Raw genomic sequence first — 228,351 nt, forward strand, 5'->3', positions numbered from 1 at the left:
GAATGGCACGGGCACTTGATAGCATCGTATGAAACCCGACCTGGACAGCCTCTTTAAAATCGACCTTGTTTGGATAATGAAAATCATATAAGTATCCGCCTTCTACAGGAACGATTGGTTCATTATGCGTGAACCATTTTTTCACCCGGTCGCCAAACAAACGGAAGCTTGACTTCGCATAGTTTTCATAGGCGTCAACGGTTTCTCTGTTTGCCCAGCCGCCATTTTTTTGAAGTTCCATCGGCATATCGAAATGAAACAAATTGACAAAAGGCTCTATTCCGTTAGCGATCAGCTCATCGATGACTCCCGCATAGAAATCTGCAGCTTCGGCGTTGATTTCGCCTGTTCCGTCCGGTATTAAACGCGACCAGGAAATTGACATCCGGAACGAGTTGTGGCCAAGCTCCTTCATCAGCCTGATATCTTCTTTATAATGATCGTAAAATTGAGATGTCGTTGCAGGTCCGACACGGTTAAAAAAACGATGTGGTTCTTTTTCAAACCAATAATCCCATATATTCTGCCCTTTTCCGTCTCTATCGGCGGCACCCTCTGTTTGTGTTGCTGAAGCGGATGAGCCCCACCAAAAATCATATGGAAAACGATATTGTTTTGTTTGCGCCAAGTCTCTCTCCCCTTATGTCACATTTTGATGCTGTTATCATTTTGCTGGGCAGCTGTTTCCTGTACAGCCTGTTCTTTTTCTTTTGCAAGATGTAATTTATCCATTGCTTTTAGGAACGGAAACCAAATCACGAAGACAATCAGCAGATTGACAAGCTGCATCACGCCCCCCATGATCGAGTTCGTTGCCATGATGCCATTAATGAATAATGGAACCGTCCACGGGACCGTAACACCAGTCGGAGGCGGAACGAGCCCGGCTGACATGGCCAGATAGGTGACGAGCGTAACAACCATCGGCGCCAAAACCCAAGGCACAATAATGATCGGATTCATAACAATCGGAAGCCCGAATATAATCGGTTCGTTTACATTAAAAATACCGGGAGCCAGGCCGAGTTTTGATACTTGCTTCATCTGCCTGCTTTTCATGAATATGAGTATGGTAAAGACGATCGCAAGCGTCATCCCGGTTCCGCCCATCCCTACTGTATAAATCTCCATAAACGGTTTTGAAATAATATGAGGGATTTCTTTTCCCGCCGTGTAAGCAGAAAGGTTTTCTACCTGCAGTGTATTCCAAATCGGGTCCATCACAGAATTAATAATGATCTGTCCGTGCAGGCCGAAAAACCAAAGGATTTGAATGAAAAACACAGCAATCAACGTCGGAACGATACCGCTTCCAAGTCCGACAAGCGGAGCCTGAATCGCGTGATAAATGACGTCGTGCATATTTGTTTTAAAAAGCTGAGTCACCAGAACGTTAATCAGCAAAAACACGGTCAAGGTAATAAAGGCTGGAATAAGTGCGGCGAATGATTTTGCTACTGCAGGCGGAACACCGGCAGGCATTTTGATCGTCAGGTTTTTTTGAACGATTCTTCTGTAGATTTCGGCAGAAAGAAAAGCCGTAATCATGCCCAGAAACATCCCTTTTGCACCGAGACGGTCGACCGGGATAACCCCTGTCATGGCATCTCCTGTTTCCGGCTGAACGATGAATGGCGTTAAAAGCAAAAAGGAAACTAAAGCGATCGCGCCCCCGAAGACGGCTTCGACCTGATAGCTTTTTGACAGGTAATAGCCTATCCCGAATACGACAAAGACAGACATAATGCCCATAGTCGCCGTGGAGGCAATGCCGAATTGAGACTGAAACGATGTAAGCATTGAGGCATTCATGATTTTGTTTAAAAACGGCAGGTTCGTCAAGACCACAAAAATGGACCCGAATATCGTCAGCGGGAAGGCCAGCATAAACGCGTCTCGCAGCACTTGCAAATAGCGGTTATTGTTTAACCTCCCTGCAATTGGAACAAGGAATTGGCTGATTTTCTCGAACACCCTATCCACCCCGATTTTTTATAGATTCTTTGTTTGAAAGAGATCAAGCAGCTCTTTCACTAATTCTTTCATGGTCAATGTTGACATCAGGTGATCCTCCGCATGCATAAGCAGCAAGGAGAATGCTGCCGCGTCCCCGCCAGATTCTTTCTGTATCATTTGAAAGTGAATGTCATGGGCCGCGGATAAATCCTGATCAGCCTTTGTAATGAGGGCATCCGCCTCCTCCTTGTTCCCTTCCTTGTAGGCACGCAGTGATTGTATGATGGAGCTTCTGGCATTTCCGCTGTGCAGGATGAGCTGAAAACTGATTTGTTCGTCTGTTAAATCTGTGATTTTTATCTGCTCCATTATTGATTCTCCATTAATGACAATGCTTGCTCATACGCTTTTTTGCCATCTGCCATTCCATAGGCCATCATGTCAATGACTTCAACCCGAATGTTGTATTGATCCGCTTCTTTTTGCAGTTCGCTTTTCAGAAAGCTCATTTGCGGGCCGATCAATACCGCATCCGCTTTTTTCATGTCTTCTTTCGCTTTATCTTGCCCGACTGCCCAAATCTCCGCTTCCTCTCCGATGGATTGTGCGTATTCCTTCATTTTTGTCACCAATAGACTAGTTGACATTCCTGAACTGCACGCAAGTAATATTTTTTTCAACTGCTATCCCCCCCTTATGATTAAAACGCTTACAATTGTTATTATAGGCATTTATTTTTAAATGTCTATACTTTTATAAAATAAATATAATCATACTCTCGTGCAGTTCACCGCTTTGCAAATTTTTCTATGGAAGATTCATTCATAATGTGATACACTCATCAACGGAAACGAATCAATTCAATATAGCTATTATCACTTGTATAACCTCAATAATATGGTTTGAGGGTGTCTACCAGGAACCGTAAAATCCTGATTACAAAATTTGTTTATGACATTTTTTGTAATCAGGATTTTTTTATTTGTCAAAACATTTAAGTAAAGGAGTTTGTTATGAATTTTAAAGTTTTCCTGCTTGCAGCTTCTACGATTGCAGTCGGATTGGTTGAGTTAATTGTGGGAGGAATTCTTCCTCAGATCGCAAATGATTTAGACATTTCCATTGTCTCAGCCGGGCAGCTGATCAGTGTGTTTGCGCTGGGATATGCAGTGTCAGGGCCGCTGCTTTTGGCATTGACTGCGAAGATTGAGCGCAAGCGTTTATATTTAATAGCCTTATTTGTTTTCTTCCTTAGCAATCTTGTCGCCTATTTTAGCCCTAACTTTGCGACGCTTATGGTATCACGGGTATTGGCTGCGATGAGTACAGGGCTGATTGTTGTGCTTTCCTTAACGATCGCTCCGAAAATTGTAGCGCCTGAATACAGAGCGCGCGCAATCGGCATTATTTTTATGGGATTCAGTTCCGCTATCGCATTAGGCGTGCCGCTCGGAATCTTAATCAGTGATTCCTTCGGCTGGCGCATTTTGTTCCTTGGCATTGGACTTTTGGCGCTAGTCTCCATGCTGATTATTTCAATCTTCTTTGAAAAGATACCGACGGAAAAAATGATACCTTTCCGGGAGCAGCTCAAGACGATTGGCAATTTAAAAATCGCGAGTTCACACCTTGTCACGATGTTTACTTTAGCCGGACACTACACGCTATACGCCTACTTTGCGCCGTTTTTAGAAGAAACTCTTCACCTGAGCTCTTTCTGGGTCAGCATTTGTTATTTCCTTTTCGGGATATCTGCTGTGTGTGGAGGTCCTTTCGGGGGGGCGCTTTCTGACCGGCTTGGTTCGTTTAAGAGCATTTTGCTGGTGACCGGTTCCTTTGCCGTCATTATGTTCTTACTGCCGCTGTCAACATCGTCTTTGGTTTTCTTTTTGCCTGTCATGGTGATTTGGGGACTGCTGAGCTGGAGTCTCGCACCTGCTCAGCAAAGCTATTTAATTGAAATTGCGCCAGATTCGTCTGATATTCAGCAAAGCTTTAATACGTCTGCCCTTCAAGTCGGAATTGCACTTGGCTCAGCCATTGGTGGTATTGTATTGGATCAGACAGGTACTGTTGTCTCAACGGCCTGGTGCGGCGGATCGATTGTCATTATCGCTGTCCTGTTTGCCTTGATTTCTTTAACAAGACCTGTTCAGACAGCAAAAAAATCCTCCTTGTAACAGGAGGATTTTTTTTATGATTTAGCTGAAAGCTCATCTTCTGTGACCCATTTATGGTTTTTCACTTTTTCGCCGCTTGTTGTCGATGTATAGTCAACCATGTACACGGTTGTTTTTTCGGCGGATTCGATCTCTGCTGTTGCTCCCTTCATGCCTTTCATATGGGAAGCCTCTAAGATCACCTGATCTCCGGGTTTTAATGTTTTATCTCCCGCGTCTTTGAGCTCTTCCTGAATCACCCATTTGTGATGATCCACCCGCTGTCCCCCGTTTGTCGGAGTGTATGAGACCACATACGCCGTTGTGTCATAGGCACCGGTCACTGTAGCTTCGGCACCTTTCATGCCTTTCATATGGGAAGCATTGATAACTACCTGGCTGCCAACTTTGTATTTCGGATTCTTAGATTCCTGTAATCCCTCTGGCACGTCAGCTGATCCGGAATGTTCCATTTCTTCATGTGATGAAGACCCTGAATGATTTTCATGTTTGCTTTCTTTCGCGCTATTGTTATTGCCGCATGCTGATAAAATAAAAACAAGAGATAACATCAGAATTCCCAGTGCTTTTTTAGAGACTTTCATGTTCATTCTCCTTTGCTTCATTTTTTCGCCCGCAGACGATAAAATCTCATATCTGCAAGCAAACATGCCCTCTCGATAATACTATACCCCCGAAAGGTATGTAAATACGGCATAAAACGTTCCCTCAGTTTGTACTATTCCCTCTTGTTTGCAAAGCCAAACATGAAAAAAGCCGCTTTTACGCGGCTATTAGTGATGTAATACTTTTATATACACACCTTTTTTCGCTTTTTGATAAGCGGACTCGCCCCATTTTCTGATGTTTTCAGAAACAGCTGAGGATTTGACCCATTTGCCATGATGAAAAACAGATGGATCGATGAGGCGCATTTTCTTTTTTAGATGGAAATCGTACTGGGTGTCATCTTCTTTCAGTTGAACGCGGGGATGAATATGTGTAAGCAAGCTCAGCACTTCTTCATTTTTGGATGCGTACAGGATGTCGAGTACTTCTTGATCCGTTTTCAGCAGATCATCCGCGGATATGACATTGTGACGCAGCGCGGCCTTCAACGTTCGTGCTAAGTATTCATAGCCATATACATTCACGGGATTCAAAAAGAAATCAATTACTTCCTTGTAATATACCCCGACAAACCATTCAGCGGCTTCAATACGATCTGGAAACATCCTTCCGTTTCTCACAATAAGATGATCCAAAAAGGTTTGCGCTTCGTGCAGACTAATGTGTCCATATCGGTACATGTCCCGCAGCGTATAGTCTGTCCGATCAGCACAGAGCTCTGGTGCGGGCTGTTCCAGCAATGTCCATCTCGTATTGTCTGCTAAAAGTTCTTCGGCATCATAACCGTGTTTTTCTAAAATCCCCGGAATCTCAGAGTGAACAATGACTTGTTGAAAGATATTTTCATGGTAGTCTTCCGCTTCATTTTCAAAGACAACATCAACTACATGGGAAAAAGCCGTGTGTGATACGTCGTGGAGCAGGCCCGCTATCTGCTCTTCTATCGTTCCTCCCAGCTTTTTGATGAGGAGCATCACGCCAAGAGAGTGCTCATACCGTGTCACATCCCACTTTCGATTGACTAAAAAGCTTGCTCCGCCTTGATAGATTCCTTTTAACCTTTGCACCGGCGCGCTCTTGATAAGCTCTTCCAGCACCCCGTTTATTTGGTGCTGTCCATAAATGATATCGTTGATTTTCATACCGTCACCTCAACATCTATTTTCTAATTGTTATATATTGTATATTGATATTGCACATTTTCTAAAAGGAGGATTACGATGAAGATTGTCGCAAGCAATGAGTTGCCGCAATATATAATAACCGATTTTTTTGCCAAGCATTGGGGTTCACCCGAAATGGTGATTTCCAGCGGCGTTTTTCGATGTGATGAATTAGATGGCTATGCCGCTTTAGATGAGGATGGCCAAATCATCGGTTTTATTACATACGTGATAGATGGAAAAGATTGTGAAATCATTTCATTAGATCGTATCATTGAAAAGAAAGGAATCGGCACAGCTTTACTGCAGCAGGTTGAAGAGACGGCTAAAATTGCCCATTGTCAACGAATAAAGCTTATCACAACAAATGATAATGTATATGCGATGGCGTTTTATCAAAAGAGAGGCTATCAATTCACCGCATTGTTTCCGAATGCAGTTGAAAAAGCGAGGCGACTCAAGCCGGAGATTCCTAAGAAAGCTGAAAACGGCATTTTAATTCGAGATGAAATTCTTTTTTCAAAGGTAATTGATTAAATGAATAGGAGTTGTTTTATGTCCAGTCATTATAAATACCCTCTCATTTTCACAGCATCTTTATTAGTGGCTTTCTGCTTGATCTTTTTTTCCTATCATCTGTTTCATGATGTGCGATTGGAGTATCCGAACTGGCAGGGAGAAAGCAAAGATCGGAATTGGGAAGCAGTTTTCACAAAAAATGAAGATGCACCGAATGAATACAGCGGCAATCTTTATTGGATAGGCGATACGGCTCAAGCAGACCACACTTATGTCGAGTCACTGATTGTGAAAAAAGATCATGAGGTTCTGTTACGTTCTCATACTGAAATCCCCATGCGCGATTATTCCGGCGGCACTTCCCGCGATGGAAGCGCAAAAGAGACATCCGTTTCTTTTTTAGAGCGGTTAGATGAACATGAGTTTGAAGGCCATGATATTACGGTTGAAGTGATATGGAAGCAAGGTGATCATGCTACTGCGAGTCAGTTTTCCCTTAATGAAAAGACCTTGTTTGATCATTAAATAAAAGCGGGGAATCTCATAGAGGTCCCTGCTTTCCGCTTGCAAATTGTCCGGTAAGTCTCTCTGCCCCCCCTTATCCCCGCAGGCATTCAGCCTGATCTTTTTATATGCTCGTCCTCACTCCGTCGGAAGGGCCTCATTGTCCGCGACTCTCTTATTCTTGTAAATCCAATCTTTAAAATCAATTCATATTCGCTTAACAATTTAAAAATATAATGAGGTTGTCATTGAGATTCATCTATTTTTAGGAGGTTATCCAGTTGAAAAAATTCCCGAAGAAATTACTGCCTATCGCGCTTTTATCAACTATTGCGTTCAGCAGCTTAGCCGGCGGCAGTGTGCCTGAAGCTAGCGCCAAGGAAAAGAAAAAGGGGAATCAAGACGAAATTAAGAATGTGATCGTTCTGATTGGTGATGGTATGGGTGTGTCGTATACGTCCGCTTATCGTTATTTAAAGGATAATAAAAAGACAAAGTTTGTAGAGCCTACCGCTTTTGATCAATACCTTGTCGGCCAGCAAACGACTTACCCTGAAGATCCAGAACAAAACGTAACAGATTCTGCAGCTGCGGCTACGGCTATGTCAGCTGGAGTGAAAACATATAACAATGCGATTGCGGTGGATAACGACGGGTCAGAGGTCAAGACGGTTCTTGAAGCAGCGAAAGAAAAAGGAAAATCAACAGGACTTGTGGCCACTTCAGAAATCACACACGCCACTCCGGCCTCTTTCGGTTCCCACAATCACAGCCGGAAAAACATGAACTCGATTGCCGATGACTATTTTGATGAAATGGTAAACGGCAAACACAAAATTGATGTGCTTCTCGGCGGAGGAAAAAGCAATTTTGACCGAAAGGACCGCAATTTGATCAAAGAATTCAAAAAAGCGGGATACAGCTATGTGGATAACCGCAAGAACATGCTTAAAAATAAAGACAGCCAAGTTCTCGGCCTATTCGCTGACGGCGGCCTGCCTAAAATGATTGACCGCACGAAGGATATTCCTTCATTAAAAGATATGACAAACATTGCTATTAAAAAATTAAACAAGAATAAAGACGGTTTCTTCCTCATGGTGGAAGGCAGCCAGATTGACTGGGCGGGACATGACAATGATATCGTCGCTGCCATGAGTGAGATGGAAGACTTCGAACAAGCTTTTAAGGCGGCTATTGATTTCGCCAAAAAAGACAAGCACACATTGGTTGTCGCAACGGCTGACCACTCAACCGGCGGGTATTCCATCGGTGCGGACGGCATCTACAACTGGTTCAGCGAACCTATTAAAGCCGCAAAGCGCACACCTGATTTTATGGCAGAAAAAATCGCTGACGGCGCAGGTGTTGAAAAAACATTAAAAACGTATATTGACCAAAAGAAATTATCTTTAACAAAATCAGAAATTCAATCTGTTGAAAAAGCCGCAAAAACGAAAGAAGTGCTTGAAATCGATAACGCGATCGAGGAGATTTTCAATAAACGCTCCCACACTGGATGGACGACAAGCGGACATACTGGTGAAGATGTTCCCGTCTACGCGTACGGACCGTCCAGCGAGGATTTTGCAGGGCAAATTGATAATACTGAAATCGCCAAAAAAGTTTTCGACGCTTTACAATACAAGATTAAGATTAACGATAAGTAATAGAATACAAGGTGTCCCGTTACTTGTATGAAAGTGACGGGCTCTCTTTTTAATGGAGGAATCATGATGAGACGAATTCTTTCGATTGCTGTTTTTATCGTCATGCTTGCGGGCTGCTCGTCAAACGCCAATACAGAAAAACAAAATGCGGGCGATGAGCAAAAGGTAAAAGCCGCTCCGCAGAGCACATCATCTCAAAAAGACAGCAGAGATGAGTATCAGCCTAATTCCCAAGTTACCGATGACCGATCTTTGACGAAGGCGGGCCAAACGTTTTCTGATGACAAAGGAAAAGCTGTTTTAAAGGATATCAAGCAAGTGAATCAAACTTACAAGATTGGCGACGTGGAGTTAACAGTAAAAGAGATGAAGCTGATCCATTTGCGTCCGGACTACAGCATGATTGATTATTTTCATGTGTTAACACACGATGAGGAGTTTGATTTCGTTAAGGTCTTCGTTGACATCAAGAACACATCTTCAAAGAAAGTAAATGTTGCGCCGATTGCCTTAATGAAAACAAATACAGGGGAAACCTTTGATTGGAACAAAGACATTTATCTTGAAGAGTTAAATGGGGAATTGGAAGCCGGAGCCGAGAAGTCCGGAAACCTTGGTTTTATTGTGAACGCATCAAGCGGCCATGACCATGATGAAGAGTCTCATCAGAAAAAAGCAAAAGAGATCAAATGGATCGAAATCACAACAAGTGACGTCTTTGACCACAACCATCAGAAAATCAGTGATGCTCAAAAGATTAAAATCGAGTTTTAAATGTCGAACTCCCGTCCTGAATGACGGGAGTTCTTTGCTTATTTGGTTTTTTGACGAATCAATTTATTCATCCGCTCCATCACTTCATCCATGTCCATGCACTCTTGGAAGCTTTGATTGATTTTTTGGATCCCTTTCGTATATTGATCGTGATGCAAAACCTCATCTACGCCCTCTTTTAATTTTTGCACATCAACTTCATCTTTTGAGATGACATAGCCAGCATGAAGTTCAGAAAGACGCTGTGCCACCATTGGCTGATCCTTGTCATGGGGCAATACAACCAAAGGCACATTGAAATGGATGCCTTCATTTACGCTGTTCATTCCGCCGTGTGTAATAAAAACATCAGCATGATCCAGAACCTCCAGCTGAGGGACATATGGGGCGATGATAAAGTTTTCCGGCGCCTGCTTTAATTTGGCCAGATCCGCTTTTTCTCCGGCAGCGATAACGACTTTTCCGTTAAAGCAAGAAAATGCATCTATACAAAGGTTGAAAAATTCCTCCGTATGATCCAGAACAGTGCCCATTGAAATATAAATGACCTTTTCATCTTTTAACTGTTCAATTGGAAAATCTGATTTTTCCGCTCTCTTTGGAAAGCTGGGACCGATAAACAGACATTCATCCCCGAAACGATCGCTTTCAGGCTGAAAATAACGGCTTGTATACACGACATTCAATTCCCCTTTATTGTTCATGAATTGAACCAGATTTTTCGGGGCAACACCGTACGTTTCTTTCATTTGAGCCAAAAGGTCTTCGCATTCTTGATCCAATTCAAGCGGGATTCCGGATTCCGGATGCAGTGGCAGGATTTTCAGATGCTCTTCGCCAAACAGGAAGGATGCTGATGAAGAGACTCCGGGAATATCTAAGAAATCCCTCACCAATTCCCCCGCCCCGAATTTATCAAAATAAACAAAATCAAATTGAATGCTCTTAGATAAGTCTTTTACTATATGTAAAATGTCCAGCGAGGTTTTGATATGGATTTTAAGAAACTCAAGAATTCCATTGGGTGAAGCGATTTGAATAGGTGTTGTTCGGAGCAGGTCGCGGTGAAGGTGGACAGTTGCGCCCGCTGCTTCTAATCGTTTTTTATATGTTTCAGTGGAAATATAATGGACATCATATCCCTTCTCGGAAAATGCTTTTGTGATGCCTAAGGTTGGATTCACATGGCCTTCCGCCGGAAAATTTAAAATCAATACCGTTTTCATTTTGACTACTCCCTCTCACTCGCTATGTTTGATCAGACTCTACTAATCGTAAAATGGGAACGCAACGCCACGCAAGGGACAAATGATTGATTCATGAAACGCATCTGGACTAAATCCTGAAAAGACACCAAGCTTTGGTGTCTTTTTCATACCTTTCTGATCGTAAAAAATTTCCGCAAAAGCCATGGGCCTGGCGTGAAACCCAAGGTTAACTGCCAAGCGCCTATGGCTTGCAGTCCGTATTCCCGGACGATCAGCATTTTCTGGCTCATGCTTCTGACATCTTCAAACCATACCTCATGCGTCCGCCCCTGTTGATCACGGTATCGGAAAAAAGGTGATTGGTATTCGGCTGAATATTGGATCGGGGTTTGGTACCTCATCGCTGTTTCGATTGCATTTTGATTTGAAATGGCTGAAGCAACAGTGCCCGGCTGGTACGGGATAATCCAGTCGTACCCGTAGAGCGGAACTCCAATGATGATTTTTCTGCTTGGCACCTGCGCAATCGCAAACTCAATGGTGCTTCTGATCTCCGAAATCGGCGCTACAGGCCCCGGCTCACTTCCGGCATGATGCCAATCATAAGCCATGATAAACATATAATCGACAACTGCTCCGATCCCTCCGTAATCATAGCCCCTCAGCCATGGAATATTATCGCTTGTTTTTGCAGGAACAGCTATCGTCAGCACATACCCTCCCGCCTGAAGACGATCTCTCAGCTGGCGCAAAAATCCAGTGAACAGATCACGATCCGCGGCGCTTACCTGTTCAAAATCGATTGTCACACCCCCATATCCTCTTGTCGAGACCAAGTAATAAATATTGTTGACCAGATTGGTTCTCGCTGCCGGATTGTTCAGGACTTGGCGAACGAGTTCTGTGCTGAAACCATCTGATGTAAGGTTTGTTATGGTAGCAAGCGGCGTCACTCGTCTTTGCCATGTGGTCTCGATTGCGGCCGCATCATTCAATTGATTTGCAATGTCGCCGTTAGGTGCAAAATGGTATTCGAAAATCGAAATTGAAGACGAGTATGGGGCAAAGTCATTAATTAATTCGCGATCGAGATCGGGATTTCGGAGCACATAAAAACTTAACGTTCCCGCAATGTAATTTGAGATAGAAGGGATCGTTATTTTTGCTCCGACTTGCAATTCATTTGGGCTGATGCCCGGGTTTGCCGCCCGCAGCCGCTCTAATGGAACAAACGATTTTGCCGCAATGGCGGTCAGCGTGTCTCCCGGCTGAACCGTATACACATAAAGAGGGATAAGCAGAGCCTGACCGGGCACGATATTCGTTTCTTCTAACCCGTTCACACCTTGGATTTGATCAACAGCAGCATCGTATCTTCTGCCTATGGAAAACAAAGAATCACCAGGCCGGACGATATGGATAAACATGTGTAACCCCCATTATTCGTTAATAAATCCATCATAAAATGGTATTAACGGGAGCCCTTTTATATGTTTGTGAACACAAAAAAACCAAGGAGAAGCTCCCCCTGGTACCGTATCACGCAAATCAATTCTCTTTTCCTTCTCCAATCACATGTTTCAAATGCTCACAGTCATGATTGAAATGAGCCATCACATACTGTTTGGCCGCTTCTTTATTTTTCTTTTTCACTTCTTCAAATATCTTGCGGTGTTCACTCAATATCGTCTCTGCACGGTGGTCGCCAGTATAATTTAGGATTCTGCAAAAGTGAATCAGATCATTGACATGCTCAAGCAAATTTTTCAAATGTCTGTTATGGCTAAAATCGACAAGGAGCTCATGAAATTTTTGGTTTAAGCTGATGATTACCGTATCTTCTGTTCCGTTGTGAATGGCTTTTTCTGTTTCTTCAAGCTGTTTTTCAAGAATGGCAAGCTCTTCCTCATCCGCTTCTTCTATGACTAGCTCAACTGCCAGCTGCTCCAGCGGAATTCTGATTTTATAAATCTCATCTACATCTTTTGCCGTTAACGATGTAATAGAAAATCCATTTCGGTCATCTGCTTTTAACAAACCGTCTTTCTCAAGCAGCCGCATAGCTTCCCTTATCGGAGATCGGCTGACACCAAAGCTTTTCGCCAGTTGTGTTTCGTTGATCCGTTCCCCCGGCTTAAAAGTTCCGTTGAAGATCATTTTTTTCAGCTGGTTATAAAATTGCAGGTAGTAAGGAGTCGGTTTGTCTAATTTAAAATCGTCCATATATAATACCTCTTTTGAATATATTCATGGGCTTTTCTTCATCAAAATCATATAACAGATGGTAATGGGAAGCAACAAACTGCCTTGTCAGATCTCAGAATTTGAGGTACGATATGTTTGCTGAACGACGGTCGACGGACTACTGGCAACTGAAAAACCGGCATGCTTTTCATCGTCAATGAGCCGCCATACCTCCGCCAAAACAGCGCACTCTTACATTCTTAGACCTTTTCAATGGAGGAAAAATATGCTCATTATTCTAGTTATGTTTCTTTTGGGAATTATTTTAGGCTTTATTGGTGCCGGAGGAGCAGGCTTTGTCATTGCACTTTTAACTCTTCTTTTCCATATCCCGATTCATACGGCTCTTGGCACTTCTCTCGCCGGCATGGCTTTTACCAGCTTATCAGGGGCGTACAGCCATTATTGTGAAGGCAACATTCAGATGAAAATCGGCTTAACAGTCGGATGCTTTGCTGCGGTTGGCTCATTTTTCGGCGCCAAGCTGACATCCTTTATTCCGTCTGATTTGCTACACTACTTGACGGCTGGGATGTTGTTTTTATCAGCGATTCTCATTTTAATCAGATTGTTTCTTTTAAAAGAGAAGGCTCAAATGAATCAGAGCCACCTTTCAACGTATACGAGAGCGGTCATTTTAGGCATTGTTTCCGGCGTTCTTTCCGGCACTTTCGGCATTGGGTCGGCGCCTTTTATTCAAATCGGTTTAATGATCATGCTGAACCTGTCCATCCGCCATTCTGTCGGAACGACGATGCTTGTGATCATTCCTCTCGCTGTAGGTGGAGGAATCGGATACATCACAGAAGGTTATGTCGATTATATACTGCTGATGAAAGTCTTAGTCGGCACGATGTGCGGTGCCTATGTAGGCGCGAAATTCACCAACCTTATGCCAAAGGTGGTTCTGAAATCGGCCATCTTCTTGACTCCTGCGATTGCGGGCCTGCTGTTATTATTCTAACTAAAACAAAAAACCTGACGCCATGTCAGGTTTTTTTATGAGCTGTGCTCCGCTCGCTCCTTCGTTAGTCCAAAAAACGCCAGCGAACCGATGACCGCTGTCACAAACATGATCGCTCCCATTGGAATGGCAGTCGTTTCATTAATGCCGACAAGCGGGGAAACGATCGATCCGAGGAGAAGCGGAAGCATGCCAAGCAGCGCACTTGCGCTTCCGGCTCGTTGCCCCTGCTTCTCCATAGCCAGCGTAAACGTGCTGGTCAGAACCATGCCAATTGTAATCATGTAAATAAAAATGGATATGACTAATGTGGCGAGAGGGCCGTGAATAATGGTCATAGCTAAAAGCACAGCCGTCGCAATCATAGCGGTAATGACAGCTATGCGAAGCAGGCTTTTTTCATGGATGATTCCGCCAAAGCGCCCGATGATAAAGCTGCCCGATATAATCGCCAGGCCGTTAATGCCGAACAGAATACTAAACACCTGCGGCGACACTCCATAAATATCCTGGTATACAAAAGGCGTACCGGACACATATGCAAAGCTTCCCCCGTGAACAAATCCGACCGTTAACGCGTACCCCATAAAGGACCGATCCTTCAGCAGGCTGCCCATCGTTTTAACAGATGTTCCGATTGAGCTTGGAATCCGTTTTTCCGGCGGCAGCGTTTCTTTTAATCGAAACGCAATCAACAGGACAAGTAAAAACCCGATGATTGTTAACACGTGAAAAATCGTATGCCACGTTGCAAATGGCAAAAGCAAAATGGCGCCGCCTGTCATTGGCGCAACCATTGGCGCAACAGCTGTAATAACCATTAACAGCGAGAAAAATTTAGAAAGCTCTCTTCCAGTAAACACATCGCGGACGATGGCGCGAGACAGCACAAGTCCCGCGGAAGCGGTGAACCCTTGTAAAAAGCGCGCAGTCACTAGTGTTGTAATGTTGGGCGACAGCGCACAAAACAGAGAAGATAACGCAAATAAAAAAATACAGATTAATAGCGGCTTTCGTCTTCCCTGCGCGTCACTGACCGGCCCGACGATCAGCTGGCCGATGGTAAGGCCGACCAGACAGGCTGTTAAACTTAACTGTACAAGTGAAGCACTTGCTGATAAATCATCCGCGATTTCAGGAAAACTCGGCAAATACATATCTATATTAAGCGGGCCCAATATAGCAAGCATGCCGAGCAGCAACGCCAATGCCAAGCGTTCTTTTCCAGTAGGATTTTGCAGCATGTTATCAAACCTTCCCTTCAACCTAGTCCCTTATGTCAAATCCATGTCAACCCCAACGATGGATTGAAGCTGTGAAACATTTGTATATTGTATCATAACTTTCAAGCTGTGAAAGCCGCTTAAAGCTTGAACGAAAGACACAAAAAAATCAGGGTCTTCTGCCCTGATCAAGTAAGTGCCGATCCTCTTGTTTTATGCCCATAACCGCAAACCCGCCATAAGAAGTACACCGCTGATCACAGTAATGGATAAGCTTTTCGTTTTCATCGCAATCAAGAGGGTCGGGATCAAGATGGCGGCTGCAGGCCAATTCAATTGCACAGTACCATTAGACTGAATCATACAATCCTTTACGACCAGCGCTGTCAATATACACACCGGCACATAGGAAAGCCATTTGAGCACGGGCTCCGGCAAAGTGATATTCCGTACAACTAAAAAAGGAATGATACGGGGAATCATCGTCACCAGCGCACAGCCGATAATCACCATCAAGACGTATGTATTGATACTCATTTATCCGTCACCACCCCGATTGTCGCTACGATGGCCGTTGATATGATGACAGCAAGATGAGACGGCATAAAGAAAGAAAACACAACCATGGCGATCACCATATAGATCATGAGAGAGACATAATGTTTGAGCTTCGCCGGCACAACATGCTCCAATTGAAGAATCAGCAGCGCTAAAAACATGGCCGTCACCGCGAAATCAAGTCCGAATGATTCCGGGTCGGTTATCCATTTGCCAAAAACAGCACCCGCCAGACAAGACAGCACCCAGCACGCATATGCTGTAAGGTTTAAGCCGAACATCCAGCGATCGTTAATCGGCTCGTTTTTGACAATCTTATTGGAAGCCACACCAAACGACTCATCTGTCACCATCATGCCGATCCCTACATTTTTCGCCAGTGAATACTTTGAAAAATGAGGAGCGAGCGCAGCACTTAATAGAAAATTCCGCAAATTCACGATAAACGTCGTCAAAATAATGGCGGACATCGGGCTGTTTACCGCCAACAACGCACACATAATAAACTGGGCGCCGCCCGCAAAAACCAATCCCGACATAAGCACAATTTCCATCACGCTCAAATGCGATGCAATTCCCACGATTCCGAGTGCCAATCCTACACTGATGTAACCGATCAGCGTCGGGATACAATCTTGAAGCCCCTTCAGAAATGTCGGCTCGTCAGTTTGTGCATGAGCCATTTCTTTCTCAGATATCATTCTGGTCCCCTCCTCGTCTAACATATTATACACTTGTATGTTATAGCTGACAATAGAATGTAATAACAGATTTCCATATGTTATAATGAAAACGAATATGGACGTAAGGAGATACATGTATGGATGATATCCAAGCCATTATCGCAATGAATCTGGTCAAACTTAGAAAAAACAGAAAACTGACTCTTGATCAAGTTTCTGAATTAACGGGTGTCAGCAAAGCGATGCTCGGACAAATCGAAAAAGGGAAATCAACCCCGACTGTCACCACGCTATGGAAGATCGCAAACGGGCTTCAAGTATCCTTTTCTATATTTCTGAAAGAAGACAAACCGAAAGTGAAAAAAATCAATCTGAAGGATATTGAACCTGTTACAGATAATGAAGAAAACTACAGTGTCTACCCTTTTTTTCCCTACAATCCTGAAACAAAGTTTGAAATTTACGTTGTTGATCTGAAACCTGGATGTATACATGAAGCAAAAACACATTTAGGAGAAGAATATCTACTCATTAAAGAAGGTGAATTAACGGTTAAACTGCAAGACCAGGAGCACATGCTCGCTTCAGGAGATGCCCTGCAATTTACAGGATCAACCCCGCACAGCTACATCAATTCTTCTGAAAAAACGGCCAGCTTTTTTCTGCTGATGTTTTATCCTGAGCCGCAAGAATGACCAAAACCTCCCTTCATAAACGAGGGAGATTTTTCAAATGTGCAAATGGCTTGCAAGTTGGAATCAATCATTGTATATTAATTGACGTGTCAATCATTGATATATCAATTAATAGATTTGACAAGAAAGAAGGGATGGGTTTTGGCGTCATTTTGTTCAGAGGAAGCCGAGATTTTATATCAGCTGCAAGGCGTGAACAAGGTGATTGGCGTGAAGTTCGAGGCATGCACGGGCATCAGCCAATCTCGTTTGGAATTGCTGACATTGCTTTATCATGCAGATGAGATCAGTCAAAGCGACCTTCAAAAGAAAGTAAATATAGATAGTGCAGCCGTCACTAGACACCTGAAACAGCTGGAAGCCAAAGGCATGGTCTCAAGACGGCGCAAGCCTGAGGACAATCGCATCACCCTTGTTCAGTTAACAGCCCAAGGAAGAGAGCGGATCGAGTCTTCTAAGAAAGAAAAGGAGCGTTTCATGAAGGAAATGCTCGCAAATGTAAGTGCTGACGAGCGCCGCCTGCTTATTGGTGTGCTGGCGCGTATGCGTAACAACATAGACAATATCGAAGCTTAAGAGGAGTGTATCAACATGATCAAAACAAACGATTTTATGGAGATTATGAAAGGCCGCCGTTCTATTCGCAACTATGATCCAACGGTGACAATCAGCAAAGAAGAGATGAAAGAAATCTTAGAGGAAGCAACAACTGCGCCATCTTCTGTTAACGCGCAGCCATGGCGTTTTCTCGTCATCGACAGCCCGGAAGGAAAAGAAAAGCTCGCACCGCTTGCAAGCTTTAACCAAACACAAGTCACAACATCATCTGCCGTCATCGCTGTATTTGCAGACATGAACAATGCAGACTACTTAGAAGAAATTTATTCAAAAGCGGTGGAACTCGGTTACATGCCGCAAGAGGTCAAAGATAGACAAATCGCCGCGCTGACCGCTCATTTTGAAAAGCTTCCCGCGCAGGTAAACCGCGAAACCATCCTGATTGACGGAGGGCTCGTTTCGATGCAACTGATGCTGACTGCACGCGCGCACGGCTATGATACAAACCCGATCGGAGGATACGATAAAGAAAACATCGCGGAAACGTTCGGATTAGATAAAGAACGGTATGTACCGGTCATGCTTCTTTCTATCGGAAAAGCAGCGGACGAAGGCTATGCTTCCTACCGTCTCCCAATTGATACAATTGCAGAATGGAAGTAAAACAAAGAGCCCAGACTCATTTCTGGGCTCTTTTCTCTATTATTCTTTGATTTTCTTCCTTCTAAACGGCCACCAGTTGCCTTCTCCAAAGGTCACGATGATTGCCGGCATAAAGAGCGGAAGAATGACAAGGCCGTAAAGCAGCAGCCCGATAATGATGACACTCGCCACCTGCATCAGCGTATTGACGCCCGAGGGCATCATCGCCGCGAACGTGCCGGCCAATATAATGGCCGCTGTAATAATGACGGACCCCATTTTGCTCATTGACTTGATGACACCTTGCTCTATGCCAAGGTGCACCTCCTCCTTAAAGCGGTCAAGCAAGAAGATCGAATAATCCACGCCTAACGCGATCAAGATGACAAAGCTGAAGAACGGTACTGCCCAGCTGACGCCGGCATTTCCCAGGCCGTTCACAAAAATTAATTCTGTTATGGATATCGACGTATAGTACGTCAACAGCAATGACGCGATCATATAAATCGGCATGATCATCGAGCGGAACAAAATGGTTAACACAATAAACAAGCCTATAATCATGATCACCATTGTTCTGGAGAAGTCCGCTGTGGACAGTTCTTTTAAGTCCGCATTCACACTTGTGACTCCGCCGTATACGATCTGGGCATCCTCCAGAGGAGTGCCGTCGACTTCGTTTGCTACGGCTTTTTTGATTTGATTGATTGTTGTAATGGCCTGTTCTGAATAAGGATTAGAGTCCAGGACGACGCTTAATTTCACGCCTTTGCCATCCGCAAAGGAATATTGGTCAATTGACTTCTTAAAGCCTTTATCCTTCATGACTTGATCAGGAATGAATATGCCTGTATCTCTTACGCTTGAGCTTTTGCCCATGTTCTCTAACATATCACTGGAAGCTGACATGCCGTCAGAGATTTTCGTCAGGCCGTCATTTGCACTCTTCACGCCTCCGGCCAGCTTCTTCAGGCTTTCTGTCAGCGTTCCGGCTTGTGCCTGCTGGCCTGAGAGCTGCTGGTCCGCTTGTTCAAGGCCAGTTTGAATCTGTCCAAGCTGTCCACTGATTGCCGTAAGCTGCTGCACGGTCTGTGCGGTATTGCCGGTTTGGGAAATCTGTTTGCTCACAAGCTGCAGCTGCTGATTGATTTTGCCCAATCCGTCTGCCGCATCGCCTAGTGAACCGCCGGAGCTGCTATCTGAGGCAGAGCCGGTTTGCCCAGCCATTTGATTCAATCCATTTTCTATATCCGTTAAACCGCTCTGGACATCGGTGATTCCTTTTGCCGTCTTATCCAGCCCGTCTGAAACTGAGTTTAGCTGTTTATCAATATATAAATCTTTGATTGTATCACCGGTCGGCTGTGTAATGGTCATGACAGAGTCAACATGATCGACTTTCTCAATCGCTTTGCTGACATTTCCAAGGTAAGGGATTGTATCAGCTGTCGTGAGTTCTTTGTCTCCTTTCACGATAACATTGATCGGGAACGCTTTCCCTTCACCGAATCCATCTTTGATGGCCTCAAGAGCTTTTACTGATTGATAATCGCTGCTGATTTCCGCAGTCGAATCGAATGAAATCTGGTCATCATAGGCCAAGATGAACGGAAGCGTGATGATCACCGTGATGACAATAAACAGAAACGGACGCACAACCGAATGTCTGCCAAGAAACGCCCATAATTTATTGTCACTGTGCGACAGCACTTTTTTAGAAGGCCAGAATAACTTTTCTCCCAGTGTCACCATAAATAATGGCAGTAATGTGTAGAGGATGATCATTAAAATTCCGACACCGACTGCGACTCCTACTGCGGATTGGAAAATCGCAAATTTCGCAAAACCTAAGGCAGAAAACCCGATTAATACAGCAAAACCGCTGATAAATAAGGTTTTTCCTCCTGTACGGTAAGCGATAAGGGCCGCTTCTTTTTTGTCATATCCATTTGCCAATTCTTCACGGAATCGGGTCAGAAGCAGAATGCAGTAATCTGTTCCGATACCGAACAGGATGGCGACTAGGAAAGTTTGTGTAAACGTCGAGATAGGAAAATCGACATTGTACACGAGAATGCCCAGAATGGATTGACTGATGAGATAAGAGAACCCGACAACCACAATCGGGATAAAAGGCGTCACAACAGAGCGGAACACGATCAGCAATAAACCGATGATCAAACAGACTGTGATCACTTCCGTTTTCTTAAGCCCTTCCTCTGAGCTGTGAGCGAAATCCTGATTGATAAGAGAAGCTCCTGTTATATATGCGGTTACATCATCAGGAACGACTTTATACATGTCATCGGCGATTTTTTCCGCCTTTTTATCAGAACCTGTAATCGTGACAGGAACGAGGACGGTTTTCTTGTCTTTCGAGATCAATTGGTCTTTGACTTCTTTTTCCGCCGTCAAAGGAGACGTTACACCTTCTACCCCGTCAATTTTTTTGATTTTATCAATCATTGTACGGAGCTGATCCTCTGTGTCTTTTTTCAAGGCGTGGTCTAATGTCAAGACCATACTGATCGAATTATTGTCTTCTCCCGCTTGTTTTAAAATGGCATTCGCTTTTTCTGAAACAGCATCAGCGGGAAGCTGTGCCTGCCCCTTTTGATTGGCAAGCTCCGTGACGTTCGGAGAAAACAAACTCAGTATCACGGTTAGTGCTAATATAACGGCTGCAATAGCCCACTTGAATTTGATGATTGCTCTCATTCGGCAGGATCTCCTCCTTTAAATTTGCTTTTTAGAATGGTGAATATCTCTATGATAGAGTTTAAGTGTTCCTCATCTATATCGTCGATTAGCTCTTTAAGAGCATTAAAAATAGCTGAATCTAATTCATCCAGTATGTCTTCACCGCTGGCTGTGATGTTGATAAGCTTAGAGCGCTTATCACGATTTGCCGGACAGTCATCCCATTCAACCAATCCTTTTTCAAGCAGTTTTTTCAATCTGTTCGAAATCGCGCTCTTATGTACATTTTGATACATAGCCAGACTGCCGGGAGAGGTTGGTCCTTTGACTTTTAAAATTTTTAACAGGTCCGCCTGTTCTCTGGAGATATGCTTGAAGACATCCTGATTGATTTCACGATGCACAAACTCTGTCCCCTCGAGTAATACTTCCACAAACAGGTTTATCGCCTGACATAGCTTTTGTTCATTCAACATCTTCCCCTCCTCCAATTAGTTTACCCCTCTAAACTATATGATCAATGTCAATTAGTTTATTCCTCTAAACTATGTCTGTCAACCTATTTTATTTATGAAAACTCCACAAAGAACTCCTGTTCGTTATACAATGGAGGTATAAACCCGAAAGGAGAAAACCGACATGTCAGATTTCTCACTGCATTTTTATGAATATAACGTATGGGCCAATCAGCAAATATTCAATCGGTTAAAAGAGCTTCCAAAAGAGGTCTATCGCCAAGACATTCAAAGTGTGTTTCCGTCTATATCCCATGTCTTATCTCATGTTTACCTCTCTGATCTCGGCTGGATTGAAGTATTTTCCGGCAAAAGCATGAACGATGCTCTGGCATTAGCTGAACAGCTTAAGGACCAGACAGAGGCAAAAGAAATAGAGGAGATGGAAGCCCTGTTTTTGAAGTTATCCGAGCGCTACACCTTATGTTTACAGCAAAACGAACAGATCGATAAACCTCTCCAGATTCAAAACCCCTCAGGCGGAATCATGCCAACGACTGTTGCTGAGCTGGTTCCCCACGTAGTCAATCACGGGACATACCACCGCGGAAATATCACAGCAATGCTGCATCAGGCAGGATACGCATCTGCTCCCACAGATTATGGGCTCTACCTGTATATGAAAAAAGCAGAAATGGCATAAAAGACTTTTTTCAAATGGATTTTTCAAAAAACATTAAAATTTCTTTACCATTTACCTTTATAGTAAAAAAGATAGAAATTTTAGTGTTATAATAATCATTAAAAACGTATTGCTGGCTCAAAACAATTTTCAATGGAGGAACATACAAAGTGACAGACGATATGACGAAAAACAATATAAATCAGCAAAACTTACAGAGGGGCCTGAAAAACAGGCACATCCAGCTCATCGCCATCGGCGGGGCGATTGGGACGGGGTTATTTCTCGGCTCAGGAAAATCGATTCATTTTGCCGGCCCTTCGATTTTATTCGCCTACTTGATCACAGGGATCATTTGTTTTTTAATTATGAGATCTCTCGGTGAACTGCTGTTATCGAATTTGAACTATCACTCTTTTGTTGATTTTGTACAAGACTATCTAGGCGATATGGCAGCCTTTATCACCGGCTGGACATACTGGTTCTGCTGGATTTCCATCGCGATGGCTGATTTGACAGCCGTCGGGCTTTACACTCAATATTGGCTCCCCGGTGTCCCGCAATGGGTGCCCGGCTTAATCGCTCTGATTGTTTTATTGATTATGAATCTGGCAACCGTCAAGCTTTTTGGAGAATTAGAATTTTGGTTTGCGTTAATTAAAGTCATTGCCATTTTGGCGCTGATCGCTATTGGTCTTGTGATGATCTTCAAAGGGTTTCCCACTAGCTCAGGGGCCTCCAGTTTCACAAATCTATGGAGCCACGGAGGGATGTTCCCGAATGGAATGCACGGGTTTATCCTCTCGTTCCAGATGGTTGTGTTTGCCTTTGTCGGCATTGAGCTGGTCGGACTTACAGCTGGTGAAACAGAGAACCCTGAAAAAGTCATTCCTAAGGCGATTAACAATATCCCAATCCGGGTGTTGCTTTTCTATATCGGAGCTCTTCTTGTGATTATGAGCATCTATCCTTGGAATGTCATCAATCCGAGCGAAAGCCCGTTCGTACAAGTATTTGTCGCGGTTGGCATCGTCGCGGCAGCAAGTATTATCAACTTTGTTGTTTTGACATCCGCTGCTTCTGCATGCAACAGCGCTGTGTTCAGTACAAGCCGCATGATGTATTCCCTGGCGAAAGATAGCAACGCGCCGGAATCAATGGCGAAACTGACTCCGCGCAAAGTACCTAGAAATGCGTTGTTCTTTTCAGGTATCGTGATTTTAATCGGTGTCACGCTAAACTACATCATGCCAGAAGGCGTATTCACCTTGATCACAAGCATTTCAACCGTCTGCTTTATCTATATTTGGGGCATTACGGTCATCTGCCATATGAAATACCGAAAAACAAGACCTGAATTAGCGAAAACAAACAAGTTTAAACTTCCGCTTTACCCGTTCGCAAATTACCTGATTCTTGCGTTCCTGGCGTTTATCATTGTTGTTTTAGCATTAGCTCAAGACACTCGGGTTTCCTTATTTGTTACGCCGGTTTGGTTTATTTTGCTGATTGTAATTTATAAAGTGCGAAAAGCAAAACTTCAATAAGACTCGCGTCTCCTGCCTCAAATATGAGAGCAGGAGTTTTTTTGATGAAAAATATACCAAATGACCTTCGCTTTCGCATGTGAAGTTATGCTATAGTGTGTGTAACAAACAAGAAGGGATGATGGGTGGACAATGATTAACTAATCTTATTTTTACGTTTGAAATCAATATTTCAAATCAGAAAAAATAGGATTAGTCTGCCCATTTTCTATATATACGCCATGGCTATTGGTGAACAACAGCTTATTTGATCATGCAACGGCGCGGCTAATCCTTCCAACACATTCGGGAGGATTTTTTGATTCTCCCTTTAAAGCGAGGGATATGAATGAAAGAGATCGTAACATTAACAAATGTCAGCTATGAAGTGATGAACCTCACTGTTTTTAAAAACGTAAATGCCAGTGTCCAGCAAGGAGATATCATTGGGATGATCGGCAAAAATGGCGCCGGGAAATCAACATTGCTGCACCTCATTCACAATGGCTTAGCCCCTTCACAGGGACAGATCCGAAGATTTCGGCAGGATTTAAAAATGACGCTGGTAGAACAGGAAACCATGTCGTATTCCTTTGCGGACCAGACGCCCGCCGAAAAGAAATTACTGAATAAATGGCGTGTGCCCGTCCGTGATTTCCAACAGTTAAGCGGCGGCGAAAAACTGAAAGCGCGGCTGGCAAAAGGACTATCAGAGGATGCAGACCTTTTACTGTTAGATGAACCGACGAACCACCTTGATGAAGAAAGCTTGCAATTCCTCATTCAACAGCTGAAAAGTTATAGAGGCACTGTGATTCTTGTTTCTCACGATCGTTATTTTTTAGACGAAACCGCAACAAAAATATGGTCGCTCGAAGCTCAAACCTTGATTGAATTCAAAGGAAATTACTCTGGGTATATGAAGCACCGGGAAAAGCAAAGGCTCGCCCAGCAGCGTGAATATGAGAAGCAGCAAAAAATGGTTGAACGGATTGAAGCCCAAATGAATGAGCTTGGTTCATGGTCGGAAAAAGCACACGCTCAATCGACGAAAAAGGAAGGGTTTAAAGAATATCACCGTGTAAAAGCGAAGCGTACGGATGCCCAAATGAAATCCAAGCGCAAGCGGCTTGAACAAGAGCTGGAAAAAGCAAAGGCGGAACCCGTTGAGCCGGAATATACTGTCCGTTTTTCAATGGATACAACCAAAAAAACAGGAAAACGCTTTTTGGAAGTTCAGCATGTAACGAAGGCTTTTGGCGAAAGAATCCTATTTAAAAACGCACACTTTACAATTCAGCACGGCGAAAAAGTTGCAATCATAGGCCCCAATGGCAGCGGAAAAACAACATTACTGAAAATCATTCTGGGAAAGGAAACGGCTGAGGGACATGTATGGGTGTCGCCGTCTGCAAATATCGGCTATCTAACGCAGGAGGTGTTTGACTTGCCTTTAGAACAAACACCGGAAGAGTTATTTGATCATGAAACATACGAAGCAAGAGGACATGTTCAAAATCTGATGAAGCACTTAGGTTTTACAAGTCCCCAATGGGCGGAGCCGATCAAGCATATGAGTATGGGCGAACGTGTAAAGGTCAAACTGATGGCTTATATTCTCGAGGAAAAAGACGTGCTGATTTTAGATGAGCCGACAAATCATCTCGACCTGCCCTCACGCGAACAGCTTGAAGAGACACTGTCACACTACAGCGGCACATTGCTGGCGGTGTCACATGACCGCTACTTTCTCGAAAAAACAACAAACTGTAAACTCGTCATCTCGGACGATGGCATCGAAAAGCAGTTACATGGCGCTCCTTCAGAAAGAAATGAGCGGGAGGAGCTTCGTTTAAAGCTTGAGACAGAAAGACAAGAAGTGCTGGGAAAGCTCAGTTTGATGACGCCGAATGATAAAGGATACAAGGAGCTTGATCAGGCTTTCAATGAGATGACAAAACGAATGAAAGAGCTGGATCAATAGCGGTAAGGGATACCAAGGGCTGTTCACCCTTGGTATTTTTCAAGATTTTGCCTTCAGCCCTTGCCAAAAAATTTCGAAGGAAATCTCTAAAGATCGCTCAAATGATTGTTTATTCTCGTATACCAGCTGAATGTTCAGCCCGTCAAAAAGAGTGATAAAGGCAATCGCACACTTCTCGGGCGGACAGGTGATGCCCGATTCTTTAAAAACAAGGGCAATTCGGCTTTTCAAAGCATGCAGAAACAGCAGGTACTGGGCTGAAATAAAATCACTTACTTCAGCAGGAGCCTTAAACGACATCGCCTGCAAAAAGGCTACATTGGGCATAGCATGAAAGCGCACCTGGGTTTCTTTTAAAAAATCATATACTAGATTTTTGGCTGGCATATCCTTTCGGGATTCAAAAAAATCATTGATAAACCCTACTTCTTCTTCAACAATCTCCGGATATACTTCCATCAACAGATCCTTTTTTGATGAAAAATGGTAGGACAGAGATTGTTTCCGGATTCCCAATTCTTTGGCAATATGCGCCATTTTAACTCCCTCATACCCAAGCTGATTAAATTGGCGAACGGCTTCGCGTTTTATATGTTCTCGGGTCACTGTTCTGCCCTCCCCCTAATGTTTTATTTCTTTTCTCTTGGAACAGATAAATAAAATATATAATAAAAGAAACAGCAGGTACACCAAAATGGAAGCGATATAAAGTGCCTGATAAGAATAGACCGTTGCCACAACACCCAGTAATAAAGAGCCTCCGCCAATTCCCATATCAAAAAAATTAAAGAATGTCCCCATGGCATCCTCATGTTCATGCTCTTCAACAAGGTTGATACACCATGTTTGGATAGCCGGAAATATGGACCCAAATCCAAACCCGTAACATATTGCCGCAGCAAAAAACATGCCATCGGTTTGGGCAAGATACAGAATTGACAGCCCTGCTAAAGAGAAAATCGAAGCGGGGATAAGGATAGCGGCCGCTCCGAATCTGTCAAACGTTTTCCCAGAGATAAGACGTATAAAAAAACTGGCTGCCGCAATCAGAAAGAAAAACATTCCGACACTTCGGAAACCCTTTTCTATCGCATAGAGTGAAAAGAAGGACATGATTGCAGATGCAGCAATTCCGACTAACAATATGAGAAACGAAGGAAACAGCACACGTCTTTCTAACACCTTGACCTTTACCATTCCCTTTTCAGCGGTGTCTTTTCCTTCAGGCCGCCTCCGAACGAGTACAGCCATTAACACAGCCAGTAAAAGAACAGACATCCCGCCTAAAAAAAGTCTCTGAAAATCATAAAGCTCCAGTGCCGCTATACCAATCATCGGCCCAACCGAAACCGCAATCGTTTCGCCTACTCCAAAATATCCAATCCCCTCACCCCGGCGCTCCTTCGGAATAATTTCCGCGGCGATCGTTGCAAAATAAGTAGTTGCTAACCCAAAACCGGCTCCATGTATTAAACGAATGAGCAATAGGACGCCTACGTCTGATGCAAGATAATAGGCACCAGTTGAGCAGGCACTGATCACAATCCCACATATAAGTAAATATTTTTTGTTAAATCGTTTAGCCAAAACCCCTGCAAAAGGACGTATGGCAATGGCAGATATCATAAAAATACCTGTAACCAATCCAACTTGCTTTGCCCCACCCCCGATAGCCGTAACAAACAAAGGCAATGTCGGCAATAACATTTCAAACACCATAAATAAAAATGCATTTGAAAGTGTGACAAAAATAAATGATATGGACCATATTTTTGCAGTATGTATTTTTTCCGCATGTAAATCCATCAGCTTCTTCTCCTTTTCTTTTGATCTATCACACTCACTTTATCTGACTATGGTCAGATTGTAAACTGTTAATTTATAAAAACATTTGGTAATCACTTGATTATTACATTCATAAACTGACATTAGTCAGATTGAAGTTCATATTGAAAATAAGTTTATTAGTCGTTACAGGCGAGGAGATCTATAGAATGCTGACAATTCCAATAATCATTACATCAAAAAGACTGGCTGCCATCAGGATATCTTTCCGTTGTCAAACATCAAAACGATGTCCAACTTTAAGCAAGGGGACGGCCTGGTGTTATGCCATTTTCAAGAAAACAACCCCCCCTAAAAGGGGGCTTGTCATTGGATAAGCGTAAACTTTATTCTTCTTCATATAACTGATAAACCCTTTTCAGCCTTTCTTCGAGCTGTTCAAAATGAACGAAACGGGCTTCTCTCAGGAACTCAGTCCCATCAACGAACAAAAGAAGCACAGGGACGGTGAAGACTGAAAATCTGCCGGCAACCTCTTCTACTTCGTCAGCATTGATATGCCCCAATGCGATCTTCGGAAACTGATCCAATAATAGTCTGAGTTGCGGCAGAACAGCGTGGCATACTGTACAGCCGGGTCTTGATATATAGATAAAACTGAATTGATGCTGTTTAATGAAATGTTCTACAGCAGCTAATGAACGTAATTCTTTCATCTCTTTCATCAATGGACTCCTTTAAATGGGTCTGTCTTTCATGACTATACTCAGCGATCCGTATCATTCACTATACACATTTACAGCTAGTCTATCCGCTTTTTTGCTTTGCCGTGTACCCGCAAATTAAACTTGAAAAACCCAAAACAAAAGAACAGTTACCGGTTATCAGTAACTGTTCTTAAATACTTTGAATATTAAAAATGCAGCGCGTAAGCCCCTGAACCGATAAGCGCAACCCCGATGGAGACTGCAATCAGCACCACGTTATATTCAAAACCGCCGGCACCGTTCGCAAATCCTTTCGCTCCATGGACTTTTACGATGGCACCTAACATCACGATCGTGATGATAGCAGCTCCAAGCGGGAGGAATACACCTAAAATAAATAGAATTCCGCTTACGAATTCCCCAAGACCTGTTAAAGCGGCCGCGGCGTTACCTGGTTTCACTCCAATTGACTCGAACCACTGGCCGGTCCCTTTAATCCCGTATCCGCCAAACCAGCCGAATAATTTTTGTGATCCATAAAACAGAAATACCACACCAATCATAATACGAATAAGCAACAGTCCTGCATCTTCCATTTTTATCTCTCCTTGTTTTTGATGTCACATGCTGTGCTGACAGGTAGCAAGTCTTGTTATTTTACCGCCAGCAGTTCCAGCAATCATTTATTAAGTATATGTGTCTTCTTTTCTTCAGGCTTCCGCATTTATTACAATCAATCTAATTCTCTCACTTCAAACGGCAGCAGCCCTTGTTCAATTTGTGTGCGATGCGGTTCATACTGCGCAGGCAGCATCAATTTTCCGCCCATTGTTTCAGGTGATTCATCATGTGCAAAGCCTGGCGGATCCGTTGCGATTTCAAACAGGATTTCTCCATGTTCTCTAAAGTAAATCGCATTAAAATAGTTTCTATCCCGGACAGGAGTCACACCGTATCCGTGAGAAGCAATATATCTGTGCCAATCTAATTGATCTTCGTCATCTCTAGCACGCCAAGCGATATGATGCACCGTTCCGGCTCCCAATTGCCCGCGGCCAATTGGCGTTACTTTAAGGTCAATCACATTTCCGATATCCCCGGCAGATCGATAACGAACGAAGTCTCCTTCCTTGCCGACCCGATCCAGCCCCATGATGTTTTCTAATAGTTCAGCGGTTTTGTCAGGCTGCGCTGATAACAGGGTTGCACCGCCAAAGCCTTTAATGGCAACATCAGGTGTTACATCTCCGAACGTCCACGTATTGGCTTCTCCCTCTTCTCTTTCCACAATCTCTAAATGAAGGCCGTGCGGATCATCAAATTCTATATATTGTTCTCCAAAACGCTCGATTTTGGTGTAGGAAACGTTGAACTTTTTAAGTCTCTTTTCCCAAAAAGCCATAGCTCCCTTCGGCACCACATAAGAAGTTACGCCAACTTGACCGTCTCCAATGATGCCTTGGCGGGCTCCCGCCCACGGAAAGAAGGTGATGATGGTTCCCGGCTTCCCGCCTTCATTTCCAAAATAAAGATGGTACGTACCTGGATCATCAAAATTGACCGTTTGCTTAACCAATCGAAGCCCCAGAACGCCTGCGTAAAAATCTGTGTTCTCTTGAGGGTGTCCGACAATTGCTGTAATATGATGGATTCCCATCGTTTTTTTCGCCATTTTTATCCGCTCCTTTACACGTTATTTAGATGTACTCAACAAACTCATTCACAGGCTTCCTGTAGCCGCGCGGTCTTCTGCTCTCTGTTTTTTCTTTTCCAATTGTAATCATCATGACAACCTCAAATTGGTCATCTATATTTAAAATCTGTTTCACGGCTTCAGTATCAAACCCAATCATAGGACAGGTATCCCAGCCTTTTTCCTTAGCAGTCAGCATAAACATCATCGCGGAAAGCGAAGCATTCCTTATCGCTTCATCTCTCTTAAATGGTTCTCCCCTGTTTTCATAAAATGAAACAGTGTCTTGAACCATGTGATCATACTCTTGTTTATTTAATACCCCAAGCACTTTTAACCCTTCATAGATGTCCGCCGCCTGCTGATATGCCCGCTTATCCCCTAATACCAAAAGAACCGCAGATGAGCTAAATACTTTATATTGTCCGTTTGCGGCCTGCTTCAACTTTTCTTTTACATTCGGATCCAGAACCGTCACATATTTTGTGTGCTGGAAATTAAAAGCTGATGGAGCCAACGCAACCAATTCAAACATCTCGTTAAGTTCATCTTTTGTGATGGGACGATCTGGAAGGAAGTTGCTTGCAGATCGTCTTTCATTTACTAACTGTTTAAATTCAGCCATTTATTACGCTCCTATTATCTCGAATTCGAGATATTATATTATAAAAAATTCATTCATTGTGATTCAAAAGAACCAACAATCTTTGAGATTGCTTTTCTATGTTCAGCAACATTTATCTTGAATTAAAATATCTTGAATATGAGATAATAATAAAATATATATCTTTTAATGTCAATAGGTGTTAAAAAATCAGGTGAGATTTTTCACTCTTTGTCTGCTGTGTGTTCTTTTAGCCTTGCGCCAACTTTTTTTCTGCCGCCTTATTTATTAGTAAACAGGAAACAACGTTGCTATAGACCCACTCGAAATTCAATTGGTATGATAAGCAAAGTGATTTCACAAGAAAGGGTGCGGAGAATGAATAAGAAGCATTCGTATTTTTTGTGCAGTTTTACGGGAGGAAAAAATGGCAAGTGAAAGAGAACAAATAAGCAAAAAAGTTGCTTTGATAGCATTAATAGCCAACCTGATTTTAATGGCCGGAAAGATCTTCTTTGGCCTTATAGGCGATAGTGAAGCCGTTTTTGCAGACGGTATACATTCCGCAGCGGATGTCGTTGCTTCGATTGCTGTCCTGGCAGTGATCGGCATTTCCAACAAACCGCCCGACCAGGACCATCCATTTGGCCATGGGAAAGCTGAAGTCATCAGTGAGGCGATTGTAGGCATCATCTTACTGATCGTATCCGTTTATATTCTAATAGAAGCGGTTCTGTCCTTTGTTGAAGGGCCAAGCGTTCCACAATACAGCGCATTGTTTGCAGCCCTGATTTCGTACGCAGCCAAGCAGATCTTATATCGTTATTCCATCAAGCAGGGGGAAAAATGGAACAGTAAAGCGATTATCGCGATCGCATACGATCATAAAGGCGATATCGTTGCCTCTCTCGCCGCTTTTATCGGTGTTCTATTGGCGATTATCGGAAACACCCGCGGATGGACCTATCTGTTGTACGCCGATGCTATTGCCAGTGCCATCGTGGCTTACCTTATTTTCAAAATTTCAATGGAATTAATCAGGCCGTCTGTTGATATTCTCATGGAGAAAAGCGTTGATCCTAAGCTGATAGCGGAATACAAAGCGGTTATTTTTCAATGTGATCAAGTAAAACGAATCGATAGAATCCGTGCGAGAGAACATGGCCACTATAAATTGCTTGATGTCCGATTATCTTTAGATCATGATTTGACAATTAAGCAGGGGCACGATATTGCCCGCGACATCAGGAATGAAATCAAAAGGCAGTTTCCAGATGTGGAAGAAGTGCTCATCCATGTGAATCCTTATTTTGAGGAATAGAAAAACTCCTTTCATAGAGAAGCTTTCAGATTGTTCAAAGTCATAAAGCGATTTTCGTTTTATGACTTTGTCATCTTTTCAGCGTGATTGAAAACCCTTGAAGTCTAAGTAGGGCAAGCATTGGAGCAGACTTCCGCAGGATGCGGTGACAGGGGCGTTTGACCAGGACACTCTAGCTTTTAGCTGCTGATCTTTTTTCACGTGAGCACCAACGCGCAGGACTGACAACGAATCCGACGGTTTTTCGACACGCTGAAAGCTCCTTTTCATAGAGGAGTTTTCTTCATTGCCTGACGCCGCAAACTTTACTTATAGCCCCCGCCGTACTATATAATGTAAATGTATACAATCCAATGAACAGAAAGGTTGTTAAAATGAAGGAGTTTTTTTCGATTGGAGAAGTTTCAAAGTTATTCAATGTAAAAATCTCTGCGCTCAGGTATTATGATGAAATCGGTCTTTTGAAACCGGAGCATAAAGATGAGCAAACAAACTATAGATATTATTCTACCCAACAGTTTGAGCGGCTGGACACCATCAAGTATTTGAGGGCATTAGGCCTGCCAATCCATAAACTTCTTGATTTTTTTCATTCTCAAAACACAAATACTCTGCTTCATTTACTGAAAAGCCAGCAAACTGAAATTGAACGCAAAAAGAGAGAATTGGAATGCATAGAAAAAAAGATCTCCCGCCGCATCATGCAAATAGAAGATGCTGTTCACACGCCGTTAGGTCACATTACAAAAATACAACTTCCCGCATTGCGTGTGGCTTATTTACAGCATGAATATATTCTCGGCCATGATATCGAGCATTCGTTAGCGGAATTGAGAACCCGCCTGAGTGCCAACAAGGAAATTTTTATAGGCAAGATCGGTTTATCCATTTCAGCAGCAAATGTAAAAGCACATCAGTTCGACAAATATTCCAGCATATTCATGATTCTTGAAGATGAAAATGAAGAAACTTCATCCGAAATCATTTTTCCTTCCAGAGAATATCTGCAAATCCGATTTAAAGGGTCACATCCCGAAGCCGAACCCTATTACAAACAGTTGCTGGCATATATGAACGAGCATCACTATGAAATAGCAGGAGACTCAATTGAAATTACACTCATTGATTATGGAATAACAAATCATCTAGACAATTATGTGACTGAAATCCTGCTGCCCATCAAAATAATTTCATGAATATGTTTTTAACCTCCCTTGACTCTCTACTAACTTGAGGGTTTATTTTTTATGCAGGAATCATTATTGGAGGAGAAAGCTTATGTTTGGAACCATTTTTAACACCGTTATGATTATTGCCGGAAGTGTGATCGGAGGGATATGTAAGAAAGGCATTAAAGACGAGTATCAGGATATCTTGATGCAGGCAATGGGGTTTGCAGCAGTTGCGCTGGGGATCAACGCGATTACACAGCATATGCCTGAAAGTAAATACCCCATTCTTTTTATCGTCAGTTTAGCCATTGGGGGATTGTTTGGCCAAATCATCAACCTTGAATTGCGATTCAACAAGCTGGTGAACAGATTCTCTAAAAGCAATTTAGCTGAAGGCTTATCAACGGCGATCTTATTATTTTGTATCGGTTCGCTCTCCATATTAGGCCCTGTTGAAGCCGCGTTGCATGGAGATTATAAATACCTCCTGACAAACGGAATGTTAGATGGGATTACCTCCATTGTGCTCGCTTCGACTTTTGGTTTTGGAATCGCAGCGTCTGCCATTGTGCTATTTGCCTGGCAGGGCTCCATCTATTTATTTGCTAAAGTAATGGAGAGTGCGCTTAACACAGACCTTATCAACGAAATCACAATTGTAGGAGGCATCCTCATCCTCAGTTCAGGGTTAAGCATTCTGGGCATTAAGAAGTTTAAAACGCTAAACCTGCTGCCGTCCCTGTTGATTCCGCCTATTGTTATTTTCGTGATTCATACATTTGGGCTGCGGTTTTAATGTTCGGAAAGAAAGTCATACTGAAAGGAAGGAGACGCTTGTTGTTCTCTTTCCTTTACGTTTGACGACTGAATAAAAATGAATCTCCTTTTTTCAGCTCAGGCAGCAATGTTTTCAGTTCAATTAAATCATGTATGACAACGTCGGCTTGAGCAAGTTCCTCTTCCTGCGCAAAATCAAAATGACATCCGATTGCCATCAAACCATTGTCTTTAGCCGCCTTTATGTCAGATAGGCGGTCTCCGACAACTGCCGCATGTTGAATGCCGTATTTTTTCAGGATAGCGTTTACTAAATCGCCTTTATTCAGCGAATGTATTTGTTCAATGCTGAACGTTTCAGTCACCCACCTGTCCAACTGATAAAAACTCACAATGGCTTTTAGATAGTCGCTTAATCCATTGCTTGCTATAAAAATTGAAAAATGGTTGTCTTTCAAATACTGAATATCTCTTGAACGTGAGGATATAATGCGCCTTTCCCTTGGTTGATATGAGCTATTAACCTTTCTAAAAAATAAGCATCTATCCTTTCTCTTATTTCATTAGAGTGATGCGGCAACAACGTCTTCCACACTTTAGGCAAAGGAACGCCCATGATCTCCCTGTATTTCTCAATAGGGGTCGCTGTATCCCCATTGGCCAAGTGACCTTAAATAACCGAAAGCATCATCTAATGATAATTCTAAAATTGTATCCGTTTGAAACAACGTTCCATCCATATCGAAAATGAGTGATTGCACCATAAGTGTCTCCTTTTAACTGCCGACTTCTTCTAAATACTACCACAATGGAAAGGCTATAGAATCCTAGGAACTGATTTTTAAGCAAAAAAGCAGATCTTCAAAGATCTGCTTTCTATTACATGATTTGTTTCTTTTGATCCTGGTCAATCTCCGGCTGAATTTCTTTCGTGAGTTGATGCCCTTCTATATCTACATTCGGAATGATCTTGTCCAGCCATTTTGGCAAATACCAAGCTGCATCCCCCATCAGCTTCATGACACTTGGAATGAGTGTCATTCGTACAATAAATGCATCAAAGAGCACACCAAAGGATAGAGCCAATCCGTTTGCTTTAATAGACGCTTCACCAGCAAAGATAAATCCTGCAAAAACGAATATCATGATCAGGCCGGCTGCGGTGACAACAGGACCGCTGTGTTTTAAACCAGCTTGAATCGCTTGGACTGGATTTTTTGTTTTCACATATTCTTCTCGCATTCTGCTTACAAGGAATACTTGATAATCCATGGCTAATCCAAACAGTATCCCAATAGATAAAATCGGCAAGAACGCGAGTATCGGCCCTTTTTCAGGTATTTTCAAAAAGTCGATGAGATTACCGTCTTGTAAAACAAATACACAGGTTCCAAGTGTGGCTGTCATCGTCAATATGAATCCTGCAACAGCAACAAGAGGCACAAGCAACGAACGGAATACGATTGTCAGCAAGACAAACGCAAACCCAACAATGAGTACAGCAAACACCGGTATCGCGTCATTAAGGCGGTCTGAAATATCAATATTCACTGCAGTCGATCCAGTAACGAGCAAATCTACCCCGTTTTTATCTGATAAGCTGCGTACATCCTTTACCAAATCCTTCGTTGCCACATCATTTGGGCCTGTTTTTGGAACTACCGTAATGATGGCAAAGTTCCCTTCTTCATTAGGCCTTGCAGGAGTGACACTTGATACATGGTCTAGCTCCTTTATTTCTTTCACTGCATCTGCGAAGGCTTCCGCCTTATTTTCTGTCACACTTGTGGCATCCGCTACGATTGTTAATTGGCCATTAAATCCTTCGCCAAAACCGTCGGCAAGCAAGTCATAAGCCCGTCGATCTGGATTGTCCTTCGCTTTCATCCCTGCATCAGGCAAGCCCAGCTCCAAATGCATAGATGGGATACTAATAATAAGCAAAATGAGAATGCTGCATACACTTAGCATGATAGGATTTTTTGTGACAAAGCGTCCCCAGACATTTGTGTCAGCGTTTTGTTTTTCTTTTTTCTTGTTTGATTTCGGAACCATCCGTTTTCCCGCTACCGACAAGACGGCAGGCACAAGCGTGATTGAAGCGAGAACAGCCATCAGTACACTAAGCCCTGCTGTCAGCCCCATTGCAGACATAAAAGGAATGTTAACGACCGTCAACCCGCAAAGTGCAACGATCACAGTAAGCCCGGCAAAAACGACAGCACTTCCGGCTGTTCCTGTAGCTCTCGCAATTGATTCATTTTTTTGTGCGCCTTCGCCTAAAAACTGGCGGTGCTTCGTAAAAATAAATAAAGCATAATCTATACCAACAGCAAGGCCAATCATTCCGGCTAATGAAAGGCTGACGGAAGCAATATCGAATACTTGTGTCCCCATCAACACCAGTCCAATACTTACACCTAAACCAATTAGCGCAGTTAAAATCGGCAAACCTGCTATTAATAAGGAGCCGAATGTAATGGCTAAAACGACAAAGGCCAAGATAATGCCGACAATTTCAGATACGCCGCCTATCTCCATCTCGGCTCCTGGTATATCTCCGCTTAGCTCCGTCTGCAAGCCCTCAGCATCAGCTATTTTCAAACTGTTTTTTACATGTTCGATAGAGTAATCTTTTATATCATCTGCTGAAGATTTATACGTAATATCAGCATAGGCAACTGTGCCATCTTTCGCGATTGTTCCTGTCACAAAAGGACTTGCAATCGAGTCTACGGAATCATCTTTATTGATTTCCTTAAACGTATTTTCGATTGCTTGTTTCGCTGGCTTTGCAGTAAGTTCCCCCCCATCTTCCGCTCCGAAAATCACCCGTATGCTTCCTTTATCAGGGCCGTGGGGAAATTCTTTTTGAATCACATCCAGCGCTTTTTCTGAAGGCGTGTCAGGTATGGACATATCCTCGGAAAAACTTGGTTTTAAGGTAATTGCAAGCCCTATCGAAGCAACTAACACAACGATCCACGCGCATATTACTTTAATGCGATGGCGAGCAACCCATCCTCCTAATTTATATAACATTTTTGACATGATAATCTCCTTTCAACACATTGCTTGATCACGTTCTTTCTCATTGTAGTGGACAATGAAATAAAAAAAACGTACATTGGGGCATGTACGTTTGGGCAAATTTCAAATTTGATGTTATTTGTCTAATGTCAGAATGCCTCTTTGCATGGCAATCGTCACGGCTTCCGTTCTTGAGTTCGCGCCTAATTTATTGTAAATGGACGTTAGTCTAGACTTTACTGTTCGCTCAGAGACGCCCAAATCAAAGGCGATCGCTTTGCTTTTGAGGCCTTTAGCAATTGCTTTCAAAACAATGACTTCCTTTTCTGTCAGCTGCGTATCACTGCTCTGCTTTTTCATCCGCTCCAGTTGGATTTCTTGCAGACGTTTTAAGATATCAGGCTGCAACAGCACGTTTCCTCTTATTGCTGCATCCATTGTATGAAAAAGGGTTTCTGAACTCGTATCCTTCAATAGATATCCTTTCGCCCCTAATTCAATTCCTTCGATCATGAGATGATCTTCATTATACGTAGTCAAAATAATGATGGGGATGTCGTGTTTTTCTTTGATTTGTTTAATGGCTTCTAACCCGCTCATCTCTGGCATATACAAATCCATGAGAATAACATCCGGTTTTAATTCATCTGCAAGGCGGATTGCTGATTTGCCGTTTTCCGCCTCTCCTATGATGGTGTAGTGATCATTCGTTTCAATTAAAAGCTTCAGACCTTCCCTCACCACAAGGTGGTCATCAACGATTAAAACCTTATTCATCTTGCATCTCTCCCTGAATTGGCACTGTGATCTCAATTTGTGTTCCTTTCGATTTTGTGCTCTTTATATTGAATTGGCCTTTCATTGTCCTGACGCGTTCTTGTATGCCGAGTAGCCCATAATGTCCTCTCTTTTTCTTGCCCTTTTCAACATCAAAGCCTTTGCCATTGTCTCTAACCGTTAAATGGAGTCTCCCGTTATCATCCCAAATGGATACCGAGATCGTATCTGCTTCAGCATGCTTTGCTGCATTCGTTATGCACTCCCCAATGATGTAGTAACAGTTTTCAGCTGTACGAACGTCTAACACCTGATGTAACTTGTAGTCTAAAACCCCACCCATGCCTGTCGACTCTTGAAAATGATCCATTAGTGAAGTTATTCTTTCTTTTAAAAAAACGATTTCTTCCGATTTGCTGCGCAGATCGTCAATGGCTGAACGCGCGTCCGCTAATGTCCCTCTCACTCTTTTCATTGATTGTTGAATGATTTCTTTTGCTCTCTCTGTGTTGCCTTTGGCGAGATGAACATGAGTAGCGTCCAGCTGCATATTTAAACTAACCAGCCCTTGAGCAAGCGTATCATGTAAGTCCCGGGCCATACGCTGTCTTTCATTTTGCAGCGTCAGCTGTTCTACCTGCTGATGAGCCAGCTCAAGCCTTTCAAGAGTCAGCTGCGCTTTTATTTTTTCATCGACTTGGGCGAAAAATGTAGCGGCATATGTGATAATCACGGTCATAATAGGTACCGCTATGACAAGAAAATGCAAATATTCACCTTTGTGAATATGATATAGTACATTGATTGACAGCAGAAGCAATAAATAAAGGATGAGGAACGTCTTTCTTCTGTCCGCCATTCCTATAATCTGTCCGATCAAAAATGCATAAAGGCCAATGACGATCAGTACCAGAAAGTCAGTCATGAGATTAGCAAGCGTAAAAGTGATCAAGCCTTGTATTACGAAGTACAGAATCACCTTTTTCTTAACCCAGCGATATGAGTGCCAATGCAACAAAGCAAAGATGGCGGCCAATACCGCAAACACATTAAGCAATAAAATGGACCAGCTCCCATACAGAAATTGCAGCACGATAGAGGCTACATAAATCATGAGGATAAAAGCCAGGCCAGGCACTCTGAGCGCAAGCATATTTAATGCCCGTCTATCATGTAAGTAGTATTTTTCTTTGAAAGGATTCCTCAAACCGCATTCACTCCTTTAACAGTTTAACCGAACAGAGACTAATGAAAATCGATACCATTTCAATAACGTGCAACAACCATTTATCCAATCATTTTATAGGAAAAGAATGAACTCAACAATACCAAGTGCACTGAACCATTAGGTGTTCCCGGCATATGTTCATTGCCCAAACGTACATAAGCGTTCTGCCTTTATGTACGTTTTATCTTTTCAAATGTACATTTACAATAATAAAGAACTCACTATTCATTGAAGGAATGATCATTATTGAAATCACTTGATCTCACCATTTTATCATTAAAAAGAAAAGGCATCCGAACTGAGAAAGTGTTAAAAAATCAGTGCCTTGATCAATTAAGCAAGGTGAACGAAAAAACAGACAAGCATACAAACAAAAATGCTCAATCCAAGAGACTGCGTAAGAAAAAAGAGGAATGAATATGTATTGGATTTTAGGGGCTTTTATATATTTTCTGATCGGTATTTGTATATTCATTGGAATCATTAGAGACAGTCACTCGGGCTCATGGATACTCCTTGCATTAGCGGCTCCGCTCACATTGTTGGCTATCCTTACTTTTATTCAAAGCAGCTTCTTGCCAAAAGATAGTCAAATAGCCGCCATAAAAACTGCTCATTGGTAAAATGATGAATATCGGAATACAATTTATGTATCTTAAGAAAAAGGAGTCTTGCCTTATGAGTCAAAGAGTGTCTTATTATGAGGTTGCACCTGAAGGTATGAAAGTCATGATGGATATGGAGAAATACACGAAACAATCTTCAATTAACCGAACGACGAGAGAGCTTATCAAAATCAGGGTTTCTCAAATAAACGGCTGTGCCTTCTGCATAGATATGCATACTTCGGATGCTCGAAAAATGGGCGAAACGGAACAGCGGATTTACTGTTTACACGCTTGGAATGAATGTGATTTTTATTCACCTGAAGAGAAAGCAGCACTCGAACTATCTGAACATATCACGCTCATTCCATCTAAAAGAGTTCCTGAAGAGCTATATCATCGAGTGCGGGAACATTATGATGAAAAACAATATGTTGACCTAGTTCTCATCATCAATCAGATAAACAGTTGGAATCGCATCTCTATTGCAATGGGGAATCAAGCAGCTTCTAGATAATGAGAAAGAGTAAGATTTTAACGAATCTTACTCTTTCTCCTATCCCCAAATATTCACTTTAAAGTATTTCTCAAACGCGTTTTTCCCGCTTTGTGTAATCCTAATCGCTCTCGTTTTCGGCATACGAACGACCCATTCTTCTTCTAACATTCGAACCATTAGGGCGTTTCCTAACGCCCCTGCAATATGATGCTGCCGCTCACTCCAATCCAAACAGCAGCGGGCAAATGCTCTCCTCTTACTTCGCTGCTGCTCTTCGTTGATGCCTAAATTTGAAAAGAACAAAGAACCCTCTGACGTCACCTCAAAGTTTACATCGACTTTTTTTATTATGCCCTGCTCAACTAGTGAATTTGTCATTTGCACGCCCACATAACCTGCCAGATGATCATAACAAGTGCGGGCGAAATGCAGGTCTCTTTTCTCTTTTGACTCTTTTAAAGATTTGACTTGAGATTTAGGCGCAATATGAAGCAATTGTTCGATTAAATTTGCTGCATCTGAGTCAGACAATCTGTAATACCTATGTCTTCCATGCTTCTCTACGCTGATCAGCTCTTCTTCGAGCAATTTTTTCAGGTGAAAACTTGCGGTTTGAGGTTTAATGTTAGCAAGATATGCAAGCTCTCCCGCAGGGTGTATCCTTCCATCCATTAGGGTGAGTAGAATGGATGAACGCGAGGGATCAGATAACAACGAAGAGATTTTTGCGATATTAGGATTCATGATTTTTCCTCCTTACATTCATATTTCGATGATAGTTGAAATGTTAAACCTTTACAATATGAATGTAATGATGACAAGGAGGAATAAGCGTTGGACATTGAAAAACAAGACACTCTTCATTTTAAAGAAATCAAACCAAAAATCATGTATTATGGTAGCTCAACATTTCTTCTGACAACATTGAATGAGGATGGTACAACTAATATTAGCCCCATGTCTTCTTCTTGGGCTCTGGGAAACTATATTGTCCTTGGAGTAGGCCTAGGGGGGAAAGCCATTGAAAATTTGGAAAGACACAAAGAATGTGTCATAAACTTGCCTGGCCCGGAATTATGGGAAAACGTTGAAAGGATTTCGTCTTATAGTGGAAAAAAGAATATACCGCCTTTGAAGAAAAAGCTCGGATTTACATATAAAAAAGAAAAATACGAGTCAGCAGGCTTAACACCTTTACAATCAAAGACAGTTTCACCAACACGCATTAAAGAATGCCCTATTCACATTGAAGCTGAAGTAAAACATATTCGGATTCCAGAATATGACCCGTTATTTGCAATTGTAGAGACACAGGCATTACATTTTCACGCCGAGGAAAGGATCATATTGAATGAAAACCACATCAATCCTTCAAAATGGAGTCCGCTTATTTATAATTTTAGACATTATTTTGGCTTAGGAAAAGAAATAGGAAAGACCTTTCGTTCAGAAACTTGACCTTTTTAACGTTTATAGACCAAGCTGTGACTTGGTCTATTTTGGTATCTATGGAATTATCCTTTTTACCGCACAACGCATTCATAGACCCTCATGGGGTGCACTTCATTTTAATTCTCCTTCATTACGATTTTCCAGAATAAAAAATAGAGTATTCGGTTTTTGCCTTAAAGCCTAGTTTAGCTGCTAATCTAAAGGAAGATTCGTTGTTAACATCACAATCCCAACTAGGCACCATTTCATTTTTTAGACAAAAGTCGATAAACTCACTTCCCACATAATAAGCTAAACCCTTGCCTCTGTATTCTTCAAGTGTATAGATATCCATTTCTGCACGATTATGTCCTAAAAATATAGATGTACACTCACTAACAACTTGATTGTCATGTAATACGGCAAATCCGAAACCTTTTGAAGAAAATTGCGAAACAGAACCCCAATAGTCCTCATAATATGTTTTGTTAAATTCCGTGCTGTTTGAGATAATGTCTTCGTCTATCCTTTTTAATACAAACCCCTTTGGAAGTTGTAATTCCGTTATAGACGGTTTTTGCTGAAAAGAAAATGCGGCTCTTTTCATGTGATTCAATTCGTCTTTCAGGATTGTTTTCATGACGCTGTCCCATGTATCGCTAGAACTAAACAAGGTAAATCTTTTTGTTGATTTCACTTGTTTTTCATAATATTCAGCAACGAAATCATTGAAATCTTGATTACCCTCTTCTCCCGCAATAAAGTAAATTCCTGATTCAGTCCCTATCAAAAATGATTTAGGGAAGGTGTGTTCATCCACATAAACAACTCCCGGAATGGTTTGTTCTACTATTGAATAGACAAATGTTGGGCAATTTTTTTCATGAAACCATGTTTTTAAGCCTTTATATGTTTCTTTTGTTACCTTCTGCAAACTGACAACTCCTTTAAAACAGCGTCTTCTTCATGATTCTGTTCACAAAATCAATTTTCCTCTGTCACAAGCTAAATACCTTCCCTTTTAAGCGGACAATTCATGGATCATAGACAAGTTAAACAAAAACAGGTGTCTGCATTCAGCTCGCAGACACCTGTTTTTCATTACACACTGTGCATATCTATTTCCCAGTTTCAGCAAACTGTTTTAAGCGGTCTCCAATTTCATCACGCACCCTTTGGAAAAACGCCCATTTTTCTTCGTCCGTTCCTTGCGCTTTTGCCGGATCATCAAATCCCCAATGCTCACGTTTGACATGTGAAGGCGTCACTGGGCATTTGTCAGCTGCATCACCGCAGAGAGTCACAACCAAATCAGCATTGTTTAAAATGTTCAGGTCTATCCTATCTGAGGTTTGATTGGAAATATCGATTCCTGCTTCTTTCATCGCTTTGACAGCATTAGGATTTAACCCATGAGCTTCGATTCCCGCGCTGTACACGTTCCACTTGTCTCCAAGGTATTTTTTTCCCCATCCTTCAGCCATTTGGCTGCGGCAAGAGTTTCCAGTGCATAAAAAGTAAATGGTTTTCTTTGACATGTTTATCTTCTCCTTTTTGAAACATTAATGGATGATCATCAGCCACATATACAGGCCGACAAGTGTAATCAATAACGTTGGGATTGTCAGAATGATTCCTGTTTTAAAATAAGTGCCCCAGGAAATCTTCACACCTTTTTGTGAAAGGACATGTAGCCATAATAGTGTCGCCAAGGATCCAATCGGCGTTATTTTAGGGCCTAAATCGGATCCGATGACATTGGCATAGATAAGCGCTTCTCTCATCATCCCATGTGTATCTGTGCCGGCAATAGCCAATGCATCAATCATGACAGTCGGCATGTTATTCATAACGGAAGAAAGAATCGCCGCGATGAAGCCCATTCCAATCGTCCCCGCAAACAACCCTTGATCAGCCAAGGCTTGAATCACGCCTGAAAGGACATCTGTCAACCCGGCATTACGGACACCGTACACAACAACGTACATGCCGATTGAAAAGAACACGATAGCCCACGGCGCTCCTTTCAGCACTTGCTTGGTGTGAACGGCTGGGCTCTTTTGTGCAGCAATTAAGAAAAAGATGGCGACGATGCCCGCTACCACTGATACGGGAATAGAGAAAAATTCACTGGTGAAATAACCAATTAACAGCAGCCCTAAGATATACCATGATAGTTTGAACATCTTCTGGTCTTTTATTGCCTCTGCAGGTTTTTTAAGCTCAGTCAGATCATAACGTTTAGGTATGCTTTTTCTGAAGAAAAGGTAAAGTACAATGATACTCGCCAGTAGCGAGAATAAGTTCGGCACAATCATTCTGGATGCATAATCAATAAACGTAATATCAAAATAGTCCGCTGAAACGATGTTGACCAAATTGCTCACGACGAACGGCAGCGAAGTCGTATCTGCTATAAATCCGCTGGCAATGATAAAAGGAAAAACTAATTTTTCATTGAAATGCAATGCTCTGACCATCGCTAATACAATCGGTGTCAATATAAGAGCCGCACCGTCATTTGCAAATAATGCGGCGACGATCGCTCCTAATATCGCTACATAAACGAACATCCGAACACCGTTTCCTTTTGCAGCCTTCGCCATATGAAGCGCCGACCATTCAAAGAAACCGATATGATCAAGGATTAACGAGATAATAATGATTGCCACAAAAGCCAATGTCGCATTCCAAACAATGCCTGTCACAGTTATTACATCTTGAAAATTGACAACGCCGGCTATTAAAGCTAAAACAGCCCCTCCACAGGCTGACCACCCAATAGATAAGTTTCTCGGCTGCCATATGACCAATACTAAAGTGAATAAAAATATGGCTACCGCCAAAATGATTGAAATCATTCTATTACCTCCTTACTTGCAAGATGACTGAGTTTCCCTTTTTTTCATCAGCAGTAACAATTCGTCCTCCTGATCGATTTGATGCAAGATCAATTGCAATGTATCAAATTCCGGACATGATTCATTGATTGAATAATAATGCCATTGCCCTCTTCTGTCCTCGTTCACAAATCCCGCGTTCTTTAATTTTCGCAAATGCTGGCTGATGGCTGGCTGACTCATATCGAACATATCAACCAATTGACAGACACAATATTCTTTTTCAAAAAATAATTTCATCATCATAAGCCTTGTTTGATCACTAAGTATTTTTAAACAGCCGGTCATCGCTGCCACTCCTATTTTTGTATCAGCAATCAAATGAACTCCTCCTTTAACCCAATATATAATGGAATCATGATATATTGGCCCAGTGATCATACCCCCAATCAAAAAGAGGCACTGTCCCTGCAAAAAAATAAACATTACGTTTTTCACAACATCATTATATAAGCTTTCACTTATATAATCAATTGATTATATTTACCTAAACAAGAAAAAATCCTGCTTGAAGAAAACAGGATTTCAACAAATCATGAGCAAACAGCTTCATAAGGCTCGTCAAACCATATGATGGCTGCTCAGCTATTCGTCACTCTTTTTTCTAATGATGATTGACCCTTCTAAAATTGCTGCCCTTCACTTCTGCTACGTCATATACGGTAACAAAAGCGTTTTTATCAATGTCATTAATGATTTCTTTCAGCTTGGTTTCTTCTAACCGGTTGATGACACATGTGATTTCTTTGAATTTCTCATGGGAAAAACCCCCGTAAGCTTCTTTATATGTAGCGCTTCGGCCTAATTGATCACGTATAGTCTCTACCATCAGTTCAGGTTGGGTTGTAATAATTTGAAACATTTTAGAACCGCTTAAGCCTTCCTCCACGACATGAATGACTTTGGATGCAATGTAGTAAGCAATGACTGAAAGCAATGCTCCTTGCAAGCCAAATACGGTGGAAACAAAAATAAACACAAAAAGGTTTAAGAATAGAATGAGATCGCTCGTTCCAAATGGCAGTTTTCGGGACAGCAGTACTGCAAGCATATCAATTCCATCTAATGCGCCGCCATTACGCAGCGCCAGCCCCATTCCAAACCCAAGGATAATCCCGCCGACAACGGTTATCAACAAAGTATCCCCTTCGATGATGGCTGGAGTGTGGTGCATAAAACTTGTACCCGCAGCAAGTGATGCGATTCCGATAATTGATAATAATGCAAAGCGTTTCCCAATTTGCTTATATCCTAACCAGACAAACGGAATGTTGATCGCAGCAATCAGAATCCCCAGCGGTATATTGAACAGCTGTGACCCAACAATGCTGAGGCCTGTCACCCCTCCATCAGATACGCTGTTTGGAATGAGCACCGTTTCCAGTCCATATGCCGCTATGATTCCTCCGATTATGACCATGATGACTTGCAGGATGATTTTCGCCTTGAATTTCTTATGTTTCTCGTTTGTATTCATGCCATTCCTCATTTCATATATTATGTTATATTTAAATATAACATAATATCATTTTTTGGCAGAAAACTTGCTTTTATGAAAAGGATTTGTCAATCAAGCAGTCTGCTTCCGCCGTGCTCATTAGCACAATATTGTCTTGATCGCTGATCAAAAATGGATTTCATTATTTCCCGATATGTATTTATCAATGATGGAGAGGAATGAAAGAATGAGGAAACTCGGAAAGATATTTTACTGCAATGCCGCTCTGCTGCTGCTCGCCTTATTGCTTGCTGGATGTGCGGGCAGTAAGAATGTAGAATCAAAACAAACTTCAAATGATGAAACTGCTGCACAAACTGACGAAAATCATCATGATAACGAAGACAGCAACAAAATAAGCAAAGATGAATCAGAGCCAACAACGGGATCAGAAGAATCCACAACAGGTGAATCAGATGACACCTCTTCAGAAAAAGCAAAAAATGAGGAGAAAGATAATGAAGACACTGGATTGGCAGCGTATTCTTCTGAAAAAATCGAATATGCCCGTGTTTGGCTGCAGCTTGGGCCTAATCAAGAGATAGATGAATTAAATGTTCGGCACATTTCAGCCGGTGAACCGATCAATCCTAATGATGAGACAAGTGCCAGCTATCCAGAAGATGTGATCCAGTTGGCAGGTTCTCGATTAGTCGATGGATCAGTCACTTATCATGGTAACGGGGATGGCACGATTCATGTATACAATGTCCCTTTACGCTGGGATTCCGCTGATGATTTAGATCAAGGGGTTATGCGGGAAGTGACTGAGAATATCATGAACAATAAAAAAACAGTGTACGTAAAGACAGGCGACAATAAAAAAATCAAACGGCTTATTGACATGATGGTTATTCATTAAACAGCAATCGAAAAAGAATGATATATTCATATGGAACAAAGTTTGGAGTGTGATCACTTGCTGAAAAATCTACCGGTTCTATTAGCTATCCTTACCGTTGGAAACATTCTAAATGTGATGAGCCTTACCCTAGAATTATCAGAGACTTTTCACTGGATTGTATTATTAAGGTGTTGCATTATTATTTTATAGCGCCGTATGTTTAGTGGCGTACAATCTGAATCAAAAGCTTATATCTCAGAAATAAGTGAATGATGTCTTAAGAAAAACAAGCATGTAATATAATGCTTCAGCTTGTAGAGAAAACGACGTTTTTTCTACAAGCCTTTTTTGTTTTCTGCTGTTTCTTTAGTTGTTCAGCGGATTTCAAAAACTGAAAAAGAGCTCCCACATACCTAGCCCTGCTTAGCTAGGTATGTGGCAATCTTCTTCATGTTCTGGCATGCGGCTGTGAGGAGAACTTGTTCACTCACATTCCGTTTTCCCCTCAACCTGCAATAGCGAAGCCCATGCAGCTGTTTTGAATCTGCAAAGCTTCGCTCTATTTTTTCTTTTCTTTTTTTATAGAGGGTTTTTCCTGAAACAGATAAGCGATTTTGTCTGACCTTTTCTTTGTGGTCCTCCCATACATGCCGGGTGATGACCTTTTGGCGGTGCTTTGATCTTGTGCATTGTTCAAGCAATGGGCACGCGGAACAGGTTTCAGGATTTGATTTATATGACCGGTAGCCTTTTCGGTCAGTTGTTGAGTATGTAAGTGTTTGCTGGTTCGGGCAAATGTATCTGTCTTTTTCACTGTCATAATGAAACTTCCATTTTGGAAACAAGCCTCTAGTAGGGTGATATCGTCTATGCGCAATAACGCCAAAAATATGGCGGTCAGCTAATCCTTTACAGATCGGAGTCGTCAAATAACCAGAATCAAGAGCGACGGCTTCTACTTCAAAATCAAATCGTGCAATTTGGTGATCTAATCGGTCAAGATAAGGCACAGAATCATGGACATTTCCAGGCGTAACATAGGCGTCGGTGATAATGTTATGTTTCATATCCGTTGTTCGGTGATCTAAGTAAAAGAAACCCTCCGGTTTGTTTTCGCGATACATATAACCACTTTCCGGATCAGTGGTACTGTGGCGGATCTCTTTTTCAGCTTTCACCTCCTCTTTGGCCGGTAATGGCTTTTTTCCGTGCTCCTCTCGATCTTCTTGAATGGCTTCATTTAAATCTTTGATATAGTTTTGTGTATCCTGTTCAATCGTTTTTCTTGTGTATTTGTGCTTGTTGGCATTGGCTTTCAGATGAGTTGAATCAGTGAAAAGGACACGTCCGCCCACCATATCATGATTGATGGCCTGAAGAACGACCTCATCAAAAATGTCTTGGAAAATCGTTGTATCTTTAAAGCGTGTGCGTCTGTTCCAGCTGATGGTGGAGTGGTGCGGAACTGGGTCATTGATATTCAGGCCCAAAAACCATCTGTACGCCATATTGTAATAAATTTCTTTTTCAAGCTGTCTTTCTGAACGGATACCGTAGAGGTAGCCGATAAACATCATTTTGAATAAAATCAGCGGATCGAGTGAGGGGCGGCCTTTGTTTTCGCTGTAGTAAGGCTTAACCTTTTCAATGATAAAAGAGAAGTCAATGTGTTTATCAATTTTTCGAAGCAGGTGATCCTCTTCGACGAGTTGGTCAAGCAGAACAAATTCAGCTGCGTTTTGAGAAGAATTTCTTGTGTGGAACATGAGAAAGACACCGTCCTTTTTAGTCTTTCTTTTATTTTATTACAGAAGAATGGATATTTTAAGGAAAAATAAAGGCTGTCGAGATTTTCTCGACAGCCTGAAGCATGTAATATAATGCTTGTTTTTCTTCTAGCTACTTCCTCAAACTCTGACTCCATAGTCAACCTTGAAGTGTTAAACTCCGGTTGAACTTTCGCAAACGGCTTCCATCATTTCTTCTCTCTCCCCTTTTGAGATGCATGAACCAACATCATAATGTATAATTCTTCCTACCTGCTTATAGGAGGCATTACATCATGAAAATAAGAGTTACTGGAATTTTAATTGGCATTACTTTATTTATGACTGGTATTCTTTTGCCGGAAGCAAAATTTGATTATCCTCAGTACATTAGTTTTGCCGGAGCTTTTATAGCATCATCATCAATTAGCAGTCTTATGAAACTGAAAAAGCAATCGGCAACGAATTCTTAAACTTTCCTTCCTAAGAGTTTAAAACGAATGTTGTAAGGTGGAATAAAAACCGTTAAAATACCAAGGGCGTTATACCCCTTGGTATGATTGATGTGCCCCGGGGGGATCGTATTCTCGACAGGCTATTGCCCCACTATGCCCTGCCTGGCTAATATTGATCAGGTCCAAACGCTTTTGATATCAAGCGTTGGAAGCCATCCTTGCAGTCATAACAACCAGCTCATTTTTATTGACTTATGAAATGTAATCGTGAAGGTATGGACCTTTTTATTTTCTGAACGGCTGTCCTACATGCAAAAAAGCTGGAAACCACTAAATCAAATGCTCTTCAAAGCATTATCATCAAAGCTTGCCCAAACCACCATTATCAAAAAGAATGTCATCCAGCACTTGAAGCGTTTATATCAAAGGAACCCTAACCAGATTTTAATGGCTGTCGCTGAAATGAATAGCGCTAAAATCCATTGCAGAAATGTTGTATTTACCTTTTGTCCAACTTTTGCGCCAATAGGAGAAGCAATTACACTAGCGATCATCAAAACCAGAGCTGGCATAAAAAGAACCTGGCCTGTGATTACCTTTCCAACTGTCGCGCCAATAGATGATAGAAATGTAATCGCAAGAGATGAAGCGACGGTGATTCTCACCGGAATCTTTAAAATCAATAACATAATGGGAACGAGGATAAAAGCGCCGCCAGCTCCTAAAATACCTGATACTCCGCCAATAATAAAGGCTAAGAATGAAGCTAACCATTTATGAATTATGACTTCTTCGCCTTTTCTATGTTCATGTCCTTTTTTAGGCATAAACATTAATATCACAGCTATAATAGCCAATATTCCGTATATGAAGTTCATTCCTTTTTCAGATATAAGATGCGAAAAGTAACTCCCCAGTACACTACCTATAAGGATACTGCTCCCCATATAAATGATTAATGGCTTATTCAAAAAACCACTCTTACGATAAGCCCATACACCGCTAAGTGTCGCGAAGAAAACTTGAATCGTTCCTATCCCTGAAACTTCATGGGCTGTTAATGACGTCACTCCCACTAAAGCAGGAATGTACAATAGCATTGGATAATGAATAACAGATCCCCCAATACCGACCATTCCGGAAATAAAAGCACCAATAAACCCTATCATGAAAAGAGTGATCATAAAGGCCATATCCATTTTGGTTTCCTCCTTTTCAAAGGAAAAGGGTATCTTTATATTCGATACCCTTTCACATCCATTAGCCTTTTTTAATCCAGAATTTCAGTACATCGCCTTCTTCAGTTTGCTCTAAAAGGTCATGCCCGCCTGATTTAGACCAAGCCGCAAGATCACTTTTAGCACCCTTATCTGTTGCATGCACTTCTAATATTTGACCTGATTCCAGTTCATTCATCGCTTTCTTCGTTCTCACAATCGGCATAGGGCATGCCAGTCCTTTTGCATCTAATACTTTATCTGATTTCATGTTCATCTCTCCCTTTTTAATAAAAACTTGTGTTACCGAATTGCACAGCGGTTTGGACCGATCTCCATCTCACGCTGTTTTTCTTCATCCGGGCTGATTTTCCCCATGTTTGTTTCACGAATTTCTTGGTATGCATTTGGTTGCGGAGGCAAATGATCTGTTACCAGGTGTCTAAATTCTGTTTCATCCGCAATGTTCAACCCATGGTTCTCGGCAAATAATGTACTTAGTTTTTTAGCCACACTGCCATCCTCATTTAGCTCATCAATGATCATAAAGTGTGCCGGTAATACGATTAAATCCTTTGGTAGCGCTTTGTAACGGCTATAAAGAGTTTTTCTTAAATCTCCTACCCAATCTTCTGCCCTACCGGCTAAGTCTGGTCTGCCAATTGAATCGATAAATAAGATATCACCTGAGAGAAGATACTGATCATCGACAATGAAAGAAGTGGAGCCAATGGTATGCCCCGGAGAAAAAATCGGTTGAATTTTAATCTTTGTATTTCCAATGATAATATCATTTCCTTCTTCCAACGGCTGATAATCGAATACCACTTCTTCAGCATCCTTCGGCGGTAACCAGTAGGTTGCTTTTGTTTTTTCGGCAATTGCTCTGCCGCCTGAAATATGGTCTGCGTGAAGGTGTGTATCAAATACGTGTGTAATCGCCGCACCCTTCTCTTTCGCAAAGTCTATAAAAATATCTGCCATACGTGTCGCATCAATCATCGCTGCTTCGCCATTGGAAATGACCATGTATGACAGGCAGCCTTTTCCGATTCGAACAAACTGATACATTTCACCGCCATCTTTTAAATCCCCGACTTTTACCGGTTCTAGATGCTCGCTCCACGCTTTCATTCCGCCTTTAAGATACGATACTGAAAGACCGGCTTCGGAAAGCATGTCGGATACCATGACGGATGAACCTTCTTTTGCGCATACGACTAGCACTTCTTTATCTGAAGGAATGGTATCTAAAATATCTTCTACACCATCTAAAAGATCGAAATACGGAACATTCAAATGGTCAACATCGTGACCTTCAATCTTCCAATCGCTAAAATCATTTTCATTACGAACATCCAGAATAAATAAAGGTTCTTTGTTAAAGATTTTTTGTGTCACTTCTTTTGCGGTAAGTGCCTGTACGGTCATGTTTACCTCCCTCCCTTTTCTGTTTTACCTGTCCAATCACGCATACCGGGGACGACGTTGATTACCTTTTTAAAACCTTGTTTTTTCATTGTTTGGGCTGCCATTTCGCTCCTTCTTCCCGAATGGCATATGATGTGAATTTCATCATTTTTATTTAACTCGCTAGAGCGTGCTTCCACTTCACCAAGAGGGATATGCACTACACCGGGGATATGAGCTTCTTCATACTCCTCTGCCTCGCGGACATCTAAAATGTGAAGCGGCTCTTCACTTTCTACTTTCTGTTTGAAAGTTTCTAATGAAATGTCCGGAATGGACGATGCGTTTTCTGATGCAGGCTCGCCTCCTCTACGAAGAAAATGGCGAAATAAATCTCCCTCTGTTTCAGTACCTAGATATTGATGACCTGTGCTTTTGGCCCATGCTTGCAAATCTGCCGTAAAGCCTTTGTCTGTTGCTTGAATTTCTAATACTTCACCAGCTTTTAAATCCTTCATTTTCTTCTTCGTTTTGACGATAGGCATCGGACATGCTAAACCTTTAGCATCTAATACAACATTTGCTTGTATCATGTTATTTCCTCCTTTTATCTAATAGGGGTAGGGGTATATGATCCGTCAAAAAAAGAGATCTTCTTCCTTTCACCGATATTCATGCCATGCATTCATGCCGCCTTTTACATTTGTAACACTTTTAAATCCTTGTTTTTTCAATATCTTACTCGCCTTCATACTTCTCATACCGCTTTGGCAAATAACGAAAATCTCCCTGTCATTCGAAAGTTGATTTGTTTGTTGAGGCAGTATTGACAAGGGAATATTCTTAAAACCTTCTATATGCTTCGTACGAAACTCAAAAGGTGTTCTAACATCTATAAACTGTTTCCCTTTACTTTTCAGCTCTGATTTTAAAACTGTCGTTGTTATTTGTTTCACACCTTTTACTGGTGAAACATTCCGAATCACTATCCATAGAAACAACAAAAAGAGTATGGTATAGATCATGACACTGCTATCCATCGGATTCGATTCACCCCTCTTCAATTAAATAAATAAGTTCACAGTGCCTTCTTCAGCATCAGCTAAATAAGCTGCTACGCCAGCATAGTCGATATCATCTAATAGTTCTTGTTCCTGCAAACCGAGCAGATCCATTGTCATCGTACAAGCTACGAGCTTTACACCTTGTTCTTGAGCCATCTCAATTAGCTGAGGCAATGTTAATGCATTATGCTTTTTCATCACATTTTTGATCATTTTAGGACCCATACCTGCAAAGTTCATTTTAGATAAGCCCATCTTATCAGCGCCTCGAGGCATCATCTTTCCAAACATGTTTTCAAGAAATCCTTTTTTCACAGGAACCAGCTCTTCTTTACGTAAAGCGTTTAATCCCCAAAACGTATGGAAGATGGTCACTTCATGATCATAGGCGGCTGCACCATTTGCAATAATGTAAGCAGCCATCGCTTTATCATAATCCCCGCTGAATAATACAATCGTTGTGCGTTTTGTTTGTTCTGTCATGTTTATCCTCCTAACCTCAGATTACCCCCATGGGTATATAGAAACTTAAAATTTTTTGATGGCGAATGCTATCATTCAAATACCTATAGGGGTATATTATAACGCATATAAAAATCCGTCAACCTTAAAAAGGATAGGTTGATGAATTTTTTATCGGCTCTTTACCAGTAAGTCGACCGCTTCTTTTACTAAGTTGGATGTGTCTTCGCCCTGATCCAAGCTTTCACGAATACAATGCTCAAGATTTGTGCCAACAATAACACCTAATGCTCTATCAATCGCATTACGTGAGGCTGCCAATTGAGTCACAACTTCTCTGCAGTCTTTCCCTTGCTCCATCATCGTCAATACACCTTTAATTTGCCCTTCTATCCTGCGTAAGCGATTTTTAACCTTTTGATCATACTCCATGTCGTTGAAATCCTTTCTTTCATGAATTTCTGCATTTACAAGTTGCCAATTCATAACTGTTCACATAAATGCCTTTGCGCTTTAAAAAACGCACTCCTAAATGTAATTCTACCCTATCACGAGCTATTATGTGTATTTTATCACGCGGAATCTCTAAATAAAAACGTTTTAGATACGCATATGGAATGTTTAAAATAAAATCATCTGAAAAATTGGCTGCATCGTTATAATGACGAATATCTAATATGGTCATGTCTAGCACTTCCAATTCATCTTTATTAATACACAAAATACCTCTCACAGGATAATAACGTCTATACATGGCATAGATCAATATGAAAATAAGCAGAAATGCGACAACCAAGTAAAAAATTGATCCGCACCACCTTTACTATCTTCTTATTTATGCATCAACAATATACAATACCTACCGGGGTATAAAGTCAAGTATGTAAAACGGAGCGCTGTGTCACACTGTAAATAAAACCGCTATCACTTATACTCAGCTAAATGAAACACAAAAAAAACAAGCTGATTTTTTTAAAATCAGCTTGTTTTATCCATCACTTTACAATCAGCACAGGACAATTCACTCGTTTAGCCACTTTATGGCTTACACTGCCCAGCACCATCTCCTGTAAAGTGTTCAAGCCCCTGCTTCCTACTATGAGCATATCAAATTGATTTTCATTTGCATAAGCAACAATGGCCGGTCCTGGTTCTCCGTGTTTCATTATTACATCATGCTGAACGCCAGCTTGCTCAAATTTTTCTAAAATTGGCTCTAATTTTTTATGCCTTTCCATTTCTAACTCTGCAGAACTCGCGGTATGAAGCACTTCGGTTTTCGCTTTTGCATAATCTTTAACAAAAATGATTTCCACTCTTGCATTAGGCACCAGTTTCGCTATACGAATTGCATGTTCTGCTGATCGAATGGAGTGATCTGATCCATCAGCTGCCAACAAAATATTTTGATACATACCCCTTCACCTTCCCCTTAGTGGCTTGACGGCTGTGCATTAGGATGATTATAGGTAGCCAGCGTTTCAATCAAATGTCGGCTTGACTCGTTTAAGCCAACTAATGTAACATCTGCATGATTCTCTTTGAATTTCAAGACAACCTTATCCACTGCGGCGACACCAGAATCATCCCAAATATGCGCCTCTGAAAAGTTCATCACAACACGCTCTTTTACATCGACATATGAAAATGAATTCACAAAATCTTGAACAGAGGCAAAGAACACCTGGCCCTTAATGTCATAAACAGCCTCTGTCTCAGAAACAGAAGACAAATCCACCTTTACTCGTGAAATTTTAGAAGCGAAGAAAATAGCACTTAACAGGACGCCTACGATGACCCCAATGGATAAGTTATCTGTTGCCACTACTGTAATGACTGTGACAACCATGACAACCGAGTCAGTGAATGGAACTTTTTTAAGCGTCCGGATTGAAGACCAATCGAATGTTCCAATTGAAACCATAATCATAACGCCAACCAATGCAGGCATAGGAACTTGAACAACCCATTCACCTAAAACAAGTATTAAAAACATGAGGAACATGCCAGCCGTAAAGGTTGAAAGTCTCCCTCTCCCTCCAGATTTTACGTTAATAACAGATTGACCGATCATGGCACACCCTGCCATACCGCCGAAACATCCGGCAACGATATTGGCAATCCCCTGCCCTCGGCTTTCCCGGTTTTTATTACTATCTGTGTCAGTCATGTCATCAACAATGGAAGACGTCAGCAGCGACTCAAGCAGGCCAACGACAGCAAGCGCAATAGAGGTCGGGAAGATTATGGACAACGTCTCAAAGTTGAATGGAACATCAGGAATCAAAAAGCTTGGCAAGGCTTGTTTGATCGTTCCTAAGTCACCAACTGTTTGAACATTGAAGTGCCCCCAAATAGAAACGACAGTAAGAAATACAATTGCGATTAATGGGCTTGGAACAGCTTTTGTCATAAACGGGAACAAATAAATAATGGCCAATGTTATGCCGACAAACACATATGTCAGACTGGATATTCCAACAAAATGAGGAACTTGCGCCATAAAAATTAAAATGGCCAGCGCATTAACAAAACCTACCATAACCGATCGAGGTACAAATTTCATTAATCGCGCCACTTTCAGAACCCCAAATATGATTTGGATGATACCCGTCAGGATCGTAGCAGCAAACAGATACTGTAATCCGTAATCCTTCACGAGCGTTCCCATTAACAACGCCATAGCCCCTGTAGCCGCAGAAATCATCCCAGGCCTTCCGCCCGCAAAAGAAATCACCACCGCAATACAAAATGAGGCATACAATCCCACCATCGGGTCAACACCTGCAATAATAGAAAAACCAATGGCTTCAGGTATTAATGCCAAAGCAACGACTATCCCGGCTAATAAGTCCCCTCTTATATTTGAGAACCACTCCATATTTAATTTTTTTAACATAAAATACAGTACACCTCTTTATGATTATTTTTTGTTGACTTCTAACTCTCATAGAAGCCAGGGCCGTTTGCAACTATTTAGAATGTAACAAACAAGAATTCAAATGTCTACAATTTTTTGTTCCAAAATAGATCTTTTTTGGAACTGACTGCGAATTCTGCGCTATCCACCTTATTTTGTTATAATGAAATATACAACATTCATCAGGAGTTGATGATTTGATTTTTGGATATGCACGTCCGTTTAGTCAAGATCGGGATGTAACACAACAGATAACTGCACTTAAAGGGTTCAACTGTGAAAAAATATATATTGAACAAACGAATTCAGCAAAAAACAGACCAGAATTTGAGTCATTATGCAACAGTTTAAATGCCGGAGATACTGTAATCATTTATAAGTTATACAGCATTGCGGACTCTACAAAAAACCTAATTCATATCATTGATTTTTTCAAAACGAAACAAATCCACTTTATTTCAATATTAGACAAAGTAGACACCACAAAGAAAAACGGTTCCATATTCTTCGATTTTTTAGAAAGAGTCAGTGAATTTCAATTTGACATGATTAGTGAAAACACAAAGATTGGAATTCAAGAGGCCAAATTAAAGGGGAAAAACACAGGACGTCCGAGGAAACCAGACCATAATGTCCGGCGCGCGATGGAGATGTACCAAAGCAAAACGTATACCATTCAGCAAATTACCAAAGAGACAGGCATCAGTAAAACAACACTGTACCGTTATTTAGATAATTGGAATGATTTTGATTCATAATAAACACGAATAAAAAACATACCGCTATTTTGGTATGTTTTTTATTCGTGTTTCATTCCCTCTCAAAAATGATCCACATAAACAAACACCGGAAATGGTTTGCGTTAAAACCGAAAAAGATAAATGTTGGATTTGAAACAGTCTCATTAACCCGCTCAAATTTTGTATGAACTGTGCTCCTTTTCCGCAGCTTCTGCATCTGCTTTGGTCACATGAACCGTGCCAAATGGATGGTTAGGCGGGGCATAAATGGAGTATAGTTTTAGCGGCGTATTGCCTGTATTGATCAGATTGTGCCATGTGCCGGCGGGTATGACGATGGCTGAATCATCATAGACATTTCGCTGAAAGTTTACCTGATCTTTGCTTTTGCCCATTTTAACGATGCCGCGGCCTTGCTCAATCCGCAAAAATTGATCGAGGTTAGAATGCATTTCCAAACCGATATCTTCTCCAATATCTAGACTCATGACAGTAACTTGCAGGTGCGCACCTGTCCATAGCGCGGTACGGAACGTATTGTTTTGTTTTGTCGCTTTGTTAATATTCATAACAAATGGTTTAGGCCCATAATCTGTCAAGTGAAGATTTTGTCCTGCATTTACATGCTTACTTTTATTTGGATTCATCCAATAAACCGATCTTCCGTCACAGCACCTTGGTGCATACACAGCATAAGGATATTGCTGAATAACAGGTATATAGTACATGTTTCGATCCCCACATTTTTTAGTTTTATGATATTACCCTATGCATGTGAGGCGGGAATGTGCCACTGCATAACTTCTTTATGGATGGCCGGTGGTTCGTTCACGAGTGCAAATGATTCATCAAAAAACACCATAAAAAAATCGGTTTCATGGTGTTTATGGTGTCATTTATTCAACTATTAGAGTAAGTAGCTTCCTCCCCATATTTCTGCTAGATTAAGTGTCCAACTGTCACTGTAAAAACAAGAAGCACCTTCATTAGCCGCTTCTTTCACGTACAAAATTATAGTTTAGCCTCTTTATTTTTACCAATGAATAAAGTTCCTACAACACTAGCTATACTAACTAACGTTCCGGCAATAGCAACAAGAATTGTCAAGAAGCCACTGGGAATGAAAAAGCCAATTGGGATTAGCCCTATAAAAGTGAAAACGATAAAGCATTGGTATACTCCAGATATGATTCTTACAATAAAATTGCCGAAAAAGGACATGACTAATGGAGGGATAAATAAACATACAACAATCCCCATTGATATCATGAGAATAATAGGCTCATCAAATGAAATGACATGCTCTCCAGGTGAATTTTTAGCAGCCACTAGCATGACAACTATTGACATCATTAACGTAAACAACACCAGAAAAAACCTTTTCAACATTGTTATAACTCCTTTTTTATGTGTGCCAAAATTGTATATCTATTTTTAAAATTTTTCCATAATCATCTTATGTGATTGAATGAAGAATATGCAGTTAAATCAAAGCTGCCACAACCATTATTTATCATTAAGATTGAACAAATATCGACTGTGCTCACCATGTAAATAGTTGCTTATCAGCTTAACCACAATGCAGTATACCTCATCTTTTCTAGTTGAGAGGATAAAATTAACTTTCTCCTTTTTTTACAAATTATTATACTACAACCTTTATCTAACAGCATCGAAATTAAGTAATTTTGTACTCTAACTACCCCATTTAATCACTCATTTTCAAATAAAAACTGATTTATTTTAATTAATCAGGATTCGGAATATACACGGATCCATTAGGGAAGACGACAAGTTCCCCATTGTCCTTAATCTGTTTTTCTAAAAAAATATTGACACTAAAAATACGTCCATGTTATTATTAAATGTTTGCTTAAAAACTAAGTAAATGGTAACATTAAGAAGGTTAGCATTTATTTGGAGGTGGATGATATGTTTCAAATTGGCGATAACATTGTTTATCCAATGCACGGAGCAGGTATAATTGAAGCCATAGAAGAAAAAGAATTCTTAGAGGAAAAACAACAGTATTATGTCATAAAAATGTCAATCAGTAATATGACAGTGATGATTCCCAAGCGTAAAATATTGAGTTCAGGCATACGACCGGTTACTGATATACTTGCATTAAAACACATTATACACATTTTTCAGCATGGAGAATCAGATAGGTTACTGCCCTGGAAACAAAGGTATCAAGTAAACACGAACAAAATAAAAACGGGTGAAATACTAGAAGGCGCTGAAGTTGTACGTGATTTAATGCGTATGAAGAAAGAAAAAGCACTTAATACAAGCGAAAAAAAAATGCTGGATCATGCTCATGAATTTTTGATTAGTGAACTGAAATTAATGAAAGGAATCACTGAAAACCAAATAAAAAGTTTCTGTTAAGATGCATTTCACATACCCCCTGGATTTTTCATGAATTTTATGATTAAAGTAAATCTTTTTAAACGTTCAACTTCTTCAACTTACTCTCTTTTGTTATTTCTACAATCTATCCCTTTTTTATTATTTACTTTTTTTCTACAAACATTTGAAGTGAAAATCGAAATAATCACTTGTTTTTTTATCTGACTCACACTGGCACGGACAAGGAGCCGTAAGGATGAAAGAGAGGCAGGGCTTTCATTGTTTGAGGTATAACTTAGTGATTATTTCAGAAAAAATCAATTCATTTCCCCTCAATCTATAAGCAAATAGTTTTCATAAAAGAGATATACGAGTGGGTATCATCTAAATATATGGTCAACAATAAAATTAACATCTTAGATAAAAAAGAAACAATTAAACGGAGTGAAGATCTGAGTTTATCTGGACTTGAGATTATGAAGCCTTGGCTTAAATTAAGAGAAATATCGAAAAGAAAGTAATAAATGTATATACATGCCGCATATTGTCAGTCCGCTATGCTATACTGTAACCAAACCTTTGAAGCTTTAAATCTTTTTCTATTACCTTTTAACATCTCCCTGCTCGAACATTGAGCAGGGTATTTTATTGCTTATTATACAGAGAACATAAAAAAACAGGCCTTATAGAAAGGGCCTGTTTTTTTAAACGATTAAAGATTAAGCTTTTTGAACGTTAGCAGCTTGAGCTCCACGAGCACCTTGCTCAACGTCAAACGTTACTTTTTGACCTTCGTCAAGAGATTTGAATCCTTCGCTTTGGATAGCGGAGAAGTGTACGAATACATCGTCTCCGTTCTCACGTTCGATGAAGCCAAAACCTTTTTCTGCATTAAACCATTTTACTGTACCTTGTTCCATTATTGTTGCCTCCTAGTGTGTTACCACACAATATATACTATCCTTGCCCATAGTATCCTCAAGACGAAAAGTCAATATTCATACTATCCTTTACACCGAACAAAAATAATTCTTCTTTATCATAACACGAAACGGAAATCATTCCAAATTAATATTTTCGTTTTATTCATTATTATTTTTTCCATGTGTGGATTCCAGTGCAGAAGCGGTAAACAAAAGCAAAAAATGCAAATCATTCTGCATCGATTTTTATAACATGACACTTCAAAATCAATCCAAATTTTCTCTAATATTTCCTCAAACAAATCAATGTTCACAGGCTCAATAAACCCATTCCCATAGGGAGCAGGGAAAGAGTTTGGCCAGATAAAGAGCTGGGTATATTCTTCATATCCCTTTTGTATCCCGGCTGGCTCTGCCAATAAAGATGTAACTGAACTGGAAATCATTTTATGATTGCCAATAATTTCATAAATAATTGGGAAAGATACCTTCATATATGGTGCATCGCGCCGGGACTTCAAAGGCAATAAACGTTTACTTTACTCAGAAGATCATCCGGGAAGGAGAACCTTTAAAACATGAATGAACAAAACCTAAGGACGTTGAGAAAACTGGTTACACCTTATGAAAAGTCTGATTTACAGAAAAGTATTTTTCAAATCATGAACACATTGGCACCATTTTTTCTATTATGGTGTTTGGCATATAAAAGTTTGTCGATTTCTTATTTCCTTACATTAGCTTTTTCTGTCATTGCTGCAGGTTTTTTAGTGAGAACCTTCATCATCTTTCATGATTGCTGCCACTATTCCTTTTTTAAGAACAGAAAGGCGAATCGAATTCTTGGAACAATTACAGGAATTCTGACTCTGCATCCTTTTGATCATTGGGCACACGACCATTCTGTCCATCATGCGACAAGCAGCAACCTGGACAAACGCGGCACAGGCGATATTTGGGTACTCACCGTTGAAGAATATAAGGAAGCCTCAAGAAAGACAAAAATCATGTACCGTTTGTACAGAAACCCGTTTGTTATGTTTGTGATTGGGCCGCTTTACGTCTTCGGGATTACCAATCGTTTTAATCGGAAAGGGGCAAAACGCAAAGAACGGATGAATACGTATGTAACGAACTTGGGGATCGCCGCTTTGGCAGCACTTTTATGCTGGGCTATTGGCTGGCAAAACTTCCTCCTGGTTCAAACGCCCATTTTTCTGATATCGGGATCTCTAGGCATTTGGATGTTTTATATTCAGCATACGTTTGAGGATTCTTATTTTGAAGAAGATGAGCATTGGGAATATGTAAAAGCAGCAGTTGAAGGAAGCTCTTATTATAAGCTTCCAAAAGTCATGCAATGGCTTACAGGCAATATCGGTTTCCATCATGTTCACCATCTAAGCCCGAGAGTCCCAAACTATAAGCTTGAAAAAGCGCATAACAACGCTGAACCATTGCAAAACGTTCCGACCATTACACTGGCAACAAGCCTTAAGTCGTTAAAGTTCCGCCTATGGGATGAAGAAAGCAAAAAATTTGTCGGTTTTAGCCACTTAAAAAAAGCTTCTAAAAGCCAGGTATCACCGCAGCTAGAAACGGATTAAACAAACTCCCCATCATCAATGATAACTGGCAACGTATCTTACAGAATGAAAGTGCAGACTCGCACAACTGTATTGTGCAGAGGTCAGCACTTTTTTCGTGTTGATACAGTAATTCGGTGTATTTGTTGCCGTATTTTCCGCACAAAAAATCATACCAAGGTGGTTAAACGCTTGATATGATTGGAATGTGGCCGAGAGACTTGAACCTCCACGGGTTATTCACCCGTGAGGTCTAAACGTAGTAAATATTGAATATGAAAGCTTGTTTTCATTATACTCCTTATATTTATTTGCCATCATTTCTATACTACGTTCACTACATCAATTATGTTAAAAAATGGTGAGTCGAAACAATGTCCTTACTTTTCATCTATATTGATTAAGAATTTTAATTTCTTCATTGTAAAGTATAGTAGTGCTTTTTATTGCTCAACAGTTAAACCATGTCTTTGTGCCAAGTCCGTTAGAATAGCAAACACCCTAAAGATACCTTTTATTTGTTAATCAAAATTGTTAATTTATAATTTACATGCTTGTTTAATTCCGTTAAAAACTGATCTAGCATTTCATTATTCGGAAATCTGCATTCAAGAAGATAACAGCCATCCCCGCTAATTTTATAATTATTGACTACATATTTCTCTTGTGTTTCTATAAATTTTAAATATGGAGTATGATATGTGCTTTTTGTATAGATATTCAGCATGGCATGTATGTTACATCCCAATTTTTTTTGGTTAACTCTAATTGTATATCCCTCAATAACACCGTTGTCTTCTAACTTGGCAACTCTAGAAGCAGTTGCTTGCCCTGTCAAATGAACTTTTTCTCCTAATTGTTTCATTGAAATACGGCTATTTTTTGATAGCTCTTCCAAAATTCTTATATCAGTATGATCTAACATATAAATTATTCCTTTCATTAATTTTATCGTGCTTATAAAATCCCCTCAAAAAAGTCATTATTTTTTAATTCGTTTCTCTGATTTTCTAACAGTTCATACAAAATAAAATACATACTTTCAAAAATCAAGTCAATCGACAGAAAGACTTGATTTGTTCCATGTATTTATTCAGCGGCAGTATGTAAACTATACACATATCAAAAAAAGGAGTGTTACACATGAACATACAACAAATTCGTAATGCCACACTTGTTGTCAAATATGCAGGCAAAAAGTTTTTAATAGATCCTATGTTAGCTGAGAAAGGTGTTTATCCTCCTTTCCCAAATGCGCCAAGACAAGATCAAAACAACCCTTTGATTGAACTGCCAACATCTGTTGATAATATTATTAAAGGTATTGATGCTGTTATTGTTACTCATTTACATTACGACCATTGGGATGAGGCTGCTAAAGAGTTGTTGCCAAAAGATATCAAATTGTTCTCCCAAAACGAAGAAGATGCAACAGAAATACGAAATGCCGGATTCAATAATGTCGAAGTTTTAACAAAAGATACAGCCTTTGAAGGCATTCAATTGATTAAAACAAAAGGCGAACACGGAAGAGGAGAAATTTTAAAACTTGCAGGCCTTGTTTGCGGTGTTGCCTTCAAACACCAAAGCGAGAAAACGTTATATGTAACCGGAGATACAGTTTGGTATGAAGCCATTCAGGAAGAGATTAATACACATCAACCAGAAATTATTGTCGTAAATGGCGGAGATAATCAATTCTACGAAGGTGGTTCTCTCATCATGGGTAAAGAAGATATCTATGAAACGTATAAGGCTGCTCCAAAAGCAAAAATTATTGTAAGCCACATGGAAGCAGTAAACCATTGGGGATTATCAAAAGAAGAACTAAAATCCTTTATTAATGAAAAAGGAATTGCTTCTCATGTTTTAGTGCCTGAAAATGGTGAATCATACTCTTTTTAATCTAAAACATCAGACTGAGCTAAAGATATGAAGATCGTATGAAGATCGTATGAAGATCAACAATAAGTTCTAGACTTTCTAAAAGGATGAGTAAGACAATTCTATAAGTATCAGTCAGCTTGGTGCCATCTACAGATTGTCAAAGTCCCTTCGAATACAAATCCCAGTTTTTCTGGGATAGCATGACTTTTAAGGTTTATTGATTCACACCCTATTTCAATTCTTCTAAATTTTAAATTGTTAAACCACAGTCAGTAAATTTCATAACTTCTTCTGTCCATATATCCCTTCCCACTACATTTAGAATTTATCCAGTACCCAATGGTTCTGCAAAAACAACAATTGATGTTTACGGACTCCCATATCCAAACAAACAGAAGGATATGCTGATAAATAAGATGACTTTCTTTAGGTAAGTGGAAAGTTTGTGGACAGTAGAACATATAAAAATGAACACAAAAAAATACCAAGGTCGTCAAAACCCTTGGTATTTTTGATGCGGTCGAGAGGATGAACCTCCACGGGTTATTCACCCACTAGGCCCTCAATAAAGTGAAACTGTGCTTTCTGTTACAAACCCTTTATATATCAGTGTTTATTCATTTTGATTATGTTGGTTTACAATGAATTACTCATATTGTGGAGTGAAAATGGAGTTTTTTCATCACCAGAAAGTTACATGACATGTCATTGGTGTCAGGTCTTTTAAAATAGCTGAAATAAAGAGAAAGAAAGCTTTTACATTCTCAGTTCTTTAAATCTTGTATATTTAATTGATTATCGTGGCTTTAAGAGTTTCAAGAATTTTTCGTATAGTACTTTACCAACATCGTATACGATTTTTTCTTGTATTTGTATCCAAATAGGGGTTGCTTCTTTATTTGTTATTCCTAACGCCCCCAATTCGACATGCCAGTCTTTTTTCATTTTGCAATTCTTTGTTTTTCAGATCCTATATCGCAAGTGTGAAGGCTCATTCCATTTCTATGTTTACATAAAGTTACTTTCATTTTGTGTACAAAATAATCACTGATACTTCATCAAGGATAAATCTGTAGGGATGAAAAATAAAAAAGATACCAATTTAATCATTGGCATCTTCTCTATTTGATTCCCTTCACACTTGTTTGCATACCTCATCGGATACTTCATCTTACTAATTGAAAATATAAAGTCAATTTAACGAATAAAAGCAAGGTTTTTCTGTGCTAAAGCATCTTCCAACCACCTAGGATGCATTGGCAATAGAGTATCTGGTAACTCGTGAATATTAAAATACCTAATTTCTAAGGCCTCCTCTGTCTTTTTTTTCAATGTCCCTCCAATCACTTCACATTGAAAACAGTTGGTAATAAAGTGACTGACTCTTCCGTCAGGGTAAATAAATGTCTGTGAGCTTGGATCTGAATAAACTCCTATCATTTTAGAAACTTTAACAGTTAATCCGGTTTCCTCTTTTATTTCTCTTATTATCGCTTGTTCAACTGATTCACCAGGTTCCACATGTCCTGAAGGGATGCCCCATAGACCATTATCAGCACGCTTCATTAATAAAACCGAACTTGATTCTTTGATTATTATTCCAGCGACTCCAGCTTTCACTTGTTCTGTCCATTGATAATCTGGTTTCTCACGTACTTCTATCATAACTTCACTATCGAACAAATACTTCAAATTGCGTATCACAACATCTGGATTTCTAAAGTCATGTTCTACAGGAAATAAAGTATTTTGATCAGAAACTAAGATAGAAGGTATACCCATTCGGTTCGCTCCAATAATATCTGTCTCAGGTGTATCTCCAATCATGACGCATCTTTCTCTGTCTTCAAAGGACTCAAGTACTTTTTCAAATATTGAAGACTCCGGCTTTCCAATGATGATGGGCTCTTTATCTGCTCCCGTTTTAACAGCCTCAACTATGGCACCTGTAGCTGGAGCTGGTCCTTTAGCGGTGGGAAATGTTTTATCCCCATTTGTAGCAATAAATGAAGCCCCACTGCGGATGAGATTTACCGCCTTATGTATATCTTGAAAAGTAATATTGTGATCCCATCCAATGACAACAGCTTCTGCTAGGTCTTCTTCAAGATCAATACCAGCTTTTCGAATCTCGCTTTTAAGTTCATCATTTCCTAATATATATGCTCTCTTTATTCCAGCCTTAACAAGGTAATCAGCTGTTGCCCACCCCGAAGTAATCACTTCATCAATACTTGCTGAAATACCAAGCTTATGAAGCCTTTTAACAATCGTTTCTCTTGTAACACAGGGATCATTCGTTAAAAAACGAATGGATTTCTTTTCTTCACGGAGGCGTTTTAAAGAAGAAACAGCTTCTGGTAAAGCTTTGTCTCCTATATAAATAACTCCGTCTAAGTCGAATAAAAATACATCATATTCCTTATAGATCATCATAACACTCCTTAAGTAGCTGTCGTGGGGTTAATGATTGAGCGATACGCGAAATGATTTGTAGGCCCTTGTCCCTTCCCAATCCCTATAGGATGTTTAATGGCTGCTGAGATAAATTCTTTTCCAGTTGCTACTGATTCTGGTATACTGTGTTGCTTTGCTAGCTCTGCAGTGATGACAGCAGAAAAAGTACAGCCTGTCCCATGGGTATGTTTTGTATCAAAGCGAGGGGAAACAAACTCCTCGAAGGCCTCATCAAAATACATAATATCACGAGCTTCTCCGTTCATATGCCCCCCTTTTACGACAGCACTCTTTGCCCCGTATACTTCCACAATTTCTTTAGCAGCATCGCGCATCTGCTGTACAGTTTTAATTGATTTGCCGATGATTACTTCTGCTTCTGGAATATTTGGTGTAATAACAGTTGTTTGAGGTATTAATAATTTTTTCAAATGATTAACGGCATCCTTATGAAGCAGATGATGACCGCTTTTAGCAACCATAACTGGGTCCATCACATACGATTGGATTTTAGCCGCTTTTAATTTTTCAGCTATCAGTTCTATAATATCCACGCTTGCAAGCATACCAGTTTTTACAGCATCTGGTTTTATATCTCCGATGACACAGTCTATTTGCTGAGATATATTATTCAGAGATACCTCCTCAAAACTCTTCACACCAAGTGTGTTTTGAGCAACAACTGATGTAATAACAGCCATTCCAAATACTTGCTGCTCCTGGAAGGTTTTTAAGTCTGCATGAATTCCCGCTCCCCCGGTTGGATCTGTTCCAGCAATCGAAAGTGCTTTATAGATATCCGTCAACTCATACTCCTCCTAAGGTAGGTTTCACTGCTTCAAAAATGATAAAAGGTGGGTATTCCTTTTCACTTTTCCAATTATTAAATTTAAATTTTTGTTCGATGGCCTTTAACTGCTCTCCGTCAATATCGTTTAACGTTGGTTCCAGTAATGTTACACTTTCAAAGCCTACATTAGATAAAAGTTTATAGTACATTGACTTCGGCCAATGAAAGTCATTTAAAATTAAATCTTCTTGTTCAGGAACATGAAGCCACTCATTTCTTTCTTCTCCATAAGAATACTCTTTCCCCGGTATTCCGTTGCGAAAGGTTGAAAATTCTTTTCCAGTTGAGTCAGGGTTTGTATCCAGTATAACAAAAGAAGCACCTGGTTTTAACACACGAAAAATTTCACCCATAATTCTTTTGATACGTTGATCACTATCTGTATTAATAAAGACGTAACAGGCCATAGCAGCATCAACTGAATGATCTGGTAAGAAGGAAAGGTTATCATGTTCAATTAAATGATAGTCGACATGTGAATGTTTTCTTTTTTTCTTTGCTATATCCAACATCTTACTTGATTCATCTACTGCGATTACATTGCAATCTATTCTGTCAGCTAACCTATATGCTACCTTACCGGGTCCACAGCCAAAATCGAGCACCTTTTTAATATCCGCTTTATCAAATTTACGAAAAACATACTCAAAACCTAATGTTTGTTCTAAAACGTCGTTATAAGCATCGAATTTACCAGCAACACTGTCTTCTTTCCAAGAAGTTTTCATTAAATTTCCTCCTTTTGTTTAGTTGAAAAGTAATTAAACCACTTATTTTTAACAAAAAACTGATAAGTAGGAAGTAAGCTTTGAAATAATGAATGATCCATATCTCGCTTATAAGCAATATGCTGATATATACTAAAAAGTAAGAGAATTTGTTCCCAATATTCAGGTAAATCTAAAGTTTCAATATCCTGCCTTGACATTGAAATTTGATCTTTTCTAAGCAAAGACTCATATTTTAAAACTGTTTCAATAAAAGGCCAATTATTCCCGGTAGGCATTTTAGGAAATTCAAAAGCCGAGGTATCATTATGAGTTTTAGCTTCCTCAAGTACTGTTTTTGCCCATTCGTTGTCGGACTCATAGATATGAATGGAACCAACATTATGGAAATATTCTCCGACTTCTAAATGAAGTTCTCTAGCCATTAATTCTTGCATAAATGTAAAAGAGAAAAGATCACTAATCATTCCTCGAAATGCATCATTTGCACGCATTATGGAAGACATGTATAACTTGTTTTCTCTTATGAAAAATTGCAAACCTATTGTACAAGAAACATCAATATTGCCAGAAACGAAGAGTTCCGAGGCATCGAATATTTGAATAAATGCCCTTTTTGAATCAATGTCTTCCTGTGTCAAAAGATTTTTTATTCTATTCCATTGATTTAGTTTTGCGTTTCCAAATTCAAATATTTTAGGTCCATACGCAGTACCTGTTAATGTTTTTTTATTCATTGAATATAAAGGCATTTTTTTATTGTAATAACTAATAAAATCTAAGTTGTTACTCCCCGATAAATACCATAAAACTTCAGCAAAATTAAACACGATATTTGTTTTTCTAGAGGGTAAGTAAGTGACACGTTCTATTGGATTTTCAAGGGTCAGATGATAGTTCAATTTTTCTTTGCTATTTTGTCCACGCGGTGAATTTAAAAATTCAGGGTAATAATAGATGTCATATAGGGTTTCCATATATGCTTCATGAAAAGTTTTCTTTCTCATTAAGATTCCACCTTGTATTCCATAAGGATACTTTTAATCTTCTCTAATAAATCATCAGTACCTTTAAAATTAATGTATTCAACATCAGCTACTACGCTTAACCCTTGAATTAAGAATGCGTAATCCCTCTCATTTTCTAGTAATAACACTATCTTTTTTTTCAAGGCAGAAGCCCATCCTATTTCTATATGCGTTCCAGGAGAAGCCGGTGAGCCAGGAAAAGCTACAAAAAGATCGCAAGAGCGTATTTCATCAAAATCAATTTTAGTGCATTGTTGGGGTGTCATGAAATCTTTCCCCCATCCTTCTCGCTTGTGAGCATTATGAACTAACCATCCTTCATTTTCAAAAAAAGAAATTAATGACTCTAACTTCTCCCTTTCATGTAAACTCATCAATCCAGTATTCACATCTACTAAACTTTTAAAAGGTCCTGCTAAAAAAACTTTTTTAGTTGTCACTTTAATATCCCCTTTCAAAATAAATAAAGCCACTTTCATATGGAAAGTGGCTTAAATATAGATAAGATAAAAAATCTCTCTATTTTTTTCACTTCCCTACGTTGGTGTTAACCAAATCAGGTTCAAAGGGTCAGGACTTGTGTCTCTTCTCAGCTTCTAAAAGCTCCCCCAGTGTATAAAATATAAATATTTACTTTCATCCTAAACTATTCCATATCTTTAGTCAAACAATGATTGATAAGCCTTGAACCCTGCGTATCAACCGACAAAAGTTTTTCGAAAAGTTACTACGCCTTGCATTTGATGGCAATTCATGGAGCTTAAAAAAAAAGCACAAAAATACCTTATTTTCTAGTGTGTTTAAAAAATGTCCTGAACATCGCAAATTGTAAAAGGAATCCAACAATAAAAAAAGAGAAGTAAACACACGTTTTACTCCTTTAACTTTGTCTCTTCACCTTTTGCTTCTTCATAGTCTGGTGTTTTCTTTGATAAGCCCAGTCGATCATTTTCGCCATTAATTGGCATACCACCCACCTATTGGCACTCAGCGCCAACTTTCTCATATTTAGGTGTACGATGTCAGTTCACGAAAAGATTCTTCGGAAGGTAAAACCCAAATTGAAACCTTAATAAATGCTCTGTATCGTTTATATCAAGAATTGCACCGTGAGCGATTGGTGAGTGGGCTTCAACAACAATATCTTGACTGTGTCTGTAATCCATTACGAAGGAGAAAACATATTATATATGTCTAATATGCTTTCTCCTTTATTTTAAGGGTTTTTATAATTTAGGTTTTAATAATTTAAACCTGTTTGTATCCCGTTTTTAAAACAATTAGAAACAATTATCAACAACGTCACCTAAACTAAAGAATTCTAGTACGACTTTTTGAGTTTCATCTGGTAGTGCCTTAGTAGATACTTTTACGGCTTTTTTTATAGCATTTGTTCTAGAAAGTCCTAGGTTTCTTTGATGTTTATAAGCTGTAATAATTGTTTTTGTCATTGAATTTAGTCCGCCCATTAATTTTGCTGCTTTTTTAACTTTTAAGATCTTTGCCCATGGGATAGCGTTTACTGCTATAGCTTTAGCAGCACTAGAAATGCAACTCCATGTACTCAGTACTATAAATGGTCCTATACTTTCTTGGGCGGTTTTAACAGCAGTCAGGTTTTCTCCATCAACCACAAATTCATAACCTACAAATTCGTTCCCTTTATGTACGTTTAACCATTCAATACCGGAGTTTATTCCTTGTTCAGCAACATCCTCTGGCATTTGATCAATTAATTCTAATAGAGGTTCGAGAGTTCTTTTCATGATTTGAGCTTCTACATTAACTTGCTCAGAAGAAACATCATTAGAACTTTCTTTCACGTTAGCTATTGGTATTGTTATAGTGGTAAAAATTAGAGAGAAACAGATTACAATGACCAATTGTTTAATGCTTTTCTTCACGTTATAACTACTTTACAATATTTTTATAGAATTATTTTTGCAATAGGAGTGTGTTTGTGAAAAAAAGTTTTTATTCTTTGATATTATTGATTGTTGCAGGTTCGTTTATTGTTAACATTTTTGTAGATAATGAATCTATTTCAACAATAGTTAATATTATTGGACTAATTGCAATTATTATTATGGGCATTGTTTTAAGAATTACTTTTGGTAACTCTTCTGAAAAGTAATCCTTTTTAAGATTAAAAGAAATAAACATCCTCAATTTTACAAAGATGAATTACAAAAAGATACATTGTATCTAAACAGAAAAAAGAGGAGTAAACACATGGTTTACTCCTCAGGCTGTCGAGAAATTAAAAAATCAATTGTGCAATATATAGATGTTTCATTCGGAGTTGAAAAATAAAAAGTGAGGGATTCTTTGACACCAGGTCTTTAAAGACCACCACTTTCCTGCATGGTGAGCGCCACAATAATATTCACTTGGTCAAAAACGCCTTCCTGACGGCCGTACTTTTCAAATACAGCCCTAAACCCTTCGACTTCCGGTGCAATGCAAACCGTTTCAAATTCGCCACCCCTGCCGCCTATAAAATTGATTTACTCTTATTGGCAGGTACATTATCCTGTTTTTTATCAGCACGGATATCATCTGAGTGAACTTTTACCGGTTCAGATGGTCTGATTTTCCGTTCGTTATTGGCGATGCCTTGAAAAAAACGTAAAGTTTAAAAAGACTACTACTATAAAAGGATGCCGTGTCTGTTGTAGATACTTAATTTATGAAGTGGGCAGTTTGTAGGCAGTAGATCATTTAAAAATAAGCACAAAAAAATAATACCAAAGGTGGTTAAACCCTTGGTATTATTGGGATGCGGCCGAGAGGACTTGAACCTCCACGGGTTATTCACCCACTAGGCCCTCAACATAGTAAATCAGTATCATTGGTTATGGAAGCTTGTTTTCATTACACTTACTAACTTCACTTTACATCATTTCTATAAGTTTGTATGAATTATGGTTAATAATTGGTGAGAAAAAAAATACCCTATACTTCACCACTTCTCCAAATCTCATTATTATTAAATGATTTAACACTTGTGACTTCTCTTAAACAACTTTTGAAACTTTCACATCTAATCCATGGTAATATTTAGTTATAAAATCACTGAAAGGATTGGACAATGAAGGTATTTGAAGCTAAGTCTTTGTGATCTGAAGCTGAAAACCGAGCAAAAGATTATAAAGAATTGAAAAATCAAATGATTAAGCTAAGAAAAGCATTTAAGGCTGTTGCTGATCTGGATGACAGTGAGTTCTCTGGCAAGGGAGCAAACAATATTAAAGCTTTTTATCACGATCATGTGGGTGTCACTGATCAATGGATTGATTTAATTGAAATGAAGATCGCTTTTCTTACTAGTATCTCCGGTGTTCTAGAAGATGCCAGCTTATCAGATGCATATGTCGAAGAGCCCTTCTTCATACGAAAAAACATGAAATTCAAGACTTGAAAAAACAGCTTATAAAAGTAACAGACCCAAAAATTAGTATTTAAAAATCGCTAAAAAATTGATTCGAGAATTTGGAGCCTGACCAGCAAATTTATTTCCGTGATATCGAAGACCCTCTCAAATAGCTGAATTCGGAAAAGATGCCTTCTAGTCTTTGTCAAATTGTTAATTTACGTAGAAAAAGAGAGTGATGGACGACTCATCACTCTTTTTCCTTGTTTGTTATAAATAAATAACTAAAAAGCTAACAACAATAACCGCACAAACTTTATAGCCCAGCTCTTTTTTATTGAAAAGATAAAATAGTGACTGGATTCCGGAGCTAATTAAAAATGCATGAAAAAAATACTCAAATGTAAAATGGAAACCCCGAAAAACAAACTGCATGAAAAGGGCTACTCCAGACAGATAAAACCAGCCATGGTCATTAAAGATGTTTTTCATTTCTGATTTGGCTTCATCAGCTGAAGATATAGAAACAGATTCAATTGACAATTCTCTTTTTAGAGTTAAAAAACCAGCTGCAAGAACCGATAATCCTAAAATTAGCAGAATAATTACCCCAAACATAAAATTCCTCCATTTTAAATAATTGTAATCTATGTTAAAATTTAATTATACTATAAAATTACTAGTATAAGAAAGGAGACAAAAATGAGAAATTTAAAGAAACGTTTATTTGTATCTTTACCATTAATTGTATCATTGGCACTGTTCATTTCAGTTATCCATCCAAAAGTATCAAGTGCTAAAACAACTGAGGTTCATAAGGAGATTCAGCAAACAGCCCAAGATATTGAACATGTTACAGGAATTCAAAACATAATGAAATCAAACGAAAGTACTGATACATACTCAGTCGTTAGAAATGAGAGTGGAATCATAGAAATACCTAAGGATTCAAAAAAATCAATACATTTTAATAATGTATCAACAAGCATCCACTTACCAACTGGAAAACTAAACGCCCCTGATGTAGCAACTAAAAATGGGACAATTGTTTTTGATCATCCAAAAAGCAGTGTGGGTTTTGGTGTTCAACCAACAAAAGATGGAGTAAGAAATTTAATAAAAATTAAAAATAAAAAGGCTCCTAAAGAGTATAAATATGATTTGGAATTGCCTAAAGGCAGCAAACTAATAAGCGCAGCAGAATACCTAGGTGAAGAGTTTGATACGGGAGAAGTATTTGTTGTGGATTCTGATAACATTGTTACAAGTGTTTTTAGTCCAGCTTGGGCAAAAGATGCGAATAAAGATGATATCCCTTCTCATTTTAGAGTCGAGGGAAACTCGTTGATTCAAGTAATAGATTTTAATGAAAACACTGCATTTCCAGTTATCGCAGATCCTGATTGGGCTAAAATAGGAGCTTGTGCTGCAGCTATAACTTGGTTCATTGGATCAAACTTGTTTGCAGCTGCAAAAATAATAAGAGTAAAGAAGTATATAAAGGAACTTGGTGGTCTTAAAGAAACTGCTAAACTTCTAGCCGGTGCTACTACATGGGAAGAAAAACTAAGGGTTGGAGGCAGCGCGTTTAAAAGTTTAGCAGCTGAAATTACAGGCGTTGGTGGATTGGCAGTTTGCATCAATTGGTAATATAACTTATGAAGAGCATTCTATAACGGAATGCTCTTTTTTAAATCAGACAATAACATCGTACAGGTGTTTACTTTTCTTTCTCCACGCAGACAAGAGGTGCTGGAATTGATCATCCGTGATATTTTGTATGAATTATGGTTAATATATGGTGGGCAAAAAACACCCTATACTTCCCCACTTCTCCAACTCTCATTATGCTCAAATGATCTAAAATTCGTTCCCTCTCCTTAAACATTCTTTAAAACTTTCACATCTATTCCATGGTAATATTTAGATACAAAATCACTGAAAGGATTGGACAATGAAGGTATTTGAAGCTAAGTCTTTGTTATCTGAAGCTGAAAACCGAGCAAAAGATTATAAAGAATTGAAAAATCAAATGATTAAGCTAAGAAAAGCATTTAAGGCTGTTGCTGATCTGGATGACAGTGAGTTCTCTGGCAAGGGAGCAAACAATATCAAAGCATTTTATCACGATCATGTGGGTGTCACTGATCAATGGATTGATTTAATTGAAATGAAGATTGCTTTCCTTACTAGTATCTCCGGTGTTCTAGAAGATGCCAGCTTATCTGATGCATATATCGAAGAATCCTTCTTGGAACATGAATTAGCAAACGCATATAAAAAATCAAAATCAATTATGTCTGAGCAGAAGAAAGCAATGAAAGATATTCTGAATGATATCGATGACATTCTTCCACTTGATTTATTTTCAACAGAGACTTTTAAGGATGAGCTCTCTTCTGCCGAAAACAAACGGAAAAAGACTGTTGATAAAATAGGCGATGTGGACGAAAACTTAAAAACTGAATATGCAATAACTGAACCTAACGAACAATTCATTAAAGCAGACTTTCAAAAGTTACAGGAATCAACAGGTAAGGGCAAGAACGCTACACCCCTTCACTATAATGCCAAGGCATATCGTGAGAGCGATATACATAAGAAAAAAAGCGATATCGAGAAGCAATCTGAAGCTTATTTGAAGATCAAAAAAGAAGAAGCTAAAAAACACGAAATCGAAATAAAAGATTTGAAAAAACAGCTTGTAAAGGTAACAGATCCAGACGAGTATTTAAAAATTGCGAAGAAAATAGGATACGAGAATATGGAACCTGACCAGCAAGTTTATTTCCGCCAACTCGAAGAACTCCAACAAAAAGCTGAAATTGGAAAAGGTATTGCAATGGGAATGTATGAAGCCGGTAAAGATACAGTGATAGGTCTCTATCAACTCGCAATGCACCCTATTGAAACGCTTTCGGGAACGGTGAACGCAGTCTTACATCCAATCGATACTTATAAGATCATAGCAAAAGACATAGAAGACACTTTCCAACGTGATATGATTAATGGAGATAGCTACAGCAGAGCAAAATGGGTGTCCTATGTCGGCAGCACTGTTGTTCTTGCAATAGTTGGTCCGAAAGGTATTGATAAAGTATCCAAAGTTGCAAAAGCCGGTTCAAAAGTTGCTGCAATTAAGACACTTGAAGCTTCAAAAGCAGGAATAAAAAAAGGTATTGAATACGTTAAAATACCAAATGTTTTTGAACAACAATATGCAATGGCTGGCGGTTCAGGGACTTTTCCATTCAACACAATAGATGGGGAGAGTTATAAAAAATCATTTCATCAGTTTTCCAAGAAGGTAGCTGATGTAACTCGAAAACCTTTTACGGGGAAATACATTGATGTTCCTTGGTTAAATAAAGAAAAATATACTGCTGCTGAAATAGAAGGAAAAGTGAAAGCTAAAGGAAATATAAAAGACGTAAGCCGAAAAGTGTATATGTTAAAAGATATAGACCTTAATCAAAAAAATCGTAAAGGCCAAACAAATCTTCAATTAATGAAACTTGGCAATGCACCTTTTTCAAAGGACGGAACACAAATAAACCTACATCATTTAATCCAAGAAGAACCTGGTACAATCGTTGAAGTTCCTGAAAGCCTGCACAAAAAATATCACAATATTCTCCATGGTTTAAAGGAAAACGGGCAAAGTTTTAGAAACAATCCCGAACTTTCTGCTCAATACGACAGTTTTAGAAAGAAATATTGGAAGTGGAGAGCACAACAATTTGAAAAACAACAGTAAGAGGTGAATGTTATGGATTACTCAACAATACAAAAGTTTTTAGAAGAAAACAAAGAATTCTCTATTATCACTGGAGGCATCAGCGAGAAAGAGATTCATGAGATAGAAGAAGAACTTGAAGTTTCTCTCCCCGAAAGTTATAAATGGTTTTTAAAAGAGTATGGTTCTGGTGGTGCATACGGAACAATGATCCTTGGTTATGACTCTGAAGGCGCTGAAGTTGTAGAGCAAACAAAAGAATACAGAACATTTTACGGTCTTATACCAGGTCTTGTTGTTATTGAGTATATAGATGAATTCTCTTATTGTCTTGATACAAACAGAATGGTGGATGGAGAGTGTCCAGTTATTCTTTGGGATAACAGTGAAGGATATGGTTATACTGCTGCAAGTAATTTTCTTGAATTTTTTCTTCAGCGACTTGAAAAAGGTAAAGAGGACTTAGATGAAGATGAAGATGAGGATTGGGAAGATTAATCTTTACAATTCTCAAAATAAAGGTGTTAGAAAACCATACCAAGATGCTTTGGTATGGTTTTCTAAGATAGACTCTCACCTTTTGAAATCTATATTTATTGCAATTCCTTTTTCATTCCCATCACCTACGTTTGTTATGAGTTTTAGATGATGATTAATTTGAATATGAACTATAAAGACTTATACCTCCAAACCAAAAATAATAAAGATACTAGTATTTTTGGTATCTTCCTCTAAATAAAATCCCTCAACTTTGTAAGTCCCATAATGTTTAAAGGATCTAAGATTCAGTACCTCCTTTGATTCTTTCACATCTATGGTAATATTTAGTTATGAATTCTCTACATTGACAGTTTTGAAGCCCGTCCTTGTTATCTGAAGCTGAAAACGGAGCAATAGATATAAAGATCGTATGAGGTAGGGAGAGTAGAACAATTCTATCCTGAAAAATAGGAGAGGTAAAATGTTTTATATTCAATCATTAATTCTTAGGCCAAATAAGAAGATAAACGATCTTTCAATCTTAAAAAATAATATTGACGATTACTTTGTTCCACTTAGCAATATAGAGGGACTAAAGAACATAAAACCACAGTTAGACTCTTACTATTTATCTGGGGCGATTATTTTAAAATATGGTGAACAAGATTTGCTTGATGTCACTATGTGGGACTTGGTTGACCAATTGTGGGCTTATTTTTTAAATCTAATTGAAGAATATATTGAAACAGGAGAAAGCGAAACTTATTTTCCAGATCAACCCCTTCTATTGAAAATGAAATCAATATCGAATGATATGTTGTTATTTGAAATTGACCAAAAACAAAAAGTATTACTACCGAAACTTGTTTTTTTTGAATCACTCTTAAAGAATGCAAAAAGTTTCTTTGAAACTATGAATTTTGTTTTAGAAGAAAACTGTGATTATGAGTACGAACTTAATAAGATTGATGAATTGCAGACCAAAATCAAATGTATGTGAAGTTAAATGTGAATTACTCTAGAGTTCAAAAATTCTTTGATGAGTATAACAAATATTCAATTCTTACTGAAGACGTCATCGATTAACAAATGAAAGAGAAAGAAGATGATCTCAGAGTCCCCCCTTCCAGACAGATTAACAGGAAATTATAACTACTATCTTTTTCAATATTTCATTTTGGAGAGGAGAAATCAAGTGAACCCTTTGTTGTTAGATGTTCCTATACAATTAGAAACAGAAAGACTCATTCTACGAGCACCACACCAAACAGGAGACGGGAATATTGTAAACCAAGAAATTAGAGATTCCTTTGCTGAATTAAAAGTGTGGTTGCCATTTGCTCAAGAACTTCCAACTGTTGAAGAGACAGAGATCAATGTAAGAAATGCTCATATAGATTTTTTAAAGAGAGAAAGTTTTCGGTTCCTTATTTTTGATAAAGATTGCAATGAATTTATTGGAATAACCAGCCTTCAGAGAATTGACTGGACCATTCCTAAATGTGAAATTGGGTACTGGATACATTCTAAATGTAGTGGAAATGGATATATGACAGAAGCAGTAAAGAAATTAGCTGACTTTGGGTTAAACAATTTAAAATTTAGAAGAATTGAAATAAGATGTGAATCAACAAACCTTAAAAGTCGTGCTATTCCAGAAAAATTAGGATTTGTATTCGAAGGCACTTTAAGAAATGATGATTTATCTGCAGATGGCAGTAAGCTAACTGATACTTGTTTTTATTCCATCATAAAGTAACATTTACACACAAAGTAATAGATGCGGTAGTAGAACAAGAAGGGCCATAACATATTTTATATACTAATATGTTATGGCCCTTTATCAATTTTTGTGTTGGCCTTCCATTAGTCTACTCCACTTATTTTTTTGCGCGCTGTCTGTGTGCTTTTGATCTGAACGTGAAGAGAAAGCACTATCATGGTTCTGTAAAAACAACAATTGATGTTTTGGGACACTTATATTTAAACAAAAGGAAAGATGAGCTTAGGTAAGTGGGCAGTTTGTGGACAGTAGATCATATAAAAATGAACACAAAAAAATACCAAGTTCGTCAAAACCCTTGGTATCATTGATGCGGCCGAGAGGACTTGAACCTCCACGGGTTATTCACCCACTAGGCCCTCAATAAAGTGAAACTGTGTTTTCTGTTACAAAACCTTTATATATCAGTGTTTATTTATTTTGATTATGTTGTTTTACAATGATTTATTCATATTGTGGAGTGAAATTGGAGTAGTTTTGTTCATCACCAGAAGGTTACATGACATGTCATTGGTGCCATGTCTACTAAAATAATCACACAAAAAAACAAGCCGATTTATTCTTAATCGACTTGTTCAACGATTACTTTACGATCAGCACAGGACAGTTTGCTCGTTTAGCAACTTTATGGCTGACACTGCCCAACACCATCTCCTGTAATGAATTCAATCCCCTGCTTCCTACTATGAGCATATCAAATTGATTTTCATTTGCATAAGAGACAATTGTGGGTCCTGGTTCTCCATGTTTCATGATTAAATCATGTTGTACACCAGCTTGATCAAATTTTTTTATAATCGGGTCTAACTTCTTACGTCTTTCCATTTCCAATTCTTCAGTACTAGAAGTATGGAGCACTTCACTTTTTGCTTTTGAAAAGTCCTTAACATAAATGATCTCCACTCTTGAATCAGGTACCAGTTTTGCTATACGGATTGCATGTTCTGCTGATCGAATAGAATGTTCTGATCCATCAGCTGCCAACAAGATATTTTTATACATACCCCTTCACCTTCCCCTTAGTGACCTGACGGCTGTGCGTTCGGATTTTTGTAAGTAGCAAGCTTTTCTATCAAATTGTGACTTGACTCATTTAAGCCGACCAATTTAACATCTGCATGATTCTCTTTGAATTTCAAGATAACTTTATCCACTGCGGCGACACCTGAATCATCCCAAATATGTGCTTCTGAAAAGTTCATCACAACACGCTCTTTTACATCTTCATATGAAAATGAATTCACAAACTCCTGAACAGAAGCAAAGAACACTTGACCTTTAATGTCATACACAACCTCTTTCTCGGAAACAGAAGAAATATCCACTTTCACTCTAGAGATTTTAGAAGCAAAGAATATGGCACTTAATATGACTCCTACAATTACACCAATGGATAAATTATCTGTTGCTACAACTGTAATCACAGTAACAATCATGACAACTGTATCAGTAAGTGGGACTTTTCTAAGCGTTCGGAGCGAAGACCAATCGAATGTTCCAATTGAAACCATAATCATAACGCCAACCAATGCAGGCATAGGAACTTGAACAACCCATTCACCTAAAACGAGTATTAAAAACATGAGGAACACGCCAGCCGTAAAGGTTGACAGTCTGCCTCTCCCTCCGGATTTTACGTTAATAACAGATTGACCGATCATCGCACATCCAGCCATACCGCCGAAAAATCCTGCAACGATATTGGCAATGCCTTGTCCTCGACTCTCTCTGTTTTTATTACTATCTGTGTCTGTCATGTCATCTACAATTGAAGATGTCAACAGCGACTCAAGCAGACCAACGACAGCAAGAGCAATAGAAGTCGGGAAGATAATTGACAGCGTCTCAAAGTTTAATGGAACATCGGGAATCAAAAAGCTCGGCAAAGCTTGTTTGATTGTTCCTAAATCTCCAACTGTTTGAACATTAAAATGACCCCAAATAGAAACGACCGTGAGAAATACAATCGCTATTAAAGGACTTGGAACAGCTTTTGTAATAAACGGGAACAAATAAATAATGACTAAGGTTATGCCGACAAACACATATGTCATACCGGATATACCAACAAAATGAGGAACTTGTGCCATGAAAATTAAAATGGCCAGTGCATTAACAAAACCTACCATGACCGATCGAGGTACAAATTTCATTAATCGCGCCACTTTCAGAACCCCAAATATGATTTGGATGATACCCGTCAGGATCGTAGCAGCAAACAGATACTGTAATCCATGATCCTTCACCAACGTTCCCATTAACAAAGCCATAGCCCCAGTAGCCGCAGAAATCATAGCAGGTCTGCCGCCTGCAAAAGAAATCACTACAGCAATACAAAATGAAGCATACAATCCTACCATAGGATCAACACCTGCAATAATGGAAAAACCAATGGCTTCAGGTATTAATGCTAAAGCAACGACAATACCAGCTAATAAGTCCCCTTTTATATTTGAGAACCACTCCATATTTAATTTTTTTAACATAAAATACAGTACACCTCTTTATGATTATTTTTGTTGACTTCTAACTCTCATAGAAGTCAGGGCCGTTTGTAACTATTTAAAATGTAACAAACAAGAATTCAAATGTCTACAATTTTTTGTACCAAAATAGATCTTTTTTGGAACTAATAGCGCACTCTGCGCTATCCATCTTATTTTGTTATAATAAAATATACAAAATTCATCAGGGGTTGATGATTTGATTTTTGGATATGCACGTCCGTTTAGTCAAGATCAGGATATAACAAAACAGCTAGCCGCACTTAAAGAATTCAACTGTGAAAAGATATATATTGAACAAACAAATTCAGCAAAAAACAGACCAGAATTTGAGTCATTATGTAGAAGTTTAAACATCGGAGATACCGTAGTCATTTATAAGTTGTACAGTATTGCCGACTCTACAAAAAACCTAATTGATATCATTCAATTCTTCAAAACAAAACAAATCAACTTTATTTCGATTTTAGATAATGTGGACACCTCCAAAAAAGACGGCTCCATTTTCTTCGATTTTTTAGAAAGAGTCAGCGAATTTCAATTTGACATAATTAGTGAAAACACAAAGGTTGGAATTCAAGAGGCAAAATTAAAGGGGAAAAATACAGGACGTCCGAGAAAACCTGATCATAATGTCCGCCGTGCTATGGAGATGTATCAAAGCAAGCAGTATACCATTCAGCAAATCACCAAAGAAACGGGCATCAGTAAAACAACATTATACCGTTACTTAGATAATTGGAATGATTTTGAGTAAGTTATTTTCATTCCATTCTTGAGATGCAACCAGAAAAAAATATTTGTTGAGACAGACAATTTAATTGTCTGTTTTTTCATTTTGCGAAGACTCTAAGAGAACATAACATTCAGTGTGATTCAAGACCTGAGATTGGTGGCAAGTCATGAACTCCTAAAGGAGATTTAATAAATCTAAAGCAAAAAAGATACCAATATGACTTGGTATCTTCATCTAAATTGAGTCCCTCAACCTAGTAAAATCATATCTTCATTTACAAAAGCCTTTATTTATAGCACTTAGTTATTTCGTTTACACTGATTTTCATGATTTGTTATTAATACTGGGCAGTAAATGGGCACGGGACGAGGCTTGAAATAACCCCACTAATAAATGATCATATGTCATCGGCTGAATGTATTGTACCAATCAAAAAAATCATGCTGCAACTCTGTCCGATGCAATCTTTATTTCATGATTTGTTTCCATTTTAGTTTGCAAATGATTCAAAGTTAAAACACTACTCAATACCAGCACTGCCAACAGAGCCCGAGTGATTTTCATTGATAATCTCTCCTTTTTTTATTTTTTGTCTGGCTTCAATGCTTAAACGATAATATTGGTTTGAAAGCACCAAATCGCCCGTTTGGTGAAAGTAATCCCCAACTTCTATGGCGTAATTCTCAACATCAGCATACAATTTTTTTGATTCTAGATAAGTAAAAGCATCTTCAATATGATGATATTCACCATTTGAAAAGTAAAGTCCTTCTAATATTTTGAATTTCGCCTCGTATTCATTATCATTATTTTTAATACTATACATTTTCCCTTTCTTAAAATATTCAAAAGCCAAATTAAAGTTCTTCTGTTTCGCTTTGACATGTGTCAAAATAAATAAAGCTTTCGACACAAAAGAATTATTGCATTTTTCTAAATACTCTAAAGACAATTCCAAGTGACGAGATGCCTTTGTATATTCCTCCAATTCATCAAAACATATACCGATATTTATATGAGACATTCCAATTAAATGATCAATATTTATTTCTTTTGCTATCTCCAATGATTCAAAAAAAACTTGTAATGCCTTTTCATATTCCAATGAATCAATATAATTTCCGGCAACAATGAATTGACAGCGTAACGTTTGAACAGCATATTCCTCATACTCTCTAAATATTTTTAGCGCACGATTAGCATAATTCATGGAAAAATAAGTTTGTTTCATATAATAATACACATAGGACACTTTGAAAAAAAACTCTGCTTTCTCTATTTCGTCCTCAACTTCCGACAACTTTGATTCTGCTATTCGATAGGCGCTTATCGCCGTAGTCAATTCTTTACGCCTAAATTCATACATACCTTTAAAAAAATAATAATAGTATTCCAGCATTCCGGTTAATTGCCCTTGCTCTTCAATCTCTTTTATAGTCTCATAAGCACTGTTCAGGACATCTATTTCCTTTGATTCCATATAACTCAACATTATCTCGTGCCTAAATTCCAATAGCTGATAATATAACAAGGCATCTTGGTTTTCTTCCATGTTTAGCAATTCTTTCTCTACTTCTGTTTTTATAATCTCTGCTTGCTCAACTTGATCTTTTTTTATTGATGTATACCAATCATTTAACTTTTTTGTGACTATGTCGTACGGAATTTTATCTTTATCTAAGTAAACACCCCGCAAGAAAATTCCCCCATCCTTACATAAATTGTGAGAATATTTACATTAATTGTATTATGTCAGAACACCCTTTATTTTACAAAGATGAATTACAAAAAGGTACATTATATCTACTCCTTTGCGGTTTTTTTTCGGTTATAGCAATTCTTTTGCGTCTTGACAGTAACTGAGAATAAAAAAAAGAGAGGCGAAAAGCCTCTCTAAATGTTTATTCCCCCCCCTCGTGGGTTAATACGTATCATTCTTTATGACATCCTATTATAATTGCATTTTTTTGAGTTATACTCATTTACTCCACTTTTTATATTTTGTAACAAGAAACTGGGTTCTAATTGATAATGTTAAATCATGTTTAAGTGTAAGAGTCTTTCCTCATCAGCTGTAATTGTTCTCTCAAATTTAACAAACTGGTCATCTTTAATTTTTAACGTTTGATGTAATGTAGAGTAAAAGTTTCTTAATATAAAATCAACGAATGATGTTGCAGAAAGAGGTCCTATTACTGGTATTCTACAGTTTTTGTACTGACCCAGGGTGAGGTGTGACTTAGCATGATGAAATTGTGGATTACCGTCTTCATCTCTATTATAGTCAAATCTAATAGGAACTGGTACTAGGTTTTTCGCTAATATATCTGCATATAAATCTTCTTTTTCATATAGCTCAGGATCATTTTGATAACTTTCCAAACTATACGATGGAAAGAAAGCTAATCTATGAGATACTAACCCTACACTATCAAATTTATACATAATTTGAATCAAAGCACCATCAATTAATTTAAAGCTATATAAACGTCGCTCATCTAATACACGATATATATGTTCATAATCCACATTTTTCATCGCAATAGATAGATGATTAGATTCGCCCCACCCAATTTCAATACATCCACTTCTTGTTTCAGTTTGACTAGGGAAATTTTGATCAATACACACACCACAAGCTATAACATCTGAAATTAAACCGTTTATTTCCTTAATCACTAATTTAGGATTCATCGGATATAATGTTCCTTAATATCTCTAAATATTCACTTGGTATATCTTCAATATATAAATCTCCGTTTTCGAGATCTCGTATTATTTCATCTAAACTCCCTAATCGTTTTTGCATACGATTTATTTCACTTTTTGTTCTATCTCTATGAATCACCTTCATTTTTTGTCTTTCCATTTCTGTTGGATACCTAAAGATTAATTGAAAATCATCTTCTTTAGTTTTTAAAAATTCTTCTTTTAACTTTTGCATAGAGTGACCGATTCCTATAACTCTTACCCATGCTTTACTTCGTGTAATTGCTGTAAATAAAATATTTCTCTTTTTTGCTAATTGATATCCGCTATAACAGTTTTGACCATTTATCACATATACCATACCAGCTTCATTTCCCTTGGCTCTATATATGCCTGTAAATGTAATGGAATCACTCTCCACAAAAATATCCGGATTCGCAGCTCCTGCTACATGTGAGTTTATTCCCTTCGCAAAAAGTTTCTGTCTGATACTCGCTACTGCAGAATTTGTTGTTAACGGATCAGTATGAATTACCATAATGTCCTTATATCGTAATTCATCCTCAAATATATTCTTATAGATTTGGTCTACAAGCCAATCAGCTTGCTCGTTCTCATCTTGAAAAGCTTCAAAACTTATTAAATCATCAATGTCCGAATGATCTTCTAGAAAGAAAGGACTTGCTTGACTTGTTCTTTTTAAGGTTACCTGTTCTCCCTCGCGTAGTTCTCCTTCGACAACTTCATAACCAACATCTTTCCAAAGAGTTTCATTACCAAACATTTGTACCATACCATTTTCATGATGTATTCCAAAACCTAAAGCATGGGCTGTTGCAAGAATAGGTCTTGGATTTCTGTAACAAACATCTAAAATAATATCCTGCCTTGGTCGATCATCCTCATTATTCAATACTACTAATGGTTTACCATTCTCTTTCTCACCGAAAATTTCTTCAGGGGTAGCCATTGAGGAATCACCTAAAGTTTGTAATTCATCGTAGGCAAATATCAGCCTTTTTGATTCTCCTAAGATTCCATAACAAATCTTTAAGAATTCTTTCGAAAAATCTTGAGCCTCATCAACTAATATTAGATCATACAAATGTCTAAATTCGTTGATTTCTTCTAAAGCTTTTTGACAGACAAATTGAAATTTATCTTGTTTATAAGTTCTTTGTTTAGCCATGTTTAAATCTAAATACTCAACATTATGAGCTAAACAAGTGTTATAATAAATCCCTTCAGATTTGGGGCTTCCCCAAGCTTGAATTATTTTGATTTTGTCCCAGTTTGGCTCATCCCTAGTGTGTTCATACACAAATCTAGTAATTAAATCTTCAAATTGCTTTTTCAATGCTCTCGTATTGAAAGTAACTGCTATTTTCCAATCCGGATTTTTGCTATGAAGATAAGCAACTTTTAAGGCCAATACAATAGTTTTTCCTGATCCAGCTAATCCCCTTATACGCTGAGGTCCCTCCACTGTTTCAATTACAGCAGCGCTTTGTTTGTGATCTAAATTAGCAATTGATGCTTCAAGTTTATTTAATTTATCTCCTTTAGAATTTATCTTCTTAACATACTCTCTTTTTGGAGTATTTCTTATTTTAGTTATGGCTTGAATTGCCTGTAATAAATGTTCATAGTATTGAGAATTTCCCCAAGTAATTCCTTCTAGGAATTTGTCTAACTCACTATGATTAGTAATCACATCTTCCTCTTTTTCCTCTGCAGTTAACCCCTTCCATCCAGAGGCGTAAGTCACAACTTCAATATTAACCATAAAAGTCCTTTTTTTGTGTAGACTTTTATATTCACTAAGGTTTGCCCTTAGTTTATTATATAATTCGTCTCTTATTTCTTCTCTATCTTCTACTTTTACTTCTTCGCAAAGATCAAAAACAAGTACTCCATGCTCTTTTGAAATCAACATTGCATCAATATCAAGAGCACCATCAACATTACCTATAATAGGATATCCAACATATAGTAAACCATGAATATCCGTCCTTTTTTCGAAATATTCAGTCAGACTTTGTAATGAAGCATATTTATCTGAGGCTCCTCTTATTACTTGCACCAAAACTTTATCACCTTTTCTTATATGAGTAATTCAATTATACTTGGTATGAAAATTTATGAGAACAACTTTTTTTTAAAATGATTCACTTAAATAATGATTATTATTCATTAAATTAAGAAAGAAGTTTTTAAAATAAAAAGAGAAAAAGGAATATTATATCTAACCCTTGTTGTTTTTTTGCGTTTACCAATACTTTTGCGACTTGACACCAACATCACGGCAATCCTTTTATAAACAGAAAAAGAGGAGCAAACCCATAGTTTACTCCTCTAACTTAGTTTCTTTACCTCTTGCTTCTTCATAGTCTGGTGTTTTCCTTGATAAGCCAAGACGATCATTTTCGCCAGTTCTTGACATGTCTTCTAGCCTTGTATATTCATCACCTTGCTTTTCGTAGTATGAAAACGAAGATAATTCATCATTATAATCTTTAGACGTATAGAAAGCGACTTGGATATATTTTCCACCATCAAAAACTTTAACCAAGGCATTATCTCTTGTTATTTCGTAATTTGGATTATTTACTTCTCTTTCTTTTTTATATTGGCTAATTACATCATCAATCGCATCATCATACTTGTTGCCACCACATGCAGTTAAAACAAACATCATCATCAAACTAAGAAAAATAAAAAGGTTTTTCAAAACTAACAATCCCCTCCTTTTTCAATATTTAGTATAAATAAACAATTCACCATTTTCCATATTTTTATCCAAAATGATACATAATAAGTTAATTTATAAAACAAATCTACTCTTGTTTTCTCCATTAAGTTCCTATAAAGTAAAACTTAGCGATAGATCGGCTTTTTGTAGGGGCGTTCGGCTCACCTCCACGTTTGGAAAGAAGGGAGGTGAGAATATGGCAGTAGAAAGTGCAATTCAATTGATGCTTTCCTTCGGAATTCTAATTGTAGCAATTCTGACGTTAGCCTATAATTTCACAAATAAAAAAAAGTAAGAACGCCCCAGACTCCTACATCTTGGCGTTCCTACTCATAAATTAGACTTTTGGAAAAAAGCCGACTCCCTTGCAGGAGCTATTCTATTGCAGATCGGAGATGTTACCAGCATCTTCGATCTTTTTGTATTCACAGTATACTCTTCAAAACAAATTATATTCCCACACGCTTAATTATTGTACTAAGGTGTACTGACTCCGTATATACATTGTATATACACTATACCTTCATTGTATCTATATTGAATATACATTGCAACAATTAGTTTCCTAAGAGAGAACAAAGAGCCATTTAGGAAATTTCAGACTTTACCGGACCAGAGAAAGTAAACTTTATCCATTTCCCTTAACCTGCACATTATCGACTAACCAACCATCTTTTTCTTTCTTCATAGTAGTTTGAACAATCAACACTTGATTCGTAGTTACTGAATTCGCGGTTGTGGCAACTTCAACAATGTTTAAGAACAATTCATGAGATGGATCTAACGGTTTTGAATAACTCTCCAATGAGAGTAATTCACTTTGCACGCTGACTGTGTGCTTTTGATCTGAGCGAGAAGGAAATGCATAGTCAAACCCTTTTCCGGTTGTATACTTCTTAACTGTTTCATATCGCTTATCTATATCAGAGTAATTAAAGAACGCTTCAAAAAATGCTTTATTTTCCGAAGCGCTGCTTGTTGATTCTATATGGTTCAATTCCTTGTTTTTTTCTGTCAGAACCTCATTTTTATCCTTTAACTTTTCAATTTTATACGTTTGCTGTCCATTCGTAAAAAATCCGGTCAGCAATATCAATAATAAACAAGCTGCAGCCCATGCAATATGTGTTTTCATATTTCCACTCCTAGTTAATTAATTCGTCCAAAAGATACAAGGTGATCTCTCCAATAACCTGATTTCAGATCAGAATATTCGATTCCACTGTCATTTGAATTAAACATTCTGCCATTCCCTACATAGATGCCGACGTGAGTAATGGCTTTTCCTTCATATGTGCCACCAAAGAACACCAAGTCACCCGCAGTCGCTTCTTTTTCACTTATTTTCTTTGTTGCCCCATGTTGTTCTTGTGCTGTTCTAGGAAGAGTGATTCCAGCTTTCGCAAAAGACCACTGCACAAGGCCCGAACAATCAAATCCAGTTTTCGGGTTTGATCCACCCCAGGCATATGGTTGCCCTTCATACTTCAAAGCTTCTTTCATGACCGTTTCATAGAAATCCATAGAGCCATTCACAGGCTTTACATTTTTATCAGAGCCTTTCACATACCTCATGACATGGTCAACATAACTTGGGTCACCATAGCTTTTCCAGCCCATTTTAAATGCTTGCAGTCGGCTGAAATCGAGTGCCAATTTCTTCGTGTATTTCCCGCCATTCTTTTTCACATAGTCTATAAATCCAGAACCGAAGTTGTATGCCTGTAAGGTTAAACGAACATCACCGCCAGCCTGTTTAAAAACCTTCTTAAAATGTTTAATGCCAACTTCAATCGAATATTCTGGATCAGTTATGGAGTTTGGAGGTAAACCAATACTCTCGGAACTTTGCATAATATCTAAAGAACGCCCACCACTTTCTTGCATGGTGAGCGCCATAATAATATTCACTTGGTCAAAAACACCTTCCTGTCGGGCATACTTTTCAAATACAGCCCTAAATCGTTCGACTTCCGGTGCAATGCCAACCGTTTCATATTCGCCATCCCCGCCGCCTATAAAATCGTCTCCGACTTGATTTTCTCTTGAAATCGTCATAACCACTACTATAGATAAAACAAAAAAGAAGATAAAAGGAGCCGAGAACACCACAGGAAGAACTACCTTTTTACTTATCATCTTGTTTTTTCATCCCTTCTCAGTCGATCTTCTAATTTTGACGAGGTACGCCTTCCAATATCATTTAAAGACACTTGCTCAAATGTATTTATGCTTTGTTCAGTCCGTTTAATGGTTTGTGATGAAGGTTGTTTTTCTCTTGATAGAGCCTTACTTTCAGCAGGAGCAATAACCTGTTTTTCCTCAACACGAATACCATCTGAATGAACTTTTGCGGGTTCAGATGGTCTGATTTTACGTTCGTTATTGACAATAGGCTGATTCTCTACTTTTGCAGGTTGAGGGCTTTCAAATCCATACTGTGGTTCAGATTGATTTATCATAACTTTTTGGTCTGAACGTTTAATGTCTGCTGTTTTCTCTTGTGCTACAGGCTCACTCTTTGAAACAGAATCATCTTTCTGGACTTCAAAATCTTGTTGCTGATCTGTTTCAGGATTCTGATTGTGTTCTTCATAAACATATGCTTTCTGATCAGTGCGCTCTGTATCTTTTTCATTCTCTTGTAAGACAGGCGCACGATTAAAAGTAATTTCTTCTTCATGTTGTAATGATGCATCATCAGTTTGTTGCTGGTTATCAGGCTGTTTAAGAAGCTGATTAACATATTCTTTTTGATCTGTTCGTGCTGATTCATCCTTTTTATCCAGCAAGATAGGTGCTCGTTTGGATAAATCCTCATTTCCTTCATTCAAAGCGTCTTTCAACATAGGAGAATTTATTCCGTCTTTTCTCAATCTGTCTAAATGAGATTGGTGTTTATTTTCTTTTGCATTCGCAAAGGCGTTTTTTTGTTTTTGCTTTTCTTGTTCTTTCGATAGAGTTTGAGGATTTCGTTTTAAGTTTCGGCTGTTATGACTAGCAATTCCATTAGCCGTCTCTTTTTGCGGAGTTCTTGAAGTGGCATAAGTATTATCATATCCCATAGCAGCCCCACTCAGCGAATCGCCGCCACTTCCACTTGAAGTACCAGTTACGCCATCAGCATTCGAACCATCTTTTCTTCCCCTGAAATTCTTTGCAAAGTCAGTAAATACGCCGCCTCCGTTACCCAATGTACTTCCTATTATCTTCGCATTTTCCCAAGCAGGCTGAACAACGTTTTGTCTCATGTTTTCCATCATATTATTATCAACTGAAACAACTTTTCCAGCAGTCACAAACTTGATAATGGCATCCCTTTTGTGAAAACCAATCCACAAGATTGAGGCAAGGACAGCAACATTTAAGAGGTACATTCCGAAACCGTTTGGAGGAATTAACTTGTCAACGATAAAGCAAGTTACGTACACAAACAGAACGATAACTCCTAACATTGCTTTTAGTAGATAAACACTCCCCAAGCGTCCAAGCGTAACAAATCCCGAATAAGCTAATTGAGGAACATACGCTAAGATGAAAGCAAATGGCACAAAGAAGACAATGACTAAAGCGATAATTTGAAGTAAAAAGTTAAAGAACGCTAATGATAAAAATGGTATCCCAATGACAATAGAAGCGACCACAGCAATAAAAGATTCTCCTAGTTGATTAAACACATTTCCAGAGGTCATGGACTCATTTTGGTATTTTTTAATTTCATCATCATCTATATAATCCTTTTTCGCTTCTTCTCCGTCCTTAGACAGTTTGTAAGAAAGCAATTTATCAACCCTCGATAACTTATCTTTCGAATTACCTTTCTGATTAATTTTTGCTTCACTTGTTTCTCCAAAGTTCACGATTAGAAATGGCTTCATCAAAGCAATGTCAAAGTAAAGATTACGCATAACCGCAACTGTGCCTTCCATTTCCTTTCCTTTTTCAATCGCAGAACTGTCCGCAAAATTGCCTTCATCTTGAACAATGCCAACCAATCCATTTCCCGCAGTTAAAAGCTTTCCTTGCGCTTCTACAGACAAGGCATTCAACGCTTTCATGTAATAACTGGCGTTTGACATCCAAAGCCCGCCGATCACCATGACACAAATAAATAGAATACTCCGCCGCATTGCTTCTTTTATGCTACCTCTCACACAGAACAGGTAGACAACATAGGCGCACGTGAATATAAATAAAGCTTCACCGAAATTCTTTTTCAGTGTTTTATAAACTGTTTTAGAGACGTTTGTAATAGAATTGGCAAACTCGTCAATTGGTTGCAAGTTATACAAAATATCCATTCCAGCATCAACCACACGGACAATGTTTCCCGCAAAAGAAAAAGTGACGTTTGTCAGTCCAACAAACGCCCCCTTAATTAAATCGTCAGATGCTTCATTATTCGCTTGATAGCGTGAGATAGGAAACCTTTTCACCTTCAATTCCACGCCGCCAGCTTTTTCGACTTTTGGCTGCGTCGTTGTATCTCCGTCAGCCGAAAATACTGTTATAGCTGATGCGACAGTTAAAAACAGCAACACAATAGCCGACACAATCAAAATTCTTTTCTTTTTCATTACAACCACCTCCTAATCTAACCGAGTTAATAAATAAAATTGGTATCTGGCTTTCTCTAAGTCTCTCTGCGTTAGCAGTACGTTTTCGGGATATCGCTCATACAAAGAGAAACAGATGGCTTTTTGGTATTTCATATGTCTGAAAGTTTTTCGGTTTTGTTCAATTTTGATACCTAATAATTTTTGCAGAAACTGAGCCGTCGATTTATGTCCGATAAAACTTTTGTATCGACCGTCATAATGATTCAGCCATTGTTTAACTTCGTCCAATGAGATTTTTTCAGCTTTATAAAAGCCTGGACTGGTGACTACAAGAGAGTTTAAGAAAGCTATTTCCATGTACGATTCAACCCCTTTTACAAATATTTTTCTTCCGCATATGCGACAGCTTTTTTCTCAACCGTTTTCAGAGCACCTTGCCATTCTTCGAATAGACATTCAATCGAAATTTTGGAGGTACGGCCATAGTAATCTTTAAATAAGCACTGACCTTGGAACATGGATTCCATCATTTTTTTGTTTTCTCTTGTGACCTCCATGTTCATCCATTTCAACACTTCTTCACGTTCGTTTGGTTCGTCAAAGGCGAAGGCAACGCCAAAGTTTCCGGAATCTTCTTCTTTCAAAGCGTCTTTTGTGGATTGGGAAATGAAATATTCCGCATTGTTGTATGAACGACCAATCCGACGCATTTGTCTTTCTACTTTTTTTCCTTGTTGGGAAGTGGTGAATATCCATGCTTCATCTATAAATTCAACAGTTTGTTCATCTTGATTCATACCGAATAGTTCGCAGAACTTACCAAGCGCAAACATGACGGCACTAGACTTTAATTGTGATATGGTGTAGTTTTCAAGTCGCTCAGCATGATCCGGCAAATCCATATTTTCAACTTCTAAAATGGTGATTCGCTTTTCTAGTGACAATGCAGGATTTGAACCATCATGAATACAAAGTTTCAAAATGGAATCTGACACGACTTCATTTAAATAGTCACCAGCTTTTTGTACAGCTTCTTCGGGATGGCTCTGCATCTTCCGAATAATATCAAGTGAGCCGACCTGTTCACCGTTTTGTTTCGCATCAATCACTTCTGACGTAGCACGGAGGAAAGCCGTGTTTATGTCGTCCTTCCCTTTAAAGTCATATACTTGTTCAAAAATGACTTGAACTAGCTCTTTTGCTTTCATAGGAGGGAGGAAGGAGATAGGGTCAAGCGCTCCCCAGTTGTGCGTGTTTTCATGATCTAGCGTGATATAGTTGTATTTCTCTAAATGTGCAATATATAAGGGAAAGTTCTCTCTAATGTACTCATCATTCAAGACTCTTTGAATCCACTTTCTCATTTCCTTTTTAGGGTCTATATACAGAGATTTGATATTTAACATGCTGATATAGTTAAAGATCAATTTCGCTAGATATGACTTGCCATTTCCTGTGTCTCCTGTGATTAGGCAGTGAGGAGAACGTGTCTTTGAACCTTTTAACTGCTGGTTCGCTAAGAAAGGGTGGAATAAGACAAAATCACGGCTGGACATAATGGCACTTTCTAAGTCGGTGTGCTCTTGGAAACGATCAACCCAGCCGAGAAAGAACCCGATCTTCGAACCAATATCAGAGTTAACAGCAAACAGACTTTCAGCCACACCGTCTTGCGTTGTTTTTTGAATCCAGTTCTTATCGGTTATGTCTAACTTTTCACCAGGAAGCATTTTATAAAAAAGGTTCAATTGATCAGCCACCGGAAGCCGACAAGTAATGCCAGCGCCTTTTAAATGCCTTTTGACAATCGTTGCTTTTCCCACACATTCTTTTTTTGTCTTTCCATGAACGACTATCACCGACAGCCAGTTCATCACATGCACATCTTCTTTCTTTATTTCATCTTGTAAATGCCTTATCATTGTGGCACTTGTGACAGTGGAAACATCACTTCGATCGCCTGTGCTTTGTTGTTCTTTTTGTTCTTCTTTCAATTGCTGTCTTTTGAGGTTGAGGGCAGGCTTGGTGATGGACTTTGATTCCGTTTGAATTTTCATCTGAACTTCAACAGGGAAGGGAAGAGACTGTGCTTCATAAAACAAATCACTTTCCGACATATTGTGAAGAAATTCGTCAATCACGACAAAAGCTGAATAGCCTTCATCTTGATCACTATGCAAATGCAATACTGATGGGTCAGTGGGGTCTATGATCGTGTTTGTAATAGAGCGAACATCCTTTATCTCACTTTCTTCATTCGTTTGGTGCTTTAACCCACGTACAAAGTGATAACGGTTAATGTATGTCATATCTGTTTCTGAAAGCCGTTCTCCGCGAACAGAAGCCATGATATTCGCTAGTGTTTCTTCGACTTCCTCATATTTTTCAAAAAAAGAGGTGGAAACATTTTGTTCCCACCCGAGCATTTTCACGACTGTATCAGTCGCTGTATTGAAAAAAGATAATATATTGTCTTTAAGTTCGACACTAATATTTACAAGACTGCTTTTCAGTTTTACACCTAAAATGAAGTCATACTTTGTCAGCCTTCCTAATCGCTGTTCTAACAGCCTTACCGTTTCTTCATTGTAGTAACGTGCCACATCCATTGCATCTGCCGCAATATCTGTTTCTAAATCCTTAAATCGTTTTTCTAATTCATACTCACTTGGATACATCATCAAGTGAAAATCCTCATAAGATGTAATTTCTTCAAAAAGATGCTGCCACTTCTTTTTATACGATTCAACTTTTTCTTTATTTTGCATAGGAATCGAATTGCTTTTTATTCGGTAGTACGCCCACACGTCGCCCGTTCTTGTTAACAGCAAATTCTTGTGTATTGCCTTCATAGGCGTTTTTAGTCTCATTCGAATAATCCACCACCTTCACAAGTTTTCGAAACTCAATTTGTTTTTCATTACTTAAATCAACCTTTCGGTCATTGCAAAACTTCTTTTGTGGAAGCTTAATGAGGAAGTAATACTTTGCAAAATCAATGAAGTATAAATAAATGTTTTTGCCTTCCGGCTTTATTTTCGTAACAAGCATTGTTAAAAAAATCGGTATTCCAAAAATCACGATGACGAAACTGTTATCAAAAGCGTGAGGAAAAATCATCCTCACGCCGTACCAGAACCCAAAGCATAGGCCAACAAAAATGAAATAGTTAATAGCCGGTATTAACTCAACTGCAAAGGGTAACGAATAATTTTCGGTTAATTGCTGAATTTTTTTCGGCTCTCTCATTGCCTTTCGGTAGTTGAACACCAGACGCCCCATTCAGATGCCCCCTTACAATTTTTCCATTAGCGCATTGATCCAGCCGGAGAATTCTGACCAGTGTTTAATAACCCATGTTACCGCACTGCCAATACAGCAAACAAAGATAATGCCGCCCATTTTTAATTTCATCAGATTCTTTGCGGCTATGAACATGACCACGATCGTAATGAATTGGATAACAACATCTGATGCCCAACCTTTTACCCCTCCAAGTGTTGGAAGGTCTGCGCCAAGAATAAAGAAATTCATGAAATCCATATTTAAACCTCCTATTGATGATTAAGTTTTTTCACGTAATATTGACCGCTGTTTTCAGTAATCTCTAAACTGAATTTTTCATTTATCGGAATATCATTTTCTTTTTCCTTAAATCGAACAGCACAAAAAACCTCGAAACCTTTTTTCGTCTCGAAGATTTTCATTGACTGAACTTCCCCAAATAACAAGTTTCCTTCCAATGCTTCCGGCTTTTTCATCATATAAACCATTTCTTCTTTCTTTTCAGAAGCGTATTTCTCAAAGAAAGTATGAAGGAAAGATTCGATAGATTCTTTTTTCCCGCCTGCATATTCGTCTCTAGTCTCTTCTTTACTCTCAGAAGCAATATTGCCTTTCAGATCATAAATTTGTGTAAAGTAAGGGACAGCAGACACCGCAAAGGAATCACCTTTATTTGTGACTGGAATATTCAGCAAAATTTGTTTTTCAGATTTCTCGTTTGTTTTAACCTTTTCTTTCACCTTCTTTTTCTTCTTTCCGTCTTTAACTTCTTTTTCAACTTCCTTTTCTACAGGGTATAGATTTTCATATGTGACCTTATATTGAAAAAGGCTGTTTTTATCACCTTCTTTCACGTTATATAAGCTGTAACCCTTTAACTCTCGATCACCTTTTAAACCATCCACATTGAAGCGTTCTTCATCTTCAAAATGGTTATCTTCCTGTTTCACCATGTAGCTTTCAAGGCTCTGCATACGTTTTTCAATAGACTCTTGATCGTTTTTCACATTCACATATTCATTGATGAACCCTGACAGAAAGTTTTCAGCAGCAGTCACCGAAATTTTTTGTTTATCGTCATTTGTTGGCTTATTCGCTTCGTCTTTCATGTCATTAAGTTGGGATCTTGTGTTAATTGATAGAAGCACAGCAAGCAAGCAGATAAACAGTAACCCCCCAACACAAGACCACAATGTAACTGCGATCAGCTTCGACCTGTCACGAGGTACTTTTTGTTTGTCTTTTTCCGGTCGTTCAATTCGTTTCAGTTTTTGAAAGGCAGACCGAAAAAATGAATCTTCTTTTTTATCTGAGCCAATTTCTTTATGGAGCAATTCGATTCACTCTCCTTTCATAGATTTCTAAGCACTTTCCTCCTGGTTAACTTTCATGTTTCTTATCATTTTCAAAATGGCTCTTGCCATTTTTTCATAGTTTGGTTCGTTTAACTCCGTCACGATCACTTCCACTGGCTTACCTTTAATCTCAACGACCTCAACACTCTGTTTCATGAAAGACCTCGCTTTCTTCAAACCTGTTTTGTTTTTTCAAGGAATAATAAAAAGGATGCTACACGATGTAACACCCTTTTTATGCTTTGATTCTCCATATAAACTTTTAAGCTAGTCATACGACCGTCCGGCAAGTATCTTGTCTTATAGAATGTGTAACGATATTCAGCAAACCCTTTTATTCTTTCACCCTCGACAACCAGCATACAATCTCTGCTTAAACTTCTCACAAAAACTAAAGAGGGGATACCCACATTAAAACCCAAGCTTTTGAAACGTTTGTCTACAGCAGACATTACACTTTCTCACCCCGATTCCCTCTATAAATAATGGATAACAAGGAAAAAAGTATGGTATATTAAATTTGACAATGTTTGGAGAGTGATAACTTGATTAAAAATCAACCTATCTTATTAGCATTATTATCAGTTGGAAGCATTCTAAATTTTATTGCAAATACTATTGAATTACCAGTTACTTTGAATTGGATAGTGTTATTACTAGGTGTTGCTATGACATTTTATAGTGCAGTGTGTCTTGTGGCAAACACAATGCAATTAAAAAAGAAAAAATTAAGTAGTGACTCATGATGTCTCAAATAAAAACAAGCATATGACAGTATGCTTGTTTTTCATCTACATATAGTAGCTAATTCCTTCAAACTCTACAATTCTTTCATCTGTCTCGGTATCTTCATCCTCCAGTATGTTGAATGTGGCTTGAAGTTTGGCATTCACATTATCTATAACCGCAAGAGTTTGAACTATGACTCTTTGAGCAACATCACTGTAAAAGACATCTTCCATCATTCTTTCGATCAATTCCTCAGCAATTTCTAAACAGCCAAGAGACTCCAAATCACTCTCTAGTCGGGCCTGATTCAACAGATTAATGTTAAACATCTTATCCCTCCAAGTTAGTACTTTATGTTTACCGAACTTCACGCCAAATTTCGACAAAAGTTGCAAAAGGGAAATTGACCAGTTTTAGGTATTGGTGTAGTATATACCAAAAAAGAAAGGGATTTTATGGATGTTATTTGTTAATCAATTGCAAAACTGGGCAACTTTTTTTGTCGAAATGATTATTCCTGTTGTGTCCTTCGTTATTACCTATAGGCAATACGTGTTGCAAAAAAATGAAATGAGCACCCAAAACGAATACAGTAAAGTCACAAATTACACTCAACATGGCTTGTATAATGAGATGAATATTAATGTAGTTCATAATAAAGAAACCGAAGAATACTTCTCTTTGCAAAACCAACTGGAAAAAGCTAGACAAAAAAAGTTAAAGTTTGAGCGTTTTTCTAGTATCATTGATAAAGTTTTTATATCCATCATTTACATAACGGGCGCTATCATTATGATTACTAACATTTCTTCAGCTTGGGATTCAAATAAGGGTATTATGAGCAATATACAAACATTTGAATCCTCCGTCATGAATGCATTTCAAAGTATTGGGCAATTAACTCTACATCTAATTTTCGGATTAAGTATTGCTTTGTTTTTAAACTTGCTGTTACTTTCTACGAAGAAAGTATCTATTCAAAACATCTTTACTTGGATATATCTTTTATTTTTAAATATAGGAGCTTTCCTTACTCTCACAGTTTTTAAAACTAAGAATTTAGGTGACGAGTTCCTTAAAATTGTTAATGAAGCTCCTGAACCAGAAGAAAACGTCACAATTCATTCTTTACTAGAGATAACCCCTCCCTTCTTAATGGGTTTACTTATAGTCGCTTCTTTAATAGTTGCAACTTATTTATTAAAGATGTTACTCATAAAAGATCGGTTTTTTTCCACGAAAGCAAAATACAATTTTGGGATTGCTATATTACTGTTGTTTGCTATTCCTTTGTTGTTTCAGTTTTTAATTTAAGTTTTTTATAAACTTTTAATACATGGTAGCTTGAAAGCACAGCAAATAAAATTAAACTACCGAATGCATAAACAAAATTACGTGAATACACGGATTGATACAAAATTAAAAAAGTGACAAATGACCATAGTAAATAATTTATAATCCAAAGGAAAACATAAGCTCTCTCTGCTATCACTATTAATTTATTCAGTCTTAATCACCCCATATATTTTTAAAAATAATTATCTAGCCCCCTATTCCCCCGAATCATCGGGGGACTCCCTCGCCGGTAGGCAGGAACAAACGGTTGTTTGTTCAATGCCAAGAGGGTTTGGGTGGCGCTGAATATGTCAACTCCTTATCCTCACTTCGTTCCGGTACCGTTGACACATACGTTTAATCGCATCACCTGTTTTTATAAAGGTTTATCAACTTGTTTTTAAACCACCATGTCAGCGACATCAGCTATAAACACATTCAACATTTTTTGATGTTTTTCTGCCAGTTCAGCTTCTACGATCATATCTGACAGATCAGTTTTCCCTAAGTGCTGATCAGCTTCCAGTACCATTTTCATAGTGGGGGCGCAAGAGTTACGAAGCCAGTTTCTTGATTTTTGATAGAAGTCTTTTTGTGGTTTTACGTACAAATGAAGCCTTCCAACATCCCCTATAAATTCAGACCAAAAAAGGCTCGTTTTCCAATGCTCTCTAGTGATGTTTTCATCAGCATCAACGAACCTTACATAGTTATTAATGATCTGCATAGCGATTAAAGTTAAATCCTTTGTTTTCAATAAAGCATCTATAGCTACTTGTGCGCGTTCATTTTTAAGCCGCAGTTCATAACGATTCCAATCGCCTAGTTCTTCTAACGGAATGTTATACTTTTCTGCTTGTTCATAGTTTTTTTCGTAAAAGCAAAGATACGCTTCTGACTTTTTAGAACCGAAATATATTGTCGTTCCGCCTGTAACACCATCAGATAGATCAAAGGAGCCATTGAAATCGGATTTTCTAAAGCGTGAAATACATTCGCCCTTTTGGGCTTTTTTCAACAATTCCGGTATAGAAAAGTATGTCTTTTTGTCATCAATCGCCAAATCAAAGCGAGTAAATGAACCGCCTTGTGCCATGCAGTCTTGAAAGAAGTCGTACCATGTTTTCTTCCGGCACTCCAAGAAGGATTCAAATTGACGGCAACCTTGACCGGACATTTCTATCAAAACACCTCTGTTATCGTCTGGTGCAGAATAAAAGACTTTGATATAGTCCAGTTCGTACGTGCCAACGTAGCCATAAAAGCCAGATGTTTTTTCCGTCATAAAGTCTTTGCTAAGGTGAAGAACTCCTTCGATAATTCGGTCAACATCATGAGTTTTAAAAGAGACTCGAATGTAGTCAACCATTGATACTAAAGGACTTTCAACGGTTTCATTTTCTTCTTTTACGATTACTACCCCCCTGTTAGCGTGGGGGGGTTGTTTTAGCTCATCCATTCGCTTCGCTCACTCCTTCGCCGCTGGCCGTCTGGTCGCTTACGCTGCCGCTGGCGACTGCCGTCGCCTGCGCTCCCTCGACTCCAACCAGCGCATTTTTAATAGATGACATAAAATCATATCCTTTGGGCACGATAGGGCTGTAAAATTCCAACACTGAACCTGTGCCAACATTGGCATAGCCTCGTCCAGTTTCTTTTTTATTAACAAATGCCTTATCAACATCGCCAAACATCATTCCGTATCCAGTCTCGGACATTAAACCTAATGACACACGGAAGCTAAACTGATCACGAATACCATCAGCCAAATATTTTGCATCTGGACGTTGTGCCCCCAAAACAAGAAAATATCCCGCCTGTCTTCCCAACATGACCAACTGTTTCATGTAAGAAAGGGTTTCATTTCTTTCTTTCATATCTAAAAAATCCATAAACGCCACATATTCATCAAAGAAGATAAACACAGGCTTTAAGCCTAAATAGGCATAGTTTTCACCTGTCTTATAGTTGGGCATCTGTTTCATTTCATCCATTCGTTCCATCATGCCATCTACAGACTTTCTTAGGCACATGAGAATGCCGTTCTTTTGGGAATATACCTTTTTCGGAAGCACTTCTTCCAAGTCTGCTAAATCTGCATTCTTAGGGTCCAATATTCTTACATCTGCCCCAAGTCCAACACACGCCTTGATAATCGTTAGCATGAAATATGTTTTTCCTCCACCTGTACCGCCAGAAATTAACATGTGCGGCAACTTATCAAATTGCCATGAAATATGCTTCATTAACGGAAGGACTCCATTCTCAGCTACTGCATCATCAATGGAAATACGATTCTTTTTCACATCATAAAGAAGCTTAAAGCAAACAAAACCTTCTTCCATTTGCTTATCAACCAAGTCACAAAATAAGCCGTTTTCCAAATCCTTTCCTAAGTCTAGGAAGCGATTCTGAAAACGGCTCATGTCCATAGCAATACGAATATAAATGTGATTGTTTTTAACCTGGTAATACATTCTAGGAAAGTATGTGATCTTTTCTCTTGTGTCAGTTTCATTCGAAAAGAGTTTTCTTACTTTCACATTATCTCTTTCGTAAAACTTATTCGAGAAAATCATTTTTGCAAGCTTTTGCCTGTGAAGGATTTTCTTATAGCTGTCAAAGAAAAGAAAGTAAGATGCAACTATACTTCCAACAGCAATTAACAGAGAGCCTAAAACACTTTTAATGATTAAAGGTACATTCCACTCAAAATGTTTTATAACACGGTTAAGATCAAAATGAACCAGTTGTTCTCTCCAAAAGATCAACATAGACAATAAAAAAACAGGCACAAAGATAATTGCGCCTGCTAATTTTACGTTATTTCTCATGTACGGGCGGATTCGTTTGCCCCTGTATTTCCAAAATCTTTTGTTTAAGAAATCACTCATATATATCACCCGCCTGCCGATATGAGAGCATCACGTTATTTCTTTTCATTTCCACTAGTTAACGCGGCTGGTTTTGAGGATACAGCAGACCCTGCGCCTTTTAATACCAGATCTTCTGCTTCAACAGTCCAGTTAACATTAGCAAAATTCCCATTTGCTCTAGCAGAAGCCATGATTTTCGGATTTTTCAATTCAACATCCTTAAAGAAATCAAATTCCTTTAAATCAACATAAGCAGGAATTGTCACTTCAATCTGCCCGCCTTGTACACTAGATCCTAAATTATATATCCTTGATTCCAATGTATCTGTTCTTTTACCATCTACATAGGCATAGCGCTCACGGTTTAAACCTAAAAATTTCAGTTCACCAAAAGTCATATTGATATCCGGTACAATAAAGTTTAAGTTCATATTTCATATCCCCATTTCATTTTTTATTATTTATTTTCAAAAGATCATTAAATTTCTAGTTTATTTTTTTGGATTCGCTCCGGTTCTGTATCCATCTTGGCGCTTATCAGTTGCTAACGGCGTTATGCCCTCATGGCAACCTAGTAGGCTAATTATAGCCATCAAGCTGACTACAGCTATTCCGCACGCTTATTCTAGCCTGCTACAGCATTTAAAGTGATTGCTGTTCATCACTCAAATACTCACGCATGACATTTTTATAAAAGTGCCGTATAATAAAGGTGTCTAATCTTTACACGGCGTTCTTGATGATCATTCGTCAAGGCGCTTTTTTTGTCTATATGTAGTTTTCAAGGAACAAACACTCCTAGCGACATAAGTTATACAGATCATCGTTATACAAAGTAAACACTTGGTTATCCTTCTTACTCAATGGACGAGTAGACCAGATACACCACCAATTCCAGCCTTTTAACAGCTCAGATACTTCCTCATTAGCCTTCAAATAATTATCAGCATCAACAATGAATGTTTCACAAGTGGCATAATCTTTAAAATGGTTTAAATCCTTATCAGCCTTTAAAGCTTCAACATCAGTGATGATTGTTGCATTCACCCTTATTTTCATCGCATCCCTCCTTTCAAAGATTCTTAACGGCTCCCTATAGTGGTATATAACGTCACACTATGGATGATTGCCGCAGCTTTTCAATGTCTTTTCTTCCGATTCCGTAATGTTTACATATCCTTCGATACGAAACGCCTTTTCGCAGTAATTCATTAACATTTTCAATTGTTAAGGGAAGGTTTAAATAATGATTGATGATGACTGAATTCAGAGCAATTTTCATTCGTGCTATCCAATCCCCTTCCATTTGTCTGGCCAACGGAACAGCTTCTTTCATAAACGAGTTTGTTATTTCAGTGTTTATATAAATCACCCCGTTTTGCTCTCCTGCTTTTTATAACAATAGCGCTCTTCAAATTTAGCCCTATTCACTTTGCCCTGAATAACCATGTAACCATCATTCTTCATTTCAGCGTTTAAAACTCTAATGATCTCGTATGACTTTGCTTGTTTAACTCCTAGAATATTTTGAATATCCTTAGCAGTTAAAAATTCTTTCAAGAAATCACCTCCCTATAAGATAATCAACTTTTCGTGGCTACAATTACATTATATGATCACGATACGTGAACGTCAAGACTAAAAATAACATTTCGTGATCAAATTTATCAAAACACATAACATAAGTAAACACAACGTGAACAAGGTCTTTTATGAACTTTTTCTTTTTTTACTGATTAATCGGGGTAAACATTTCGTGACCTGTAATGAATTAGTAAACAAATGGTGATAATATTATTTCATAATCAACTTTTCGTGGAATGGATGAGAAAAATGACTTTAGGCAAACGTTTAAGAGAAGCAAGAATTAAAACTGGATTATCTCAGAAAGAAGCAGCTGAAAAATTAGGAGTAACAAAATCAGTATTATCAAATTATGAGCGAGATTATAGAGACCCCGATACAAAAATGCTAAAACAATTAAGTGATATTTATAATGTCTCCATTGACTATTTATTGGACAAAAATCTTTCGAAAGACAGTGATTCTAAATTGGATCAGGCATTCAATGAGGTGTTGCAAGATCTCAAAAATGAAAATACCCTCCATTTCATGAATGATGGAGAAATCGATGAGGAAACAGCAGAACTAATAAAAAAGGCATTAAAGAATGGGATAAAATTTGTTGATGAACTTAAAAAGAAAGAGTGATGAAAAATTTACACTAATAAATTCATAAAACATAAGGTACAAAAAATCATTAAAAGTCATAAAACAAATGATCCTTTTAAAATTTGTAACATATTTAATATCTCAGTGCTTTATAGTCATTTAGGTAAAGTAAATGGTTTTCTTCAGTATTACGAAGAAGAAGACCATTACCTCATTCATGTTAATAATTCTCATAAAAATAAGTCCTATATTATTGCACACGAAATTGGACATTACTTTTTGCATAAAAACCTAAACACCTTTAAATTGTCAAACTGTTCCGTCATATTGAAAGATAAATTGGAACAACAGGCAAACATATTTGCAACCGAGTTAATTCTAACAGATAAAATGCTGTTAGATGCCCTCCCCATCATAAGAGATCTCACCAAAGAAAATGTGGCATCTTATTTTAAGGTGCCTTTATTTGTTGCGGAACAAAAAATTTCTCAATTTAAAAATACAACGGATTACATATTAAATTTGAACAGCAAAGTCGGGGCATTTGGATAGGAGTTGACATCATGCCAATCAAAAAGCTGAAGAATGGATCATACAAAGTAGATATAAGCGTCGGTGTAGATCCAGTTACAGGAAGGCGCAGAAGAAAAACAAGAATGGCAAAAACAAAAAAAGAGGCAGAAGAATTGTATATTGCGCTCAAGCATAAATACAATTCTGGCTTACAACCAAGTCAAAGAAACTTAAGTTTTAACGAAGTGAAAGATATATACTTGGAAAATTGTAAACTTCACAACAAACCTAACTATTATCAGATTCAGTTATACACAATTGATAAACATATTACTCCTCACTTTATAAATAGTAATATCAAGAAGCTTACCCATACAGAAATAAGACTTTTCCAGAAACAATTGATTGATACAGGCTTATCTAACAAAACTGTTAACAACATAATGATCATATTAAAAAAGTTATTTGATACCGCAATTAATGAAAAAATTATTGATGTAAATCCATGCGCTGGAGTACCTAATCTTTCAATACCTAAAAAACAAATGAAATTTTGGACACCTGAGCAATTTAAAGCATTTGTAAAATTAATAGATGAAAATGAAGAGCAGCTTTTTAAAGTATTCTACACTGTTGCTTATTTCACGGGAATGAGATGTGGAGAACTACTCGCTTTGACTTGGAATGATATTGATAACGTAAGAAAAGAAATAAATGTGTATAAGTCACTATCATTTATTAAAGGTGAATATAAAATCACTCCACCAAAGACCAAAAACTCTAATAGACGGATCAGTATTAATACAAAATTATTTGAAATGTTACTGGCCTGGAAAGAAAAACAACAAGACATATTAGAAAAACTTCAAGTATCATCATCAGACAACACTTTTATTTTCCAGTACAAAGAGAGGCCAGCCAATAAAGACATCTTTAGCCGAAAAATCAAAACAATTTGTAATCGAGGAGAAGTAGAACCGATCCGCCTTCATGATCTGAGACATTCACATGTCGCATTGTTAATTCATCAAAGAGAAGATTACATCACAATAAAGGAACGACTAGGACATGCTTCAATCAAAACAACAATCGATGTTTATGGTCATCTCTTTCCTAATAAACAAAAAGAAACTGCTGATAAGCTGGATGAATTATTCTAACAAGTGGAGTAAAAAGGAGTAAACCTTAAAAATAAAAGAGAGCATAAAAAAATACCAGGGGTCTACAACCCTTGGTATCATTGATGCGGCCGAGAGGACTTGAACCTCCACGGGTTATTCACCCACTAGGCCCTCAACCTAGCGCGTCTGCCATTCCGCCACGACCGCGTGATCATAAAATTGTGTTTTTGTGCTGGTTTAGTAGGGCTCTTAACCTAGTAAAACCGATTTGCGTGCACCTTGTAAATAAAGTGCGGGTGAAGGGACTCGAACCCCCACGTCGTAAGACACTAGATCCTAAGTCTAGCGCGTCTGCCAATTCCGCCACACCCGCAAAAAGACAAATGGTGAGCCATGAAGGACTCGAACCTTCGACCCTCTGATTAAAAGTCAGATGCTCTACCAACTGAGCTAATGGCTCTTGCTATTCGATTTCAAAAAATAAAAATGGCTGGGCTAGCTGGATTCGAACCAACGCATGACGGAGTCAAAGTCCGTTGCCTTACCGCTTGGCTATAGCCCAACGAAAATGGAATGACCCGTACGGGATTCGAACCCGTGTTACCGCCGTGAAAGGGCGGTGTCTTAACCGCTTGACCAACGGGCCGATGGTCGAGACTTATATCGAAATCTGATGGCGGAGAAGGAGGGATTTGAACCCTCGCGCCGCTTACGCGACCTACACCCTTAGCAGGGGCGCCTCTTCAGCCACTTGAGTACTTCTCCAATATGGCTCCACAGGCAGGATTCGAACCTGCGACCGATCGGTTAACAGCCGATAGCTCTACCACTGAGCTACTGTGGAATAATGAGACAAGACTTATTCTATCATCCTTGATATGCAATGTCAAGAGGTAAATGTTTTTGTTCATCTCTCGTGACGACTTTTATAATGTACCATAGGCTTGCCATATCCGTCAACCTTTTTCATGAAAAAATTCTTTTTATTTTTCCGCGGCATTTTCCGCACCGGTATCTGTCAGGATTCATGGCACGCTTCTTTATATACTGTTGGCCGCACGCCGTACAGATATACCTGTAAGTTTTTTTGTTTTCTGGTTTTTTCTTTAAAGGCGTACAGAACCTAGGCGCGTTGACCTGCTGCAGCAGCGCTCGAAAATCTCTGTCTCTGTGCTTGTACCCTTTTCCTTCAAGGTGAAGATGATAATGGCAGAGCTCGTGCTTGATGATGCCGATCAGTTCCTCCCTGCCGTGTTCAATTAAATATTTCCTGTTTAATTCAATGTTATGGGAGGTTAACAGGTACCTTCCGCCCGTCGTTTTCAGCCTGTCATTAAAAAGTGCCTGATGGCGGAACGGCTTGTTAAAATATGTATCAGAAATATCCTCTGTCAGCTTTTGAAGCTCTTTGTTATCCATGGTGCACCTCACTTAAAAAACATTGAACGGGACAATTCACCGTTCGCATACAATATGGTAATCACCGTCCCTCTTATGATAAAAGCTGAGGAGGAATGAGCCTATGCCAAATTGGCTTAAAAAACAGATGCAAAAAGCGTTCCTTGAAAAAGATAATTACCAAATTAAACTGCTGAATCAATGCTGGTATTTCTATAGGAAAAAACACTGCTCGTAAGCAGTGCTTTTATTTTACCATAGACAGCGATACTCTGCCTTTTTGTACATCTACGCCGTCAACCCAAACCGTCACAATATCGCCGACGGATACGACATCAAGAGGATGCTTGACGAATTGATTGCTGAGTTTTGAGATATGAACAAGCCCGTCTTGTTTGACTCCGATATCAACAAACGCTCCGAAGTCCACTACATTGCGCACGGTGCCCTGCAGCTCCATACCCTCTTTCAAATCTTCCAGCTGAAGGACATCTGTTTTCAGCAGAGGCTTAGGCACCTCATCTCGCGGATCGCGTTCCGGCCTTGTCAGCTGTTCACAAATATCTTTCAGGGTGATTTCTCCGATTCCCAGCTCTTGTGCCGTTTCAGAAAGCGCCAGCTGATTGATTTTATCCTTCAATTCCGCCGTGCCGATTTGCTCTGTTGAAAGGCCGAGCTTTTTCAATAGCGCTTTTGTTTCTTTATAGCTTTCCGGGTGGATGCCTGTTCTGTCTAAAGGTTCTGTCCCTTCCTGCACTCTTAAGAAACCGATGCATTGTTCATAGGTTTTCGCACCGAGTCGCGGGATGTCCTTCAATTCTTTTCGGTTCGAAAACTTGCCGATTTCCTCACGTTTTTTGACAACGTTGCCTGCGACAGATTTTGACAATCCGGCTACATATTGAAGCAGCGCGGCGGACGCTGTGTTGACGTTTACTCCCACTTGGTTTACGACGGTTTCCACAACGAACCGCAGAGATTCATTTAAGCGTTTTTGGCTGACATCATGCTGATACTGTCCGACACCGACAGACTTGGGATCGATCTTGACGAGTTCTGCGAGCGGGTCTTGCAGTCTTCGCGCAATAGATACGGCACTGCGCTCTTCAACCTGAAGCTCAGGGAATTCTTCTCTTGCAAGCTCAGAAGCCGAATATACGCTTGCTCCCGCTTCATTGACGATCACGTAATAAATGTTCCGCGGCATGTCCTTCAGTACATTGACGATGAATTGCTCAGTTTCTCTCGATGCCGTGCCGTTTCCGATCGCCACCATCTCGACTTGATGCTGCTCGAGAATCGCTTTCACTTTCTCATGGGCTTCTTTTGTTTTGTTGACTGGCGCGTGCGGATAGATGACATCAATTTTCATGACTTTTCCGGTCTCATCTGAGACAGCGAGCTTACAGCCGGTTCGGAAGGCTGGATCAACACCGAGAACGGTTTTGCCTTTCATCGGCGGCTGAAGCAGAAGCTTTCTCAAGTTTTCAGAGAAAATATGAATCGCCTGTTCATCCGCTTTTTCTGACAGCTCTTTCCTGATTTCACGTTCGATTGCCGGCTGGATCAGCCTTTTATAGCTGTCTTCAATCGCCGCCTGCAAAATCTCTTTTACGGACGTTGAGCGGTTTTTGATGATCTCTTTTTCTAAGTAAGCCTTAATATGATCCGCCGGCGGTTCGATTGACACTTTTAAAATGTCTTCTTTTTCGCCGCGGTTCATCGCCAGCACCCTGTGCGGAACGACTTTTGCGATTGGCTCTTCATACTCGTAATACATTTCATACACATTTTTCTCGTCAGTGTCTGCCGACTTTCCTGCTGCAGACTTAATGGTTCCTTTTTTAAAGGTTTCCTGGCGAATCCACTTTCTGAAACTCGGCTCGTCTGAGATTTGTTCGGCAATAATGTGCTTGGCGCCTTCTATCGCTTCTTCCCGTGTAAACACTTCTTTTTCTTCGCTGATGTATTGGTCTGCGGTTTCTGCCAGACGGTCATCCTGCGGAAGTGTCAGGATATAGTCGGCAAGCGGCTCGAGGCCTTTGCTTTTTGCGACTGTCGCTTTTGTTTTGCGTTTTTGTTTATACGGGCGGTACAGGTCTTCCACTTCCTGAAGCTTCACCGATTGCTCAATTTTTCGCTTGACGTCATCTGTCAGTTTATCCTGCTCTGCAATGAGCCTGATGACTTCTTCTTTTCGCTGATTCAAATGTTGTATGTATTGCCAGCGTTCAGAAATCGTCTGAATCTGAACCTCATCCATTGAACCCGTCTGCTCTTTTCGGTACCGAGCGATAAACGGGACTGTGTTGCCGTCCTCAAGCAGGTGGATGACACTCTCAACATGTTTTTGTGGTAAACCGATTTCTTTCGCAATTTGCTGTTTTAAAAGGGCTGACGTTTCCATGTAACCAAAGCCTCCAATTTTGTCGTTCTTTCTCTAGTGTATCAAAAACCGAAAAAAACACATAAAAAAAACAGCCCGCTGGCCGATATCTTTCCCCCTATTTCAAACTATCCGTTTGATTGCCCGCTCACAAAAAAAGAAGCCGGATGCCCAGCTTCTTTTTTCAGATTTCCCTAGGACAGCTGTCCCAGAATATAGGTTAGATCATCTTTTCTTGATGTTGTATACATTTTCAGCGAATTCGATATGTCTTCTACCGATTGGCCTTTTTTCAAATGGGAGCGGATATCGGGTACGTTGAGTCCATCTGTATGTATAATGAACTTTGAACCCTTTTCATAGGTGGCGGTATGCGTTTTGTATTTTTGCGGCTTGCCTGATAAATAGCCTGAAATCGGCAGAGGATAAAAGCTGTCACCAGACGGGGAATGCAGAATAAAACGTACGTTTCCGACGGAGCAGTACGTAAACTGCCTTTGTTCAAAATTGATTTTCAGGATAGAAGCTGTTGCGCCTCTTTTGTGCTTCATCGCCTGATTACAGCGTTCGATAATGCTTTGTACGTCTTCATTCGCATAGTTTTCCACTAAGTCTTTGATGGCTGCAGAAGATTCATTGGCAAGCGATCCGCTTCCAAGCCCGTCCGCTACCGCACAAATTAACTCGTTATCATCAGCTTTCATATAAAAGCTGTCGCCGCAAATCGATTTTCCTTCTTTATTCAGTTGGTATACAAGAGTTTGAATATGCTCGTTTGCTTCAACCTGGATCATTACATTAACTCCATCGAGGGATCTTCAGTCAAGGCCTCTCTGAGCTTCTTCACAGCTTTGCGTTGCAGACGCGAGACGTGCATTTGAGATATACCGAGAATGTCCCCAGTTTCTTTTTGGCTTTTGTTTTGAATATACGTAAGGTCTATGATTTGTTTTTCACGGTCTGAAAGGACATGAAGCACGCTTTGCAGCATCATTTGCTGGTTGACCCGCTCATATCCATCCTCCTGTGAGCCGACAATATCAAGAATTGTGACCGTGCTTCCATCCGCATCCGCTTCAATGCTGTGGTCAACGGACAAGGCTTGATAGCTTTTGCCCATTTCCATTGTTTCCAGAACCTCTTCTTCTGTAACATCGAGAAATTCGGCAATCTCTTCTACTTTCGGCGACCTTTGTGTTTCAGTCGTCAGCTGATCCACCGCCATTTTGATTCTTGGGCCCAGTTCTTTGATTCGTCTCGGCACGTGAACGCTCCACGTCTTATCTCTGAGGAACCGTTTAATCTCACCGATGATTGTCGGAATCGCAAAAGCTTCAAACGATTTGCCGACCACCGGATCGTATCGCTTAATCGCACCCAGCAGCCCGATCATGCCGACCTGGCGGAGATCCTCGTGGAAGCTTTTGCCTTTTGAATATTTTTTCGCAAGCATATCAACTAGATTTGTATAGACCCGCACAAGCGTTTCTTGCGCCTGTTCATCTTGATTTGTTTGGTATTCGCTTATGAGCCGATCGACTTCATCTTTAGTTAGTTTCGTAGTTTTTGATGGTTGTGTCATGATCAACTCGCTCCCCATTTAAATACTTTGTCATCGCTACGGTGACGCCGGAGTGGTTTTGCACTCTGACTTCATCCATAAGCGTTTCCATTAAATATAGACCGAGCCCTCCTTCTGATAATTGATCAACTGTATGCGAAGGTGTGTACGGCCCTAGATCCTGCTGCTTTTGATCGAAATCAAAGCTGTCTCCTTCATCCGCGACAATGACCTCTAAACGGTCTTCGAACACACCGAATCGTATTGACACTTCCCCATTTTTGTCTTCTTTGTAAGCATGCTGCACCGCATTCGTACACGCTTCACTGACTGCGATTTTCAAATCTTCAATTTCATCGTACGTATAGCCCATTCTGCTCGCGACGCCTGACAGCGTCAGCCTTATAATTCCTACATATTCAGGCTGGGCCGGCACTTTCATTTCGATGTAATCAGCGTTATTCTTCATTGCACTCCACCTTCTGACTTTGCAGAAATATCAATAATGTCCTTCAGGCCTGTAATCTCAAACAGACGGATCAGCCGGTCGGAAAGATTTTCAAGCTTCAGCGACCCGCCTTGTTTTTTCACTGTTTTAAAGATGCCTACAAAGACGCCGAGTCCGGTACTGTCCATGTAGCTGACATTTTTCAGGCAAATTCTTAAGTCAGCGCCTTGTTCTGCCAGAGGAACGAGCTTCTCTCTGAGCACTGGAGCTGAGTATACATCAATTTCTCCCGCAATGTTTACTTGTATATCATTCTCGTTTTGTTTCACATCAACATTTATATTCATTCGTATCACCTCAAATTATCCTTCAATTCACTAATTGTTTTATACCCACGGCTGGCCGAAGCTAAACCTTTCTTCTCAAAACAATTAACGTAAAATCATCGTGCAGCTGAAAATCCTGCAATTTGAGGAGGTGGTCATAAATGTTTTTGACCATATCCTGCGCGGAGGAACACATATGTTCCTCAATGAGCTTCTGCAGATCAGGACGCTCCAAGAAACCGTTTTCCGTTCTGCATTCTGTGACGCCGTCAGAAAATAAGACAATCATATCTCCCTTATCAAGATGCTGATCGAATTGCTTGTAATCATAATCCTGCGAGATGCCGAGAACGAGCCCTTTGGCCTCTAAATCGTAAAACGTGTTGTCTTTTTGGGAATAATAGAATCCTGGTTCATGTCCCGCAGAAGCATATGTAAATTGATGCTTATCCATATTGTAATTTGCATAAAGCATCGTAATAAACATACTGGCATCCACATTTTGTTCAACAACCCGATTCAAATTTTTCAGCACCTGAGAAGGGTGTATGCCCGTTTCCGGCAGAGAGTCCATCGCGTATTTGATCATGGACATACAAAGAGCCGCCGGAATGCCTTTTCCGATCACGTCCGCGATTGCAATATTTATGGATTCCTTGTCTTTGACAAAGTGGTAGTAATCACCGCTCATCTGTTTAGCGGGCACACTGATGGCACCGATATCCAGCGCTTCTTCCTGCGGAATCTTTGTCCCGAGCAGCGTTTGCTGAACATTTGCGGCGATTTCAATTTCCGATTTGATTTCCTGCTGTATCCCTCTGAGGGTTTGATGCTCCTGATAAGCCATTCCATATCCAATCATGACTTCTATTAAAAAATCCAGCGAATGAAAAACATCTTCCGGGAGTTTTGGATACAGCTCCTTCAGCACTTTTCGGTGAATGCTGATGATTTCTTCCGGAGGAATTTGATGCTCGATTGTTTTTCGGCTGAATTTTTGGGCTTGATATAAAGATGTTTCTGTTAATTCGGCTATATATCGACTAAGCAGCTGATGATAGCGCTGCTCAATAACCTCCCTAAAATCCACTTTCTTACCTCCTACCGAAGCCATTTAATGGCTTGTATCTCTGTTCCTTCCCCCGATACGGAATTTAAACTGAATTCATCCATCAGCCTTTTGACACCGGGAAGTCCCGCTCCGAGTCCGCCAGACGTTGAAAACCCGTCTTCCATGACTTTACGGATATCAGGAATTCCCGGCCCTTGGTCTTCCGCTATGATTTTCAGGCCCTTTTTTCCTCTGTCAGCGACCTGTTCAATGCCAATCTGGCCTTTGCCGGCATATAAATAAATGTTCCTGGCTAATTCTGAAATAGCCGTTGTAATTCTAGCCTGGTCTACCGTGCCGAAACCCAGTTCTTTTGCAACGTTTCGTCCCAGTTGTCTGGCGGCCACGATATCCCATTCTGTCATGATTTTCACACAGGATTGGTCGTTCATACGCTATTCCCCCAATTCCCGCTTCAATGTCTCAAGCCCCTGCTCTAAATCGAGCGCTGTTTCGATTTCCTCTAGCGCGATGCCAAGTTCAATCAGCGTCACTGCCACAGCAGGCTGAATGCCGGTCAAAACAACTTTGGCCCCCATTAGCTTAGACATTGTGATGACGTCGCCCAGCACTTTGGCGATAAATGAATCAATCATGTCCACAGATGTCAGGTCAATTACGACCCCGTTGGCACCTGTTTCGTATATTTTATTTAACAAATCTTCTTGAAAGGTTAATGCGGTTTGGTCATCCAGTTCCCATTGAATGGACACTAATAAGCAATTATACAGTTTCAAGATCGGGATTTTCGGATGTCTCAAAATATTATTCCCCCAATGAAACGATTTTTCGATCCGTCATTTCCAATGCTGTTTGAATTCCTTTTTGCAGGGTATTCTTAGTAATAACTTGGGATAAATCAATGCCCAGGTTGACGATGGTCTGAGCAATTTCCGGACGGATGCCGGCGAGCAGGCATTTCGCACCGACAAGCCTTACCGCTTCAGACGCCTGAATAATATGATGGGCAACCATCGTGTCAACGACAGGAACACCTGTAATATCAATCAGCACGACTTGTGAGCGATGTTTAACGACGCCGTTAAGAAGATTTTCCATAATTCGCTTAGCACGTTCGGTATCAATCGTTCCGACAAGCGGCATTACGGTGATATTTTCAAACACCGGGATGAGCGGCGCAGAAAGCTCCTGCAGCGCGATTTTTTGCAAGGATACTGTTTTTTCCCACGAGATTGAGTATTGGTTGAAAATTTCTGTATTAATCGGGCTGAAAAAGCGGTCAATCTGCCAGATTAATTCCGTACTCTCTTGATCTGGCAATCTCTTATCGTTCATCTTCGTGTAGAGACGCTTCCAGAATTCAGCAAGCGCCGTAGCCAAAAACTTCAGAGAAAGTCCAATTTGGACGGCTCTCAGTGCCAGTTCGCTGATTTGGCTTTCAGCAGCGCTGTCGTCCTTAACAGACAGCAAAAGAATGTCGATATAGTCTTTAGATATATTTTCATACACTTGGTCAGTCAGCTGATATGACTCTTGTTCGCTTAATTCCTTTAGTGTGTCAGTCCACAGTTGGAGCAGTTCATTTTGATTTTCGGCAATGAACTGGTATACAGTCTGATTCGACATCAAATTCGCTTACCTCCCGATAAAAAACACCATATTTTTTTCGTTATTACCTCATTATATCGTTTATGGTTTTTGAAAACAAAAAAAGTTGCTCTATTTGAGCAACCAGTACATATGTCTAAAAATCAATGAGTGCCAAACTGATTTGTAAGGCTTCATCAACCTTATCCATCATTTCATCATCCAGATGAGTAATCTTATCCGTTAATCTTTGCTTGTCAATCGTCCGAATTTGCTCCAGCAAAATAACGGAATCTCTTTCAAAACCGTAGCGTTTTGCATCGATTTCGACGTGGGTTGGTAATTTCGCTTTCTGTATTTGTGCTGTTATGGCTGCAACAATAGCAGTTGGGCTGAAGCGATTTCCGATGTCATTTTGGATCACTAAAACCGGGCGCACCCCGCCTTGCTCTGAGCCAACAACAGGAGATAAATCAGCAAAATAAACATCGCCGCGTTTCACAATCAAATGATTATCCTCCGCTGACTAAGCGCTCAACTGTCGTTTCAGCCTCGCACTCCGCAAAGTGAGCCTCAGAAGAAATATTCAGGTTGATTTTCGCCATTTCCATATAGCCGCGTCTCATCAAATCACGGTTGTGACGAGTTGTTCGTTCGCTGACATACGCTCTCACTGCTTGTGATATCAGTTCGTTTCTGCTTCGTTTCTCCCGCATCGCTACACCATCCAATTCAGCTACTAGGTTTTCGGGCAAGCTGATTTTCATTTCGGTTCTTGCGCTGGATTCAGACAAAAAACATACACCTCCACCAAACTTACGGATACGACTCTTTTATCCATCCAGTGATAATGATACCATTATTCACTCTTCAAGCAAAGCTGTTTTATGAATTCTCCATTATGAGAGGAGCTATTTGCTTGTATATTCCTGCACTAAAGGATTTCTTACTTCCATTATACTCCCATTTTCCAAAAACATACGGGGAACCCGGGAACTTATTGTACAAGACACCTCATAGTTAATGGTTGCGAGCCTGTCTGCAATCTCGTCCATGGAAATATATTCATCTCCCTGCCGGCCGATTAATGTGGCTTTTGTGCCCGGCGGATATTCCTGATCCAGCTCCACCATAAATTGGTCCATGCAGATCCGGCCCGCGATCTTCAGCCGTTTTCCCTTCACAATGATTTCGGTCCCTTCCAACTTTCGAAGCCAGCCATCCGCATAGCCGACAGGCACCGTTCCGATCCATGTGTCTTTTTCCGCTGTGTATTCCGCTCCGTAGCTGACGCTCTCGCCTTTTTTGATCAGTTTGACATGCGACAGCGTTGAATGCAGGTTGAACGCTGGGCGCAGCTCAAACGGCATTTCGTCCATCATGTCGGCAGACGGACGGAGGCCATACATGCCAATGCCGAATCTGACCGCGTTGAAAAAGCCTTTTTTCAGCCGGAGGCCGGCTGCGCTGTTCGCACAGTGCACCATCAGTTTTTTGAGCGGCAGCGGAGCAATCAGTTCTTTAAAGCGCTCAAACTGCTTGATAAAATAGCCTCTTTCTTTTTCATCCGCTGTCGCAAAATGGGTAAATACCCCTTTGCATTTTAGACGAGGGTTGCGGTCAAGAATTGACATCACGTGATGAACTTCTTCTTCTGTTTTTACGCCAAGCCTGTTCATTCCCGTATCAACCTTTAAATGAAAATGAAGAGAACCTTTTTTCATATGGCGGGCGGCTTCCTGAAGCCATTCAACAGAATAAGCTGTTATGGTCACGTCATATTCTGCCGCGATTGACACATATTCCGGCGGAACCGCGCCGAGCACCAAAATAGGCGCTTTTAAGCCCTTGTTGCGCAGTGAAATCGCTTCATCGAGAATAGCCACCGCCAAGCATGAAGCACCTGCGTCAAGCGCGGCCTTCGCTATTTCTGCATCACCATGTCCGTAGGCGTTTGCTTTCACAACTGCCATCAGGTGGACATGTTCGCCGATATGTTTCTTCATATTGCTGACATTTTCCTTTATCGCGGACAAGTCGATTTCCGCCCACGTATTTCTGTAAAAAGGTTTTGTGCTCATTATGACACTTCCTAGCTTTTATTCAATATCATTTACATATCATACTAAAATTAAAGGCCGAAGGGAAACGATGCAAGACGAAAAAAAGGCCAAATCGCGTTTGGCCTTTGGCGGTTATTTGGATGATTGTCCTTGCATGCTTTTCGCGACGGACACCATTTCCTCTTTTGTAAGATCTTTAGATGAAAGAAGATAATCTACACCATCATACGTCCATGATAATGATGCATCTGACAAGGCGCCGATGGTGTAGCCGAGATTCACCGGTTCGCCGTTCATCTTAACTGAAGAAGAGGCTTTGGCAATCTGGGCTTTTTCCTGAATTAAAGTAAATGATTTTTCTCCTCCGTAGGTCATGATGATCCGCTTCCCGTCTTCAGTTGAAATATCTTTTTCTTCCAGCAGTTTTACGCCAAGCGGAAGTTCAAGCGGAGTTTTGACCGCGAATGTTTCGGATGGCTTCGCGCTTGTAGCAACGTCCATTTGGGAAAGCGTCATATTTTTCTTCTCGTCAAATGATTCTTTGTCGAAATGTTTATTAAATTCGAAGCTGCTGAATTCTACTTTCACCATCACTTTTCGGTCAGTATCCATGACTTTGACAGATGACGGGCTCATATCTTTTTTGTTAAACGTGATTTCTTGCGTTGGCAGCATTTTGTTATGCTGATAGTTCGTTTTTGTTTCAAAAACGTAGTTCTTTTCCTTTGCAGTGAACACCGCATCTGAATCGTTTTGAACATCCTTTACGAGCGATTCAAACAGATAGACCTGGCTGCTGTTGTTCGGCCAGTCGCTTTGAAATCTGAAGCTCTTATTTAAAGACGGCGTGAGAACAAATACTCCGTTTTCGTTTCGTAAAATGACTTGGTTTTGGTCCTTTTTCGGATTCTCTAGATAAACCCTGTACAGAGACGGCTTTTTGTGCCAGATTTCCACATTGTATACTTGAGGCTCACTCCCTGTCTCGATGGTCATTTTCGCTTTTGCTTTGTACGAGGTATATTCTTTCGCCTTTTCATCTAACCCGGTCACAATATCTTGCTGTGTTTTTTGCCCGCAGGCAGAAAGAATAAGGACAGCAAGCAGTCCCGTTAAAAGCAAAACAAAGCTTTTTCTCACCTTTTTCAACCCCTTTTTCTCAATTGATGTAAAAGGAAGAAATCGCTTGTTTGACTTTAACGATACGCTCGGTACACGTAGGCAGAACGGATGCGTACCATAAAAGCCTCAAACAACTCGTCTCCCTTAATGCACTATCAAATATATGAGCGGGGTGTCCCTAATATGCAGACTAGCTTGACAACCTTTCAATCACAACCTGAGCGGCCGCGTATTCCTTTGTATGAGTGATTGATACGTGAACGGCGGCTTGGCTCAGCTTTGCGCAAATGATATATGGCTTGCCATTTTGGTCTTTCTTTATTTCGATATCCTGGAAGCTGAGCTGCTTTCCTATACCGGTGCCAAACGCTTTTGAAAAAGCTTCTTTTGCCGCAAATCTCCCCGCGAGAAACTCGATTTTTCGTTTCTCTGAAAGCCCCTCATAGTGCTCAAGTTCGCTTCGCGTCAAAATCCGCTCGGCAAATCGTTTCTGGCGGCCGGCCGCGGAAGCGATCCGTTTAAGCTCGGTGATATCTAGTCCTATGCCGTAAATCATGGGTGATAACCTCCTTTGCGTACGTACTATTTGAATGGTTTGTCTCATAAACGTGTTACTATAGAAATACCAAAATGAAGAAAAGGGGCTCGGAATGTTTATACGGACAGAAAATTTCCAAACCTTTATCAGGCTTTACCCCGTCATCACCTTTATATTGGCTTTGCAAGCTGTTCTCTGGCTGTTTTTTTCACTTCCTATCCATTCAGTCGTGTTATGGAGAGATACCGTCACAGGCTATAATCTAGGCGTAGCCAACGGTGAATGGTGGCGGCTGATCACACCGGTTTTGCTGCACGCCGGCTTTACCCATCTGCTGTTTAATTCCATGTCGATCTTTTTATTTGCTCCTGCCTTAGAGCGTATGCTGGGAAAAGCGCGTTTCCTTCTTGTGTACGCCGGCTCCGGCATCATCGGCAATATCGGCACATACGTGGCAGAGCCGCTTGATTATGTACATGTCGGGGCCTCAGGCGCGATTTTCGGGCTGTTCGGCGTGTATCTGTATATGGTTGTATTTCGCAAAGAGCTGATCGGGCGCGAGCATTCTAAAATGATTCTCACACTGCTCGCATTTGCCGTTCTCATGTCATTGATCAACTCCAATATTAACATCATGGCCCATTTGTTTGGGCTTTGCGGCGGGTTTCTTCTCTCGTTTTTATGTGTGCAGAAAAAAGAGCGGCGGTATTAACCGTCCGCTTTTTCATAGGAGTACCAATTTAAAATGAAGCCTGCATCCTCTTCACTTACATCCCTCACCGCTAATTCTTCCATATGGCTCGATGATTTTACCGCGGTAGAAATGGTATACAGGCGGCCTTTCTTTTGAAAATAAGATTGGCTCAATTTGCCAATCTGCATGCGCCTTTTCAGCACAATCGCGGTTGTTCTGCCGATGAATCTTGACGTCAGCTGAAGACGCTCCCCGTTGATCGTCCATGCTGCATCCTTATAGGCGAGGTAGCCGAAGAACAATTCAATCGGCAGCAGGATGATCGACAGATAGCCCCATGGCTGAAAGAAGATACATAATGGGATGATCAAAAAAAGTGAAAAAATGACGGAGCGGAATAAATAACGTTTCAACGCGCGCCGCGGCAGACGGCGGACGTTTTCTTCCAGCGTGTATTCCGGCGTAAATGTCTGAAGCATGCGCGAAAGCTTCTTTTTATGAATCATCGGAAAAAGAATCGTCAAAGCGCCTTCTTCTTTTTCCCGATCGCCGCCTCCCGCGCTGACGATGGACACCGTCACATAGCCGAAAAGCTGGCGGATGATATTTTCTTTGATTTTAATGGCTTGTATTTTTCGGAGCGGAATCGTGACTTGATGTTTTTCAATAATCCCTCTTGAAATCACTAACTCCTGCTCTTTTTTTATAATTTGAAAGTTCGCGTATTTAAACATCATACCGGCGATGCTGAACATCCAGACGATAAACAAACCGATAAAAATGAGCACCGCATAAATGCCGATGCCGGCGTGCTGAAGGAAGGAAAATTGATCAAAAAACCAATCCATCGGAAGCACTTCGTCAAGCTGAGAGATAAGCGCAAATAGAGCGGAGATGATCACTCCGATTCCGCCGGAGGTAGAGGCGGCCATGAGCAACTCTTTCATGCTCATGCGATAGTGCTCTTGCGGTTCAGCTTCAAGAGTCTGCTTCTGCTCAGCTTCCAGCAACTGTTCATCGGGTTCGCTTTCATGGCTTTTTGCTTTTTTCTTAAAGACGGCTTCCTTGATGCGTTCAGCTTCTTCTACAGAAATAGCGGAAAGTACAGCTTCCGCCTCCTTGCCTCCGCCTGCCGTTTCAATTTGCAGTTTCACAAGCTTAAAGATTTGCTGGATCACGCCCGCGCTCGTATTCATCGTTTGAATCCGATCGATCGATATGTATCGCTTTTTCGTGACAAACAAGCCTTCTTCAATTCTGAATTCGTCATCTTCGATTCGATAGGTAAACCTTCTCCATTTGATAATGCTTGCGGCAACAAGCCAGATAAACAGCACACCGAGCGCAATGGCGCCGTAAAAACGGACAGTATTGTTCGAATTGACGATATATACAAAAAAGAAAGGCAGAATGATATTTTTTATTGTTTGAATAATGGTATGGCCTAAATTCAAAATGACTGCCGCAGGGTGCAGGCGTTTCGGTTCAGACATCATCTTCAGTCACCCTTGCCAGACGGGAAATGGAGTCTCTCAGCCGATCCGCTTCCCCCATCTCTAAAGCGGGAATGGAATGAACGGTCGCGGCCGTGGAAATTTTCACTGTTGCCAGGTTGTACTTTTTCAATAACGGCCCTTGTGACGTATCGACGTGCTGAACCCTGACCATAGGGACAATCACACGCGTCACCACAAAAATACCTGACTGAATATCTATTTCATGTTCATGGACTTCATAGCGCCATACTTTATGACGGATTTTCGGAATGATAAAGACCGTCACAATCGAACCCAGCAGCCAAATCCCGCCGAGCACGCCGCTGATCCAGTACGGCCAATGAAAATAATAGCTTAACACTGCCACTGCAATGACGATGAGCAAGCAGACAGCGGATACGATGATCTCTTGAAGTCGCCATACCTTTAATCCGTCAGGACTGATTTGGTTTTTAGGCTGCTCTCTCAAAATAACTACCTCCCGTTTTTTCTTCGTTACTTATACGTCTCTTATACAGAAAGGTTTCATTCTTAAGCATACAGAGAAAAACGGCTTCCGTCAGCTGAAAGTTTGCTGAGGTGCCAAAACATGAACATAAAAAAAGCCCAAAACGACATGTTTTGGGCTTCTAATCGATAGGATTAGTAAGATTTTTTCTGGCGTCTGTCACCTGAAGAACGGCGATCATTTGAACGCTTTTTGTCGTAGGAAGAACGGTTGTTGTTTTTCCCTTTTCCGCCGCGATAGCCGCCGCCTTGACCGTCTCTGCGTTTAGAAGAGCGCTGGTTTTTGTAGCGTTTGCTGACCATCGGCGCTTCGTCTGTTAAGCGAACCGGTGTGTCGTCCGGCTCTTTTGTAGACATTTTGATAGCCGCCGCAACCACTGTCACTGCATCATGATCTTCAAGCAGCTCAGCTGCCGCTGTCATGTAGAAGTTCAGGTTGTTTTCACTGATTGCCGTACGAAGGCGTTCAACCGTAACCTGTTGCTGGCCTTCCAACGCTTCATCAAGTGTAGGCTCCTTCATGCGGTCCATTTTGCGTTTTGTTGTTTGTTCAATTGCGCGAAGCATGCTTTTCTCGCGCGGTGTAATGAACGTCATCGCCATACCTGTTTTTCCTGCGCGGCCTGTTCTTCCGATACGGTGAACGTAGCTTTCAGGATCTTGAGGCACGTCGAAGTTGTACACGTGTGTAACACCAGAGATATCAAGTCCGCGAGCGGCAACATCTGTTGCAACAAGAACTTCGATTGCGCCTTCTTTAAATTTGCGAAGCGCAACCATACGTTTCGCCTGCGTTAAATCACCGTGAATGCCTTCAGCCGCATATCCGCGAAGGTTCAGAGCTTCAGCCAGCTCATCGACACGGCGTTTTGTACGTCCGAATACGATCGCAAGCTCAGGAGACTGAATGTCAAGAAGACGAGTCAGTGTGTCGAATTTTTTGCGCTCTTGCACTTCTAAATAGAACTGCTGAATGTTAGAAACCGTCATTTCTTTTGCTTTTACTTTTACGTGTTCCGGCTCAGTCATGAAGCGCTCCGCAATACGTTTGATCGGCGCTGGCATCGTAGCAGAGAACAGAAGTGTCTGATGCTCGCTCGGCACGTTTGAAAGAATAGATTCAATGTCTTCAATGAATCCCATGTTCAGCATTTCATCCGCTTCATCCATTACAACAGTGTTTACATTGTTTAAACGAATTGTGCGGCGGTTGATGTGGTCAAGAAGACGCCCAGGTGTACCCACAATGATATGCGGATTTTTCTTCAACGCCCGAATTTGCCGTCCAATATCCTGGCCGCCGTAAATAGGAAGAACCTTCGCACGCTTATCGTTTCCGATTTTATATAATTCTTCAGATACTTGAATGGCTAATTCACGGGTTGGCGCGATTACGATTGCTTGAATATTAGGAGACTCGGGGTTAATTTTTTCAACAAGGGGTATACCAAACGCAGCTGTTTTACCTGTACCTGTTTGCGCTTGTCCAATGACGTCTTTATTTGAAAGTCCGAGCGGAATCGTTTGTGCCTGGATCGGCGTTGCTTCTTCGAATCCCATACGATTAATTGCTTTCATGAGATCAGAACTTAAATTAAAATCTTGAAACGTTATAGTCAAATTATTCAAACTCCTTCTAATTGCTGTGTCAGTAATGTCGTGATTTACCACTAAAAACTGCCCTTTCCACAAAAAGGACAGGTCCGTACGTATACAAAGCCCGAATTACTTCTAAGTTTTATCTTACCATTACACTATTTGTTTTTCAATAAAATGAGAAGCAGATCGGCTTCTCCAATATGCCGGCTGCTGTTCCATCCGCTCCCAAATGTCCGGCGGGAGAACTTCTGGCGGGCGAATGGAAGTCCGGACAAATATTTTCGTATCGCAAAATAACCTGTCATTATTGTATCATAGCCGCGGCCAGCCAGATATACATTATTTCAGGCCGGCATATATTAGTGTTTGCACATCATTCTATTTTATGATGCAATATGCGTTTTTTTCGCAGGATTTTTTCTTATGAAAGCGGGCTGTCTATTAAATCTTTAACGATTTCTTCAAGCTTCATACCTCTGGACGCTTTGAATAAAATCAAATCCCCTTTTGACGCGCTTTCCTTCACGGCTTGAAAGAGATCTTTTTTCTCGGTGAAGTGGCTGACGCGTTCTTTCTCAAAGTGGTTCAGTGCGCCTTCCGCAATAAAAGCGCCCAGCTTTCCGTACGTAAAGACGCGGTCGATTTTTTCAGGGCTGATGACAGCACCGCACTCTTTATGGAATGTTTCTTCAAGATCACCGAGCTCAAGCATATCGCCGAGCACAAGCATTTTTTTTCCGTAGCCTTCAAGGCTTTCTGTCAATTGAATGGCAGCCTTCATGGAAGTCGGGCTGGCATTGTAAGCGTCATTGATAATCGAAAGGCCGCTGTCTGTTTTGATGAGTTCAAGTCTCATGCCGGTTACCTTTAGTCCGCTCAGTCCTTTTGCCGCATCCTCAGCTGTGACGCCGAAATAAGCTCCTGCTGCGATCGCAGCCATAGCGTTCATGACATTGTGCTTCCCGAGCACCGGAATAAAAAATGTTTTTTCCATCCCTTTGATTGTAAAATGGGTTCCCGCTTCACTCTGGTCTACATCCTGAAGCTGGTAATCGTTTTGCCCTCCCGATCCGTACGTTGTCGTTTGGCAGCTGTATGCTTTTTGAAGGAGCGGTTCGTCCCCGATATAAATCAGCACTCCGTCTTCTTTAAGCCCGTTAATGATTTCAAGCTTCGCCTCCGCGATGCCCTCTCTTGAGCCAAGGTCTTGCATGTGGGATTCGCCAATATTCGTAATCACAGCCGCATTCGGGTTTGCCAGGCGGCTCAGAAGATCAATTTCCCCTTTGGCGCTCATTCCCATCTCCAATACGGCGATCTCCGTATTTTCAGGCATGGCTAAAACCGTCAGCGGCAGGCCGATGTGATTATTAAAGTTTCCTCCTGTTTTGTGGACACGGTACCGGGTTCCCAGGACGGCGTGAATCATATCTTTGGTTGTTGTTTTGCCATTGCTTCCGGTTACCCCGATGACACGCGTGCCAAGCTCCTGCAAATATGCTTTTGCAAGCTGCTGAAGGGCGGAAAGGGTATCGTCAACTAAAATGACGGCTTGATTCTCGGGCGGATTTGGTTCTGACCGATCCCAAAGAACAGCCGCTACACCGGCTTCAAAAGCCTGCTGCACAAAAGTGTGCCCGTTAAAATTCTCCCCTTTCAGCGGAATGAAAAGTTGATGCTGTTCCAGTTTTCTTGTATCAGTTGCCACTCCATGAATGACTGTTTGTTCATATTGCGGATTTGTCAAAGTGCCTTTGACCATGTCTGCAATGCTCTTTATAGTTCGCTTTATCAAGTGAGGTCCCTCTCTTTCTTTTGTATACGGGAAAAGACACTGCCCTCTTACCGGCAGTGTCCATCTTCATTAGAATGTATGCTTAATCAATTGTTTTTCAGCGTGGCGTTCTTTTGCAAGCTCCACAAGCTGTTCAATAAGGTCCGCGTACTCTACCCCTGCCTCTTTCCAGAGCAGCGGAAACATGCTGAAAGGAGTGAAGCCGGGCATCGTGTTGACTTCATTGATCAGAACTTCGCCGTCAGCTGTCAAGAAAAAGTCCGCTCTGACAAGTCCTGAACCATCGATCGCTTTAAACGCCTGAATCGCCATATCACTGATTTTCGCGTATTCCTCATCGGTCACACTCGCCGGAATCACTAGGTCAGTATCTCCGTCCTCATATTTCGCTTTGTAATCGTAGAAATCTGTCTTCGGTGCGATTTCTCCCACAACAGAGCATTTAGGATCATCATTACCGAGTACGCCGATTTCGATTTCACGGCCGTTAATTCCTTCTTCAACGACAACTTTGCGGTCATATTGGAAGGCAAGCTCGAACGCTTTTTGCAGTTCTTCACGGTTTCGGCATTTGCTGATTCCGACACTTGAGCCAAGGTTCGCCGGTTTTACGAAGCAAGGGTACCCTAATTCCTCTTCGACCTGCTCACAGCTTTCTACCGGAGAACGAGTCCAGTCTTTCTTAAGAAAAGCTGCGTATTTGGCCTGAGCAAGGCCGGCTTGCGCGAATAAATGTTTCATGACAACTTTATCCATGCCGGCTGAAGAAGCAAGCACACCGTTGCCGACATAAGGAATATTCAACAGTTCAAGCATCCCTTGAATCGTACCGTCTTCTCCGTTCGGTCCGTGGAGGAGCGGGAATACGACGTCGATGGTTTCATTTTGCTGTGACACTTCCTGCGGAAACATCTCCTGATTCAGGGCAGCCGGAGAAAAAGCGCTGCCTCCTTGCTCAAATTGAAGCATTTTCACGTTTGAAACAGGTTCAGTTAAACGGGCGCCTCTTACCCATTCGCCTTTTTCAGTTATATAAATCGGATGTATATCAAACTTCTCAGTATTAAGCGCTTTGATTACAGCCAGAGCCGTCTGCAGTGAAACATTATGTTCAGCTGACTTTCCTCCGTACACTAATCCTAGACTTGTTTTCAATGGATACTCCCCCCACTACAATTCATCTTTACTATCTTATCACTTTCACGAGAAAATGATCTAATTATTTTTGGGCATGCTGATGCTGAATGCATTTGTATGTAATTCCTTTTTATTTTATATTAAAATGGCATTGAAAAGGAGATGTGACATATGAAAAAAATCACGACAAACGAACAATTTAATGAACTGATTCAATCTGATAAAGAAATTATTGTGAAGTTTTATGCAGATTGGTGCCCAGACTGCACACGCATGAATATGTTTATCGGCGATATTTTGGAAGAGTACAATCAAAACGATTGGTATGAGCTGAATAGGGACGACCTTCCTGAGCCGGCCGAAACATACCAGGTAATGGGCATTCCCAGCTTGCTAATCTTCAAAAACGGTGAAAAAACAGCTCATCTTCACAGCGCTAATGCCAAAACGCCTGAAGAAGTGACTGAATTTTTATCTGAACATATAAGCTAATTCGTTAAACAGCCTTATTTTATGTCGTCGGGCTCTACATGAACATGAACATGAGTGACATCGTGTTCATGTTTTATTTTGTCTTCTACTTCATCCGCCACTCCATGGCCTTCTTCTACTGTAAGCTTCGGATCCACCGTAATGACCATCTCGATATGAACAGTGCTGCCTAAATACCTCGCTTTCACATCCTTTAGCCGATGTACATTCTCAATCCTGCCGACGGTCTGTTTGTAAGGCTCAAGATCTTTTAAGTGAAAGCCGTCTGTTAACGAATGTGAAGCGTCTTTAAAGATATCCCACGCCGTCTTGCAAATGATGATGCCGATGATAAAAGCCGTTACCGGATCGATCCACGGCAGCTGCAGCTGCGATGACACCACACCGATAAACGCTCCGGCACTTACAAAGGCGTCTGACCTGCTATCCTTTGCCGCTGCCATCAGAGCTGAGCTTTTAATGGATGCCGCCAGCCTTTTGTTATATAAGTAGATGCCATACATAAACACAGCACTGCCTAACGCCGTCCATGCAGCGATAAGACTTGGCGTTTCCGTTGTTCCGCCCGCAATCGCTCTTCCTCCGCCGATCAACACTTCAATGCCGACAACCATCATAATAAAAGACGCAACAAGGGATGAAATCGTTTCAGCCCGATAATGGCCATATGGATGATCGTTGTCAGCCGGTCTTTGAGAAATGCGCAATCCAATCAGTACTGCTACCGATGCTACAATATCAGTTCCATTATTTAATCCGTCTGCTCTCAGCGCTTCAGAATGATAGAGAATCCCAACAACCAGCTTCACAACAGCAAGGATGAGATATGCGAAAATATTAAGGAGCGCCCCTTTTTCTCCCTTTTTCAGATTTTTTGTCCGCTCCATTGAGTACCAGCCTCCATTCTGTTACATAGTATGGTTCAAAACGCAAAAAATACAGCAGTATTCAATACGAGGGACAATTCGACAGCAAATTATTGCCCGGGAAACTTTTTGTCGATCTGTTGAATATTTGCAGATTGCCGAAAAGATAGGACTGTTTTCACCTTTACAGGCGATTCGGAGCAATGTATACTGTTGTTAATTGATAATGATTATCAATATCGTTTGGTGGAGGTTGGTGATCCAATGACACCTCAGTCTGCAGAAATCAGAAAAAAACAGCTCATTCATCTGTTAATACAGAATGGTATATACAAAAAGTCAACGCGTCATTTATATGAATTGTCGCTGACAGAGTTAGAAAGCGAATACAAACATGTCAGGAGGGCACCAGAGCATGCCGAAACGTAAAGTGAAAACCTACCAACAGCTGATCCAGGAAAACAAAGAGGCAATTATGGGCAATCCGAAGCTGATGAACGTCATTTATGACAGAATCGACCGCAAGCATCAAAAAAACGTGCAAGAGCAAAGCAATACATAAAAAAGAGCCGGGAAGGCTCTTTTTTTTCATGACTCAAACGCTTCTGCAGCAAGCTTTTGAATCACCGCGTCATCCATTGGCGGGTTGTGGAGACCGGCGCGCGCATCACGGTAATAGCGCTGAAGCGGGCTGGTTCGTTCGAGGCTTTTGGCGCCGACAATTCTCATCGCTTTATCGACAACAGACAGCGCAGCGTTTGTGACGATATGTTTCGCCGCACCGAGCTCGCTTCTCAAATGAGGGCGGCGCTCTGGATCGTCATACAATTGGGCAATATGGAAAAGAAAATGTCTGGCAGTAGTCAGTTCAAGCTCCATTTCGCCTGTTCTTTGCTGGACGGCCGGAACATCCTTGATCGGCCCCTTCAAACTGTTTGGAGAATACTCGGCTGCAAATTGCACCGCATAGTCTCGTGCTGCTTGAGCAATGCCAAGATAAATCGCCGGTATGTGAAGAAGCCATCCATTCGGTTTTGCCCCTCGAGGACCTTGAAGCACTTCCACCAGTTTCTCCTCATCAAGCATGACCTCATTCAGTACTAGGTCATGGCTCCCAGTCGCCCGCATCGCCATCATATCCCACGTTTCTTCAATCGACAATCCCGGATCATCCTTATGAATGAGAAACACACCTGTTGTTTGTTTTTCTTCAATCCATGCCGTCACTAAAAAGTAATCCAGTGCTTGCGACATCGTCGTAAACGTTTTTCTTCCGTTCACTGCCCATTTGCCTTCCTTTTTGACAGCGTTTGTACCAGGACGCCCTCCTCTTGTCGGGCTGCCGGTATTCGCTTCTGTGGCCGCCCTATTGATGACGGCTCCATTTTGGACTTCCTTTGCAATAAACGCAAACACGCCCTTATCCCAGCTATTTCCCTCGCCGAGCTCGCCGATTACGCTCAAATGCCAGCCGATGCTAAGCGCTGCGGGAGCGTCTCCCCGTGCCAGCCGTTCTTGAAACAGGAGCATATCGTAAACAGAAATGCCCCCTCCTCCATAAGACACCGGCAATGTTAAGGCTGTATATCCAGCATCACGCAGTTTCTGTATTTTTTCTACAGGAAAACGTCCCTGTTCGTCATCTTCAGCGGCCGTTTGCTGAAACTCATCCGCAATCCGTCCGATTTTCTCCATCCATCGCCGCTGTTGCTCGTTCTGTATAAATAATGACATCCGGCAGCCCCCCAACGTTTTAATTCCGATAAATTTAATATGTATTATAGATTTCCTGCCATTATTCCGCAACTGTTAACCCTTTTGGCCGGTATAGAAAAACACGCCGTTCCCCGAGGGAACAGCGCGTTTAGACAGGATTTGCATCCCGGTCTTGTTTCATGCCGAGATAGATCAGCATATATGTCAGGTAACCCATTGTCATCACCAGCCCGCCAAAGAAAAAGCTCGAGAAAATCGGCTCTTCAAAAACGGTTACTGCCGCAAGCACAATCCAGCTTGCATACAGATAGATGATAAAATAACGGATGCCCGTCTTCATTTTATATATCATGTACAGCCCCGCGAGAGAAAATAATCCAAGCGCGAGTCTGAAATAAACTAGATGTTCAAATTGAAACATGAATGACACAAATGAGAATCCAAGCAGCAATACAATCGGTAACGCGGTAATAAAGTTCCTCAATCGAGACACCTCCGTCAGTACCTTTAGTATAAACCAAACGATCAATTGATATTGATTTACGTGAGTTTTTTCACAAAAATGTCATTCCTTGCCTTTACACCCGAACATCACGTTTGCAGAAGCACCACCAGCTAACGGCGATGAAAAATATGGCATGTATCAGGATGATCCCCGCTGAAAACAATGGTGTCATGCCTGAAAACAAGGCGGTTTGTCCGTTGCTGTATTGGGTGAAGTCAGTGTTCGCAAAAAGCAAAAAGCTTCCCCATTTGTTTTCAAACAGCTTCATGAGCTGGACAAGTGTACTCGCTCCATATAAAACGACAAAAGAAACGACAACGGCTACCGCACTGTTGCGGAACAGCGAAGAACAAAGCAGCCCGAATAAGCCCATCATGACGGCTTCAAGCCAGTTTGACCCAATCAGCCCCAAGGTGTTGACTAGCAATGTCTTTGATTCGGCGGTCACGGATGTGCCAAAAAAGATAAGACCGAACAATAACGCCAAAATGTAGTATGTCAAATACAAATAAAAGCTGACCATCACGACTGTGATTAATTTTGACCAAAACACCTTTTGGCGTTTAACCGGACGAATAAGCAGGAATTTGATCGTCTTTTTATCAAACTCCATCGAAACAATTGTGGCTGCGATCACGATCGTTAACGCCTGCAGCAAGATGTTCAGGCTCGGTGTATACGAAAAATAGCCGATGAAGTTTTCATCTGTTCCCGCACTTGTCACAATCCGTTTAATGATCAAAGCCATGAAAAATTGAAAGACCGCCATCAGGATAAGAGATACCAATGTGACCTTCCGATTAAAAAGTTTCATATGTTCATTCCAAATTAATTTAGACAAGCTCTTCTCCCTCCTCTTGATGAGCAGTTGTCGCTTTCATGAATTCGTCCTCTAGTGATTGCGTGTAAGGCATAATAGAAAATATATGTAAGTCTTGTCCGACAAGTGCGCGGTTCAGCTCCGGAATGTTTTCTTTTGCTACCTCAACAACAATCGCCCCGTCTTGCCGCTCAGCTTGATATTGATTGCTTGTCAGCCAATTGAACGCTTTTTCTTCCGGCTGCACTTCAATGATCGCTTTTTCTGTTGGTTGGCCTGCTCCATGTAAGCTGACTTCCGCTTTGATCTCACCTTTTTGAATGATGATGACCCGGTCGCACAAATCTTCAACCTCACGCAATAAATGGGTGGCGAATAAGACTGCTGTTCCTTCCTGTTCCGCGAGCTCTTTAATATGATCGCGAAAATCCTTCATGCCCGCGGGATCGAGACCGTTTGTCGGCTCATCTAAAATAAGAAGCTTCGGCCGGTGAAGAATCGCCTGCGCGATGCCGAGGCGCTGGCGCATGCCAAGGGAATAGGTCTTGACCTTATCATGAATCGCTGACGTCAGCCCGACACGTTCCACCACTTCATCAAGGCGTTCATCCGCTATTTTTTTGTGCATATTCGCAAAGTGCTTCAGGTTTTCCCAGCCTGTCAAATATGGATAGAACTCAGGGTTTTCAACGATCGCCCCCACTGCTTCCATCGCTTGTTCAAACTCTGTGTCATGCTGGAATCCGCTGATTGTCACACTTCCGCTGTTTTGTTTTAACAGCCCGACGATGATGCGGATGAGCGTTGTTTTTCCGGAACCATTCGGACCGAGCAGGCCGATGATTTCCCCCTCCATGACGTCCATGCTGATCTGTTTTAAAATTGGTTTAGACCCAATCGTTTTATCGAGGTCTTTAATATGTAAAATCGGCTCAGCCATAAAGCCTTCCTCCTTTTTCGGCAAAAAATAAACAGTGCCCAAAAATGAGGCACTGTTTGTATTATAGCATTTGTTCCTTCCAAATGTTTGGTTAGACCGATAGAGTCGACGTTTGCTCTGGCTGTTTGTTCTTCTCTGTTTCTGTCACAATGACAGCGCAGGCCGCGTCTCCTGTTGTATTTACCACTGTACGAAGCATATCAAGCAGGCGGTCAATTCCAAGGATCAATCCGATTCCCTCGACAGGCAGACCGACAGATTGAAGCACCATAGCGAGCATAATCAAGCCGACTCCCGGCACACCCGCAGTTCCGATACTTGCTAACACAGCCGTCAGTACGACCATCACCAGCTGCGTGAGTGTCAGATCATGCCCGAATACCTGCGCAATGAAGACGGTGGCTACCCCTTGCATGATCGCTGTTCCGTCCATATTAATTGTAGCGCCCAGCGGCTGGACGAAGCTGCTGATCGGCTCAGGCACTTTTAACTTTCTCTGCGCCACACCCATGGAAACCGGCAGAGTCGCACTGCTGCTGGATGTACTGAACGCGACGACCATAACCTCTGAGAAATCTTTGAAAAACGTAATCGGATTTCTTTTGGCGATAAGCGCTACCGTAGATCCGTACGTAACGACTGCATGTATTAACAATGCAATGGTTACCACTAACATGTACAAGCCCATCGCTTTCATTGCACTGAATCCTTGGCTTCCCACGGCTGTCGCAATCAAACCGAATGTGCCATACGGAGCAAACTTCATGACCAGATTGACAAGGTACATCATTAATTCATTTCCTTGCTCAACAACTTTGAGAAGCATATCCGCTTTTTTGCCCAGCATAGTAATCCCAAGCCCGACAAAGATGGCAAACGCAATAATCTGCAGCATATTTCCTTCCGTCATCGCTTGAACAGGATTGGTCGGAATGATGTTTAACAGAGTGTCCGCAATACTTGGGGCTTTTTCAGCAGTGAATTCGGCAGATGATGTATCATATGTTCCGAACTCTCCCGGTTTGATGACAAGGGCTAAAACGATGGCAATGGTAATCGCCACTGCAGTCGTGACGAGAAAATAAGAAATCGCCTTTACACCGATTCTGCCAAGCTTCTTAGGATCGCCCAGTCCGGCTACTCCCAGTGTCAGTGAGAAAAAGACAATCGGAACGACAAGCATTTTAATAAGGTTTAAAAAGATCGTGCCCAGCGGCCCGAATACAAACTTATTTAAATTTTCGAATAATTCAGGTGATGTTAGGTTAAGAATAATTCCCGTCACCGCACCCAGCACCAATGCAATGATGATCTTTGTAGCCAGTTTCATTAGCTTTCCTCCCTTTTTGAAAAAAGCCCACGAGAGACTCCCGTGGGCTTTGGCTGTAACATCAAACCACAGGACTCTCTCTTCACGCTGATGAGGTTAGCTGACGGGTTCGGACGAAGAGATGTCCGTTTTTCTGATGAAAAATTAACCCCAAAAGATCGGGTCCCCCACTCCTTGGTTAAAGGATTAAGCGTGTGGCTTACTATTGTATGATAATTTATTTATACAGAAAAGAACCAATTTTGTAAACTATTTTTTGTTACTTTCCTCTTGGAATCTTTTGGGCCCTTCTTCCTTATTGGTCACACCAAGAATATCAAGGAGAAATACAAAGATCGGAATCCCGATGATTAAACCCCAAATGCCGAAAAAGTGCTCAGAGAAAATGAGGACGATAAAAGTGAAAAAGATCGGCAGCTCTGTTTTCGCAGACATCAGCTTCGGGTTTAAGAAATAGGTTTCGATCGCATGTATGGCGAATATGACAAGCACAATGTAGATCACAAACATTCCGCCGCCTGTGCTGTAAGCGATAATACTGAGAGGAATCAAAGAAATGACGACGCCTGCCACAGGAATCAACCCAAGGAAAAACACCATGATAGAAAGCCCAAACAGCTGCGGGAAATGCATAATCCAAAGCGCGATCAATGTCAGAATACAGTTGACGAGCGCAATGATAAATTGAGCCTCAAGCACCTTGCCGAACGTTCTAGCAAATTTGCTTCCGAAAAAAGCAATTTCTTCATAAAAGACTGACAATTTGCTTGTTTTAAATTTCTCCATGAATTCCGAGAGCCGTTTTTTCTCGAATAAGAAAAACATGCTGAGAACGAGCGCCATTACGATCTGCAAGCCGAATGTGCTGATATCTGCCAGATACGTATACACCACATTGAAACCTTCTTTGACATATGAACTGATATTAATGTCTCCGAAAACACTTGTGATCTCGTCAAAGAAAGGGATGGTGTCCGGGTGATACGCGATATGTTTAATCTGCTTAGCCAGCTGCTGAATCTGCGCCGCGACGATCGGATAAAAAACAAATCCCCCAACTGTAAGCAGAACAGCCAGCAACACGTAAAGAAATGTAATGACAACCCGCTGGCTTACCCGGAAGAACCGGCTTACGAACCGCCGTACCACAAACTCCAAGCGATCCATTAGAAACGTGAAAATGAAGGTAAGCAATATTAAGTTGATCATGCTCTTAAATAGATATAACACACCAGTTAACACGACAAAGACGGAGAAACGCCTTACTCCCGGGTGCTGAAAAAATTTAACTAAAGCGGCCATTTATACACCCCTGTTAGGACAAACGTCCTTAATTCAATATAGTATCCATCTGTAAATTATATAACAAAAAAATGCTGAGGTCTCTGTCATTACCTTAATAATTCTTAAACAATGTAAAAAAACGGCCCGTTTGATGGGCCGTTCTTTTTCAGACTGCTGTTTTCATGTTTTTCATGCCTTCAACAGCCTCTATGCTTTTTGCTTCATCGAATTCATTTTCACTTTTTGCAACAATGATCGTGGCGATTCCGTTTCCGATCAGGTTCACAATCGCTCTTCCTTCACTCATGAAACGGTCAACCCCGAGCAGAAGCGCAAGGCCCTCCAGCGGAATAACCTGAAGCGCTGACAATGTTGAGGCAAGAACGATAAATCCGCTTCCCGTCACACCGGCCGCTCCCTTAGATGTCAGCATCAAAACGAGGATGATTGTAACTTGCTGGCCGATGCTGAGGTCGACTCCAAATACTTGTGCAAGAAAAACCGTCGCCATTGATAAATAAATGGATGTGCCGTCAAGGTTGAACGAGTAGCCCGTCGGAATGACAAGCCCGACTACGGATTTCGAACAGCCGTAACGCTCCATTTTATCCATCATACGCGGAAGCACTGACTCTGAAGAACTAGTGCCAAGCACGATCAGAAGTTCATCTTTAATGAAGCGCAGGTAATTCCACAGGCTGAATCCGTAAAGCTTGCAGATGATATTTAACACAACAAACACGAACAGAAACATCGTAATATAAACAGACATCATTAAGCTTGCCAGAGGCTTGATGGAATCGAGCCCGAAGTGCCCGATCGTATACGCCATCGCCCCGAATGCCCCGATTGGCGCGGCACGCATGATATAGCCGATGATTTTGAAAAAGACGTGAGAAATCTTATCAAAGAAATCAATGACGCTTTTCCCTTTTTCACCTAAAGCCGCAAGACCAACTCCGAAAAGAATAGAAAAGAATAAGACCTGCAAAATGTCCCCTTTTGCGAAGGCATCAACCATGTTGGACGGAACAATGTGTGTAACAAATTCAATCCAGTCGATTCCCTGACCGCCATCCTGCGTGTATTGTGATATATCGCCCTTTTCAAGCTTGCTGTAATCAAGACCCGCTCCCGGCTTCAGAAAATTAACGACAAACAAACCGATCATGAGTGCGAGAGTTGTGACAACCTCGAAATAAATAAACGCTTTTCCCCCTACCTTTCCAACCTTCTTCATATCGCCCATTTTTGCAATCCCGAGAACGATAGTGAAGAAAATGATTGGAGCGATCACCATTTTAACAGCATTGATAAATGTATCGCCAAGCGGTTTCATTTCTTTGCCGACATCAGGCCAGACGAGCCCGACAATGACCCCGATGATGACCGCGGTTATGACCTGAACTGTTAAATTTTTAAACAGTTTCATATTCTGCATCCCCCTGTCCTATTCACCTTTATGTCTTTCTTACTAGAATGATAGCGTTTTCATACAAGGTGGGGAAGTTTATGATCATAACGGACATTTTGGTCTTTTTGGTCTCAGATTTATCCTTTAAACACGTAGCGGTTGACGGGCCGGCCGACTCCGCCGTATTGAACGTCCAGCTTAATGGTTCCGTTTTTTTCTAGATAATCAAGGTATCGTCTGGCTGTCACTCTGGCGATGCCGAGCGCCTTGGCGACCTCTTCTGCCGAAAGAGATGCGGTTTGCCGCTTCAAAAAAGCAGTGACTTCATTCATCGTAAAATGATTCAATCCTTTCGGCAGATCCTGTACGGCCTGCTGCGGGATATTCAGGATCGCATCGAGCTGTTCCTGAGACAGCGTATCGTGCGCATCTATTTTTTGTTTATATTGCTTGTACTTTTCAAGCGCCTGTCTCATTCGCTCAAGCTTAAATGGTTTTAAGATATAGTCAGTTGCGCCATTTTGCAGCATAAGGGAGATCGTTTCTTTGTCCTTTGCAGCGGAAACGACAATGATATCCACTTCAAGCTTTTGCTTTCTGATCTCCTGCAGCGTTTTGATTCCGTCTTTTTTCGGCATGTACACATCGAGAATGACGAGGTCGGGCTGTTTTTCTTTTATCAGCTTGATGCCTTCTTCTCCGTTTCCCGCTGTTGCGCAGACCGTAAAACCTTTGACAGTTGTGATGAAATCCTTATTTACCTCTTGAACCATCGGATCATCTTCAATGAGCAGAACCTTCCATTCTTTATGAGCCATGCTGTGCTTCCTCCCCCTTCATTGGAAAAACGATAGAAAATGCTGTTCCCTGCCCTGCGTGTGAATCCACTTCTACCGTGCCCGATCCTTTGTCTATTATTTGTTTGACTAGATACAAGCCATAGCCTGTGCCGCCTGTTTTATTGACCGTAAATCCTTTGTCGTAAAGGCGCGGCATATGTGCCGGTTCTATCCCGCAGCCGTTATCTTCTATTAAGATGGCCAAGATATCATCCGTTTGTTCGATGCTGACATCAATCCGTTTCTCATCAGATTGAACGGTTTCAAATGAACCAAAGGCGTTTTCAATCAGGTTGCCGAGAAGCACGACGATATCATGCTGATCAACATGCTCGGGAAATTGCCGAAGGCTGCTGTTTTCATCAATATGAACAGCAATGCCAAGCTCCCTTCCTCTTCTGATTTTACTTAATAGCAGGCCTGCCGCAGCGTCATTTTGAATCGAGCGATGCAGAAATTCAGACACATTTTCCTGCTCAGTTGACGCCCGGAATGCAAGCTGCATGGCTTTTTCAGATTTCCCCAGCTGGATGAGGCCGGCAATCGTGTGCAGCTTATTCATATGCTCATGGTTTTGGACGCGGAGCGCCTCTACAAAGTTTTTGACGCCAGTCAACTCCTCTGCCATCTTAGCCGCTTCCGTTCTGTCCTGAAAAATCGCGACGGCGCCGATGACTTTTTTCTTCATGACAATCGGAATTCTGCTGCTCATGATCACCTTTCCGCTGACGCGAATTTCTTCATTATAAACCGCTTTGTTCCGCTCCACGATTTCGGGCAGGCGTGAATCCTTGAGAACCTCCCAGATTACCTTCCCGACCAGATCCCCCTGCACCTCAAAGATCTGTTTCGCTTTTTCATTGAAAATCGTAATAATGAGCCGGTTGTCAATGGCAATCACGCCTTCGTTCATGGAATGAAACGTCGCTGTCCGTTCTTCATACATTCGGACAATCTCATGTGGCTCAAGCTGAAACATTTGTTTTTTGATATGGCGGGCCAGCAGAAAGGAACCCGCAAGGCCGAAGCCGAGTGTCAATAAAACGATGAATGCGATATCGTGTTTTAACTGAAGCAATATGTCAGTGATCCCCGGCAGTGTTTTCCCGACAAGCACCACGCCGATCTGGTTCAGATCATGATCCTTCACCGGATAAAATGCGCGGACTGCCGTGCCGATCTCGCCCTTTGCTTCTGAGAAATAAATATGCTCCGCAAACGCCGCCTCCTCATCTGCACCCTCTGATTTCTTGCCGATGCTTGTGCTGACAGGATGTGTGTAGCGAATGTGATTCATATCCATAACGACAATATAGTCTGCTTCATTAATCATTCTGATCTCTTCGACTGCATGGCGAACAGCTTCTGTCTGTTTTTTTCGCGTCAATGCCTCTTTCACTTCCGTCATCTCCGACACCGTCCGGGCCGTATTCATCAGCCGCTTTTTCAGCTCCCGCTCCTCTGTATGCTGGATATTGCCGATGAGCACAATGCCACCGATCAAAAAGGAGAAAATGACGAGGATATAGGATAAAATCGTGATTTTCCAACGGATTGAGAGCTTCTTTTTGTTCATCAGCTTCTCCTTTCAGGTCTTTACGAATGGCATGGCCCCCATTATTCTTAAAATATAGGGGAGGGCTTGTCATGAAAAGTTTGCTTGCATGTCTCGGACTGATGATCGCCGGAATTGCAACCGCTTTTTTTATCGGATTCCATGATCGTTCCGGTGGTGAAGAGATCGTTTATGATGACGATCAGGAAGGCTTACAGGATCAAATTGTGTTTACATTCAGCCATGTGGTTGCCGAAAATACGCCGAAAGGGCTGGCCGCCAATAAATTCGCCGAGCTGGTAAATAAAAAGTCAGGCGGGAAAATGAAAATTGAAGTGTTTCCAAACGGAAGCCTATATTCAGACATTGAAGAAATTGAAGCATTGCAAAACGGCGATGTTCAATTTATCGCCCCCTCCACATCGAAGCTCGGCATGCTCTCGCCTGAATGGGGGGTGCTGGATCTGCCGTATGCATTTACAGATTACGATGCCGTCAAAAAAGGGCTGCACGGCAGCATCGGCACACAGCTGTTTGATTCCCTAAAGAAAAATCAATTAAAAGGCCTCGCCTATTGGACAAACGGTTTTAAACAAATTACGACAAATCAAGGGCCGGTCAAAACCCCGGATGATTTAAAAGGGCAGGATCTCCGCATTATGCAAAGCGATGTGATAGAGGATCAGTTCAAGCTGCTTGGCGCAACACCTCATCAGGAATCCTTCAATTCTACCTTTCAGCTGCTAGAAAACAATGTAGTTGATAGTGAAGAAAATACGATCTCAAACATCTATTCTAAAAAATTTTATAATGTTCAGGACTATTTGACAATAAGCAGCCACGGTTATCTCGGCTATGCCGTCATGACGGATGAGCACTTCTGGAACGCGCAAACGCCGGAAACAAGGCGTATTTTGACTGAAGCGATGAAGGAAACGACAGAGTGGAATGAAATGCATGCCGAACAAATGAACAAAGAGCAGCTGGAAGAAATCAAAAAGAAATCTGATATACAGATCTACGAGCTGTCAGACAACGAGAAGAAAAAATGGATAAAGCGCCTTGATCCTGTTTATCAGCAGTACGAGCCTATCTTCGGCCGGAAGCTGATTCAGGAGCTTTTAGAGCTGCGAGGAGATTCGTAGTCCCAAACTCGATACGCTGTTTTTCGTTTATCTTTCAATTGACCGGAAATATAGAAAGAGAAAACGAAAAAAGGAGATGGGAACATGTTTAAGCATACGAAAATGCTGCAGCATCCTGCTAAACCAGATCGTCCAGATCCAGTATTCGCGAAAAAATTGCAAGAAATCCTAGGCGGGCAATTCGGAGAGATCTCTGTTGCCATGCAGTACTTATTTCAAGGCTGGAATACAAGAGGAAATGAAAAATACAAGGATTTGCTGATGGATACGGCAACTGAGGAACTCGGGCATGTTGAAATGATCGCTACGATGATCGCCAGACTTCTTGAGGATGCCCCGCTTGACCAAAAGGAAAAAGCCGCTGAAGATCCGGTCATCGGCTCCATTTTGGGCGGCATGAACCCTCACCACGCAATTGTTTCAGGACTTGGCGCCATGCCGGAAAACAGTACAGGCGTCCCTTGGAGCGGCGGCTATATCGTAGCAAGCGGAAACCTGCTCGCAGACTTCCGTGCCAATCTGAATGCGGAATCACAAGGACGTCTGCAGGTCGCACGCCTGTTTGAAATGACGGATGACAAAGGCGTGAAAGATATGCTTAGCTTCCTGCTGGCGCGTGACACGATGCACCAAAATCAATGGCTCGCCGCCATTAAAGAATTAGAAGCACAGGAAGGCCCGATAGTGCCGGGGACATTCCCGAAAGCACTCGAAAAACAAGAGTTCTCACATCAGCTTATCAATTTCTCTGAAGGCGAAGAAAGCGCCCAGCAAAATTGGCTGAACGAAAAAGCGCCGGATGGAGAAGCCTTTGAATATGTGAAAGAAGCGAAAGCGTTTGGAGAAAAACCAGAGTTAAAACCAGCACCGCCTTTTGTTCATGATACACTTCCCGGACGCGAGTAAAGACGCAAGCCCAAAACGTGATGTTTTGGGCTTTCATTATGCCCTCAGAACCGTCCAGCCCAGTTCGTACCGGATGTCAGGATTATGTAACAGGTCGTGAAGGGCCGGTTCATCCTCTTCGCACAGCTCTACTTCTATCGAATGAATTACAGTCTTCTGTTCATTAGCTTCGTATATGCTGTCATGTTCGTTCTCCATAAAAGCTTCATAAACTTCTCTGTTCTCCCAAACGCTGATGATTTCTGCGGTGAACAGCCCATCTGCTGTTTTCCGCCAGCCGCCGGCCTGTTTGATGAAGCCATTTACATGTGACAGTGCTCCCCACTGTGACTGCGCTTTTGCAAATGCTTCAGCGTTTGCCGCGTCTACTTTACATACAATCTTTTTGATTAGCATGATAAATCTTCCTCAGGGATACATGTAAGAGATGCACGCAACTTGAGGCAGTAGCGAGCTGGTTTTGCATCTCACACAGTAGCGAAAAGCTCCTTTTTTTACTCATTGTATCGGAACAACGGAATACATCAAGAATTTCCCACAACAAAAAGCGATCCAGCTGATGCGCCGGATCGCTTTTTATCTACAGGTTGTCTGCCTTTATGCTTTTGGTTAGTCGTTGTTGCGGGCATTTCCGCCTTTTGAGCCAATCTCTTGGTAGAATTCTTTATCGTGATTTTTGCTTGTTGCCTCTCCGCCTTTACGGCCGATTTCTTGATAGAATTCTTTGTCATGATTTTCGCTAGTGGCTTCTCCGCCTTTTTCGCCGATTTCTTGATAGAACTCTTTGTCATGGTTTCGGCTAGTGGCTTCTCCGCCTTTTTCGCCGATTTCTTGATAGAATTCTTTGTCATGGTTTTCGCTAGTGGCTTCTCCGCCTTTTTGACCAATCTCTTGATAGAATTCTTTATCATGGTTTTTGCTTGTTGTTTCTCCGCCTTTTCTACCTGCTTCTTCTCTGCTCATTTTGTTATCGTCTGCCATTTTGAATTCCTCCTTTAATTGGTGTTGGTTGTTGTATTCCCGCTATCGATTCTTTTAAACAAACAAAACACATTGGGTGTGTTTCCACTAAAAAAAGCAGGCGGAGCTCGATGTCCGTCTGCTTTCTTCTATTCCATCTCCCGTTCTGTTTCTTTCAGCCGCTCAAGAACGCGCCGCTTTTTATACAGCATCATGCCTGTTTCGGTAATATCATTTAATGTTGAGCGGTTGGCTGCCGCGCCAAAGATCATTCCCGCGACCGGGACCAGTTGAAAAAGCTTTTTCCACCCAAACGTGTCGCGATAGCCTAAAACGACTTCACGCCAGCCTTGGATTTGAGAAGCGACATTCTTATATGTACGATCTTCATCATAGTCTTTTAATTCTTGCAGGATTGATTCTTTGCCGACAACATCAGCCGATGTCAGCTGTAAGCATTTTACGATGAAGACCCGCTCTTTTTTCTCCTTTGGGTCATAGCCGTAAGCAACCGCGATATCCTGCAACGTTTTTAACGACAGGCCAAGCACGGCCGGAATGTCCGCCGCCAGCGTAAACACGCCGCCCACACCCGTTGTCGCGCCTTGTACGGTTGCGGCGTTGATTCTGTTTTTGCCCATTCCTTCCGCAACGTCATCCATGACAGGCAGAGGCGCTTTTCGCACGTCCTCCAGTGATTCGAAGGTTTCCTCCGGCATTTTCTTTTGAAACATCTTCATAATTTGTTTTTCCGATGTCAGATACTGCCCTCCTGTTTGAACGAAGGTGCCGACCTCATCCAAAAGCTTGCCAATCTTTTTCTGAATGAATTCCGGCGTCAGCTTGTCCAGCAGCTGAAACGGGAGACGGCCGAGTTTTTCCCAAAACCAGACTTTTTGCTGATCTTTTTCCCATTTCTCTATTTCTTTTAATTGCTGGTGTAAGTCTTCTTTTCGTTCTGCTGTCACCCAACCCGCACTTCCCTTCCGTTTTTCTCCTATATAGTATACCTTCATTTTCTCGGATACGTTTTTATTTTTCATCTGCGGGTACCATTTTTATAAAAGGAAAAGGAGTGATGGACATGCCTTGGTCGATGAAGGATTATCCCGCTTCATTCAAAAATCTCGAGAAGCCGGTGAAGAAAAAAGCGATTGACATTGCGAATGCGATGATTGATGAGGGCTATGAGGACGGACGCGCGATTCCAATAGCGACTAGCAAAGCGAAGGAATGGGCGGAAAACGCCTCTAAAGAGGAAATTGATGATTTCCTCAAGCATGATGACGTGACAGAACGCGATGAAGATTCAAGCAGCGGCAACGGCCATGAGCTTATGGATAAAGCTGAGCATGTCATCAAGCATAAAAACGGCTGGGCGGTCAAAGCCGAAGATGCCAAACGTGTGTCTGAGGTCAAGGATACAAAGGAAGAAGCGGTTGAACGGGCAAAGGAGATCGCTGCGCATAAAGGCACTGAAGTGGTTGTTCATTTAGCTGACGGCAGCGTGCAGAGAAAGATCAAAACAGGAACCTAATGCAATATGCTATTCGGTGTTTCGAGTGTAGCGTGAGAGGTTATTGATTGATAAATCTTTTATGAGAGGTGAGCATCATGCTTAGCTTTTTGGTTTCATTAGTTGTTGCTATTCTAATTGGATTAATCGGAAGCGCTATTGTGGGGAATCGGATGCCGGGAGGAATTTTCGGATCTATGATTGCCGGGATGGCCGGCGCTTGGATCGGACATGGACTCTTTGGCACTTGGGGACCCAGCCTCGGCGGCTTTGCCATTATCCCGGCGATTATCGGGGCCGCCATTCTGGTATTCTTGCTGAGCCTCGTGTTCCGCGGGCTGCGTAAGGAAGCTTAGTCTCATTTCATACAGGAGGCATCGTTTCGTACTGAAACGATGTCTTTTTATATGGGACATTATCCGAATTCCTACATATCATGTGACATAACAGGGAAAAATTCAGGAATGTACTTTGAACATTTTCGGTTGACAAGAAACCGGGATGGTCATATGATGTAGATAAAATAATTTGCCTTAAGGAAACTCTTTGTTGTTCGGCAAAAACAATCAGAATTCAGGTGAGACATGATGAACAAGGACATCACAGCACAATCTCCCCGTTCCAAAGCAGTCCAAGAGGCGCTTGACGGGAAAACCAGAGGGTTCAGAGGGCTGCTCCCTTTTCTGGGCCCTGCATTTATAGCAGCCATCGCCTATATTGATCCCGGCAACTTCGCAACGAATATATCAGCGGGTTCTAAATACGGATATATGCTGCTATGGGTGATTTTATTTTCTAATATTATGGCGCTTTTAATTCAATCACTCTCCGCCAAACTCGGCATCGCGACAGGCAAAAACCTGCCCGAAGTTGCCCGTGAAGAATTCCCGAAGCCTGTCTCCATCGGATTATGGATTCAGGGCGAGCTCGTCATTATCGCAACAGATCTGGCCGAATTTATCGGAGCGGCTCTGGGACTGTATTTGCTGTTCGGCATCCCGATGCTTGAAGCGTCTATTATAGCGGCGATCGGCTCTTTCGCGATATTGGAGCTTCAGCGCCGCGGATATCGTTCTCTTGAAGCTGGCATTACCGGCATGCTGTTTGTGGTGGTAATCGCCTTTGCGCTGCAGACCTTTTTCGCAAAGCCTGATGCCGTGTCAGTGATGAAGGGCCTTTTTGTCCCGGCGTTTCAAGGCACTGACAGTGTGCTTCTCGCAGCGGGTATTCTCGGTGCAACCGTTATGCCGCACGCCATTTATTTACACTCAGCCCTTACACAGCGGCGGGTTGTAGGCAAAACTGATACTGAACGGAAAAAAATCTTCAGATTTGAATTTATTGATATTTTAATAGCGATGCTGATCGCGGGTGCGATTAATGCGAGCATGCTGATTGTGGCTGCCGCGTTATTCTTCAAAAACGGGCTGTTTGTCGAGGATCTCGATGTCGCGTTTCAGCAATTCGGACATCTTGTCAGCCCGGTGTCAGCCGTTTTATTCGGAATCGGACTGCTCGTTGCCGGACTATCCAGTTCTTCAGTCGGCACACTTTCAGGCGACGTGATTATGCAAGGTTTTATCAACTACCGCATTCCGCTGTATGTGCGGCGTTTTATCACGATCATTCCGCCGATCTTGATTATCGCGTCAGGGGTCAATCCGACAACCGCTCTCGTCATGAGCCAGGTCGTTCTGTCCTTCGGAATTGCCTTCGCCTTAATCCCGCTTATTATGTTTACAAGCAATAAACGGATTATGGGAGCCTTAATCAACGCCAAATGGGTCACAGTGGTGTCTTGGCTGATCGCTGTATTGATCGTCGCGTTGAATGTATTTTTAATTGTTGATACGTTTCGTTAAAAAAACCGGCTGCTAAAGCCGGTTTTTTATGATTCGAAAAGCTCATTGATACCCTTTTTGCCAGAAATTTGTTATGATAGAAGAAAAAAATCGGAGTCTTGATGATGTCATTATTTATTCTGTTTTATTTGTGGATTGTACCTATTGTAATCGGCATTTTATGTTCTGCTGTTGCCTATAAATCCAAGGGAAAAATGAGAGTCGCGCCCGGCATTGCCATGATCGTGCTCAGTATCATTTCCTTGATCACCGCGTTTACGGCCGGACACACGAATTTCCACGTGTTTATTGGCGGCATGTTTTTATTCGGCACCTTTCTGGTCGGTTCTGCTTTTCCTTTCTTTTTTGGGCTTAAGAAGAAAGAGAACTAAACTCATAGAGACATGAACGTTGTAAGATGTGATAAAAATAAACATATGAAACACACAAGGACAAATGCGCTGATCTTTTTGTTTTGAAAGAAGATGCATTTGTCCTTTTGTCCGTTTTGAGCATGGCGAACATCGTGACACGCTGCATAGATCATTCCTACAGACCCTAATAAATACACCGCTGCTTTTATGGATTCAAACATGCTTTCCTCCTTTGATTTCATATACTGCTATGATAACGCACAGTCCATTTTTTTCCAACACCTGAAAAACAGGGGTCTGAATAGGCCCCTGTTTTGCTAGAATAACCGCTTTAAACTTTTCTTCAATGGCGGCATGTCGATTTTTTGGTTTTCGAAGAAATTTTTCAGCATATATTTGCTGAAGCCTTTTGCCTGCCCGTAGGTGATTTTGCCGGGCAGCGGCGGCTCGTTTCCAATCATGACGTCTACGACGACCGGCTGATCTGCGTGCAGCGCCTCATGGAAAGCAGGCGCAAGCTCTTCCGCCCTGGTCACCTTGATGCCCTTTGCTCCGCAGCTTTCTGCAAATGCGGCGTAGTCGACATTTTGAAGCTTTGTGACATAGTCAATATTGCCTTTGACCTGCTGCTCGTACTCGATCATGCCGAGATTTTCATTGTTTAAAATGACGACGGTAACCGGTAGCTTGTATTTGACGGCGGTCGGGAGATCCTGCATGACCATGGAAAAGCCCCCGTCACCGCAGACAGCAATCGCCTGGCGCTCCGGTTCCGACAAGCTTGACGCGATTGCTCCCGGCAGGCCGCAGCCCATTGTCGCAAGCCAGCTGGAAACGATGAAATCCTGGTTTGCTTTCATTTTGAAATGACGCGCCATCCAAACTGTTACAGTGCCGACATCTACAGAGAGCACTGCATCATCGGCTGCCGCTTCCTCAAGACGCGCCACGACCTGCTGGGGTTTAAGCGGGGTTTCCGCCTCTGTCTCATCTTTTTCAATTTCGTTCCACCAATGCTGCATATGTTCAGTACATGCTTCCAGAAACCTTCTATCTTCCTTCCGTTCAATATACTCCGTCAATTCACGCAGGCCGAGAGCTGAATCGCACACCAGTCCCGCTGTCACCGGATAGCGTTTTCCGATTTTCGCCGGATCTGAATCAAGCTGGATCGCCGGCGTGTCATCAGGCAAATAATCGCGATACGGGAATGAGGTCCCGAGCATGATTAACAAATCGCATTCCTCCATGGCCTCGTAAGCCGGCTTTGTGCCGATCTGTCCAAGGTTGCCGAGAAAATGCGGGTGCTTATCGGGTACAACGCCTTTTGCCGGGAGCGTGACAACGATCGGGGCCGCGGCTTTGTCCGCAAACTCCAGCAGCTCCCGTTTCGCCTTTTTCATTCCCTGCCCCGCTAAGATAATCGGTTTTTTGGCGTTATTTATATATTGCGCGCAAGTGACGAGCTGTTCTTTTTTCGGTTCAAGATTCCCTTCAATATACACTGGTGAAGTGTACACGGGCTCGCGTTTGATTTTCTCCGCAAACAAATCATCAGAGACGCTCAATACCGCAACGCCTTTTTTGCTGTAGGCGGCGCGAATGGCCTGATTCAAGAGATCCGGCAGTGATTCCGCGCTATGTACCTCTCTGTTGAATACCGCCACATCCTCAAACATTTGCTCAAGCTTGATCTCCTGAAAATAATCACGTCCGACTTCGCCTGATGAGACCTGTCCTGCGATCGCCAGCACAGGGGCGCCGTCCGCTTTCGCATCATATAAACCATTTAGTAAGTGCACCGCCCCCGGCCCTGCGATCGACAGGCAGACACCGATTTTGCCGGTGAGTTTTGCCTCAGCCGCGGCCGCCAGTGCAGCCACCTCTTCATGGCGGGTTTGAATGAATTTCAATTGGTTTCTTTCTTGTCTTAATTCTTCGATAAACTCATTGATACTGTCTCCGGGGATGCCGTAAACATGATCAACTCCCCATTGTTCAAGGAGTTCTGTCATTGCTTGTCCTGCAGTTTTGTGTGCCATGCCGTATCCTCCTTTTTCCTTTTTTCAATACCACAGGAGAAATGCTTTAAAACCCGGAGACCTGAATCACTTGCCCAATCTTCTTTTCAACAGATCAATCGCCACAAGCACGCCCCTGTCCTTGAGGGGGATAGCTGTATCCAGAGCGCCATTCGTGAAATCTTTAATTTGCCTTTTTCGGTTCGGCACCATAAAAAACGGCAAACGCTGCGGAGAAAACCACCTTACTTCCGCTGTCTCTGTCCCGTGTGCTATCGCTTGTCCGCCTGTTATGCGCCCGGCAAACACATGCTGTTCATCTTGAAACTTCGGCCTTTGATAGACACCTACTTTGGCAGAAAGCGCTGCGTTGTAGCCCGTTTCCTCCAATACCTCCCGGACTGCCGCTTCCTCAGCGGTTTCACCGGGATCAGCCCTGCCGCCCGGCAAATCCCATAAAGGAACGTCGTTTCGTTTTACCAGCAAAATCTGCTGTTTTTCATTCGATATAATGACAAATGAACCTTGCGTTTGCATTGCCAACTCTCCTTTTCCCCGCAAAAAAAGACCAAGGTCATTTCCCCTTGATCTAGTCGCCTTGCTTTTTTAAATGATACGGAAGCGCGGCCATCATTATGTCCTTTATCTTGAACAGCCGGACTCCTATAAAGAAGGCCGCTTGCTGTAAAGGGTGGTATGCCTGCCCGTTTTTTCAATCATCTCGTTAGAACAAGCGGCCAAGACATAGTTGCAGCCCGTAACGTTTCGTTACTGTTCCAGCGATGATGCGCCGTCGGCCGGCATTGTGCCGTGAACATACGGAGGCGCCGGCTTGAGCACTGGTTTTTGCCCCATAGCCTCAGGCTCCCCAACATATTCAAAATTCCCTTTTCCATCCATACTAGTCCCTGAAGCCCAGCGCCCGCTTTGGCTTTCAGTTCCTTTAGAGCAGTCCATGAATGAATAGGAAACTTCTTGTTTTTCATACTCACGGTTAAATGTACTTGGGACGACCACGCCTTCACGTTCCTCCAATTCTTGGATGGCCGCCAGCCATTGATTTTGATGCATGGTGTCCCTCGCGATCAAGAAGGACAGCATGTCCCTCACACCTTTATCATCTGTCATTTCATACAGGCGGACAGCTTGCAGCCTGCCTTGTGATTCAGCATTAAGGTTTGCACGGAAGTCGGCAAGCAAATTTCCGCTTGCAATGGTATATCGGGCTGTCCAAGGGTATCCTACACTATCATCCGGCTTAGCCCCCAGGCCTCCTACGATGGCATGCTGGGGATTCATTCCTCCCATTACAGCTCCAATGACAGGATCTTTCGCCATTTGCTCTTGTTCTTCGATTGGCGCTTTATCGAGCAGCTGGGCAATCATCGTTGCCAGCATTTCCACATGGGCAATTTCCTCTGTGCCGATATCAAGAAGCATGTCACGGTATTTTTGATCAGCTCTGCAGTTCCAGCCTTGAAATAAATACTGCATCATGACAGAGATTTCACCGAACTGCCCGCCTAATATTTCTTGCAATTTTTTCGCGTAAACGGGGTCTGGCCGGTCAGGTTTGGCATTATATTGTAACTCTTTCACATGGAAAAACATCTATATCCCTCCTATTCATCTTTACGCTTTAGGATGGCGCTATTTTCTGTTTTCATGTATAAGCCCTAAAAAAATACAACACTCTGTATGAGTGTTGTATCCAAATGAATGACTATTCGGGACATCATTCTTCATGTGCTATCCCCTGTCTGTCTTTCTTTTTCTGCGTCGTACGGCAATCCAAATGAACACTGCCGCAATCACCATAATGAGTGCCAGCACACCAATATACAGCCATTTCTGGCCATTCACTTGTGATGGCTGTTCTTCACTGGCACTGTTTGCTTCTGATTTGAGCTGCTGGTGGTTGGTAAACACCTGCTGGCTTGTTGTTTCATTGACGACGGTTGCCGAGTCATCAGTGCTGTTGAGATAGTTGATGACCTCTTTCGTGACGGCCGCGCCTTTACCTTTTGACGGCGCAAAGACTGCCATTGTGTAGCCCGAATCCCAAAGAGATGCTTGGGTAAATGCCACTTGTTTCGTTGTCTCATTCAGCATCTCAAAGCCGGATACATCAAACGAGCCGTTCTTCACTTGCGGCACAAGCAGTTCTGAAGATTTCTCCTTCAGAAGAGAAAATTGATTGATGCTTCCGATGAAAATAAGATTCCGTCCTTTTGTGTCATTCGCTGTTACGTCGGATGATTTCTTCACCGAATATGAATGGTGCGCTTCGCTGCCAAAGGACTCTGTTATGAGAGAAAGCTCCTCTAGCTTCGATTGGCTTACAGCGTCAGGAATCACGATCAGCGCTGCCTTGTCCTGATTTCCGGCGTAAGGAAGCGGCCATTTTTGAAAATCCGCTGACGGAGACATGTCTTTGACGGTGTAAGACAATGTACTGCTTTTATCGATAAAGACCCACTTTTCTTCATCAGTGCTGTTGCAAGGATTGTTTTCCTTTAGCCCAGTTGTGACGAACTGAATATCAATATAGCGGTTTTTTTGCAGCAGCTTAGGATCTACTTTTACCATGGCATGATAAAATCCGTTTTTATCTTCTTTTCCTATATCATCAAGCCGGACTGAGTGCGGCTGGCCGTTGATCATGATCTTCAGCTCTGCCGCCTGGGAAGCGGATTCGTTTTCGGCTGTGGAAGCTTGAATCGTTTCGGATTTTTTCAGCTTAAGCGATAGCCTCGCTGATTGGTTTTCATCTAAAACCGCCGATGCGGGATAAAAATAATGTGCCGAAGATGTTTTGTCAGCCCCAATTGTGATGTCATCCGCTCCAAAATTCTTGAGGGTCAGCTTATTGCTTTCTTTTTTTTCAGCCTGTTTTAGCTTGCTGATTGAGAGTGTATCGCCGCTGAGCTGGCCTGTGTAAGTCTGATCCGTCATGACACTGATTTTTTCAGTGAGTACGTCGTCAGATGCCGCCTGTGCAAAAAGGACCGGCTGCTCCTTAGCCTCTGCTTTTAACACCCGCTCCGCAAGCAGGAGTTTTTCTCCTTTTGCCTGTAGGCCGGCTTGTTTCATCAGCTTTTTCACCTTTCCGTTCCAATGCTTGTCCACTCCGATGAAAATCGTCGGCTTGTCGATTTTCTTCAGTTCGGATTCCGTGACATACGAAATGGTGACACTGCTGTCCGCCGTTTTCAAATAGCCTTCTGTTTTTACTGCTGCTTCAATTTCCGCCGAACTTGGGTCATCCGGGATGACGATCGCTGTTTCTTCCGCTGTATTTCCCGATTGGGCGAAAGGATAAGGATAATGGTCAAGCGTAGTTCCCTTTGCTTCACTGCTGTCCGCCAGCGTCAGGCGGCTGTCCGGATAAATTTTGATCCAGTTGCCGGACGTATCCTGTCTGACGCAGACGCCCTCTTTCATCACACCGTAAAATGTCAGCGAAACGTTGTGATAGCCTTGGGCAGATTGGCTTTTGTTCAGGTTCAGCTTCAATGTCTTCCGTTTTGAATCACCATTAAGTTTTACCGTTTTGACCGGTTCATCGTCAATGACAGCCGTTAACGATGATGGAGAGATTAAAAGATTTGAAGCCTCGTATTCAATCACCAATTGCTGATTGCCGGAAGAGGCGCCTGCCGGAATCTGATACGTCAGCTCCGCGCTGTCTTTTGCTCCGTACAGTGTCATCAAATCGCTTGTCAGCACCTGCTGTTTGGCTTGTTCTTGGCTGCTTTTCCCGAGAAGCGAACCGCTGACCTGCACCTCTTTGGCTAAAGCCGCTTGTCCGGTCATCGCCAGAAGCATGAAGCTTGTGAGAAAAATCATGATTTGTTTCAAAAAGGTCACCCGCTTTTGTGTTGATTGTATCGTTCTGTTTTGTACCATTTGACCTCCTGCTTGAATAAACGGTGCTTAATTTCTACGAATAAAGAATAGATCACAAGCACAATCCATGCCTGCGAGTATGTAAAGTACATGAGAAATACGATAAAAAAGTTTTGCCTGTTCATTTCTGTTTTCTCAATGCTTAGCGTAATCATGACCTCTGTCAAAAATAAGAAGAACGCCAATATCCAAAGGATCATGGCTAAAAATCCGACCGATAAATGCAAATCATAAAACAGATTCACGACAAATATCGTATTTGACATGATCACGCCAAAGAAAAACAGGAAGTACGTAAAGAAAAAATAAAACAAATCAAAAATGATCCGTTTTCGTTTGAGTTTGAAAAACTGCGCCAAAAATTTCAGCACTACATATTGGTTGCCGCGCGCCCATCTGGTGCGCTGGCGCCACCACACCTTCCACGTTTCCGGCTCCTGCTCCCAAGTGATGGCGGCGGGGAAAAAGCGGATGTGATAGCCAAGGTTATACACCCGGATGGTCAGCTCGGTATCCTCAGCAAGCGCTTTGTCATCCCAGCCCCCGAGCTTTTCGATAATGCTTCTGCGGATCGCGAAGTTGGTGCCCGGGATCGTGGCGATTTTGAACCACTTCCATCTGCCTCCCTGTGCCATCCACTGAAAACAGATCGTTTCGATATTAATAAACTTCGTCAAGAGCGTTTTCGCCGCATTAATGACGCGGAATTTCCCAACAACGGCACCAGCTTTTTCGTCGTTCATCAGGCCGAGCACGAGGTAATACACGGCCATTTTCTCAGGCGTGTTGTCTGCGTCATATACACAGACCACATCGCCGCTCGATTCGGCAAAACCAGAATTAAGGGCGGAGGATTTTCCTTTTCCTGCGTGTGGCGGCTTCGTGATCACCATTTTGATGAAATCGTATGTCTCGGAAAATTCATTGACGATGTCACCCGTCCGGTCTGATGAATTGTCATTCACGACGATAATCTCCAGCCGGTCCTTCGGATAATAAAGGTTGACCATCGCCTTCAGCGTCTGCCGAATCACAACCTCTTCGTTATGCGCCGGGATAAGGACACTGACCTTTGGCAGCTCCTTCACGTTTTCTCTCCACTTCGGGATATTCCGTTCAAAGGTCATATAGTGGCGGAACCCACCCTGCATGAGAAACATGTGGTAGAGAAGCATGACCCATATTAAACTGAGCGAGATAAAGAACAGTGTATTACCCAAGGCTTCTTCTCTCCTTAAAAATTCGTTTTTTCAATGTGGCTCTCAAGTAAAACGTATAACTAACAAACATGACAACAAATAAGAGCACGACCGCGGAGAGAATCCATAACGCCTTTTCCAGAGGGGTCTGGCGATGATGATCGAAAAACTCGCCGATGGCGCTTACGCCGTTTTTTACCTGAATCGTTCCGTCACCGCTTGTGTGAATTTCCACTTTGTCTGTTTTGACGGTTTGTTTCGTTTTCTTTAAATCCAGCCATTCACTATCCGGAATGCGTTCCATCTGGTCAACCAGCTCCGGCAGATATTTCATTCCAAGATACGGGTGATAAAATCCCCCGGCTACTCCGCCTTCAAAATCAATCATCTGTGCGATGCGTTCCTCCATATCGCCCAGCGGGTTTTGTTTTGATGTATCGACAAAGCCAATCGTTTCCGGATACAGTGTCATGCCATGCAGCATGGAAGGAGCGGTCACAAATGGAGGTGCGCCGGATGTTTTCCATGTTGTGCCGCTGAGCTGGACCTGGCCGAAAATGCTTGTAAAATGTTGTGAGGCGATTTGATAGCCATATTCGGACATCGTGTAGTGCGGTGCTTCAAACGCCAGCGGGTAGAGACCCGATGATGTCAAATCCTCAATCGCACGCGTCAGTTTTTGCTTTGTATATGTTTCTTCCTTTTCACGAAATGGTTCTAGATAACTGTTATAGGCTTGTTCGTTCGGAAAATCTTGTTCTTTTTCCAAAATAGACGGGTTGTCTTCGGCATTTCCGGATGTTATCGGCTGATCCGCCTTTGCATCCCAAAATTCAAAGCCCTCACCTGTTTCACTGTAGCGATAGGCGTGTGTATAGCCGTGAACAATGATGCTGCCGCCCATGCTTTGCAGCTTTTTCAGCACCTTGACCATCTCCGGTTTATCAGCCAAATACACTTTGTCGCCAGTTTCGGGATTCAAGTAAACCGGAATCACCGCCAGAACAAAAGGAACATGCCTCTTATGCAGATATGCACCGGCTTGAAGCAGCAATTTTTCATCAGACATGGGACTGATATCCTCGAGACGCAAATACAATAACGTTGTCCCCGCCTTCTCTCCGAAAGCTTCTCTGAGCTGTTTTGCCACAATCAAATTGTCATTTAACAAATTCGTTAATCCAATGTACACATTCGCTTTTTTTGTTTTCCATATAAAAGAATGTGTTTTGCCGTCACCGGCTTTGAAGGTATAAAGCGACTTTCCTTTCAGGCCTGATACGCTCAGCACGTTAAGCCCGCTCTCCAGAGACACATCAGCCTTTTCCGACCTGCTGTGGACCTGATACACATTTTCTTTGCTGGTCAATGAAAGCCCGGAAAATTGGCTGATTTGGCTTGCGTTATAGCCGATGGCGACAACAGGTGTTTTGACGCTGCTGATCAGGGACACCAGTTTTTTGCTGAGCTTTCTTTTCGTTTGGCCGTAATACATCACATGGTCCTTGCCTTTGAAATCGGACGCTTCCACGTCTGAATCTTTTTTGACAGTCACATGGGATGTAAAGTGGCCCGCAAGCAGATCAAGCATTTTGACGTGTGACGACTCTTTGCCGTCCAAGGTTGAATAGATGATGAGAATGCCGGCATCACGCTCCTTCGCTTGTGCGGAAACTGGAAAAGACGCAATAGCTGAAAGCAGAAGCATTGTGATGCAGAGCAGTGTGATTCCTTTATAATTCATTCATCATCATCTCGTTTTCCAGTTCTTCTAAAAAGTGATCAGCTGTTTTGATATCTTCGCGGTAGGGCAAATGGCAGACGTGGAACGTGAGCGACACATACTTCCCATTTTCCAGCTGATACGTGTCCAATTGTTTTTTCAGCTTTGTCAGAACGGCTGGCATATGTTCAGCGGGCGTGTGCGTCAGCACAATCCCGATACGCTCGTCAGAGGGACGGAACTTCTTATCCGTTTCCCGGACGCTTGTCCTGATTTGCTGGCCGACATATTGAAAGAGACGGTCTGTTTCTTTTGCACCGTACAAAGATGTAAACTCTTTGAAGTAATGCATATGGAGCAGCAAAAACACAAAGGAATCGCCGTACCGTTCCGCCCGCTTGATTTCTTCTGAAAGTTCCAGCTTCATCCGGTGCTTGTTATCAAAGCCGGTCACTCTGTCAACAGCAACAAAGCTTTTAATTTCGGATTGCAGCCGTGTAACTGAACGCCTTAGCTCTGCGGCAATGTCATGAATTCTTCCCGCTATAAAAGAAAACAGCAAAAGCGCAATTCCCCACACGACAAGTATTCGCAGCCCTTCCTCAGCCGGAAACAGCGCAGCCTGACCAGTCTGGAAAAACATCATTAAAGTGCCGAGAACAAAAAGTACGATTAAGGTCACTGCCAGCGCGTAAATCGGGCCGAACCATATGCCTGCGGCGATGACGATAAACGTGATGCAAAGGATCAGCGCGCCTTCCGATTGCTGGGCTGACACATAATAAATAAACAGAGACAGGGCTGCGATGAGCCCTGAAAGATAAACAAATAATTTTTGTGATTCATTGAATGACATTTTCATTAAAAAGCTTCCTTTCGGCTAACAGCGGCAGCAGATTGTCAAAAGAGTGTGTCTGAGTGCCGCTCATATAGCCTCCATAATACGATTTCACCGGATCAAGAATTTCAAAGTCATTCATTCTGTCATATATGGCTTTGGTGACTGAATTGTCTTCATATTGTTTTGTTAAAAACAATACCGCTAATGCGTATACGGATGGCGACTCATATTGAACGGCAGGCTCTTTCGTATCTGCCGAATATCGTCCGTACAGCTTTCCGTGCGCCTGAAATTCCTGCTTGATCCAGTCCGCTAAAACAGCGGCTTTTTCATCTCCTTCCGGCAAGTGCCATGCAGCGTACAGCTGATCTATCAGATTGATTTCACGATCATATGTGTATTGCTTTGTCTCCGAGTGGTATGTCTTTGGCAGGTAGCCATTTTTTAAAGGAGCTGAATAAAGAACATTGGCATTCCGCTGTTCTGTTTCTTCGTCTATGATTCCATTCTTCTTTAAGACAGCTAACGCATCAGGCATGACGTATGAAAGCGTCACATCCTTTGAAGCAGCCTGTGAGTCGTAAAAGTCTGTAAAAAAACCGTTGTTCATATTATATGTCTTCAGCGCCGTACCGATATCCCGTGCTGTTTGCGCGTAGTCGCTCCGCCCCCATTTTGCGGCGGCTTGGTCAAGAGACAGCATAATTCTCATATCATCTATCAGCGCATTCGTCCCGCTCGCCTGGCCGTTTTGAATCTTCCACGTCACTAAGTGATTGCTCATCAGAAAGGAATCAGTCAGGTGCTGATATTGATCCTGAAAATGCGGGGCGTCATTTTTGCTGACCAGAAACTCCATCCATAGGCCGAGAGATTCAGATAAATACGAAGGCTGGTCAGACAAATCCGTTTTGATCAGCCCTTGATCATTCATTAGATTGTGATAAATGAAGTATTCCGCCGGCTGAAGCGGGCTTGCATTCACGTCTGACACCGACTGATTTTGGGCCTTATTTCCAGCTTCAATACACCCTGCGGAAAGTCCGATAGATAAGAAGAATAAGATGACAGCAATTAACACATGCCTCACAGGCAAATCCCCCTTTGTCGCCTGAAGCGAATCAGACGCTCACAAATATATATAGACGAAAGCACGACTGCCATGTTACAAATTACATTTACTATAAAAGAAAAAATTGCGGAATGCTAGCTTTTTTTTCCCTTTTTGAACATTTTAAAAACGGGACCTAAGTCTAATAAAAAACCTGTGCGATATGCACAGGTTTCAGCGTGTCGACAAACCCTCGCATTCGTTGTCAGTCCTGCGCGTTGGTGCTCACGAATTACTACATTCGCTGCGCTCCAATGCTCGTTCTTCCTAGACTTCAAAGGTTTTCAATCACGCTGAAAAGATGACAAAGTCATAAAACGAAAACCGTTTTATGACTTTGTCAACAATCTGAAACCTGTGCGATATGCACAGGTTTTTCTGTTATTTGTCCAAACCGAGTTTTTTCAGCTGTTCTGCCAGCGCGTTGTTAATCGGCTCATCTTTATTATTTTGTTTTTTCATATAAGAGGAAACGTCCCGTTTTGAAGCGCGCCCTTTATCTTTGTTTTTTCGTTTTTCGAATACGGACAGCTTCTCTCGGTGACCGCAGACACACGCGAAGGTCTGGCCCTCGCCTTGGCCGCGAAGTTCCATTTTTTTATGGCAGTTCGGGCAGCGCGCGTTTGTTTTTCGGGCAACCGTTTTTCTGCTTCCGCATTCACGGTCTTGGCACACAAGCATCGTGCCGCGTTTGCCATTTACCTTCAGCATCATTTTTCCGCATTCCGGACATGCGGTTCCCGTAATGTTGTCGTGTCTGAAAGTCTGGCTGCTGTTTTTGATTTCTTTTACCGTTTGGTTAGCGTAAACCTTCATGTCTTTAATAAAGGCAGCCGATTTCAATTTCCCAGCGGCGATCGCTGACAGTTTTTGCTCCCATTCCGCCGTTAAGGCAGGTGATTTCAAATCCTCAGGAACAAGCTGCAGGAGCTGTTTCCCTTTAGAAGTAATAAAAATATCTTTGTCTTTTTTCTCTATTAAAAAGCTGTTGAACAGCTTTTCAATAATATCGGCACGCGTTGCCACCGTGCCAAGGCCGCCTGTTTCGCCAAGCGTTTTGACGAGGCCTTTTTCTTCTCCCTGCATAAAGGCGCTTGGGTTTTCCATCGCTGACAGCAGGGTCCCTTCGTTAAAGCGGGCGGGCGGCTTCGTTTGGCCGTTTGTTTCAGTTAAGGCGCGGACGGCAAGAGTATCGCCTTTTTGAAGCGCAGGGAGTGTCTGATCTTTGTCATCCTCCTGCTCGTCATCCTCATCCGCCATATCATAAACAGCTTTCCACCCTTGCGACTGTACGGTTTTGCCTTTCGCCGTAAAGGTTTCTCCGCCAATTTCTGCGATGACCTTTGTTTCCTCATATTCGAATGCCGGCATTAATACAGCAAGAAAACGTTTCGCAATCAGGTCATACAGCTTTCGTTCTTTATCGCTCAGACTGCTGAGCACGAGCGGCTCCTCGGTCGGGATAATCGCGTGGTGATCTGACACCTTCGCGTCATTAACGTAGCCTTTATGAGATTTGATGCCGCGTTTTTTAATTTGATTGACATATTGGGCATACGGTTTTACTTCCATGCCTTCTAGACGGTCTTTTAACGTCGGAACGATATCACTGGATAAAAACCTTGAGTCCGTCCGCGGATATGTGACTAGCTTATGCTGCTCATACAGCTTCTGCAGCACAGAAAGCGTTTCTTTGGCAGAAAATCCGAAGCGCTTGTGGGCGTCGCGCTGCAGCTCCGTTAAATCATATAGCGCAGGCGCAAAGCTTTTTTTCGCTGTTTTTTTCAATTCAGCAATAACCGCTTGCTTTCCATGGAGGCCTTTTAGCAAACGGCTTGTTACATCTTGATGAAACGTTCTCGTTTGCTTTGATTTTTGATCCTGCCACGTCAGCGTCATGCCATCGACCGCCGCGCGGAGGCCGTAATATGGAACCGGCGTAAATGCTTGAATATCCGCCTCGCGCTTCGCAATCATGGCAAGCGTCGGTGTCTGTACACGGCCGCATGAGAGCTGGGCATTGAATTTTGTGGTGAGCGCGCGGGTCGCGTTAATGCCCACAATCCAATCGGCTTCCGCTCTGGCGACGGCAGAATGATACAGGTTTTCATATTCTTTGCCGCTGCGCAGCTTTTGAAAGCCTTCCTTGATCGCTTTATCCGTCACTGATGAAATCCACAGCCGCTTGATCGGCTTTTTGACATTCGCTTTTTCAATGATCCAGCGCGCGACAAGTTCCCCTTCTCGGCCTGCATCGGTCGCGATGACAATCTGATTGACATCTTTACGGGTAAGCTGCGATTTGACCGCGTTGAACTGTTTTCCGGTTTTCTTAATTACCACAAGCTTTAAGGGCTCTGGAATAATCGGCAGATCCTCCAGACGCCATGATTGAAATTCTTTCCCATAGCCTTCCGGATCAGCAAGTGTCACCAAATGGCCTAAAGCCCATGTAACAATATATTGATCACCTTCGAGATAACCATTTCCTTTTTTATGGCACTTCAGCACCCGGGCTAAATCCCGGCCGACTGAAGGTTTTTCAGCTAATACAACTGTTTTTGACATGCTTGATCACTTCTCTTTCTTTCATGCTCATCCTTTTATTATAACAGACTTGAACAAGCACTCTCTAACCGCGCCCGTTTTTCGTGTCAATTTCTGAGAAAATCACGTGAGTGACGGTTTGCGCGTATGGCGATGTTTTGTTAATGAAATCTTCTACCGCTTCAAGGCTTTCTGCGTTGATTTTCAGCATATAACAAGCCGCGCCGGCAATCCGGTAACAAAATTCGATATTCGGCAATGTTTGAATATAGCTTTTGAACCGTTCGTAATCCGCGTTTTTGACGGTTGCTTCCACAATGCAGGAAACGGGCAGCCCCAGTTTTTTCTGATCGACCTCCAGTGTGTATTGCTTAATGATGCCGAACGATTCAAGCTGCCTCACCCGTTCTGTCACGGATGGCGGCGACAGCTTAATTTTTCTGCCTAATTCCCTCATTGACAAACGGCTGTCCTTTTTCAGCTCCTCAATGATATTCAGATCAATCTGATCAAGTTTCATTTCAACATCCTTCTTTTATGATTTTGTTCACATTATCTCGGGTATTTTTGTAAATGACAAGACCAGTTCCCAAGAAAAAGCATATAAAAATGAAAGTTTTCCGAACATTTTCTGAAAGCCGTCATATGGCTCTCCGGATTGTTTATCATATAGTATGAAAACGTGTCCACAAGGAGGGCGATTTATGCTGCAAACACCGATCGGAAGACTACGCACGATGGGTTTTATTGAAGGAATGTCACTCTTAATCCTGCTGTTTATCGCCATGCCGCTTAAATATTGGGCAGGCCTTCCGCTTGTCGTAACCATTGTCGGTTCGGTTCACGGCGGATTGTTCATTTTGTATTTGCTTTTCTTGGCGTATGCGGCCTTCTCTGTCAAATGGCCGCTGAAATGGTCAGCCGCCGGCTTTATCGCCGCTTTTGTCCCATTCGGAAACTTTTTGTACGACCGCAGGTTAAGAAAATATAAATAACAAAAGGCTGGATCTATATGGTCCAGCCTTTCTTATTACAACCACTTTGTCAGCCACGCGATATAGTAGGCGCCCGGAATAAACATCAGCTGGGCGAGGAGTGTCCCCGCTACCCTTGATGTGACCATCGTGACAGAGGTCCATTTTAAATATAAATAGCTTCGTTTTCCCTTTGCCACATCATCGGCAAGGACGGAAACCTTAGGATCAACAAAAATCGCCAGCAGCATCGTCGCAATTCCGTTGATTAAGCCCGATGCCATGACGGCTGTCGTGCTGCGCTCCGGCGCCAGAAGGCCTGCGTACAAAGCCGAAAGCACGCCGATCGTATAAATGGATGTGATCAGCATGTTAATGACAAACAAACGCTTCGGAATCAAGCGGATATGAAATCCTTTTACATACGAAAGAGACGGCAGACGCAAATAGGAAAGGGCATTTTTGAGTCCTTGTTTCGAGAATCCCTTTCGAAACACTTGTAAAACGGAGCCGCCGCCGCTCGCCAAGTGAATAATCGCCCGAGAGAAAAGAGCGACAAAAGACGGGAGCAGGACGATGCCCAGAATGGTGCCGACTGTCGATCCGAAAATCAGGAAGCGGAACTGCCCGGCAACAATCGCCAGTGCATTTTTTCCCGCATCATCAATTAAATGTCCGGTAAAGGGCTGCTGCACCATGTTCGACATTCTGGACACGATGACCATGACGTTAAACAGGGAAAGCGCGGACGCAATAAATCCCACACGGGCTCCGGAAAGCCTGGTGGCGTAGGCTAAGGTTTCTATCGAGTGAATCAGTAATAAAAAACAGAAAATAAGCAGTACTTGAGTTGTCATGACATGCACGTTATTCTTCCTCCAATTTCATCCTAGAGATAAGACTGGAAAGAAGACAAAGAGGTTTCAACGCGAAATGTTTTTCACAATAAAAAAACCGCCGGCATACGCCGAGCGGTTTGTCTTATTCTTTTCTATAGGCAAATAAAGATTATATCATCCGCCAAGTCGGGCGGTTCGATTCAAAAAGCATTGTTCCGAAGAATCATTCTGGAAAGTAAACACCATGGAAATTTCTTGAACACAAGACAACGAAAGCCCTACCTCTCAATCGTCACTGCGGCTCCGAAGCCGCGCCGGTGTGAATTGTAAAACAAAAAAGTCTTTTTTCCATCTCATCGTTAGGGGCGATTTGTTATGAAGGAAAAGAATAAGGGCAGCTGGTTTGCTGCTTGGGAAGCGGTAAAGCTTCTCTCTCTCAAACAGAAAAAAGAAGTTTACTTTCTTTTTTATTTGCTTATTTCTTGCTTAGCTATTCATGATAACATATCGCCCCTGCAATTACAACTTTTTATAAATCGAGTGAGACTGGCGTTTTCTCTCCGGCATTCATTAATCTGATATCCTCCGGCTCAATTTCAAGAATGACCAGGTTCGGGTCATCCTTGCCGTCAAACCAACGATCTAGCTTAGGATTCCAAATTTTGTCCTTCAGTTCTGCCGAATTGTTGATTTTGGCTTTTCCGGCAACCTCGACATACGCGTCGCCAAAGCCTTCACAATCATAGCCTAATAAAATATGGACATTGGGGTTGTTCTCAATTTCTTCCGCTTTATGAGTTTCCTTGCTTGTCGGTGTGTAAATCGTCAGCCCGTCATGGAAAAAAGTCATGTAGCGGGAATGCGGCTTGCCCTTTTGAACTGTTGCGAGCGAGCCTACTTTATGGTGATCTAGAACATCAAGCACTTTTTGTTTCATGTCTTGCTGATTCATTGCGAATCACTCCTTTTTAACGTCTCCGCTGTTACTTTTCCACATCGGGGGAAGATTTAAACAAGAAAATGCACGCTTTATTTTAATTCTTTCCATTCACGCTTCAGCAAGCTGTAATAGACAAGGTCATGATACTTGCCGTTAACGAATAAGCCGTCCCGCGCGATTCCTTCTTCCTGAAAGCCGAGGCGCATCGGAATCGCTCTGCTTTTGTGGTTTCCGACAGCCGCACAGAGAGCGACGCGATTCAGCCCAAGCTCTTCAAAAGCATACGTGATAATTGTTCGGCAAGCAGCGGTCATGATGCCTTTGCCTTCATATTCTTTGGCAAGCCAGTATCCGATTTCCGCTTTTCGATTGATCTGGTCTAGATGATGCAGGCCGATCATGCCGCATAGGCTGCCGTCATATAGAAGCCCGGCTTCGATGCTGTTCAGATCGGCATATTCCCGCCGCCAATCCGGAATGATCGTTTCTCTATACATTTCAGCGCTGCTTGGTTTTTCAGCCCAAAACAGCCACTCGCCGAGCCGCTGCTGGTTTTCAATAATGAGTTCGGCAATCCGCTCCGCATCCTTCGGCTCCAATAACCGGATGGTGATGTGTTCATTTACCCTGCAGGTGAACATTGTTTCGCCTTCTCTCCTTTTTGAGATGCACAAACTAAAATCAATCCAATTCAATCAAATAGACAGAGCCCAATATGTTGATTGAACGGGAGTCTCGTTCAGCCGTAAATATAGATGTTCCATTTACAGTTTCTAAGAAAAAATATATTTTTGCACATAATCCCAGATGCTTTTTCCGATCAGTACAACAGTTATCCCAACGAATAAAACCTTTACGTATGCTGCACCATTTTTAATGGCCACCCTTGATCCCACAAGCGCGCCTACTATCATCGCAATCCCCATTGGGATTCCATAGCGAAAGTCAACAGAACTGAACAACATAAAAGTGATAAGTGCTGCGATATTGCTTCCTAAATTTAAAACCTTAGCATTTCCGGCAGATTCTACAAAGTTAAACCCTAAAAGTAAAAATGAGAAAATCAGAAAAGAACCTGTTCCTGCTCCTAAAAACCCATCGTAAAAACCGAGTAGCAAAGCGGCTGACACAATAAAAAAAGTCATTTTTTTCGTTAATTCTTTAAAGCTGGACTCCATTCCCCATCCTTTTTTAAAAAGTGTATAGACCGTTACAAGAATTAATAAGATAAGAATGATAGGTTTTAAAAACGCTGATGGTATTAATTGAACCACATACACTCCGGCTCCCGCCCCTATAATCGAAAGAGGCAACAATTTAAAAACAAGCTTTTTGTTTATTTGCCCTGAATGCAGGAAGTTGATCGTACTTGTTAAAGACCCCATCGTAGCTGCTAACTTGTTGGTACCTAACGCTACAGACGGCGGAAGCCCGACAAATAACAAAGCGGGAATGGATATAAGTCCTCCTCCGCCTACCACAGAATCAATAAAAGCTGCAGCAAATCCAGCTGCAATAAGGAATAGTAAAACCTCTGTGCTGATTCCATCCATATTGATTTTTCTCCTCCTGTATTTGTATCAATTTATATAAAAGAACAAATGTTAAAAATAACATTTGTTCTTCCGATTATTCATCATAATGAAGAAGCGATTGTTTGCTCACGGAATAATTTATTGAACAACGAGAAATTTGTATCAAAAAACACATTTTCTTGAATGCTTAATATCTCTTCATGATTTGATGGAATACATGCCTCTTTGGCAAACGAAGATAAAGTAATGATACGTCCACTCATTGGATCGATGATCTTTGTTCCTTCTAAGCTTTGTTTAGGAGGAAAGTAGAAATGAGCTGATAGACATGGATCATCATTTTTTCTTACAGGAATGATCTGATGTATCAGCCCTTTTTCCTCAAAAATCATTTCACCCGGTTGGGCGATTGTAATGTCCTTAACTAGTAAACTTTTATTCATAATCTGATATTTAATATTGATTAAATGTCCTGACAGCACATAAATGATGGCAGAATCATCATGAATATGAATGTCTGATCCTTTAAACCAGGTCATGATCAGGGCCCCAACCTGACTTGTTCCTACTTTCTGTCTGAAATAATTTCCTTCAAAATCGTCAGGCACTTCATGAATATACCGTTTCATTTCTTTTGATGAAATTTTTATTTTAGAGACGTCTTCGACTAATTCTTTAAATATAGGAGTTTTAGTCTCATATTTTTTAATAATTGTCTTTATCATCTCCACTTTATCTTCTCCTTTCACCATTAAAATCCTCTAATCCGGCGATGAATAGGGTCATAGTTTTTTCCAAACTTATTGACATCTTCAATCAAATAAACTCTATGCAATTCTCGATCTTCATGGTTAAAGGTAGGTCTAAAAGGAGCTCTTCCATGAGCTGATAGATGGTTGTTTATGATAATCAATGATCCAGGTTCTAGTTCAATTGCTTCCCTAACCATATCCAGGGCAGACTGCAGTGCTTGCGCAGCTGCCATCCCCGCCTCTGTTTCGCTCACTAATCCATCCTGCCTAATTCTTAGAGAAGGCCGACCCTTTACGATAGAAAGTAAAGGCCGTTTGAATTCCTGTTTTTTATCAGCGCCGAAGTGAGGCGGAATCGGAATGGTGTACTGCGGTTTCTTAAGCTCTATCATTTGATCTTGTGACAGAAGATGTAACGCTCTTTCAACATTGGAAAGGTATGTATATCCCCCTTTGACATTATTGACACAGTATAATGAAATGAAATCCGGAGGTGTTTGGATGTAAGGCAGTTCAGTGTGAAGGTCAAATTTATTCCAAGTAAAATAGGCAGTAGTGTGTTGTGCCTCCTCTGTTTTAATAGGTTTGTTGGCCATAATTAAACTTCCTTCATCAGCATGAGCAAAAGGATCACCAACCAAACTCGTCAACAATAAGAGAAGTTCGTCACATTTTGTTTGTGGCAGGTTCTTCAGTAAAAGGTAACTATAATCGGAATTCACAAATTCGAGAATATGATCTTTTAATTCAGGCGGAATAAGTTTCTTTTGCATATTGATTTGGCTTATTGCCTCTTCATTTTGTTCCTTATTGCTTTGAGAATAATGAATCTTTTCTACTAAAGCAAACAAATTTTGTTGGTCAGATGGTGAAATTGACACAAGTTTTCCTGAATTTAAGGTTTCAACAAACATTCGAATTCCCTCCTGCATTTTTATTCAGATTTCATTTTACATATTACACCATTATAGGGAATAAATAAAATATTATTTTGATTTTTTAAAATATTTAGTAAATAGATCTCAATCGTAAGCTTACTCGTAACGGATACGTAAACTGCTATTCTAAATATAAAGTTAATGCGGCCATTCCTTATAACAATAAAAAAAGGCCCAAGTCTGGCCTGATCACCTTATTATAGGTTTGGAGCTTATCAAGCCAGCCTTCCTCACTACGAAGTGCTGCCCCGCTGGTGTTTATCCATCATGACTTTATGATTGCCAGGCGCTCTTCTTACCGCACCTCAGATCCCACCAAAAGTACACCTTTCCTCTATCTATTCTCTCTATCAGCAAAATCTGCGTTTTCCCCATTAGCCTGATCCTTCTGTTTTTCCACAAAAAAAGGATGGGCTGTTAAGCCACATCCTTATATTCTTGGATCGGTAAAGATATCATGTTTATCTGTGCTTGTCGATGACATTTCCGTCACCACGGCTCCTTCTTCTCCGGCCTGGAACCAATGCTTTGTGTTCGGTGGAATTGTGTATTGCCCGCCCGGTTCAAGCTCTATTTCGTGCCAGACCGTATAGTGTTCTCTATCCTCCTGCGGCGGGAGAACCTTTGGAAGCTGCGTTTTTTCGCCTTCTACGTAAAGATACACTTTTCCGTAGCGGCAGCGGAATGTCTCCTGCTTGCCTTCCTGGCCGTCAACCGGCGGATGGCGGTGTTCCGGGCAAGTCTGTCCCGGAAACAGCACCAGTTCTTTTGAACAATAACGGTCTGTATTGACATAGACGAAGAGCTGGAGCCCAACTTTTCTTTCTTTTCCTAAGCCGTAGTCCATCAGCTGGATTTGTTCAACTTCTTCATCGGTTAATACAATGCCGGCTTTTTGGTAATAGCTGTTGACTTCCTCTTTCGTGATGCCCATGTGTATCACTCCCTCTTACGTCGTTACAAAGTCTCCGCCGTTCACATGCAGCGTCTGGCCAGTCATGTAAGATGACTCATCTGATGCCAGCAGCACATAACAGCCGACGTGCTCAACAGGCTGACCCGGACGGCCCATCGGCGTATTTTGCCCAAATTGGGCGACTGTATCTTCAGAGAACGTAGATGGGATTAACGGTGTCCAGATAGGCCCCGGCGCGACTGCGTTGACGCGGATGCCGTCTTTGACAAGGGCCTGCGCCATTGATCTCGTGAAAGCATTGATCGCCCCTTTTGTCGCTGTATAATCAATCAGCGTCGGGTTTCCGCGATATGGATTGATGGATGTCGTATTGATGATGGCGCTGCCCGGTTTCAAGTAGTCAATTGCTTTTTTAGTCAAATAAAATTGAGAATAAAAGTTGGTTTTGAATGTGCGATGAAGCTGTTCGCTCGTAATGTCTTTGATGCTTTCCTTCGGATGCTGTTCACCGGCATTGTTGACAAGGATGTCAAGACCGCCAAGTTCCTTGACCGTTTGTTCAACCGCTTCATTGCAAAATTCCTCTTCGCCTACGTCACCAGCGATCAGCAGGCATTTTACGCCCTCTTGCTCTACACGCTTCTTCGTCTCTTCAGCATCCCCATGCTCATCCTTATACACAATGGAAATGTCAGCGCCTTCCTTTGCGTAAGCAACGGATACCGCGCGTCCGATCCCGCTGTCGCCGCCTGTAATGAGCGCAACTTTTCCTTTTAATTTGTCCGCTCCTTTATAATTCTCGTACTCATACACCGGACTGGGATTCATTTCGCTTTCGATTCCCGGCTGGCGATTTTGGGCTTGGGCCGGAAGTTCTTTTGGATAATTGGCCATGATAATTCTCCTCCTTTGTTTTCATGTCTATTTGTTGTGTACCTCGCCCGTTCATTGGATAAACATGGATTAGCACCTTCACATTGCTTTATCAGAAAAATGTTTCACATGAAACGCTAGGAGGAAATAACTTGCAAAGGAGGTTTCGGTATGATGAACATGCTTTCTAAAACATTCAGCAAGCCAAAGGGCATATTCGGCATGATTGCCGGGTACATCATGGCTGCTGAAAATCAAACACTGAATCAGTGGACAATAGATCAGCTGGGGGTCACACGCGGGGACAGCATTTTGGAAGTGGGGTTTGGGCCTGGATACTGCATGCAGCAGATGCTAAAACGTGAAAAGGACATCCGGCTTGATGGCATTGATGTGTCAGAAACGATGATGAAGCTGGCCGCCCGCAGCGTAAAATCGAAGGGTGTGCGCTTGATGCAAGGAAACATCGAGACATTTCCTCTTACCGACTCGTTTTATGATAAAGTGATTTCCGTTAACAACTACACCATCTGGAATGACCAGACAAAAGGCGTAAAACAGATTTATCGGGCGCTAAAGCCCGGCGGCAAAGCAGCGATTACGATGCAGCCGCGGGAAGCGGATGCGAGTCCCGAGAAAACCAAATCATTTGGAAAACAGATGATTGCTGATTTCAAAGCAGCCGGCTTCGAAGACATTGATATTCAATTTAAAAACATTAAGCCTGAGCTTTCCGTCTGTGCAACTGCAAAGAAGCCCGCCACATAAGTGGCGGACTTCTTCTTTTATGAATGAACGGCCTGCTTGCGCAAAACGTCTTTTTTCACCTTGCCGAGGTTATTTTTCGGCAGTTCGTTCACAAACTCAACTTCAGGTATTTTATAAGCGGACAGGCGTTCTTTACAATATGCGATGACGTCCTCTTCTGTTACACGCCGGCCGCCGTTTGTTACGACAAACGCTTTTGGTTTTTCCCCGTACAGCGGGTCTGGTATACCGACCACCGCTGTTTCAAGGATTCCCGGGATCTGCTGGATGACTTCCTCAACCTGATCCGGATAGACATTGTCTCCTCCGTAAATAATGACATCCTTGTAGCGTCCAGTGATGAAAATAAAACCATCTTCATCTACATAGCCTGAATCTCCGGTTTTGAACCAGCCGTTTTGCAGTACTTTCGCTGTCGCTTCAGGATTATCTTCATAGCCTTTAAATAAGAATGGGGTATGAACAACGATTTCACCGATTTCTCCTTGAGAGAGTTCTTCTCCCGTCTGAGGATCTTCGACTTTGACTTTAACACCTGCCACAGGTTTCCCGGCAGATGCCGCTTTATCCATCCCCATATCAGGCATCCATGTGCTGATTCCCCAAGCCTCAGTGCTTCCATAGCCGTGCGCGAGCGGAATGCCGATATCAAGATAGCGGCGGATCAGGCTGCTCGGCACTTTTGTTCCGCCTGTCATTAAAATAACAAGCGAAGATAAATCGGTTTGGTGCGTTTCCCATGCTTCTAGCAAATACGTGTAAAACACGGGAAGGGCCATCACGGTTTGAATCTTTTCTTCCTCAATGATCTTCAGCATATGAACTGGGTCTTGATCCTTCGTAAAAAAGAAGGTTGTTCCTGCGAAAGTTCCCAGCATGATGCAAATGAGCGCACTCGTATGATAAATCGGATGGCACGCGAGAAAACGCAGGCCCTTCATACGTTCGGTTGAACTTTTGGATCTCGCTACGTATCTATATATGCCGCCATGTGTGATCATGCATCTTTTCGGGTTTCCTGTTGTACCGGACGTAAACATCAAAAGCGCTGTATCATCAGGGGAAACCATTTCAGTTTCGGGCAAATGATCAGCACCGGCAAACAGAGCTTCAAATTCAGCAGACGTTTCGTAAGCTGTTCCTGTTTCCATCGTGATACGCAATGAGGATAGTTCAGGAAGAACTTCATCCAGTTTCTCTTTAAACTCCGCTCCGTAAAACAGCGCTTTCGGTTCACTTGCTTTTAAAATGCCTGTCATTTCATATGGCTTCAGCTGCCAGCTGACAGGCACGACAACAGCACCTATTTCAAGCGCGGCGAACATAATAGTTGATGCGGGATGTCCGTTTTTGCAAAGCAACGCAACACGGTCGCCCTTTTGAATTCCTTTTTGCAGCAGAGCATTCGCCAGCTGATTCATCCGTTTACGGTAACCTGCATATGTCAATGTATGGTTCCCGCTTTTTACAGCCTCTATGTCTTCGCTATCTGGCATGTCATGCAGAATCAGATGCTGTAATGTTTCCATATCGTCATCTCCTATATACTCTTTAATCTTCAATAATTTGTTAGATTTTCTTCCTCACCTCACCCATTTTAACCCAAAAAAGATAACTTGTAAAACTATTTCAATTTGGAACTATTCCATTGATGAATGATAAAATAGTCCCGCATTTTGTTATTTTGTGCCTCGTCCACATGAAAACACACGCCAATTTTTTGACGTGTGCCATGCAGGGTTACAGTATGTTTTTTTCTTTCATCCATGTGAAAAATATGCGGTTTAACCGCTGGTACAGCTCTTGCTCCCCATCTCCCTGAAACCCCGCCATACTCTCTCCGCTCTCGATAATGGCGGAGCTGATCGCGCTTAATATCTCCGATCCTTCAGCGGATAATGACCCAGGCGCCATCATCACGAGAATGCGTGTCATGCTGAGGGTATTTCCGTCCATGCCATTCACTTCATAAGATGTGCTGAGATCATATATTTTGAAAAAAGGCAGGACGATTTCATCATTTTTGAGATGATAAAGCGCCATGTTGGTCCCCGGGATTCCCAATCCCCCTTGTTTCTCCCGCTCGGCCAAGAAAGTCGCGGCTTTTTTAGGATCACGAATCAAGCCCTCCTTCTTCAGCTGCTGAAATAGCTTTAACAAGAGCATGTCATGATTGGATTTCGTTTTGATGTGAGTAAGTGAAAAGTGGCGCAGCACTTCTTGAATGACGGCCATATACCTCCCCATGCTTTCCGCCGCTGCCAGCATGTCAGGTGTGTCAGCTTGCTGTGTCTCTTCCCTCGGGCTTCTTTTTTTCTCAAGAATGAGCGGAATTTTCCGCTTGATATATTGCTTTACCTGGTTTGCGTCTTCCTCATTTAAAAGCGGGCTGACCATCATATAATCAATGTTTTCGTAAGGAATCGGAACGGTGGAAACGATCATATCATAGGCTTGGACGTCCTTGCCCTTCAGTTCGATCAAAGATGACATATCAAACGATTGAATTTCAGGCAGCTCTTTCCTCAGTCTGGAAGCAAGCATTTTCGAAGAGCCGATCCCGCTTGAGCAAACGACAAGCGCTTTCACTTTCGCTTCTTCTTTTTTGATTTCAAGGGCAGAGCCGAAGTGAAGGACGATAAAAGCGATCTCATCATCAGAAAAGGACATGCCTGGAAAATACTTTTCCACGCCTTCTTCAATCGCTATATAAAGGAGAAAATAATCGCGCTTAATCTGTTCCTTCATCGGATTGTATATGTCGATATTTTCTTTTATGCGGCTGACGGCGGGCTCCAAATGGGCGATTAGCCCTTCATATAAAGAATAGTTTTTCGTGAGATCCATTCTGATTTTGCCTGAAATAAAAGCAATGAGCCGCTTGGTTTGCAGCGCTGTTTCCAGTTCGATTTCCTGTGCTTTGTATTCTGTTTTGTATTTGCGGTTGGCGCTTCGAAGATGGATTGTGATATAGCCGACCTCCGCCTCAGGGATTGTTACACCGAAGGCACGTTCAAGCTCGCCAGCGATTTCAAGAGCGGAGCTGTATTCCTTCGCATTCTTCAATTCCTCAAGCTCATTTGCCTCCATGGTGATGGTTTCTCCAAGCTTGATCCGTTCGATCGCAAACGTCAAATGCACGACAAGCGCGATATAGGAGCTGTCGGACAATGAAAAGGCGATTTCTTCTTTCAGCTGAAATAGCATACGCTCCATTTTTAACAGCTCGCCTTTGCTGACAACGCCGAACATTTTCTCTGAAGAATCGGCTTTACCTTTGATATTTAATTCAACCGCTTCCAAAAACATTTGGATGTCGAGGCGGTTCACAATCAGGTTGCCGACAATTTTACGTTTCGCATTCTCCGGCCCTATGAGCTGGATGCCAAAGCCTCTTTTTCGGATCAGTGTCAATCCAAAGGGAGAAATCCATTTCTCCAGCTCGTCTAAGTCATAGCTGACCGTGGCATTCGTCACCTGCAGATCATGTGCAAGCGTGTACAGCTTGACGGGTTCCTGAGACTCTAATAACGAACAGAGAATGAGCAGTTTCCGTTCGTCCGCGCTATATTCATGCTGTTCATAAGATAAATCGGTAAGCAGCTTTTGTTTATCCTCGGGGCTTCCCACTGCCTTCAATCCTTTGCCGGGCTGTTTATCAAGCGTAAGCCCGACGGTTTCCATCAGCGGCTTAATTGATTTGAGCTCCCTGTGGATGGTTCTCGTGCTGACTTCCATCAGCTCGGCAAGTTCAGTTACGGTTACATATCGGTTTTGTAATAATAAGTGCTTTAAAAGCTTTTGTTCTCTGGCAGTCATATACATAAAAAGGCCTCCTAGACAGTCTGATGTGCGGATGAAGTCGCAAGGAGATACAAGAGAGGAATAAAAGAGGTTTTCTTTATAATATAAAACGCTTTCAAACGAGATTCAATCACTTAAAAATGGGAATTTGGCACTAAGCGGTGTGACAATATTGAAAAAGCACCAGCCGCGAAGCTGATGCTTTTTGTTAACGTATATCGTAACCCTGTGAGGCTGCATACATGCGAAACCATTGATCCTGATCAAGTTGTTTGTCAGCGCATTTACAGCGAAGGGTATGTTAATTCGATTGAAATTGCTTTTTCGCTTTCTCAACAACATAGTGGCTGCCGCCGCGGTCCTTCACATCTTGGATCATCATGGCGACAAGCAGGTCTTTGTTTTTGTAATCGTAGCCGACGAACCAGCCATTTTCCGTGCCGTCTTTATCATCTTTTGACGTTTTCAGCTCGGCTGTTCCAGTTTTTCCGGCAACGGTGATTCCTTTCACGACAGGCTGATAGGCTGATCCGCGCTCATCTTCCACAACGCCTTTCAGACCTTTTGTAATGTCTGCCGCTCCTTCCTTCGTGACCACTTGCTTGTGCCAGACATCAGCTGTTTGTGAGTCTTTTTTGATCAGCGTCGGTTTGACAAGATCTCCGTTGTCGACAAATGGCGTGTAAGCAGCTGCCAAGTGAAGCGGAGACATTTGCATTTGCCCTTGCCCGTATCCTGTATCCGCAAGCAGAATGTCTGAATCGAGTTTGCCATTTGCGATAGACGATTGCTGGATCGGGAATTCATACGGAACGTCCTCTGAAAAGCCGAACATTTTCAAGCCTTTTGTCAAGTTGTCTGCTCCTAAATCAAGCGCGTTCTGTGCGAAATAAATATTATCCGATGTAATGAGGGCATTTTCCAGATCAACTTGCTGAAGGCGCTCAGACACACGTGTCACTGAATAGCCGCCCCAGCTCGAATCCTTTTGCCACTCTTTACCTTTGATTGTTTTCTTCTCATCCGCTTTTAGGGTGCCGTTTTTGATTCCAATGGCAGCCGCAATCGGTTTAATTGTAGAACCCGGTGCGTATGTTTTGTTGAATTTCGCAGAAAACGGATTGTTTTTATCGTTGTTTAGTTTTTTCCATTCCTTATCGCTCCAGCCGAAATTAAATCCGTTTGGATCATAAGACGGCGCACTGACAAGCGCGAGTGTTTCGCCTGTCTGCGGCTGCAGCGCGACTGCCGCCCCGCTGTCATCCTTCAGTTCATCATACAGCTTCGTTTGCGTTTTGATATCAATGGTGAGGTGAAGATCCTCTCCGTCCTTCGCTTTCTTTTCAGCGATGACTTCGCCTGTTTGCGGGACGTAAATTTTCCATCCGGTTGTGCCTCTCAGTTTGTCTTCATACACATTTTCAAGTCCGGTGATGCCGATATGAGACGTATCGCTGTAGGCTCCGTCTTTCTTTTTCTTTAATTCTTCCGCAGTGATGGCGCGGACATAGCCTGTCAAATGGGCTGTCTTTTCGCCATACGGATAGTAGCGGGAGCCGACATTCGTTCTCGTTACGCCTTGTAATGACGTCGCCTCAGACACTAACTTTTCCTGATCCGGCTTGACCTTTTTGACCGGCACAAATGAATCGTCTTTCACCCAGCCTTGATCAAGCTTTTTCTTGATATCGTCATCAGTCAAATCAAGTTTTTTCGCGAGCTCTTTGATGACTTTTTCTTTTTTATCGCCAAGCTTTCCGGGAACAATTCCGATTTCCGGAACATCTGTATTGATGGCTAAGCCTTTCCCGTTTTTATCGTAGATTTGGCCGCGTTTTGGTTCCACGCTGGCGATTTGCACTGTTTTATCGTCAGCCAGCTGCTTGAATATAAACGACGGGTTCCAATCTATATTCCATGACTCCTCATCATCTGTTTTTTCTTTTTTCAACACAGCGGTATTTTTGAAGCTGACTTTTCCAGCATTTGTATCCATGCTGACTTTATACGGAATGTGCTTCATCGTCTTGTGGTCTTTATCGTCCTCATCCACTTCTCCCGCGGTGACTTTCAGGTTTTTGACGCCTGCCTGCTCATAGATGGTTTTATACCTATTGACGAAATCTTTTTTGGAGATTTCTTTTTTGACATCTTTGGTCAGGCTTTGATACATGTCATCGAATTGCTGATCGTTCCACTGTTTCACGAATGCTTCCATGCGATCTTCTGGTGAATCTGTTTTGGAGCACCCGATGATTCCAATCAATCCGATACATAGAAATACTAGTAGAATACACTTTTTCAACATGACTTTCCCCTGCCTTCCACTTGTTATTTTCTCTTATATGAATTGGTGCGCGCAAGATGTTTTTGAAAATGAAGGAAAAGCTTCACCGTTTTTGCAGAATTGTCCTGCCGTTTGCTGTAGACTATTTGAAAAGAAGGAAAGAAGGGATGAGATGGTCAGAGAGGCAGCCATGCTTTACATTAAAGAAGGGCTTGAACAAGAGTTTGAAGAGGCGTTCCGGCAAGCGGTGCCGATCATTTCCGGCAGGAAGGGCTATATCACGCACTCCTTATCAAAATGCATGGAAGAAACACATAAATACCTGCTGCTTGTGGAGTGGGAAACACTCGAGGACCATACGGAAGGCTTTCGCGGTTCTTCAGAGTATCGAGAGTGGAAAGCCTTGCTTCATCGGTTCTATACCCCGTTTCCGGCGGTCGAGCATTTTCAGGATGTGTAATAGATTTATATAATATGAAGGGTAAAACCGATGAGAGAGACAGACCATACGAAAACGGCGGTATAAATATTAAACGCACCCGAGCCGTCGTTTTCTTTTTTGCGCTCTTCAAGCCCCTGCATAAACATGACAGCGCCCAAAAAGACAAGCATGACCGATTGGATAACAGAGGTATGTTCCGTATATTTAAAAGCAACGAGCGCCAGAATAATAATGATAACCGCAAAAGACATTTTAAAAATCCGAAACAAAAGGACCATCCTTCCTTATATACGAAATATTGAACGTTATGGCTATATTTGCCTAAGCCCTCCATTATTCTAGCGCACTTTTTTTGTCTGTAGAACAGGAGACAGGGAATTTTAAGTTTCTTTTAATGTTTCGATTACATAAAAACGCGCCTTATGACAAGGCGCGTTTTCTATGAAACTGACAGTTCTTGATAACCCAACTTGTGAACAGCTTCAGCCATCGCTTGATAGCCTTTGCTGTTTGGATGGACCCCATCAAAGGACAGATATTCCTGCTCATTTCCTTTGAAGATGCTGTAGGCATCCGCGATTTTGACATGGGGCGCTGATGCAAGTGTTTCTAAATGAGAATTAAAAGATGTGATCCATTGGCCAGCGATGTCTATGCTTGGAAACGGATTGTATAAGTTGAACACACGGATGGCGTACGGGGACGGGTTTTCTCCTTTGATTGCGGCGATTTTCGCAATCATCTTTTCAAAGTTTTCATGGCAATGGGCGGATGCTCGGCTGAAAATCGTTTCATCTTTAGACGTTTGGTAAGCAAAGACAGAATCAATCAGATCATTTCCGCATCCTGTGATGGTTATCATGCCAGCAGCTTGAATGCATTTTTGCACATGGGGATGTGACAGGAGCCCCAGAAGTTCTTCTGTATTTAAGCCTGATTTAGCAAAGATGGAGATTGCCGTTTTTGTTTTCAAGTCAGCTTCCATCATGTCTCCCAGACGTTGGACGAAGCCGGGAGAAAACAGCCCGGAGCCTCTCCCCGCCGTCAAAGAATCCCCCAGTGCTGTGTATCGAAGCACCATGTTCTTTCCTCCACTCTTGAACGTCGATACGTTAATGTACGCAGCGGAGAAAAGATCGGCTACTTATGAATACCCTATTTTTCTGGAAATCTGCATAGCGGCATTCTTCACCTTTTCTGTTAAATAAGGAAGCCTATCTTCTGTAAATCTCGCTTCAAAGCCTGCAATGCTGATGCCGGCTGCCACTTGCCGCTTATGGTTGAAGATCGGGGCGCCGATGGCCGCAGTATAGTTTTCGAGCTCTGAATAGCTGACGGTATAGCCATTTTGCACTGAGGCATCAATCTCTTGCAGCAGTTTTTCCGGATCGGTGATGGTCCCGGCGCCAATGGAAAGAAGCTCTGTTTGTTTCATGTATGTTTCAATCTCTTCTCTGGGAAGAAAGGACAATATGCTTCTCGCGCACGCGCCTGCATACAGAGGAGAACGTCTGCCGATCGCAGTGTACAGCCGCACGGTCTGCGTCCCTTCGATTTTCTCAACGTATATCGCTTCATTGCCGTCCCTCATGATCAATTGCACGGCCTCATCCACCTCCCGGCACAGCTCTTCCATCACCGGTTTTGCTATTTTTCTGATATCCAGCCTGTCAGCGACAATCTGTCCGAATTCCAAAAACACCAGTCCCAGCGAATAAGCGCCGGATGAATCCCGATTGAGGAACCCCATTTCCTCTAAAGAGCTAACCATCCGGTGAACCGATGTTTTCGGCATTCCTGACAGCGACACTAATTCACTTAAGGTCAGGTTTGGTTCATGCAAAAACAAATTTAGCAGAGCCATAGATTTGACTACGGTTTTGTTTTTATTCTGCATCATTCATCCCCTTTGTTATGTCAGCCATTCCATCTTCATTCTCGTTTTCAGTTCTTTTATATGCTGTTCCCGTTCAATCGCAAGCGCTTCCGCTTCTTGAAGGGATACAGGCTCAAACTGGACGTGCTCGCCCGGCATAATTTGCGAGACAATCGGAAGATCAGCCGATATGATGTGCGCGATCCTCGGATAGCCGCCGGTCGTTTGCCGGTCTGCAAGCAAAATAATCGGGTTTCCGTCAGGCGGCACCTGAACGGTTCCAAACGAAACGGCTTCTGACACCATCTCAAGCGGCGCCTTCAGTTGGAGCGGTTCTCCTTTGAGCCTGTAGCCCATACGGTCGGACTGCGGTGTGACACGAAACGTTTCTTCATAAAAACGCGTTTTCGACTCCTCTGTGAAAAAGCCGAATTGTTTTCCTTCCAGTACACGAATAATGGGATTCTTTTTTAATGGCAGAAACCTGCCGCGGCTGACCGACCATTTCGGTGCTGAAAATTCCCGCTTTCCAAGCTGTGGGTTTAATTGAGATAGGATGGTTTGTGAAAGAGATGACAGTTCTCCAATGAACAGTTCATCTTCCTTCTGAAGCGCTCTGCCATGAAGTCCGCCGATGCCTGCTCTGACGTACGTGCTTTTGCTTTCCATGACGTCAGGCACATCGAAGCCGCCGGCTGCCGCTAAATACGCACGGCTGCCAAGTTTGCAAGGACCAAAACTGACTGTGCTGTTTTCCTTGATGAGCACAGGCTTCCATAAAGGCGCTTCCTCGTCATTAATACGCAGCGTAAAGTCAGCCCCTGCCACCGCAATCAGCGTTTGTTTTGAAAAATAAAATGACGGACCGGGCCCCATCAGCGTAATTTCAAGACCGGCTTCATTTTCACTGTTGCCGATGAGCAGATTGGCAATGCGCAGCGAAACCGTGTCCATAGCGCCGCTTGCCAGGACGCCGTATTTTTGATAACCCGTTCTGCCTATATCCTGAACCGTTGTGAGCAGTCCGGGCTTTAACACTTTCATGCTCAATTGGACTCCTCCTTATAGGCGTGATAGTCTTCTTCTGAGATGCGGACGAATTTCACAATGTCTCCCGCCCGCAGTAATGTCGGCGGGTTTTCCTGCGGCCGAAAAAGAGCCAGCGGTGTTTTGCCGATCAGCTGCCAGCCGCCCGGCGTTGAGATCGGGTAAACGCCTGTCTGCAATCCCGCGATTCCGACTGAACCTGCGGGAATTGAAGGCCTTGGGGATGATTTTCTTGGAGCGGCAATGTGCTTGGACATCCCGCCTAAAAAGGGAAAACCGGGAGCAAAACCTAGCATATACACCACATATTCGCCGCTCGTGTGAATGTCAATGACTTCCTCCGGAGAGAGCTGATTGAGCTTCGCCACCTCTTCTAAATCGGGCCCGAATTCACCGTCATAGCATACGGGAATTTCTACAATCCGGCGGCTGTTTTCATAGTCTTTGGCTATTTCCTTCAGCCGCTCTTCAACATCAAGCTTTACCTTTTCAAAAGGAGAGCTTATCCCTTTAGGCAATTGCTTGTACACTTCATACATATCATAAAATACCGTTAGACTTGTAAAAGCCGGGATACACTCAATGAATCCCGGAAATGGCTGTTCTTCTATCATAGCGGCCGCGGCATGGACAAGGCCGTTGACCTGTTCGTTTATTTCTTCTCCGAATCGGATCATCATCGCAGAATCACCGAGCTGTTCGATTTGACATACAGTCATCTTTCTCACCTCTTTTATTTCTCGTTCATCAGGAGGACGAGAGGTTACAGCACCGCAAGCGACTCGTCTCGAATATCTGTGATGAGCATATGCCCCGGCGCATGCGTGATGACCATTTCAGGTTTTACATTCATAGCCACAGCTTGCGGGGTTACACCGCATGCCCAAAAAACAGGAACCTCTCCTTCACGAATGGAAACGGCATCTCCGAAATCCGGTTTGTCCAGTTCCCCAATGCCGATTGCTCTCGGATTGCCAATATGAATCGGCCCGCCGTGCACAGCCGGAAAACGCGAGGTCACTTGTGCGGCCCGTACAGCCAGCTGTTCTGGAACGGGTCTCATGCTGACAACCATCTTTCCTTGAAACGCCCCCGCCGGAACACAATCGATATTCGTTTGATACATCGGGACGTTTGTCCCCTCATCAATATGCCGGACAGCTATTCCATTATTGATCAGCGCCTGTTCAAAAGAAAAACTGCATCCGATCAGAAAACCGACAAAGTCATCCTCCCAGTATGGCGTGATATCAGATACCTCTTCCGTCAAGATGCCCTGCCTATAGATACGGTACTTCGGGAAGTCCGTCCTAATATCAGCATCCGGCGCGGCCTGAGACGGCACAGGCGAACCTTCATCCGTCACATCCAGCACAGGGCATGGCTTTTGATTCCGCTGGCAAAACAGCAGAAAGTCAAACGCAAGGTCTTTTTTCAAAATCACAAGGTTCGCTTGGGCATAACCGCCGGCTATGCCTGCGGTCGGCCCGGTTATTTTTCCCTCTCGTATCAAGGCGCGTACATCCTTCGGCGCCATTTTATTTAATTGCTCCACCTTTATCAGCTCCACAATTTAGGAAGTTGTGTAAATAACGTGTAGACGCCCATTACAGCCATTACAACCACAACAAGTGCACCTGAAACGGTCAGCCAAAGCGGATGCTTATAATCACCGATAATTTTTTTCTTATATGCGGCAATCAGAAGCGTTCCGAGCGCAATCGGCAAAATTAAGCCGTTCAGTGACCCGACAAGCACGAGGATTTTCGCAGGCTGTCCGATTGTGACAAAAGCTAACGTAGAAACTACGATAAACCCGATAATAATCCCGCGCGAATTTTTTTCAATTTTTGGAGAAAAGGTTTTAAAGAACGAAACCGATGTATAAGCCGCCCCGATAACAGATGTAATGGCAGCGGACCACATGATCAATCCGAAAATTTTATAACCGACATTTCCAGCAGCCAGCTTGAAGACAGAAGCCGCCGGATTGCTTTCATCGATGTGCAGGCCTTTTGAAACAACCCCAAGCACAGCAAGAAAAAGAGCAATACGCATGACAGATGTAATTAAAATGCCGACAACTGAACTTTTTGTCACCTGCGGGATGGATTCCTTCCCTTTAATTCCAGCATCCAGCAAACGGTGTCCTCCGGCAAATGTGATATAACCGCCGACAGTTCCGCCCACAAGCGTGACAATAGCAAAAATGCTGATTTGCTCGGGCGCAATCGTATTTGCTACAGCCTCGCCAACAGGCGGAGCTGTTGTAAACGCGACATACAGAGTTAAAAGGATCATCACAAAACCGGCAATTTGCGTAAAACGGTCCATCGCTTTTCCAGCTTCTCTAATTAAAAAGATTAAAATGGCAACAACAGCACTGATCAAAGCGCCTGTTTCCGGTGTAATGCCAAACAGCACCTGAAGTCCCAGTCCGGCACCACCGATATTCCCAATATTAAAAGCCAGTCCTCCAAGCACGACGAGAGTGGCAATGAAATAACCCAATCCCGGAAGCACCATATTCGCAATTTCCTGGCCTCGTTTTCCAGAAACCGCGATGATGCGCCATACGTTGGTTTGGGCGAAAATATCTAAAATAATAGAGATAATAATGACAAAACCGAAGCTTGCCGCGAGTGTGTTTGTAAATGTTGCGGTTTGTGTCAGGAATCCCGGGCCGACCGCGGATGTCGCCATTAAAAAGGCGGCCCCCATCAACAATGACCAGCTGCCCGCCTTTTTTCCTGCTGTTTTTTTCTGCTGCTCCATCTATTGTTCCTCCTTTATGTTGACTTCTGTGCTGAAATAGCGGCCACTTCAATGCCTGCCACTTTGAGTTCTTTTCTGATTTTTTGCGCAAAGGTCAGCGCGTGTGCTCCATCTCCGTGGATGCAAACGGTATCTGCTTTTAAGGACACATCATGGCCTTGCTGAGATTTAACCGCCCCTTCTTTCACCATTTTGATCACTTGGGTGACGGCGGCATCATCGCTTTCAATGAGTGCGTCCTGTTGGGAGCGCGGTGTCAGTGTGCCGTCGGCTTGGTATGTTCTATCGGCGAACACTTCATTTGCCGTCTGAAGTCCGATCCGTTCACCCGCTTTGACGAGCTCGCTCCCAGCAAGACCGAAAAGCACTAGGCCGGGATCAACCTTATAGACAGCTTTCGCAATGGCGTCTGACAGCTTTTGATCGACAGCCGCCATATTGTATAAAGCGCCATGCGGTTTGACGTGCTGCATGTGAAGTCCTTCTGCTTTTAAAAAACCCGAGAGCGCGCCAATTTGATAGACGACGAGATCGTACGCTTCCTCAGGTGAAATCGCCATATTGCGGCGGCCAAAGCCCAGTAAATCCGGCAAACCCGGATGCGCGCCGATTTTCACACCGTTTTCTGCGGCGAGCGCAACGGTTTTCCGCATGACACCGGGATCTCCTGCATGAAATCCGCATGCGATGTTCGCAGATGTGACATACTCTAAAATATCTTGATCAAGGCCTATCCTGTAGGCTCCGAAGCTTTCTCCTAAATCACAGTTCAAATCAACTTGAAACACAGAATCCCTCCTGCCAAAGCAAATGATTTGCTTGATGTATTTATTGTTCCGAAATTCGGAACGACTATTCCGAATTTTTGAACTTTGCTTTATTATAATTCAAACCTCTCAGTTTGTGAAATACTTTTGTTAGAAAACCTACCATGGACCCAGAAGAAAACCTGCCAAACTAAAAAAGAGCCCATCTTAGGACTCTTTTTTTTATAAAACCCAATGGCGAATCGCTTTCGCGACACCATCCTCAATATTTGTCTCCGTAACCCAATCCGCCGTTTCTTTCACAATGTCTTGCGCATTTCCCATCGCGACACCCAGACCCGCTTCTTTAATCATGGCGATGTCATTGAGGCTGTCACCCATCGCCATCACATTCTCCATCGTAAAGCCGAGTTTTTCAGAAACCTTCGCAAGAGCTGCGGCTTTGTTGATGCCAAGCGCGTTGACCTCAATGTTTGTCGGGCTTGAATTGGTGATTTCAAGCTCTTTGTTTTTTCTCAGCTCCTCCAGCACTTCGTTTCGGATGTCGTCATCCTCAATGTCAAAGCCGAATTTGAGCCATTCGTGATCCGTAATGTTTTCCGGAAACTCGCCTCTCCATACTTTATTTACAGTAGAAGCCCAGAAGTTCGTGTTGTGCTTGTTCCGCAAATCCCACATCATCTGAATATGATCTGTATGGAGCAGCTTACGTTCGACCAAGTTAAAATTCGAATCCCAAATTTCACTGCCGTTTGCCGTGATTAAAAAGGACGACAGCTTCAGCGATTCAGCCAGCTCCCGGCACGTCATCAGTGTCCGGCCCGTGCTGATCACCACGTACACGCCTTTATCCTCCGCTTCCCGAATGGCTTTACGGTTTTCATCCGAAATCAGCTGCTCGTCATTCAGCAGCGTTCCATCCATATCAATTGCGATCAGCTTAATATCCACATTTTCTCTTTGAACAGACATATATGTACCTCTCTTTATCTTTTAATTGTGCTTCTACCTATTCTAATACATTATACCCAGCGGGACAAAAAAGCGATTTCACATGTTTGAGGCACGCGAATAAAAGGAAAACAAACGGTGAGGTGATGATAGATGACAGAAAGAAAACAGCAAAATAAACCAAATGAAAATCCCGAACACAATGACTTAACCGATCCGATTCCAAACGAAGAGCTGAAGGAAAATATGGAGGATGAAAAACACAAACGGCAGCAAAGAGATGACTCACAAAGCGAACGGGATTACGATACAAAATAATTGAACCCCTCACAATTCGTTGTGAAGGGTTTTTTCACTTTTCGATATAGATGCCGATTTCAGCTTCAGCAACAGGCTGTCCGCTCACTGACGCCTTGGCATGTCCGAACACAAACCCGCGCCGGTTGCGCGTAACCTCAAACGCAAGTTCAAGCCGGTCACCAGGCATGGCCGCACCGAGCTTTTCCGCTTTCTTCACGGAAGACAATAAGCCCAAGCTGTTCTCACCTGTAATCCCTGTAAAAGCCGCGGTTTGCGCAAGTGCTTCAATCACAAGTGAAAACGGCATTTCTATTTGCGTGTCAGTGATAAACCAATCGTTTTCACTAATCAGCTTATACGCTTCCGCATATTTGCTTGGCTCGCTTTTCGTCACGCGATCAATGAACAAAAACGGATAGCGGTGAGGCAAAGATAATGGGTTCATATGATCTCTCCTTTTTTGACTATTATATATCAGCCTACAGCTGAACGATAGGATATATGGAAAAAAACGAAAAAGGAGACTGTTATGCCCAAAAACAGCTATCTAAGCTCATTCCCTATAACGAGTATCATCTTCCACTAAAAGAGATTTAGTTTTTCATTATTTCTATGCGGGACCCCATATATGAATCATTAATCCGTAGAACAAAACAAGATTTCGTCAGAATCGCCTTCAGTTGGTTCCCCTAAGCAGCAAACAATAAAACCAATAATTTGGCTTTACTCATCTGGTAAAGATCAGTTGTTTATAGAATGATGAAATAAGCGATAAGAACAGCACTTCTTTTAAAGAGCTGTTCTTAACCAAATTGCAGTTCATAACATTTTGTATTTTCCATAATATGTGATATATTCAATATATTACATATGTCTATTTAAGGAGGGATATCTAAAATTTAGAGTTCAACTAATTAAGTGAGTTTGGAATAACAATATCGCATATAAGTATTGTTTTTAGTTAGAATTTTTTTCTAGATTAACAGTTTTAAGATTTCGTTCATTGGTCTTAACAATTTTTTTCTTCGAAATATACATTAATGTCATGTTTTTGAGTTGTAATTTGATGATTTCTTCATGTTCTTTAAAAAAAGTAAATTTTAAACGCAAAGCATGGATGCATACGTAGATTTTTAATAATAGAAGTTAAATCTTTATTATTAGCTAAATTAACGATAATGTATGAAATTCCTGAGCCATTCGTTTCTAAAATTTGCAAGGCCTCTCTCACGGGAGTTCGACTAACCCCTAAAGTTTCAGCTAATTCGTCATCATTAATTCTTTCACCTGAACGCAGATTCCCTTCAACAATCCATTTTTGTAATTGATTAAAAACTATATCTTTGGCTGAAATTCTCGTTTTTTGTTTAGAATTTTTCGGTACTGGCATTACATACAACCTTTCTATTTTCTTAGCTTTACTAATATATTGAATATAGGATATTTAGGAGTGAGAAGCATGACAGACAGAGAAGTTAAGAGAGCTTTTTTTCTAATAACTGAAAATAGGTTTCATACTACATACCTAATTGATAAGTGGATGAAGGCTTTTGGATCTGAAAATGATTTTAAAGGAATTATGATTCGCGGCAATAAAAATGAAGTATCTCTTAAGGACAAGCTTTCAACCTTACCGAGCCTAACTATAGGTGATTTAGAAGAAATTTATGGGGAACTTAGTAATGCAGAGAAAGAAATGATCATGACTTACGGTGTTCCTAAAAATCACTTGCATTATGATAATAATGTCATATTAGCAGGAGAAGATTTGAACAGTAAAGAGACGAAAAACTGGCTTGAAAGTGTCGTGAGGCAATTTGATAAAGTTGTTTTTTTCATCTTTTTAGACGTAATGTTAGAAGATTGGTGGATTGAACTGACTAAAGGACAAATTATTAACGCTCATTCTGCTGTCTTACCCTTTGCCAGGGGAATGAATGCAATCGAGTCTATGGCATACAAAGGAGATATAGAGGAATTTAAAAAATCAGTGGGGGCTTCTGTACATTTTATCGATAATGGTATAGACACTGGTCCAATATTAATAGCAACTAGGATAACTAATCCATTCTTATATAGATCATTGGGTGATTTAAAAGGAGCCTGTTACCAGCTTGCTTTTGATTTATTAATACATCAAGCTTCAAAGATACATAGATTTAAGGAGAAAGAATTTGTAGGTATCAGCCCAGACAAGAGTATGATTGGGCCAGTTTTCTATTCTAAACATTTTTCAAATGAAATTCGTAAAATTGCAGAATTTAATTACTTAAATATGAAGAAAGAGGTGACTACAGTTTGATCTACGATAACGTTTTAGAACTTATCGGCAATACACCTATTGTTAAGTTAAATAATCTTGTTCCAAGCGGGAAGTCAGAGTTATATGCAAAACTGGAAGGGTTCAATCCAGGCGGAAGCTCTAAAGACCGTGTTGCAAGAAATCTCATAGAGGTTGCAGAAAAAGACGGAAAGCTAAAAAAAGGCGGAACAATTGTTGAATCCTCTTCGGGCAATTTGGCGATAGGTTTATCTATGGTTGCTAAAAGAAAAGGTTATAAAATGATTTGTATTGTAGATCCCAAAATAAGTGAAGTTAATTTAAGTTTAATTAAAGGTTTTGGAGCTCAGGTTTATATGGTTGACCATGCTGATAAAGATGGAAACTATCTGAAAGAACGGTTAAGAAAGGCGGAAGAACTTTCAAAGACACTTCCAAACTGTTTTTGGCCTAATCAGTATAATAATTCCGCAAATCCAGGGGCCTATATAGAAAGCTTAGCGGGTGAAATATATGATGATTTTAAAGGCGACCTTGATTGGATTGTTTGCCCTGTAGGAACAGCTGGGCTAATAACTGGTTTAACTAAGGGACTTAAACGTCTGATTCCTCGAGTAAAAACACTCGCAGTAGATGCTAAAGGTTCTGTTATTTTTGGTGGCCCTTCTGGTAAAAGACATTTAATAGGTATGGGAAATGCAATTGTACCTGGTAATTTAGAACCTCAATTATATGATGAAGTCGTTCACGTTGGAGATGAGGAAGCATTTTATATGACAAGGCAGCTCGCATTAGAAGAAGGATTGCTAGTCGGCGGTTCTTCTGGGGCATCGGTTTTTGCAGCTACGAATCTGATTCAGAAATTAAAAGAAAAAGTTAAAATTTTAACCTTATTACCTGATCGAGGAGATAGGTATTTCAATACAATATTTTCTGATCAATGGATTCAGAATAAAAACATGGACTTGGATGTTATTAAATTTGGTCAAAAAACCAAACTATATAATTATTAGGGAGGAATGTAGTTTGTTAACAAACATTAAAGCACCCGAAATAACCTATTTAAGTATGAGTGATGTTATTAAAGCTGAAGGAAACCAATCTGCATTGTATGTGGATTCTATTAAAGAAGCTCTCACTTTACATGCTGAAAGAAAGTTTGTACAACCTCTAAAACCATACCTAAGAGCTAATCAAAGTAAAGGACATATCGCTGACAGAATTATTGCTATGCCTGCACACCTGGATGAAATGAATATATCGGGTATAAAATGGGTCGGAAGCAAGAATGATAATCCTTCTAAAAGAAAAATAAGCCGAGCTAGTGCAGTAGTTGTATTGAATGATCCTGAAACAAATTACCCTGTATCTATCATGGAAGGTAGCTTGATAAGTGGAATGAGGACTGCAGCTGTTTCGGTTTTAGGAGCAAAACACCTTGCAAAAAAAAATTTCGCAGAAATGAGTTGTCTAGGTTGTGGTCAAATTGCTCAATTCCATGTCGAGTCATTTATTGATCATTTTAAAAACCTTAAAAAGATTAATTTATTTGATATTAACCAAGACTCAGCAAATTTATTAAAAGAAAAAATTGATGAATATGTAAGGCATAAAGGAGACAACAGATTTATTGAAGTTAACGTATGTGAAAATTTAGAGAAAACAGTAAGGAATGGAGAAGTTATATTAACTTGTACGGTTGCAGATACGCCATATATACCTTTTGAATGGATTTCAAAAGGAACATTCATTAGTAATGTTTCTATAATGGATTTTGAAAAAGAGACTTTCTTAAAAGCAGATAAAGTAGTAGTGGATGATTGGGACCAAGCTAATCGTGAAAAAAAGGTTATTAATCAACTCGTTTTAGAGGGAAAATTCTCTAAAGAACAGTTACATGGAGAATTAGGGGAAATCATAACAGGTAGGATTCCCGGAAGAGAGAATGAAAACGAAATCATTATATTAAATCCTATGGGTATGGCTATTGAGGATATAGCTTGCGCGTACAAAATTTTCAAAAAAGCAAAAGAACTTGGAATAGGTAAAACTTTGAGTCTATATTAAATGGTAAGGGGGGCAGATTATTATAGCTGCTCCCCTTTTACTCCGGCCTTACAATTCAATTATTTGTTATCCCCAACCTTTAAAAATGAACATAAGAATAATGAACAAGGTTCCTAATGCTTGATACTAACCAAAAGGGATACCCAACTGTTAAACCTTTAATATTTCCATTAGATAATAAAGACATGTTCCAGCTATAGCCAAAAATACAAGTGTTGTAACCATTAATAAATATCAATGAATCCTCTTCTTTGTATGCAATATATTACACAATAATATATAATATTCTCATAATTTAAACCATAAATCATAAGGAGGATCCAATGAACAAACTACCAGCACACCTATTTTTAGATGATTTAAAACTTGAGTATACTTCTATGAGTTTTTCAACTTCAACTGAAAAAGGGGCAGCTAATGTTGCTAAAGAATTGAATTTTAATGAAAGACAAATGGTCAAGACATTAATCTTTGAAACAGGCCAAAGTGAAAAAATTTTAGTAATGGTCGGAGGAGATCAAAATATTAAGTCAGGGAAATTGAAAAAAGCCGTAGGTTCAAAAAATATAAAAATGGCTTCGCCTGCTACTGTAAAAGAACTTACAGGTTACCAAATCGGATCAATCCCTCCATTTGGGTGGCAACCTACTCATTTTCGTTCATTTATAGACCGTACCCTAATGAAAGAAGATACACTTGGAGTGGGAGCTGGTGTTTGGGGAAATGAAATTATTATAACTCCCCAAAACTTAAAAAGGGCTTCTAAAGCCCAAGAAGTGGACATTGTTACAGAACAATAGAAATAATAAAATCGGCGTATATTGAGCCATTCTCAATGGCTCTTATTTATTTCGAGGATATCCAACTTAATGTGGTTTTGCCTAACATTTTATCAGGAGATGTTTTATAAGATCACTTTCTGAAGGATGATCAGAAAAACCAGTTATCATTCGATTTCCATCCTCCTATACCTAGCTGGGTGATACAGTAAAGTATAAAAATCGTTCTTTTCCTCTTTCGACAAGGCTTGCGCAGAAAGGACACGTCTTCATTTGATACTTCAGCCGTTAATAAGCATTCTCGCACACGAAATATGTAAACAGCCATATCAAAAAGCTGATCAAAATGGCTGGATATGATGTGGTGACGCCTAAATTGCTCGAGGATGTGTGAAGCTACACATTCCAGTTTACAAACATGAACGACTGAAAACAGGAGAAACCAATGATCAGGCAAAACGGAGGACAGCGCATCTTTATGGTTGGATGCAGCGCGGGCCGACGATCACATGGAATGCAGCAGTATGTCTGAGGTGAACGGAGATGTTGCGCTTCTCATCAAAATACTGCGGGATAAACAGCTCCCGATTTGGCGATATATCAATTTGATGCCCTACATGGCTTTGCCAATCCTGAGTCGGTTTATTTTGACAGGGCACTCTTTCTCAAAACACTCTCCCTCATCAAAAACGAGGCGGAAAAACCACCTCGTCCTATTTCATTAGATTGTTCTGTTAACGCGCACAAATGGTCATCAGTGACCTCAGTCGTTTTTTACTTTGCTTGTCTCATCTCACCGAACGGATAAAAGACGAGAGATTCAGTTCCGACGATCTCTTCATCAGAAGGCATACCCATTCCGTTTCTGCTATCCATCGAATTGAGGCGGTTATCTCCCATTACGAAATATTGGCCTGAAGGAACCTCAGCTTCGAAGTCACCTGTTAAGCTCACACCTATTTCTTTGGCCTCTTGTTGATGTTCCTTTAGGTACGGTTCTTCCACCTTTTTATCGTTTATGTATAGCTGATCATCCTTCATTTTTACACTGTCACCAGGCAAACCGATTAAACGTTTGACTGATGAACGGCCGCTCGTTTTGTCTTGAATGACTATAATGTCGCCTCTGTGAAAACCGCCTGTATATTTGGCTGCTTTGTCAACCAAAATTCTTTCTGAGTCTTGAAGCGTTGGAGCCATTGACAAACCTTCAACGAGAAAAGGCCTGTAAAACGCCATTCTAATCATCAAAATAAGTGCAGCGATCAAAACGATACTGACTACAACGATCCATCTTGTTTTTCTTTTTTTCTTTAATGTGATTTTTTTCGCATTCAATTTCCTTCACCCAATACCTTCCTAAGAATCCCAAATTATTATACAGCATTTGGATCTTCTTGGTTCGTTTTTTCGGATAGTTGTGTAAGGAAATTGATTGGCCGGGGCAACCATCCACCCCGCCCTATTTCATCACCATTTTCTCAAACGAGCACAGATTTCATCCGTCACCTCAGCCGTTGTGCTTTGTCCGCCAATGTCGCGTGTTTTGATGCCATCAGCCGTTACTTGTTCCAGGACATCAAGGATCTTCGCCCCCAGTTCTTCCTCCCCGAAATGGTCAAGCATCAGCTTCGCTGTCCAAATTTGGCCGATTGGATTGGCAAGGCCTTGGCCGGCAATGTCGGGAGCTGAGCCGTGAACCGGTTCGAACATAGATGGGTATTTGCCGGACGGGTTGATATTCGCGGACGGCGCAATACCGATGCTTCCCATCAAGCTTGAGCTGATGTCCGTTAAAATATCACCGAACAAGTTGCTCGCCACAATGACGTCAAACGTTTCCGGACGCGTCACAAAAAAAGCGGCCAGCGCATCAATATGCTGGGATGACGTTTCGATTCCGCTGTAATCAGCCGCAGTTTGCTGAAAGACTTCATCCCAAAACGGCATCGCGTGATAAATGCCATTCGATTTTGTCGCACTTGTCACATGGCCGCGCCGTTTTTTCGCCAATTCGAAGGCGAAGCGCATGACTCGTTCTGTCGCTTTTCTCGTAAATACAGCATTCTGGATGGCGATTTCATCGCCGCCTCTGTGAATGCGTCCGCCGACTTCACTGTACTCGCCTTCACTGTTCTCGCGAATCACCATAAGATCAAAATCATTTGGATGCAGAAGCGGCGACGTGATGCCTGCCATTTGTTTGGCCGGTCTCATATTAATGGAAAGCTCAAGCTCCCTCCGGATTTTCAGCAGAAGCCCCCATAACGAAATATGATCGGGAACCAGCTTCGGGTTTCCGACTGCTCCTAAGAAAACCGCTTCAAATTGAGTAAGCGTATGTATGCCGTCTTCAGGCATCATGTCGCCGTGCTCCATGTAATAATCACAGCTCCATGGAAAAGACGTAAATGAGAATGACAAACCGCCGTGCACCTCAGCCGCTGTATGAAGCACTTTCTCAGCAGCCGCCACAACCTCTTTTCCTACTCCGTCTCCCGGTATTGCCGCAATCTCGAATTGTTTCATTGTCATTCTCCTTCCCCTGTTATCGTAAGCGTTTTCTATTATACTAGAATGCGAGATGGTAAAAAAAGCCCGTGACATGCTGTCACGGGTCGTTTATTGATTCAGTTTCTTTAAAATGATGGCATGCAGCGGTTCATGAGACTGAATGCCGCACACCTCTTGAAGCACGCCGCTGTATCCTTTTTCTTCGATCAGCGCTTGCAGTTCAACCGCTTCAGGGTCATCGGTGAAATCGAAGCGCAGTGCTGCGGCAATCCCTTCCGCCAGTGCATTCGGCTCTTTTATTTTCTTTGCCGGGCCTACGAGCCTATCATTTTCTCCCAGTTTTCTGAGAGGTGATCTCGCTACGCGGGTCACATCGTCTGTAATGAATGGGTTTTCGAAGCGTCCGATGATTTTTTTGATATATTGTTCGTGTTCAGCTTGCTTAAAGCCATACGTTTTGACGAGGTAGTCACCGGTTTCAAGCAGTGCGGAATGAACGACACGGCGGATTTCCGGGTGATCGATTGCTTCTTTGACCGTTTTGAGCCCGCGCTGATAGCCGACATACGCTGTCACCGCGTGTCCGGTGTTGACTGTAAACAGCTTTCGTTCGATGTACGGCGTTAAATCATGAACAAACAGCGCGCCGTTTATGGCCGGTGTTTTTCCTTTAAAGCCTGATTCATCAATGACCCATTCAAAAAATGGTTCAACCGACACTTTGAGCGGATCTTCATGATGCTGAATCGGCACGATCCGATCAACGGCAGAATTTGGAAAACTGACCGTTTCACTGACGGACTCCCGCTTCGCCTCAGTTAAATGGCTGTATATCTCTTTCTTCAGAAAGCTGCTTCCTCCGATCATATTTTCGCAGGCAATGATATTCAGTGTGTTTGAAGCGTCTCTTCGTCTTAACCCTTCTGCGATAGAGGGAGCAATCAGCTTTAACACGTTCGGACCGACCGCCGTTGTGATGAGCGCCGCCTCATTGATTAGCCGATACAGCTCCTCCGGCTGGCTGCCGCTATTGATGGCGCTGACCGGGCCGATAACCTCTGATGAATGCCCCTCTTCTGCCAGCTCCACTGTGTATTCCTTTTTTTCATTGAGGAGGCTGACCATCGTGTCGTTCACATCCGCAAACACTACGTCATAGCCAGAGTGGTGAAGCAACGCGCCGATAAACCCCCTCCCGATATTTCCCGCACCGAAATGTAATGCGATCATGTCAGTTCACCTCGTTGAAAATGGCGATCAAATCTTCTTCGCTTTTAGCAGAGATCAGGCGTTCAATGTTTTCTTCTTCTGAGCAAATGATGGCGATGTTAGACAAAATGTCTAAATGCTCATTATTTTTGCCCGCAATGCCGAATACCACTTTTGCCGTGTTGCCTTCTCCGTACTCGACGCCGTCTGGAATCTGTATGATGGATATTCCAGAGTGAAGCACCTCGTTTTTCGCCTCTTCTGTGCCGTGTGGTATGGCTATAAAATTTCCCATAAAAGTAGATGATGTTTCTTCACGTTCAAACATTTTGCCAATGTAATCTGCTGTCACATAGCCGTTGTCAATCAGCGTCTGGCCTGCCATTTTGATGGCTTCTTCCTTTGATGATGCCGTTTGATTGAGTTTAATATTTTCCTTTGCGAGTACTTGCATGGGTATCACTCTCTTTCTATGAGATTACTTTTTAAGTTTTTCAAGCAGCTCGTCATATTTCGGGCTGTTTAAGAAGTTATCCACTGATATGTGTGTCGCGTTCGGCAGCTTCGCTTTCGCGCGATCTGTTAAATCTTTGTGTGTGATGACAATGTCCGCATCGCTTGGCAGAGTGTTAATGGCCGTGTTGGCCACACTAATATCCAGCTCCGCTTTTTTCACTTTGTTTCTTAAAATCGATGCTCCCATCGCGCTTGATCCCATTCCCGCATCACATGCGAAGATGATTTTGTTTACGCTTTCAGAAGACAGCTCAGACGCTTCCTCAGCTTTCGTTTGCTCCGCTTCTAAAACAGAGGCCGCTTGGCTTTTTTTCCCCTTCATGGACTGCATTTTTTCTGTTGCGGCAGCGAGGTCTTCTTCGCTTGCTTTTGAAGATTTCAGGATCACTGCTGATACGATAAACGAAACAGCGGCAGCGACCAATACACCCGCCAATACGCCGAAGTAGCCGCCTCTTGGCGTCATCGCCAGCAATGCAATGATGCTTCCCGGTGACGCTGCTGCGACAAGTCCGGCATGAAAGATCGTGAATGTTAAGAGTCCGCTTGCGCCGCCGGCAATCGCCGCCAGAATCAGGGCCGGTTTCATCAAAATGTACGGGAAGTAAATCTCGTGAATCCCGCCAAAGAAATGAATGATCGCCGCGCCGGGAGCCGTCGATTTTGAAGAGCCTTTGCCAAAGAACATGTACGCCAGCAAAATGCCGAGCCCCGGCCCAGGGTTTGCTTCTACTAAGAACAAGATCGATTTTCCCGTTTGGGCCGCCTGCTCGATTCCGATTGGACTTAAGATTCCATGGTTAATGGCGTTGTTGAGGAATAACACTTTCGCCGGTTCTACAAAAACGCTGGCTACAGGCAGTAAATTCGCGTGTACAATGACTTCTACACCGGCTGCCAGCAATTTGTTTAACGTCAGGACAACCGGGCCGATAGCGTAAAACGCGAGAATCGTTAAAGCCGCGCCGACAATCCCTGCCGTAAAGTTGTTGATGAGCATTTCAAAGCCTTGTTTGACTTTATCCTTTAATAATTGATCAGTCTGTTTAATGAGGTATCCGCCAAGGGGCCCCATGATCATTGCACCTAAAAACATCGGAATATCTGACCCGACAATCACCCCGATTGCCGCTGTCGCCCCGACGACTCCGCCGCGGTGGTCGTAAATCATTTTTCCGCCTGTATACGCTATCAAAAGCGGCAGTAAATATGTGATCATCGGGCTGACAAGTGTATTCAGCTGTGCATTCGGAAACCACCCCGCCGGAATAAACAGCGCGGTAATGATGCCCCACGCGATAAACGCGCCGATATTCGGCATGATCATTCCGCTCAAATAACTGCCGAAACGCTGCACTTTCACTTTCATGCCGCCTTGCTGTTGTTCTTGCTGCATATATAAACCCTCCCTGTTTTGTTTGTCGCTGTAAGATAGAAAAAGATGTTCAGAGAATCATGCTTCCCTTTGACTCTATGTTAAAACGCTTACACACTCTATACAATTGAAAGTAAAGAGGACTTTGGCATACGAGTGTGACAATTTTTTAAATAAAAAAAGGCTCCTGATTTCAGGAGCCTTTTCTCTTGCCTCTATAAATAATGTTGCCGTTTTGAATCACGTACTTGGCGATCATCCGCTCACTCACTATAAAAACGGGATAAGCGCACACAAGTGCAAAAATTGCCATCGGCACGTGCTGTACGACCGGCAGCATTGAGCCAACCGCATCGCGGAGGAGCAGCAAAAGATAAATAAGCAGCACAATCACTGCTAGTGACAGCAGCATCATCGGAGCTGATACTTTATATTCATAAAGCCGTTCCCGGCAGTGTCCGCAGCGAAATTGACAAGGCACGTTTGATGATCTGACCATGTCGCCTGTCAAAGGTTTGCCGCAGTTCGGACATTGTGTTTCTTTCATAGGGTATTCCTCACTTTCCATTCCATATGTCTATTATACCAGAGTCCCTTCTGTTTCGTTTTGTTGCTGTTCAACACATTTTCACATTTTTTATCATCTACTTACTTGTCTCTGCCTTTAAAATCCTCTACGCTTAAATAGATCTTAATGGAGGGGATGTATGAATGCTTCCGATTAATAGACAGCAGCACATACTGAAGTGGCTGAAAGAAGAAGGCGCGCTCAGAATTTCTGACATCAGCGCAAAATTCGGCGTTTCGGAAATGACCGTATACAGAGATGTCAACCAGCTTGTTCAGTCAAATCAGGTCATCAAAACGGCCGGCGGCATCACGCTCCCAGCCCAAATACCTCAAGCAGGTCATATGTGCAGCTATTGCCTGAAGCCGGTCAATCAGGCTTTTTCGGTTCAGCTGATTACGGTAAACCAAGACATTGAACAGCTATGCTGCGCACACTGCGCGTTTTTGCGCTACGCAGATAAAACGGAAGAGGTTTCACACTTGATTTGCCGAGATTTTCTGTTACACACAACGGTCAGTGCCGGTTCGGCTTATTTTGTGGTTAATGCTGAATTAAACCTGCACTGCTGCCAGCCGCAGGCGATTCCGTTTGCAACACTCGACCATGCCGAACGGTTTCAAAAAGGATTCGGCGGAGCCGTCCACACGTTCGACCAGGCGCTCGAAGACATGCTTCGAGACAGAAAAAAGCGCTGCACCTGCACCAAGACATAACACAACATATACAGCGGAAGGTGGTGTTTGAGTGATGAAGCGAAACAGATGGTGGATCATCCTTCTGCTTTTTCTTGTTTTCCTGCCGAAAACAAGCTTTGCTCACGCCTATATTGTTACATCTTCACCCGGCGAAAACAGCGAATTAAAAAGCGCTCCTGCACAGGTGGAAATTGAATTTAATGAACCGATTGAAGAAGGGTTTCATTACATTAAAGTCTATAATTCAAACGGCGACCGGGTGGATACAGATAAAACTGAAATCAAAAAAAACAACAATCACATCATGGCGGTGAAGCTGAAAAAGGATCTGCCTCGTGATGTATACAGAGCGGAATGGAATGCTGTGTCCGCGGACGGGCATCCGGTCTCCGGCGTCATACCGTTCAGCATCGGGAAAGCGGAAGGCGGATTCAGCACCCAAAAAGCAGCCGGTTCAGCGCTTAATCCGGCAACAGCCGCAGACCGTGCGATTCTGTATACAGCCTTATCTCTATTTATCGGGACGGTTTTTTTCCATCTCTTCTGGTATAAAGGAGATTCAAAACAACTTGCCAAACGGACGAGATGTATCCTCATCATCTCGATCACCGCATTGGGACTGGCGCTTTTGCTTCAGCTTCCGATTCAAATAAAAGCAAACGCTGGCGGCGGCTGGGGCAGCGCCTTCCAGCCGGACTACATCAGAGAAACACTTCTAAAAACAGCAGGCGGCACCATTTGGATCATTCAAGCCGCGCTGTACGTGCTGCTTACGCTCTCTGTCATTCCTGCGATACGCAAAAACCGCTTTTCGTCCTTCGGATATTGGACAGCGCCGCTCATTTTCTTTTTCGGCCTCCTGCTCGCCAAAGCGTTTACCGGCCATGCAGCGGTTGTTGAAGAAAAAGCAGTCGGCATTTTGATGGATTTCCTGCATTTATCATCCGCTTCCATCTGGGTCGGCGGAATAGCGGCACTCGTTTTGCTGCTCGCAAACGAATGGAAGCAGCCTGACAAAACGCTCGCATGGGAAACGGTAAGCCGGTTCTCTCCATGGGCGCTTACTGCGGTCGGCGTCATTTTGTTTTCAGGCTTGCTTAATGGATTTTTCATCATACGTTCGATGGATTCGCTGTTCCACACAGCGTACGGCCAAGCTCTTTTAGTGAAAAGCGGACTGTTTGTGTTGATGCTGGCCTTAGGCGCGGTTCATTTTCTGCTCACCAGAAAACAGCGCCGCGCAGGAATCAGCCGGACGGTGAAAGCGGAATGGGCAATCGGCATCGCTGTATTGATCACAGCGGCCGTGTTTACCAGCCTGCCGAGCCCGCCTGAGCCCGGGCCGGAACCGTTCTACCAAACCAAAGCGATTGGGAACGGGCAAAGCGTTTCTCTCAGCATCAGTCCGAATCAGCCAGGCAAAAACGTATTTGATCTGCGAGTCACCGACCATAACGGCGACCCGGTGAAAAACATCCAGCAAATCACGTTAACCGTTTATAAAACAGGTCTGTCAGGCAGCGAAAACAAAAACACCTTTCAATTAAAAGAGAAAGAAAATGGCGTCTTCCAGGATGAAAATCTGTCCATTAATGAAAAAGGAAACTGGAAGATCAAAGTCCACGGTTTGACCGGTGACTTTAACGAAATCAATATCATGTTTACAAAAACCAATTAAAGGAGTGTTTTATGTTGTTTAAAAAAATCGCATGTACACTATGTTCAGCTATTGTCGGCTCACTTTTATTCTTTACGGCCTCTGCCAGCGCGCACGTTACTGTAAAGCCCGCTGAATCCGCTGCAGGCTCATGGGAAACCTATACAATGAAGGTTCCTTCTGAAAAAAACCTGCCGACAACAAAGGTTGTCCTCAAAATGCCGAAGGATGTTGAGTTCCAACAATACGAGCCGATTCCAGGCTGGAAGGTATCTACCCAGAAACACGATGATCAATCAGTTTCTGTCACATGGGAAGCAACTGACGGCGGCATTCAGGAAGGACAGTTCCAGCGGTTTACCTTTGTTGCCAAAAACCCTGATAAAGCGGATGAAGCCGCTTGGGACGCATATCAATATTACAAAGACGGCAGCATTGTCGAGTGGACGGGTGACGAAAATGCCGATACGCCTCATTCCATTACACATATTACCGCCGCAAAGCAAGTAACAGATGAGCACGGCGCCACGAAAACGGAAGACGATTCCAAGGACACAGGCTCTTCGGCTCTCGACATCACAGCGATTGTGCTGTCTGCTGCAGCCATTATTTTATCTGTGGCAGCGCTTGTAAAGAAAAAGCGCGCCTAATGAAAAAAAGCGATCCAGAAGTATTTCTGGGTCGCTTTTTTGATTTATCCGCGTCCTGCCTGGAAGGAAGGATATTGTGTCATGCCGCCGTCCGCGAATAACGTGATGCCTGTGACGTAGCTTGATTCCTTCGAAGCAAGCCATACCGCTACTGCGGCGATTTCCTCCGGTTCGCCGATGTATCCCATCGGAATCATGCTTTCAACATCTGCTTTCTGTTTAGGGTCAGCGAATTTTTCGGCATTGATTGGCGTGTTGATCGCGCCCGGACCAATATTATTGACACGAATTCCCTTCGGCGCGTACTCCAACGCTAACGTTTCCGTCATTAGCTTAATCCCGCCTTTACTAGCCGCATAGTGGACAAATAACGGCCACGGAATCACTTCATGCACACTGGACATGTTGATGACATTTCCCTTGATTTCGTGTTCTACGAAATATTTAATCGCTTCCCTGCTTCCTAAAAAAGCGCCGGTTAAGTTCGTGCTGATGACTTTATCCCAATCCTTCAGCGGCATTTCGTGAGAGGGGACAGGATTTTCAAGACCTGCATTATTAATCATAATATCGAGTGTGCCGAACTCTTTAATGGCAGTTTGCACAATATGTTTTACATCTTCCTCTTTCGTGACATCACCTTGGACAATAACGGCTTCACCGCCCGCCTTGACGACCGCTTCTTTTACCTCGTTTGGATCCTGCTTGTTACTGTAGTAGTTGATCACCACTTTTGCTTGCTCCTTGCCAAAGCGAATGGCCATGGCTTTCCCAAGACCCGATGCGGCTCCTGTAATGGCAACGACTTTCCCTTTTAAATCCGGATACATCTTTATCTTCCTCCAATTGTTATGAATTTGTTTTGGCGATTCCTAAAAATATGGCTGCCGCAATAATCAGGGCAATCCCAATTCCAATCCCTATAAGCTGGCGTTTTGTTTTCTTTTCACGCAGGATGAATATGCCGCCAAGCGTTGAAATGACAATTCCCATTTGTGAGAGGGAAAAGCTTGTCGCGACACCGACCTTCGGCTGAGAAATAAACAAAAACATATTTCCGCCTGCCCAGATTAAACCCGGGAGGATATTTCTGACTGCATATTTGTTAAAGGGTTTGTGCTTGTAGGTTAAAGCAAGTCCCCCGATTACCATCCCGATCGCCTGCGGCAAAAGAGCCGACCAGCCCGACACGTTGAACAACCTGGCAACGACCACATAGACCAAATAACCAAGCGTTGAGACAAGAAGAATCAATATGCCCTTTTTTAAATTGCTTGGCTCTCCCTCTTTTTTGCCTTTCTTATCTTCCAATGACGCGAGAATGATTCCCACGATGATAAAGATCAGAGCGAGAATGCCAAGCGTAATCGCAATTGGTGTAGACCATTCGCGAAATACAATCACACCAAACAGCGAGGTTGAAACGAGCTGCATTCCGGTGGAAATCGGCATTGTTTTGGACACACCCATCAATTCAATGCTTTTCAGCTGGTTTGCCTGTCCAAGAGACCAAAATAACCCGGATACGATTCCGACAATAAAAATACGCAGTGACAGAGCGGGCTGAACAAAAAAGTAAATGACGATAGACACAATGAGCGCCCCGATCGTCGTTCCGAGAGTCTGGCTGTACGGCCCGCCGCCTAATTTCACATTGAAGAGAACAATGCTCCCCCAAAACAAAGCCGGGAGAAGAGCCAATAATAAATCCATTGTTGGGGAACCTTCTTTCAAAATGTATTTGCTGTTATTTTGGCTGGAATTGTTGTGATTATTCGCCGGAACACAAAAAGAGCTGCCGGAAGATCCGGCAGCTCTAGGAGCTTGCATTTTATTACAAACCGATGGACATATATTTTGTTTCAAGGTAAGGTTCGATGCCTTCCGAACCGCCTTCGCGGCCGATTCCGCTTTCTTTCATTCCGCCGAATGGCGCTTGAACCGCTGACGGCCCGCCATCATTCCAGCCAATAATGCCGTACTCGAGATTCTCGGAAATATAGATGCCGCGGCGGTAGTTTTCTGTGAAGAAGTAAGCAGCCAAGCCGTACGGGGTATCGTTGGCAAGCTCAATCGCTTCATCAATATCAGAAAATGTGACGATCGGTGCAACCGGGCCGAATGTTTCCTCATGCATGATATTCATTGACGTATCCACATCGGTGAGCACTGTCGGGTTGACGAAGTAGCAGCCTTTGTCATCGTTTCGGTCATACGTGCCCCCTGCAAGAACCTTCGCTCCTTTTTCAACAGCATCATCAATTTGGCTGACGATTTTTTCAAAGCCTCTTTTGTTGATGATCGGGCCGACATTGACGCCTTCTTCAAGTCCATTTCCGACTTTCAGCTTAGACACTTGCTCGCTCAGTTTCGCAGCAAATTCATCTTTGATGGATTCATGAACGATCAGGCGGTTGGCACATACACAGGTTTGGCCCGCGTTGCGGTATTTGGACACCATCGCTTGTTCAACGGCAAGATCAATATTTGCATCCTCATCCACGATCAGCGGTGCATGTCCGCCGAGCTCCATAGAGAGATGTTTCACGGTGTCCGCACTGTTTTTCATGAGGATTTTCCCGACCGGCGTTGATCCTGTGAACGTGATTTTGCGGATTTTTGGACTGCTTGTGAACACGTTCCCGATTTCTTCGCCGTCGCCAATGACAACCTGCAGAACATCTTTTGGAATGCCCGCTTCATATGCGAGCCGCGCAAGCTCATAGGCAGACAGCGGTGTGTCCGGTGCCGGCTTGATGATAAACGTACAGCCGGCGGCAAGAGCAGGCGCCGCTTTGCGTGTAATCATCGCATTCGGAAAATTCCATGGCGTGATGGCAGCAACCGGGCCGACTGGCTGGCGTGTGACGACAATTCGTTTGCCGGTTGTCGGAGCAGGAACCGTTCTTCCGTATACACGCTTCGCTTCCTCTGCGAACCATTCGATATAACCTGCGCCATATAGGACCTCGCCGACCGCTTCCTGATACGGTTTTCCGTTTTCCTTTGTAATTACATTTGCAAGTTCTTCTTTATGTTCAACAATCAGCTCATACCATCTTTTCAAAAGAGACGCTCTTTCATTCGCTGATGTTTTGGACCACGTTTTAAACGCTTGATGTGAACGTTCAATGGCTTCTTCTACTTCTTGGGCGGATTGCTGGGGAATCGTTTTGATCTCCTCGCCCGTAGCCGGGTTGTAGACCGTTAATTGATCTGGCATATTGAACATTCCTTTCTGTTTTATGATTACTTAAAATGATAGCAGACCCAGCCGTTTTCTTTCCAATGATTACGCTCGCAGGCCCGCCTCCAAGATGCTGAGCCCTTCATTCAGAAGGCTGTCTGAGATGACGAGCGGCGTCAGAAAGCGAATCATATTGATTCCCGCTGTCAGCAAAAGCAATCCGTTTTGATTCGCATACGCCGCAATCCCTGCCGCTTTCGCCTTATCAGGCTCTCGCGTGTCCAGATCCTTGACGATTTGATTGCCGCCATTGCCCCGAGTCTCCCGGATATCACCGATGACGGGGATTCTCGCTTCCATTCATATGCCTTTCTTTGAATCATTTTGCCAATTTCTTCAGATCCCTCATTCAGCCCTTCTTCTTCAATGATATCCAAAACAGCTAAAGCCGCCGCACACCCGAGCGGGCTGCCTCAATACGTGCCGCCCAGCTCCCCGGGCGCCGCCGCATCAAGCAGTTCCGCACGGCCGATCACACCGCTTAACGGGAGGCCCGCCGCTAGTGATTTAGAAACCGTGATCATATCAGGAACAACATCAAAATGTTCAATGGCGAAATAAGTGCCTGTTCTGGCAAAACCGGTTTGAATTTCATCAGCTATATGGTTTTGCCGCCGGAGCTATTGCGGACATATAAACAGCGGGGCTATGATTTGCAGACATGCTCCTCGCTTACGCAGCGCGCCCTGCAGGAATTTATCGAATCCGGAGAAAATATCAGAAGCATATTAAGAAAATGAAGCAGCATTATAAAGAAAAGAGAGAGCGCCTGATCACCGCTTTAGAAACAAAGTTCAGAGGAGAGGTATCCGTACAAGGGGCAAATGCGGGACTGCATTTCATCACCGAATTTCATACAAGCCGCACCGAACAAGACATCATGGCACATGCCGCCGGCCAGCAGCTCGAAATCTTCGGAATGAGCCGGTTTGGCTTGAAGGAAAACAAGCGGCAAACAGGCCGGCCCGCTCTGATTATCGGCTTCGCGCGATTGAAGGAAGAAGACATTCAAGAGGGTGTCGAGAGGCTGTTCCGTACTGTTTACGGGCATAAAAAAATCCCCGGTACAGGGGATTGATTCACCAGCGGTCCTGGTCCACATTCAGTACGGCTTCAAGCAGGCCGGGAAACGCCTTTTCAAGGTCTTCAGCACGAAGCGAATAATACCGGCGCTTCCCTTCTATCCGAACTTGAGCGATGCCTGATTCTCTCAGTACTTTAAAATGATGCGACAAGGTCGACTTGGCAACCTGTACATCCGCACAGGTGCCGCACGTTTTTTCTTTCGCTTCAGCTAATTGCTTGACGAGCTCTAAACGAAGCGGATCACTCAGTGCGTGAAGAACCTTTGTCAACTGCAACGTTTCTGTTTCTGGATGGTTTGGAATGTTCATGACACAAATGTATCACACAACAATTAGAATGACAATTTTACTATTTGAGGGTTTTTCCTTTACCTCATTTTGAATACATGATACAGTTAGTTCGATGAAATTCGAACAATAAAATCAGCATAACGATGGAGGAGATTGACATGATCGTATTACAAGCTTACATCAAAGTAAAACCAGAAAAACGCGAGGAATTTTTGAACGAGGCGCAATCGCTTGTTGAGCATTCAAGAGCTGAGGAAGGCAACGCGCAATACGACCTATTTGAAAAAGTGGGCGAAGAAAATACATTTGTGATGCTTGAGCAATGGAAAGATGAAGCGGCGATGAAATTCCACAATGAAACTGCGCATTTCCAAGGATTTGTCGCAAAAGGAAAAGAACTGCTGAGCGCTCCTCTTGATGTTGTCCGCACAGAACTTAGCGAGTAAAGAAAGGGTGTCCCATATGAATGAAGTCATTAAATCATTAACAGACCACCGTTCGATTCGCAGCTATACAGATGAGCCTGTATCCCAGGAACAATTGGACCACATCATTCAAGCGGTGCAAGCAGCCCCAACTTCGATCAACGGACAGCAAGTGACTGTGATCACAGTGCAGGATAAAGAACGCAAAAAGAAAATCTCCGAGCTGGCAGGCGGACAGCCTTGGATTGATCAGGCTCCTGTTTTCCTTCTGTTCTGCGCAGACTTCAACCGGGCTAAAATCGCGCTTGAAGATCTGCATGATTTCAATATGGAGATCACAAACGGTTTGGAATCTGTTCTTGTCGGCGCCGTAGACGCTGGTATCGCCCTTGGCACAGCGACAGCAGCTGCCGAATCCCTCGGATTGGGCACGGTACCGATCGGCGCGGTTCGCGGAAACCCTCAAGAGCTGATTGAACTGCTTGAGCTTCCAAAATACGTGTTCCCTGTATCCGGTCTTGTCATCGGCCATCCCGCAGACCGTTCGGCGAAAAAACCGCGTCTTCCACAGGAAGCCGTCAATCATCAGGAAACCTATTTGACTCAAGATGAGCTGACGTCCCACATCCAGACATATGACGAGACGATGTCTGAATATATGAAAGAGCGGACAAACGGAAAAGAAACAAGAAACTGGTCACAGGGCATCGCATCCTATTATGAGCGCCTGTACTATCCACACATCCGTGAAATGCTTGAAAAACAAGGATTTAAAGTTGAAAAATAAGCCTCACCCGGCCTGTCGGATTTTCCGGCGGGCCTTTTGATTGTCCGGTTAAAATCCATTGACTTCTATTTCGTTTATTTGGTAAAATTTTTTCATTGTTACTCATTGGTTTTGTGTGAACCAATGGGTTTTCTAATGTTCAGGAAAGAAGGAAGCCATGAGATGCTTGATAAAAAAACAGATATCTTGTTAGCTGCGAGAAAGCTGTTTTCGGAGAAGGATTTTACGTCAGTTTCCATGCAGGCGATCGCAGAAGAATGTAAGATGTCAAAAGCTTCGATATATAAGCTGTTTCAGTCTAAGGAAGATCTGCTTTTAGAGCTGCTGGCATTTAACCAGAAGCAAATGGTGGCGGCGGCCTCAAGACTTCAGGAAAATACCGAGCTGACACCGGAGGAGCGTTTGATGCAAAAGGTCAAAATGGAGCTGGAAGGCTTTAGGCGGAATCAGCAATTTTTCAATATGCTGACCTACGGAGACCCCAAGCTGCATAATAACCGGGTCAAACAGCATATCCATCAGACCAGATCAACGATTATCCGCTGGCACCGCGATTCGCTGATTCAGGCATATGGAGAAACCATTCTCCCGTTCGTGTGGGATTTGGTCATCATTCTTCACGGCATGATGCGTGAGTTTGTCATGCTGATCAAAATAGAGGAAAAACCGCTTGAGCTTGACCCAATCGCAGCGTTTATCATCAGCACCCTCAATCAGCTTGTCAAAAACAAGGAAACCCGGAAGTCTCTCCTTCCTCCAGAAGCCATCGAGCTTTATATTCATTCAGCATCCTCCTGCAAACCAAAGGATAAATCAGCCCTGTTGTCGGAAACCCTGAAAGAATTACACCAAGGCATCTCTTCCCTGCCCGCCGCGGACTATGACGTAGATGAATTGACATCCGCAGCCGCCATGCTGGAAGAAGAAGCGAAGAAGGAAGAACCCCGCGCTTTTTTGCTCAAATCACTGATTGGCTATCTGGAACAAACCGGTGTTTTAACACAGCCCGTTTCGATGTTAAAAACACTGTTAATTACGTAAAGAAAAGAAGGGATATGTATTGGAAAAAAGTATTGCACCAAAACCTTTTAACCGTTCTATCATTGTCGGCATTTTATTAGCCGGGGCGTTTGTCGCGATCTTGAATCAGACGCTGTTAATTACCGCGCTTCCCCATATTATGAGGGAATTCAATGTAGATGCCAACCAAGCGCAATGGCTGACAACTTCATTTATGTTAACAAACGGGATTTTAATTCCGATCACCGCGTTTTTAATTGAGAAATTCACGAGCCGGACGCTGCTCATTACAGCAATGAGCATTTTTACTGCCGGAACAGTTGTCGGAGCGTTCGCGCCGAACTTTCCGGTTCTTCTGACAGCGCGTATCATTCAAGCAGCTGGTGCCGGTATTATGATGCCGCTCATGCAGACCGTATTTTTGACAATCTTTCCGATTGAAAAGCGCGGCCAAGCGATGGGTATGGTCGGATTGGTCATCTCGTTCGCGCCTGCGATCGGACCAACGCTTTCCGGATGGGCAGTCGAAGCTTTCTCTTGGAGATCTCTGTTTTATATCATTCTTCCATTTGCTGTGATTGATTTGCTTCTTGCCAGCATCCTAATGAAGAACGTGACGACTTTAAGAAAGACACAGATTGATATTTTATCAGTCATCCTATCGACATTTGGATTCGGCGGCCTTCTGTACGGCTTCTCAAGCGTCGGCTCTTACGGCTGGACCAGTTCAACCGTCTTGATTTCACTGCTGGTGGGTGTCGTCGCACTGATCTTGTTTATTACGAGACAAATGAAGCTTGAAAAACCGATGCTGGAATTCCGCGTCTTCACGTTTGGCGTGTTCAGCTTAACAACACTGCTTGGAACGCTTGTCTTTGCACTATTGATCGGTACGGAAACCATCCTGCCGCTTTATACACAAAACGTCAGAGACGTCACAGCTTTTGATACAGGACTCATGCTTCTTCCGGGAGCCATTGTGATGGGCTTCATGTCACCGATCATCGGCAGAATCTTTGACCGTGTCGGCGGAAGAGGGCTGGCGATCGCCGGTTTCTGCATCATCTTCCTGACATCGCTGCCGTTTATGCAGCTGACCGACCATACGTCACTCGCTTGGATTGTTGTGTTGTATACCGTTCGTCTCTTAGGTACCGCCATGATCATGATGCCGGTGACCACTGCCGGAATCAACGCGTTGCCGCGCCACCTGATCCCGCACGGAACAGCGATGAACAACACCATCCGCCAAGTCGGCGGCTCGATCGGAACCGCACTATTGGTATCCGTCATGAGCAACCAAGCGGCACACGCAGGCACGACAAATGCGAAACACGCAGCCCTGCACGGCATGAACGCCGCATTTCTTGTGGCAGCCTGCATCGCGCTTGCCGGCTTCCTTCTCTCTTTTACATTAAAGAAACCTCAGCGCCCTGCCGAACAGCAGCCGGCACGCTGATCCATAAAAAAAGAGCCCCGCTTTTAAGCGGAGGCTCATTTTTTTACTTCTCTAAACCGTCTTTCACTTCTTTAATCATTTGCGTCATAGACTCAAGTCCGCCTCCTGATAAGTACCAAGTAGCAGAATCAAGGTAAACGACGTGATCATTTTTCACTGCGTTTACGTTTTTCACATAATCGTTTTCAACGACTTGTTTTGTAGATGATGTTTCTCCGATCGCTGTGCCGCGGTCAATGACAAACAGATAATCCGGGTTCGTTTTTGAAATGTACTCATAAGAAACGCTTTGTCCGTGAGTAGACGCTTTGATGTTTTTATCAGCCGGTGTCACGCCGAATACGTCGTGAATCAAGCCGTATCTTGATTTAGAACCGAACGCGCTGATTTTTCCGTCGTTCGCCATGATGACAAGACCGTTTTTGTTAAGCTTTTCAGCTGTTTTCTTAAGGTCTGCAATTGAGCTATCAATTGTTGCAAGTTCATCTTTCACTTCATCTTCTTTATCAAAGATCTTACCGATTGTTTCCGCGTCTGACTTAAATGACTCCATGTATTTCGCTGTGTCCACGCCAAGGTAAATCGTCGGCGCGATATCAGAGAATTCTTTGTATGACTCAGATTGTCTTCCTGAAATAATGATCAGGTCAGGGTCTATTTCAGCCACTTTTTCAAAGTCAGGCTCTTTTAAGCTTCCCACATCAGCATATTTGTCATCTTTGAATTGGGACAGATACTTAGGAAGGGCTTGTTTCGGCAGGCCCGCCACTTTATCATCAAGACCGAGTTTATCTAACGTATCTAAGCTTCCAAAATCAAATACGACGACTTTTTTAGGATTCTTTGGCACTTTTGTGCCGTCTTTATCCAGCTGGTGTTTCACTGTGATTTGTTCATTCTTTGAATCAGAACCTTTGCTGCTGCTTGTGCTTTGGTTTCCGCATGCGGAAATGACAACTGCCGTTACCAACGCGATGAATAGTAATGCGAACTTTTTCATGCTCCTCACCTCTTCTATATATTAAGAAAAATAAACACCTATTCTTTGATGATCAATTGTCTGAATCGGGATGGTCATATCGTAAATTTCCTCAAGCACAGAGGTTTCAATAATCTCCTCAGGCGGCCCCTCTTTTACGATTCGGCCGTTCTTCAAGGCCACGATATGATCGGAGTAGACGGATGCGAAGTTGATATCATGAATCACAATCACGATTGTTTTTCCTAGCTCCTCTACCAGCCGTTTCAGCAGTTTCATAATTTCAACTGAATGTTTCATATCCAGGTTGTTCAGCGGCTCATCCAGAAAAATATAATCGGTGTCCTGGGCAATGACCATTGCGATAAATGCCCTTTGGCACTGTCCGCCGCTCAGCTGATCCAGATATTTGTCCTGAATGTCTTCCAGCTTCATATAGCCGAGCGCCTGGTTGATATGAACCCAGTCATCCTCTGTCAGCCGGCCTTGTGAGTACGGAAATCTGCCGAAGCTGACAAGATCTTTGATGGTGAGCCTAATGTTGATTTGGTTCGCCTGCTTCAAAATGCTCATTTTTTTAGCAAGCTCTTTACTGTCGCAGGATCCAATCTCTTGGCCGTCTATGAAAATCTCGCCGGAGTCTTTTTTGATCAGGCGGCTCATCAAAGACAGCAGCGTGCTTTTGCCAGCGCCGTTAGGCCCGATAAACGAGGTGATTTTGCCTTTTTGAATCGTGACTGACGTCTCTTCAAGGACAACTTTCCCCCCATATTGTTTGCTTACTTTTTTGACCTCTACCATGATTTATTCTCCTTTAACAGCAAGTAGATAAAATAAATCCCGCCGGCAAAATTGATAATGACGCTCAGCGTCGTTGAGAAGGTAAATACTTTCTCAACCACAAACTGTCCTCCCACCAGCGCGATGATGCTGATCAAGACGGAGCCTGCGATTAAGTATGAGTGCTTATATGTATTCAAGAATTCTCTCGCCAGGTTGACGACAAGAAGCCCTAAAAACATAATTGGCCCGACTAGCGCTGTTGAAACAGAAACAAGGATCGCAACCACGACCAGCATCTGCTTCACCACTTTGTCGTAGTCAATGCCCAAATTCACGGCGTGCTCGCGACCGAGCGACAGCACGTCAAAAAACTTCGTAAAACGCCAGACATAAACGCCTGTCAGCAGGAAGATGATGAACGCAAGCCATAACAAATCCGTATTAATGTTGTTAAAGCTGGCAAACATCTTGTCCTGCACAACTTGAAACTCATTCGGGTCAATCAGCATCTGCATAAAGGAAGACAGGCTGCCAAACAGCGTGCCAAACACGATGCCGACGAGCAGAAGGAAAAAGATATTTCTCCCCTCTCCCTTGAACATGAGCTGATACAAAACTAGAGAAAACACGATCATCAGCAGAACAGAGATGATAAAGTTCATGTTTTTATTCATGATGACCATATTTGCAGAACCGAACAAAAAGATGATGCCGGTCTGAATCAGCATGTAGAGAGAATCTAGGCCCAAGATGCCCGGTGTCAGAATGCGGTTGTTCGTAATCGTTTGAAAGATCATCGTCGAAAACGCAATCGCTCCCCCCGTCAGCACAATGGCGGCGACCTTTTTGATTCTTCTCGGCAGGGTGTAATCCCAATTGCCTACATCATAAAATAGAAATAAGCCGATACATACAATGGATAAACCAACGAGCAACGCAATTTTCACCTGGTTACGCATACGCTTTTCTCCTTAACAGCATAAACAGGAAAATGCCGCTGCCGATGATTCCGACCATCAGGCCAATCGAGATTTCATAAGGGAAGATAATGATTCTGCCCAATATATCACAAAACAGCACAAAAACCGCTCCCAACAGCGCCGTGTGCGGCAGGCTGTTCTTCAAATTGTCTCCTCTGTACATCGATACAATATTCGGGATGATTAAACCGAGAAACGGAAGCATACCGACAGTCAAAATGACAAGAGACGTGATCAGGGACACGATCATGAGCCCGATGTTCACAACTCGTTTATACTTGAGGCCGAGGTTGACAGAAAAGCTTTCTCCCATACCGGCCACTGTAAATTTATCCGCATAGAAATAGGCAATGATGACGAGCGGAATACTCAGATAAAGAAGCTCGTATCTTCCTTTCACGACTAAAGAGAAGTCTCCCTGAAGCCATGATGACACATTTTGGATCAAGTCATATTTATATGCGATAAATGTCGCGATGGAACTGACGATATTCCCGAGCATTAAACCGACAAGCGGAATAAAGATGGTGTCGTTGAACTTGATTCTTTCAAGAATTTTCATAAACAGAAAATTCCCTGCAAGGGCAAAGACAAACGCGACCAGCATTTTGATTAAAGGACTGGCAGATGTAAACAGCAGCAAAGAAATTAAAATGCCAAGCCTCGCCCAATCCACCGTGCCCGCCGTTGTTGGTGACACGAATTTGTTTCTGCTGATCTGCTGCATAATCAAACCGCAAATGCTCATGCTTAAGCCCGCGATAAGAATGCTGACCAATCGCGGCAAACGGCTTGCAAACAGCGTTGATGCCTCTTGTTTGCTTAAATCGAAGAGATCAAGCGGCGACAGATCTTCTACGCCGATAAACACAGATGTGATTGCTAATATGATAAGTAGAATAAATAAGTAACGTAGCTTCATGCTGCCTCCTTACAATCCTTACAGCAAAAAGAACGTATCTCCTACTTCCGCAAGGACTCAAAACAATATGGCCATATAGTAATTGATTATCATTATCATTTACAATATTACCATTTTTCTAGTTTTAGTCAATATTCTTTCAAAATATTAATGTAGTCATTTATTCAATTTTACTAATCATTCGATTCATTTTCCATCCCAAATCGTTAGGCTGTTTACCATATTTATCTTTACCACGCATGTATGCGGTCAGTAAACCTGACATTAATCCTCGTGGGAAACACAAATGTTCATTACAGAAAGAAATTATCCTTGATTTACAGGACTGAAAGAGAGATAATGTATACTAAATTTATTTGAAAATTTTAAACATTAGGAGATGTGAACATGAAGGTCGTTAAATTCGGAGGCAGCTCACTTGCTTCAGGTGCCCAACTTGAAAAGGTGTTTCACATCGTAACCTCAGACCCGGCACGGAAAGCTGTCGTCGTTTCAGCTCCGGGAAAACGCTATGCTGAGGATACGAAAGTGACTGATCTCTTAATCGCATGTGCAGAACAATATTTGGCATCAGGCAGCGCCCCTGAATTGGCGGAAGCTGTTATGGAACGGTATGCCCTCATCGCCAATGAGCTTCAGTTGGAGCAAAGCATTATCGAAAAAATCCGCGATGATCTGTTTACGCTTTTAGAAGGAGAGCAAAACAATCCCGAGCAATATCTTGACGCAGTCAAAGCTAGCGGAGAGGATAACAACGCCAAGCTGATCGCCGCCTATTTCCGCCATAAAGGCGTCAAAGCGGAATATGTCAACCCGAAGGATGCCGGCCTTTTTGTGACAAATGAACCCGGCAACGCACAAGTTCTTCCTGAATCCTATGAAAATCTCTATCGTCTTCGGGAACGTGACGGCCTTATTATTTTTCCCGGTTTTTTCGGGTTCAGCAAGACTGGCGATGTGATCACATTCTCACGGAGCGGTTCTGATATTACGGGTTCCATTCTTGCCAACGGGCTTCAAGCCGATTTGTACGAAAACTTTACAGACGTAGACGCTGTGTACTCTGTCAATCCGTCCTTCGTTAAAAATCCCAAGGAAATCAGCGAGCTGACATATAGAGAGATGCGGGAGCTGTCCTACGCGGGGTTTTCAGTGTTTCATGACGAAGCGCTCATTCCGGCGTTTAGAGCGGGGATTCCCGTGCAAATCAAAAATACGAATAACCCGTCAGCCCAAGGCACCCGCGTCGTCAGCAAGCGGGATAACACAAACGGCCCTGTCGTCGGCATCGCCAGCGATACAGGCTTTTGCAGCATTTATATCAGCAAGTATTTAATGAACAGAGAAATCGGATTTGGCCGCAGAGCCCTTCAAATCCTCGAGGAGCATGGTTTGACGTATGAGCATGTTCCATCGGGTATTGATGACATGACCATCATCTTGCGCGAGGATCAAATGGATACTGCCGCCGAACGCAGCGTGATTAAACAGATCGAAAAGGACCTGCAGGCCGACGAAGTCATTGTCGAGCATCATCTCGCACTGATTATGGTTGTTGGAGAAGCGATGCGCCACAATGTCGGCACAACGGCAAGAGCGGCCAAAGCATTATCAGAGGCAAATGTGAATATTGAAATGATCAATCAGGGATCTTCTGAGGTAAGCATGATGTTCGGCGTAAAAGAAGCCGAAGAAAGAAAAGCCGTTCAAGCGTTATATCAGGAATTTTTCGCGGGCGTGCTGATCTCTTAGTTACATAAATAGCGGGCGCAAACATCCCGCTATTTTTTATGCGGCCTGGCTCATAGCCAAATTGTCCATTTTTTCTCTTGTCCACTAATGGCCCTGTCAAATGGATCTGTTGCGCATATCTTATAGTATCCATGATAGGGAGGTGGAGCCTTATGTCAGGATACACTGGCGGCGGCGGTTACAATAATTCATTCGCTTTAATCGTTGTATTGTTTATTCTTTTGATTATTGTTGGAGCGGCATATGTAGGCAGCGGCTTCTACTAAACCTTTTTCACTTACCTCATAGGCGCCGTAAGACTAAAATTAGTCTTACGGCGTTTTTGTTTTGATATGTCTATACCCAATCCTCTTCTGGCCATTGCGCATATAATAAGGTAATCTCACAAGGAGGTGGCACAAGATGTCAGGTTATGGAGGAAACTCATTTGCTTTGATCGTTGTGTTATTTATCCTCTTGATTATTGTGGGTACTGCGTTTTATAACGGAGGATACTAAGAAAATATTCTCCATGGAAGGGCAGCGCCGAAAGAGACATGTCTTGCGGCGCTGTTTCTGTAAAAAACCCCTTCTCGCAATGAGAAGGGGCTGGTTTTTATGTCATTCCTCTTTCCGCCACATGAAAGTCGGGTGCTTCCGCGTTAGCAGAGACGCCGGCTGCTGTAAAAATCGCAGCTGCGGCTAAACAAATAACAAACAACTTAGATTTCAATTTCATACAAACCTTCACTCCTTTGTATTTGTTTTCTTGCCTCTTCAACTTGTAAAAAGTAGGAAGCAGACAGTTTGAACCATTTCTGTTCATAGTAATATTTTGCTACTTCTAGGGCTAAATCCTCTATATCAGCGTACATATTTTTATTTTTTAAGTATTGGAAACATCGATCGATTCCTTCTTCATTGGGCTGTTGCTGATATAGGGATTGCAAAAACTCGAATTTTACCGCGTAGTCTGCATCGTCTGTTTCTTTAGCATATTCATAGCCCCGCTTGTGATATGCCGAAGCTTTATCATGTTTTCCCCGTTTATAATAAATCAGGGTGATTAAAAAATAGGCTTGCGGCAACGAATTGATGATCCGGCTGCTTTCAAACGTGGAGACCGCTTTTTCAAAGTAGTCAATAGCAGGGTCAAGAAGGTCTTGATTGTAATAGCATAATCCGAGATTGTAGTATGCCCTTCCGACCAACTGGGCTTTTTGTTCTGCTTCGGCCATATCGAGCGCCAATTTGAAATGGCGTGCGGCTTGTTCAAAATTCCTTTCATCCATCAGGTTGACCCCGAAGACGAAATGGCATTGAATGATTCTCACATTATAGGTTTCCTGCTCCACATAAATTTCATAGGCGTTTTTTATATTAATCAGTGAAAAGTACGTTTGCTTCATATAATAATAAGCTTCCGCGATTTTAAAATAGAATTCAGCACGCTCAATATGGTCTGCGACAAAGGAAAGCTTTTTTTCCGCCTGTTTATAATATGTAATCGCCGAAATAAATTCCCGCTTATCAAACTCATACATCCCGCGGAAAAAATTCACATAATAGTCGAGCAGCCCTTTGAGATCCGCCTGATTGCTGTCAATGTTTCTTGATAATTCAGACAGGCTTGGCTGGTCCTCGATATTTAACTTCTCTAACGGCTCAAGATAATCAAGCATAAGCTGGTGGCGGAATTCCATTAGTGAATAATAAAGCAGCAAGTTGGAATCATGCTGCATGTGTTTCAGTTCCTGCTGGATTTCAGCTTTCAACACTTCGGCATCCGGCACGCTGAATGTGCGGATATATTTGTACCACTCGTTAATTTTTTGACCGACCGCTGAAGAAGGAATTACCCCGCTCTTCATTCCTTCACCCTCTCCCATCAAAAACTGTTTATGTCATATTTTATCATGTTTAGAGACCCTCCCACCCCGAAAAACACGCAATCTTTGTTTCGGGGGCACGCAATCAACCGAAGCGGTGTGCAAAAAAAGGCGGATGCATCTGAGGATGCGCCGCCCTGTATGTTATGGCTGTTTTGCCGTTAAAGGAAGGCGGATGATAAATGTTGTGCCTTTTCCTTTTTCACTCTTAATTTCTACTGTGCCCTGATGCATTTCAACGAGCTGCTTGACGATGGAGAGACCGAGCCCGTATTCCCCGTACGCCGTGTTCGTTCTCGAAATATCAGCTTTGTAGAACCGCTCCCAAATATGCTCAATATCCTCTTTGGAGATGCCGATTCCCGTATCTTCAATTTCGATAATCGTCTCTTTATATCCCTCTATTCCGCGCAGCCAAATGTTGCCGTTTTCCGTAAATTGGATGCTGTTTTTTGTTATGTTGACGAGGATTTGAATGAGCCGGTCGTAATCGGCATGAACAATGACATGATCCTCTACCTGAATCGCCAGCTTGTTTTGCCTTTCTTCCGCCTGCTGTTCCAAGTGTTCTTTCACAATTTCAAAAACCTCAATCAGCGGAACATCGAGCTTGTTCAACGTAATTTGCTGCGATCTGATTTTTTCATAGTCCAGATTTTCTTTGACAAGCCGCAGCATGCGCTTCGTTTCCTCACTGATGAGCGAGAAGCATTTTTCCTTCTTATCTTCAGGAATCGTATGGCTGTTCAGCCCTTCAACCAAGCCGTTGATCGTCGTCAGCGGTGTTTTTAGTTCGTGTGATACGTCAGCGATAAACTGCCTTCTCCGCTTCTCAAGGCGGTCGATTTGATCTCTTGATTGCTTTAATTTTTTCGCCATGATCGTAAAGTCAGACGCCAGTACGCCGATTTCGTCCCCGTAGCTGCTTTCCAAGTGAATGTCATAATCGCCGGAAGCTACCTTATCCGTCGCTTCTCTCAGTTTTTCAATCCGTTTCACATGGAATTTCGATAGCAGCCAGCTGACGAGAATGGAAATGGCAAGCGTGCTGATCACGGCATAAAACATATAGAGATTGACCTGATTGACCATCTGTTCAACACCGCTGATCGGAGAAATCAGCATAACGGCACCTTTAAATTCGTTCTGGACATAAATAGGCTGCGCCACAAGAGACACTTCATCATCAAAACGGCCATCCGCTCTGATCATGACAGTCTGCCCTTTCTTCAGCTTACTCCACTCAGATTTCTTCAGCTTTTCTCTTGGCGGAAAACCTTCGGGCATGAAGTAAGGGCGTTGCTTTTCATCAAAGAGCATGAATTGTGTCTTTCTCGTGCCCAGCAAATCCTGATACGGGTACAGCCTGTGCATATCAATCTGACCGCCTTGGAATTCGTTTGCGATCTGCACCGCGTATGACGTCAATTCCTCTACTTTGTTTTGATAGGCAAACTCTTTTACAAAGTGGGAAAAGAGAGAAATGATAATGACAAACGCTAAAATCAAAATGCTGATATGGCTCAGCAGCAGCTGATATAAATATTTAATCTTCATCAAATTTATACCCTACTCCCCACACCGTATATAGGAAAGGCTTTTCCTCGCTGGCAAGCTTTTTCCGCAGCCGTTTAATATGAACGTCTACCGTTCGCTCATCTCCGTAGAACTGATAGCCCCAAACCTGTTCAAGCAGCTGCTCTCTGGAGAACACTTGCCGCGGATTTTGGACAAGGTAATAAAGCAGATCGAATTCCTTCGGCGTGAGGTTTTTCACAGGTTCTCCGTTTAAAAACACTTCTCTTGTCTTCTTATTAATAATAAAGCATTCCGTCTCGATTCTATCATCATCCATAACCGCCTTGCCTGTCGCCTGGTACCTTCTGATAACGGCTTTGATGCGGGCAACCAATGTCAGCGGACTGAACGGCTTCGTGACATAATCGTCCGCTCCCATCTCAAAACCGATAACCTGGTCTGATTCAGTGTCTTTGGCAGTCAGCATGATAATCGGCACCGTGCTTGTCTCTCTTATTTTTCTGCAGATGGTCACGCCGTCCATAGACGGAAGCATAATGTCCAAAATGATCAGATCCCAATTTTCCTCCGTAAAACGCTGGTACCCCTCTAACCCGTCATGGACGAATTCAGCTTCAAAACCTTCCTTAAAAAAGAACATCTCCGTCATCGTACATACACTAACATTATCTTCTATCATTAATATTTTCATTATATCCTCCGGTTGTTGTGATGCTTTTTTCTATAATAGCACCATTTGAGCCAGAAGGTTTTGTGTTTCACAATTGTTAGTTTTTATTTCATCGACTAGAAATAGATTGTTCATAGTTTTTTCATACCTTTGGGCTACTATTCATTTATCAGCAAGCGGGCCCGCCCCACAGGCGGCCTTATCAATAAAAATACCTATACGGAGGAACATACATGAACTTCATCAAACGGGCCTTTTGGAATATGAAGGCGAAAAAGGGAAAAACGTTCTTGCAATTATTTGTGTTTACAGTCATATGTGTCTTTGTTCTGTCAGGCCTCACCATCCAGTCGGCAGCACAAAAATCAAGCGAATTGGCCAGACAGGAACTCGGCGGAAGCGTGACGCTCCAAGTTGACCGCCAAAAACAAATGGAAAAACAGCAGGACAGCGGGGAAAAACGCAGTTTCGAATCAACACCGATCAAAGTGTCTGATGCGAATAAACTAGCTGCACTTGATCATGTGAAGAGCTACAACTACATTAATTCGGCTTCAGCCAACGCGGGAAACTTTGATGCGATTGAAAGCTCAAGCTCAAGTAATTCCAGCTCAAGCAGTTCGAGCTCAAATGCGAAAAACAGCCAAGGCGGCGGACAAGGCGGACCGCAAATGGTTCAAGCCGATCTTTCGATTGAAGGTGTCGTCAGCACAGCGTTAGTTGATGAATTCTCTGACGGAGATTCAAAAATCACTGACGGACGTGCGATTACAAAATCAGACGTCGGCAAAAAAGTAACAGTGGTGAATGAAACATTGGCGGAAGAAAATGATATAAGCGTTGGCGATTCGATGACAATTGAGTCAGCAACCGATGAGGATACAACGGTGAAGCTGAAGGTTATCGGCATCTATAAAACAACGTCTTCAGGCGATGACCAAGCCCAGAATTTCTCTTTCTTAAATCCTTACAACAAGCTTTACACACCTTATACAGCAACAGCGGCGCTGAAAGGTGACGACTATAAAAACACCATTGATTCGGCTGTTTATTATATGGACGATGCCAAAAATATGGATGCTTTCGTAAAAGCAGCAAAGAAAACATCCATTGACTTCGATACGTACACACTGAATACAAACGATCAGCTTTACCAGCAAATGGTCGGCCCGATCGAAAATGTAGCTTCATTCTCTAAAAACGTCGTGTATCTTGTGTCAGCGGCAGGCGCAGTCATTCTCGGCCTGATTGTTATGATGTCAATCAGGGAGCGCAAATATGAGATGGGCGTGTTAATGGCCATCGGTGAAAAACGTTGGAAATTGATCGGACAGTTTTTAACTGAGATTCTGATCGTGGCCGTTATCGCCATCGGCCTTGCATCAGTAACGGGAAACCTAGTCGCAAACCAGCTCGGCAATCAGCTTTTATCCCAGCAGATCAGTTCATCAACCGATTCAACGCAATCCGCAAACGGCCAAAACGGGCAAATGCCTGGCGGCGGTCGTATGGGCGGCGGAATGTTCGGCCACAGCTCGGCAAACGCGGATGTCATTGATTCACTGAACGTCGCTGTTTCTATGAACGACATGCTAGTTCTTGGCGGAATCGGCATCTTCATCGCGATCATCGCAACATTGCTGCCGTCTATTTCAGTACTGCGGCTCCACCCGAAAACGATCTTGACAAAACAGGAATAGAAAGAGGCGAAACCTATGAGCTTATTAGAATTTCAACAAGTGGGTTACTGGTATAAAGACAAGAGCCAGCCATTGTTTCAGGATATCAACATCAGCTTTCGAAAAGGAAAATTTTATACAATCGTCGGCACATCAGGGACAGGGAAAACCACTTTTCTGTCTCTGGCAGGCGGACTTGACGCACCAAAAGAAGGAACGATCCTTTACAACGGAAAAGCCGTTTCCAAAATCGGATTAACCAATTTCAGAAATCAATTTGTATCCATTGTCTTTCAGGCGTACAACCTGCTGCCATATATGACGGCTCTTCAAAACATCACGACCGCCATGGAAATCACGGGTTCTAAAGAAAAGAATAAAGAAGCGTACGCGCTGGAGATGCTGCAGAAGGTCGGCATCAATGAAAAACAAGCCCGGCAAAAAGTGCTGACACTAAGCGGCGGACAGCAGCAGCGGGTATCAATTACAAGAGCTTTCTGCTGTGACACGGATCTCATCGTAGCCGATGAACCGACAGGGAACCTTGATGAGGATACATCAAAAGAAATCGTGCGGCTCTTTCAAGATCTGGCACACAAGGAAAAGAAATGCGTCATCATGGTAACGCACGATGAGCAAATTGCGAAAGTATCGGACATCAATATCAGGCTTTCAAGAGGAAGCTTTACTGTGAAGGAAAACGCCGCAGTCGTATAACAAAAACGCGCCTCTGCCAGTGCAGACAGGGGCGCACCCTATATCCCCCTTTTATATAGAAGTGAACGTAAAAAGAGCGGCGGCTGCATCCCCCCGCTCTTTTTACTGTTTCTTTTCTTCCGATGACTTTACTTTCTCTCTTCGCTTCTTTTTCCAAACGGCTATGATAAACAAGAAAAGCGGAAACAAAAGCTGAAAGGGCAAATGAATATAGAGCGGCACCACCTTCAAGCCTTCGTTCAAATGCTCCGAAAAGTTAGTCGCAATCGTAATGGAAAGGAGTAAGATGCCAAATCCCATCGGATAAGCCAATTGAGAAGGGTTCTTTTCCTTAAAGAGCGTGGACGTGCCCACAACCACCGCGTATAAATAAAGGCTGACCTTAAAGAAACCTCCGATAATCAGCGCCAGCATAAAAAAGACATCGAGACGGTCTAAAAATTCTTCAACCTTGATTGTCTGAATGGTGCTTAATAGCGGAAACTGGGATCTTAATGTCAAATCAACATCAAGCACGCTGATATTAATCGCCACGGTTAGCGTCACAACCAATCCGCTGATGACCATGGCAAGCATTCCCGTTTTTTTTACACCTTTACGATCACTGAGATAAGGAAAAATCATCACAAATAGTACAACCTCACCAAATGGCACATACATCGTTTGTGTTAAGACGGAATGAATGATAGGAGAAAAACCATCTGCTAAAACCGGCTTTAAATTTTGCGGTTCTACAGAGCCTGATACAATAAGCAATACGAGACCGAACGCACCCAGAAAATACATGGCCCCAAAAAGCAGTTCCGCTGACCGGGCCAGTACTTCAATTCCTTTTCTGACCGCGTAAATGCTAACAACCATTAATAGCGCGTTGACAATAATGATAGGTGTATCATGGTACGCAAACGTCAAAAGCATTTCTCCGAAGTCACGCAGTACCCGTGCGGCAATATAGGCAAAGTATAAAATATAGAGAAATGAAAAAATCCAGCTGAGCTTGGTGCCGAGCATATCATCCATATATTCTTTCGGAGAGAAGTCCGGATAGCATTGGTAAATTCCCTGATACAAATAAAACAGAAACAAACCCGCAGCACAGCCCAAGAGCACTGCTATCCAGGCATCACGGCCCGCCATCGCCCCCGGGGTAATCAATAAGGAGCTGCCCAGCTCAAAAATGATAATCATGACAAACAGCTGCCTGATGCTAATTTGAGCTTTTTCCATCTGTCACTTCCCCTTTCTCCAAGGCCTATTCATGGCCGAGCTGGTGCCTGATCGGGTTATTGCGTAATCCCGTTCTTCTGATATATATCTCCGCCTTCACATCGACAGGCAGTTCAGGCAAATACTCTTTGTCCCATGTGTCTTTCATTTTTTCCCACTGCTTCGGATACTTTCTAAATATCGTCTCGCCAAATCCGATAAAATCTATTTTGTTCTTTTTAATGGTTTTCACAGTTCTGCTGATTTCATCTTCCAATTCTTTGTTCAAAGCTTTTTCAATACCGGCCAGCACCTTTGGATCGGACAATTGGAACGGATATTTGACAGCGTCTATGATGCCCTCGACAGTGACATGAACATGAATTCGCGGGCGGCCGTTGCGCATCTCGGGGCTTAGCTTGGTGTCTTGGTGTGTGATTTGTAAGCTTACCGCATCCTTTGTCTTGCCCCAATCGGCATTAATAAACGTATGCTCAATCTCGTTCAAAAGCCAAACCACACCGGAGCTCACCGTATCATCTTCAATCCAATATTTTAAATGGCCTTTTTTATCGAATACCGCTAAACCGTTTGCCTGAAGAATCGCTTTAGGGTCGGTTGCCTGTGTGTTTTCCAGGCTGATCCCCTTTTTGCTGTCACCGATCATCAAATACCCGGGTATGACTGGCGCTTGTGTCGAAGCAGCAAGGGTTTTTATGACGTCCTGAATATTCGTTTTAATGACCCTTCCATACTGCGCCTGTGTAAAGTCGAGTGTTTTATTGACTTTATTAGACGGAATTTTATCAATCGGCGTCAGGGTTTTCACAATATTTTCCGCTTTCGTTTTATGAGCGATGACCACTGTGGCCGTTGTCCTGAACTCTGTGTCACGGTCAAGATTATCTAACACAAAATCCAAGCCTTCCTCTTTCGCCAGCTTTTCACTGATCACGATCAGGTTCGTATGGGCAAAGTAAAGCCGTCTCGATACCTTCATGGAGGCTTTTCTCAGCGCTTCCGTCATGTTGTCTCCTTCAATCGAATAAACGGATACAGGCGGCCTGTCTCCCGCACCGCCGCCCTGAAGCCCGCCGGCTACATTTCCGGGATTGATAATTTGAAAATGCAGTACATAGTTTCCTTCATTTGTCCTATCGATGCCTATCGCAGAAATAATCGCTAAATCTGTCAGTTCCCGCTTATCCCAGCAGCCGGGCAGCACAATGATGCTCAAAAGCATGATAATGGCTAATACACGATTACGTATCATCCTTATCCCCTTCTTCCATTTCTTTGTTCACCATTCCGCGTGAAGCGTCCGGCACAGGCCGCTGATGTTTTGACTGGCGCACTTTATCTTTCTTGGTGATTGATTCCGGCCGTTTTTCATCAGCCCACCACGGCACCCTAAACAGCGTGTCCTTTACGCCTTGAGAAGAAAAAGGAGCAAGCGGGGACATATAAGGGACCCCAAAGGAACGAAGGCTGCATAAATGAACAAACATCACAATGATCCCCAAAATCAGCCCGTAAAATCCCATAACAGCCGAAGCAATAATAAAGATGAACCGAATGAGCCGGGCTGAAATCGCCATCGCAAACGCCGGTGTTGCAAAGCTGGCAATAGCCGTAAGAGCAACGATGATGACCATGGCCGGAGAAACGATGCCAGCCTGTACGGCAGCCTGGCCGATAACAAGCGCACCTACGATAGATACCGCCGAGCCGACGACACGGGGCAGCCTGACTCCCGCTTCTCTGAGGATCTCAAAAGCAACCTCCATCGTGAGTGCTTCGACAACAGCGGGGAATGGAACAATTTCCCGCTGGGCGGCAATGACAACCAACAGCTGTGTCGGGATCATTTCCTGGTGAAACGTCGTGGCTGCCACATAAACAGCCGGTGCCACAAGCGAAATAAAAAAGACTAGAACCCGCAGAATCCGTATGCTCGTCGCAATGTCAAACCGCGAATAATAATCTTCAACCGATTGAAAGAATTGAACAAATAAGGCAGGAGCAATAAGAACAAACGGCGTTCCGTCCACAACGATGGCAAATCTTCCTTCCAACAGATTTCCCGCTACAACATCAGGACGTTCTGTATGATACATGGTCGGAAACGTTGTAAATGTTTCATCTTCAATCAGCTGCTCGATATATCCCGACTCTAAAATACTGTCAATATCTATTTTTTTCAGGCGAGAGCGAACTTCTTTCAGCACCTTTTCCTCGCAAATGCCATGAATGTACATTAGCGCGACATCTGTATGTGTTACAGACCCGATTTTCATTTTCTCTACCCATACATTCGGATTTTTGATGTATCGGCGGATCATGGAAATATTGGTCTGAAGAGACTCTGTAAACCCTTGCCGCGGACCGCGGAACGACACCTGGGTGCTAGGCTCTTGGATGGAGCGCTGCTCTCCGCCCTGTGTGCTGCAGATTAGCGCTGCTTCAGATCCATCTGCAAAAACCAGCGCATTACCTACCATCAATTCAGAAAAAAGCTTGTCCCAATTCCCATTCGCTTTCACCCCGCCCAGCGGAAGCGTTTTTTCGAGAATCTGCTGGATGGCATGAGGATTTTGGATGGACGGACTCTCAACCAAAGGCTCAATTAAGGATTCATGAAGCGTGTTATTATCAACCAAACCCGCGATATAAATAACGGCGAGGCGGACACGATCCTGTTCACCGATTTTGATCTCGCGAATGATGACATCAGCGCTGCTTCCGACTTCCTTCTTCATTTCCGCTATGTTTTTTGTCAAACTTGCGGAAATGAGTACAGGCCTTTCTCTTTCTTGCTGCTGTTCGTGATTCTTTTCTTCTGTATTCTGTTTGTCTTTTGAATCGGTATTGTTCTTTCGCTTAGAAAATAAAGGCATACACAAATACCTTTCTTTGTCGTTTTCTCATATTCTCCCTTTAGGCGTTAAGTTTATGCATGTATCGCCGGGCAGTATAACTCTCTGATAAAGACAGAAACTAAAAGGCGGAGGGTGATCAATCATGAAGATATTAGGCGTGACAGCGCTTTTATTGTTTTGTCTGTTATTTATTTCTGTATTCATGGACACGCTGCAAGGATTCAGTTTGACAAAATCCCTATTCAACAATATATCCAGCTTTAAGATGACAACGTTTGCTGAATCGATCGTGATTTTATTTTTCATTTTGGAATTGAGCAGAGAAATATTCTTGATGTATAAGTCGAAAAAAAGAACCCCAAGGCGGGGCGCTAATTTTAGGCGATGATATTGCCGTCTGCGGTATCACTGCTATGTTTGCTGATGGTTCCTTTGAAGATGTGATTGCCGATGATTTTGGAATAGGTTGAGGTGTTTGTTTGGATGGCTGTCGCCGTGCCTGCGGAGAGGTTATTGATGGTGTTTCCAGAGATGATAGAGCCTGCTGAATCGTTAACATATATGACAATTGGATTTCCGGCTGTTCTGTTGACTGAAATGGTATTATCAAAAATCTCATGCACACCAGCGTTGATATAGATGGTGACCAAAAGCGGAGATCTCTCAATGTGGTTGCCTATAATTGAGGTTTTCGACCTTGTTGAACAGTAGATCGGGTAGTTTTTAAACGCTTTACATGTGTTGTTTTTGATGATAGCGCTCGCATTGTTCGTGACGGAAATGGTATACGACTCCAAGGCGCCTTCAAACGCATCGGGGATCATTGTATTTCCTTCAATCACGGCGTTTCCTTGAGCGATCCAGATCCCCCGGCTGAATTTTCTCATCACATTATCTTTTATAATCATATCGCCGCCGGAAATGTTCACGCCGTCAATGACTTGAATGAGGCAGTTATTCAAAAATGCGGTATCATCTGACAGCACTGCGCGAAGGCCGGTGCTGCGCCTTGTTTCAGACAATCCGTTTTGAATCTGGTTGCCGTCCACCTTTACGTCGGAAGACTGATAAACCAATATCCCTGTGTTTTGAAAGTTGCTGATTTTGTTGTTCGTGACAAGCACGCTCTTTCCCCTGACATCAATCCCTGTTGAAAACCCGGTAATGAGGTTGCCGGCGATGACCGCATCACTGCTCTCTTTTCCTTGTGACACACCGAGTCCCGTAATCCCGACTCTAGGCGCGGCAGCCGCGTCTTTCTCCCATCTGAGAATATTTCCTTTGATCACTGTTTGCGTTCCATACCCATAGCTGATCGTATTGTCTGAGTGGTTACCTTCTATTGAAATTCCGTACCCGTTAAAGTTGGTCACAGAACTCGAAACATTCCCCGTAAAATGGTTATTGCGAATGGATACATTGACCGGTTCTTCATAATCAATATCACCTTCGCCATATCCTTCTATGTCAATTCCGAACTTAGGCGCTGTTCCATTTCCCGTTCCGGCGTCCTCAATCAAGCATCCCTCCACTGTGACCATGTCACATCCGGTAATGGAAATGTTATTCCTTCTCGACCGCCGAACCTCACAGCGGCTGATGGTGACATGCTCTGACGTTCGATAATCATCATTTGTCTTTAATCCTCTCGGACTGACAATGATCCCGTCTCCGGTAAAATCAGAAATTTTGACATCATCAATCACAACATTCGAACATCCTTCAATACATATGCCGAAGCCCCATTCATGGGTTGACCTGATGCCCGCGGACACATACGTATGCTCATCGCGATCGCCGATGATTTGTCCTCCGGAAATGGTTATATTCTCTTGCTTGCCTACATAAAATGCGGAATAACCCCACGAACTGTTCGGAATGACTTTCATGATACACTCGGGGTCCATCACAATCTCAAGGTTGGCAGGAACTTTTATCCCCGCGTTTCGAAACCTCTGATTGGGATCACCTCCAAGCGTTCCGTCTATTAGATATGTTCCCTTTGGAAACCAGACCGTATGATATCCTTTCAAAACAGCGGTACTGAGGCATTGATTAATCAGTTCTGTTGAATCCGTTTTGCCATCTCCTGAAACACCGAAATCAGCCGCATTTAATATGAATTCAGCCAATTGCGAGCCTCCTTCTTCATGATACTATCATGATACGCATAACGGCCCGATCCGCTTGTACATTTTTCTAAAATTTTATTGAAAAAATATAAAGGAATCGTTTTGTTAGAAAACCTTACGGAAAAAGGACTTAATCATTAGGATAAAATCACTATTTTTATACTGTTACAATTTTTCCATTATGGAACTATTTGAAATGCGTATAAATTATATTGACACAAGTATTATATAAGAATATGATTTTTATAATACACTTTTTTAAGAAAGGGTTTGGCTGACATGGCTTCAATTGATAACGAAAGTATCATTAAAAGCGTCCCGCAAAAAGGGTTCTTTGGTCACCCGAGGGGACTATTTACGCTCTTTTTCACCGAATTTTGGGAACGTTTCTCTTACTATGGAATGAGAGCAATCTTACTTTACTATTTGTATACAGAGACGGTAAACGGAGGGCTTGGCTTTGACAAAGGCACAGCGGTAGCCATTATGTCAATTTACGGATCTCTCGTATACATGTCGACTATTATAGGCGGATGGCTTGCTGACCGGGTATTCGGAACCGCAAACACCGTGTTTTACGGCGGCATATTCATTATGTTCGGCCACATTGCACTCGCCTTTCCGGGCAGCGCGACAGCATTCTATATCAGCATGGCGCTTATCATTATCGGAACAGGCTTATTAAAACCAAACGTTTCAAGCGTGGTTGGAGATCTTTACACGAAAGAAGACCCGCGCCGCGACTCAGGTTTTAGTATTTTCTACATGGGGATTAACCTCGGCGGTTTGCTCGCGCCGTTAATTGTCGGAACACTCGGACAGAAGTACAACTATCATCTTGGCTTCGGAGTGGCCGCAGTCGGAATGCTTCTCGGACTTATCGTATATGCTGTAACAAGAAAGAAAAACCTAGGGCTTGCAGGCTCAAATGTGCCGAATCCGCTGTCTAAAAAATCTGCGATTGGCACTGGAATCGGTATTATCATTTTAGCGATCGCAGTGATGGTCTCTGTACAAACAGGCGTGCTGACGATCAATCGTTTCATCGACCTTGTGAGTATTCTCGGTATTCTGATCCCTATTGTTTATTTCATCATCATGTTTACTAGCAAAAAAGCGGACAAAACTGAAAAATCTCGTCTTGCCGCTTACATTCCTTTATTTATCGGCGCTGTCATGTTCTGGGCCATTCAGGAACAGGGAGCGACCATTCTTGCGGTTTACGCTGATGAACGTATAAAGCTTTCATTGGGCGGATTAGAACTTCAGTCATCTTGGTTCCAATCATTAAATCCATTGTTTGTCGTCATTTTCGCGCCAATTTTCGCTTGGTTATGGATGAAGCTTGGCAAACGCCAGCCGTCCACACCAGTTAAATTCTCAATCGGAATTATTCTAGCCGGATTGTCATTTATCATTATGGTATTCCCGGCTATGCAAGGGAAAGATGCACTCGTAAGCCCGCTTTGGCTCGTTCTCAGCTTCCTGCTTGTCGTGCTTGGAGAGCTGTGCCTGTCTCCAGTCGGTTTATCCGTCACAACCAAACTGGCACCAGCTGCATTCTCTGCACAAACAATGAGCATGTGGTTTTTGACTAACGCAGCCGCCCAAGCAATCAATGCCCAAGTAGCCGGATTGTTTGATAAAATTCCTGAAACAACTTACTTCGGCACCATCGGCTTGATTTCTATCGTGCTCGGCGGCATTCTGCTGCTGCTTTCGCCAATTATCAAGCGTGCGATGAAAGGGGTCTTATAATAAGAAAACAGCCCGCGGATTTTTGATCCTGCGGGCTGTTTTTTTATTTGTCCATCCATTTGCTGAAGCTTTGATCAGAGGCTTGCGGTTCTTCCAGCACCGGCTGATGGCCGCTACCCTCAAAAACAACCTTCTTCACATGAGCATATAAACCGTCAACAGCATCCCACAATGTAACAGGCCCAACCAGATAATCATATCCTCCTAAATCGATGTAAACCGGTACTTGAACATCAGATAACCGCTCAACAAGATCGAGCTGGGCAAATGTATGCCCCCATCATTCTTCAATAATCGGCATATTGGTGAAAACACCTTCATCTATAGTAATGAAAAAATCCCTCCAAAAGGAGAGATTCATTGTAAATATGTGGCGACCTTAACAAGACAATCTTCTACGCGCGGCCCCCATTTCATTTTTATTAAAAATAAAAGCCAGACGTATGGCGTCAGGCTCTGTCATATTACCGTTTCAATTCCTTTCGTGTCTTTTCCCATCTTTTCAGCACCTCTTCAGGGCTGTGAAGCTGGATTCGGACACCGGAAGTCAAATCTGCATATTTCGCCACATCCTCCTTCACCGAAACGATGCGGCAGGCAAAACGGTCTCTGTCATATTCGGATTCTTTCAAAGACGGCAAAGGCTCGCATTGCAGCTTCACATAATGGGCGGCTCCCTTCCACCATGCCATAAACTGCACTTTTCCTCTGCGACGGATGTTGGCTGCAGTCGCTGTGTTTTTCCACAGAGCGATTCGGATTTCTGTTCGGCTGAGAGCGATGATTTCTCCCACGCTAATCATGGCGGCATGCGGCCAGCCATCATCCGATACCGTTTGCAGAACGAAAGCCTCATGCTGCTTCTCATCCAAGCGATTCCCGTCAAGCAGCTCAAACAGGCGGTCTGATAGACAGTTCACGCTGATCAAGCCTTTCGTTCCGGCACAGCCGGAACTTCAACTGCTGTTTCTGTTTCACTCGGATCAATTTTAAACGCCGGATTGTATTTCGCCGGGTTTGTAATGCTATCCGGCTCACAGGATCTCCATGTAAAAAAGCATGTTTGGCACTGATAAACTTCCCAGGCGCCTTCTACAGGCGATTTGCTCATGACTTCTCCCTTTTTTGAATTGCATCGAGGACATGTATGCATATCGATCATCCTTTCCTTATTTATTCATCAAGTCCATTAATTTTTGTTCCCATTCTTTCGTTGTTAATGGTGAATCAAGCGGCTGTGAATAATGGCCTCTTGTTTCCGGCGCAACCGGCGTAGTGGCGTCCAGAATCATTTTGTGAGTGATCCCTGATGGATTAGATCCAGGGTCAAGCGGCAGGACAGATAAGTCTGGAATGATGACCGCGTCGTGTTTTGGATGCATTTTAGTCGAAAGCGCCCACATGACCTGCGGCAGATTGAATGGATCGACATCCTCGTCAACAACAATGACCATTTTGCAGTAGCCGAGTCCGTGCGGTGTTGTGAGTGCGCGCATACCGACCGCTTTTGCAAATCCGCCATAGCGGGTTTTTGTGGAAACAATCGCGATTAAACCGTGTGTGTACATGGCGTTCACAGCGACAATTTCATTCGGATATGCTTCTTTTAACTGCTGATAAAGCGGCACACAAGTGTTAATGCCGATCATGTAATCGCATTCTGTCCAAGGCATGCCTAAGTATAAATGTTCAAAAATTGGATTGTTTCTATGATATACGCGTTTAATTTTGATAATTGGCATGCTGCGTCCGCCGGAATAGTGGCCTGTGAATTCACCAAACGGGCCTTCATATTCACGTTCTCCGGCCACGATTTCACCTTCAAGCACAACTTCAGCGCCCCATGGAACATCAAGATCAGACAGCTTAGATTTGACGATGCGATACGGCTCGCCTTGAATTGCGCCTGCCATTTCGTATTCTGATTGATCATAGAGAAGCGGAGTCGACGCCGCCGTTGTAATAACCGGCTCACAGCCCAGCGCAATCGTGACTGGAAGATTGATGCCGCGTTCTTCAGCTTGACGCAAATGGATCGCAATATCGTGCTGCGGCACAGGCTGAATGCCAAGGCGGTCTTTTCCTTTGACCTGCATTCTGTAAATGCCGACGTTTTGTTTGCCGAAATTCTCAGGGTCTTCAAGATCGCGGGAAATGACACATGCTTTATCTAAATAGTAGCCGCCGTCCCCTTGGTTAATCCTGAAAAGAGGCAGGATATCGAACAAATTGATGTCTTCTGTGATTTCATTTTCATGAAACGGCGCTGTTTCCTCACGTTTGACCGGCATTGGGAACTGTTCATAACGCTTGGCGAATTCAAAAAACTGTTCTTTTACTGGCGTGTCTTTCGGCATGCCGAGCATCATTGCATGGTTCGGCCAGGAACCGATTACATTCATCGCAATTTGTGCATTGTGATAGCCGTAAATGTTGTTAAATAAAAGCGCGGGGCTTTTATCGCCAAGATTGCTGGCTGCTCGTGCCGCGGCCCCTAAATCAGGCTCCGGCTTTACCTCTTCCTTCACTGTCAGCAGCTGCCCTTCTTTTTCAAGGGCAGTGAGAAATTCTCTGAAATCTTGATAAGCCATGATCAAGCTCCTCCTTTTTGCTTTTCAATCCCATTCCAGCGTTTCGCTTCAGGAAGGCGAATGCCGAATTGGTCCAATGTTCTGAATACAATATGGTCGACCATTTCCTCTAAGCTGCCGGGCTGGTTATAGAAGGCCGGCATTGGAGGAAGAATGATGGCGCCCATTTTCGTAAGCGCTAGCATATTTTCGAGATGAATCTGGTTCAAAGGCGTCTCCCTCGTTAAGAGGACGAGTTTTTTTCTCTCCTTGAGCATGACATCCGCCGCACGTGTCAGCAGATTATCCGCCATCCCGGTGCGAATGCTTGCGAGAGATTTCATGCTGCATGGCGCGACAATCATTCCATCGGTATCAAACGATCCGCTAGAAATGGCTGCAGCCTGATCCTTATGCGAATATGTGTATGTAGCCAGCTGTTCCACTTGTTTTAAGGTATAACCTGTTTCGTGTTTGATCGTGACGTTCGCCCAAGGAGACACAACGAGATGGGTTTCCACTCCGGCCGCTTTCAGCCACTCCAGCAGCCTGACTCCGAAAATGGCCCCTGTTGCCCCTGTCATTCCGACAACGAGTTTCATTTTTGCCCCCCTCCTTTACGCTTGAATTCCGCTTTCATTTCCATCATACTCCTGATATATCCATATGAAAAATATCTCTAAAATCTATATTTCATACCTAAAAGGTATACTGAGGAGGCGCTTTTTTTGGACATTCGCCAGCTTCGATATTTTATTACCATCGCCCAAGAACAAAAAATCACATCCGCCGCCAAAAAACTCCACATGGCACAGCCGCCTTTAAGCAGACAGCTGAAACAGCTGGAGGACGAGCTAGGTGTCATTCTCTTTGACCGGAATAAGAAAAAACAAATGACGCTTACATATGAAGGAACTGTTTTTCTGAAAAGAGCCAAAGAGATTCTGCACAGGTTTGAAGATGCCGTCATCGAGGTACAAGAGCTGAAGGAGGAAGTTGCCGGCACGCTGGCTGTGGGGTCAACGATTTATTGCGCCTCTCTGATGCTTGAAAAAGTCACACAGATGAAAGAGAAATACCCGCACCTCACCTTTAACATTTGGGAGAATGAGCCCGCGACACTGTTAGAACTTCTGGAAAGCCGTCAAATTGATGCTGCGGTCACCACGACGCTGATCAAAAGCGACACGGTCCAATTCAAACAGCTTGATGACATTCCATGTGTACTGGTGCTTTCAGAAGAAGCAGGATATCCGTGCGGGGACACTATTAAAATGGAGGACATTCCTTCCTTTCCGCTGATTCTGCTGCGGCCTGTCAATGGAAAAGGCGTCTATAATCAGGTCATGAATGAATTTCAGCGTTTGAATCTGGAGCCGCGTACTGTTTGTGAATGCCACGATTCAGCAACTTTGCTCAGCCTCGTCTCATCCGGATTTGGCGCTTCTATTCTGCCCGTCACAATGATTCCTGTTCATATGAGGAACCACGTTCATACCATTCGTATCGAAAACAATCCCTTTATCATGAAACCGGCTGTGATGTGGAGAACGGACAGTTATTTGCCAAAACCGGTACAGCAATTTTTGGATTTATTTTAAGAGAAATCGCCTTATGAAAACCAATTACTTGACTCATACTAAAAAAAAGTTATCCTTTAGATTTGTAAGCTAATTTTTTATTTCAATAAAATCAACCAGAAAAGTGGGGAATATGATGAAAAAAGCATTTTTGGCTTTATTCATGATCGTAAGCATTGCAGTGCTCGCAGCTTGCGGAGCAGGAAATGACAATCAGTCAAAAGACAACGCCAAAGACGGCGATCTTTGGGCTTCAATTAAGAAAAAAGGTGTGCTGACAGTCGGTACGGAAGGAACATATGAACCGTTCACTTTCCACGACAAAGACACTGATAAGCTGACTGGTTATGATGTGGAAGTCATTACAGAAGCCGCAAAACGCCTAGGGCTGAAAGTCGATTTTAAGGAAACACAATGGGATAGTATGTTTGCCGGCCTGAATTCCAAACGGTTTGACGTCATTGCCAACCAAGTCGGAAAAACAGACCGTGAAGACAAATATGATTTCTCTGATAAATATACAACTTCAAGAGCCGTTGTCGTGACGAAAAAAGACAACAACGATATTCAGTCTGAAGCAGATGTAAAAGGAAAAACATCGGCACAATCACTGACAAGCAATTACAACAAATTAGCTACAGATGCAGGCGCGAAAGTTGAAGGCGTAGAAGGCTTGGCACAATCCCTTCAGCTCATCCAGCAAGGCCGCGTCGATATGACATACAACGATAAGCTTGCTGTATTGAACTACTTAAAAACATCAGACAACAAAAACGTAAAAATCGCTTTTGAAACAGGCGATCCGCAGTTCACCTATTTCGCATTCCGCAAAGGAAGCGGCGAGGTTGTGGATCAAGTCAACAAAGCATTAAAAGAAATGAAAGAGGACGGGACTCTTTCTAGCATTTCGAAAAAATGGTTCGGCGAAGATGTTTCTAAATAATCTGCCGGCATTGACGCTTGGCACGGCGATCCCGTGGGATCTGGTGCAGCAGTCATTCTGGCCGATCCTTTCAGGGGGAATCTACTATACGATTCCCCTTACGATTCTTTCCTTCCTATTTGGGATGATCATCGCGCTGATTACAGCGCTTGCCAGAATGTCAAAAATGAAACCTTTGAGATGGGTGTTCAGCGTATACGTATCCGCGATACGCGGCACTCCTCTTCTCGTTCAATTGTTCATCATTTTCTATCTGTTCCCGGCCTTTAATATCACATTAGATCCATTTCCAAGCGCAGTGATCGCCTTTTCACTTAACGTCGGCGCCTATGCATCTGAAATCATCCGGGCATCTATTTTATCCGTGCCGAAAGGACAGTGGGAAGCCGGCTATACAATTGGCATGACCCATCAGAAAACGCTGTTCCGCGTCATTTTGCCGCAGGCGTTTCGTGTGTCGATCCCGCCATTATCCAATACCTTTATTAGCCTGATCAAAGATACATCCCTCGCCTCTCAAATTCTGGTCGCTGAACTGTTCAGAAAAGCCCAAGAAATCGGCGCGCGGAATCTTGACCAGATTTTAGTGATCTATATTGAAGCAGCCTTTATTTATTGGATAATCTGCTTCCTGCTTTCACTCGTCCAGCATGTCATCGAACGGCGTCTTGACCGCTACGTGGCCAAATAAGGAGGTTCCGGGTATGCTTACCGTAACAGGATTAAACAAATCATTCGGTGAAAATGAAATTTTAAAAAAGATAGATATGAAGATTGAAAAAGGGAAAGTCATCGCCATACTTGGGCCCTCAGGTTCAGGGAAAACGACGCTGCTCCGCTGCCTGAACGCGCTGGAGATCCCCAATCGCGGGGAGCTTGCATTTGACGATTTCTCCATTGATTTCTCTAAAAAGGTGAAACAGGCAGATATCCTAAAGCTTCGCCGGAAATCCGGAATGGTGTTTCAGGCCTATCACCTGTTCCCGCACCGCACAGCCCTTGAAAACGTGATGGAGGGCCCTGTTCAGGTGCAAAAACGAAACAAAGAGGAAGTCAGAAAAGAAGCGATTCAGCTACTTGAGAAAGTCGGACTGAAGGACAAAATGAATTTATATCCGTTCCAGCTTTCCGGAGGACAGCAGCAGCGCGTCGGCATCGCCCGCGCTCTTGCGATTCAGCCTGAACTCATGCTGTTTGACGAACCGACCTCAGCTCTTGACCCTGAACTTGTCGGAGAGGTGCTGAAGGTGATCAAGGATTTGGCCAATGAAGGCTGGACCATGGTCGTTGTAACCCACGAAATCAAATTCGCCCAGGATGTGGCGGACGAAGTCGTCTTCATTGACGGCGGCGTCATCGTGGAACAGGGACCGCCGGAGCAAATCTTCTCCGCACCAAAAGAAGAACGAACGCAGCGGTTCTTGAACCGGATTTTGAACCCGTTGTAAAAAGAAAAACAGGGCGTCAGCGCCCTGTTTCAGATTGTTGACAAAACCCTAAAACGATTTTCGTTTTAGGGTTTTGTCATTTTCAGCGTGATTGAAAACCTTTGAAGTCTAGGAAGGGCGAGCATTGGAGCACAGCGAATTTTAAATTCGTGAGCACCGAAGCGCAGGTCTGACAACGAATGCAAGGGTTTGCCAACACGCTGAAACAGGGCGCCTGCGGCAGCCCTGTTTTTTTGTTGAGCCCCATTCGCCTATTCCGCCCTTTTGTCAGATGTGCTACAATGACACTCGACTGATTTTTACGAAAGAAGGGACCTCACGTGAAGCGAGAACTTGTGCTGCGTTGGACATTTTATTTTTCCGGTTTAATCATATTGGCTTTTGGTGTATCCCTGACGATTGAAGGGAAAGCGCTCGGCATTAGCCCGTGGGATGCATTTCATTACAGCCTGTTTCAGCACTTCGGGTTTACCGTCGGCCAGTGGTCCATCATGATTGGCGCGCTCATCGTTGGATTAACGTCATTGTTTACGAAGGCTTGGCCAAAAATTGGGGCGATCCTGAACATGGTACTCATTGGTGTTTTTATAGATTTTTTCAATTTTCTTCTGCCTGCCCCCTCCACTTATACGGGCTCCGTCATCGTCTTCTCTCTTGGCGTGGTAATGATCGGCTACGGCGTCGGTGTTTATGTATCGGCAGGCCTTGGTGCGGGGC

At 42.3% G+C, this 228,351-nt stretch carries 242 protein-coding genes, 7 tRNA genes, 11 pseudogenes and 3 riboswitches (2 of these 263 cut by a window edge); of the genes and pseudogenes, 79 read left to right on the forward strand and 181 right to left on the reverse strand.

The features are described 5' to 3' along the window. The 4 genes in view from BV11031_RS15295 to BV11031_RS15310 are tightly spaced (at most 18 nt apart) and all read right to left on the reverse strand, a layout consistent with a single transcriptional unit that may run on beyond the window. On the reverse strand, positions 1 to 628 hold the start of the coding sequence (locus BV11031_RS15295; protein WP_010331123.1) for a glycoside hydrolase family 1 protein. It extends 770 nt beyond the left edge of the window; 628 of the gene's 1,398 nt are visible here — the first part of the coding sequence; its start codon is at positions 626 to 628; its stop codon lies off the left edge, out of view. 17 nt (positions 629 to 645) lie between these two features. After that, on the reverse strand, positions 646 to 1,974 hold the full coding sequence (gene celB / locus BV11031_RS15300) for a PTS cellobiose transporter subunit IIC (RefSeq protein ID WP_010331124.1): 1,329 nt from the start codon (positions 1,972 to 1,974) through the stop codon (positions 646 to 648). Positions 1,975 to 1,992: 18 nt separating this feature from the next. Next, complete coding sequence (locus BV11031_RS15305; RefSeq protein ID WP_010331125.1) at positions 1,993 to 2,325, reverse strand: PTS sugar transporter subunit IIA; 333 nt, start codon at positions 2,323 to 2,325, stop codon at positions 1,993 to 1,995. Further along, positions 2,325 to 2,636: a PTS sugar transporter subunit IIB gene (locus BV11031_RS15310; protein ID WP_010331126.1), complete on the reverse strand. Its 312-nt coding sequence runs from the start codon at positions 2,634 to 2,636 to the stop codon at positions 2,325 to 2,327. Before BV11031_RS15310 ends, BV11031_RS15305 begins: the two co-directional genes overlap by 1 nt. 179 nt (positions 2,637 to 2,815) lie before the next feature. Beyond that, positions 2,816 to 2,915, forward strand: a riboswitch (purine riboswitch). A 54-nt stretch (positions 2,916 to 2,969) separates the two neighbouring features. Between BV11031_RS15310 and pbuE the strand changes: the two genes are divergently transcribed. Then, complete coding sequence (gene pbuE, locus BV11031_RS15315; RefSeq protein ID WP_010331127.1) at positions 2,970 to 4,136, forward strand: purine transporter PbuE; 1,167 nt, start codon at positions 2,970 to 2,972, stop codon at positions 4,134 to 4,136. A 14-nt stretch (positions 4,137 to 4,150) separates the two neighbouring features. On the opposite strand, the gene BV11031_RS15320 is transcribed toward pbuE, so the two are convergent. Both BV11031_RS15320 and BV11031_RS15325 read right to left on the reverse strand, forming a co-directional pair. After that, on the reverse strand, positions 4,151 to 4,786 hold the full coding sequence (locus BV11031_RS15320) for a YdhK family protein (RefSeq protein ID WP_082246412.1): 636 nt from the start codon (positions 4,784 to 4,786) through the stop codon (positions 4,151 to 4,153). 123 nt (positions 4,787 to 4,909) lie between these two features. Next, entirely contained in the window at positions 4,910 to 5,887 is a 978-nt protein-coding gene (locus BV11031_RS15325; protein WP_010331129.1) for an HD domain-containing protein, read from the reverse strand. Positions 5,888 to 5,965: 78 nt separating this feature from the next. Between BV11031_RS15325 and BV11031_RS15330 the strand changes: the two genes are divergently transcribed. The 4 genes from BV11031_RS15330 to BV11031_RS15345 all read left to right on the forward strand — a co-directional run bounded on the left by BV11031_RS15330 (position 5,966) and on the right by BV11031_RS15345 (position 9,375). Then, the gene (locus BV11031_RS15330; RefSeq protein WP_010331130.1) at positions 5,966 to 6,445 is read left to right on the forward strand and encodes a GNAT family N-acetyltransferase; all 480 of its coding nucleotides are present in this window, start codon (positions 5,966 to 5,968) and stop codon (positions 6,443 to 6,445) included. 18 nt (positions 6,446 to 6,463) lie between these two features. Beyond that, positions 6,464 to 6,952, forward strand: a complete 489-nt coding sequence (locus tag BV11031_RS15335) for a DUF4944 domain-containing protein (protein ID WP_010331131.1) — start codon at positions 6,464 to 6,466, stop codon at positions 6,950 to 6,952. A gap of 260 nt (positions 6,953 to 7,212) precedes the next feature. Then, positions 7,213 to 8,601: an alkaline phosphatase gene (locus tag BV11031_RS15340; protein ID WP_010331132.1), complete on the forward strand. Its 1,389-nt coding sequence runs from the start codon at positions 7,213 to 7,215 to the stop codon at positions 8,599 to 8,601. Positions 8,602 to 8,667: 66 nt separating this feature from the next. Continuing rightward, the gene (locus BV11031_RS15345; RefSeq protein WP_026014572.1) at positions 8,668 to 9,375 is read left to right on the forward strand and encodes a DUF4352 domain-containing protein; all 708 of its coding nucleotides are present in this window, start codon (positions 8,668 to 8,670) and stop codon (positions 9,373 to 9,375) included. A 38-nt stretch (positions 9,376 to 9,413) separates the two neighbouring features. On the opposite strand, the gene BV11031_RS15350 is transcribed toward BV11031_RS15345, so the two are convergent. The 3 genes from BV11031_RS15350 to BV11031_RS15360 form a co-directional block, all read right to left on the reverse strand. Next, the gene (locus BV11031_RS15350) at positions 9,414 to 10,601 is read right to left on the reverse strand and encodes a macrolide family glycosyltransferase (protein ID WP_010331134.1); all 1,188 of its coding nucleotides are present in this window, start codon (positions 10,599 to 10,601) and stop codon (positions 9,414 to 9,416) included. Positions 10,602 to 10,747: 146 nt separating this feature from the next. Further along, positions 10,748 to 12,010 carry a glycoside hydrolase family 18 protein gene (locus tag BV11031_RS15355; RefSeq protein ID WP_010331135.1) on the reverse strand — a complete coding sequence of 421 codons (1,263 nt, stop codon included), beginning with the start codon at positions 12,008 to 12,010 and terminating at the stop codon, positions 10,748 to 10,750. A 121-nt stretch (positions 12,011 to 12,131) separates the two neighbouring features. Then, complete coding sequence (locus BV11031_RS15360; RefSeq protein ID WP_010331136.1) at positions 12,132 to 12,806, reverse strand: GntR family transcriptional regulator; 675 nt, start codon at positions 12,804 to 12,806, stop codon at positions 12,132 to 12,134. A gap of 247 nt (positions 12,807 to 13,053) precedes the next feature. Here BV11031_RS15360 and BV11031_RS15365 point away from each other — a divergent pair, with 247 nt between their 5' ends. Further along, on the forward strand, positions 13,054 to 13,791 hold the full coding sequence (locus BV11031_RS15365; protein ID WP_010331137.1) for a sulfite exporter TauE/SafE family protein: 738 nt from the start codon (positions 13,054 to 13,056) through the stop codon (positions 13,789 to 13,791). Between the two features lie 35 nt (positions 13,792 to 13,826). On the opposite strand, the gene BV11031_RS15370 is transcribed toward BV11031_RS15365, so the two are convergent. The 3 genes from BV11031_RS15370 to BV11031_RS15380 all read right to left on the reverse strand — a co-directional run bounded on the left by BV11031_RS15370 (position 13,827) and on the right by BV11031_RS15380 (position 16,273). Continuing rightward, a complete protein-coding gene (locus BV11031_RS15370) occupies positions 13,827 to 15,035 on the reverse strand; it encodes a Bcr/CflA family efflux MFS transporter (RefSeq protein WP_010331138.1) in 1,209 nt (402 codons plus the stop codon). Between the two features lie 192 nt (positions 15,036 to 15,227). Then, positions 15,228 to 15,551: an AzlD domain-containing protein gene (locus BV11031_RS15375; RefSeq protein ID WP_010331140.1), complete on the reverse strand. Its 324-nt coding sequence runs from the start codon at positions 15,549 to 15,551 to the stop codon at positions 15,228 to 15,230. Then, positions 15,548 to 16,273 carry an AzlC family ABC transporter permease gene (locus BV11031_RS15380; protein ID WP_010331141.1) on the reverse strand — a complete coding sequence of 242 codons (726 nt, stop codon included), beginning with the start codon at positions 16,271 to 16,273 and terminating at the stop codon, positions 15,548 to 15,550. Before BV11031_RS15380 ends, BV11031_RS15375 begins: the two co-directional genes overlap by 4 nt. A gap of 119 nt (positions 16,274 to 16,392) precedes the next feature. Here BV11031_RS15380 and BV11031_RS15385 point away from each other — a divergent pair, with 119 nt between their 5' ends. From BV11031_RS15385 to BV11031_RS15395, 3 genes are all read left to right on the forward strand, one after another. After that, a complete protein-coding gene (locus tag BV11031_RS15385; protein ID WP_010331142.1) occupies positions 16,393 to 16,950 on the forward strand; it encodes a helix-turn-helix domain-containing protein in 558 nt (185 codons plus the stop codon). Positions 16,951 to 17,031: 81 nt separating this feature from the next. Beyond that, entirely contained in the window at positions 17,032 to 17,526 is a 495-nt protein-coding gene (locus tag BV11031_RS15390) for a MarR family transcriptional regulator (protein ID WP_082246413.1), read from the forward strand. 15 nt (positions 17,527 to 17,541) lie between these two features. Beyond that, the gene (locus tag BV11031_RS15395; RefSeq protein ID WP_010331144.1) at positions 17,542 to 18,171 is read left to right on the forward strand and encodes a nitroreductase family protein; all 630 of its coding nucleotides are present in this window, start codon (positions 17,542 to 17,544) and stop codon (positions 18,169 to 18,171) included. 39 nt (positions 18,172 to 18,210) lie between these two features. Here BV11031_RS15395 and BV11031_RS15400 read toward each other — a convergent pair whose 3' ends face one another. Together BV11031_RS15400 and BV11031_RS15405 are read right to left on the reverse strand one after the other, a co-directional pair. Then, positions 18,211 to 20,868 carry an MMPL family transporter gene (locus BV11031_RS15400; RefSeq protein WP_010331145.1) on the reverse strand — a complete coding sequence of 886 codons (2,658 nt, stop codon included), beginning with the start codon at positions 20,866 to 20,868 and terminating at the stop codon, positions 18,211 to 18,213. Continuing rightward, entirely contained in the window at positions 20,865 to 21,323 is a 459-nt protein-coding gene (locus BV11031_RS15405) for a MarR family transcriptional regulator (protein ID WP_026014573.1), read from the reverse strand. The genes BV11031_RS15400 and BV11031_RS15405 overlap by 4 nt, the downstream gene beginning before the upstream one ends. 166 nt (positions 21,324 to 21,489) lie before the next feature. On the opposite strand from BV11031_RS15405, the gene dinB reads away from it, so the two are divergent. The 3 genes from dinB (at position 21,490) to abc-f (ending at position 25,497) form a co-directional block, all read left to right on the forward strand. Next, positions 21,490 to 22,008 carry a damage-inducible protein DinB gene (gene dinB, locus BV11031_RS15410; protein ID WP_010331147.1) on the forward strand — a complete coding sequence of 173 codons (519 nt, stop codon included), beginning with the start codon at positions 21,490 to 21,492 and terminating at the stop codon, positions 22,006 to 22,008. Positions 22,009 to 22,157: 149 nt separating this feature from the next. Further along, positions 22,158 to 23,534: an amino acid permease gene (locus tag BV11031_RS15415; RefSeq protein ID WP_010331148.1), complete on the forward strand. Its 1,377-nt coding sequence runs from the start codon at positions 22,158 to 22,160 to the stop codon at positions 23,532 to 23,534. 328 nt (positions 23,535 to 23,862) lie between these two features. Beyond that, positions 23,863 to 25,497, forward strand: coding sequence for a ribosomal protection-like ABC-F family protein (abc-f, locus tag BV11031_RS15420; RefSeq protein ID WP_010331149.1), 1,635 nt, complete (start codon positions 23,863 to 23,865; stop codon positions 25,495 to 25,497). A 39-nt stretch (positions 25,498 to 25,536) separates the two neighbouring features. On the opposite strand, the gene BV11031_RS15425 is transcribed toward abc-f, so the two are convergent. From BV11031_RS15425 to BV11031_RS15450, 6 genes are all read right to left on the reverse strand, one after another. Beyond that, positions 25,537 to 26,103, reverse strand: a complete 567-nt coding sequence (locus tag BV11031_RS15425) for a TetR/AcrR family transcriptional regulator (protein WP_010331150.1) — start codon at positions 26,101 to 26,103, stop codon at positions 25,537 to 25,539. Positions 26,104 to 26,118: 15 nt separating this feature from the next. Beyond that, on the reverse strand, positions 26,119 to 27,303 hold the full coding sequence (locus BV11031_RS15430) for an MFS transporter (RefSeq protein WP_010331151.1): 1,185 nt from the start codon (positions 27,301 to 27,303) through the stop codon (positions 26,119 to 26,121). A gap of 365 nt (positions 27,304 to 27,668) precedes the next feature. Continuing rightward, positions 27,669 to 28,007: a thioredoxin family protein gene (locus tag BV11031_RS15435; RefSeq protein WP_010331152.1), complete on the reverse strand. Its 339-nt coding sequence runs from the start codon at positions 28,005 to 28,007 to the stop codon at positions 27,669 to 27,671. A 188-nt stretch (positions 28,008 to 28,195) separates the two neighbouring features. Then, complete coding sequence (locus BV11031_RS15440) at positions 28,196 to 28,585, reverse strand: DoxX family protein (RefSeq protein ID WP_010331153.1); 390 nt, start codon at positions 28,583 to 28,585, stop codon at positions 28,196 to 28,198. A gap of 137 nt (positions 28,586 to 28,722) precedes the next feature. Further along, positions 28,723 to 29,661 (reverse strand): ring-cleaving dioxygenase, encoded by a 939-nt coding sequence (locus BV11031_RS15445; RefSeq protein ID WP_010331154.1) that lies wholly within the window; start codon positions 29,659 to 29,661, stop codon positions 28,723 to 28,725. 25 nt (positions 29,662 to 29,686) lie between these two features. Further along, positions 29,687 to 30,307: a nitroreductase family protein gene (locus BV11031_RS15450; protein WP_010331155.1), complete on the reverse strand. Its 621-nt coding sequence runs from the start codon at positions 30,305 to 30,307 to the stop codon at positions 29,687 to 29,689. Positions 30,308 to 30,713: 406 nt separating this feature from the next. On the opposite strand from BV11031_RS15450, the gene mneP reads away from it, so the two are divergent. The 3 genes from mneP (at position 30,714) to BV11031_RS15465 (ending at position 33,575) form a co-directional block, all read left to right on the forward strand. Continuing rightward, complete coding sequence (gene mneP, locus BV11031_RS15455) at positions 30,714 to 31,607, forward strand: manganese transporter MneP (protein WP_010331157.1); 894 nt, start codon at positions 30,714 to 30,716, stop codon at positions 31,605 to 31,607. 374 nt (positions 31,608 to 31,981) lie between these two features. Beyond that, positions 31,982 to 32,803, forward strand: coding sequence for a MerR family transcriptional regulator (locus BV11031_RS15460; protein ID WP_010331158.1), 822 nt, complete (start codon positions 31,982 to 31,984; stop codon positions 32,801 to 32,803). Between the two features lie 82 nt (positions 32,804 to 32,885). Then, the gene (locus tag BV11031_RS15465; RefSeq protein ID WP_010331159.1) at positions 32,886 to 33,575 is read left to right on the forward strand and encodes a DUF554 domain-containing protein; all 690 of its coding nucleotides are present in this window, start codon (positions 32,886 to 32,888) and stop codon (positions 33,573 to 33,575) included. Positions 33,576 to 33,630: 55 nt separating this feature from the next. On the opposite strand, the gene BV11031_RS23275 is transcribed toward BV11031_RS15465, so the two are convergent. The 5 genes from BV11031_RS23275 to ydfH form a co-directional block, all read right to left on the reverse strand. After that, entirely contained in the window at positions 33,631 to 34,047 is a 417-nt protein-coding gene (locus BV11031_RS23275) for an HAD hydrolase-like protein (RefSeq protein ID WP_338136035.1), read from the reverse strand. Positions 34,048 to 34,188: 141 nt separating this feature from the next. Beyond that, positions 34,189 to 34,320: a hypothetical protein gene (locus BV11031_RS23280; protein WP_010331163.1), complete on the reverse strand. Its 132-nt coding sequence runs from the start codon at positions 34,318 to 34,320 to the stop codon at positions 34,189 to 34,191. Between the two features lie 115 nt (positions 34,321 to 34,435). Continuing rightward, positions 34,436 to 36,607, reverse strand: a complete 2,172-nt coding sequence (locus BV11031_RS15475) for an MMPL family transporter (protein WP_010331164.1) — start codon at positions 36,605 to 36,607, stop codon at positions 34,436 to 34,438. A gap of 114 nt (positions 36,608 to 36,721) precedes the next feature. Continuing rightward, positions 36,722 to 37,363 (reverse strand): two-component system response regulator YdfI, encoded by a 642-nt coding sequence (gene ydfI, locus BV11031_RS15480; RefSeq protein WP_010331165.1) that lies wholly within the window; start codon positions 37,361 to 37,363, stop codon positions 36,722 to 36,724. Beyond that, positions 37,356 to 38,516, reverse strand: a complete 1,161-nt coding sequence (gene ydfH / locus BV11031_RS15485; RefSeq protein WP_026014574.1) for a two-component system sensor histidine kinase YdfH — start codon at positions 38,514 to 38,516, stop codon at positions 37,356 to 37,358. The genes ydfI and ydfH overlap by 8 nt, the downstream gene beginning before the upstream one ends. 321 nt (positions 38,517 to 38,837) lie before the next feature. Between ydfH and BV11031_RS15490 the strand changes: the two genes are divergently transcribed. The 3 genes and pseudogenes from BV11031_RS15490 to BV11031_RS15500 all read left to right on the forward strand — a co-directional run bounded on the left by BV11031_RS15490 (position 38,838) and on the right by BV11031_RS15500 (position 39,713). Beyond that, positions 38,838 to 39,008: a hypothetical protein gene (locus BV11031_RS15490; RefSeq protein ID WP_010331168.1), complete on the forward strand. Its 171-nt coding sequence runs from the start codon at positions 38,838 to 38,840 to the stop codon at positions 39,006 to 39,008. Further along, a pseudogene (locus BV11031_RS15495) lies at positions 39,005 to 39,180 on the forward strand (hypothetical protein). The gene BV11031_RS15490 and the pseudogene BV11031_RS15495 overlap by 4 nt, the downstream one beginning before the upstream one ends. A gap of 89 nt (positions 39,181 to 39,269) precedes the next feature. Further along, positions 39,270 to 39,713, forward strand: coding sequence for a carboxymuconolactone decarboxylase family protein (locus BV11031_RS15500; RefSeq protein ID WP_010331170.1), 444 nt, complete (start codon positions 39,270 to 39,272; stop codon positions 39,711 to 39,713). Between the two features lie 39 nt (positions 39,714 to 39,752). Here the strand turns inward: BV11031_RS15500 and BV11031_RS15505 are convergent, their stop codons facing one another. Continuing rightward, positions 39,753 to 40,439, reverse strand: a complete 687-nt coding sequence (locus BV11031_RS15505; RefSeq protein WP_010331171.1) for an ArsR/SmtB family transcription factor — start codon at positions 40,437 to 40,439, stop codon at positions 39,753 to 39,755. Positions 40,440 to 40,529: 90 nt separating this feature from the next. Between BV11031_RS15505 and BV11031_RS15510 the strand changes: the two genes are divergently transcribed. Beyond that, positions 40,530 to 41,153, forward strand: coding sequence for a flavin reductase family protein (locus BV11031_RS15510; RefSeq protein ID WP_010331172.1), 624 nt, complete (start codon positions 40,530 to 40,532; stop codon positions 41,151 to 41,153). A 124-nt stretch (positions 41,154 to 41,277) separates the two neighbouring features. Here the strand turns inward: BV11031_RS15510 and BV11031_RS15515 are convergent, their stop codons facing one another. The 5 genes from BV11031_RS15515 to BV11031_RS15535 all read right to left on the reverse strand — a co-directional run bounded on the left by BV11031_RS15515 (position 41,278) and on the right by BV11031_RS15535 (position 45,503). Further along, a complete protein-coding gene (locus BV11031_RS15515) occupies positions 41,278 to 42,060 on the reverse strand; it encodes a GNAT family N-acetyltransferase (protein WP_010331173.1) in 783 nt (260 codons plus the stop codon). A gap of 184 nt (positions 42,061 to 42,244) precedes the next feature. After that, a complete protein-coding gene (gene arsC, locus BV11031_RS15520) occupies positions 42,245 to 42,664 on the reverse strand; it encodes an arsenate reductase (thioredoxin) (protein WP_010331174.1) in 420 nt (139 codons plus the stop codon). A 24-nt stretch (positions 42,665 to 42,688) separates the two neighbouring features. Then, positions 42,689 to 43,987 carry an arsenical efflux pump membrane protein ArsB gene (locus BV11031_RS15525; protein ID WP_010331175.1) on the reverse strand — a complete coding sequence of 433 codons (1,299 nt, stop codon included), beginning with the start codon at positions 43,985 to 43,987 and terminating at the stop codon, positions 42,689 to 42,691. A 12-nt stretch (positions 43,988 to 43,999) separates the two neighbouring features. Next, positions 44,000 to 44,314 (reverse strand): metal-responsive transcriptional regulator AseR, encoded by a 315-nt coding sequence (locus BV11031_RS15530; RefSeq protein WP_041952623.1) that lies wholly within the window; start codon positions 44,312 to 44,314, stop codon positions 44,000 to 44,002. A 316-nt stretch (positions 44,315 to 44,630) separates the two neighbouring features. Continuing rightward, the gene (locus BV11031_RS15535; RefSeq protein WP_010331177.1) at positions 44,631 to 45,503 is read right to left on the reverse strand and encodes a YitT family protein; all 873 of its coding nucleotides are present in this window, start codon (positions 45,501 to 45,503) and stop codon (positions 44,631 to 44,633) included. A gap of 208 nt (positions 45,504 to 45,711) precedes the next feature. Here BV11031_RS15535 and BV11031_RS15540 point away from each other — a divergent pair, with 208 nt between their 5' ends. Continuing rightward, positions 45,712 to 46,386, forward strand: a complete 675-nt coding sequence (locus BV11031_RS15540) for a hypothetical protein (protein ID WP_010331178.1) — start codon at positions 45,712 to 45,714, stop codon at positions 46,384 to 46,386. A gap of 395 nt (positions 46,387 to 46,781) precedes the next feature. On the opposite strand, the gene BV11031_RS15550 is transcribed toward BV11031_RS15540, so the two are convergent. Further along, entirely contained in the window at positions 46,782 to 48,134 is a 1,353-nt protein-coding gene (locus BV11031_RS15550) for an IS1182 family transposase (protein WP_010331179.1), read from the reverse strand. Positions 48,135 to 48,430: 296 nt separating this feature from the next. On the opposite strand from BV11031_RS15550, the gene BV11031_RS22670 reads away from it, so the two are divergent. After that, a complete protein-coding gene (locus BV11031_RS22670) occupies positions 48,431 to 48,607 on the forward strand; it encodes a hypothetical protein (protein ID WP_010331180.1) in 177 nt (58 codons plus the stop codon). A 404-nt stretch (positions 48,608 to 49,011) separates the two neighbouring features. Here the strand turns inward: BV11031_RS22670 and BV11031_RS15555 are convergent, their stop codons facing one another. From BV11031_RS15555 to BV11031_RS15600, 10 genes and pseudogenes are all read right to left on the reverse strand, one after another. Then, positions 49,012 to 49,788 (reverse strand): sulfite exporter TauE/SafE family protein, encoded by a 777-nt coding sequence (locus BV11031_RS15555; protein WP_026014575.1) that lies wholly within the window; start codon positions 49,786 to 49,788, stop codon positions 49,012 to 49,014. A gap of 61 nt (positions 49,789 to 49,849) precedes the next feature. Beyond that, positions 49,850 to 50,077 (reverse strand): sulfurtransferase TusA family protein, encoded by a 228-nt coding sequence (locus tag BV11031_RS15560; protein WP_010331182.1) that lies wholly within the window; start codon positions 50,075 to 50,077, stop codon positions 49,850 to 49,852. Positions 50,078 to 50,109: 32 nt separating this feature from the next. Beyond that, positions 50,110 to 51,274: pseudogene (locus tag BV11031_RS15565) on the reverse strand (MBL fold metallo-hydrolase). After that, positions 51,240 to 51,809: a sulfurtransferase TusA family protein gene (locus BV11031_RS15570; protein ID WP_010331184.1), complete on the reverse strand. Its 570-nt coding sequence runs from the start codon at positions 51,807 to 51,809 to the stop codon at positions 51,240 to 51,242. Before BV11031_RS15570 ends, BV11031_RS15565 begins: the two are co-directional and overlap by 35 nt. 69 nt (positions 51,810 to 51,878) lie before the next feature. Then, entirely contained in the window at positions 51,879 to 52,256 is a 378-nt protein-coding gene (locus tag BV11031_RS15575; protein WP_010331185.1) for a rhodanese-like domain-containing protein, read from the reverse strand. 24 nt (positions 52,257 to 52,280) lie between these two features. Next, positions 52,281 to 52,763 carry a DsrE/DsrF/DrsH-like family protein gene (locus BV11031_RS15580; protein ID WP_010331186.1) on the reverse strand — a complete coding sequence of 161 codons (483 nt, stop codon included), beginning with the start codon at positions 52,761 to 52,763 and terminating at the stop codon, positions 52,281 to 52,283. A gap of 150 nt (positions 52,764 to 52,913) precedes the next feature. Next, positions 52,914 to 53,174 (reverse strand): metal-sensitive transcriptional regulator, encoded by a 261-nt coding sequence (locus tag BV11031_RS15585; RefSeq protein ID WP_010331187.1) that lies wholly within the window; start codon positions 53,172 to 53,174, stop codon positions 52,914 to 52,916. A 19-nt stretch (positions 53,175 to 53,193) separates the two neighbouring features. Beyond that, a complete protein-coding gene (locus BV11031_RS15590; protein ID WP_082022783.1) occupies positions 53,194 to 53,511 on the reverse strand; it encodes a sulfurtransferase in 318 nt (105 codons plus the stop codon). Positions 53,512 to 53,737: 226 nt separating this feature from the next. Continuing rightward, positions 53,738 to 54,157 carry a universal stress protein gene (locus BV11031_RS15595; RefSeq protein ID WP_010331189.1) on the reverse strand — a complete coding sequence of 140 codons (420 nt, stop codon included), beginning with the start codon at positions 54,155 to 54,157 and terminating at the stop codon, positions 53,738 to 53,740. Between the two features lie 17 nt (positions 54,158 to 54,174). Next, positions 54,175 to 55,641: a SulP family inorganic anion transporter gene (locus BV11031_RS15600; protein WP_010331190.1), complete on the reverse strand. Its 1,467-nt coding sequence runs from the start codon at positions 55,639 to 55,641 to the stop codon at positions 54,175 to 54,177. A 218-nt stretch (positions 55,642 to 55,859) separates the two neighbouring features. Between BV11031_RS15600 and BV11031_RS15605 the strand changes: the two genes are divergently transcribed. Then, positions 55,860 to 56,420 (forward strand): recombinase family protein, encoded by a 561-nt coding sequence (locus BV11031_RS15605; RefSeq protein WP_010331191.1) that lies wholly within the window; start codon positions 55,860 to 55,862, stop codon positions 56,418 to 56,420. Positions 56,421 to 56,575: 155 nt separating this feature from the next. On the opposite strand, the gene BV11031_RS15610 is transcribed toward BV11031_RS15605, so the two are convergent. Both BV11031_RS15610 and BV11031_RS15615 read right to left on the reverse strand, forming a co-directional pair. Further along, positions 56,576 to 57,130: a cupin domain-containing protein gene (locus BV11031_RS15610; protein WP_026014576.1), complete on the reverse strand. Its 555-nt coding sequence runs from the start codon at positions 57,128 to 57,130 to the stop codon at positions 56,576 to 56,578. Positions 57,131 to 57,413: 283 nt separating this feature from the next. Beyond that, entirely contained in the window at positions 57,414 to 57,791 is a 378-nt protein-coding gene (locus tag BV11031_RS15615) for a hypothetical protein (RefSeq protein ID WP_010331193.1), read from the reverse strand. Between the two features lie 543 nt (positions 57,792 to 58,334). On the opposite strand from BV11031_RS15615, the gene BV11031_RS15620 reads away from it, so the two are divergent. Then, positions 58,335 to 58,796: a CarD family transcriptional regulator gene (locus BV11031_RS15620; protein ID WP_026014577.1), complete on the forward strand. Its 462-nt coding sequence runs from the start codon at positions 58,335 to 58,337 to the stop codon at positions 58,794 to 58,796. 680 nt (positions 58,797 to 59,476) lie between these two features. Here the strand turns inward: BV11031_RS15620 and cspC are convergent. Together cspC and BV11031_RS15630 are read right to left on the reverse strand one after the other, a co-directional pair. Next, positions 59,477 to 59,677: a cold shock protein CspC gene (cspC, locus tag BV11031_RS15625; protein WP_010331195.1), complete on the reverse strand. Its 201-nt coding sequence runs from the start codon at positions 59,675 to 59,677 to the stop codon at positions 59,477 to 59,479. Positions 59,678 to 59,796: 119 nt separating this feature from the next. Further along, positions 59,797 to 60,174 (reverse strand): hypothetical protein, encoded by a 378-nt coding sequence (locus BV11031_RS15630; RefSeq protein ID WP_010331196.1) that lies wholly within the window; start codon positions 60,172 to 60,174, stop codon positions 59,797 to 59,799. Positions 60,175 to 60,258: 84 nt separating this feature from the next. Here BV11031_RS15630 and desA point away from each other — a divergent pair, with 84 nt between their 5' ends. Continuing rightward, a complete protein-coding gene (desA, locus tag BV11031_RS15635) occupies positions 60,259 to 61,287 on the forward strand; it encodes a Delta(5) desaturase DesA (RefSeq protein ID WP_010331197.1) in 1,029 nt (342 codons plus the stop codon). A gap of 493 nt (positions 61,288 to 61,780) precedes the next feature. On the opposite strand, the gene BV11031_RS15640 is transcribed toward desA, so the two are convergent. Further along, positions 61,781 to 62,191 (reverse strand): Lrp/AsnC family transcriptional regulator, encoded by a 411-nt coding sequence (locus tag BV11031_RS15640; RefSeq protein ID WP_010331198.1) that lies wholly within the window; start codon positions 62,189 to 62,191, stop codon positions 61,781 to 61,783. 218 nt (positions 62,192 to 62,409) lie between these two features. On the opposite strand from BV11031_RS15640, the gene BV11031_RS15645 reads away from it, so the two are divergent. Then, entirely contained in the window at positions 62,410 to 63,171 is a 762-nt protein-coding gene (locus tag BV11031_RS15645) for an MBL fold metallo-hydrolase (protein WP_010331199.1), read from the forward strand. A 1,179-nt stretch (positions 63,172 to 64,350) separates the two neighbouring features. Here the strand turns inward: BV11031_RS15645 and BV11031_RS15655 are convergent. The 7 genes and pseudogenes from BV11031_RS15655 to BV11031_RS15680 form a co-directional block, all read right to left on the reverse strand. Further along, positions 64,351 to 65,589 (reverse strand): HAD-IIA family hydrolase, encoded by a 1,239-nt coding sequence (locus BV11031_RS15655; protein WP_129550788.1) that lies wholly within the window; start codon positions 65,587 to 65,589, stop codon positions 64,351 to 64,353. An 8-nt stretch (positions 65,590 to 65,597) separates the two neighbouring features. Next, positions 65,598 to 66,416, reverse strand: a complete 819-nt coding sequence (gene thiD, locus BV11031_RS15660) for a bifunctional hydroxymethylpyrimidine kinase/phosphomethylpyrimidine kinase (protein ID WP_010331201.1) — start codon at positions 66,414 to 66,416, stop codon at positions 65,598 to 65,600. Between the two features lies 1 nt (position 66,417). After that, positions 66,418 to 67,188, reverse strand: coding sequence for a class I SAM-dependent methyltransferase (locus BV11031_RS15665; protein ID WP_010331202.1), 771 nt, complete (start codon positions 67,186 to 67,188; stop codon positions 66,418 to 66,420). Continuing rightward, a complete protein-coding gene (locus BV11031_RS15670) occupies positions 67,188 to 68,195 on the reverse strand; it encodes a thymidylate synthase (protein WP_010331203.1) in 1,008 nt (335 codons plus the stop codon). The genes BV11031_RS15665 and BV11031_RS15670 overlap by 1 nt, the downstream gene beginning before the upstream one ends. Continuing rightward, positions 68,195 to 68,656 carry a nucleoside 2-deoxyribosyltransferase gene (locus BV11031_RS15675; RefSeq protein ID WP_026014579.1) on the reverse strand — a complete coding sequence of 154 codons (462 nt, stop codon included), beginning with the start codon at positions 68,654 to 68,656 and terminating at the stop codon, positions 68,195 to 68,197. The genes BV11031_RS15670 and BV11031_RS15675 overlap by 1 nt, the downstream gene beginning before the upstream one ends. A gap of 76 nt (positions 68,657 to 68,732) precedes the next feature. Further along, a riboswitch (TPP riboswitch) is annotated at positions 68,733 to 68,836 on the reverse strand. A 252-nt stretch (positions 68,837 to 69,088) separates the two neighbouring features. Then, positions 69,089 to 69,184: pseudogene (locus BV11031_RS22980) on the reverse strand (lipoprotein); the annotation flags it as partial. 312 nt (positions 69,185 to 69,496) lie between these two features. Beyond that, positions 69,497 to 70,120 carry a hypothetical protein gene (locus BV11031_RS15680; RefSeq protein ID WP_010331206.1) on the reverse strand — a complete coding sequence of 208 codons (624 nt, stop codon included), beginning with the start codon at positions 70,118 to 70,120 and terminating at the stop codon, positions 69,497 to 69,499. Positions 70,121 to 70,176: 56 nt separating this feature from the next. Here BV11031_RS15680 and BV11031_RS22675 point away from each other — a divergent pair, with 56 nt between their 5' ends. Next, entirely contained in the window at positions 70,177 to 70,350 is a 174-nt protein-coding gene (locus tag BV11031_RS22675; protein WP_010331207.1) for a hypothetical protein, read from the forward strand. Between the two features lie 214 nt (positions 70,351 to 70,564). On the opposite strand, the pseudogene BV11031_RS15685 reads toward BV11031_RS22675, so the two are convergent. Continuing rightward, positions 70,565 to 70,720, reverse strand: a pseudogene (locus BV11031_RS15685) (endopeptidase); the annotation flags it as partial. Positions 70,721 to 71,307: 587 nt separating this feature from the next. Here BV11031_RS15685 and BV11031_RS15690 point away from each other — a divergent pair. Continuing rightward, a pseudogene (locus tag BV11031_RS15690) lies at positions 71,308 to 71,604 on the forward strand (T7SS effector LXG polymorphic toxin); the annotation flags it as partial. Positions 71,605 to 71,859: 255 nt separating this feature from the next. Here BV11031_RS15690 and BV11031_RS15695 read toward each other — a convergent pair. Next, positions 71,860 to 72,207 (reverse strand): hypothetical protein, encoded by a 348-nt coding sequence (locus BV11031_RS15695; protein ID WP_010331209.1) that lies wholly within the window; start codon positions 72,205 to 72,207, stop codon positions 71,860 to 71,862. Between the two features lie 84 nt (positions 72,208 to 72,291). Here BV11031_RS15695 and BV11031_RS15700 point away from each other — a divergent pair, with 84 nt between their 5' ends. The 5 genes from BV11031_RS15700 to BV11031_RS15720 all read left to right on the forward strand — a co-directional run bounded on the left by BV11031_RS15700 (position 72,292) and on the right by BV11031_RS15720 (position 77,564). Next, complete coding sequence (locus tag BV11031_RS15700) at positions 72,292 to 73,239, forward strand: hypothetical protein (protein ID WP_010331210.1); 948 nt, start codon at positions 72,292 to 72,294, stop codon at positions 73,237 to 73,239. A gap of 304 nt (positions 73,240 to 73,543) precedes the next feature. Further along, positions 73,544 to 75,346, forward strand: coding sequence for a T7SS effector LXG polymorphic toxin (locus BV11031_RS15705; RefSeq protein WP_010331211.1), 1,803 nt, complete (start codon positions 73,544 to 73,546; stop codon positions 75,344 to 75,346). Between the two features lie 12 nt (positions 75,347 to 75,358). Next, positions 75,359 to 75,823, forward strand: a complete 465-nt coding sequence (locus BV11031_RS15710) for an SMI1/KNR4 family protein (RefSeq protein WP_010331212.1) — start codon at positions 75,359 to 75,361, stop codon at positions 75,821 to 75,823. A 463-nt stretch (positions 75,824 to 76,286) separates the two neighbouring features. Next, positions 76,287 to 76,805 carry a hypothetical protein gene (locus BV11031_RS15715; protein WP_010331213.1) on the forward strand — a complete coding sequence of 173 codons (519 nt, stop codon included), beginning with the start codon at positions 76,287 to 76,289 and terminating at the stop codon, positions 76,803 to 76,805. Positions 76,806 to 77,000: 195 nt separating this feature from the next. Continuing rightward, positions 77,001 to 77,564, forward strand: a complete 564-nt coding sequence (locus tag BV11031_RS15720; RefSeq protein ID WP_010331214.1) for a GNAT family N-acetyltransferase — start codon at positions 77,001 to 77,003, stop codon at positions 77,562 to 77,564. Positions 77,565 to 78,170: 606 nt separating this feature from the next. Here BV11031_RS15720 and BV11031_RS15725 read toward each other — a convergent pair. Both BV11031_RS15725 and BV11031_RS15730 read right to left on the reverse strand, forming a co-directional pair. Further along, entirely contained in the window at positions 78,171 to 78,590 is a 420-nt protein-coding gene (locus tag BV11031_RS15725) for a universal stress protein (RefSeq protein ID WP_010331215.1), read from the reverse strand. Between the two features lie 17 nt (positions 78,591 to 78,607). Beyond that, positions 78,608 to 80,074 (reverse strand): SulP family inorganic anion transporter, encoded by a 1,467-nt coding sequence (locus BV11031_RS15730; RefSeq protein ID WP_010331216.1) that lies wholly within the window; start codon positions 80,072 to 80,074, stop codon positions 78,608 to 78,610. Positions 80,075 to 80,291: 217 nt separating this feature from the next. On the opposite strand from BV11031_RS15730, the gene BV11031_RS15735 reads away from it, so the two are divergent. Further along, entirely contained in the window at positions 80,292 to 80,849 is a 558-nt protein-coding gene (locus BV11031_RS15735) for a recombinase family protein (protein WP_010331217.1), read from the forward strand. A gap of 499 nt (positions 80,850 to 81,348) precedes the next feature. Here BV11031_RS15735 and BV11031_RS15740 read toward each other — a convergent pair whose 3' ends face one another. The 4 genes from BV11031_RS15740 to BV11031_RS15755 all read right to left on the reverse strand — a co-directional run bounded on the left by BV11031_RS15740 (position 81,349) and on the right by BV11031_RS15755 (position 86,268). Then, a complete protein-coding gene (locus BV11031_RS15740; protein WP_010331218.1) occupies positions 81,349 to 82,524 on the reverse strand; it encodes a Rap family tetratricopeptide repeat protein in 1,176 nt (391 codons plus the stop codon). A gap of 338 nt (positions 82,525 to 82,862) precedes the next feature. Beyond that, positions 82,863 to 83,522 (reverse strand): DUF2290 domain-containing protein, encoded by a 660-nt coding sequence (locus BV11031_RS15745; RefSeq protein ID WP_010331219.1) that lies wholly within the window; start codon positions 83,520 to 83,522, stop codon positions 82,863 to 82,865. Beyond that, on the reverse strand, positions 83,512 to 85,620 hold the full coding sequence (locus tag BV11031_RS15750; protein ID WP_241210335.1) for a DEAD/DEAH box helicase: 2,109 nt from the start codon (positions 85,618 to 85,620) through the stop codon (positions 83,512 to 83,514). The genes BV11031_RS15745 and BV11031_RS15750 overlap by 11 nt, the downstream gene beginning before the upstream one ends. A gap of 264 nt (positions 85,621 to 85,884) precedes the next feature. After that, positions 85,885 to 86,268, reverse strand: a complete 384-nt coding sequence (locus BV11031_RS15755) for a cystatin-like fold lipoprotein (RefSeq protein WP_010331221.1) — start codon at positions 86,266 to 86,268, stop codon at positions 85,885 to 85,887. Positions 86,269 to 86,485: 217 nt separating this feature from the next. Between BV11031_RS15755 and comI the strand changes: the two genes are divergently transcribed. Continuing rightward, on the forward strand, positions 86,486 to 86,584 hold the full coding sequence (gene comI, locus BV11031_RS22985) for a competence inhibitor ComI (protein ID WP_186437250.1): 99 nt from the start codon (positions 86,486 to 86,488) through the stop codon (positions 86,582 to 86,584). Between the two features lie 333 nt (positions 86,585 to 86,917). Here the strand turns inward: comI and BV11031_RS15760 are convergent, their stop codons facing one another. Genes BV11031_RS15760 through BV11031_RS15800 form a run of 10 tightly spaced genes read right to left on the reverse strand, consistent with a single transcriptional unit; the run spans position 86,918 to position 95,940 of the window. Further along, positions 86,918 to 87,424 carry a hypothetical protein gene (locus BV11031_RS15760; protein WP_010331222.1) on the reverse strand — a complete coding sequence of 169 codons (507 nt, stop codon included), beginning with the start codon at positions 87,422 to 87,424 and terminating at the stop codon, positions 86,918 to 86,920. A gap of 14 nt (positions 87,425 to 87,438) precedes the next feature. Next, positions 87,439 to 88,428 (reverse strand): bifunctional lytic transglycosylase/C40 family peptidase, encoded by a 990-nt coding sequence (locus BV11031_RS15765; RefSeq protein WP_010331223.1) that lies wholly within the window; start codon positions 88,426 to 88,428, stop codon positions 87,439 to 87,441. Continuing rightward, the gene (locus BV11031_RS15770) at positions 88,425 to 90,875 is read right to left on the reverse strand and encodes a CD3337/EF1877 family mobilome membrane protein (RefSeq protein ID WP_129550789.1); all 2,451 of its coding nucleotides are present in this window, start codon (positions 90,873 to 90,875) and stop codon (positions 88,425 to 88,427) included. Before BV11031_RS15770 ends, BV11031_RS15765 begins: the two co-directional genes overlap by 4 nt. Positions 90,876 to 90,878: 3 nt before the next feature. After that, positions 90,879 to 91,205, reverse strand: a complete 327-nt coding sequence (locus tag BV11031_RS15775) for a YddF family protein (RefSeq protein WP_010331224.1) — start codon at positions 91,203 to 91,205, stop codon at positions 90,879 to 90,881. Positions 91,206 to 91,222: 17 nt separating this feature from the next. Next, entirely contained in the window at positions 91,223 to 93,718 is a 2,496-nt protein-coding gene (gene conE, locus BV11031_RS15780) for a VirB4-like ATPase ConE (RefSeq protein WP_128568268.1), read from the reverse strand. Beyond that, on the reverse strand, positions 93,606 to 94,130 hold the full coding sequence (locus tag BV11031_RS15785) for a conjugal transfer protein (protein WP_010331226.1): 525 nt from the start codon (positions 94,128 to 94,130) through the stop codon (positions 93,606 to 93,608). The genes conE and BV11031_RS15785 overlap by 113 nt, the downstream gene beginning before the upstream one ends. A gap of 12 nt (positions 94,131 to 94,142) precedes the next feature. Further along, positions 94,143 to 94,391, reverse strand: coding sequence for a transposon conjugation system subunit ConC (gene conC / locus BV11031_RS15790; RefSeq protein ID WP_003328173.1), 249 nt, complete (start codon positions 94,389 to 94,391; stop codon positions 94,143 to 94,145). An 11-nt stretch (positions 94,392 to 94,402) separates the two neighbouring features. Then, the gene (locus BV11031_RS15795; protein WP_010331227.1) at positions 94,403 to 95,467 is read right to left on the reverse strand and encodes a conjugal transfer protein; all 1,065 of its coding nucleotides are present in this window, start codon (positions 95,465 to 95,467) and stop codon (positions 94,403 to 94,405) included. Positions 95,468 to 95,494: 27 nt separating this feature from the next. Then, positions 95,495 to 95,644, reverse strand: a complete 150-nt coding sequence (locus tag BV11031_RS22680; protein WP_010331228.1) for a hypothetical protein — start codon at positions 95,642 to 95,644, stop codon at positions 95,495 to 95,497. A gap of 17 nt (positions 95,645 to 95,661) precedes the next feature. Further along, positions 95,662 to 95,940 (reverse strand): hypothetical protein, encoded by a 279-nt coding sequence (locus BV11031_RS15800; protein WP_010331229.1) that lies wholly within the window; start codon positions 95,938 to 95,940, stop codon positions 95,662 to 95,664. Between the two features lie 93 nt (positions 95,941 to 96,033). On the opposite strand from BV11031_RS15800, the gene BV11031_RS15805 reads away from it, so the two are divergent. After that, positions 96,034 to 96,234: a hypothetical protein gene (locus BV11031_RS15805; protein WP_010331230.1), complete on the forward strand. Its 201-nt coding sequence runs from the start codon at positions 96,034 to 96,036 to the stop codon at positions 96,232 to 96,234. Between the two features lie 45 nt (positions 96,235 to 96,279). On the opposite strand, the gene BV11031_RS15810 is transcribed toward BV11031_RS15805, so the two are convergent. Beyond that, complete coding sequence (locus tag BV11031_RS15810) at positions 96,280 to 96,546, reverse strand: hypothetical protein (protein WP_010331231.1); 267 nt, start codon at positions 96,544 to 96,546, stop codon at positions 96,280 to 96,282. Positions 96,547 to 96,676: 130 nt separating this feature from the next. Between BV11031_RS15810 and BV11031_RS15815 the strand changes: the two genes are divergently transcribed. Beyond that, positions 96,677 to 97,531 (forward strand): hypothetical protein, encoded by an 855-nt coding sequence (locus BV11031_RS15815; RefSeq protein ID WP_010331232.1) that lies wholly within the window; start codon positions 96,677 to 96,679, stop codon positions 97,529 to 97,531. Between the two features lie 421 nt (positions 97,532 to 97,952). On the opposite strand, the gene nicK is transcribed toward BV11031_RS15815, so the two are convergent. The 7 genes from nicK to xis form a co-directional block, all read right to left on the reverse strand. Then, positions 97,953 to 99,011: a DNA relaxase NicK gene (gene nicK, locus BV11031_RS15820; protein WP_010331233.1), complete on the reverse strand. Its 1,059-nt coding sequence runs from the start codon at positions 99,009 to 99,011 to the stop codon at positions 97,953 to 97,955. Next, positions 99,004 to 100,446, reverse strand: a complete 1,443-nt coding sequence (gene conQ / locus BV11031_RS15825; RefSeq protein WP_010331234.1) for a coupling conjugation protein ConQ — start codon at positions 100,444 to 100,446, stop codon at positions 99,004 to 99,006. The genes nicK and conQ overlap by 8 nt, the downstream gene beginning before the upstream one ends. Before the next feature lie 35 nt (positions 100,447 to 100,481). Continuing rightward, positions 100,482 to 100,859: a YdcP family protein gene (locus tag BV11031_RS15830; RefSeq protein ID WP_010331235.1), complete on the reverse strand. Its 378-nt coding sequence runs from the start codon at positions 100,857 to 100,859 to the stop codon at positions 100,482 to 100,484. Positions 100,860 to 100,919: 60 nt separating this feature from the next. Beyond that, positions 100,920 to 101,024: a hypothetical protein gene (locus BV11031_RS15835; RefSeq protein WP_128568270.1), complete on the reverse strand. Its 105-nt coding sequence runs from the start codon at positions 101,022 to 101,024 to the stop codon at positions 100,920 to 100,922. Positions 101,025 to 101,226: 202 nt separating this feature from the next. After that, the gene (locus BV11031_RS15840) at positions 101,227 to 101,487 is read right to left on the reverse strand and encodes a hypothetical protein (protein WP_010331236.1); all 261 of its coding nucleotides are present in this window, start codon (positions 101,485 to 101,487) and stop codon (positions 101,227 to 101,229) included. 52 nt (positions 101,488 to 101,539) lie between these two features. After that, on the reverse strand, positions 101,540 to 101,800 hold the full coding sequence (locus BV11031_RS15845) for a hypothetical protein (protein ID WP_010331238.1): 261 nt from the start codon (positions 101,798 to 101,800) through the stop codon (positions 101,540 to 101,542). Beyond that, positions 101,797 to 101,988 (reverse strand): ICEBs1 excisionase, encoded by a 192-nt coding sequence (gene xis, locus BV11031_RS15850; RefSeq protein WP_010331240.1) that lies wholly within the window; start codon positions 101,986 to 101,988, stop codon positions 101,797 to 101,799. Before xis ends, BV11031_RS15845 begins: the two co-directional genes overlap by 4 nt. Before the next feature lie 273 nt (positions 101,989 to 102,261). Here xis and BV11031_RS15855 point away from each other — a divergent pair, with 273 nt between their 5' ends. The 3 genes from BV11031_RS15855 to BV11031_RS15865 all read left to right on the forward strand — a co-directional run bounded on the left by BV11031_RS15855 (position 102,262) and on the right by BV11031_RS15865 (position 104,273). Next, entirely contained in the window at positions 102,262 to 102,639 is a 378-nt protein-coding gene (locus BV11031_RS15855; RefSeq protein WP_010331241.1) for a helix-turn-helix domain-containing protein, read from the forward strand. Positions 102,640 to 102,729: 90 nt separating this feature from the next. Then, positions 102,730 to 103,152 (forward strand): ImmA/IrrE family metallo-endopeptidase, encoded by a 423-nt coding sequence (locus tag BV11031_RS15860; RefSeq protein ID WP_326139007.1) that lies wholly within the window; start codon positions 102,730 to 102,732, stop codon positions 103,150 to 103,152. A gap of 11 nt (positions 103,153 to 103,163) precedes the next feature. Then, positions 103,164 to 104,273 (forward strand): tyrosine-type recombinase/integrase, encoded by a 1,110-nt coding sequence (locus BV11031_RS15865; protein ID WP_010331243.1) that lies wholly within the window; start codon positions 103,164 to 103,166, stop codon positions 104,271 to 104,273. Positions 104,274 to 104,357: 84 nt separating this feature from the next. Here the strand turns inward: BV11031_RS15865 and BV11031_RS15870 are convergent. From BV11031_RS15870 to BV11031_RS15905, 8 genes are all read right to left on the reverse strand, one after another. Further along, positions 104,358 to 104,441 (reverse strand) — tRNA-Leu (locus tag BV11031_RS15870). An 84-nt stretch (positions 104,442 to 104,525) separates the two neighbouring features. After that, positions 104,526 to 104,607: transfer RNA gene (locus BV11031_RS15875), tRNA-Leu, on the reverse strand. 11 nt (positions 104,608 to 104,618) lie between these two features. Next, positions 104,619 to 104,694, reverse strand: a tRNA-Lys gene (locus BV11031_RS15880). A 27-nt stretch (positions 104,695 to 104,721) separates the two neighbouring features. Beyond that, positions 104,722 to 104,796, reverse strand: a tRNA-Gln gene (locus tag BV11031_RS15885). Positions 104,797 to 104,808: 12 nt separating this feature from the next. Continuing rightward, a tRNA-Glu gene (locus tag BV11031_RS15890) sits at positions 104,809 to 104,880 on the reverse strand. A 28-nt stretch (positions 104,881 to 104,908) separates the two neighbouring features. Continuing rightward, positions 104,909 to 104,999, reverse strand: a tRNA-Ser gene (locus BV11031_RS15895). 4 nt (positions 105,000 to 105,003) lie between these two features. Next, a tRNA-Asn gene (locus BV11031_RS15900) sits at positions 105,004 to 105,078 on the reverse strand. A 122-nt stretch (positions 105,079 to 105,200) separates the two neighbouring features. Continuing rightward, a complete protein-coding gene (locus BV11031_RS15905; protein WP_129550790.1) occupies positions 105,201 to 105,653 on the reverse strand; it encodes a SprT family protein in 453 nt (150 codons plus the stop codon). 103 nt (positions 105,654 to 105,756) lie between these two features. Between BV11031_RS15905 and cmpA the strand changes: the two genes are divergently transcribed. Beyond that, entirely contained in the window at positions 105,757 to 105,870 is a 114-nt protein-coding gene (cmpA, locus tag BV11031_RS15910; RefSeq protein ID WP_003225207.1) for a cortex morphogenetic protein CmpA, read from the forward strand. Positions 105,871 to 105,879: 9 nt separating this feature from the next. On the opposite strand, the gene BV11031_RS15915 is transcribed toward cmpA, so the two are convergent. The 14 genes from BV11031_RS15915 to acpS form a co-directional block, all read right to left on the reverse strand. Then, positions 105,880 to 108,039, reverse strand: a complete 2,160-nt coding sequence (locus BV11031_RS15915; RefSeq protein ID WP_010331245.1) for a Tex family protein — start codon at positions 108,037 to 108,039, stop codon at positions 105,880 to 105,882. A 173-nt stretch (positions 108,040 to 108,212) separates the two neighbouring features. Further along, positions 108,213 to 108,812 carry a phosphoserine phosphatase RsbX gene (rsbX, locus tag BV11031_RS15920; RefSeq protein WP_010331246.1) on the reverse strand — a complete coding sequence of 200 codons (600 nt, stop codon included), beginning with the start codon at positions 108,810 to 108,812 and terminating at the stop codon, positions 108,213 to 108,215. Continuing rightward, positions 108,812 to 109,600 carry an RNA polymerase sigma factor SigB gene (sigB, locus tag BV11031_RS15925; protein WP_010331247.1) on the reverse strand — a complete coding sequence of 263 codons (789 nt, stop codon included), beginning with the start codon at positions 109,598 to 109,600 and terminating at the stop codon, positions 108,812 to 108,814. The genes rsbX and sigB overlap by 1 nt, the downstream gene beginning before the upstream one ends. Beyond that, complete coding sequence (gene rsbW / locus BV11031_RS15930) at positions 109,566 to 110,048, reverse strand: anti-sigma B factor RsbW (RefSeq protein WP_003234299.1); 483 nt, start codon at positions 110,046 to 110,048, stop codon at positions 109,566 to 109,568. The genes sigB and rsbW overlap by 35 nt, the downstream gene beginning before the upstream one ends. Then, on the reverse strand, positions 110,045 to 110,374 hold the full coding sequence (gene rsbV / locus BV11031_RS15935) for an anti-sigma factor antagonist RsbV (RefSeq protein ID WP_010331248.1): 330 nt from the start codon (positions 110,372 to 110,374) through the stop codon (positions 110,045 to 110,047). Before rsbV ends, rsbW begins: the two co-directional genes overlap by 4 nt. 61 nt (positions 110,375 to 110,435) lie before the next feature. Next, positions 110,436 to 111,443, reverse strand: a complete 1,008-nt coding sequence (gene rsbU, locus BV11031_RS15940) for a phosphoserine phosphatase RsbU (protein ID WP_010331249.1) — start codon at positions 111,441 to 111,443, stop codon at positions 110,436 to 110,438. Between the two features lie 11 nt (positions 111,444 to 111,454). Then, positions 111,455 to 111,856 (reverse strand): serine/threonine-protein kinase RsbT, encoded by a 402-nt coding sequence (rsbT, locus tag BV11031_RS15945; protein ID WP_003240352.1) that lies wholly within the window; start codon positions 111,854 to 111,856, stop codon positions 111,455 to 111,457. Between the two features lie 3 nt (positions 111,857 to 111,859). Beyond that, a complete protein-coding gene (rsbS, locus tag BV11031_RS15950; protein WP_003225190.1) occupies positions 111,860 to 112,225 on the reverse strand; it encodes an RsbT antagonist protein RsbS in 366 nt (121 codons plus the stop codon). A gap of 4 nt (positions 112,226 to 112,229) precedes the next feature. Next, on the reverse strand, positions 112,230 to 113,054 hold the full coding sequence (rsbRA, locus tag BV11031_RS15955; RefSeq protein ID WP_082022754.1) for an RsbT co-antagonist protein RsbRA: 825 nt from the start codon (positions 113,052 to 113,054) through the stop codon (positions 112,230 to 112,232). Between the two features lie 115 nt (positions 113,055 to 113,169). Further along, the gene (ndoA, locus tag BV11031_RS15960) at positions 113,170 to 113,520 is read right to left on the reverse strand and encodes a type II toxin-antitoxin system endoribonuclease NdoA (protein ID WP_003156187.1); all 351 of its coding nucleotides are present in this window, start codon (positions 113,518 to 113,520) and stop codon (positions 113,170 to 113,172) included. A gap of 4 nt (positions 113,521 to 113,524) precedes the next feature. Then, entirely contained in the window at positions 113,525 to 113,806 is a 282-nt protein-coding gene (endB, locus tag BV11031_RS15965) for a type II toxin-antitoxin system antitoxin EndoAI (RefSeq protein ID WP_003225183.1), read from the reverse strand. A gap of 117 nt (positions 113,807 to 113,923) precedes the next feature. Then, positions 113,924 to 115,093 carry an alanine racemase gene (alr, locus tag BV11031_RS15970; protein ID WP_010331251.1) on the reverse strand — a complete coding sequence of 390 codons (1,170 nt, stop codon included), beginning with the start codon at positions 115,091 to 115,093 and terminating at the stop codon, positions 113,924 to 113,926. 114 nt (positions 115,094 to 115,207) lie between these two features. Continuing rightward, positions 115,208 to 116,224, reverse strand: coding sequence for a LolA family protein (locus BV11031_RS15975; RefSeq protein WP_082022756.1), 1,017 nt, complete (start codon positions 116,222 to 116,224; stop codon positions 115,208 to 115,210). A gap of 163 nt (positions 116,225 to 116,387) precedes the next feature. Next, positions 116,388 to 116,753, reverse strand: coding sequence for a holo-ACP synthase (gene acpS / locus BV11031_RS15980; RefSeq protein ID WP_010331253.1), 366 nt, complete (start codon positions 116,751 to 116,753; stop codon positions 116,388 to 116,390). 94 nt (positions 116,754 to 116,847) lie between these two features. On the opposite strand from acpS, the gene BV11031_RS15985 reads away from it, so the two are divergent. Beyond that, complete coding sequence (locus BV11031_RS15985) at positions 116,848 to 117,447, forward strand: rhomboid family intramembrane serine protease (RefSeq protein WP_010331254.1); 600 nt, start codon at positions 116,848 to 116,850, stop codon at positions 117,445 to 117,447. Here BV11031_RS15985 and BV11031_RS15990 read toward each other — a convergent pair. The 6 genes from BV11031_RS15990 to BV11031_RS16015 all read right to left on the reverse strand — a co-directional run bounded on the left by BV11031_RS15990 (position 117,444) and on the right by BV11031_RS16015 (position 123,981). Further along, entirely contained in the window at positions 117,444 to 118,925 is a 1,482-nt protein-coding gene (locus BV11031_RS15990) for a PH domain-containing protein (protein WP_010331255.1), read from the reverse strand. The two genes, BV11031_RS15985 and BV11031_RS15990, sit on opposite strands and share 4 nt — an antisense overlap. After that, positions 118,915 to 119,394: a PH domain-containing protein gene (locus BV11031_RS15995; RefSeq protein ID WP_010331256.1), complete on the reverse strand. Its 480-nt coding sequence runs from the start codon at positions 119,392 to 119,394 to the stop codon at positions 118,915 to 118,917. Before BV11031_RS15995 ends, BV11031_RS15990 begins: the two co-directional genes overlap by 11 nt. Before the next feature lie 173 nt (positions 119,395 to 119,567). Next, positions 119,568 to 121,052 (reverse strand): degradosome RNA helicase CshA, encoded by a 1,485-nt coding sequence (gene cshA / locus BV11031_RS16000; protein ID WP_010331257.1) that lies wholly within the window; start codon positions 121,050 to 121,052, stop codon positions 119,568 to 119,570. 134 nt (positions 121,053 to 121,186) lie between these two features. Then, positions 121,187 to 121,336 carry a hypothetical protein gene (locus tag BV11031_RS16005; RefSeq protein WP_241210334.1) on the reverse strand — a complete coding sequence of 50 codons (150 nt, stop codon included), beginning with the start codon at positions 121,334 to 121,336 and terminating at the stop codon, positions 121,187 to 121,189. A gap of 116 nt (positions 121,337 to 121,452) precedes the next feature. After that, positions 121,453 to 122,826 carry a UDP-N-acetylmuramoyl-tripeptide--D-alanyl-D-alanine ligase gene (locus BV11031_RS16010; RefSeq protein WP_129550791.1) on the reverse strand — a complete coding sequence of 458 codons (1,374 nt, stop codon included), beginning with the start codon at positions 122,824 to 122,826 and terminating at the stop codon, positions 121,453 to 121,455. A 69-nt stretch (positions 122,827 to 122,895) separates the two neighbouring features. Next, positions 122,896 to 123,981 carry a D-alanine--D-alanine ligase gene (locus tag BV11031_RS16015; RefSeq protein WP_010331258.1) on the reverse strand — a complete coding sequence of 362 codons (1,086 nt, stop codon included), beginning with the start codon at positions 123,979 to 123,981 and terminating at the stop codon, positions 122,896 to 122,898. Between the two features lie 153 nt (positions 123,982 to 124,134). Between BV11031_RS16015 and BV11031_RS16020 the strand changes: the two genes are divergently transcribed. Then, positions 124,135 to 124,455 (forward strand): thioredoxin family protein, encoded by a 321-nt coding sequence (locus BV11031_RS16020; protein WP_010331259.1) that lies wholly within the window; start codon positions 124,135 to 124,137, stop codon positions 124,453 to 124,455. A 14-nt stretch (positions 124,456 to 124,469) separates the two neighbouring features. Here the strand turns inward: BV11031_RS16020 and BV11031_RS16025 are convergent, their stop codons facing one another. Further along, positions 124,470 to 125,342, reverse strand: coding sequence for a cation diffusion facilitator family transporter (locus BV11031_RS16025; RefSeq protein ID WP_010331260.1), 873 nt, complete (start codon positions 125,340 to 125,342; stop codon positions 124,470 to 124,472). A gap of 243 nt (positions 125,343 to 125,585) precedes the next feature. Between BV11031_RS16025 and BV11031_RS16030 the strand changes: the two genes are divergently transcribed. Then, on the forward strand, positions 125,586 to 125,750 hold the full coding sequence (locus tag BV11031_RS16030) for a Fur-regulated basic protein FbpA (RefSeq protein ID WP_010331261.1): 165 nt from the start codon (positions 125,586 to 125,588) through the stop codon (positions 125,748 to 125,750). Next, positions 125,737 to 125,883, forward strand: coding sequence for a Fur-regulated basic protein FbpB (fbpB, locus tag BV11031_RS16035; protein WP_010331262.1), 147 nt, complete (start codon positions 125,737 to 125,739; stop codon positions 125,881 to 125,883). The genes BV11031_RS16030 and fbpB overlap by 14 nt, the downstream gene beginning before the upstream one ends. Positions 125,884 to 125,909: 26 nt before the next feature. On the opposite strand, the gene BV11031_RS16040 is transcribed toward fbpB, so the two are convergent. The 9 genes from BV11031_RS16040 to dctS all read right to left on the reverse strand — a co-directional run bounded on the left by BV11031_RS16040 (position 125,910) and on the right by dctS (position 135,745). Then, positions 125,910 to 127,055, reverse strand: a complete 1,146-nt coding sequence (locus BV11031_RS16040; protein ID WP_010331263.1) for an acyl-CoA dehydrogenase family protein — start codon at positions 127,053 to 127,055, stop codon at positions 125,910 to 125,912. A 130-nt stretch (positions 127,056 to 127,185) separates the two neighbouring features. Continuing rightward, positions 127,186 to 127,521 (reverse strand): hypothetical protein, encoded by a 336-nt coding sequence (locus BV11031_RS16045; protein ID WP_010331264.1) that lies wholly within the window; start codon positions 127,519 to 127,521, stop codon positions 127,186 to 127,188. Positions 127,522 to 127,615: 94 nt separating this feature from the next. Further along, a complete protein-coding gene (locus BV11031_RS16050; RefSeq protein WP_010331265.1) occupies positions 127,616 to 128,383 on the reverse strand; it encodes a DUF2705 family protein in 768 nt (255 codons plus the stop codon). Then, entirely contained in the window at positions 128,376 to 129,302 is a 927-nt protein-coding gene (locus BV11031_RS16055) for an ABC transporter ATP-binding protein (RefSeq protein WP_010331266.1), read from the reverse strand. Before BV11031_RS16055 ends, BV11031_RS16050 begins: the two co-directional genes overlap by 8 nt. Positions 129,303 to 129,393: 91 nt before the next feature. Then, positions 129,394 to 130,632 (reverse strand): dicarboxylate/amino acid:cation symporter, encoded by a 1,239-nt coding sequence (locus BV11031_RS16060; RefSeq protein ID WP_010331267.1) that lies wholly within the window; start codon positions 130,630 to 130,632, stop codon positions 129,394 to 129,396. Positions 130,633 to 130,703: 71 nt separating this feature from the next. Further along, positions 130,704 to 130,835: riboswitch (cyclic di-AMP (ydaO/yuaA leader) on the reverse strand. 46 nt (positions 130,836 to 130,881) lie between these two features. Next, positions 130,882 to 131,934, reverse strand: coding sequence for an AI-2E family transporter (locus BV11031_RS16065; RefSeq protein ID WP_010331268.1), 1,053 nt, complete (start codon positions 131,932 to 131,934; stop codon positions 130,882 to 130,884). Between the two features lie 148 nt (positions 131,935 to 132,082). Continuing rightward, positions 132,083 to 133,348, reverse strand: coding sequence for a C4-dicarboxylate transporter DctP (gene dctP, locus BV11031_RS16070; RefSeq protein ID WP_010331269.1), 1,266 nt, complete (start codon positions 133,346 to 133,348; stop codon positions 132,083 to 132,085). Positions 133,349 to 133,467: 119 nt separating this feature from the next. Continuing rightward, on the reverse strand, positions 133,468 to 134,148 hold the full coding sequence (gene dctR, locus BV11031_RS16075) for a two-component system response regulator DctR (RefSeq protein WP_010331270.1): 681 nt from the start codon (positions 134,146 to 134,148) through the stop codon (positions 133,468 to 133,470). Next, a complete protein-coding gene (dctS, locus tag BV11031_RS16080; RefSeq protein WP_010331271.1) occupies positions 134,138 to 135,745 on the reverse strand; it encodes a two-component system sensor histidine kinase DctS in 1,608 nt (535 codons plus the stop codon). Before dctS ends, dctR begins: the two co-directional genes overlap by 11 nt. A gap of 71 nt (positions 135,746 to 135,816) precedes the next feature. On the opposite strand from dctS, the gene BV11031_RS16085 reads away from it, so the two are divergent. Together BV11031_RS16085 and BV11031_RS16090 are read left to right on the forward strand one after the other, a co-directional pair. Further along, positions 135,817 to 136,869, forward strand: a complete 1,053-nt coding sequence (locus BV11031_RS16085; RefSeq protein ID WP_010331272.1) for a TRAP transporter substrate-binding protein — start codon at positions 135,817 to 135,819, stop codon at positions 136,867 to 136,869. A gap of 84 nt (positions 136,870 to 136,953) precedes the next feature. Beyond that, a complete protein-coding gene (locus BV11031_RS16090; RefSeq protein WP_010331273.1) occupies positions 136,954 to 137,775 on the forward strand; it encodes a manganese catalase in 822 nt (273 codons plus the stop codon). A gap of 36 nt (positions 137,776 to 137,811) precedes the next feature. Here the strand turns inward: BV11031_RS16090 and BV11031_RS16095 are convergent, their stop codons facing one another. From BV11031_RS16095 to BV11031_RS16105, 3 genes are all read right to left on the reverse strand, one after another. Beyond that, positions 137,812 to 138,171 (reverse strand): YdbC family protein, encoded by a 360-nt coding sequence (locus tag BV11031_RS16095; protein WP_010331274.1) that lies wholly within the window; start codon positions 138,169 to 138,171, stop codon positions 137,812 to 137,814. 213 nt (positions 138,172 to 138,384) lie between these two features. After that, positions 138,385 to 138,756 (reverse strand): glucose starvation-inducible protein GsiB, encoded by a 372-nt coding sequence (gene gsiB, locus BV11031_RS16100; protein WP_010331275.1) that lies wholly within the window; start codon positions 138,754 to 138,756, stop codon positions 138,385 to 138,387. Positions 138,757 to 138,884: 128 nt separating this feature from the next. Next, a complete protein-coding gene (locus BV11031_RS16105; RefSeq protein WP_026014581.1) occupies positions 138,885 to 139,703 on the reverse strand; it encodes an EcsC family protein in 819 nt (272 codons plus the stop codon). Positions 139,704 to 139,819: 116 nt separating this feature from the next. On the opposite strand from BV11031_RS16105, the gene BV11031_RS16110 reads away from it, so the two are divergent. From BV11031_RS16110 to BV11031_RS16125, 4 genes are all read left to right on the forward strand, one after another. Continuing rightward, entirely contained in the window at positions 139,820 to 140,272 is a 453-nt protein-coding gene (locus BV11031_RS16110; RefSeq protein WP_010331277.1) for a DUF2188 domain-containing protein, read from the forward strand. Positions 140,273 to 140,349: 77 nt separating this feature from the next. After that, complete coding sequence (locus BV11031_RS16115) at positions 140,350 to 140,607, forward strand: GlsB/YeaQ/YmgE family stress response membrane protein (protein WP_010331278.1); 258 nt, start codon at positions 140,350 to 140,352, stop codon at positions 140,605 to 140,607. A gap of 228 nt (positions 140,608 to 140,835) precedes the next feature. Next, on the forward strand, positions 140,836 to 142,113 hold the full coding sequence (locus tag BV11031_RS16120) for an Nramp family divalent metal transporter (protein ID WP_039075807.1): 1,278 nt from the start codon (positions 140,836 to 140,838) through the stop codon (positions 142,111 to 142,113). 104 nt (positions 142,114 to 142,217) lie between these two features. Continuing rightward, positions 142,218 to 142,484: a hypothetical protein gene (locus BV11031_RS16125; protein ID WP_010331281.1), complete on the forward strand. Its 267-nt coding sequence runs from the start codon at positions 142,218 to 142,220 to the stop codon at positions 142,482 to 142,484. 299 nt (positions 142,485 to 142,783) lie between these two features. On the opposite strand, the gene BV11031_RS16135 is transcribed toward BV11031_RS16125, so the two are convergent. From BV11031_RS16135 to lrpC, 10 genes are all read right to left on the reverse strand, one after another. After that, positions 142,784 to 144,508, reverse strand: coding sequence for a pyruvate oxidase (locus tag BV11031_RS16135; RefSeq protein ID WP_010331283.1), 1,725 nt, complete (start codon positions 144,506 to 144,508; stop codon positions 142,784 to 142,786). A gap of 66 nt (positions 144,509 to 144,574) precedes the next feature. After that, positions 144,575 to 145,024 (reverse strand): NUDIX hydrolase, encoded by a 450-nt coding sequence (locus BV11031_RS16140; protein WP_010331284.1) that lies wholly within the window; start codon positions 145,022 to 145,024, stop codon positions 144,575 to 144,577. A 231-nt stretch (positions 145,025 to 145,255) separates the two neighbouring features. Next, positions 145,256 to 146,098 (reverse strand): manganese catalase, encoded by an 843-nt coding sequence (locus tag BV11031_RS16145; RefSeq protein WP_010331285.1) that lies wholly within the window; start codon positions 146,096 to 146,098, stop codon positions 145,256 to 145,258. A gap of 138 nt (positions 146,099 to 146,236) precedes the next feature. Then, positions 146,237 to 148,348: a cellulose biosynthesis cyclic di-GMP-binding regulatory protein BcsB gene (locus tag BV11031_RS16150; protein WP_026014582.1), complete on the reverse strand. Its 2,112-nt coding sequence runs from the start codon at positions 148,346 to 148,348 to the stop codon at positions 146,237 to 146,239. A gap of 5 nt (positions 148,349 to 148,353) precedes the next feature. Then, on the reverse strand, positions 148,354 to 149,616 hold the full coding sequence (locus tag BV11031_RS16155) for a glycosyltransferase family 2 protein (protein ID WP_010331287.1): 1,263 nt from the start codon (positions 149,614 to 149,616) through the stop codon (positions 148,354 to 148,356). After that, positions 149,609 to 151,318: a DUF2334 domain-containing protein gene (locus tag BV11031_RS16160; RefSeq protein ID WP_082246416.1), complete on the reverse strand. Its 1,710-nt coding sequence runs from the start codon at positions 151,316 to 151,318 to the stop codon at positions 149,609 to 149,611. The genes BV11031_RS16155 and BV11031_RS16160 overlap by 8 nt, the downstream gene beginning before the upstream one ends. Before the next feature lie 10 nt (positions 151,319 to 151,328). Beyond that, complete coding sequence (locus BV11031_RS16165) at positions 151,329 to 152,180, reverse strand: diguanylate cyclase domain-containing protein (protein WP_010331289.1); 852 nt, start codon at positions 152,178 to 152,180, stop codon at positions 151,329 to 151,331. Then, positions 152,161 to 153,249, reverse strand: a complete 1,089-nt coding sequence (locus BV11031_RS16170) for a glycosyl hydrolase family 8 (RefSeq protein WP_010331290.1) — start codon at positions 153,247 to 153,249, stop codon at positions 152,161 to 152,163. The genes BV11031_RS16165 and BV11031_RS16170 overlap by 20 nt, the downstream gene beginning before the upstream one ends. Before the next feature lie 402 nt (positions 153,250 to 153,651). Further along, the gene (locus tag BV11031_RS16175) at positions 153,652 to 155,838 is read right to left on the reverse strand and encodes a DNA topoisomerase III (protein WP_010330854.1); all 2,187 of its coding nucleotides are present in this window, start codon (positions 155,836 to 155,838) and stop codon (positions 153,652 to 153,654) included. A gap of 64 nt (positions 155,839 to 155,902) precedes the next feature. Further along, positions 155,903 to 156,337 (reverse strand): transcriptional regulator LrpC, encoded by a 435-nt coding sequence (gene lrpC, locus BV11031_RS16180; RefSeq protein ID WP_003246585.1) that lies wholly within the window; start codon positions 156,335 to 156,337, stop codon positions 155,903 to 155,905. 184 nt (positions 156,338 to 156,521) lie between these two features. On the opposite strand from lrpC, the gene BV11031_RS16185 reads away from it, so the two are divergent. Further along, entirely contained in the window at positions 156,522 to 156,812 is a 291-nt protein-coding gene (locus BV11031_RS16185) for a DUF3817 domain-containing protein (RefSeq protein WP_010330852.1), read from the forward strand. A 35-nt stretch (positions 156,813 to 156,847) separates the two neighbouring features. Here the strand turns inward: BV11031_RS16185 and amj are convergent, their stop codons facing one another. From amj to BV11031_RS16225, 8 genes are all read right to left on the reverse strand, one after another. Beyond that, positions 156,848 to 157,657: a lipid II flippase Amj gene (gene amj / locus BV11031_RS16190; RefSeq protein WP_010330851.1), complete on the reverse strand. Its 810-nt coding sequence runs from the start codon at positions 157,655 to 157,657 to the stop codon at positions 156,848 to 156,850. A 502-nt stretch (positions 157,658 to 158,159) separates the two neighbouring features. Then, positions 158,160 to 158,582, reverse strand: a complete 423-nt coding sequence (locus tag BV11031_RS16195) for a pyridoxamine 5'-phosphate oxidase family protein (RefSeq protein ID WP_010330850.1) — start codon at positions 158,580 to 158,582, stop codon at positions 158,160 to 158,162. 77 nt (positions 158,583 to 158,659) lie between these two features. Next, positions 158,660 to 159,211 (reverse strand): GNAT family N-acetyltransferase, encoded by a 552-nt coding sequence (locus tag BV11031_RS16200; RefSeq protein ID WP_010330849.1) that lies wholly within the window; start codon positions 159,209 to 159,211, stop codon positions 158,660 to 158,662. Positions 159,212 to 159,343: 132 nt separating this feature from the next. Beyond that, entirely contained in the window at positions 159,344 to 160,123 is a 780-nt protein-coding gene (locus BV11031_RS16205) for a sulfite exporter TauE/SafE family protein (protein ID WP_010330848.1), read from the reverse strand. Between the two features lie 83 nt (positions 160,124 to 160,206). Further along, on the reverse strand, positions 160,207 to 160,857 hold the full coding sequence (locus BV11031_RS16210; protein ID WP_010330847.1) for a cupin domain-containing protein: 651 nt from the start codon (positions 160,855 to 160,857) through the stop codon (positions 160,207 to 160,209). Then, positions 160,857 to 161,771, reverse strand: coding sequence for a TauD/TfdA family dioxygenase (locus BV11031_RS16215; RefSeq protein ID WP_010330846.1), 915 nt, complete (start codon positions 161,769 to 161,771; stop codon positions 160,857 to 160,859). The genes BV11031_RS16210 and BV11031_RS16215 overlap by 1 nt, the downstream gene beginning before the upstream one ends. Positions 161,772 to 162,225: 454 nt before the next feature. Next, positions 162,226 to 162,729: a D-lyxose ketol-isomerase gene (gene lyxE / locus BV11031_RS16220; protein ID WP_010330845.1), complete on the reverse strand. Its 504-nt coding sequence runs from the start codon at positions 162,727 to 162,729 to the stop codon at positions 162,226 to 162,228. Positions 162,730 to 162,744: 15 nt separating this feature from the next. Continuing rightward, the gene (locus BV11031_RS16225; RefSeq protein WP_010330844.1) at positions 162,745 to 163,605 is read right to left on the reverse strand and encodes an SDR family oxidoreductase; all 861 of its coding nucleotides are present in this window, start codon (positions 163,603 to 163,605) and stop codon (positions 162,745 to 162,747) included. 150 nt (positions 163,606 to 163,755) lie between these two features. On the opposite strand from BV11031_RS16225, the gene BV11031_RS16230 reads away from it, so the two are divergent. Beyond that, the gene (locus BV11031_RS16230; protein ID WP_010330843.1) at positions 163,756 to 164,352 is read left to right on the forward strand and encodes a class I SAM-dependent methyltransferase; all 597 of its coding nucleotides are present in this window, start codon (positions 163,756 to 163,758) and stop codon (positions 164,350 to 164,352) included. Positions 164,353 to 164,369: 17 nt separating this feature from the next. Here the strand turns inward: BV11031_RS16230 and BV11031_RS16235 are convergent, their stop codons facing one another. The 3 genes from BV11031_RS16235 to pbpC all read right to left on the reverse strand — a co-directional run bounded on the left by BV11031_RS16235 (position 164,370) and on the right by pbpC (position 170,464). Continuing rightward, a complete protein-coding gene (locus BV11031_RS16235; protein WP_010330842.1) occupies positions 164,370 to 165,881 on the reverse strand; it encodes a class I adenylate-forming enzyme family protein in 1,512 nt (503 codons plus the stop codon). A gap of 211 nt (positions 165,882 to 166,092) precedes the next feature. Further along, on the reverse strand, positions 166,093 to 168,177 hold the full coding sequence (locus BV11031_RS16240) for a BglG family transcription antiterminator (RefSeq protein WP_010330841.1): 2,085 nt from the start codon (positions 168,175 to 168,177) through the stop codon (positions 166,093 to 166,095). Positions 168,178 to 168,457: 280 nt separating this feature from the next. Next, on the reverse strand, positions 168,458 to 170,464 hold the full coding sequence (pbpC, locus tag BV11031_RS16245; RefSeq protein ID WP_041952608.1) for a penicillin-binding protein 3: 2,007 nt from the start codon (positions 170,462 to 170,464) through the stop codon (positions 168,458 to 168,460). Positions 170,465 to 170,615: 151 nt separating this feature from the next. Between pbpC and BV11031_RS16250 the strand changes: the two genes are divergently transcribed. Further along, complete coding sequence (locus BV11031_RS16250; protein ID WP_010330839.1) at positions 170,616 to 170,903, forward strand: antibiotic biosynthesis monooxygenase family protein; 288 nt, start codon at positions 170,616 to 170,618, stop codon at positions 170,901 to 170,903. Between the two features lie 5 nt (positions 170,904 to 170,908). On the opposite strand, the gene BV11031_RS16255 is transcribed toward BV11031_RS16250, so the two are convergent. From BV11031_RS16255 to BV11031_RS16295, 9 genes are all read right to left on the reverse strand, one after another. Then, positions 170,909 to 171,154, reverse strand: a complete 246-nt coding sequence (locus BV11031_RS16255; RefSeq protein WP_010330838.1) for a YczI family protein — start codon at positions 171,152 to 171,154, stop codon at positions 170,909 to 170,911. 170 nt (positions 171,155 to 171,324) lie between these two features. Next, positions 171,325 to 171,966, reverse strand: a complete 642-nt coding sequence (gene lipC / locus BV11031_RS16260) for a spore germination lipase LipC (protein ID WP_010330837.1) — start codon at positions 171,964 to 171,966, stop codon at positions 171,325 to 171,327. Positions 171,967 to 172,029: 63 nt separating this feature from the next. Next, entirely contained in the window at positions 172,030 to 172,782 is a 753-nt protein-coding gene (locus BV11031_RS16265; RefSeq protein ID WP_010330836.1) for an IclR family transcriptional regulator, read from the reverse strand. A gap of 15 nt (positions 172,783 to 172,797) precedes the next feature. After that, complete coding sequence (locus BV11031_RS16270) at positions 172,798 to 173,805, reverse strand: 5-oxoprolinase subunit C family protein (RefSeq protein ID WP_082246397.1); 1,008 nt, start codon at positions 173,803 to 173,805, stop codon at positions 172,798 to 172,800. Between the two features lie 2 nt (positions 173,806 to 173,807). Further along, on the reverse strand, positions 173,808 to 174,527 hold the full coding sequence (gene pxpB / locus BV11031_RS16275; RefSeq protein ID WP_010330834.1) for a 5-oxoprolinase subunit PxpB: 720 nt from the start codon (positions 174,525 to 174,527) through the stop codon (positions 173,808 to 173,810). A 44-nt stretch (positions 174,528 to 174,571) separates the two neighbouring features. Continuing rightward, positions 174,572 to 175,363: a putative hydro-lyase gene (locus tag BV11031_RS16280; protein ID WP_010330833.1), complete on the reverse strand. Its 792-nt coding sequence runs from the start codon at positions 175,361 to 175,363 to the stop codon at positions 174,572 to 174,574. Positions 175,364 to 175,368: 5 nt separating this feature from the next. Then, positions 175,369 to 176,583: an NRAMP family divalent metal transporter gene (locus BV11031_RS16285; protein WP_010330832.1), complete on the reverse strand. Its 1,215-nt coding sequence runs from the start codon at positions 176,581 to 176,583 to the stop codon at positions 175,369 to 175,371. Positions 176,584 to 176,597: 14 nt separating this feature from the next. Beyond that, the gene (gene pxpA, locus BV11031_RS16290) at positions 176,598 to 177,371 is read right to left on the reverse strand and encodes a 5-oxoprolinase subunit PpxA (RefSeq protein WP_010330831.1); all 774 of its coding nucleotides are present in this window, start codon (positions 177,369 to 177,371) and stop codon (positions 176,598 to 176,600) included. A gap of 201 nt (positions 177,372 to 177,572) precedes the next feature. Then, a complete protein-coding gene (locus BV11031_RS16295) occupies positions 177,573 to 178,322 on the reverse strand; it encodes a Cof-type HAD-IIB family hydrolase (protein ID WP_010330830.1) in 750 nt (249 codons plus the stop codon). 132 nt (positions 178,323 to 178,454) lie between these two features. Between BV11031_RS16295 and BV11031_RS16300 the strand changes: the two genes are divergently transcribed. Then, the gene (locus tag BV11031_RS16300; RefSeq protein WP_010330829.1) at positions 178,455 to 178,619 is read left to right on the forward strand and encodes a hypothetical protein; all 165 of its coding nucleotides are present in this window, start codon (positions 178,455 to 178,457) and stop codon (positions 178,617 to 178,619) included. Positions 178,620 to 178,653: 34 nt separating this feature from the next. On the opposite strand, the gene BV11031_RS16305 is transcribed toward BV11031_RS16300, so the two are convergent. Continuing rightward, entirely contained in the window at positions 178,654 to 179,046 is a 393-nt protein-coding gene (locus tag BV11031_RS16305; RefSeq protein WP_010330828.1) for a 3-hydroxyacyl-ACP dehydratase FabZ family protein, read from the reverse strand. A gap of 750 nt (positions 179,047 to 179,796) precedes the next feature. Continuing rightward, a pseudogene (locus BV11031_RS22990) lies at positions 179,797 to 179,991 on the reverse strand (GntR family transcriptional regulator); the annotation flags it as partial. Positions 179,992 to 180,060: 69 nt separating this feature from the next. Between BV11031_RS22990 and BV11031_RS16315 the strand changes: the two are divergent. The 5 genes and pseudogenes from BV11031_RS16315 to BV11031_RS22995 all read left to right on the forward strand — a co-directional run. Beyond that, a complete protein-coding gene (locus tag BV11031_RS16315; RefSeq protein WP_010330826.1) occupies positions 180,061 to 180,903 on the forward strand; it encodes a formyltransferase family protein in 843 nt (280 codons plus the stop codon). After that, positions 180,900 to 181,895 (forward strand): 2,3-diaminopropionate biosynthesis protein SbnA, encoded by a 996-nt coding sequence (gene sbnA, locus BV11031_RS16320; RefSeq protein WP_010330825.1) that lies wholly within the window; start codon positions 180,900 to 180,902, stop codon positions 181,893 to 181,895. The genes BV11031_RS16315 and sbnA overlap by 4 nt, the downstream gene beginning before the upstream one ends. A 55-nt stretch (positions 181,896 to 181,950) precedes the next feature. Further along, positions 181,951 to 182,949, forward strand: coding sequence for a 2,3-diaminopropionate biosynthesis protein SbnB (gene sbnB, locus BV11031_RS16325; protein WP_041952611.1), 999 nt, complete (start codon positions 181,951 to 181,953; stop codon positions 182,947 to 182,949). 323 nt (positions 182,950 to 183,272) lie between these two features. Further along, positions 183,273 to 183,749 (forward strand): aminoacyl-tRNA deacylase, encoded by a 477-nt coding sequence (locus BV11031_RS16330; protein WP_010330823.1) that lies wholly within the window; start codon positions 183,273 to 183,275, stop codon positions 183,747 to 183,749. Between the two features lie 252 nt (positions 183,750 to 184,001). After that, positions 184,002 to 184,449: pseudogene (locus BV11031_RS22995) on the forward strand (dienelactone hydrolase family protein); the annotation flags it as partial. A gap of 53 nt (positions 184,450 to 184,502) precedes the next feature. Here BV11031_RS22995 and sipU read toward each other — a convergent pair. From sipU to BV11031_RS16365, 6 genes are all read right to left on the reverse strand, one after another. Continuing rightward, positions 184,503 to 185,066 carry a signal peptidase I sipU gene (gene sipU / locus BV11031_RS16340; RefSeq protein ID WP_010330822.1) on the reverse strand — a complete coding sequence of 188 codons (564 nt, stop codon included), beginning with the start codon at positions 185,064 to 185,066 and terminating at the stop codon, positions 184,503 to 184,505. Positions 185,067 to 185,198: 132 nt separating this feature from the next. Beyond that, positions 185,199 to 186,263, reverse strand: a complete 1,065-nt coding sequence (locus BV11031_RS16345) for a tartrate dehydrogenase (RefSeq protein WP_082246393.1) — start codon at positions 186,261 to 186,263, stop codon at positions 185,199 to 185,201. Positions 186,264 to 186,350: 87 nt separating this feature from the next. Further along, positions 186,351 to 187,472, reverse strand: coding sequence for a mannitol-1-phosphate 5-dehydrogenase (locus BV11031_RS16350; RefSeq protein WP_010330820.1), 1,122 nt, complete (start codon positions 187,470 to 187,472; stop codon positions 186,351 to 186,353). Between the two features lies 1 nt (position 187,473). Then, positions 187,474 to 187,905, reverse strand: a complete 432-nt coding sequence (locus BV11031_RS23000) for a PTS mannitol transporter subunit IIA (RefSeq protein ID WP_010330819.1) — start codon at positions 187,903 to 187,905, stop codon at positions 187,474 to 187,476. 24 nt (positions 187,906 to 187,929) lie between these two features. Next, a complete protein-coding gene (locus tag BV11031_RS16360; protein WP_010330818.1) occupies positions 187,930 to 189,363 on the reverse strand; it encodes a PTS mannitol transporter subunit IIBC in 1,434 nt (477 codons plus the stop codon). Positions 189,364 to 189,535: 172 nt separating this feature from the next. Next, positions 189,536 to 189,889, reverse strand: a complete 354-nt coding sequence (locus BV11031_RS16365) for a hypothetical protein (RefSeq protein WP_010330817.1) — start codon at positions 189,887 to 189,889, stop codon at positions 189,536 to 189,538. A gap of 164 nt (positions 189,890 to 190,053) precedes the next feature. On the opposite strand from BV11031_RS16365, the gene cutR reads away from it, so the two are divergent. Genes cutR through BV11031_RS16380 form a run of 3 tightly spaced genes read left to right on the forward strand, consistent with a single transcriptional unit; the run spans position 190,054 to position 192,915 of the window. Then, the gene (gene cutR, locus BV11031_RS16370) at positions 190,054 to 190,626 is read left to right on the forward strand and encodes a copper uptake transcriptional regulator CutR (protein WP_010330816.1); all 573 of its coding nucleotides are present in this window, start codon (positions 190,054 to 190,056) and stop codon (positions 190,624 to 190,626) included. Positions 190,627 to 190,660: 34 nt separating this feature from the next. Continuing rightward, positions 190,661 to 192,286, forward strand: coding sequence for a copper transporter YcnJ (locus BV11031_RS16375; RefSeq protein WP_010330815.1), 1,626 nt, complete (start codon positions 190,661 to 190,663; stop codon positions 192,284 to 192,286). Positions 192,287 to 192,300: 14 nt separating this feature from the next. After that, positions 192,301 to 192,915, forward strand: a complete 615-nt coding sequence (locus BV11031_RS16380; protein ID WP_010330814.1) for a YcnI family copper-binding membrane protein — start codon at positions 192,301 to 192,303, stop codon at positions 192,913 to 192,915. A 44-nt stretch (positions 192,916 to 192,959) separates the two neighbouring features. On the opposite strand, the gene gdh is transcribed toward BV11031_RS16380, so the two are convergent. From gdh to BV11031_RS16400, 4 genes and pseudogenes are all read right to left on the reverse strand, one after another. Further along, positions 192,960 to 193,745 (reverse strand): glucose 1-dehydrogenase, encoded by a 786-nt coding sequence (gdh, locus tag BV11031_RS16385; protein WP_010330813.1) that lies wholly within the window; start codon positions 193,743 to 193,745, stop codon positions 192,960 to 192,962. Between the two features lie 19 nt (positions 193,746 to 193,764). Further along, positions 193,765 to 194,628 (reverse strand): glucose uptake protein GlcU, encoded by an 864-nt coding sequence (glcU, locus tag BV11031_RS16390; RefSeq protein ID WP_010330812.1) that lies wholly within the window; start codon positions 194,626 to 194,628, stop codon positions 193,765 to 193,767. A 121-nt stretch (positions 194,629 to 194,749) separates the two neighbouring features. Next, on the reverse strand, positions 194,750 to 196,138 hold the full coding sequence (gene gabD, locus BV11031_RS16395; RefSeq protein ID WP_010330811.1) for a succinate-semialdehyde dehydrogenase: 1,389 nt from the start codon (positions 196,136 to 196,138) through the stop codon (positions 194,750 to 194,752). Positions 196,139 to 196,207: 69 nt separating this feature from the next. Then, a pseudogene (locus BV11031_RS16400) lies at positions 196,208 to 196,764 on the reverse strand (aminotransferase class III-fold pyridoxal phosphate-dependent enzyme); the annotation flags it as partial. Here BV11031_RS16400 and BV11031_RS16405 point away from each other — a divergent pair. Then, a pseudogene (locus BV11031_RS16405) lies at positions 196,756 to 197,240 on the forward strand (MocR-like transcriptional regulator GabR); the annotation flags it as partial. The pseudogenes BV11031_RS16400 and BV11031_RS16405 sit on opposite strands and share 9 nt — an antisense overlap. Before the next feature lies 1 nt (position 197,241). Here BV11031_RS16405 and BV11031_RS16410 read toward each other — a convergent pair. Beyond that, positions 197,242 to 197,556 carry an ArsR/SmtB family transcription factor gene (locus tag BV11031_RS16410; RefSeq protein WP_010330808.1) on the reverse strand — a complete coding sequence of 105 codons (315 nt, stop codon included), beginning with the start codon at positions 197,554 to 197,556 and terminating at the stop codon, positions 197,242 to 197,244. A 140-nt stretch (positions 197,557 to 197,696) separates the two neighbouring features. Between BV11031_RS16410 and BV11031_RS16415 the strand changes: the two genes are divergently transcribed. The 4 genes from BV11031_RS16415 (at position 197,697) to BV11031_RS16430 (ending at position 201,229) form a co-directional block, all read left to right on the forward strand. After that, positions 197,697 to 197,984, forward strand: coding sequence for a putative quinol monooxygenase (locus tag BV11031_RS16415; protein ID WP_010330807.1), 288 nt, complete (start codon positions 197,697 to 197,699; stop codon positions 197,982 to 197,984). A 16-nt stretch (positions 197,985 to 198,000) separates the two neighbouring features. After that, entirely contained in the window at positions 198,001 to 198,750 is a 750-nt protein-coding gene (locus BV11031_RS16420; protein WP_010330806.1) for an NADPH-dependent oxidoreductase, read from the forward strand. Between the two features lie 162 nt (positions 198,751 to 198,912). Continuing rightward, complete coding sequence (locus tag BV11031_RS16425; protein WP_010330805.1) at positions 198,913 to 199,791, forward strand: TetR/AcrR family transcriptional regulator; 879 nt, start codon at positions 198,913 to 198,915, stop codon at positions 199,789 to 199,791. Between the two features lie 19 nt (positions 199,792 to 199,810). Next, positions 199,811 to 201,229 carry an MDR family MFS transporter gene (locus BV11031_RS16430; protein WP_010330804.1) on the forward strand — a complete coding sequence of 473 codons (1,419 nt, stop codon included), beginning with the start codon at positions 199,811 to 199,813 and terminating at the stop codon, positions 201,227 to 201,229. A gap of 43 nt (positions 201,230 to 201,272) precedes the next feature. On the opposite strand, the gene BV11031_RS16435 is transcribed toward BV11031_RS16430, so the two are convergent. From BV11031_RS16435 to yclN, 4 genes are read right to left on the reverse strand one after another with little or no spacing between them, the layout of a single operon-like run. Continuing rightward, positions 201,273 to 202,229: a siderophore ABC transporter substrate-binding protein gene (locus tag BV11031_RS16435; protein WP_010330803.1), complete on the reverse strand. Its 957-nt coding sequence runs from the start codon at positions 202,227 to 202,229 to the stop codon at positions 201,273 to 201,275. Positions 202,230 to 202,250: 21 nt separating this feature from the next. After that, the gene (gene yclP, locus BV11031_RS16440) at positions 202,251 to 203,009 is read right to left on the reverse strand and encodes a petrobactin ABC transporter ATP-binding protein YclP (RefSeq protein WP_010330802.1); all 759 of its coding nucleotides are present in this window, start codon (positions 203,007 to 203,009) and stop codon (positions 202,251 to 202,253) included. Then, on the reverse strand, positions 203,003 to 203,950 hold the full coding sequence (gene yclO, locus BV11031_RS16445) for a petrobactin ABC transporter permease YclO (RefSeq protein ID WP_010330801.1): 948 nt from the start codon (positions 203,948 to 203,950) through the stop codon (positions 203,003 to 203,005). The genes yclP and yclO overlap by 7 nt, the downstream gene beginning before the upstream one ends. Further along, entirely contained in the window at positions 203,943 to 204,893 is a 951-nt protein-coding gene (gene yclN, locus BV11031_RS16450; protein WP_010330800.1) for a petrobactin ABC transporter permease YclN, read from the reverse strand. The genes yclO and yclN overlap by 8 nt, the downstream gene beginning before the upstream one ends. 387 nt (positions 204,894 to 205,280) lie before the next feature. Between yclN and BV11031_RS16455 the strand changes: the two genes are divergently transcribed. The 3 genes from BV11031_RS16455 (at position 205,281) to BV11031_RS16465 (ending at position 207,143) form a co-directional block, all read left to right on the forward strand. Next, complete coding sequence (locus BV11031_RS16455) at positions 205,281 to 206,645, forward strand: aspartate kinase (protein WP_010330799.1); 1,365 nt, start codon at positions 205,281 to 205,283, stop codon at positions 206,643 to 206,645. 152 nt (positions 206,646 to 206,797) lie between these two features. Further along, positions 206,798 to 206,911: a YjcZ family sporulation protein gene (locus BV11031_RS16460; protein ID WP_010330798.1), complete on the forward strand. Its 114-nt coding sequence runs from the start codon at positions 206,798 to 206,800 to the stop codon at positions 206,909 to 206,911. A 136-nt stretch (positions 206,912 to 207,047) separates the two neighbouring features. After that, complete coding sequence (locus tag BV11031_RS16465) at positions 207,048 to 207,143, forward strand: YjcZ family sporulation protein (protein ID WP_026014550.1); 96 nt, start codon at positions 207,048 to 207,050, stop codon at positions 207,141 to 207,143. A gap of 97 nt (positions 207,144 to 207,240) precedes the next feature. Here the strand turns inward: BV11031_RS16465 and phrC are convergent, their stop codons facing one another. From phrC to yclJ, 4 genes are all read right to left on the reverse strand, one after another. Beyond that, positions 207,241 to 207,363 (reverse strand): phosphatase RapC inhibitor PhrC, encoded by a 123-nt coding sequence (gene phrC, locus BV11031_RS16470; protein ID WP_010330797.1) that lies wholly within the window; start codon positions 207,361 to 207,363, stop codon positions 207,241 to 207,243. After that, positions 207,347 to 208,495, reverse strand: coding sequence for a response regulator aspartate phosphatase RapC (gene rapC / locus BV11031_RS16475; protein ID WP_010330796.1), 1,149 nt, complete (start codon positions 208,493 to 208,495; stop codon positions 207,347 to 207,349). Before rapC ends, phrC begins: the two co-directional genes overlap by 17 nt. 162 nt (positions 208,496 to 208,657) lie before the next feature. Further along, positions 208,658 to 210,073, reverse strand: a complete 1,416-nt coding sequence (gene yclK / locus BV11031_RS16480; RefSeq protein ID WP_082246392.1) for a two-component system sensor histidine kinase YclK — start codon at positions 210,071 to 210,073, stop codon at positions 208,658 to 208,660. Beyond that, complete coding sequence (gene yclJ, locus BV11031_RS16485) at positions 210,060 to 210,743, reverse strand: two-component system response regulator YclJ (RefSeq protein WP_010330794.1); 684 nt, start codon at positions 210,741 to 210,743, stop codon at positions 210,060 to 210,062. The genes yclK and yclJ overlap by 14 nt, the downstream gene beginning before the upstream one ends. A 212-nt stretch (positions 210,744 to 210,955) precedes the next feature. Between yclJ and BV11031_RS16490 the strand changes: the two genes are divergently transcribed. Both BV11031_RS16490 and BV11031_RS16495 read left to right on the forward strand, forming a co-directional pair. Continuing rightward, positions 210,956 to 212,422, forward strand: a complete 1,467-nt coding sequence (locus BV11031_RS16490) for an ABC transporter permease (protein WP_010330793.1) — start codon at positions 210,956 to 210,958, stop codon at positions 212,420 to 212,422. A gap of 15 nt (positions 212,423 to 212,437) precedes the next feature. After that, the gene (locus BV11031_RS16495) at positions 212,438 to 213,118 is read left to right on the forward strand and encodes an ABC transporter ATP-binding protein (protein ID WP_010330792.1); all 681 of its coding nucleotides are present in this window, start codon (positions 212,438 to 212,440) and stop codon (positions 213,116 to 213,118) included. A 102-nt stretch (positions 213,119 to 213,220) separates the two neighbouring features. Here the strand turns inward: BV11031_RS16495 and BV11031_RS16500 are convergent, their stop codons facing one another. From BV11031_RS16500 to gerKA, 3 genes are read right to left on the reverse strand one after another with little or no spacing between them, the layout of a single operon-like run. Next, a complete protein-coding gene (locus tag BV11031_RS16500) occupies positions 213,221 to 214,345 on the reverse strand; it encodes an endospore germination permease GerKB (protein WP_010330791.1) in 1,125 nt (374 codons plus the stop codon). A gap of 25 nt (positions 214,346 to 214,370) precedes the next feature. After that, a complete protein-coding gene (locus BV11031_RS16505; protein ID WP_010330790.1) occupies positions 214,371 to 215,597 on the reverse strand; it encodes a Ger(x)C family spore germination protein in 1,227 nt (408 codons plus the stop codon). Then, positions 215,587 to 217,221 carry a spore germination protein GerKA gene (gene gerKA, locus BV11031_RS16510; protein ID WP_010330789.1) on the reverse strand — a complete coding sequence of 545 codons (1,635 nt, stop codon included), beginning with the start codon at positions 217,219 to 217,221 and terminating at the stop codon, positions 215,587 to 215,589. The genes BV11031_RS16505 and gerKA overlap by 11 nt, the downstream gene beginning before the upstream one ends. Positions 217,222 to 217,345: 124 nt before the next feature. Between gerKA and BV11031_RS23005 the strand changes: the two genes are divergently transcribed. Further along, positions 217,346 to 217,591: a YczF family membrane protein gene (locus BV11031_RS23005; RefSeq protein WP_010330788.1), complete on the forward strand. Its 246-nt coding sequence runs from the start codon at positions 217,346 to 217,348 to the stop codon at positions 217,589 to 217,591. Here the strand turns inward: BV11031_RS23005 and BV11031_RS16520 are convergent. Continuing rightward, positions 217,581 to 219,335, reverse strand: a complete 1,755-nt coding sequence (locus BV11031_RS16520; protein ID WP_010330787.1) for a right-handed parallel beta-helix repeat-containing protein — start codon at positions 219,333 to 219,335, stop codon at positions 217,581 to 217,583. The genes BV11031_RS23005 and BV11031_RS16520 overlap by 11 nt on opposite strands. A gap of 279 nt (positions 219,336 to 219,614) precedes the next feature. On the opposite strand from BV11031_RS16520, the gene BV11031_RS16525 reads away from it, so the two are divergent. Beyond that, positions 219,615 to 221,093 (forward strand): peptide MFS transporter, encoded by a 1,479-nt coding sequence (locus tag BV11031_RS16525; RefSeq protein ID WP_010330786.1) that lies wholly within the window; start codon positions 219,615 to 219,617, stop codon positions 221,091 to 221,093. Positions 221,094 to 221,136: 43 nt separating this feature from the next. On the opposite strand, the pseudogene BV11031_RS23010 reads toward BV11031_RS16525, so the two are convergent. From BV11031_RS23010 to BV11031_RS16550, 5 genes and pseudogenes are all read right to left on the reverse strand, one after another. After that, positions 221,137 to 221,412 (reverse strand): annotated as a pseudogene (locus tag BV11031_RS23010) (alpha/beta fold hydrolase); the annotation flags it as partial. 145 nt (positions 221,413 to 221,557) lie between these two features. Further along, entirely contained in the window at positions 221,558 to 222,022 is a 465-nt protein-coding gene (locus BV11031_RS16535) for a pyridoxamine 5'-phosphate oxidase family protein (protein WP_010330784.1), read from the reverse strand. Then, on the reverse strand, positions 222,019 to 222,246 hold the full coding sequence (locus BV11031_RS16540) for a non-oxidative hydroxyarylic acid decarboxylases subunit D (protein WP_010330783.1): 228 nt from the start codon (positions 222,244 to 222,246) through the stop codon (positions 222,019 to 222,021). Before BV11031_RS16540 ends, BV11031_RS16535 begins: the two co-directional genes overlap by 4 nt. 16 nt (positions 222,247 to 222,262) lie before the next feature. Next, entirely contained in the window at positions 222,263 to 223,684 is a 1,422-nt protein-coding gene (gene bsdC / locus BV11031_RS16545; protein WP_010330782.1) for a phenolic acid decarboxylase BsdC, read from the reverse strand. Positions 223,685 to 223,686: 2 nt separating this feature from the next. Continuing rightward, positions 223,687 to 224,303: pseudogene (locus BV11031_RS16550) on the reverse strand (non-oxidative hydroxyarylic acid decarboxylases subunit B). Between the two features lie 88 nt (positions 224,304 to 224,391). On the opposite strand from BV11031_RS16550, the gene bsdA reads away from it, so the two are divergent. The 5 genes from bsdA to BV11031_RS16575 all read left to right on the forward strand — a co-directional run. Beyond that, positions 224,392 to 225,264: a transcriptional regulator BsdA gene (gene bsdA / locus BV11031_RS16555; RefSeq protein ID WP_039075866.1), complete on the forward strand. Its 873-nt coding sequence runs from the start codon at positions 224,392 to 224,394 to the stop codon at positions 225,262 to 225,264. 115 nt (positions 225,265 to 225,379) lie between these two features. Next, positions 225,380 to 226,186: a cystine ABC transporter substrate-binding lipoprotein TcyA gene (gene tcyA, locus BV11031_RS16560; RefSeq protein WP_010330780.1), complete on the forward strand. Its 807-nt coding sequence runs from the start codon at positions 225,380 to 225,382 to the stop codon at positions 226,184 to 226,186. Continuing rightward, positions 226,173 to 226,877, forward strand: coding sequence for a cystine ABC transporter permease TcyB (gene tcyB / locus BV11031_RS16565; protein ID WP_010330779.1), 705 nt, complete (start codon positions 226,173 to 226,175; stop codon positions 226,875 to 226,877). The genes tcyA and tcyB overlap by 14 nt, the downstream gene beginning before the upstream one ends. Before the next feature lie 13 nt (positions 226,878 to 226,890). Continuing rightward, positions 226,891 to 227,634 carry a cystine ABC transporter ATP-binding protein TcyC gene (tcyC, locus tag BV11031_RS16570; protein WP_010330778.1) on the forward strand — a complete coding sequence of 248 codons (744 nt, stop codon included), beginning with the start codon at positions 226,891 to 226,893 and terminating at the stop codon, positions 227,632 to 227,634. A 320-nt stretch (positions 227,635 to 227,954) separates the two neighbouring features. After that, positions 227,955 to 228,351, forward strand: the 5' portion of a protein-coding gene (locus tag BV11031_RS16575) for a YczE/YyaS/YitT family protein (RefSeq protein WP_010330777.1). The gene runs 251 nt beyond the window's last position; only the first 397 of its 648 coding nucleotides appear in the window; its start codon is at positions 227,955 to 227,957; its stop codon lies beyond the right edge, outside the window.

Source organism: Bacillus vallismortis (assembly GCF_004116955.1).
In the GTDB taxonomy this organism is placed as follows: Bacteria; Bacillota; Bacilli; order Bacillales; family Bacillaceae; genus Bacillus; species Bacillus vallismortis.

What these genes read in the sequence shown, in the direction of transcription:
- comI (WP_186437250.1), top strand. Translation starts at nt 86,486, where the DNA reads ATGGCAGTAGAAAGTGCAATTCAATTGATGCTTTCCTTCGGAATTCTA.
- BV11031_RS15555 (WP_026014575.1), bottom strand. Translation starts at nt 49,788, where the DNA reads ATGGATATGGCCTTTATGATCACTCTTTTCATGATAGGGTTTATTGGT.
- BV11031_RS15540 (WP_010331178.1), top strand. Translation starts at nt 45,712, where the DNA reads ATGAGGAAACTCGGAAAGATATTTTACTGCAATGCCGCTCTGCTGCTG.
- BV11031_RS23005 (WP_010330788.1), top strand. Translation starts at nt 217,346, where the DNA reads ATGAAGATATTAGGCGTGACAGCGCTTTTATTGTTTTGTCTGTTATTT.
- BV11031_RS16500 (WP_010330791.1), bottom strand. Translation starts at nt 214,345, where the DNA reads ATGGAAAAAGCTCAAATTAGCATCAGGCAGCTGTTTGTCATGATTATC.
- BV11031_RS15775 (WP_010331224.1), bottom strand. Translation starts at nt 91,205, where the DNA reads ATGGAAATAGCTTTCTTAAACTCTCTTGTAGTCACCAGTCCAGGCTTT.
- BV11031_RS16300 (WP_010330829.1), top strand. Translation starts at nt 178,455, where the DNA reads ATGACAGAAAGAAAACAGCAAAATAAACCAAATGAAAATCCCGAACAC.
- BV11031_RS15400 (WP_010331145.1), bottom strand. Translation starts at nt 20,868, where the DNA reads ATGAGAGCAATCATCAAATTCAAGTGGGCTATTGCAGCCGTTATATTA.
- BV11031_RS15855 (WP_010331241.1), top strand. Translation starts at nt 102,262, where the DNA reads ATGACTTTAGGCAAACGTTTAAGAGAAGCAAGAATTAAAACTGGATTA.
- BV11031_RS16065 (WP_010331268.1), bottom strand. Translation starts at nt 131,934, where the DNA reads ATGGCCGCTTTAGTTAAATTTTTTCAGCACCCGGGAGTAAGGCGTTTC.
- BV11031_RS16060 (WP_010331267.1), bottom strand. Translation starts at nt 130,632, where the DNA reads ATGAAACTGGCTACAAAGATCATCATTGCATTGGTGCTGGGTGCGGTG.
- yclN (WP_010330800.1), bottom strand. Translation starts at nt 204,893, where the DNA reads ATGAAGCTACGTTACTTATTTATTCTACTTATCATATTAGCAATCACA.
- BV11031_RS16415 (WP_010330807.1), top strand. Translation starts at nt 197,697, where the DNA reads ATGATCGTATTACAAGCTTACATCAAAGTAAAACCAGAAAAACGCGAG.
- BV11031_RS16270 (WP_082246397.1), bottom strand. Translation starts at nt 173,805, where the DNA reads ATGAAAGTGTTAAAGCCCGGACTGCTCACAACGGTTCAGGATATAGGC.
- BV11031_RS16240 (WP_010330841.1), bottom strand. Translation starts at nt 168,177, where the DNA reads ATGTATATGACTGCCAGAGAACAAAAGCTTTTAAAGCACTTATTATTA.
- BV11031_RS15465 (WP_010331159.1), top strand. Translation starts at nt 32,886, where the DNA reads ATGTTTGGAACCATTTTTAACACCGTTATGATTATTGCCGGAAGTGTG.
- BV11031_RS16025 (WP_010331260.1), bottom strand. Translation starts at nt 125,342, where the DNA reads ATGGAGCGGACAAAAAATCTGAAAAAGGGAGAAAAAGGGGCGCTCCTT.
- gabD (WP_010330811.1), bottom strand. Translation starts at nt 196,138, where the DNA reads ATGCCAGATCAATTAACGGTCTACAACCCGGCTACGGGCGAGGAGATC.
- BV11031_RS16090 (WP_010331273.1), top strand. Translation starts at nt 136,954, where the DNA reads ATGTTTAAGCATACGAAAATGCTGCAGCATCCTGCTAAACCAGATCGT.
- BV11031_RS16230 (WP_010330843.1), top strand. Translation starts at nt 163,756, where the DNA reads ATGATGAACATGCTTTCTAAAACATTCAGCAAGCCAAAGGGCATATTC.
- BV11031_RS15670 (WP_010331203.1), bottom strand. Translation starts at nt 68,195, where the DNA reads ATGAGAAAGAAAACTTTTCATGAAGCATATATGGAAACCCTATATGAC.
- BV11031_RS16525 (WP_010330786.1), top strand. Translation starts at nt 219,615, where the DNA reads ATGGCTTCAATTGATAACGAAAGTATCATTAAAAGCGTCCCGCAAAAA.
- BV11031_RS15525 (WP_010331175.1), bottom strand. Translation starts at nt 43,987, where the DNA reads ATGATTTCAATCATTTTGGCGGTAGCCATATTTTTATTCACTTTAGTA.
- BV11031_RS15645 (WP_010331199.1), top strand. Translation starts at nt 62,410, where the DNA reads ATGAACATACAACAAATTCGTAATGCCACACTTGTTGTCAAATATGCA.
- BV11031_RS15445 (WP_010331154.1), bottom strand. Translation starts at nt 29,661, where the DNA reads ATGGCGAAAAAAACGATGGGAATCCATCATATTACAGCAATTGTCGGA.
- gsiB (WP_010331275.1), bottom strand. Translation starts at nt 138,756, where the DNA reads ATGGCAGACGATAACAAAATGAGCAGAGAAGAAGCAGGTAGAAAAGGC.
- BV11031_RS15815 (WP_010331232.1), top strand. Translation starts at nt 96,677, where the DNA reads ATGTTATTTGTTAATCAATTGCAAAACTGGGCAACTTTTTTTGTCGAA.
- abc-f (WP_010331149.1), top strand. Translation starts at nt 23,863, where the DNA reads ATGAAAGAGATCGTAACATTAACAAATGTCAGCTATGAAGTGATGAAC.
- BV11031_RS15830 (WP_010331235.1), bottom strand. Translation starts at nt 100,859, where the DNA reads ATGAACTTAAACTTTATTGTACCGGATATCAATATGACTTTTGGTGAA.
- lrpC (WP_003246585.1), bottom strand. Translation starts at nt 156,337, where the DNA reads ATGAAACTTGATCAGATTGATCTGAATATCATTGAGGAGCTGAAAAAG.
- BV11031_RS16235 (WP_010330842.1), bottom strand. Translation starts at nt 165,881, where the DNA reads ATGGAAACATTACAGCATCTGATTCTGCATGACATGCCAGATAGCGAA.
- BV11031_RS16295 (WP_010330830.1), bottom strand. Translation starts at nt 178,322, where the DNA reads ATGTCTGTTCAAAGAGAAAATGTGGATATTAAGCTGATCGCAATTGAT.
- pbuE (WP_010331127.1), top strand. Translation starts at nt 2,970, where the DNA reads ATGAATTTTAAAGTTTTCCTGCTTGCAGCTTCTACGATTGCAGTCGGA.
- BV11031_RS22670 (WP_010331180.1), top strand. Translation starts at nt 48,431, where the DNA reads ATGAAAATAAGAGTTACTGGAATTTTAATTGGCATTACTTTATTTATG.
- BV11031_RS16135 (WP_010331283.1), bottom strand. Translation starts at nt 144,508, where the DNA reads ATGGCACACAAAACTGCAGGACAAGCAATGACAGAACTCCTTGAACAA.
- BV11031_RS16360 (WP_010330818.1), bottom strand. Translation starts at nt 189,363, where the DNA reads ATGCAGCAAGAACAACAGCAAGGCGGCATGAAAGTGAAAGTGCAGCGT.
- dinB (WP_010331147.1), top strand. Translation starts at nt 21,490, where the DNA reads ATGTCAGATTTCTCACTGCATTTTTATGAATATAACGTATGGGCCAAT.
- BV11031_RS15600 (WP_010331190.1), bottom strand. Translation starts at nt 55,641, where the DNA reads ATGTTAAAAAAATTAAATATGGAGTGGTTCTCAAATATAAGAGGGGAC.
- alr (WP_010331251.1), bottom strand. Translation starts at nt 115,093, where the DNA reads ATGAGCACAAAACCTTTTTACAGAAATACGTGGGCGGAAATCGACTTG.
- BV11031_RS15500 (WP_010331170.1), top strand. Translation starts at nt 39,270, where the DNA reads ATGAGTCAAAGAGTGTCTTATTATGAGGTTGCACCTGAAGGTATGAAA.
- BV11031_RS15865 (WP_010331243.1), top strand. Translation starts at nt 103,164, where the DNA reads ATGCCAATCAAAAAGCTGAAGAATGGATCATACAAAGTAGATATAAGC.
- BV11031_RS16505 (WP_010330790.1), bottom strand. Translation starts at nt 215,597, where the DNA reads ATGATACGTAATCGTGTATTAGCCATTATCATGCTTTTGAGCATCATT.
- gdh (WP_010330813.1), bottom strand. Translation starts at nt 193,745, where the DNA reads ATGTATCCGGATTTAAAAGGGAAAGTCGTTGCCATTACAGGAGCCGCA.
- BV11031_RS16115 (WP_010331278.1), top strand. Translation starts at nt 140,350, where the DNA reads ATGCTTAGCTTTTTGGTTTCATTAGTTGTTGCTATTCTAATTGGATTA.
- BV11031_RS15535 (WP_010331177.1), bottom strand. Translation starts at nt 45,503, where the DNA reads ATGAATACAAACGAGAAACATAAGAAATTCAAGGCGAAAATCATCCTG.
- BV11031_RS15595 (WP_010331189.1), bottom strand. Translation starts at nt 54,157, where the DNA reads ATGTATCAAAATATTTTGTTGGCAGCTGATGGATCAGATCACTCCATT.
- BV11031_RS15725 (WP_010331215.1), bottom strand. Translation starts at nt 78,590, where the DNA reads ATGTATAAAAATATCTTGTTGGCAGCTGATGGATCAGAACATTCTATT.
- rsbX (WP_010331246.1), bottom strand. Translation starts at nt 108,812, where the DNA reads ATGATCCAGGTTGAAGCAAACGAGCATATTCAAACTCTTGTATACCAA.
- BV11031_RS15905 (WP_129550790.1), bottom strand. Translation starts at nt 105,653, where the DNA reads ATGGATAACAAAGAGCTTCAAAAGCTGACAGAGGATATTTCTGATACA.
- BV11031_RS15570 (WP_010331184.1), bottom strand. Translation starts at nt 51,809, where the DNA reads ATGATACAAGCAAATGTTGTATTAGATGCTAAAGGTTTAGCATGTCCG.
- BV11031_RS16435 (WP_010330803.1), bottom strand. Translation starts at nt 202,229, where the DNA reads ATGAAAAAGTTCGCATTACTATTCATCGCGTTGGTAACGGCAGTTGTC.
- BV11031_RS15915 (WP_010331245.1), bottom strand. Translation starts at nt 108,039, where the DNA reads ATGGAAACGTCAGCCCTTTTAAAACAGCAAATTGCGAAAGAAATCGGT.
- BV11031_RS15460 (WP_010331158.1), top strand. Translation starts at nt 31,982, where the DNA reads ATGAAGGAGTTTTTTTCGATTGGAGAAGTTTCAAAGTTATTCAATGTA.
- BV11031_RS15350 (WP_010331134.1), bottom strand. Translation starts at nt 10,601, where the DNA reads ATGAAAACGGTATTGATTTTAAATTTTCCGGCGGAAGGCCATGTGAAT.
- BV11031_RS16285 (WP_010330832.1), bottom strand. Translation starts at nt 176,583, where the DNA reads ATGGAGCAGCAGAAAAAAACAGCAGGAAAAAAGGCGGGCAGCTGGTCA.
- BV11031_RS16420 (WP_010330806.1), top strand. Translation starts at nt 198,001, where the DNA reads ATGAATGAAGTCATTAAATCATTAACAGACCACCGTTCGATTCGCAGC.
- conE (WP_128568268.1), bottom strand. Translation starts at nt 93,718, where the DNA reads ATGAGACTAAAAACGCCTATGAAGGCAATACACAAGAATTTGCTGTTA.
- ydfH (WP_026014574.1), bottom strand. Translation starts at nt 38,516, where the DNA reads ATGCTTGCGCTCAGAGTGCCTGGCCTGGCTTTTATCCTCATGATTTAT.
- tcyB (WP_010330779.1), top strand. Translation starts at nt 226,173, where the DNA reads ATGTTTCTAAATAATCTGCCGGCATTGACGCTTGGCACGGCGATCCCG.
- cmpA (WP_003225207.1), top strand. Translation starts at nt 105,757, where the DNA reads ATGCCAAATTGGCTTAAAAAACAGATGCAAAAAGCGTTCCTTGAAAAA.
- conC (WP_003328173.1), bottom strand. Translation starts at nt 94,391, where the DNA reads ATGGATTTCATGAATTTCTTTATTCTTGGCGCAGACCTTCCAACACTT.
- BV11031_RS15330 (WP_010331130.1), top strand. Translation starts at nt 5,966, where the DNA reads ATGAAGATTGTCGCAAGCAATGAGTTGCCGCAATATATAATAACCGAT.
- fbpB (WP_010331262.1), top strand. Translation starts at nt 125,737, where the DNA reads ATGCCGAAACGTAAAGTGAAAACCTACCAACAGCTGATCCAGGAAAAC.
- rapC (WP_010330796.1), bottom strand. Translation starts at nt 208,495, where the DNA reads ATGAAGAGCGGGGTAATTCCTTCTTCAGCGGTCGGTCAAAAAATTAAC.
- ydfI (WP_010331165.1), bottom strand. Translation starts at nt 37,363, where the DNA reads ATGAATAAGGTTTTAATCGTTGATGACCACCTTGTGGTGAGGGAAGGT.
- BV11031_RS15325 (WP_010331129.1), bottom strand. Translation starts at nt 5,887, where the DNA reads ATGAAAATCAACGATATCATTTATGGACAGCACCAAATAAACGGGGTG.
- lyxE (WP_010330845.1), bottom strand. Translation starts at nt 162,729, where the DNA reads ATGGGCATCACGAAAGAGGAAGTCAACAGCTATTACCAAAAAGCCGGC.
- phrC (WP_010330797.1), bottom strand. Translation starts at nt 207,363, where the DNA reads ATGAAATTGAAATCTAAGTTGTTTGTTATTTGTTTAGCCGCAGCTGCG.
- BV11031_RS15840 (WP_010331236.1), bottom strand. Translation starts at nt 101,487, where the DNA reads ATGAAAATAAGGGTGAATGCAACAATCATCACTGATGTTGAAGCTTTA.
- BV11031_RS15475 (WP_010331164.1), bottom strand. Translation starts at nt 36,607, where the DNA reads ATGTCAAAAATGTTATATAAATTAGGAGGATGGGTTGCTCGCCATCGC.
- BV11031_RS15710 (WP_010331212.1), top strand. Translation starts at nt 75,359, where the DNA reads ATGGATTACTCAACAATACAAAAGTTTTTAGAAGAAAACAAAGAATTC.
- pbpC (WP_041952608.1), bottom strand. Translation starts at nt 170,464, where the DNA reads ATGTTGAAAAAGTGTATTCTACTAGTATTTCTATGTATCGGATTGATT.
- rsbV (WP_010331248.1), bottom strand. Translation starts at nt 110,374, where the DNA reads ATGAATATAAATGTTGATGTGAAACAAAACGAGAATGATATACAAGTA.
- cutR (WP_010330816.1), top strand. Translation starts at nt 190,054, where the DNA reads ATGCTTCCGATTAATAGACAGCAGCACATACTGAAGTGGCTGAAAGAA.
- BV11031_RS15715 (WP_010331213.1), top strand. Translation starts at nt 76,287, where the DNA reads ATGTTTTATATTCAATCATTAATTCTTAGGCCAAATAAGAAGATAAAC.
- cspC (WP_010331195.1), bottom strand. Translation starts at nt 59,677, where the DNA reads ATGGAACAAGGTACAGTAAAATGGTTTAATGCAGAAAAAGGTTTTGGC.
- BV11031_RS16185 (WP_010330852.1), top strand. Translation starts at nt 156,522, where the DNA reads ATGCTGCAAACACCGATCGGAAGACTACGCACGATGGGTTTTATTGAA.
- BV11031_RS16200 (WP_010330849.1), bottom strand. Translation starts at nt 159,211, where the DNA reads ATGTTCACCTGCAGGGTAAATGAACACATCACCATCCGGTTATTGGAG.
- BV11031_RS15730 (WP_010331216.1), bottom strand. Translation starts at nt 80,074, where the DNA reads ATGTTAAAAAAATTAAATATGGAGTGGTTCTCAAATATAAAAGGGGAC.
- BV11031_RS16410 (WP_010330808.1), bottom strand. Translation starts at nt 197,556, where the DNA reads ATGAACATTCCAAACCATCCAGAAACAGAAACGTTGCAGTTGACAAAG.
- BV11031_RS16030 (WP_010331261.1), top strand. Translation starts at nt 125,586, where the DNA reads ATGACACCTCAGTCTGCAGAAATCAGAAAAAAACAGCTCATTCATCTG.
- BV11031_RS15665 (WP_010331202.1), bottom strand. Translation starts at nt 67,188, where the DNA reads ATGAAAACTTCTTGGAAAGAAGACAGTGTTGCTGGTAAATTCGATGCT.
- desA (WP_010331197.1), top strand. Translation starts at nt 60,259, where the DNA reads ATGAATGAACAAAACCTAAGGACGTTGAGAAAACTGGTTACACCTTAT.
- sbnB (WP_041952611.1), top strand. Translation starts at nt 181,951, where the DNA reads ATGAGTGATGTTATTAAAGCTGAAGGAAACCAATCTGCATTGTATGTG.
- BV11031_RS15765 (WP_010331223.1), bottom strand. Translation starts at nt 88,428, where the DNA reads ATGATAAGTAAAAAGGTAGTTCTTCCTGTGGTGTTCTCGGCTCCTTTT.
- BV11031_RS15305 (WP_010331125.1), bottom strand. Translation starts at nt 2,325, where the DNA reads ATGGAGCAGATAAAAATCACAGATTTAACAGACGAACAAATCAGTTTT.
- BV11031_RS16195 (WP_010330850.1), bottom strand. Translation starts at nt 158,582, where the DNA reads ATGAATCAGCAAGACATGAAACAAAAAGTGCTTGATGTTCTAGATCAC.
- dctR (WP_010331270.1), bottom strand. Translation starts at nt 134,148, where the DNA reads ATGGCTCATAAAGAATGGAAGGTTCTGCTCATTGAAGATGATCCGATG.
- dctS (WP_010331271.1), bottom strand. Translation starts at nt 135,745, where the DNA reads ATGAACAAAAAGAAGCTCTCAATCCGTTGGAAAATCACGATTTTATCC.
- lipC (WP_010330837.1), bottom strand. Translation starts at nt 171,966, where the DNA reads ATGGTGCTTCGATACACAGCACTGGGGGATTCTTTGACGGCGGGGAGA.
- BV11031_RS15985 (WP_010331254.1), top strand. Translation starts at nt 116,848, where the DNA reads ATGTTTATACGGACAGAAAATTTCCAAACCTTTATCAGGCTTTACCCC.
- yclO (WP_010330801.1), bottom strand. Translation starts at nt 203,950, where the DNA reads ATGCGTAACCAGGTGAAAATTGCGTTGCTCGTTGGTTTATCCATTGTA.
- BV11031_RS15655 (WP_129550788.1), bottom strand. Translation starts at nt 65,589, where the DNA reads ATGATGATCTATAAGGAATATGATGTATTTTTATTCGACTTAGACGGA.
- BV11031_RS15585 (WP_010331187.1), bottom strand. Translation starts at nt 53,174, where the DNA reads ATGGAGTATGATCAAAAGGTTAAAAATCGCTTACGCAGGATAGAAGGG.
- BV11031_RS15580 (WP_010331186.1), bottom strand. Translation starts at nt 52,763, where the DNA reads ATGACAGAACAAACAAAACGCACAACGATTGTATTATTCAGCGGGGAT.
- BV11031_RS15365 (WP_010331137.1), top strand. Translation starts at nt 13,054, where the DNA reads ATGCTCATTATTCTAGTTATGTTTCTTTTGGGAATTATTTTAGGCTTT.
- BV11031_RS16110 (WP_010331277.1), top strand. Translation starts at nt 139,820, where the DNA reads ATGCCTTGGTCGATGAAGGATTATCCCGCTTCATTCAAAAATCTCGAG.
- BV11031_RS15345 (WP_026014572.1), top strand. Translation starts at nt 8,668, where the DNA reads ATGAGACGAATTCTTTCGATTGCTGTTTTTATCGTCATGCTTGCGGGC.
- BV11031_RS16250 (WP_010330839.1), top strand. Translation starts at nt 170,616, where the DNA reads ATGGTCAGAGAGGCAGCCATGCTTTACATTAAAGAAGGGCTTGAACAA.
- BV11031_RS15620 (WP_026014577.1), top strand. Translation starts at nt 58,335, where the DNA reads ATGTTTCAAATTGGCGATAACATTGTTTATCCAATGCACGGAGCAGGT.
- sigB (WP_010331247.1), bottom strand. Translation starts at nt 109,600, where the DNA reads ATGACACAACCATCAAAAACTACGAAACTAACTAAAGATGAAGTCGAT.
- BV11031_RS16345 (WP_082246393.1), bottom strand. Translation starts at nt 186,263, where the DNA reads ATGACAATGAAACAATTCGAGATTGCGGCAATACCGGGAGACGGAGTA.
- acpS (WP_010331253.1), bottom strand. Translation starts at nt 116,753, where the DNA reads ATGATTTACGGCATAGGACTAGATATCACCGAGCTTAAACGGATCGCT.
- BV11031_RS15640 (WP_010331198.1), bottom strand. Translation starts at nt 62,191, where the DNA reads ATGTTAGATCATACTGATATAAGAATTTTGGAAGAGCTATCAAAAAAT.
- BV11031_RS15810 (WP_010331231.1), bottom strand. Translation starts at nt 96,546, where the DNA reads ATGTTTAACATTAATCTGTTGAATCAGGCCCGACTAGAGAGTGATTTG.
- BV11031_RS15760 (WP_010331222.1), bottom strand. Translation starts at nt 87,424, where the DNA reads ATGAAAACACATATTGCATGGGCTGCAGCTTGTTTATTATTGATATTG.
- BV11031_RS16265 (WP_010330836.1), bottom strand. Translation starts at nt 172,782, where the DNA reads ATGCAGAATAAAAACAAAACCGTAGTCAAATCTATGGCTCTGCTAAAT.
- BV11031_RS15355 (WP_010331135.1), bottom strand. Translation starts at nt 12,010, where the DNA reads ATGTTTATCCATATCGTCCGGCCTGGTGATTCTTTGTTTTCCATAGGC.
- tcyC (WP_010330778.1), top strand. Translation starts at nt 226,891, where the DNA reads ATGCTTACCGTAACAGGATTAAACAAATCATTCGGTGAAAATGAAATT.
- BV11031_RS16425 (WP_010330805.1), top strand. Translation starts at nt 198,913, where the DNA reads ATGCTTGATAAAAAAACAGATATCTTGTTAGCTGCGAGAAAGCTGTTT.
- BV11031_RS15435 (WP_010331152.1), bottom strand. Translation starts at nt 28,007, where the DNA reads ATGAAAGAGATGAAAGAATTACGTTCATTAGCTGCTGTAGAACATTTC.
- BV11031_RS15800 (WP_010331229.1), bottom strand. Translation starts at nt 95,940, where the DNA reads ATGTCTGCTGTAGACAAACGTTTCAAAAGCTTGGGTTTTAATGTGGGT.
- BV11031_RS16125 (WP_010331281.1), top strand. Translation starts at nt 142,218, where the DNA reads ATGTCATTATTTATTCTGTTTTATTTGTGGATTGTACCTATTGTAATC.
- BV11031_RS15530 (WP_041952623.1), bottom strand. Translation starts at nt 44,314, where the DNA reads ATGACCGGCTGTTTAAAAATACTTAGTGATCAAACAAGGCTTATGATG.
- BV11031_RS16145 (WP_010331285.1), bottom strand. Translation starts at nt 146,098, where the DNA reads ATGTTTTTCCATGTGAAAGAGTTACAATATAATGCCAAACCTGACCGG.
- BV11031_RS15450 (WP_010331155.1), bottom strand. Translation starts at nt 30,307, where the DNA reads ATGGCTGAATTTAAACAGTTAGTAAATGAAAGACGATCTGCAAGCAAC.
- BV11031_RS16175 (WP_010330854.1), bottom strand. Translation starts at nt 155,838, where the DNA reads ATGTCAAAAACAGTTGTATTAGCTGAAAAACCTTCAGTCGGCCGGGAT.
- tcyA (WP_010330780.1), top strand. Translation starts at nt 225,380, where the DNA reads ATGAAAAAAGCATTTTTGGCTTTATTCATGATCGTAAGCATTGCAGTG.
- yclP (WP_010330802.1), bottom strand. Translation starts at nt 203,009, where the DNA reads ATGGTAGAGGTCAAAAAAGTAAGCAAACAATATGGGGGGAAAGTTGTC.
- BV11031_RS15375 (WP_010331140.1), bottom strand. Translation starts at nt 15,551, where the DNA reads ATGAGTATCAATACATACGTCTTGATGGTGATTATCGGCTGTGCGCTG.
- BV11031_RS15610 (WP_026014576.1), bottom strand. Translation starts at nt 57,130, where the DNA reads ATGTACTATATACCTGTTATTCAGCAATATCCTTATGCTGTGTATGCA.
- BV11031_RS15785 (WP_010331226.1), bottom strand. Translation starts at nt 94,130, where the DNA reads ATGGGGCGTCTGGTGTTCAACTACCGAAAGGCAATGAGAGAGCCGAAA.
- BV11031_RS15990 (WP_010331255.1), bottom strand. Translation starts at nt 118,925, where the DNA reads ATGATGTCTGAACCGAAACGCCTGCACCCTGCGGCAGTCATTTTGAAT.
- gerKA (WP_010330789.1), bottom strand. Translation starts at nt 217,221, where the DNA reads ATGCCTTTATTTTCTAAGCGAAAGAACAATACCGATTCAAAAGACAAA.
- BV11031_RS16350 (WP_010330820.1), bottom strand. Translation starts at nt 187,472, where the DNA reads ATGATCGCATTACATTTCGGTGCGGGAAATATCGGGAGGGGGTTTATC.
- BV11031_RS16120 (WP_039075807.1), top strand. Translation starts at nt 140,836, where the DNA reads ATGATGAACAAGGACATCACAGCACAATCTCCCCGTTCCAAAGCAGTC.
- BV11031_RS16495 (WP_010330792.1), top strand. Translation starts at nt 212,438, where the DNA reads ATGAGCTTATTAGAATTTCAACAAGTGGGTTACTGGTATAAAGACAAG.
- BV11031_RS16085 (WP_010331272.1), top strand. Translation starts at nt 135,817, where the DNA reads ATGAAAAGTTTGCTTGCATGTCTCGGACTGATGATCGCCGGAATTGCA.
- dctP (WP_010331269.1), bottom strand. Translation starts at nt 133,348, where the DNA reads ATGAAACTGTTTAAAAATTTAACAGTTCAGGTCATAACCGCGGTCATC.
- BV11031_RS22680 (WP_010331228.1), bottom strand. Translation starts at nt 95,644, where the DNA reads ATGAAACAGAGTGTTGAGGTCGTTGAGATTAAAGGTAAGCCAGTGGAA.
- BV11031_RS16225 (WP_010330844.1), bottom strand. Translation starts at nt 163,605, where the DNA reads ATGGCCAATTATCCAAAAGAACTTCCGGCCCAAGCCCAAAATCGCCAG.
- BV11031_RS15745 (WP_010331219.1), bottom strand. Translation starts at nt 83,522, where the DNA reads ATGAATCCTAAATTAGTGATTAAGGAAATAAACGGTTTAATTTCAGAT.
- BV11031_RS16490 (WP_010330793.1), top strand. Translation starts at nt 210,956, where the DNA reads ATGAACTTCATCAAACGGGCCTTTTGGAATATGAAGGCGAAAAAGGGA.
- BV11031_RS15360 (WP_010331136.1), bottom strand. Translation starts at nt 12,806, where the DNA reads ATGGACGATTTTAAATTAGACAAACCGACTCCTTACTACCTGCAATTT.
- BV11031_RS16365 (WP_010330817.1), bottom strand. Translation starts at nt 189,889, where the DNA reads ATGAAAGAAACACAATGTCCGAACTGCGGCAAACCTTTGACAGGCGAC.
- BV11031_RS16040 (WP_010331263.1), bottom strand. Translation starts at nt 127,055, where the DNA reads ATGTCATTATTTATACAGAACGAGCAACAGCGGCGATGGATGGAGAAA.
- mneP (WP_010331157.1), top strand. Translation starts at nt 30,714, where the DNA reads ATGGCAAGTGAAAGAGAACAAATAAGCAAAAAAGTTGCTTTGATAGCA.
- BV11031_RS15630 (WP_010331196.1), bottom strand. Translation starts at nt 60,174, where the DNA reads ATGAAGGTATCTTTCCCAATTATTTATGAAATTATTGGCAATCATAAA.
- BV11031_RS16210 (WP_010330847.1), bottom strand. Translation starts at nt 160,857, where the DNA reads ATGGTGAAAGGAGAAGATAAAGTGGAGATGATAAAGACAATTATTAAA.
- BV11031_RS16330 (WP_010330823.1), top strand. Translation starts at nt 183,273, where the DNA reads ATGAACAAACTACCAGCACACCTATTTTTAGATGATTTAAAACTTGAG.
- BV11031_RS16375 (WP_010330815.1), top strand. Translation starts at nt 190,661, where the DNA reads ATGAAGCGAAACAGATGGTGGATCATCCTTCTGCTTTTTCTTGTTTTC.
- BV11031_RS16140 (WP_010331284.1), bottom strand. Translation starts at nt 145,024, where the DNA reads ATGCAAACGCAAGGTTCATTTGTCATTATATCGAATGAAAAACAGCAG.
- BV11031_RS15705 (WP_010331211.1), top strand. Translation starts at nt 73,544, where the DNA reads ATGAAGGTATTTGAAGCTAAGTCTTTGTTATCTGAAGCTGAAAACCGA.
- BV11031_RS16005 (WP_241210334.1), bottom strand. Translation starts at nt 121,336, where the DNA reads ATGACAGGTTATTTTGCGATACGAAAATATTTGTCCGGACTTCCATTC.
- BV11031_RS15550 (WP_010331179.1), bottom strand. Translation starts at nt 48,134, where the DNA reads ATGTTCCACACAAGAAATTCTTCTCAAAACGCAGCTGAATTTGTTCTG.
- rsbW (WP_003234299.1), bottom strand. Translation starts at nt 110,048, where the DNA reads ATGAAGAATAACGCTGATTACATCGAAATGAAAGTGCCGGCCCAGCCT.
- BV11031_RS15370 (WP_010331138.1), bottom strand. Translation starts at nt 15,035, where the DNA reads ATGCTGCAAAATCCTACTGGAAAAGAACGCTTGGCATTGGCGTTGCTG.
- BV11031_RS15385 (WP_010331142.1), top strand. Translation starts at nt 16,393, where the DNA reads ATGGATGATATCCAAGCCATTATCGCAATGAATCTGGTCAAACTTAGA.
- BV11031_RS16465 (WP_026014550.1), top strand. Translation starts at nt 207,048, where the DNA reads ATGTCAGGTTATGGAGGAAACTCATTTGCTTTGATCGTTGTGTTATTT.
- BV11031_RS23280 (WP_010331163.1), bottom strand. Translation starts at nt 34,320, where the DNA reads ATGGTGCAATCACTCATTTTCGATATGGATGGAACGTTGTTTCAAACG.
- BV11031_RS16305 (WP_010330828.1), bottom strand. Translation starts at nt 179,046, where the DNA reads ATGAACCCATTATCTTTGCCTCACCGCTATCCGTTTTTGTTCATTGAT.
- nicK (WP_010331233.1), bottom strand. Translation starts at nt 99,011, where the DNA reads ATGGATGAGCTAAAACAACCCCCCCACGCTAACAGGGGGGTAGTAATC.
- yclJ (WP_010330794.1), bottom strand. Translation starts at nt 210,743, where the DNA reads ATGAAAATATTAATGATAGAAGATAATGTTAGTGTATGTACGATGACG.
- BV11031_RS15560 (WP_010331182.1), bottom strand. Translation starts at nt 50,077, where the DNA reads ATGAAATCAGATAAAGTATTAGATGCAAAAGGACTGGCATGCCCTATG.
- BV11031_RS15430 (WP_010331151.1), bottom strand. Translation starts at nt 27,303, where the DNA reads ATGGATTTACATGCGGAAAAAATACATACTGCAAAAATATGGTCCATA.
- BV11031_RS15695 (WP_010331209.1), bottom strand. Translation starts at nt 72,207, where the DNA reads ATGTTTGGGGTAATTATTCTGCTAATTTTAGGATTATCGGTTCTTGCA.
- BV11031_RS15320 (WP_082246412.1), bottom strand. Translation starts at nt 4,786, where the DNA reads ATGTTTGCTTGCAGATATGAGATTTTATCGTCTGCGGGCGAAAAAATG.
- BV11031_RS16215 (WP_010330846.1), bottom strand. Translation starts at nt 161,771, where the DNA reads ATGTTTGTTGAAACCTTAAATTCAGGAAAACTTGTGTCAATTTCACCA.
- BV11031_RS16455 (WP_010330799.1), top strand. Translation starts at nt 205,281, where the DNA reads ATGAAGGTCGTTAAATTCGGAGGCAGCTCACTTGCTTCAGGTGCCCAA.
- BV11031_RS15575 (WP_010331185.1), bottom strand. Translation starts at nt 52,256, where the DNA reads ATGGATAGCAGTGTCATGATCTATACCATACTCTTTTTGTTGTTTCTA.
- BV11031_RS15440 (WP_010331153.1), bottom strand. Translation starts at nt 28,585, where the DNA reads ATGGAAGATGCAGGACTGTTGCTTATTCGTATTATGATTGGTGTGGTA.
- BV11031_RS16020 (WP_010331259.1), top strand. Translation starts at nt 124,135, where the DNA reads ATGAAAAAAATCACGACAAACGAACAATTTAATGAACTGATTCAATCT.
- BV11031_RS16055 (WP_010331266.1), bottom strand. Translation starts at nt 129,302, where the DNA reads ATGGCTGAGCCGATTTTACATATTAAAGACCTCGATAAAACGATTGGG.
- BV11031_RS16205 (WP_010330848.1), bottom strand. Translation starts at nt 160,123, where the DNA reads ATGGATGGAATCAGCACAGAGGTTTTACTATTCCTTATTGCAGCTGGA.
- BV11031_RS15335 (WP_010331131.1), top strand. Translation starts at nt 6,464, where the DNA reads ATGTCCAGTCATTATAAATACCCTCTCATTTTCACAGCATCTTTATTA.
- BV11031_RS16460 (WP_010330798.1), top strand. Translation starts at nt 206,798, where the DNA reads ATGTCAGGATACACTGGCGGCGGCGGTTACAATAATTCATTCGCTTTA.
- arsC (WP_010331174.1), bottom strand. Translation starts at nt 42,664, where the DNA reads ATGTCAAAGAAAACCATTTACTTTTTATGCACTGGAAACTCTTGCCGC.
- bsdC (WP_010330782.1), bottom strand. Translation starts at nt 223,684, where the DNA reads ATGGCTTATCAAGATTTCAGAGAATTTCTCACTGCCCTTGAAAAAGAA.
- BV11031_RS23000 (WP_010330819.1), bottom strand. Translation starts at nt 187,905, where the DNA reads ATGCAAGTACTCGCAAAGGAAAATATTAAACTCAATCAAACGGCATCA.
- pxpB (WP_010330834.1), bottom strand. Translation starts at nt 174,527, where the DNA reads ATGACTGTATGTCAAATCGAACAGCTCGGTGATTCTGCGATGATGATC.
- conQ (WP_010331234.1), bottom strand. Translation starts at nt 100,446, where the DNA reads ATGAGTGATTTCTTAAACAAAAGATTTTGGAAATACAGGGGCAAACGA.
- BV11031_RS15380 (WP_010331141.1), bottom strand. Translation starts at nt 16,273, where the DNA reads ATGATATCTGAGAAAGAAATGGCTCATGCACAAACTGACGAGCCGACA.
- BV11031_RS15505 (WP_010331171.1), bottom strand. Translation starts at nt 40,439, where the DNA reads ATGAATCCTAATATCGCAAAAATCTCTTCGTTGTTATCTGATCCCTCG.
- BV11031_RS16095 (WP_010331274.1), bottom strand. Translation starts at nt 138,171, where the DNA reads ATGCTAATCAAAAAGATTGTATGTAAAGTAGACGCGGCAAACGCTGAA.
- rsbT (WP_003240352.1), bottom strand. Translation starts at nt 111,856, where the DNA reads ATGAACGACCAATCCTGTGTGAAAATCATGACAGAATGGGATATCGTG.
- BV11031_RS15615 (WP_010331193.1), bottom strand. Translation starts at nt 57,791, where the DNA reads ATGTTGAAAAGGTTTTTTCTGGTGTTGTTTACGTTAATGATGTCAATA.
- BV11031_RS16165 (WP_010331289.1), bottom strand. Translation starts at nt 152,180, where the DNA reads ATGAAAATGTCATTCAATGAATCACAAAAATTATTTGTTTATCTTTCA.
- BV11031_RS16540 (WP_010330783.1), bottom strand. Translation starts at nt 222,246, where the DNA reads ATGCATACATGTCCTCGATGCAATTCAAAAAAGGGAGAAGTCATGAGC.
- BV11031_RS16315 (WP_010330826.1), top strand. Translation starts at nt 180,061, where the DNA reads ATGACAGACAGAGAAGTTAAGAGAGCTTTTTTTCTAATAACTGAAAAT.
- glcU (WP_010330812.1), bottom strand. Translation starts at nt 194,628, where the DNA reads ATGGATTTATTATTGGCTCTTCTCCCGGCTTTGTTTTGGGGGAGCATT.
- BV11031_RS15395 (WP_010331144.1), top strand. Translation starts at nt 17,542, where the DNA reads ATGATCAAAACAAACGATTTTATGGAGATTATGAAAGGCCGCCGTTCT.
- BV11031_RS15700 (WP_010331210.1), top strand. Translation starts at nt 72,292, where the DNA reads ATGAGAAATTTAAAGAAACGTTTATTTGTATCTTTACCATTAATTGTA.